165 protein-coding genes and 2 tRNA genes (1 of these 167 cut by a window edge) are annotated in these 170,712 nt (G+C 59.0%); 57 read left to right on the plus strand and 110 right to left on the minus strand.

The annotated features are described in order from the left end of the window. The 6 genes from AF70_RS13520 to AF70_RS13545 all read left to right on the plus strand — a co-directional run. Positions 1–1,646 carry the 3' portion of an ATP-dependent DNA ligase gene (locus AF70_RS13520; RefSeq protein ID WP_028939237.1) on the plus strand. It extends 43 nt beyond the left edge of the window, so 1,646 of the gene's 1,689 nt are visible here — the last part of the coding sequence; the start codon falls outside the window, past its left edge; the stop codon is at positions 1,644–1,646. 396 nt (positions 1,647–2,042) lie between these two features. Then, positions 2,043–2,825, plus strand: coding sequence for a transporter substrate-binding domain-containing protein (locus AF70_RS13525; RefSeq protein ID WP_019580963.1), 783 nt, complete (start codon positions 2,043–2,045; stop codon positions 2,823–2,825). Positions 2,826–2,881: 56 nt separating this feature from the next. Next, on the plus strand, positions 2,882–3,610 hold the full coding sequence (locus AF70_RS13530) for an ABC transporter permease (RefSeq protein ID WP_018926931.1): 729 nt from the start codon (positions 2,882–2,884) through the stop codon (positions 3,608–3,610). Then, positions 3,607–4,317, plus strand: coding sequence for an ABC transporter permease (locus tag AF70_RS13535; protein WP_019580964.1), 711 nt, complete (start codon positions 3,607–3,609; stop codon positions 4,315–4,317). The genes AF70_RS13530 and AF70_RS13535 overlap by 4 nt, the downstream gene beginning before the upstream one ends. Positions 4,318–4,329: 12 nt before the next feature. Beyond that, complete coding sequence (locus AF70_RS13540) at positions 4,330–5,448, plus strand: succinylglutamate desuccinylase/aspartoacylase family protein (RefSeq protein WP_028939236.1); 1,119 nt, start codon at positions 4,330–4,332, stop codon at positions 5,446–5,448. A gap of 13 nt (positions 5,449–5,461) precedes the next feature. Next, complete coding sequence (locus AF70_RS13545; RefSeq protein WP_007940591.1) at positions 5,462–6,226, plus strand: ABC transporter ATP-binding protein; 765 nt, start codon at positions 5,462–5,464, stop codon at positions 6,224–6,226. A gap of 52 nt (positions 6,227–6,278) precedes the next feature. Here the strand turns inward: AF70_RS13545 and AF70_RS13550 are convergent, their stop codons facing one another. Next, the gene (locus tag AF70_RS13550) at positions 6,279–6,488 is read right to left on the minus strand and encodes a hypothetical protein (protein ID WP_019580966.1); all 210 of its coding nucleotides are present in this window, start codon (positions 6,486–6,488) and stop codon (positions 6,279–6,281) included. 107 nt (positions 6,489–6,595) lie between these two features. Continuing rightward, on the minus strand, positions 6,596–7,162 hold the full coding sequence (gene dcd, locus AF70_RS13555; RefSeq protein ID WP_007940589.1) for a dCTP deaminase: 567 nt from the start codon (positions 7,160–7,162) through the stop codon (positions 6,596–6,598). Positions 7,163–7,516: 354 nt separating this feature from the next. Here dcd and AF70_RS13560 point away from each other — a divergent pair, with 354 nt between their 5' ends. Then, on the plus strand, positions 7,517–7,726 hold the full coding sequence (locus tag AF70_RS13560) for a cold-shock protein (protein ID WP_002554837.1): 210 nt from the start codon (positions 7,517–7,519) through the stop codon (positions 7,724–7,726). A gap of 150 nt (positions 7,727–7,876) precedes the next feature. Here the strand turns inward: AF70_RS13560 and AF70_RS13565 are convergent, their stop codons facing one another. Next, entirely contained in the window at positions 7,877–8,884 is a 1,008-nt protein-coding gene (locus tag AF70_RS13565; RefSeq protein ID WP_028939235.1) for a DUF481 domain-containing protein, read from the minus strand. A 138-nt stretch (positions 8,885–9,022) separates the two neighbouring features. On the opposite strand from AF70_RS13565, the gene AF70_RS13570 reads away from it, so the two are divergent. From AF70_RS13570 to AF70_RS13585, 4 genes are all read left to right on the plus strand, one after another. Then, positions 9,023–9,403: an MGMT family protein gene (locus AF70_RS13570; protein ID WP_218584871.1), complete on the plus strand. Its 381-nt coding sequence runs from the start codon at positions 9,023–9,025 to the stop codon at positions 9,401–9,403. 44 nt (positions 9,404–9,447) lie between these two features. After that, a complete protein-coding gene (locus AF70_RS13575; protein WP_019580969.1) occupies positions 9,448–11,016 on the plus strand; it encodes an AmpG family muropeptide MFS transporter in 1,569 nt (522 codons plus the stop codon). A gap of 130 nt (positions 11,017–11,146) precedes the next feature. Further along, entirely contained in the window at positions 11,147–12,862 is a 1,716-nt protein-coding gene (locus AF70_RS13580; protein WP_019580970.1) for a proline--tRNA ligase, read from the plus strand. A 17-nt stretch (positions 12,863–12,879) separates the two neighbouring features. Beyond that, on the plus strand, positions 12,880–13,833 hold the full coding sequence (locus AF70_RS13585) for a hypothetical protein (RefSeq protein ID WP_019580971.1): 954 nt from the start codon (positions 12,880–12,882) through the stop codon (positions 13,831–13,833). A gap of 97 nt (positions 13,834–13,930) precedes the next feature. On the opposite strand, the gene dinB is transcribed toward AF70_RS13585, so the two are convergent. Further along, positions 13,931–14,992, minus strand: coding sequence for a DNA polymerase IV (gene dinB, locus AF70_RS13590; RefSeq protein WP_019580972.1), 1,062 nt, complete (start codon positions 14,990–14,992; stop codon positions 13,931–13,933). Between the two features lie 301 nt (positions 14,993–15,293). Between dinB and AF70_RS13595 the strand changes: the two genes are divergently transcribed. From AF70_RS13595 to AF70_RS13610, 4 genes are all read left to right on the plus strand, one after another. Next, a tRNA-Met gene (locus AF70_RS13595) sits at positions 15,294–15,370 on the plus strand. Between the two features lie 221 nt (positions 15,371–15,591). Continuing rightward, positions 15,592–15,668, plus strand: a tRNA-Met gene (locus AF70_RS13600). Between the two features lie 278 nt (positions 15,669–15,946). Then, positions 15,947–18,589, plus strand: a complete 2,643-nt coding sequence (mprF, locus tag AF70_RS13605) for a bifunctional lysylphosphatidylglycerol flippase/synthetase MprF (protein ID WP_028939234.1) — start codon at positions 15,947–15,949, stop codon at positions 18,587–18,589. Continuing rightward, the gene (locus AF70_RS13610; protein WP_019580974.1) at positions 18,589–19,884 is read left to right on the plus strand and encodes a virulence factor family protein; all 1,296 of its coding nucleotides are present in this window, start codon (positions 18,589–18,591) and stop codon (positions 19,882–19,884) included. Before mprF ends, AF70_RS13610 begins: the two co-directional genes overlap by 1 nt. 789 nt (positions 19,885–20,673) lie before the next feature. On the opposite strand, the gene AF70_RS13615 is transcribed toward AF70_RS13610, so the two are convergent. Both AF70_RS13615 and AF70_RS13620 read right to left on the minus strand, forming a co-directional pair. Next, a complete protein-coding gene (locus AF70_RS13615) occupies positions 20,674–21,372 on the minus strand; it encodes a hypothetical protein (RefSeq protein ID WP_028939232.1) in 699 nt (232 codons plus the stop codon). A gap of 1 nt (position 21,373) precedes the next feature. Continuing rightward, a complete protein-coding gene (locus AF70_RS13620) occupies positions 21,374–22,105 on the minus strand; it encodes a hypothetical protein (RefSeq protein ID WP_032830950.1) in 732 nt (243 codons plus the stop codon). A gap of 494 nt (positions 22,106–22,599) precedes the next feature. Here AF70_RS13620 and AF70_RS13625 point away from each other — a divergent pair, with 494 nt between their 5' ends. After that, positions 22,600–22,926: a DUF3077 domain-containing protein gene (locus AF70_RS13625; RefSeq protein ID WP_028939230.1), complete on the plus strand. Its 327-nt coding sequence runs from the start codon at positions 22,600–22,602 to the stop codon at positions 22,924–22,926. Between the two features lie 61 nt (positions 22,927–22,987). Here the strand turns inward: AF70_RS13625 and AF70_RS13630 are convergent, their stop codons facing one another. Continuing rightward, complete coding sequence (locus AF70_RS13630) at positions 22,988–24,889, minus strand: potassium transporter Kup (protein ID WP_019580976.1); 1,902 nt, start codon at positions 24,887–24,889, stop codon at positions 22,988–22,990. Between the two features lie 290 nt (positions 24,890–25,179). On the opposite strand from AF70_RS13630, the gene rimO reads away from it, so the two are divergent. The 6 genes from rimO (at position 25,180) to tsaA (ending at position 30,348) form a co-directional block, all read left to right on the plus strand. After that, positions 25,180–26,517: a 30S ribosomal protein S12 methylthiotransferase RimO gene (gene rimO / locus AF70_RS13635; RefSeq protein WP_018926946.1), complete on the plus strand. Its 1,338-nt coding sequence runs from the start codon at positions 25,180–25,182 to the stop codon at positions 26,515–26,517. Positions 26,518–26,642: 125 nt separating this feature from the next. Continuing rightward, positions 26,643–27,116, plus strand: a complete 474-nt coding sequence (locus AF70_RS13640) for a GNAT family N-acetyltransferase (RefSeq protein WP_028939229.1) — start codon at positions 26,643–26,645, stop codon at positions 27,114–27,116. 127 nt (positions 27,117–27,243) lie between these two features. Next, positions 27,244–27,954 (plus strand): rRNA pseudouridine synthase, encoded by a 711-nt coding sequence (locus AF70_RS13645; protein ID WP_019647851.1) that lies wholly within the window; start codon positions 27,244–27,246, stop codon positions 27,952–27,954. 75 nt (positions 27,955–28,029) lie between these two features. After that, positions 28,030–28,500: a DUF1456 family protein gene (locus tag AF70_RS13650; protein WP_018926949.1), complete on the plus strand. Its 471-nt coding sequence runs from the start codon at positions 28,030–28,032 to the stop codon at positions 28,498–28,500. A gap of 193 nt (positions 28,501–28,693) precedes the next feature. Next, positions 28,694–29,464 carry an SDR family oxidoreductase gene (locus AF70_RS13655; RefSeq protein ID WP_028939228.1) on the plus strand — a complete coding sequence of 257 codons (771 nt, stop codon included), beginning with the start codon at positions 28,694–28,696 and terminating at the stop codon, positions 29,462–29,464. A 185-nt stretch (positions 29,465–29,649) separates the two neighbouring features. Then, positions 29,650–30,348, plus strand: a complete 699-nt coding sequence (gene tsaA, locus AF70_RS13660; protein WP_018926951.1) for a tRNA (N6-threonylcarbamoyladenosine(37)-N6)-methyltransferase TrmO — start codon at positions 29,650–29,652, stop codon at positions 30,346–30,348. Positions 30,349–30,497: 149 nt separating this feature from the next. Here tsaA and fpr read toward each other — a convergent pair whose 3' ends face one another. Beyond that, positions 30,498–31,277, minus strand: a complete 780-nt coding sequence (gene fpr, locus AF70_RS13665) for a ferredoxin-NADP reductase (RefSeq protein WP_002554680.1) — start codon at positions 31,275–31,277, stop codon at positions 30,498–30,500. A 122-nt stretch (positions 31,278–31,399) separates the two neighbouring features. Between fpr and AF70_RS13670 the strand changes: the two genes are divergently transcribed. Beyond that, a complete protein-coding gene (locus AF70_RS13670; protein WP_018926952.1) occupies positions 31,400–32,326 on the plus strand; it encodes a LysR family transcriptional regulator in 927 nt (308 codons plus the stop codon). Here AF70_RS13670 and AF70_RS13675 read toward each other — a convergent pair. From AF70_RS13675 to AF70_RS13685, 3 genes are all read right to left on the minus strand, one after another. Then, on the minus strand, positions 32,323–32,685 hold the full coding sequence (locus AF70_RS13675; RefSeq protein WP_019580981.1) for a diacylglycerol kinase: 363 nt from the start codon (positions 32,683–32,685) through the stop codon (positions 32,323–32,325). The two genes, AF70_RS13670 and AF70_RS13675, sit on opposite strands and share 4 nt — an antisense overlap. 75 nt (positions 32,686–32,760) lie before the next feature. Continuing rightward, on the minus strand, positions 32,761–33,411 hold the full coding sequence (gene erdR / locus AF70_RS13680) for a response regulator transcription factor ErdR (protein ID WP_018926954.1): 651 nt from the start codon (positions 33,409–33,411) through the stop codon (positions 32,761–32,763). Positions 33,412–33,641: 230 nt separating this feature from the next. Continuing rightward, entirely contained in the window at positions 33,642–34,400 is a 759-nt protein-coding gene (locus AF70_RS13685; RefSeq protein WP_019580982.1) for a tRNA-uridine aminocarboxypropyltransferase, read from the minus strand. Positions 34,401–34,589: 189 nt separating this feature from the next. Between AF70_RS13685 and AF70_RS13690 the strand changes: the two genes are divergently transcribed. Further along, on the plus strand, positions 34,590–35,015 hold the full coding sequence (locus tag AF70_RS13690) for a PA3611 family quorum-sensing-regulated virulence factor (RefSeq protein ID WP_019580983.1): 426 nt from the start codon (positions 34,590–34,592) through the stop codon (positions 35,013–35,015). Here the strand turns inward: AF70_RS13690 and AF70_RS13695 are convergent, their stop codons facing one another. Continuing rightward, positions 35,016–35,210, minus strand: a complete 195-nt coding sequence (locus tag AF70_RS13695; protein WP_018926957.1) for a hypothetical protein — start codon at positions 35,208–35,210, stop codon at positions 35,016–35,018. A 490-nt stretch (positions 35,211–35,700) separates the two neighbouring features. Between AF70_RS13695 and AF70_RS13700 the strand changes: the two genes are divergently transcribed. Next, positions 35,701–36,819: a TIGR00730 family Rossman fold protein gene (locus tag AF70_RS13700; RefSeq protein ID WP_019580984.1), complete on the plus strand. Its 1,119-nt coding sequence runs from the start codon at positions 35,701–35,703 to the stop codon at positions 36,817–36,819. Between the two features lie 41 nt (positions 36,820–36,860). On the opposite strand, the gene recX is transcribed toward AF70_RS13700, so the two are convergent. The 26 genes from recX to AF70_RS13830 form a co-directional block, all read right to left on the minus strand. Beyond that, on the minus strand, positions 36,861–37,328 hold the full coding sequence (gene recX / locus AF70_RS13705) for a recombination regulator RecX (protein WP_028939227.1): 468 nt from the start codon (positions 37,326–37,328) through the stop codon (positions 36,861–36,863). Positions 37,329–37,336: 8 nt separating this feature from the next. Continuing rightward, the gene (gene recA / locus AF70_RS13710) at positions 37,337–38,389 is read right to left on the minus strand and encodes a recombinase RecA (protein ID WP_007940559.1); all 1,053 of its coding nucleotides are present in this window, start codon (positions 38,387–38,389) and stop codon (positions 37,337–37,339) included. An 83-nt stretch (positions 38,390–38,472) separates the two neighbouring features. After that, positions 38,473–38,973 carry a CinA family protein gene (locus tag AF70_RS13715; RefSeq protein WP_019580985.1) on the minus strand — a complete coding sequence of 167 codons (501 nt, stop codon included), beginning with the start codon at positions 38,971–38,973 and terminating at the stop codon, positions 38,473–38,475. An 80-nt stretch (positions 38,974–39,053) separates the two neighbouring features. After that, on the minus strand, positions 39,054–39,572 hold the full coding sequence (locus AF70_RS13720) for a lysis system i-spanin subunit Rz (protein ID WP_019580986.1): 519 nt from the start codon (positions 39,570–39,572) through the stop codon (positions 39,054–39,056). Then, positions 39,554–40,117 carry a glycoside hydrolase family 19 protein gene (locus AF70_RS13725; protein WP_028939226.1) on the minus strand — a complete coding sequence of 188 codons (564 nt, stop codon included), beginning with the start codon at positions 40,115–40,117 and terminating at the stop codon, positions 39,554–39,556. The genes AF70_RS13720 and AF70_RS13725 overlap by 19 nt, the downstream gene beginning before the upstream one ends. A gap of 54 nt (positions 40,118–40,171) precedes the next feature. Then, positions 40,172–40,618, minus strand: a complete 447-nt coding sequence (locus tag AF70_RS13730; protein WP_028939225.1) for a phage tail assembly chaperone — start codon at positions 40,616–40,618, stop codon at positions 40,172–40,174. Continuing rightward, the gene (locus AF70_RS13735; protein WP_028939224.1) at positions 40,619–41,515 is read right to left on the minus strand and encodes a hypothetical protein; all 897 of its coding nucleotides are present in this window, start codon (positions 41,513–41,515) and stop codon (positions 40,619–40,621) included. A gap of 85 nt (positions 41,516–41,600) precedes the next feature. Next, positions 41,601–42,173, minus strand: a complete 573-nt coding sequence (locus tag AF70_RS13740) for a tail fiber assembly protein (protein WP_028939223.1) — start codon at positions 42,171–42,173, stop codon at positions 41,601–41,603. A gap of 7 nt (positions 42,174–42,180) precedes the next feature. Then, positions 42,181–43,221, minus strand: a complete 1,041-nt coding sequence (locus tag AF70_RS13745) for a hypothetical protein (protein ID WP_028939222.1) — start codon at positions 43,219–43,221, stop codon at positions 42,181–42,183. 169 nt (positions 43,222–43,390) lie between these two features. Beyond that, entirely contained in the window at positions 43,391–44,041 is a 651-nt protein-coding gene (locus AF70_RS13750) for a hypothetical protein (RefSeq protein ID WP_028939221.1), read from the minus strand. 4 nt (positions 44,042–44,045) lie between these two features. Further along, positions 44,046–44,900 carry a hypothetical protein gene (locus tag AF70_RS13755; protein WP_028939220.1) on the minus strand — a complete coding sequence of 285 codons (855 nt, stop codon included), beginning with the start codon at positions 44,898–44,900 and terminating at the stop codon, positions 44,046–44,048. Between the two features lie 11 nt (positions 44,901–44,911). After that, positions 44,912–45,511 (minus strand): YmfQ family protein, encoded by a 600-nt coding sequence (locus AF70_RS13760; RefSeq protein ID WP_019580996.1) that lies wholly within the window; start codon positions 45,509–45,511, stop codon positions 44,912–44,914. After that, on the minus strand, positions 45,499–46,542 hold the full coding sequence (locus AF70_RS13765; RefSeq protein ID WP_028939219.1) for a baseplate J/gp47 family protein: 1,044 nt from the start codon (positions 46,540–46,542) through the stop codon (positions 45,499–45,501). The genes AF70_RS13760 and AF70_RS13765 overlap by 13 nt, the downstream gene beginning before the upstream one ends. Then, positions 46,532–46,930, minus strand: coding sequence for a phage GP46 family protein (locus AF70_RS13770; RefSeq protein ID WP_018926967.1), 399 nt, complete (start codon positions 46,928–46,930; stop codon positions 46,532–46,534). The genes AF70_RS13765 and AF70_RS13770 overlap by 11 nt, the downstream gene beginning before the upstream one ends. Then, complete coding sequence (locus AF70_RS13775; protein WP_028939218.1) at positions 46,930–47,439, minus strand: phage baseplate assembly protein V; 510 nt, start codon at positions 47,437–47,439, stop codon at positions 46,930–46,932. Before AF70_RS13775 ends, AF70_RS13770 begins: the two co-directional genes overlap by 1 nt. 52 nt (positions 47,440–47,491) lie before the next feature. Next, a complete protein-coding gene (locus AF70_RS13780) occupies positions 47,492–48,535 on the minus strand; it encodes a phage baseplate assembly protein (protein WP_019580999.1) in 1,044 nt (347 codons plus the stop codon). Between the two features lie 3 nt (positions 48,536–48,538). Next, a complete protein-coding gene (locus AF70_RS13785) occupies positions 48,539–49,774 on the minus strand; it encodes a DNA circularization protein (protein WP_028939217.1) in 1,236 nt (411 codons plus the stop codon). Then, the gene (locus AF70_RS13790; RefSeq protein WP_032830949.1) at positions 49,761–51,785 is read right to left on the minus strand and encodes a hypothetical protein; all 2,025 of its coding nucleotides are present in this window, start codon (positions 51,783–51,785) and stop codon (positions 49,761–49,763) included. The genes AF70_RS13785 and AF70_RS13790 overlap by 14 nt, the downstream gene beginning before the upstream one ends. Positions 51,786–51,915: 130 nt before the next feature. Beyond that, positions 51,916–52,212: a phage tail assembly protein gene (locus tag AF70_RS13795; protein ID WP_018926972.1), complete on the minus strand. Its 297-nt coding sequence runs from the start codon at positions 52,210–52,212 to the stop codon at positions 51,916–51,918. Beyond that, a complete protein-coding gene (locus tag AF70_RS13800; protein ID WP_018926973.1) occupies positions 52,209–52,556 on the minus strand; it encodes a phage tail tube protein in 348 nt (115 codons plus the stop codon). Before AF70_RS13800 ends, AF70_RS13795 begins: the two co-directional genes overlap by 4 nt. 67 nt (positions 52,557–52,623) lie before the next feature. After that, the gene (locus tag AF70_RS13805) at positions 52,624–54,120 is read right to left on the minus strand and encodes a phage tail sheath subtilisin-like domain-containing protein (protein ID WP_028939215.1); all 1,497 of its coding nucleotides are present in this window, start codon (positions 54,118–54,120) and stop codon (positions 52,624–52,626) included. Next, positions 54,120–54,302, minus strand: a complete 183-nt coding sequence (locus tag AF70_RS13810) for a DUF2635 domain-containing protein (protein ID WP_003198311.1) — start codon at positions 54,300–54,302, stop codon at positions 54,120–54,122. Before AF70_RS13810 ends, AF70_RS13805 begins: the two co-directional genes overlap by 1 nt. Continuing rightward, positions 54,299–54,883: a hypothetical protein gene (locus AF70_RS13815; RefSeq protein WP_028939214.1), complete on the minus strand. Its 585-nt coding sequence runs from the start codon at positions 54,881–54,883 to the stop codon at positions 54,299–54,301. Before AF70_RS13815 ends, AF70_RS13810 begins: the two co-directional genes overlap by 4 nt. A 128-nt stretch (positions 54,884–55,011) precedes the next feature. After that, positions 55,012–55,359, minus strand: coding sequence for a phage holin family protein (locus AF70_RS13820; protein ID WP_019581003.1), 348 nt, complete (start codon positions 55,357–55,359; stop codon positions 55,012–55,014). Between the two features lie 70 nt (positions 55,360–55,429). After that, the gene (locus AF70_RS13825; protein ID WP_028939213.1) at positions 55,430–56,011 is read right to left on the minus strand and encodes a DUF642 domain-containing protein; all 582 of its coding nucleotides are present in this window, start codon (positions 56,009–56,011) and stop codon (positions 55,430–55,432) included. A 510-nt stretch (positions 56,012–56,521) separates the two neighbouring features. Next, the gene (locus AF70_RS13830; protein WP_028939212.1) at positions 56,522–57,256 is read right to left on the minus strand and encodes an XRE family transcriptional regulator; all 735 of its coding nucleotides are present in this window, start codon (positions 57,254–57,256) and stop codon (positions 56,522–56,524) included. A gap of 199 nt (positions 57,257–57,455) precedes the next feature. On the opposite strand from AF70_RS13830, the gene mutS reads away from it, so the two are divergent. Next, positions 57,456–60,035 carry a DNA mismatch repair protein MutS gene (mutS, locus tag AF70_RS13835; protein ID WP_028939211.1) on the plus strand — a complete coding sequence of 860 codons (2,580 nt, stop codon included), beginning with the start codon at positions 57,456–57,458 and terminating at the stop codon, positions 60,033–60,035. Between the two features lie 142 nt (positions 60,036–60,177). Further along, positions 60,178–60,501 (plus strand): ferredoxin FdxA, encoded by a 324-nt coding sequence (fdxA, locus tag AF70_RS13840; protein ID WP_007940535.1) that lies wholly within the window; start codon positions 60,178–60,180, stop codon positions 60,499–60,501. 485 nt (positions 60,502–60,986) lie between these two features. Here fdxA and rpoS read toward each other — a convergent pair whose 3' ends face one another. The 8 genes from rpoS to AF70_RS13880 all read right to left on the minus strand — a co-directional run bounded on the left by rpoS (position 60,987) and on the right by AF70_RS13880 (position 68,123). Then, positions 60,987–61,994 (minus strand): RNA polymerase sigma factor RpoS, encoded by a 1,008-nt coding sequence (gene rpoS / locus AF70_RS13845; RefSeq protein WP_007940534.1) that lies wholly within the window; start codon positions 61,992–61,994, stop codon positions 60,987–60,989. 107 nt (positions 61,995–62,101) lie between these two features. Continuing rightward, positions 62,102–62,959, minus strand: a complete 858-nt coding sequence (locus AF70_RS13850) for a peptidoglycan DD-metalloendopeptidase family protein (RefSeq protein ID WP_026331840.1) — start codon at positions 62,957–62,959, stop codon at positions 62,102–62,104. Between the two features lie 211 nt (positions 62,960–63,170). Next, a complete protein-coding gene (locus AF70_RS13855) occupies positions 63,171–63,806 on the minus strand; it encodes a protein-L-isoaspartate(D-aspartate) O-methyltransferase (protein WP_172901226.1) in 636 nt (211 codons plus the stop codon). Positions 63,807–63,847: 41 nt separating this feature from the next. Continuing rightward, complete coding sequence (gene surE, locus AF70_RS13860; protein WP_018926998.1) at positions 63,848–64,597, minus strand: 5'/3'-nucleotidase SurE; 750 nt, start codon at positions 64,595–64,597, stop codon at positions 63,848–63,850. Beyond that, positions 64,585–65,643: a tRNA pseudouridine(13) synthase TruD gene (gene truD / locus AF70_RS13865; RefSeq protein WP_019581008.1), complete on the minus strand. Its 1,059-nt coding sequence runs from the start codon at positions 65,641–65,643 to the stop codon at positions 64,585–64,587. Before truD ends, surE begins: the two co-directional genes overlap by 13 nt. Next, on the minus strand, positions 65,640–66,113 hold the full coding sequence (gene ispF, locus AF70_RS13870; protein WP_019581009.1) for a 2-C-methyl-D-erythritol 2,4-cyclodiphosphate synthase: 474 nt from the start codon (positions 66,111–66,113) through the stop codon (positions 65,640–65,642). The genes truD and ispF overlap by 4 nt, the downstream gene beginning before the upstream one ends. 43 nt (positions 66,114–66,156) lie before the next feature. Then, positions 66,157–67,002 carry an S-formylglutathione hydrolase gene (gene fghA, locus AF70_RS13875; protein WP_019581010.1) on the minus strand — a complete coding sequence of 282 codons (846 nt, stop codon included), beginning with the start codon at positions 67,000–67,002 and terminating at the stop codon, positions 66,157–66,159. 8 nt (positions 67,003–67,010) lie between these two features. Beyond that, complete coding sequence (locus AF70_RS13880; protein ID WP_018927002.1) at positions 67,011–68,123, minus strand: S-(hydroxymethyl)glutathione dehydrogenase/class III alcohol dehydrogenase; 1,113 nt, start codon at positions 68,121–68,123, stop codon at positions 67,011–67,013. Positions 68,124–68,229: 106 nt separating this feature from the next. Between AF70_RS13880 and AF70_RS13885 the strand changes: the two genes are divergently transcribed. Next, on the plus strand, positions 68,230–69,126 hold the full coding sequence (locus AF70_RS13885; RefSeq protein ID WP_019581011.1) for a LysR substrate-binding domain-containing protein: 897 nt from the start codon (positions 68,230–68,232) through the stop codon (positions 69,124–69,126). Positions 69,127–69,162: 36 nt separating this feature from the next. On the opposite strand, the gene ispD is transcribed toward AF70_RS13885, so the two are convergent. The 23 genes from ispD to rpsB form a co-directional block, all read right to left on the minus strand. Then, a complete protein-coding gene (gene ispD, locus AF70_RS13890) occupies positions 69,163–69,870 on the minus strand; it encodes a 2-C-methyl-D-erythritol 4-phosphate cytidylyltransferase (protein WP_019581012.1) in 708 nt (235 codons plus the stop codon). Then, a complete protein-coding gene (gene ftsB, locus AF70_RS13895; protein ID WP_007907178.1) occupies positions 69,867–70,145 on the minus strand; it encodes a cell division protein FtsB in 279 nt (92 codons plus the stop codon). The genes ispD and ftsB overlap by 4 nt, the downstream gene beginning before the upstream one ends. Before the next feature lie 170 nt (positions 70,146–70,315). Next, positions 70,316–71,605 carry a phosphopyruvate hydratase gene (gene eno, locus AF70_RS13900; protein ID WP_007940523.1) on the minus strand — a complete coding sequence of 430 codons (1,290 nt, stop codon included), beginning with the start codon at positions 71,603–71,605 and terminating at the stop codon, positions 70,316–70,318. 157 nt (positions 71,606–71,762) lie between these two features. Further along, a complete protein-coding gene (kdsA, locus tag AF70_RS13905) occupies positions 71,763–72,608 on the minus strand; it encodes a 3-deoxy-8-phosphooctulonate synthase (RefSeq protein ID WP_015093773.1) in 846 nt (281 codons plus the stop codon). A gap of 5 nt (positions 72,609–72,613) precedes the next feature. After that, entirely contained in the window at positions 72,614–74,245 is a 1,632-nt protein-coding gene (locus AF70_RS13910; protein ID WP_019581014.1) for a CTP synthase, read from the minus strand. Between the two features lie 274 nt (positions 74,246–74,519). After that, positions 74,520–75,848, minus strand: coding sequence for a tRNA lysidine(34) synthetase TilS (gene tilS / locus AF70_RS13915; protein ID WP_028939210.1), 1,329 nt, complete (start codon positions 75,846–75,848; stop codon positions 74,520–74,522). Between the two features lie 150 nt (positions 75,849–75,998). Further along, positions 75,999–76,946: an acetyl-CoA carboxylase carboxyltransferase subunit alpha gene (locus AF70_RS13920; RefSeq protein WP_019581016.1), complete on the minus strand. Its 948-nt coding sequence runs from the start codon at positions 76,944–76,946 to the stop codon at positions 75,999–76,001. Between the two features lie 150 nt (positions 76,947–77,096). After that, the gene (dnaE, locus tag AF70_RS13925; RefSeq protein ID WP_028939209.1) at positions 77,097–80,618 is read right to left on the minus strand and encodes a DNA polymerase III subunit alpha; all 3,522 of its coding nucleotides are present in this window, start codon (positions 80,616–80,618) and stop codon (positions 77,097–77,099) included. 82 nt (positions 80,619–80,700) lie between these two features. Beyond that, on the minus strand, positions 80,701–81,342 hold the full coding sequence (gene rnhB / locus AF70_RS13930) for a ribonuclease HII (RefSeq protein WP_019581018.1): 642 nt from the start codon (positions 81,340–81,342) through the stop codon (positions 80,701–80,703). Next, a complete protein-coding gene (gene lpxB, locus AF70_RS13935) occupies positions 81,342–82,469 on the minus strand; it encodes a lipid-A-disaccharide synthase (RefSeq protein ID WP_019581019.1) in 1,128 nt (375 codons plus the stop codon). The genes rnhB and lpxB overlap by 1 nt, the downstream gene beginning before the upstream one ends. A gap of 2 nt (positions 82,470–82,471) precedes the next feature. After that, positions 82,472–83,248: an acyl-ACP--UDP-N-acetylglucosamine O-acyltransferase gene (lpxA, locus tag AF70_RS13940; protein WP_018927011.1), complete on the minus strand. Its 777-nt coding sequence runs from the start codon at positions 83,246–83,248 to the stop codon at positions 82,472–82,474. Beyond that, a complete protein-coding gene (gene fabZ / locus AF70_RS13945; RefSeq protein WP_007940511.1) occupies positions 83,245–83,685 on the minus strand; it encodes a 3-hydroxyacyl-ACP dehydratase FabZ in 441 nt (146 codons plus the stop codon). The genes lpxA and fabZ overlap by 4 nt, the downstream gene beginning before the upstream one ends. Before the next feature lie 109 nt (positions 83,686–83,794). Beyond that, positions 83,795–84,850 (minus strand): UDP-3-O-(3-hydroxymyristoyl)glucosamine N-acyltransferase, encoded by a 1,056-nt coding sequence (gene lpxD / locus AF70_RS13950; protein ID WP_028939208.1) that lies wholly within the window; start codon positions 84,848–84,850, stop codon positions 83,795–83,797. A 3-nt stretch (positions 84,851–84,853) separates the two neighbouring features. Next, positions 84,854–85,357: an OmpH family outer membrane protein gene (locus AF70_RS13955; RefSeq protein WP_007940508.1), complete on the minus strand. Its 504-nt coding sequence runs from the start codon at positions 85,355–85,357 to the stop codon at positions 84,854–84,856. A gap of 45 nt (positions 85,358–85,402) precedes the next feature. Continuing rightward, positions 85,403–87,781 carry an outer membrane protein assembly factor BamA gene (gene bamA / locus AF70_RS13960; protein ID WP_019581021.1) on the minus strand — a complete coding sequence of 793 codons (2,379 nt, stop codon included), beginning with the start codon at positions 87,779–87,781 and terminating at the stop codon, positions 85,403–85,405. A gap of 72 nt (positions 87,782–87,853) precedes the next feature. Next, positions 87,854–89,206 (minus strand): sigma E protease regulator RseP, encoded by a 1,353-nt coding sequence (gene rseP / locus AF70_RS13965; protein WP_028939207.1) that lies wholly within the window; start codon positions 89,204–89,206, stop codon positions 87,854–87,856. A gap of 52 nt (positions 89,207–89,258) precedes the next feature. Continuing rightward, complete coding sequence (ispC, locus tag AF70_RS13970) at positions 89,259–90,449, minus strand: 1-deoxy-D-xylulose-5-phosphate reductoisomerase (RefSeq protein ID WP_019581023.1); 1,191 nt, start codon at positions 90,447–90,449, stop codon at positions 89,259–89,261. Beyond that, positions 90,446–91,252, minus strand: coding sequence for a phosphatidate cytidylyltransferase (locus tag AF70_RS13975; RefSeq protein ID WP_028939206.1), 807 nt, complete (start codon positions 91,250–91,252; stop codon positions 90,446–90,448). The genes ispC and AF70_RS13975 overlap by 4 nt, the downstream gene beginning before the upstream one ends. Next, positions 91,252–92,007 carry a polyprenyl diphosphate synthase gene (gene uppS / locus AF70_RS13980; RefSeq protein ID WP_007940503.1) on the minus strand — a complete coding sequence of 252 codons (756 nt, stop codon included), beginning with the start codon at positions 92,005–92,007 and terminating at the stop codon, positions 91,252–91,254. The genes AF70_RS13975 and uppS overlap by 1 nt, the downstream gene beginning before the upstream one ends. Before the next feature lie 14 nt (positions 92,008–92,021). Beyond that, positions 92,022–92,579: a ribosome recycling factor gene (gene frr, locus AF70_RS13985; protein ID WP_007940501.1), complete on the minus strand. Its 558-nt coding sequence runs from the start codon at positions 92,577–92,579 to the stop codon at positions 92,022–92,024. Then, positions 92,576–93,319: a UMP kinase gene (gene pyrH, locus AF70_RS13990; RefSeq protein WP_003198235.1), complete on the minus strand. Its 744-nt coding sequence runs from the start codon at positions 93,317–93,319 to the stop codon at positions 92,576–92,578. The genes frr and pyrH overlap by 4 nt, the downstream gene beginning before the upstream one ends. Before the next feature lie 210 nt (positions 93,320–93,529). Further along, positions 93,530–94,393, minus strand: coding sequence for a translation elongation factor Ts (gene tsf / locus AF70_RS13995; RefSeq protein WP_018927018.1), 864 nt, complete (start codon positions 94,391–94,393; stop codon positions 93,530–93,532). A gap of 190 nt (positions 94,394–94,583) precedes the next feature. Continuing rightward, a complete protein-coding gene (rpsB, locus tag AF70_RS14000; RefSeq protein WP_018927019.1) occupies positions 94,584–95,321 on the minus strand; it encodes a 30S ribosomal protein S2 in 738 nt (245 codons plus the stop codon). Positions 95,322–95,693: 372 nt separating this feature from the next. On the opposite strand from rpsB, the gene map reads away from it, so the two are divergent. The 7 genes from map to AF70_RS14035 all read left to right on the plus strand — a co-directional run bounded on the left by map (position 95,694) and on the right by AF70_RS14035 (position 104,072). Continuing rightward, positions 95,694–96,476, plus strand: a complete 783-nt coding sequence (gene map, locus AF70_RS14005; protein ID WP_018927020.1) for a type I methionyl aminopeptidase — start codon at positions 95,694–95,696, stop codon at positions 96,474–96,476. Positions 96,477–96,521: 45 nt separating this feature from the next. Further along, positions 96,522–99,224: a [protein-PII] uridylyltransferase gene (locus AF70_RS14010; protein ID WP_019581026.1), complete on the plus strand. Its 2,703-nt coding sequence runs from the start codon at positions 96,522–96,524 to the stop codon at positions 99,222–99,224. 226 nt (positions 99,225–99,450) lie between these two features. Then, positions 99,451–100,650, plus strand: a complete 1,200-nt coding sequence (gene dapC / locus AF70_RS14015; protein ID WP_018927022.1) for a succinyldiaminopimelate transaminase — start codon at positions 99,451–99,453, stop codon at positions 100,648–100,650. A gap of 290 nt (positions 100,651–100,940) precedes the next feature. Beyond that, the gene (locus AF70_RS14020; RefSeq protein ID WP_018927023.1) at positions 100,941–101,303 is read left to right on the plus strand and encodes an ArsC family reductase; all 363 of its coding nucleotides are present in this window, start codon (positions 100,941–100,943) and stop codon (positions 101,301–101,303) included. A gap of 33 nt (positions 101,304–101,336) precedes the next feature. Continuing rightward, positions 101,337–102,371 (plus strand): 2,3,4,5-tetrahydropyridine-2,6-dicarboxylate N-succinyltransferase, encoded by a 1,035-nt coding sequence (gene dapD, locus AF70_RS14025; RefSeq protein ID WP_028939205.1) that lies wholly within the window; start codon positions 101,337–101,339, stop codon positions 102,369–102,371. A 94-nt stretch (positions 102,372–102,465) separates the two neighbouring features. After that, a complete protein-coding gene (locus AF70_RS14030) occupies positions 102,466–103,671 on the plus strand; it encodes an aminotransferase class V-fold PLP-dependent enzyme (RefSeq protein ID WP_026286490.1) in 1,206 nt (401 codons plus the stop codon). Continuing rightward, positions 103,668–104,072: a SufE family protein gene (locus AF70_RS14035; protein ID WP_018927026.1), complete on the plus strand. Its 405-nt coding sequence runs from the start codon at positions 103,668–103,670 to the stop codon at positions 104,070–104,072. Before AF70_RS14030 ends, AF70_RS14035 begins: the two co-directional genes overlap by 4 nt. A gap of 120 nt (positions 104,073–104,192) precedes the next feature. Here the strand turns inward: AF70_RS14035 and tcdA are convergent, their stop codons facing one another. Continuing rightward, positions 104,193–105,005 (minus strand): tRNA cyclic N6-threonylcarbamoyladenosine(37) synthase TcdA, encoded by an 813-nt coding sequence (gene tcdA, locus AF70_RS14040; RefSeq protein ID WP_371929203.1) that lies wholly within the window; start codon positions 105,003–105,005, stop codon positions 104,193–104,195. Positions 105,006–105,293: 288 nt separating this feature from the next. Here tcdA and AF70_RS14045 point away from each other — a divergent pair, with 288 nt between their 5' ends. From AF70_RS14045 to AF70_RS14060, 4 genes are all read left to right on the plus strand, one after another. Next, positions 105,294–107,882 carry a glycosyltransferase gene (locus AF70_RS14045; protein ID WP_026286491.1) on the plus strand — a complete coding sequence of 863 codons (2,589 nt, stop codon included), beginning with the start codon at positions 105,294–105,296 and terminating at the stop codon, positions 107,880–107,882. A gap of 142 nt (positions 107,883–108,024) precedes the next feature. After that, positions 108,025–109,176 carry a succinyl-diaminopimelate desuccinylase gene (dapE, locus tag AF70_RS14050; RefSeq protein WP_028939204.1) on the plus strand — a complete coding sequence of 384 codons (1,152 nt, stop codon included), beginning with the start codon at positions 108,025–108,027 and terminating at the stop codon, positions 109,174–109,176. Further along, a complete protein-coding gene (locus tag AF70_RS14055) occupies positions 109,176–109,985 on the plus strand; it encodes a putative RNA methyltransferase (protein WP_018927030.1) in 810 nt (269 codons plus the stop codon). The genes dapE and AF70_RS14055 overlap by 1 nt, the downstream gene beginning before the upstream one ends. A 95-nt stretch (positions 109,986–110,080) precedes the next feature. Continuing rightward, on the plus strand, positions 110,081–110,458 hold the full coding sequence (locus tag AF70_RS14060; protein ID WP_018927031.1) for a hypothetical protein: 378 nt from the start codon (positions 110,081–110,083) through the stop codon (positions 110,456–110,458). A gap of 94 nt (positions 110,459–110,552) precedes the next feature. On the opposite strand, the gene AF70_RS14065 is transcribed toward AF70_RS14060, so the two are convergent. Then, positions 110,553–110,762, minus strand: a complete 210-nt coding sequence (locus tag AF70_RS14065; protein ID WP_007940478.1) for a cold shock domain-containing protein — start codon at positions 110,760–110,762, stop codon at positions 110,553–110,555. A 235-nt stretch (positions 110,763–110,997) separates the two neighbouring features. Here AF70_RS14065 and plsB point away from each other — a divergent pair, with 235 nt between their 5' ends. The 9 genes from plsB (at position 110,998) to cmoB (ending at position 119,137) form a co-directional block, all read left to right on the plus strand. Further along, complete coding sequence (gene plsB / locus AF70_RS14070) at positions 110,998–113,493, plus strand: glycerol-3-phosphate 1-O-acyltransferase PlsB (RefSeq protein ID WP_019581032.1); 2,496 nt, start codon at positions 110,998–111,000, stop codon at positions 113,491–113,493. A 175-nt stretch (positions 113,494–113,668) separates the two neighbouring features. Continuing rightward, positions 113,669–114,061: a hypothetical protein gene (locus AF70_RS14075; protein WP_018927033.1), complete on the plus strand. Its 393-nt coding sequence runs from the start codon at positions 113,669–113,671 to the stop codon at positions 114,059–114,061. Between the two features lie 102 nt (positions 114,062–114,163). Beyond that, positions 114,164–114,562, plus strand: a complete 399-nt coding sequence (locus tag AF70_RS14080; protein WP_018927034.1) for a YbaY family lipoprotein — start codon at positions 114,164–114,166, stop codon at positions 114,560–114,562. A gap of 41 nt (positions 114,563–114,603) precedes the next feature. Next, positions 114,604–115,293 (plus strand): DUF4197 domain-containing protein, encoded by a 690-nt coding sequence (locus tag AF70_RS14085; RefSeq protein WP_007940472.1) that lies wholly within the window; start codon positions 114,604–114,606, stop codon positions 115,291–115,293. A 273-nt stretch (positions 115,294–115,566) separates the two neighbouring features. Further along, the gene (locus AF70_RS14090; RefSeq protein WP_018927035.1) at positions 115,567–115,977 is read left to right on the plus strand and encodes a hypothetical protein; all 411 of its coding nucleotides are present in this window, start codon (positions 115,567–115,569) and stop codon (positions 115,975–115,977) included. A 165-nt stretch (positions 115,978–116,142) separates the two neighbouring features. Continuing rightward, complete coding sequence (locus AF70_RS14095) at positions 116,143–116,535, plus strand: protease inhibitor I42 family protein (RefSeq protein WP_018927036.1); 393 nt, start codon at positions 116,143–116,145, stop codon at positions 116,533–116,535. 2 nt (positions 116,536–116,537) lie between these two features. Next, complete coding sequence (locus tag AF70_RS14100; RefSeq protein ID WP_028939203.1) at positions 116,538–117,173, plus strand: lysoplasmalogenase; 636 nt, start codon at positions 116,538–116,540, stop codon at positions 117,171–117,173. Between the two features lie 231 nt (positions 117,174–117,404). Then, a complete protein-coding gene (cmoA, locus tag AF70_RS14105; RefSeq protein ID WP_018927038.1) occupies positions 117,405–118,184 on the plus strand; it encodes a carboxy-S-adenosyl-L-methionine synthase CmoA in 780 nt (259 codons plus the stop codon). Then, a complete protein-coding gene (cmoB, locus tag AF70_RS14110; RefSeq protein ID WP_019581037.1) occupies positions 118,181–119,137 on the plus strand; it encodes a tRNA 5-methoxyuridine(34)/uridine 5-oxyacetic acid(34) synthase CmoB in 957 nt (318 codons plus the stop codon). The genes cmoA and cmoB overlap by 4 nt, the downstream gene beginning before the upstream one ends. Before the next feature lie 66 nt (positions 119,138–119,203). Here the strand turns inward: cmoB and tadA are convergent, their stop codons facing one another. The 7 genes from tadA to treP form a co-directional block, all read right to left on the minus strand. After that, positions 119,204–119,701 carry a tRNA adenosine(34) deaminase TadA gene (tadA, locus tag AF70_RS14115; RefSeq protein WP_019581038.1) on the minus strand — a complete coding sequence of 166 codons (498 nt, stop codon included), beginning with the start codon at positions 119,699–119,701 and terminating at the stop codon, positions 119,204–119,206. Then, positions 119,701–121,077 (minus strand): multicopper oxidase family protein, encoded by a 1,377-nt coding sequence (locus AF70_RS14120; protein ID WP_028939202.1) that lies wholly within the window; start codon positions 121,075–121,077, stop codon positions 119,701–119,703. Before AF70_RS14120 ends, tadA begins: the two co-directional genes overlap by 1 nt. A gap of 273 nt (positions 121,078–121,350) precedes the next feature. Continuing rightward, positions 121,351–121,641, minus strand: a complete 291-nt coding sequence (locus AF70_RS14125; RefSeq protein ID WP_028939201.1) for a PTS transporter subunit EIIB — start codon at positions 121,639–121,641, stop codon at positions 121,351–121,353. Positions 121,642–121,643: 2 nt separating this feature from the next. Continuing rightward, on the minus strand, positions 121,644–124,172 hold the full coding sequence (gene ptsP, locus AF70_RS14130) for a phosphoenolpyruvate--protein phosphotransferase (protein WP_028939200.1): 2,529 nt from the start codon (positions 124,170–124,172) through the stop codon (positions 121,644–121,646). Between the two features lie 62 nt (positions 124,173–124,234). Continuing rightward, positions 124,235–125,458, minus strand: a complete 1,224-nt coding sequence (locus AF70_RS14135) for a carbohydrate porin (protein WP_028939199.1) — start codon at positions 125,456–125,458, stop codon at positions 124,235–124,237. A gap of 93 nt (positions 125,459–125,551) precedes the next feature. Next, positions 125,552–127,201 carry an alpha,alpha-phosphotrehalase gene (gene treC, locus AF70_RS14140; RefSeq protein ID WP_028939198.1) on the minus strand — a complete coding sequence of 550 codons (1,650 nt, stop codon included), beginning with the start codon at positions 127,199–127,201 and terminating at the stop codon, positions 125,552–125,554. Between the two features lie 41 nt (positions 127,202–127,242). Beyond that, a complete protein-coding gene (gene treP / locus AF70_RS14145; protein WP_028939197.1) occupies positions 127,243–128,685 on the minus strand; it encodes a PTS system trehalose-specific EIIBC component in 1,443 nt (480 codons plus the stop codon). A 237-nt stretch (positions 128,686–128,922) separates the two neighbouring features. Here treP and treR point away from each other — a divergent pair, with 237 nt between their 5' ends. Further along, positions 128,923–129,627: a trehalose operon repressor gene (gene treR / locus AF70_RS14150; protein WP_019581045.1), complete on the plus strand. Its 705-nt coding sequence runs from the start codon at positions 128,923–128,925 to the stop codon at positions 129,625–129,627. 117 nt (positions 129,628–129,744) lie between these two features. On the opposite strand, the gene AF70_RS14155 is transcribed toward treR, so the two are convergent. The 5 genes from AF70_RS14155 to AF70_RS14175 form a co-directional block, all read right to left on the minus strand. Continuing rightward, on the minus strand, positions 129,745–132,465 hold the full coding sequence (locus AF70_RS14155; RefSeq protein WP_028939196.1) for an AAA domain-containing protein: 2,721 nt from the start codon (positions 132,463–132,465) through the stop codon (positions 129,745–129,747). A 200-nt stretch (positions 132,466–132,665) separates the two neighbouring features. Continuing rightward, positions 132,666–134,243 (minus strand): glutamine-hydrolyzing GMP synthase, encoded by a 1,578-nt coding sequence (gene guaA / locus AF70_RS14160; protein WP_018927049.1) that lies wholly within the window; start codon positions 134,241–134,243, stop codon positions 132,666–132,668. A 99-nt stretch (positions 134,244–134,342) separates the two neighbouring features. Next, positions 134,343–135,812 carry an IMP dehydrogenase gene (gene guaB / locus AF70_RS14165; protein ID WP_018927050.1) on the minus strand — a complete coding sequence of 490 codons (1,470 nt, stop codon included), beginning with the start codon at positions 135,810–135,812 and terminating at the stop codon, positions 134,343–134,345. Between the two features lie 141 nt (positions 135,813–135,953). Further along, positions 135,954–136,502, minus strand: a complete 549-nt coding sequence (locus tag AF70_RS14170) for a hypothetical protein (protein WP_018927051.1) — start codon at positions 136,500–136,502, stop codon at positions 135,954–135,956. 86 nt (positions 136,503–136,588) lie between these two features. Beyond that, positions 136,589–137,356, minus strand: a complete 768-nt coding sequence (locus AF70_RS14175; protein ID WP_028939195.1) for a sulfite exporter TauE/SafE family protein — start codon at positions 137,354–137,356, stop codon at positions 136,589–136,591. Positions 137,357–137,456: 100 nt separating this feature from the next. Here AF70_RS14175 and AF70_RS14180 point away from each other — a divergent pair, with 100 nt between their 5' ends. The 4 genes from AF70_RS14180 (at position 137,457) to leuA (ending at position 142,690) form a co-directional block, all read left to right on the plus strand. After that, positions 137,457–138,353, plus strand: a complete 897-nt coding sequence (locus AF70_RS14180) for a LysR family transcriptional regulator (RefSeq protein WP_028939194.1) — start codon at positions 137,457–137,459, stop codon at positions 138,351–138,353. A 73-nt stretch (positions 138,354–138,426) separates the two neighbouring features. Beyond that, on the plus strand, positions 138,427–139,806 hold the full coding sequence (xseA, locus tag AF70_RS14185; protein ID WP_028939193.1) for an exodeoxyribonuclease VII large subunit: 1,380 nt from the start codon (positions 138,427–138,429) through the stop codon (positions 139,804–139,806). 3 nt (positions 139,807–139,809) lie between these two features. After that, positions 139,810–140,631: a peptidoglycan DD-metalloendopeptidase family protein gene (locus AF70_RS14190; RefSeq protein WP_028939192.1), complete on the plus strand. Its 822-nt coding sequence runs from the start codon at positions 139,810–139,812 to the stop codon at positions 140,629–140,631. 379 nt (positions 140,632–141,010) lie between these two features. Continuing rightward, positions 141,011–142,690 carry a 2-isopropylmalate synthase gene (gene leuA, locus AF70_RS14195; RefSeq protein WP_018927056.1) on the plus strand — a complete coding sequence of 560 codons (1,680 nt, stop codon included), beginning with the start codon at positions 141,011–141,013 and terminating at the stop codon, positions 142,688–142,690. A 68-nt stretch (positions 142,691–142,758) separates the two neighbouring features. Here the strand turns inward: leuA and AF70_RS14200 are convergent, their stop codons facing one another. The 21 genes from AF70_RS14200 to trmJ form a co-directional block, all read right to left on the minus strand. Beyond that, a complete protein-coding gene (locus AF70_RS14200) occupies positions 142,759–143,550 on the minus strand; it encodes an amidohydrolase (RefSeq protein ID WP_028939365.1) in 792 nt (263 codons plus the stop codon). Then, positions 143,538–144,686 carry a pyridoxal phosphate-dependent aminotransferase gene (locus AF70_RS14205; protein WP_019581055.1) on the minus strand — a complete coding sequence of 383 codons (1,149 nt, stop codon included), beginning with the start codon at positions 144,684–144,686 and terminating at the stop codon, positions 143,538–143,540. The genes AF70_RS14200 and AF70_RS14205 overlap by 13 nt, the downstream gene beginning before the upstream one ends. Positions 144,687–144,872: 186 nt before the next feature. Next, positions 144,873–146,345, minus strand: coding sequence for a ribosome biogenesis GTPase Der (der, locus tag AF70_RS14210; RefSeq protein WP_018927059.1), 1,473 nt, complete (start codon positions 146,343–146,345; stop codon positions 144,873–144,875). A 135-nt stretch (positions 146,346–146,480) separates the two neighbouring features. Then, positions 146,481–147,632, minus strand: a complete 1,152-nt coding sequence (gene bamB, locus AF70_RS14215; RefSeq protein WP_028939191.1) for an outer membrane protein assembly factor BamB — start codon at positions 147,630–147,632, stop codon at positions 146,481–146,483. Next, positions 147,625–148,266, minus strand: coding sequence for a tetratricopeptide repeat protein (locus AF70_RS14220; protein WP_028939190.1), 642 nt, complete (start codon positions 148,264–148,266; stop codon positions 147,625–147,627). Before AF70_RS14220 ends, bamB begins: the two co-directional genes overlap by 8 nt. A 40-nt stretch (positions 148,267–148,306) precedes the next feature. Next, the gene (hisS, locus tag AF70_RS14225; RefSeq protein WP_018927062.1) at positions 148,307–149,596 is read right to left on the minus strand and encodes a histidine--tRNA ligase; all 1,290 of its coding nucleotides are present in this window, start codon (positions 149,594–149,596) and stop codon (positions 148,307–148,309) included. 37 nt (positions 149,597–149,633) lie between these two features. Further along, complete coding sequence (ispG, locus tag AF70_RS14230; protein ID WP_003185136.1) at positions 149,634–150,743, minus strand: flavodoxin-dependent (E)-4-hydroxy-3-methylbut-2-enyl-diphosphate synthase; 1,110 nt, start codon at positions 150,741–150,743, stop codon at positions 149,634–149,636. A gap of 3 nt (positions 150,744–150,746) precedes the next feature. Beyond that, entirely contained in the window at positions 150,747–151,739 is a 993-nt protein-coding gene (locus AF70_RS14235) for a RodZ family helix-turn-helix domain-containing protein (protein ID WP_028939189.1), read from the minus strand. After that, entirely contained in the window at positions 151,739–152,497 is a 759-nt protein-coding gene (pilW, locus tag AF70_RS14240) for a type IV pilus biogenesis/stability protein PilW (protein WP_018927064.1), read from the minus strand. The genes AF70_RS14235 and pilW overlap by 1 nt, the downstream gene beginning before the upstream one ends. A 12-nt stretch (positions 152,498–152,509) precedes the next feature. Next, positions 152,510–153,658 carry a 23S rRNA (adenine(2503)-C(2))-methyltransferase RlmN gene (gene rlmN / locus AF70_RS14245; protein ID WP_028939188.1) on the minus strand — a complete coding sequence of 383 codons (1,149 nt, stop codon included), beginning with the start codon at positions 153,656–153,658 and terminating at the stop codon, positions 152,510–152,512. Between the two features lie 28 nt (positions 153,659–153,686). Continuing rightward, the gene (gene ndk / locus AF70_RS14250) at positions 153,687–154,112 is read right to left on the minus strand and encodes a nucleoside-diphosphate kinase (protein ID WP_018927065.1); all 426 of its coding nucleotides are present in this window, start codon (positions 154,110–154,112) and stop codon (positions 153,687–153,689) included. A gap of 92 nt (positions 154,113–154,204) precedes the next feature. Then, a complete protein-coding gene (iscX, locus tag AF70_RS14255; protein ID WP_007941386.1) occupies positions 154,205–154,405 on the minus strand; it encodes a Fe-S cluster assembly protein IscX in 201 nt (66 codons plus the stop codon). A gap of 14 nt (positions 154,406–154,419) precedes the next feature. Beyond that, positions 154,420–154,761, minus strand: a complete 342-nt coding sequence (gene fdx / locus AF70_RS14260) for an ISC system 2Fe-2S type ferredoxin (protein WP_018927066.1) — start codon at positions 154,759–154,761, stop codon at positions 154,420–154,422. A gap of 3 nt (positions 154,762–154,764) precedes the next feature. Continuing rightward, on the minus strand, positions 154,765–156,627 hold the full coding sequence (gene hscA / locus AF70_RS14265; protein ID WP_019647769.1) for a Fe-S protein assembly chaperone HscA: 1,863 nt from the start codon (positions 156,625–156,627) through the stop codon (positions 154,765–154,767). A 51-nt stretch (positions 156,628–156,678) separates the two neighbouring features. Beyond that, positions 156,679–157,200 (minus strand): co-chaperone HscB, encoded by a 522-nt coding sequence (hscB, locus tag AF70_RS14270; protein ID WP_018927068.1) that lies wholly within the window; start codon positions 157,198–157,200, stop codon positions 156,679–156,681. Positions 157,201–157,208: 8 nt separating this feature from the next. After that, entirely contained in the window at positions 157,209–157,532 is a 324-nt protein-coding gene (iscA, locus tag AF70_RS14275) for an iron-sulfur cluster assembly protein IscA (RefSeq protein ID WP_007941391.1), read from the minus strand. A gap of 34 nt (positions 157,533–157,566) precedes the next feature. Further along, complete coding sequence (gene iscU / locus AF70_RS14280) at positions 157,567–157,953, minus strand: Fe-S cluster assembly scaffold IscU (protein ID WP_003443374.1); 387 nt, start codon at positions 157,951–157,953, stop codon at positions 157,567–157,569. Between the two features lie 85 nt (positions 157,954–158,038). After that, positions 158,039–159,253 carry an IscS subfamily cysteine desulfurase gene (locus tag AF70_RS14285; RefSeq protein ID WP_007941393.1) on the minus strand — a complete coding sequence of 405 codons (1,215 nt, stop codon included), beginning with the start codon at positions 159,251–159,253 and terminating at the stop codon, positions 158,039–158,041. Between the two features lie 50 nt (positions 159,254–159,303). Further along, on the minus strand, positions 159,304–159,795 hold the full coding sequence (iscR, locus tag AF70_RS14290) for a Fe-S cluster assembly transcriptional regulator IscR (RefSeq protein ID WP_003227911.1): 492 nt from the start codon (positions 159,793–159,795) through the stop codon (positions 159,304–159,306). Positions 159,796–159,979: 184 nt separating this feature from the next. Next, complete coding sequence (gene cysE, locus AF70_RS14295; RefSeq protein ID WP_028939187.1) at positions 159,980–160,756, minus strand: serine O-acetyltransferase; 777 nt, start codon at positions 160,754–160,756, stop codon at positions 159,980–159,982. A 2-nt stretch (positions 160,757–160,758) separates the two neighbouring features. Then, positions 160,759–161,529: a tRNA (cytosine(32)/uridine(32)-2'-O)-methyltransferase TrmJ gene (trmJ, locus tag AF70_RS14300; protein ID WP_018927071.1), complete on the minus strand. Its 771-nt coding sequence runs from the start codon at positions 161,527–161,529 to the stop codon at positions 160,759–160,761. Between the two features lie 146 nt (positions 161,530–161,675). On the opposite strand from trmJ, the gene suhB reads away from it, so the two are divergent. Beyond that, positions 161,676–162,494, plus strand: a complete 819-nt coding sequence (suhB, locus tag AF70_RS14305; protein ID WP_007941397.1) for an inositol-phosphate phosphatase — start codon at positions 161,676–161,678, stop codon at positions 162,492–162,494. A gap of 408 nt (positions 162,495–162,902) precedes the next feature. Here the strand turns inward: suhB and rplS are convergent, their stop codons facing one another. The 5 genes from rplS to ffh all read right to left on the minus strand — a co-directional run bounded on the left by rplS (position 162,903) and on the right by ffh (position 166,474). Beyond that, complete coding sequence (gene rplS / locus AF70_RS14310; RefSeq protein ID WP_003175895.1) at positions 162,903–163,253, minus strand: 50S ribosomal protein L19; 351 nt, start codon at positions 163,251–163,253, stop codon at positions 162,903–162,905. A gap of 45 nt (positions 163,254–163,298) precedes the next feature. Then, positions 163,299–164,072: a tRNA (guanosine(37)-N1)-methyltransferase TrmD gene (trmD, locus tag AF70_RS14315; RefSeq protein ID WP_172901170.1), complete on the minus strand. Its 774-nt coding sequence runs from the start codon at positions 164,070–164,072 to the stop codon at positions 163,299–163,301. Then, complete coding sequence (gene rimM / locus AF70_RS14320) at positions 164,054–164,590, minus strand: ribosome maturation factor RimM (protein WP_019581061.1); 537 nt, start codon at positions 164,588–164,590, stop codon at positions 164,054–164,056. Before rimM ends, trmD begins: the two co-directional genes overlap by 19 nt. A gap of 5 nt (positions 164,591–164,595) precedes the next feature. Beyond that, the gene (gene rpsP, locus AF70_RS14325) at positions 164,596–164,847 is read right to left on the minus strand and encodes a 30S ribosomal protein S16 (RefSeq protein WP_003198088.1); all 252 of its coding nucleotides are present in this window, start codon (positions 164,845–164,847) and stop codon (positions 164,596–164,598) included. A 250-nt stretch (positions 164,848–165,097) separates the two neighbouring features. Beyond that, the gene (ffh, locus tag AF70_RS14330; RefSeq protein ID WP_007941401.1) at positions 165,098–166,474 is read right to left on the minus strand and encodes a signal recognition particle protein; all 1,377 of its coding nucleotides are present in this window, start codon (positions 166,472–166,474) and stop codon (positions 165,098–165,100) included. A 210-nt stretch (positions 166,475–166,684) separates the two neighbouring features. Between ffh and AF70_RS14335 the strand changes: the two genes are divergently transcribed. The 3 genes from AF70_RS14335 to AF70_RS14345 all read left to right on the plus strand — a co-directional run bounded on the left by AF70_RS14335 (position 166,685) and on the right by AF70_RS14345 (position 170,311). Further along, positions 166,685–167,497 carry an inner membrane protein YpjD gene (locus AF70_RS14335; RefSeq protein WP_018927074.1) on the plus strand — a complete coding sequence of 271 codons (813 nt, stop codon included), beginning with the start codon at positions 166,685–166,687 and terminating at the stop codon, positions 167,495–167,497. A gap of 12 nt (positions 167,498–167,509) precedes the next feature. Next, entirely contained in the window at positions 167,510–168,742 is a 1,233-nt protein-coding gene (locus AF70_RS14340; protein WP_028939186.1) for a transporter associated domain-containing protein, read from the plus strand. A gap of 252 nt (positions 168,743–168,994) precedes the next feature. After that, positions 168,995–170,311, plus strand: coding sequence for an MFS transporter (locus tag AF70_RS14345; RefSeq protein ID WP_019581065.1), 1,317 nt, complete (start codon positions 168,995–168,997; stop codon positions 170,309–170,311). A 94-nt stretch (positions 170,312–170,405) separates the two neighbouring features. On the opposite strand, the gene AF70_RS14350 is transcribed toward AF70_RS14345, so the two are convergent. Then, positions 170,406–170,712, minus strand: a 307-nt coding sequence (locus AF70_RS14350) for a transposase (protein ID WP_169342483.1), incomplete at its 5' end; no start/stop codon positions are given.

Below are 170,712 nucleotides of genomic sequence, written 5' to 3' on the forward strand. Positions count from 1 at the left end.
CCTCAAGCAACGCCAAACTGGCGGCGATGCAGCATTATTTCGCCCAGGCCACGCCCGAAGATGCCGCCTGGGCGGTGTATTTGCTGGCCGGCGGGAGGTCTCGGCAATGGGTGCCGGTACGGGTGCTGCGCGACATGGCAATCGCGTGTTCCGGGCTCTCGCCCTGGTTGTTCGAGGAAAGCTACCAGGCGGTGGGTGATCTGGCGGAAACCATTTCGCTGGTGCTGCCCGAAACGCCTCACACGTCTACCGACAGACTGACGGTGTGGATTGAAGACAAACTGTTGCCGCTGCGTAGCGCGCCCCCGCGGGTCCTCGCCGAACGCCTGCCCGCGCTGTGGGCGCAACTGGATCGCCAGGGCCTGATGCTGTGCATCAAACTGATCACCGGCAGTTTCCGTGTCGGTGTCTCCAAATCGCAGGTCACCCGCGCCGTGGCAGCTATGGCCGGGCTCGACGGTAAACGCGTGGCCCAGCGGCTGGTGGGTTACACCGACCCGTCGCACCGCCCGAATGCCGCCAGTTACCTGAAGCTGATTGCCCCCGAAGCACCCGATGAACATGCCCAACGGGGTGGCCAACCCTACCCGTTCTTCCTTGCCCATGCGTTGTCGCAACCGGTTAAGCAGTTCGAAGCCCTGCTCGGCCCGGCCAGCCAATGGCAAGTGGAGTGGAAATGGGACGGCATCCGCGCCCAAGTGGTCAAGCGCGACGGTCGCTTATGGGTCTGGTCGCGAGGCGAAGAACTGGTGACCGAACGCTTCCCCGAACTGGGCAGCCTGGTTCACGACTTGCCCGACGGCACGGTGATCGACGGTGAAATCGTCGCCTGGAAAACCGCGCCCTCGGGCTCTGGGAGCGCTTGCGAGCGGCAATCGCCTGCGTCGCTGGCGGTGCAACCTTTCGCCCTGCTGCAAAAACGCAGCAGCCGTAACACGCTGGACAAGAAAATCCTCGATGAGGTGCCCGTGGTCATTCAGGCCTTTGACCTGCTCGAATGGCAGGGCCAGGATTTGCGCAACCAGACTCAGGCCATGCGCCGCACTCAGTTGGAACACCTTGTCACCACCTGCGCAAACCCGGTGTTACTTGCCTCGCCCATGTTGATCGGCGAAGACTGGTTCGACCTCGCCCGCCAACGGGAAGCCTCTCGCAAACTGAAGGTCGAAGGCATGATGCTCAAGGCCCGCGATGCGCAGTATGGCGTCGGGCGGAACAAAGACACGGGCGTGTGGTGGAAATGGAAAGTCGACCCGTTCAGTGTCGATGCAGTGCTGATCCATGCCCAGCAGGGTCATGGCCGCCAGGCCAGTCTCTACACTGATTACACTTTCGCCGTGTGGGACGGCCCACCCTCTGCCAGCGAGCGGACACTGGTGCCTTTCGCCAAGGCCTACTCCGGGTTGACCAACGAAGAAATCCGCCAGATCGACAGCATCGTACGCAAGACCACGGTTGAAAAATCCGGACCGGTGATCCGTGTGCAACCGAGCCTCGTGTTTGAGCTGGGATTCGAGAGCATTGCCCCGTCGAAACGGCACCCGAGCGGGATTGCGGTGCGGTTTCCGCGGATATTGCGCTGGCGGCTGGACAAGTCGGTGGAAGAAGCTGACAGCCTGGCGGCGTTGCAGGATTTACTGGCTTGACCCGACTCTTGTGGCCCTGCCTTTGTAGCAGCTGGCGAAGCCTGCGTTCGGCTGCGCAGCAGTCGTGAATCCAGCTGATGCGGTCCGCCTGACTCACCGCAAGTTCTGATTTTTCGACTGCTGCGCAGCCGAACGCAGCCTCGCAGGCTCGACAGCTGCTACATAAATAGCATCAAGATTTAATGGGCATGAGCCTCCCCGCGCACCATCCAGGCGCAAGAATCTGGCGATGCCCGTTTTCGTGCACAAATCGCGCTTTGCCACTTCCTGAATCATCTTTTAAAACGCTTGTTCGGGACTCTGGTTCGGAAATTGCTACTTTTAATAGGTCTTACGCTTTTCAGTAACAGTACTTCTGCGCCACAAGCGCTCATATTGGTTCTTAGGGATTGAATAATGAAAAAAGCATTGCTGACCCTTTCTGCACTGGCGTTGTGCATGGCCGCCGGCTCCGCGCTGGCAAAGGAATACAAAGAATTGCGTTTTGGCGTTGACCCTTCCTACGCGCCGTTCGAGTCCAAGGCAGCCGACGGTAGCCTGGTAGGCTTCGACATCGACCTGGGCAATGCAATCTGCGCCGAGCTGAAGGTCAAGTGCAAATGGGTCGAAAGCGATTTCGACGGCATGATTCCGGGCCTCAAAGCCAATAAATTCGACGGTGTGATCTCTTCGATGACCGTTACTCCGGCCCGCGAAAAAGTCATCGACTTCTCCAGCGAGCTGTTCTCCGGCCCTACCGCCTACGTGTTCAAGAAAGGCTCCGGCCTGAGCGCAGACGTCGCCTCATTGAAGGGCAAAACCGTCGGTTACGAGCAAGGCACCATTCAGGAAGCCTATGCCAAAGCCGTGCTGGACAAGGCCGGCGTGAAAACCCAGGCCTACGCCAACCAGGATCAGGTGTATTCCGACCTGACTTCCGGTCGTCTCGACGCCGCGATCCAGGACATGCTGCAAGCTGAACTTGGCTTCATCAAATCGCCAAAAGGCGCCGATTACGAAGTCAGCAAGCCCGTCGACAGCGAATTGCTGCCGGCCAAAACAGCAGTCGGTATCTCGAAAGGTAACAAAGAGCTGAAAGCACTTCTGGATAAAGGTATCAAAGCGTTACACGACGATGGCACCTACGCCACCATTCAGAAGAAACACTTTGGCGATCTGAATCTGTACAGCGGCAAGTAATGCCCGGCGCCCATCTCGCGATGGGCGCTTTTTTCACCCGATCAGGTTGCTGATTTATGTTTGAAAACCTATTACAAAACCTGGGGCTCTCAGCCTTCAGCCTTCAGGGCTTCGGTCCGTTGCTGTTGGAAGGCACTTGGATGACCATCAAATTATCGGTGTTGTCGCTGTTGGTGGCCGTGTTGCTCGGCCTGCTGGGCGCCAGTGCCAAGCTGTCAAAAGTCAAACTGCTACGCGTGCCGGCGCAGATCTACACCACGCTGATTCGCGGTGTACCAGACCTGGTGCTGATGCTGCTGATCTTCTACAGCCTGCAAACCTGGCTGACCTCGTTAACCGACCTCATGGAATGGGAATACATCGAGATCAACCCGTTCAGCGCCGGGGTCATCACCCTGGGCTTCATTTATGGCGCGTACTTCACCGAAACGTTCCGCGGGGCAATCCTCGCCGTGCCACGGGGCCAGGTCGAAGCCGCCACCGCCTATGGCCTCAAACGTGGCCAGCGTTTCCGTTTCGTGGTGTTCCCGCAAATGATGCGCTTCGCCCTGCCGGGCATCGGCAACAACTGGATGGTGATGCTCAAGGCCACCGCGCTGGTCTCGATCATCGGCTTGGCCGACCTGGTCAAGGCTGCGCAGGACGCCGGTAAAAGCACCTATCAACTGTTCTATTTCCTGGTGCTGGCCGCATTGATCTACTTGCTGATCACCAGTGCCTCCAACGTCGTCCTGCGCTGGCTCGAACGCCGCTACGCCGCCGGTGCCCGGGAGGCCGTACGATGATCGAACTCTTGCAGGAATACTGGAAACCCTTCCTTTATACCGACGGCTACAACATCACCGGCCTGGCCATGACCATGTGGCTGCTCAGTGCGTCGATCTTCATCGGCTTTCTGGTATCGATCCCGCTGTCCATTGCTCGGGTTTCCCCCAAGTTCTACCTGCGCTGGCCGGTGCAGTTCTACACCTATCTGTTTCGGGGTACGCCGCTCTATATTCAGCTGCTGATCTGTTACACCGGCATCTACAGCCTGGCGGCCGTGCGCGCGCAGCCCGTCCTTGATGCGTTCTTTCGCGATGCGATGAACTGCACGATCCTGGCTTTTGCCCTGAACACCTGCGCCTACACCACGGAAATCTTCGCCGGGGCGATTCGCAGCATGGCTCACGGCGAAGTCGAGGCGGCCAAGGCCTACGGTCTGTCAGGCTGGAAGCTCTATGCCTACATCATCATGCCGTCGGCGCTGCGTCGCTCGTTGCCTTACTACAGCAACGAAGTGATCCTGATGCTGCACTCGACCACCGTGGCGTTCACCGCGACCATCCCGGATGTCCTGAAAGTCGCTCGCGACGCCAACTCGGCGACCTTCCTGACCTTCCAGTCGTTCGGCATCGCCGCGCTGATCTACCTGACCGTTACCTTTGCGCTGGTCGGCCTGTTCCGCCTCGCCGAACGCCGATGGCTGGCCTTCCTCGGGCCGACTCACTAGGAAAATTCGTACATGCGCCACCAGATTCATGACCTGCAGGCCCCACTGCCGGGGACCGTGCGACAGATCCACAGCTTTCACTTCGGCCCCCAGGCGGCCAAAGGCAAGATCTACATCCAGTCCTCCCTGCACGCCGATGAATTGCCCGGCATGCTGGTGGCCTGGCACCTCAAACAGCGTCTGGCGGAGCTGGAAGCCGCCGGCCGGCTGCGCAGCGAAATCGTGCTGGTGCCCGTGGCCAACCCGGTTGGCCTGGAACAAGTGTTGATGGACGTTCCATTGGGCCGCTACGAGCTGGAAAGCGGGCAGAACTTCAATCGCTGGTTCGTCGACTTGAGTGAAGAAGTCGCCAATGAGATCGAAGGCCTGCTGGGCGACGATCCACAACGCAACCTCGAACTGATCCGCAGCAGCCTGCGCGACGCATTGGCGCGCCATACCGCCAGCACGCAACTGCAATCCCAACGCCTGACCCTGCAACGACTGGCTTGCGACGCGGACATGGTGCTGGACCTGCATTGCGATTTCGAAGCCGTCGCGCACCTCTACACCACGCCCGAGGCCTGGCCTCAGGTCGAGCCGCTGGCGCGTTACATCGGTGCCGAAGCCAGCCTGTTGGCCACCGACTCTGGCGGCCAGTCATTCGATGAATGCTTCACCCTGCTCTGGTGGCAGTTGAAAGAACGCTTCGGTGAGCATTTCGATATTCCGCTGGGCAGCTTTTCGGTCACCGTCGAATTGCGCGGTCAGGGCGACGTTAATCACCCGTTGGCCAGCCTCGATTGCCAAGCGCTGATCGATTATCTGATTCACTTCGGCGCGATTGCCGGTGAGCCGGCGCCCTTACCGGAACTGCCCTACCCGGCCACGCCACTGGCCGGCGTCGAACCGGTGGCGACACCCGTGGGCGGACTGCTGGTGTTTACGGCCCTGCCCGGGGAATACCTGGAGGCCGGGCAACTGATCGCCGAAGTCATCGACCCGATCAATGATCGCGTCACCCCTGTTCATTGCACCGTCGCCGGGCTGATGTACGCCCGTTCGCTGCGGCGCATGGCCACTGCCGGCATGGTAATCGCCCACGTCGCGGGCACCGAAGCCTATCGCAGCGGCTATCTACTTTCGCCTTGAGGATGCACGCCCCATGTACAAACTGACCATCGAAGGCCTGCATAAAAGCTATGGCGATCATCAGGTGCTCAAAGGTGTTTCGCTCAAGGCCAAAACCGGCGACGTTATCAGCCTGATCGGCGCCAGCGGCTCGGGCAAAAGCACCTTTTTGCGCTGCATCAACTTTCTAGAGCAACCCAACGACGGCACCATGAGCATGGACGGCCAGAACATCCGCATGGCCAAGGACCGTCACGGCATCCATGTGGCCGACCCCGATGAGCTGCAACGGATCCGCACCCGCCTGGCCATGGTGTTCCAGCACTTCAACCTGTGGAGCCACATGACGGTGCTGGAAAACATCACCATGGCTCCGCGGCGGGTGCTCGGTTGTAGCAAGGCAGAAGCCGAGGACCGCGCCCGACGTTACCTCGACAAGGTTGGCCTGGCGCCGCGTGTGGCGGATCAGTACCCGGCGTTCCTGTCGGGCGGTCAGCAACAACGGGTAGCCATTGCCCGTGCGCTGGCCATGGAACCGGAAGTCATGCTATTCGACGAACCAACCTCGGCACTCGACCCGGAACTGGTAGGCGAAGTGCTCAAGGTCATTCAGGGCCTGGCCGAGGAAGGCCGGACCATGATCATGGTCACCCATGAAATGAGCTTCGCCCGCAAAGTGTCGAGCCAGGTGCTGTTCCTGCATCAGGGGCTGGTGGAAGAAGAAGGTGCGCCGGAAGACGTGCTGGGCAATCCGAAGAGTGAGCGGTTGAAGCAGTTTTTGAGCGGCAACCTCAAGTAAAACGCCACCTTCCCGTGGGAGCGAGCGATGCTCGCTCCCACAAAAACGGGTATCAGACCACAGGCGCGGGAGGTGGCTCATCCGGCAGGGTGGGCTCTCCGGGTTCTGTCGGATCTTCATTGGGGGTGTCGGGATCAGGCTGATGGGGGATGCCCCCTGCCATGCTGACTGGCGGATGCGCCAACAAGGACCAGGCCAGCACGCCAACCTGATTGGGCTCGAGCCTTGCCAGTTCGGCACTTATTCGCGGATCGATCTTCATGAAGCACTCCTGAGCGATGGCCCGATCCGCCTTGCGCGAATCGGAGCAGTACACCCCATAGAGTGTACGCCCGCCCAGGAATTCCAACGGTTTGTCAGACGGTTGACTCAGGTACGCGGAAGGGTCACGCCACGCTGGCCCTGATACTTGCCGCCACGGTCTTTGTAGGACACTTCACATTCCTCGTCGGACTCGAGGAACAGCATCTGCGCCACGCCTTCGTTGGCGTAGATCTTCGCCGGCAGGTTGGTGGTGTTCGAGAACTCCAGGGTCACATGGCCTTCCCACTCGGGCTCGAGCGGGGTCACGTTGACGATGATGCCGCAGCGGGCGTAGGTGCTCTTGCCCAGACAGATGGTCAATACGTTGCGCGGAATGCGGAAGTATTCGACGGTACTGGCCAAGGCGAAGGAGTTTGGCGGGATGATGCACACGTCGCTGTGGATGTCGACGAAGCTGCCAGCGTCGAAGTTTTTCGGATCGACGATGGCCGAATTAATGTTGGTGAACACCTTGAAATGATTGGTGCAACGCACATCGTACCCGTAGCTCGACACACCATAGGAGATCACACGACTGTCGTCACTGCCGCGCATCTGACGTTCCACGAAGGGCTCGATCATGCCGTGCTCTTGCGCCATGCGGCGAATCCACTTGTCCGATTTGATGCTCATGGCGGGTGTCCTGAATAGCGAGGTGGAAAAATTCTGTCCGGCATCTTACCGGGCAGGCGCTCCGGGTTCAAAGTCCGGGCGACAATTCTCGCCGTTCCCCCGTGAATTCCGTGACCTCACCGCCATGTTATTAACCGTCAGTCATTAAAAAAGAGAAACCTTCGCAAGAACCATTGGCACGTTCCGGAAAAAGGGTTAAGGTGGCGCCACTGTGCTGCTTGTGTCACTGAGAATCTCTACACGATATGTTGAATTTCGATCCAACCATCTACAAGAATTTTTCCTGCTCTTTGCACTCAGTCTCGGCCAGGGTTCTTCCTGAGTCGCAGTTATCTTTGTTCAAGGAGTTACACCATGTCTAATCGCCAAACCGGTACCGTTAAGTGGTTCAACGATGAAAAAGGCTTCGGCTTCATCACTCCACAATCCGGTGACGACCTGTTCGTTCACTTCAAAGCTATCCAATCCGACGGCTTCAAAAGCCTGAAAGAAGGCCAACAGGTTTCTTTCATCGCTACCCGCGGTCAGAAAGGCATGCAAGCTGAAGAAGTTCAAGTTATCTAACTTGTACTTGCTTTAGTAAAAGGCCCCGCCCTTAAAAGCGGGGCTTTTTTGTGCCTGTATGTTTTGTGTGGCAACAAAAAATCGCAGCCTTCGGCGGCACCCACAGGTGCGGAGCTGCCGAAGGCTGCGATCTTTTGATTTTCCAGCGTGTTACCAAGCCACGCCAAACCCTGCGGTATATCGGGTCTTGTTCAGGTCCGCATTGTCGGTGCCACTGATGATGTCTTTCTCGGCCTTCAGGTTCAGCGACGCCCAGTCGGTGACTTTGTAGCGCAGGCCGGCCTCGGTATCGAGTGCGTAATCGGCGACACCCGACAGTGGCTTGCCCACTTCGCCTTTGGTGAAGAACTCGACCTTCTTGCCAATCAGGTAGCGGTTGTAGTCCCACTTCATGGCCAGGGAATAGAAGTTTTGCTTTCCGCCATCGGAAAATTCGTAGTCCGTACGGTTGAGGAGCGAGCCCAGGGAGAAGGCACCCAGTTCGTCATCCCAGAATTGATAACCAGGGCCGGTACCGACGGTGCGCTGACGGGAGAGTTCTTCGACCTTGTCGCGCTTGTAATTCAAACGTCCCTGCCAGAACCACTTCTCGGTGAGGAAGCGGTCGAGAGAATACTCGGCACGCCAGTTATCAGTGGTGACCACGTCATCCTGAAACTCGCGGTTGTACTCACCTTCCGCCGTATGACGCCACCGACCGTGACGCGCGGTGGTTTTGAAGCCGACGTCGTAATCATCGGTATCTTTTTCTGCGCGCTGATAATCCAGCGCCAGGTCGACGTTACCTTTAAACACCAAATCCTCGACCACCGGTTTGGGCTTGAGCATCTGCTGAATGCTGGCCAACTCCACAGTCTTGGGGCCATCGCCGTTGGCCAGGGTGACCTTGCCGTCCTCTGCCGCATGCAGCGACTTGGCCTTCTCGCCAGTGTAAGCATCCTGCTTGACCAACATTTGCTGATCGCTTTCCAGGGTTTTGACCTCTTTCCAGTCAATCGGAACCGCACCGGCATACGGGGTCTGGATCAACAGCTTGCCGCCATCGAAGAGCGTAATCTTGCCGCTCAGCTTGTCACCGTTCTTCAACCAGACCGTATCGGCGAGCAAAGGAGTGGAGGCACTGACGACAGCGAGGCACAGCAAGGTTCTGGGCAACATAAGCGAATCAAAAGCTCAACTTTGCGAAAAAAAATCGGCATTATTCTTGGAAATAAGGCCCTGGCAAGGACTGACCCGGCTATTTCTATTGAGTTCATTTCTCAACTGACAATCCAGGATTTACTCTACAGACGGTCAATGCGTATTTTTTTCAGGAACCTGGACGTGACCGACTCAACCGCTGAAACCGAAAGCGCAGCGCAAATCCGACGCACGGCGCTCTACCTGACCCTGGCACAAGTGCCCGAGGGCAAAGTCGTGAGTTACGGTCAGCTCGCCGAGCTGGCGGGACTGGGTCGCGCCGCCCGCTGGGTCGGGCGAACATTGAGCCAACTGCCCGGTGACACTAAATTGCCCTGGCATCGTGTGCTGGGTGCCGGTGGTCGGATCAGTCTGCCCGCAGGCAGCCCTTCAGGGGATGAACAGCGGGCCCGATTGCGCATGGAAGGCATCAGCGTTCTGAACAATCGTGTTGATATTCAGCGCCATGGCTGGCGCCCGGTAGAGCACAGCGGTTAGAGTGCGCGCTTTGTTTCCGTAATTCTTGAGGCAGACTCCAGCCCATGCCCCGTAAAACCTGGCGCGCCGCGCTCGCCGCCTATGCCAGCCCCTCGACGCTCGTGCTGTTGCTGCTTGGTTTCGCCGCCGGCCTGCCCTACATGCTGGTGTTTTCGACGCTTTCAGTCTGGCTGCGCGAAGCTGGTGTTGCCCGTGAAACCATCGGCTATGCAAGCCTGATCGGCCTGGCCTACGCCTTTAAATGGGTCTGGTCCCCGCTGCTCGACCAGTGGCGCCTACCCCTGCTCGGCAAGCTTGGCCGACGACGCTCCTGGCTGGTGCTGGCCCAGGCACTGGTGATCCTCGGCCTGATCGGCATGGGTTTCTGCGACCCGCAAAAACACCTCTCCTGGCTGATCGCCATCGCTGTGGTAGTCGCCTTTGCTTCGGCAACGCAAGACATTGCCATCGACGCCTATCGCCTGGAAATCGTCGACGATACCCGCCAGGCTGCACTGGCGGCCAGCTACATGGCCGGTTATCGGGTCGCGGCCCTGCTGGCAACGGCGGGCGCGCTGTTTTTTGCCGAAGGCTTCGGCTCCACCGGTTTCAACTACAAACATGCGGCGTGGACTGGCACCTATCTGCTGTTCGGCATCTTGATGATCCCGGCGCTGCTGACCTCCCTCTTCATGCGCGAACCGCCGGTGCCACTGCGCACTCAGCTTCAGGCCGGACGCTACAGCTTCGTGCACCAGCTGGCGTCGGTGTTCGTGCTGATCGTACTGCTGGTGTCCGTACCGGCCATGTTCACCCAGTTCTACAATACCGACTTCGCCAGCGTGCTATTCAACGGTGTCAGCCTGCTCGACCTGTTGCTCGAAGACCGCGCATTCCTGCGGGCAATCCTCTATACCACGCTCACCGCCCTGTGCTTGTCGGCCATGGGCCGCCGTGGCCTGGCGCCGGTGCTGACGCCGGTCAACGACTTCATTCTGCGTTACCGCTGGCAAGCCCTGCTGCTGCTTGGGCTGATCGCCACCTACCGGATGTCCGATACGGTCATGGGCGTGATGGCCAACGTGTTCTACATCGACCAAGGGTTCACCAAAGATCAGATCGCCAGCGTCAGCAAGATTTTCGGTCTGATCATGACATTGGTCGGCGCCGGCATGGGCGGCTTGCTGATCGTGCGCTTCGGCATTCTGCCCATTCTGTTCATCGGCGGTGCCGCATCGGCGGCCACTAACCTGCTGTTCCTGATGCTCACGGACATGGGCGCCAATCTGCAGATGCTGATCGTCACCATTTCCCTGGACAACTTCAGCTCGGGCCTGGCGACTTCGGCTTTCGTCGCTTACCTGTCGAGCCTGACCAACCTCAAATTCTCCGCGACCCAGTACGCCCTGCTCAGCTCGATCATGCTCTTGTTGCCTCGCCTGATCGGCGGCTATTCAGGGGTCATGGTGGAAAAATTCGGCTACCACAACTTCTTCCTGATCACTGCCCTGCTGGGCGTTCCGACGCTGCTGTTGATCGCCTTGCACTGGTTCCAGGAAAACCGCCGTGCCGGCCCGACCCCGACGCCTGAACCGGCGTCGACCCCGGTCACGGAAGAATCGCAGCCTCTTTGATACAGGTCGCAGAGGGCGAGCAGATTCTCGCCCTCCAGCCACACAGCCGGCCGCACGCCTGTACGCCAGCAGATCTCGCCCGTACAATGCCCCATTACTTCTCGTTATCAGCAACCGACAACGGCCAACCATGCGCACCAGTCAATTTTTGCTCGCCACACAGAAAGAAACGCCTTCCGACGCGGTCGTCATCAGCCATCAGCTGATGCTGCGTGCCGGCATGATCCGCAAACTCGCCTCGGGCCTGTACACCTGGCTGCCGATGGGCTTGCGAGTAATGCGCAAGGTCGAAGCCATCGTGCGTGAAGAAATGAACGCCGCCGGTTCTCTCGAAGTGTTGATGCCGAGCACTCAACCGGCTGAGCTGTGGCAGGAATCGGGTCGCTGGGAAGAGTACGGCCCTGAATTGCTGCGCTTCAAGGATCGCCACGGTCGCGACTTCTGCGCCGGCCCGACTCACGAAGAGGTCATCACCGACCTGATGCGCAACGAGTTGAGCAGCTACAAACAGCTACCGATCAACCTGTATCAGATCCAGACCAAATTCCGTGACGAAATCCGCCCACGCTTCGGTTTGATGCGTGGCCGCGAATTCATCATGAAGGACGCCTACTCGTTCCATGCCGACCAGGCATCGCTGCAGGTCACCTACGACCGCATGCACCAGGCGTACTGCAACGTGTTCACCCGCCTGGGCCTGAAATTCCGTCCGGTTGAAGCCGACAACGGCTCCATCGGTGGCGCCGGTTCCCACGAGTTCCACGTACTGGCCGAGTCCGGCGAAGACGACATCGTCTTCAGCAACGGTTCCGACTACGCAGCGAACATCGAGAAAGCCGAAGCCGTACCGCGGGAAACCTCTCGTCCACTGCCTGCCGAAGAGCTGCGTCTGGTCGACACGCCGAACGCCAAGACCATTGCGCAACTGGTCGAAGGCTTCAACCTGCCGATCGAAAAAACCATCAAGACCCTGGTGGTGCACGCTGAAGAGAAAGGCAAGCTGATTGCCCTGATCATCCGTGGCGACCACGAACTGAACGAAATCAAGGCCGCCAACCAGCCTGGCGTTGCCAGCCCGCTGGTCATGGCTTCCGAAGCCGAACTGCGCGACGCCATTGGCGCCGGCGCCGGTTCCCTCGGCCCGCTGAACCTGCCGCTGCCGATCATCATCGACCGTTCCGTCGAACTGATGAGCGACTTCGGCATCGGTGCCAACATCGACGACAAGCACTACTTTGGCGTGAACTGGGAGCGCGATCTGCCGGTTCCGACCGTTGCCGACCTGCGCAACGTCGTGGCCGGTGACCCAAGCCCTGACGGCAAAGGCACCCTGGAAATCAAGCGCGGGATCGAAGTCGGGCACATCTTCCAGCTGGGCAACAAGTACAGCAAAGCGATGAAGTGCGAAGTGCTGGGCGAGAACGGCAAACCGGTCACCCTGGAAATGGGCTGCTACGGCATTGGTGTATCCCGCGTAGTAGCTGCCGCCATCGAACAGAACAACGACGAGAACGGGATCATCTGGAGCGACGCTCTGGCCCCGTTCCAGATTGCTCTGGTACCGCTGCGCTACGAAACCGAACAGGTTCGCGAAGCCACCGACAAGCTCTACGCAGAACTGACTGCCGCCGGCTTCGACGTGCTGCTGGACGACCGTGACAAGAAAACCAGCCCGGGCATCAAGTTCGCGGACATGGAGCTGATCGGCATTCCACACCGGATCGTGGTCAGTGACCGCGGCCTCGCCGACGGCAATCTGGAATACAAGAGCCGTACCGAAGCCGAGGCGCAAGCGCTGCCGGTCGCTGACGTGCTGTCTTTCCTCCAGGCCCGTATCCGCCGCTGACACCAGATAGAGACGTCATGTTCAAGCGAAACACCTTAGGCCTCGGTGGTGCCGCCCTGTGCGGCACCCTGCTGGTCAGCGGCTGTGCCAATCAGATGTCACAACGCAGCGAACACGAGGAGCGGGTCGAGCGTAAGTTGCTCGATCACAGCCTGCAGATCGATGTCGGCGAACCCAAAGTGCTGGAGCTGCCGCAACGCCGGGTGAAAATTCACGAGCAGAAGACCTTCGAAGTCACCGAATTCGAAGTCACACGCCACTATGACCGTTACACGCCTTACCAACCCTGGAGGGAGATCTATGAGATCCCGCTGGGCGCGGTGGCCGTAGTGGCCGGCGTCGGTGCGAACGTGGTCAACGTGTTCGCCCTCGGTAATCTGCCGGACAGCGTGACGAAGGATTGGCTCAGCTATGGTTTTGCCGGGCTCAACCCGTTCATGAACGTGCAGTCTCACGGTCGCGCACAGCAGAACCTGGCGGGCATCGACGAAGTCCAGCGTGACAAGCGCACGGAATACTCGAGCCTGCCCTGGAGCGAGCGTCCGGTGCAGGTCAAGGCCGGCAAGGACACGTTCGAGCTGAGCACCGACCGCAACGGTGTGTTGCGCCTGAACCTGCTGGACAGCCCGTTCGCCGAACATGACCTCAATCATCTGGGCAAGCTGCAGATCAGTGTCGAGGACAACAAAGACGATGTGCACACCGACTCGTCCCTGGCGATCAGCAACAACTTGCGCGGCAAGCTGCTCGAAGCCCATGAGCTGATTTACGACGACCTCGAAGACGACGAAGTAAGCCAGTGGGTGCACCGGGTCAAACGTCTGTCGGAACTGGGCCTGGAAGAAGAAGCCAGCGAACTGGAACAGAGCCTGATCGAACTGACCCGCAACGATCCCGAGTTGCAGGCTGAGTTCCTCAAGTCACTGACCAAGGATGCCGGGCGACTGGTGGCGGATCCGGGGCCGAATTAAGGCCTATTAAAAGATCGCAGCCTTCGACGGCTCCTACATTGGATGGAGTACACCCTGTAGGGGCTGCCGAAGGCTGCGATCTTTTGATTTTAAAATCTCACCGTTCAAACAACTCCAACTGTTCGAACCCGCCCCGCAAATCCTCCAGCCTCACCCCAATCCCCAACAACCGCACCGGTTTCCCGCCGCGATTGAAGGCCTGGGTCAGCAATAGCTGATAACTCCCCAGATCCCGCCCTGCCCCGGCCTGCTCCAACGTAGTCTGGGTAAAATCGTGGAACTTCACTTTGACGAACGGTTTGCCCGGGCGATAGCTGCTGTCGATCCGCGCCATTCGGCCATTCAGGGACTCCAGCAGCTCGGGCAATTTATCCAGACAACTCACCAGATCCGGCAGGTCCACGTCATAGGTGTTTTCAACGCTGATCGACTGCCGACGACTGTCGTTGTGCACTAACCGCTCATCGATCCCACGGGCCAGGCTCCAGAGTCGCTCGCCGAAGCTGCCGAATTCACGCACCAGCGCCAATTTGCTCCACTCGCGTAATTGCAGGCAATCGACGATGCCGAGCTTGCCCAGCTTGTCGGCGGTCACTTTGCCAACACCATGCAGTTTGCTCACCGGCAACCCGCTGACGAAGTCTTCCACCTGATCGGGCGTGATCACGAACAAGCCATTGGGCTTCTTCCAGTCGCTGGCGATCTTGGCAAGAAACTTGTTCGGCGCCACGCCGGCCGACACGGTGATGTGCAACTGATTAGACACCCGGCGACGAATATCCTGGGCGATTCGCGTGGCGCTGCCGCCAAAATGCGCACTCTCCGACACGTCGAGGTAAGCCTCGTCCAGGGAAAGCGGCTCGATCAGGTCGGTGTAATCGCGAAAGATCGTATGTATTTCCTTCGACGCCTCTCTATAGGCCTCCATGCGCGGCTTGACGATGGTCAGGTCCGGACACAGTTTCAAGGCATGTCCGGAAGACATGGCCGAGCGCACGCCATAAGCCCGCGCTTCATAGTTACAGGTAGCAATCACCCCACGCCGATCCGCCGAGCCACCCACCGCCAAAGGCTTACCGGCCAGGCGCGGGTCGTCACGCATCTCGATGGCGGCGTAGAAGCAGTCACAATCGACGTGGATGATTTTTCGCTGCGTCATATAAAAGCGGTGTTCATGGCGAATAAATGAAGTATCGGCGTGTCGTACCGGCAGTATCTCACTGACACCTGTATATAGCACCAGTAGTCTGAATCTTCTTTTCAAGCGGTAGGAAAAGTACCGGAGGAATTTATTTTCTCAATCGAAAGCCACCTACCGATAGAGCCGAAAGCCTTGCCCTGCCTGCGTTTCAGCCCGATCCACACCCCACTTTTTCACCTAAGCGATTGAACAGGAACAGATTTTACCGAGATTGAAGGTTGACAGCCCGGCGATCCTCTGTAGAATGCCGACACACAGACGCGGGATGGAGCAGTCTGGTAGCTCGTCGGGCTCATAACCCGAAGGTCGTCGGTTCAAATCCGGCTCCCGCAACCAAACATCGAAAAAGGCTACTCGAAAGAGTGGCCTTTTTTGTGCGCGCCTATTTTATAAAAAATCAGCGTTTCATGCTTTACCGAGCAGAAACGAGAAATCCTTCTGATTCCGAAACTTAGCGTTCCTCGGCGACCGTTCAGCGCTGATTCTTGTTTATTTGACCCATACTTGGATTAACGGTTGACACTCCGGCATTCGCCTGTAGAATGCCGCCACACAGACGCGGGATGGAGCAGTCTGGTAGCTCGTCGGGCTCATAACCCGAAGGTCGTCGGTTCAAATCCGGCTCCCGCAACCAAACATCAAAAAAGGCTACTCGAAAGAGTGGCCTTTTTTGTATCTGTTGAAAAAGTCCTTTCGCAACAATGATCTGTCACTGTGCAGTGAGCCGTTCAGGGTCGCCAGACTGTGAGTTCAGACCTAGGCTGAACCGCAAGGAAAACCCTCGACGACTGGTGATGCGCCATCGCCGATACCCGGTGAGACGCGTTAATATTTGTGATTATTTTTTTCTACAGGGATTGGTAACTTGGCTGGATACCCCCATCCTGTCGCGCACAATCCAAGAGGTGATTGATGCGCGCCAACTCGTCTGATCCACAAGACACCGTCACAGCGACACAACCGATCAAAGCCGAGCGTCTGCGCTTGCTGGATCGAATCAGCAAATACCGTCAACCCATCGGTCTGGCGGTCACTTTGCTGTTGTTCGCCATCGCGCTGATTGCCTGTCGTCACCTGCTGAGCGAACTCGATCTGTACGCACTGCACGACTCGATCCTGGAAGTGCCGAGACCGGCCTTGCTGGGTGCGTTAGGCGCGACCGTCGTCGGCTTCGTCATTCTGCTGGGTTACGAATGGTCGGCCAGCCGTTATGCCGGCGTGACACTGGCGCCGCGAGTCGTGGCGCTAGGGGGCTTCACTGCTTTCGCCATCGGCAATGCCATCGGCCTGTCGCTGCTGTCGGGGGGCTCGGTTCGCTACCGTCTATATGCACGGCATGGCGTGGGGGCTTCGGAAGTCGCGCACATGACGCTGTTTGCCAGCCTCTCGCTCGGCTGTGCCCTCCCGCCCCTGGCCGCCTTCGCCACCCTCAGCAACCTGCCAGCCGCCTCGCTGGCCCTGGGTTTCTCCGAGACGTTGCTGGGTGCGATTGCAGTGGCCGTGCTGCTGCTCGCCACAGTACTGGCGATCGGCATCTACCGCCGTCGCTTGCCGGAACAGCCTTACCCGGACAACCTGCTGGTCAAGGTCGGCCGCCGCACCTTGCGCCTGCCGGGCCGCCGCCTGACCTTCCTGCAACTGGTCATCACCGCCCTGGACGTGGCCGCCGCCGCGACAGTGCTCTATCTGTTACTGCCCGAAGCGCCGCCCTTCGGTGCATTCCTGCTGGTCTATCTCCTGGCCCTGGCTGCCGGCGTGCTCAGCCACGTACCCGGCGGCGTCGGGGTGTTCGAAGCGATTTTGCTGGCGGCCTTCGCCGACAAGCTCGGCGCCGCGCCACTGGCTGCCGCCCTGCTACTCTACCGCCTGATCTACGTGATCTTGCCGCTGCTGGTGGCTTGCATACTGCTGCTGATCAACGAAGGCCAGCGCCTGTTTCAGACACGCCAGACACTACGTGCCGCCTCGGGCCTGGCCGCGCCGATTCTGGCGGTGCTGGTGTTCCTGTCCGGCGTGGTGCTGCTGTTCTCCGGTGTAACACCGGAGATCGATACTCGCCTTGAACACATCGGTTTTCTGATCCCGCATCGACTGGTCGACGCCTCGCACTTCGGCGCCAGCCTGGTGGGCGTGCTCTGCCTGCTGCTGGCTCAGGGCTTGCGTCGCCGCCTGTCGGCCGCGTGGATGCTGACCACTATTCTGTTGTTGGTCGGCGCCGTGCTCTCTCTGCTCAAAGGCTTCGATTGGGAAGAAGCCAGCCTGATGACCCTGACAGCAAGTTTGCTGGGGGTTTTCCGGCGGTCGTTCTACCGCCCCAGCCGCCTGACCGAGCTGCCGTTTTCGCCGCTGTATCTGGTGTCGAGTCTTTGCGTACTCGGCGCCTCGATCTGGTTGCTGCTGTTCGCCTATCAGGACGTTCCGTACAGCCATCAACTCTGGTGGCAGTTCACCCTCGACGCCGACGCCCCGCGAGGCTTGCGCTCATTGCTAGGTGCTGCAGTCCTGCTTGTAGTGGTATCGCTGACGTGGCTGCTGCGCACCGCGCGTCCGATAATCCACCTGCCAACCTCCGATGAACTGGAGCGCGCGGCAAAGATCCTCATGGCTTCAAACCAACCGGATGGCGGCCTGGCCCTGACCGGTGACAAGGCGCTGCTGTTCCACCCTAACGACGAGGCGTTCCTGATGTACGCCCGCCGTGGCCGCAGCCTGGTAGCGCTGTATGACCCGATCGGCCCGACCCAGCAACGGGCGGAAATGATCTGGCAGTTCCGTGACCTGTGCGATATCCATCACGCCCGCCCTGTGTTTTATCAAGTACGCGCTGAGAACCTGCCGTACTACATGGACATCGGCCTGACCGCGATCAAGCTCGGCGAAGAAGCCCGGGTCGATCTCAAGCGTTTCGATCTCGAAGCCAAAGGCAAAGAGATGAAGGACCTGCGCTACACCTGGAACCGTGGCACCCGTGACGGCCTGTCGCTGGAGATTCATGAGCCGGGGCAAGCGCCGATGGACGAGCTCAAGGTGATTTCCGATGCCTGGCTGACCGGCAAGAATGTGCGCGAGAAAGGCTTCTCGCTCGGGCGTTTCAGCGATGACTACCTCAAGCACTTCCGCGTTGCGGTGATTCGTTTCGAAGGGCGCCCGGTGGCGTTCGCCAACCTGCTCGAGACCTACGGCCATGAACTGGCCAGCCTCGACCTGATGCGCGCGCACCCCGACGCCCCTAAGCTGACCATGGAATTCATGATGGTCGGCCTGATTCAACATTATAAAAATCATGGATACGCGCGCTTCAGCCTGGGCATGGTGCCATTGTCGGGGTTGCAACCCCGGCGCGGCGCACCACTGACCCAGCGCCTGGGCTCGATGGTGTTCCGCCGTGGTGAGCAGCTGTATAACTTCCAAGGTTTGCGCCGCTTCAAAGACAAGTTCCAGCCTGACTGGGAACCCCGTTATATGGCCGTGCCCGCCGGACTCGATCCGCTGGTGGCCCTGGCCGACACTGCTGCCCTGATTGCGGGCGGCTTGACTGGATTGGTGAAACGCTGATGATTCAACGCTCCCTGCGGTACGTACTGGCCACACTGGTAGTGCTGGCCCTGATTGTCGGTGGCGGTTACTGGTACCTCAAACGCCCGGCGCCAGAACCGACCCTTGAACTGCTGACGCCGGCCGATGGCGCCGTGATGACCCGCGTCATCCCCGGCACCACGCCGCGCGCGCAGGTGCTGGTGGCGGTCAATGAAGAGCAGAAGCTCAGCGATAAACAATTGATGACCCTGAGCCGCAGCGGCTCGGCGCAGATCGTCCAGGTGATCCTGCCCAAGGACTGCATCCAACAAAGTCGTGCCCTGCAAGCAGGCCTCAGAGAACTCAAAGGCCCGGCAACCCTGGTCAGCGGTATCGGCCCTGGCGCGGTGCTGGCGTGGCGCTGGCTGTCCGAGCAGAAGGACGACAAGGCCCAGGCCATTTCGGTTGACCTGGCCCTGGAAAAACCCGGCTGCACCCACCTGTTGCCAAAAAGTGCTGCCCACGGTCACTGGCTGGTGGCCTGGAACGACAACCCGGACGACACCAGCGCCGGCTTCGTGCGTGACCAGCCCAACGCCGAAACCAGCATCAGCGACTACGACATCAACCTGCCGCAAGTGCTGAACAACGAACTGCGCAAAACCCTCGTCGGTGGCGATAAAGCCGCCGGCGGCCTGCAGATTCCGGTGGTCGAAGTGCCGGCCGGCCAGGCCAAGGACACCGTCACCCTGTTCCTCTCCGGCGACGGCGGCTGGCGCGACCTGGACCGCGACGTGGCCGGCGAGATGGCCAAGATCGGCTACCCGGTGGTCGGCATCGACACCCTGCGCTACTACTGGCAGCACAAGAGCCCGGAACAAAGCGCCCTGGACCTGACCGAACTGATGCAGCACTACCGGCAGAAATGGGGCACCAAGCGCTTCATCCTGACCGGCTACTCATTCGGCGCCGACGTTCTGCCAGCCATCTACAACCGCCTGCCGGAAGCCGAACAGCAGCGGGTCGACGCAATCATCCTGCTGGCCTTCGCCCGCACCGGCAGCTTCGAGATCGAAGTCGAAGGCTGGCTCGGCAACGCCGGCAAAGAAGCCGCCACCGGCCCGGAAATGGCCAAGCTGCCGCCGGCGAAAGTGGTGTGCATCTACGGCGAGGAAGAAGTCGACGAAAGCGGCTGCACCGACAAGACCGCCGTGGGCGAAGCGATGAAACTGCCTGGCGGCCATCACTTCGACGAGAACTACCCGGCGTTGGCCCAGCGGTTGGTGGATGCGATCGTGAAGCGTCAAACGAAGGAGACGGCGGCTCAGGAGTGATCTGAGTCCCCGGACACAAAAAGCCCCCGCAGCCTCATGGTTGCGGGGGCTTTTTTACATGTACAAACATGAAGCGCCACCAGCTAGCCGGACTTCATGTTGATACTCTGTGATTCCAAGGCTAAAGCTGAACATCTATCCACGTTACGTCATCTTCAACAGCGATAAAGTCGCTATCCGGCGCTGTCAACAAGCTGCTTTGCTGTGACTCCGTTAACTCCGCCCAGAAACCATCGGTTACGAACACCAGTCGCTCACCGACAACCAACTCATGAAAAACAAAGTCCGGGTCCGGGACACGATTTACCTTCAGGCATCGGGTCACCCAGTTTCGAGCCGGATCTTGCGCCAGCTCACGGTGCGAACGGTCGCGCCTCCAATTGGCCTTGCAGTGAGGCGGTGTAATCCACTCGATCCTGCCTGCCGGTGTCACTACACCGCACGAACAGTCACCCTCATACGCAAGCGTGAGTTTCCCATGAGCAGCGAAACCGATCAGGTAACACGTGGTCCCTGTCTGGTCCGCGAACAAAGTGGGGTGAAGCTCGGCCAGCACTGAACGAAGTACCTGCTCAACTGCTCCATGTTCAGTGAGATCGCCCCCCTGATCTATATGTTTCGGGTAGGCAGCTAAAACACCTCTTACGAAGCATTCAGCCAGTTGGCCACTGCCGGGACTCGACGTACCGTCCGTGATGACGAACAGCCCTCTGTCGCCGTCGCAAAGAACTCCAGCACAGTCATGATTGGCTTTCCTGGTCCGTCCAATTACTGATCTGGTGTCGTATCTCATGCGTTGCTCAGGTCCTTCATGCGCATGTGTATGATTCGCCCTCTACCCGGATTAGCCTGGACCGAGCCCGAGCTTTCAATCACGTAGTCGATACCACTGAGCATTGTGAGTTCTCGAACTCCAGTCGTGATGTATTCCTTGAGTTCAGACTCGGCTTGGCGAACTTCCTCCAAAAGCTCTGGACGACCATCAATCAAGATGATGATGTCTTCAACGTCTTTGTGGTAAGGGTCGCCCTCACCGCGACCGCTAAAGGCCTCTAGTTTCGTAGCAAGAAAGTAAGTCGGTTTAAATATCTGGATTACGGTGCCGCTGGGCAACGTAAATTTATCAGCCCTCGCCAGCCCCTCCACGAACCAACGGTTGGCATATCCGAGAACAGCGGGGTCAGAAGGCATCACGTCAACGACGACGTCGTTGAAGCGGAAACGACAGTTGACGTCATCCTCACCGGTGATCTTGAAGTTCTTGGCCGCCAGCCGTTCCGTGAGGTGTTGCCAGGCGCTAATGCCTGCCAGCTCGATCACCAAGTCGACATCATCGGTGAAACGAATGTCGTCTAGCACAGCAGCATCAGTGACCAGCATGGCTGTGGTGCAACCGCCGACAAAGGCAACCTCGGCGAGAAACGCCTCCCCCAAGCCGTCTGCAACAAATTCTATGAGCTCGTAATTGTGATCAGCATTTGATGACATGTTATTTCAGCCCCATCCCTGCTTTTAGAATGCTAACCGCCACACCACACTCTCGTGGGCCACCAAGACGGATCGCATCAGCAAGCGCAAGATAGTGATAAAGGATTCTGTCCCTCTTCACCGCTTCCGGCACCGTCTTGTAGAGCGGCTCTATCGCCTGACCACGCTCAGTTCCGAGTGCATCAGGCCAAACCGGAATCAACCCGCCAGCGCTCTTGATGCTTTTGGACAGCGCCGGCGCTGCGAAGCCTGTTGGAATACCGCGAACCATCGCGCCCGGCTTCACGGGGAAAAAGTATTTCAATGCATGCTCGGTGATTTTCAGCAGCTCTCGCCGATTAACTTTCGGCAGCCCGGTGTCGTAGTCATTGGTGAGTATTCCGGACTCACGGCACCTGGCTATAGAGTTTGAAACCTCGCTTTTGCTTAGCCCAAGGGACGCAGACAACGCACGCAACGAGTAACCTTCACTCCAACTCTCCAGCGGCGGAGTAGACACAGGCTCCGACCACCCTTCCCACCCATCCTCGTCACCCAAGGGTGAATCGAACTCCTGGCGGTGGAATACAGTTTCCTCATCATCAGCGGGGCAGGTGACTAGCGGCTGCTGGGACCTCAACAACTCCTCAACCATGTTCGAATTCGACTCAGATTCCATCTTCCCAAAAAGATTTTCTTCCTGGGCGTGCAGGCTGGCCATCTTGAACAGAAGCAAAATGTCTTGACTCTTCATGAAGCTAGAAACTCCAAGTGTCCACATTCCATAAAACGTGGACACTTGTCTCATTGGAAATATCGAGTAGTCAAGTTCTTTCGGACTTCACTGGGAAACCCTGCAAAAAATCCAGCGACTTGTATAATCGCCGCCGCATTTAGTTTCGTTTATTACAAGGTGTCGCAATATCGGATGACGCCCGCAGACCTTGTAGGCAAACTCCGAAACTCGCTTTTTGGGCACTTTGCCGCCTTGTTGCGTTTTTCTTCGACGGGATACTCTCCGGACGTCGCTGACCATTCAGCGATCGGGCTTGGAAACCCGTCGGATACTAGCCGCAACAGCCCCCCTTCATGATTGCATGCGCTTTTTATGATCATGAGTTATGGCAGCTGTGCGTGGGACGCCCTCGGGCGTGCCGGTTTCCTAGTTCCCGGTTTCCAACCTGCGTACAGCTGTCACCCATTCGCTTGGAAACGAATGAGTCAGCTCCTCAACTAGGATTTTTGACTATGACTAAAATTGATGTTTCCGCGATTTCAGAACTAAAAACCCTCGGCTTCACCCCTCTCATCTACTGCTCGGATCAGGCGCTATTCAACGTCCGCGCCGGCGTCCCCATTGTTGATGCCTTGTCACAAGCCTCCGACCTGCTGTTCCTCGTCAGATCATTTACCGAGGATGCAGCCTACGCAAAAGACACCGACCGCCACGCCTGGGCCGCGCATTACCTGACGGCGATGAGTAAGGCGGTGATTGATGATGTGGTGAAGGTGCTGACCCCGCGACCCGCCCGAACAAAGACCGAATCCGAAGAAGAGCGGCCTGAAAGCAAGTAAAGGCACAGACACAAAAAAGCCCCCGCTACCTTCATGGCAACGGGGGCTTTTTCATGGGGGCTTACATCTCGACCTGGGTACCTAGTTCAATCACCCGGTTCAGCGGCAGATTGAAGAAACGCAGGTTGCCATTGGCGTTTTTCAGCATGAAGGCGAACAACGCCTCGCGCCAACGGGCCATGCCTTCGAGCTTGGAGGCGATGACCGTCTCGCGGCTGAGGAAGTACGTGGTGCGCATCGGGCTGAAGTCCAGGTCATCGAGATGACACAGCTTCAGCGCTTGCGGCACGTCCGGCTCGTCGGTGAAACCGAAGTGCAGGATGACCCGGAAGAAGCCTTCGCCATAGGAATCAACCTCGAAACGTCGTTGCGGCGGGACGCGCGGGATGTCTTCGTACACCACTGTCAGCAACACCACTTGCTCGTGCAGCACCTGGTTATGCAGCAGGTTGTGCAACAGCGCGTGGGGCACGGCATCCGGGCGAGCGGTAAGGAACACAGCGGTGCCCTGGACCCGATGTGGCGGTTGCACGCGGATACTGCTGATGAAGATCGGCAGCGGCAACCCGCCTTCGTCCAGGCGATCCACCAGCAGTTGCTTGCCGCGTTTCCAGGTGGTCATCAGGACGAACAGTGCGATACCGGCGATCACCGGGAATGCACCACCCTGAACGATTTTTGGCACGTTGGCGGCGAAGTACAGACCGTCCACCAACAGGAAACCGAGCAATACCGGGACCGCAAGAACCGGTGGCCACTTCCACAGCAGCAGCATCACCGCCGACACCAGAATCGTGGTCATCAGCATGGTCCCGGTCACCGCCACGCCGTAGGCCGAGGCCAAGGCGCCGGAGGACTCGAAGCCCAGTACCAGCAGGATCACGCCGACCATTAGCGCCCAGTTCACCGCGCCGATATAAATCTGCCCTTGTTCGGCACTGGAGGTGTGCTGAATGCGCATGCGCGGAATGTAGCCGAGCTGGATCGCCTGGCGGGTCAGGGAGAATGCACCGGAGATGACCGCTTGCGAGGCAATCACCGTGGCCATGGTCGACAACGCGACCAACGGGATCAGCGCCCAGCTTGGCGCCAGCAGATAGAACGGGTTGCGGGCCGCTTCCGGATCACCGAGCAGCAATGCGCCCTGACCGAAGTAGTTCAGCACCAGTGCGGGCAACACCAGGATGAACCAGGCCCGAGCGATCGGCTTGCGCCCGAAGTGGCCCATGTCCGCGTACAGCGCCTCGGCACCGGTCAACGCCAGCACCACGGCACCAAGAATCGTGATCCCCATGCCTGGATGGTCCATGAAGAAGCGTACGCCCCACACCGGGTTTATCGCCTGCAACACTTCCGGATGTTGGTTGATGCCGTACACGCCCAGCGCACCGAGTACCAGAAACCAGGTGACCATGATCGGCCCGAACAGAATGCCGATCCGGGCCGTACCATGACGCTGGATCAGAAACAGCGCCACCAGCACGATCAACGACAACGGCACCACCCAATGGTCGATGCCTTCGAAGGCCAGCCCCAGCCCTTCGATCGCCGAAAGAACGGAAATCGCCGGGGTGATCATGCTGTCGCCGTAGAACAGCGCCGTGCCGATCAGCCCGCAGACCACCAGCAGCGTGCGCAATTTTGCATGCCCCCCCGCCGCTCGTCGTGCCAGCGCGGTCAAGGCCATGATCCCGCCTTCGCCCTGGTTGTCGGCACGCAGCACGAACATCATGTATTTGATCGACACGACCCAGATCAGCGACCAGAAGATCAGCGCCAGAATGCCCAGCACGCCGTCATGGTTGACGGGCACGCCATAGCCACCGGAAAACACTTCTTTGAGGGTGTACAACGGGCTCGTGCCGATGTCGCCATAAACCACTCCGACCGCCGCAACCAGCATGCTGATCGGCTTCGCCGCCGAATGTCCGCCGGCTATCGCCTGACTACTTGCCTGCCCCATCCATCACTCCTACTACTCAGATCCGGGCTTCTTCAAAGAAGCACTATGATTTGTGGTGCAGCATGCACTGTTTTACTTGTTGTTACAGACGATTTATTGACTGTAAAAAATCGGTAAAGCGTAAAGGCGCGAAGCATAGCGCAGCACTCGTCGTATTTCCCTGCATAAAGCTGGTCAAGTGCGCCGCCCATCGTTAGAATTGCGCACTTTTTGACCAGAGGGTGCAACATAGCGCCCGTCTGTCGCCTTGCCGTCATCGGCTGGAGGCGTCACAAATACCGAGGTTAGACATGTCCACCACTCCTGCGCCGGCCAATCCAAAGGTTGGCTTCGTATCCCTGGGTTGCCCGAAAGCACTGGTCGACTCCGAGCGCATCCTTACCCAGCTGCGCATGGAAGGCTATGACGTTGTGTCCACTTATCAGGACGCCGACGTCGTGGTGGTCAACACCTGCGGCTTCATCGACTCGGCCAAGGCTGAGTCCCTGGAAGTGATCGGCGAAGCCATCAAGGAAAACGGCAAGGTCATCGTGACCGGCTGCATGGGCGTCGAAGAAGGCAACATCCGTAACGTGCACCCGAGTGTACTGGCCGTGACCGGTCCGCAGCAGTACGAGCAAGTGGTCAACGCCGTGCACGACGTCGTGCCGCCGCGTCAGGATCACAACCCGCTGATCGACCTGGTGCCGCCGCAAGGGATCAAACTGACCCCGCGCCACTACGCCTACCTGAAGATTTCCGAAGGCTGCAACCACAGCTGCAGCTTCTGCATCATCCCGTCGATGCGCGGCAAACTGGTCAGCCGCCCGGTCGGTGACGTGCTCGACGAGGCCCAGCGCCTGGTCAAGTCCGGCGTCAAAGAGCTGCTGGTGATTTCCCAGGACACCAGTGCCTATGGCGTCGACGTGAAATACCGCACCGGTTTCTGGAACGGCGCGCCGGTGAAAACCCGCATGACCGAACTCTGCGAAGCCCTGAGCACCCTCGGCGTCTGGGTTCGCCTGCACTACGTTTATCCGTACCCGCACGTCGACGAGCTGATCCCGCTGATGGCCGCCGGGAAAATCCTGCCGTACCTGGACATCCCGTTCCAGCACGCCAGCCCGAAAGTCCTCAAAGCCATGAAACGCCCGGCCTTCGAAGACAAGACCCTGGCGCGGATCAAGAACTGGCGCGAGATCTGCCCGGACCTGATCATCCGTTCGACCTTCATCGTCGGCTTCCCCGGCGAAACCGAAGAAGACTTCCAGTACCTGCTGAACTGGCTGACCGAAGCCCAACTGGACCGCGTCGGCTGCTTCCAGTACTCGCCGGTCGAAGGCGCACCGGCCAACGATCTGGACCTGGAAATTGTTCCGGACGACGTCAAGCAAGACCGTTGGGATCGCTTCATGGCGCACCAGCAGGCCATCAGCTCGGCACGCCTGCAAATGCGCATCGGCCGTGAGATCGAAGTGCTGGTGGACGAAGTCGACGAGCAAGGCGCGGTCGGCCGCTGCTTCTTCGATGCCCCGGAAATCGACGGCAACGTGTTCATCGACAACGGCAGCAACCTGAAGCCGGGCGACAAGGTCTGGTGCAAAGTGACTGACGCCGACGAATACGACCTGTGGGCTGAACAGATCTAAACGCAAAAAATACGAAAAGCCCCGCTCTCTTGACGAGATGCGGGGCTTTTTTACGTCTATCTTTTTGTGGGAGAAAAAACTCGCAGCCTTACGGGAACGGCTCTTAACAGAAGGAGCAAGCGGCCATGCGCCAACATTCGGTCATTTACACACCGAAACAGAGCGACTACGAAGAACTCACCCACGTGTGGGAGGCCTCGGTGCGCGCTACCCATGACTTTCTGCCCGACAGCTACATCGAACTGCTGAAGAACCTGGTCCTGACCCGCTACCTCGACGCCGTCATGCTGATCTGCACCAAAGACTCGCGCCAGCGCATCACCGGGTTCGCTGGCGTGGCGGCGGGCAAGATCGAAATGCTGTTCATCGATCCGGATCACCGTGGCCAAGGCCTGGGCAAGCAATTACTGCGCTACGCCCTGGAACACCTGAACGCCGATGAGCTGGACGTCAACGAGCAGAACCCACAGGCCCTGGGTTTTTACTTCAAGCAGGGCTTCGAGGTGATTGGTCGTTCCGAGCATGACGGTATGGGCCAGCCCTATCCGTTGCTGCACATGCGTTTGCGCCAGGGCCAGCAACTGGCGCGCAATGGCTGACCACCATGGCGCCATGTGGGAACGGGCTTGCTCGCTCCCACATTAAAAACACATGAGGCAAATGGACCCGCGATTAACCGGCGCCAGGCAGGTACAATGCCCACCCCTTTTTTGTTACGGCCCTGTCATGACTGACCCGATTCGTCTCTCCAAACGCCTCATCGAACTCGTCGGCTGCTCCCGTCGGGAGGCTGAGCTGTTCATCGAGGGCGGCTGGGTCACCGTCGATGGTGAAGTCATCGACGAGCCGCAGTTCAAGGTCGACACCCAGAAAGTCGAGCTCGACCCAGAGGCCAAGGCCACTGCGCCGGAGCCGGTGACCATCCTGATGAACGTCCCGGCGGGCATGGACGCGGACAGCGCCATGGCGACCCTCAGCGCCGCGACCCTGAGCGAAGAACACCGCTACGGCAAACGTCCGCTCAAGGGCCACTTCCTGCGCCTGACCGCCAGCGCCGACCTGCAGGCCAACGCCAGCGGTCTGCTGGTGTTCACCCAGGACTGGAAGATTCTGCGCAAACTCACCGCCGATGCCAGCAAGATCGAGCAGGAATATGTGGTCGAGGTCGAAGGCGACATGGTGGCTCACGGCCTCAACCGCCTGAACCACGGCCTGACGTACAAGGGCAAGGAACTGCCGCCGGTCAAGGCCAGCTGGCAGAACGAAAACCGCCTGCGCTTTGCCATGAAAAATCCACAACCGGGCGTGATCGCCCTGTTCTGCCAGGCTGTCGGCCTGAAGGTCGTCGCCATCCGCCGCATCCGCATCGGCGGCGTGTCCATCGGCAAAGTGCCCGTGGGGCAATGGCGCTACCTGTCCGGCAAAGAGAAGTTCTAAGGCTTTTCCCGCCGCCATACATTTCGGCGCCGCAGCTTCATGCGGCGCCCACAGCGAAATATCAGGACTGCACACATGATTCATAACGACGTACTGCGCAGCGTGCGCTACATGCTCGACATCAGCGACAAGAAAGTCATCGAGATCATCAAGCTCGGCGGCATGGACGTCACGCTGGAAGACCTGGTGACGTACCTCGACAAGAAAGAAGAAGACGAGGAAGGTTTCGTACGCTGCCCGGACGAAGTCATGGCGCATTTCCTCGATGGCCTGGTGATCTTCAAGCGTGGCAAGGACGAAAGCCGTCCACCGCAGCCGATCGAAGTGCCGGTGACCAACAACATCATCCTGAAGAAATTGCGTGTCGCCTTCGAACTGAAGGAAGACGACATGCACGCGATCCTCAAGGCCGCCGAGTTCCCGGTATCCAAGCCTGAGCTGAGTGCGCTGTTCCGCAAATTCGGCCACACCAACTACCGCCCGTGCGGCGATCAATTGCTGCGCAACTTCCTCAAGGGCCTGACCCTGCGCGTGCGCCCGCAGTAAACCGCGCAGCGCGCCCTGTAGGAGCCGGCTTGCTGGCGATGGCGATCTTGAGAACGCCATCGCCAGCAAGCCGGCTCCTACAAGAGCGGTCGCAAACCAATCTGTATAGATGTTTATTCCTCGCAAAAATAGTGGCTCCGCTTCCGGCGGCTGAAGACTAGGGTGTATTGACCCTCAGCTCTCAGGACTCGCCATGCATCTCTATTTCTCTCTGCAAGGCCGCACCGCTCTGGTGACCGGCGGCACCCGCGGTATCGGCAAAATGATCGCCAAGGCTTATGTCGAGGCCGGCGCCATCGTGTACGTGTGCGCCCGGGATGCCGAAGCCTGTCAGCAAACTGCCGATGAGCTGAGTGCCTTCGGGATTTGCCACGCCGTGGCCGCCAACCTGGCTCATGAAGAAGGCGTTCAGCAACTGGCTGCGCAATTGAGCGAACAGATCGGTCAGCTGGATATTCTGGTGAACAATGCCGGTACCACCTGGGGTGCGCCGCTGGAGAGTTACCCGGTCAAGGGCTGGGAAAAAGTCATGCAGCTCAACGTGACCTCGGTGTTCAACTGCATCCAGCAATTTCTACCGCTGCTGCGCAAGGCCGGTTCGGCGGCGAATCCGGCACGGATCATCAACATCGGTTCGGTGGCCGGGATTTCTTCCTTCGGCGAACAGGCGTATGCCTACGGCCCGAGCAAAGCCGCCCTGCACCAACTGTCGCGGATTCTGGCGCGAGAGCTGGTGAGCCAGCACATCAACGTCAACGTGATTGCGCCGGGACGTTTCCCTAGCAAGATGACTCAGCATATCGGCAACGATGAGCAGGCGTTTGCAGAGGACACGGCGTTGATTCCGATGAAGCGCTGGGGCCGGGAGGAAGAAATGGCGGCGCTGGCGATTAGCCTGGCGAGTACGGCCGGGGCATATATGACCGGGAATGTCATTCCTTTGGATGGCGGGTTTAGTCTCTAGATCGGCGGCGCGGCTATCGCGGGCAAGCCACGCTCCCACAGGTTTTATGCCGTACACAACATTTGCGTTCACTCGAGAACCTTGTGGGAGCGTGGCTTGCCCGCGATGACGGAGTAATAGGCAGCACCGATCTCGAGGCCGCTCGGGTTATCATGCCGCCCTAATCCCGGCCTCGACCCCAGACCATGACCTACAGCGTTTCCCCCATCGGCTTCGTGCGCTCCTGCTTCAAGGAGAAGTTCGCCATCCCGCGTCAACCGCAACTGGCCCCGGCCGCTCGGGGCGTACTGGAGCTGGTGGCGCCGTTCGATCAGGGTGATGCGGTGCAGGGGCTGGAGCAGGTCAGCCATGTGTGGCTGTTGTTCCTGTTCCATCAAGCGCTGGAAGAAAAGCCACGCCTCAAAGTTCGCCCGCCGCGTCTGGGCGGTAACAAATCCATGGGCGTGTTCGCCACCCGCGCGACGCATCGTCCTAACGGCATCGGCCAGTCGGTGGTCAAACTGGACAAGGTCGAAGCCAATCGACTGTGGATCTCCGGCATCGACTTGCTGGACGGCACGCCGGTTCTCGACATCAAACCCTACGTGCCCTACGCCGACATCATCGACACGGCGTCCAACGACATCGCCAGCGCCCCGCCGCTGCTGATTCCTGTGCAGTGGACGGACTCAGCCCTGCAACAGGCCCACGGCCACGCTCAGCGGCTTGGCGAGCCCCTGGTCGAGTTGATCGAGCAATGCCTGGCACAAGACCCACGCCCGGCGTACCAGATTCCTACGCCTGAGCGCGAATACGGCGCGCAGTTCTGGGATCTGGATGTACGCTGGCATTATCCTGAGACGGGCGTGATCCGCGTCCTGGAAGTCATTCCCGCAAAAGCCTGAACCCCGGAAACGAAAAAGCCCGCATGACCTTCTCAGGTCATGCGGGCTTTTCTGTGCACTACGCCATTGAATGTAGGAGCCGGCTTGCTGGCGATAGCGCTTTGAAGTTTGCCATCGCCAGCAAGCCGGCTCCTACAAGTGACCTTCGGTCACTTCTCGACGAACGCACGCTCGATCAGGTAATCACCCGGCTCGCGCATCCGCGGCGAAACGGTCAGGCCGAAGCTGTTCAACACTTCGCTGGTCTCGTCGAGCATGCTCGGGCTGCCGCACAGCATGGCGCGGTCGTCCTGCGGGTTGATCGGCGGCAGGCCGATGTCGCTGAACAGCTTGCCACTGCGCATCAGGTCGGTCAGGCGGCCTTCGTTTTCGAACGGCTCGCGGGTCACGGTCGGGTAGTAGATCAACTTGTCACGCAGAGCCTCGCCGAAGAACTCGTTCTGCGGCAGGTGCTCGGTGATGAATTCGCGGTAAGCGACTTCATTGACGTAACGCACGCCGTGGCACAGGATCACTTTTTCGAAACGCTCGTAGGTTTCCGGGTCCTGGATGACGCTCATGAACGGCGCCAGACCGGTACCGGTGCTGAGCAGGTACAAATGCTTGCCAGGCTTCAAGTCATCCAGCACCAGGGTGCCGGTAGGCTTCTTGCTGATGATGATCTCGTCGCCTTCCTTCAGATGCTGCAACTGGGAAGTCAGCGGGCCATCAGGCACTTTGATGCTGAAGAACTCGAGATGCTCTTCCCAGTTCGGGCTGGCAATCGAGTAAGCGCGCATGAGCGGCCGGCCGTTGGGCTGTTGCAGGCCGATCATCACGAACTGACCGTTCTCGAAGCGCAGGCCCGGATCGCGGGTGCACTTGAAGCTGAACAGAGTGTCGTTCCAGTGATGAACACTGAGGACACGCTCGTGGTTCATGTTGCTCATGTACGTGGGACTCCTGGAGATTTTGCCTGCGCCAATGATGTGCACAATTGCATCGCATTCTAATGGCAGCGACAATATCTGTTAAATGGATTATTAAGATAAGGGTTATCGGTTATATCGATATGCGATTTACTCTCCGTCAACTTCAAGTATTCGTCGCCGTCGCCCAGCAGGAAAGCGTATCCCGTGCTGCGGGCCTGCTCAACCTCTCGCAATCGGCGGCAAGCACCTCGATCACCGAGCTGGAGCGCCAGTGCAGCTGTCAGCTGTTCGATCGCGCCGGCAAACGGCTGAGCCTCAACGCCCTCGGCAAACAGCTATTGCCGCAAGCGGTGGCCCTGCTCGATCAGGCCAAGGAAATCGAAGACTTGCTCAACGGCAAGTCCGGTTTCGGCTCCCTGGCGGTCGGCGCGACCCTGACCATCGGCAATTACCTGGCCACCCTGCTGATCGGCAGCTTCATGCAGCGCCATCCGGAAAGCCAGGTGAAGCTGCATGTGCAGAACACCGCCAACATCGTGCAACAGGTGGCTCACTATGAAATTGATCTGGGTCTAATCGAAGGCGACTGCAGCCATCCGGACATCGAAGTGCAGAGCTGGGTCGAAGATGAACTGGTGGTGTTCTGCGCGCCCCAGCATCCGCTGGCTCAACGCGGTATTGCCACTATGGAGGAGCTGAGTCATGAGGCGTGGATTCTCCGAGAACAAGGCTCGGGCACGCGGCTGACCTTTGACCAGGCCATGCGTCACCACCGCAGCGCGCTGAACATTCGCCTGGAACTGGAACACACCGAAGCGATCAAGCGCGCGGTGGAGTCAGGGTTGGGGATTGGCTGCATTTCGCGCCTGGCGCTGCGCGATGCGTTCCGTCGTGGCAGCCTGGTACCAGTAGAAACACCGGATCTGGACTTGGCGCGGCAGTTCTATTTCATCTGGCACAAACAGAAATACCAGACCTCGGCGATGCGCGAGTTCCTCGAACTGTGCCGCGCCTTCACCGCCGGGGTTCAGCGCAGCGACGAGATCGTTCTGCCTGCCATCGCTTAAAGCAGGATCACCGCCCACACCAACGCGATCATGCTCAACGCCACGAGTTGAGCGGCACTGCCCATGTCCTTGGCGTTCTTGGACAGTGGGTGCAACTCCAGGGAAATGCGGTCGATGGCCGCTTCCACCGCCGAGTTGAGCAATTCGACGATCAACGCCAACAGGCAGACTGCAATCAGCAGCGCCTGCTCGACACGGCTGACATTCAGGAAGAACGACAGCGGAATCAGGATGGCATTGAGCAACACCAGTTGCCGGAAGGCCGCCTCGCCAGTGAAGGCCGCGCGCAGGCCGTCCAGGGAATAGCCGGAGGCGTTGAGGATGCGTTTTAGGCCGGTCTGGCCTTTGAAAGGTGACATAGAGTAAGCAACTGACCAAAAAGGAGTGGGAAAGCTAGATTAAGCAAAGTCAAAAAAGCGTGAATACATAACACCTTAGTGGCTCGAAATTGACTCAAGTTGTTGCAAGAGCAGCGCCGCCTGAGTCCGGGTCCGTACATTCAGCTTACGGAAAATCGCAGTGACGTGGGCCTTGATCGTCGCTTCGGACACGCTCAATTCGTAAGCAATCTGCTTGTTCAGCAAACCCTCACAGACCATGGTCAACACCCGGAACTGCTGGGGCGTCAGGCTGGCAAGGCCTTCGCTGGCCGCCTTGGCTTCGTCGGAAACGCTGACGGCTTCGAAGGCCTGGGGCGGCCAGAAAACGTCACCATCGAGCACCGCGCGCACGGCTTTCTGAATGACACTCAGGTCACTGGACTTGGGAATGAAACCGCTGGCGCCGAACTCACGGGACTTCACCATGATCGACGCTTCTTCCTGCGCCGATACCATCACCACCGGAATCTGCGGGTACTGACCGCGCAACAACACCAGCCCGGAAAAACCGTAGGCCCCTGGCATGTTCAGGTCCAGCAACACCAGGTCCCAATCGGCCTTTTCGGTCAGACGGCTTTCCAGCTCGGCAATGCTCGCCACTTCCACCAGACGGACATCCGGGCCCAGGCCCAGGGTCAATGCTTGATGCAAGGCACTACGAAAAAGAGGGTGGTCATCGGCAATCAGGATTTCGTATGTGGCCATTTTTCAAATGATCCTGTTTTTTGTGGGACGCCCGATGCATTCAGACCTCGCCAAAACAACTCAAGGTGCCGCCACGTAGCGGCACCAACAGGGCACGTTCAACGCCAATCACGTCGGCGTATCAAACCGTGGCCGCGCCCTAATCGGCGCCAAGCATGCCCAGCGAAGCCGGGGTGGTCAAGTTGCATGGCGCGGCCAACGGGCCTCGTTCCTTGCAGTATGGGCGACGTTCAGCCGACAACGGGCGCCGCGTGCTGTACGAAGGGCATCAGCTCGGCGTGGGCCGGTGTTTCAACATTCATATCCAGCTGATGTTTAGCGTCCAGGTAATGCTGGCTGAACACATCAAAATAGGCGTCCAGTGCCGATGCAGCGTCTGTATCGCCAGCAAGATCCAGACACAGCGCGGCCACTTCGGCCGTGCACAGGTGCTCGCTGCGCGTGGACCTGCGCAATCGGTAGCGTGAAAGCTTCTCCGGGAGCAGGCTCAGAATCGGCAACCCATCAAAATAAGGGCTTTTTCGGAAAATCTTCCGGGCTTCGGTCCAGGTGGCGTCCAGCAGAATGAACAGCGGGCGCTTGGTGCTATCGACCGCGACACTGTGGGTAACTCGCTCGGGTTCGACGTATTCGCCCGGAAACACCAGGTACGGTTGCCATTGCGGATCGGCCAACAGCGCCAGCAGTTGCTCATCAATCTCGGTGCGCGACCAGATGAATGCATGATTGTCGCGCACCACATCAGCGATCAGCCAACCGGTGTTGCTCGGCTTGAACACTTCTTTATTGGTCATGATCAGGCACACGCCGCTGCGGGCTTCGACCTGCGGGCGCCAGGCGCACAGACAATGGCTCTCGATCACGCGGCAGACACGGCAACGCGGTGCACGCCAGCCTCGGGCCTGAATCGGCTTGATGCCTGCCTCTTCGCGCTCATCGCGCAAGCGGGCGACGGCGTTCGTCGCAAAGTGTGCAGGGGTTTGACTCATCGCAGGCAACGCCGACGGCTAAGGGAAATCGACACAAAAAACACTCGGCAAGGCAAAAAGTGCCGGCAGTTTACCAGAGGGTTCGGCGCAAGCCTGTACCGTCCGGGACTCCTCCCCTATAATTCGCCGCCACTGAACGCACAGTCATGTGACGGGTCGAACCACCAGTCACTGAACCAGGAGAGTTTCATGCTGCGCCTTATCGTTCCCACCGCTGCCGTTTTGCTGGCGTCGTCCTTTAGCGCTCAGGCTGCATCCTTGAGTGAGCAGAATCTCAACAGAGAGCTGCGAAACGTCGCCGTACAAAGCAGCGTTGGCACTCCACGGGCGATCAACGAAGACATTCTTGATCAGGGCTACACCGCAGAAGGAAAAGTGCTGATCAACCACTTGAGCGTGCAAAGCAGCCACGCCGAAAAAATGCGCGCCGATCCCAAAGCTGTGTACTTCCAGCTTGGCGCCTCCGTATGCAGAAACCCAGGGTTCCGCAAGCTGATGGCCAAGGGCGCGATCATGCGTTACGACTTCACCGAGGTGAAGACCAACCGTCCGGTCGGCTCCGCAAGCTTCCAGGACTCGGACTGCCCGAAAGAGACTCCCGCGAAGAAGAAATAATTACCTGGCATTGGCGCGCCGCTGTTCATCCTCGGCGCGCAGCTCTGCCAACAGCGCCTGCAAGTAACGCGAACGTCGCTCCCCACCCTCCAGACGTCGGCAGCACTCTTCTTCGAGACTCAAATGATGGGTCTCGGCCGATGCTTTCAGCAATCGATACAGTTGCGCATCGATCTCCAGAGTCACTCTGGGCATGGTTTCCCGCCTCCCTGCATGCATTGATCGCCGTTGATCACGCGATAAATCCCTGAATTGCTTGAATGTTGCGTCCTGCCGTTGACGCAAAGTTGTCGTGTCACGCCTGTAACTTAGTAAATCAGAGCGCGAGACATGCGGCTTGCGTTCAGACGAGCGGTGAAAGCACCTTGCAAATCGTCAATAAGCGGTTGCCAGGAAAGACTTTGCGGCGCAATGATCAAGCCAGCGAAAATCGTTGCGAGGGTCTAAATTCAAAGTGTTCATGTTGTTTTTTTAAGGGCAGAAAAGGGGCTGCCCATTACGGTGTCTTATTGTGCGAACGTTTCTTTCATTCAAGGGATAAGCAGAGCCCGTATGGATGGCTCGATTGCAATCGAGTCAGGTAGAGCGCCCAGGCATGGGCTTGGGCAGACAGCGACACAAGGGGTGTCGCGGCGCCGACGATTGTTTTGTCGGGCCGACGGTTCTGTGCAGAAGGAGAAGTTGAATGCCTTACCAACCGAATGACCTACTGAGCCGTCATTTTCAAGAAAGCGGCCACGACCTCACCAGCAAGGTCGAAGAACAACTCAACCTGGTTTCACCCAACAGCCCCAACATCCCGATTTACCGCGACATGATCCTGACCGTGCTGCGCATGGCTCAGGAAGATCACAACCGCTGGAACGCCAAGATCACCCTGCAAACCTTGCGTGAACTCGAGCACGCTTTCCGTGTGCTGGAGCAGTTCAAGGGACGGCGTAAAGTTACCGTTTTTGGCTCGGCACGCACGCCGATAGAACACCCGCTATATGGTCTGGCCCGAGAACTGGGCGCCGCCCTGGCGCGCTCGGACCTGATGGTCATCACCGGTGCCGGTGGCGGCATCATGGCGGCGGCCCATGAAGGTGCCGGCCTGGAACACAGCCTGGGATTCAATATCACCCTGCCCTTCGAGCAACATGCCAATCCCACGGTCAATGGCACTGCCAACCTGCTGCCCTTCCACTTTTTCTTTACCCGCAAGTTGTTCTTCGTCAAGGAAGCCGATGCGCTGGTCCTGTGTCCAGGCGGTTTCGGTACTCTGGATGAAGCACTGGAGGTGCTGACCCTGATCCAGACCGGCAAAAGCCCGCTGGTGCCCGTGGTGCTACTGGATGCACCAGGCGGTACGTTCTGGCAAGGCGCGCTGGACTTCATTCACCATCAACTGGAGGAAAATCGCTACATCCTGCCGACCGACATGAAGCTGTTGAGCCTGGTCTACAGCGTCGAAGAGGCCGTGGAGCAGATCAACCAGTTCTACAGCAACTTCCACTCAAGCCGCTGGCTCAAACATCAGTTCGTGATTCGCATGAACCACAAGCTCAGCGACCGGGCACTTGAACACATGCAGGAGGCATTCGCCGACCTGTGCCTGAGCGATCATTTCCATCAGCATGCCTACAGTGGCGAGGAGCACGACGAAGCGCAGTTCAGCCATCTGGTGCGCTTGTCCTTTACCTTCAACGCTCGTGATCATGGTCGTCTGCGAGAATTGGTGGATTACATCAACCTGCCGGAAAACTGGGCCCAGTCCAGACCCCAGGCGCAGCAACGCACACGGGAACCGTCCAAGGTAACGTGATGCAAAAAACGGCCCGCTATCGAAATAGCGAGCCGTTTCAGTCAATCGTCCATCCCTCGGCCGCTGAACAAGCGGCTGATCATTTCCATGGAATATCCCCGATAACTCAGGAACCTGCCCTGTTTGGCACGTTCTCGGGCGTCTATCGGTAAATGCCCGGAAAATTTGCGCCGCCAGGTGTCTTCCAGTAGTTCCTGCCAATCGATACCACTCTCGCGCAAGGCGAGCTCAATGTCGGTACGTTGCAGGCCACGCTGGCTCAGCTCTTCGCGAATGCGCAAAGGGCCATATCCGGAACGGGCACGGTAGGAAACGAAGCTTTCGAGGTAACGGGATTCGGACAACAAGCCCTCTTCCGTCAAGCGGTCGAGTGCTGTGTCGATCATTTCAGGGAGGGCGCCGCGCTGACGCAGTTTACGCGTCAGCTCGACTCGACCGTGCTCGCGTCGCGCGAGCAGGTCCATTGCGGTTCGCCGCACCGCGACGAGTGTATCGAGTACGGCGGTCATCGGATCGATCAGATATCAGCGTCAGCCAGGTCGTCTTCGGTCTCTCTGACGGCCGAAGCCTTGACGTCCGGTGCTGGGGTCAGCAGCTTGTCGCGCAGCTGCTTCTCGAGAGTCGCGGCGATTTCCGGATTGTCTGCCAGGAACTTGGCCGAGTTGGCCTTGCCCTGACCGATCTTGGTGCCGTTGTAGGCATACCAGGCACCGGACTTCTCGACGAAACCGTGCAGCACACCCAGGTCGATCATCTCACCGTTGAGGTAAATGCCCTTGCCGTAAAGAATCTGGAACTCGGCCTGACGGAACGGCGAAGCCACCTTGTTCTTCACGACTTTGACGCGGGTTTCACTACCGACGACTTCATCACCTTCTTTCACCGCGCCAGTACGACGGATGTCCAGACGAACCGATGCGTAGAACTTCAGCGCGTTACCACCGGTGGTGGTTTCCGGGCTGCCGAACATCACGCCGATTTTCATGCGGATCTGGTTGATGAAGATCACCAGGCAGTTGGCGTTCTTGATGTTACCGGTGATTTTACGCAGCGCCTGGGACATCAGACGGGCTTGCAGGCCCACGTGCATGTCGCCCATTTCGCCTTCGATTTCAGCCTTTGGCACCAGAGCGGCCACGGAGTCGACGATGATCACGTCAACGGCGTTGGAACGCACCAGCATGTCGGTGATTTCCAGGGCCTGCTCGCCGGTGTCCGGCTGGGAAACCAGCAGGTCGTCGACGTTGACGCCCAGCTTGCCGGCGTACTCAGGGTCGAGAGCGTGTTCGGCGTCGACGAATGCGCAGGTCGCGCCGGCTTTTTGAGCCTGGGCGATCACCGACAATGTCAGGGTGGTTTTACCGGAGGATTCAGGACCGTAGATTTCAACGATACGGCCTTTTGGCAGGCCGCCAATGCCGAGCGCGATGTCCAGACCCAGAGAGCCAGTGGAAATGGCCGGGATCGCCTGACGGTCCTGATCGCCCATACGCATTACGGCACCCTTGCCGAATTGACGTTCGATCTGACCCAGGGCCGCAGCCAAGGCTTTCTTCTTGTTGTCGTCCATTAAAGTCCTCACGTAATCAATAAGGCCTGACGGCCAACACCTGTATAAGTAGCCAGTATTATTCCACAGCGTTTCAGGATCGCCTACCCCTGATTTGAGATTTCTCCAACGGTATGCCGCAGCAGCCCCTCTAGCGCGGCCTTCACCGTTTGTCGGCGGACCTCGTCACGGTTACCGACAAAGTGCTGGACCTCGCTGAACACCTGCTCACCGACGCCCCAGGCCAGCCACACCGTGCCCACGGGCTTGTTCGGCGAACCGCCATCCGGCCCCGCCACACCGCTGACCGCCACGGCAAACCGCGCCCGGCTTTTTTCCTGCGCGCCTCGGACCATGGCCTCGACCACCTCGCGACTGACCGCTCCGACGGTTGAAAACAACTCGGTCGGGACGTTCAGCTGCTGGATTTTCTGGCGGTTGGAGTAGGTGACATAACCGGCCTCGAACCACGCCGAACTCCCGGGGATACGGGTGATCGCCTCGGCAATTCCGCCCCCTGTGCAGGATTCGGCAGTGGTGACGTGGGCATTGAGAACCTGCAAGCGCCTGCCAAGTTCAGCGGCCAGCTGAGTAATATCTTTCACGGCTCTCTCCTGATCGAGCGGAATGAGCACTACCGTACACGAGCGGATCACGCTTGCAAGGTTCAGGATCGATCAAAATGTTAGCGAGCCAGGGCTCTGACGTAGGCCTGACAGGCCTGCAAGGCAATCAGTCCGCGATCACCGGCGTCGGTGATCGCGATAATTCGTTGAGCATGCGCCGGGTCAAGTCGGGCTCGCGGGGCGCCATGATCCACGCCGCCGGCGCCGGAGGTGGCTGGCACTGCGCAGGTAGAGGCAGCGTCATGGGCATCGAGGAGGACTGACAGGCGCACATCAGCAGTGGCAAGACGATCGCGCAGGCGACTTTGATCATGTTCGGCATCGCTAAGCGCTCGATAATGGGTTTGTTCACTGGCCGACAGTCGCTGCTCCAGGGCCAGACGCCTGTTTTGTTCGGCCTGTTGCTCGGTGGCGGTCGCCAGAGTCAGTTGATTAAGGGTCTCGGCGTGCAGCCTGGCCTGTTCCGCCAGTTGCCGGTCGTAGCGCCAATCCTGAAACTGCCAGGCCAGCGCCGCCGAACAACCGGCCAGCACCAGCAGACCGATCAATCGCCAACTGATCAGACCGAGGACTGGCATAGCACCGACCTCGCCCGCGCCCAGGTTTCCAGGCGATCCTGCAACCCGTTCAGCCCGCCGTTGATACGGCGAGTGATGCTGTTGAACTGGTCGCGATCGGCCAATTCATTCAGGCCATTCTGCTCCCAGAACCAGGCGGCGGACTCGGCCGCCCATTGCGGTTGCTCCAGCAATTCAGGTAACGCCAACAAACGTTCATCGCCAAACAGGCCGAGACTGCATTGGCGGTAGTTGTTACGCCCAGTGATCTGGATCAGGCCTCGGCCACGGTACTTTTGACCGTCGCCGTCGGGTTCCGGGGTGTTGCCCAACCGGGCGGCCAGGGTGCCGGTGTCGTATTTGCTCAGGTATTGCGTGCTGCCCAGTTCGCGTACGTACTGCAACTGTCCCGACTCATGGCCGACTTGCGCGAGAAAGGCGGCGATGCGCTTCGGGGTGTTGATGTTGCGGTGGGACATGGCGGTGTTGAGGGCGGAAATGAAAACGCCCGCTTGGGAGCGGGCGTTGGGCATGATGCTTTGTAGTTGCTGTTGTGTAACGGTCATATAGCTCCAAAAAAGGGTCGTCTCGTGCTGACACCGACAAGTGCGTGGCTCATGTCAAAGATATCCACTCAGCCAAAGTGGCGCAGTGGGTCGATGTTCAATGAAAGGAAAAAACGAATCTTGCGGCCAATCCCGAAGTGCGCGGCGATAAGCCTGCAACTCGGCGTATTGTTTGGTGGTCAATGTCGTGCCGCCGCCATCCTCCAGTTCGTCCCTGTCGCGAGCGACCATGCTATCGGTGACCGATAACTGGCTATCACGCCAAAGGCGCTCGATTTTGGCCGCTTCGTCAGGCGCGAGCGGCAGCGGATCGACCAAGACTGGAAATCCGTTATCGGTATTTACCGCAATCATTTTCGGGGTGACTGCCAGTTGCTGGAGCAGCGATATCCAGTACGCCTGTGGAATCTCGATGACATCGTCGGGGATGTCCGAAGTGTTGATACCCGGCACATAGACGCCCCGGGTATTGGCGCTAAACAAAACATTGAACGCGTTCATTCAATAGCCCTTCGCAAAATAATTCACACTCCATCCCGCCTGCGACTGACCGGAAAAATTCCGGACTTTCAGGCGACAGCCCTGTTTGGTCCCGGTACCCCCAACCAGGATGACCATCGCACCGTCGCCCCCCACATGGGTGGCCACGAGCGAAGAAAAAGACGTCGGGAACGAGATCGGGAAAGTGACATAGACATCGCCATTGGCATCCGTGGTGCCAACGCCCCATTGTTCAATGTTGCCACTGGGATACTTCTGGTAACCGACGTTACCGTAGACGCCGGAGAAGGACGAAGCGTACTTGTCGCTGACCGAGCCCCCATACAGGCGCCACTCGCTACTCAGCTTGATGAAGTGCGCGGAATCACCGAGGCCAAGCTTGACCGGCCCGAATGTGCCGTTACAGGTCTCGATGAGTTCGGCGCCAGCCGGGTTGATGGTCAGCACACCGTTTCCGGCGTTGATGACATGGATCGTGCTGGCATGGGCAAGCCCATTGATGGATGGCAACGTCGCCGTGATCGGCGTGGCACTGGCAAAACTCGCCACCCCACCCACACTGGCTGCAGTCAACGTTGCGCTCGCGGGAAAGGCGTTGAAACCTGAAAACTGTAGACCGCTGCGGGTCACGAATTCAGTGGTGGCGACCGACTGATCACTGTCGAACTGTGGCGCGGTCACAAACAGCTTGTTACTGCGCAACGCCGTTAACAGTTGATCGTTACTCGCCTCTGATGGATTGATGCCGGCAGCCTCGATGACTTTCAACAACTCCAGAGTGACACCATTGCCCCAGCTGGCAGGGATCAAAGAGCCCGGAGTCCCCGTGATCAGGTTTTCATCGACAAACTTGCCGTCCACCAGTCCGGCGCTGGGGACGCTATTGGGATAGTCCACGGTATATCCTTCCGTTGGTATTTTGCAGGCAGCCGCGTGCTGGCAATACAAGGCAGCACTTCCAGTTATTAGTAAGTTTGGGGGCTTATACGACTACGATGCTGACAGGCGAAGCCGGCCATTCAATGATCCGTGGAAAATCCGGTTGCCGTTCAATGTTCATCAACTTGAGCGTATAGCGTTTCCATTCTTGCAGAGTAGCCAGTTGAACATTAGTAGCCTCACCCAGTTCATAGGCGTATTGCAGCGGTGCAACGCGAATAACCACCTCACGTAGACGATTGTCTCGCTCTACGCCGGCTTGAGCGGTTTTGCCTGCTCGTTCGGCAGCCAAGTCCAGCGCCCAGTCATCATTCAGCCAAACATAGTATTCGCCGGGGCGAGGCTTGACAGTCAGATAGTCAGGCAACGGACCCAATTCGTACCAATATTGAGGACCGCCTGTGTCTTTGCGATACACCAGGCGGTTGCGTAAATCGATAAGTTGCGACGCGGCACCGTTACGCCACCCCCATACATAACCGGTTTCGGCGGGTGGCAGAACTTCCGGCAACTCGATCGCATTGCCCGGCCAAACAACCCCCATACCAGGAATGACCGGCAACTCGACGGGACCGCTCAACTCTTGAGAACTTTCATTTAAATAGTAATAAGCCATATGCACCTCAAATTAGTTTCAGTCGACCTGGATAAGCAATGTTCCTGGGGCGACTCATCCCCCAATATCCACTGCTCAGATTCTCGGTAAACGCGGCGGAAGAGTAGTAAGACAGGCCAGAAAAGGTTGTTGGGTCCACCCCCACTGTCGCAAGGTTGCCAATCCCCTGAACCGCTGGAGATGCTCCGTTATCGCCTGTAATGTTCGTGCCTGTCTGCCAGGCACCGGCTCCGCGAGCGGTATCGACACCGCGTTGTTCATCGAGAACGCGGATAAATTCACCTCGAACTTCCGGGGCGCGGAATGTTCTGATCCCATCGCCGCTGCTCCAACCTCCGGCGCGGTCAACTTCTGCGCGCAACATTCCGGATTGAACGGCGTGATCCCAAAGCCAAGGCCATTCGGAACGAAGAAACTCTCTGCCGTTCAACGCGCCATAACCACCGGGACTGAACGCGGTTGTCGTATCAAGAACAATCCTTCCCAATGGCGTCGCATCGAAGCGCCCGACGGGCCACCAATTTCCCGCTCCATCGCTTCGTAAATGCCACCAGTCACCCGCCCCCATCAAAACCAGAAACGGGTATCCATTTGGCGACAAGTGAGTATGGAACTTGATTCGATCATTACCTGAGGCCTGAACTACCAGGCGGTTAACACTGTTGTCAGTCCGTCGAACAACGACATCCCGAACACCTGACAACGAATTCGCTTCCGGCAGGCTAATAGTAGTCTCCGTCGCACTGGCATTAATCAGTACCAGCCCCAACTCTTCGGGCCTCAACACCTTTGATCCCGATACTTCAGTCACCCGCGAAGGCATGGGACTGGCCAGATTCAGGAGCGTCTTCAAGGCCGCCAGCAATTGATCGTTAACACTCTCGGATGGCGTCATTCCGGCCGCCGTAATAACGGCCAGAAGCTCTTCGGTCACGCCATTTCCCCATACTGCCGGAATCAACGATCCCGGTGTCCCGGCAACGGGGTTCTCATCGACAAACTGGCCATTGACCAATCCGACGCTGGGTACACTCTTTGGATAATCCATATTTTTATCCTCCTATTGGAATAACAAATGACCGAACCCCACGCTGGTGCAGGTGTCCCGGGATGTAGTGAGCAAAAAAAAACCCACTCGGTGAGTGGGTATATGGCTTGCTGGCAGTCGAACTGAATCTGTCTCAATACAAGAGCGGAGAAGATCGAAACACGCTCAATTAGACTTCCTGCACCATGAGTAAATTACCAATAGCCATAACCGCCTCATCACTGGCGTCCCTGGCCAAGTCCATCTTGCCCTTGGCGATATGTGCCTTGATTTTCTCTTTGGCCTTCAATCGGAGGGTGCGAAGCGTCAGTAAACTCTCATTGAATTGAGCGGCTTTTTCGAGAATCTCGTCGGTGGCTTGTTTGGCAGTTCGGCCTTTGACGACCCACGCAGATATAGCCAGTGGCACAGCCTTTTTGGGATAACCCTCATCCTTGAATGCCTGCGCATCCGTCGCAGCTCTTGCATACTCCAGGGTGAGAAGTGGATCACCGGCAATGACTTGGCGAGCGCTGTCTGCCGCCGCGTCCACACGGGCACAAAGTTGCTCAGCATCCAGACTCTCCGATTCCGCCGTATCTGCAAGGCTCAGCACCCACTGAGTACCATCCCAGTAATGGGATGGTGAGGGTTGCGGCGTTTCGACTTTTGTCAGCTCACCATTAAATACAAGGTGCGGTAACTCTTTCTGAACCCATTGCTCAGCAGTGATCGGTAGAGCGCCATTAGCGACCGTGGGGGCAGCGTAAGCAAACAGTTCAGTGTCTTGCCATTCAATGATCAAGCCGGTTGCTCGGCAATAAAGCACTTGTTTTGTCATGTTTTCACCACTCGATGATCATGAGGCCAGGCGCTCCCTGACCTCCGGGCTGCCCGGTGCCGACACCAGGAATGTAATAACCGCCGGCACCACTGCCCCCGGCACCGAAACCATAGGCCGATTTCCCGGGAAAGCCTGAGGTTGTGCCAGAACGAGCAGAGTTGCCTCCCGTACCAAAAGGTCCGCTTGCTCCCTGTCCCCCATAACCCGCCGCCATATTGGACGTTGTATCTGTCGCATCCCCTCCCGCAGGAAAGCCCTGACCGCCCGAAGGCCCCGGAACAAAGCCAGCCATGTTGACGCCGGAAAGACCTGGGCTACCGCCAGATAGCACCAGCAGCGCACCCGAAGTGCCCACCAGAGTATTGCCTCCCGCCGTTGCGGTCACATTGCCGTTTCCCCCGACGCCCGCCGCCCCGATCACAATCGGGATCACCTGCCCTGGTGTCACCGCCACCAACAGTTTGATCACCGGTTGACCTGCCCCGCCACCGCTGCCGCCTGAAGCTGTCGCGCTGGTGCCCCCTGGGCAAGCTCCGCCGCCGCCACCGCCAGCACAACCGCTGAGCCAAATCTTCGTTACACCGGCAGGTACGGTGAAACTGCCGTTTGCGGTGAAACGCTGGATACCAAGGCCGGCAGTCGAACGACTGATGCTGCGAATGGCACTCAAGAGTTGCGTCAGATTTGATTCGCTGGGCGTCAAACCGGCAGCAGTAATCACCTCAAGAATTTCACTCGTTACCCCATTCCCCCATTCCGCCGGAATCAACGACCCCGCCGTCCCGGTCAGCGGGTTCTCATCCACAAACTTCCCATTCACCAATCCGGCGCTGGGCACACTCTTCGGATAATCCATCCCTCTACTCCCTAGTCATAATTGATGTGTACCCTGGTGTGCGCCGGTGCGCTGCGGTGGATCAGGCACTCCAGCGCCGAGCCTGGATTCACGCCGAAACGCTCGCCCCAGTAACTCGCCCCAAAACGCCGGCCCAACAGCAATCGCCCACCGGTATTCAGCGTCCACATGAACTGCGCTTCCCAAGTGCCCCAGTGCGCCGCACCGAAACGCGAGCGGCCCATGCGCGGGGCTTCGAGTTCGGTGATGGTGGCGCTCGGGTAACCCTGGCTTTTCGCGATCTCGAGGTAGTAGCCGACGGCTTGACTGCCGACCGCGAGCAGTCGCCGGCGCACGGCCAGGCGGCGGTCATCGAACAGTGGCGTGGCGCCCAGGCATGGGTCGGGAAGGTTCATTACCCGCTCCCAATCGGGCACCAGTTCGCTGACCCCAGCCGGGTCCATTTCGTTGAGCAGGTCGGCGGCGCGGGCGTCGAGGCGGGCCAGCTCCTGTGCCACGCCTTCGAGCACTTCTTCGAGTTCAGGAACTTGTTCAGGGTCCCAGGCCGGCCCACTGGGCAGCAGGCTGCGCAGTTGGGCGTGGTATTGCGCGGCGGTTCTTATGCCCCCCATACGCAACCTCCAAACGTCAGCAATTCGTTTTTGTTGGCAGGGACATCGGCGACGGGCGAGGTGAGTGAGTGGTCGTATTCACCACTGGCGCTGCTGATGGCTTCACGGATGTGACTGATCAACAATTTCTGGCCGAGGTCGGCTTCACGGTTATGCAGGTCACGTAATTGCGCCTCGACTGCCGCACGGACTGCCGTGGTGTCGGGACTCACGCTGAGGTGATAGACGACCGGTACCTGAACCGGCCGCTGTACATGCACCTCGGCGGTGACCGGGCGCAGAGGCTCGATGTAGGCCTGGACTTCGGCCAGTTGTTCGTCATTCGGCACCGGCTGCGGATCGTCGTCACGCATGATGAACAGGCTGACCGTGCCCGGCCCCAACAAACCGCCACGGCACCAGGCGCGGGTCACACCAGGGCATTCCAGGGCCCAGGTTTCATAGTCCTGGGCCGAACCGCCGTGGGGGATGATGCGGTAGGAGCGAATCACCCGCGAGCGCAGTGACTCCAGGCTTTCCCGCGCCACACCACCGTTGAGCCCCGGCGCCAGTACGGTAAAGCTATTGCCGACGATCCCCGCAATCGGCTGCACCGGTATCAACGTCAAGCCGGCCTCGGCATTGCCCAGGCTGCCGGCTTCGAGCGCGGCGATGGTGGTGCTGTTGAGGCCGTTGCTGGTGGTGCGCGCGGCGGTCACTTTGTAGGTGCGACCGTCGCTCGATTGCAGCAGGGTGTCGACGTCCAGCACGGCACCGGCGCTGGCGGTAAAGCTGACGCTGCCGCTGGCCGCTTGTGCGGACTTGCGCGGCTGGTTCAAACGCAGTGCGGCGATCCGTTCCAGGGTCAATTCATCGGCCTTGTCCGGGAGGATCTGCTCGGCGATCCAGTCCAGGTAGCCATACAGGCCATAGGCGGCGCCACCGAGGGTGCGGGCCAGCACTTGCGCATCGGACTGGCGCAGCGAATCGCTGGCCAGGTCGCTTTGGGCGCGCTTGATCAGCACCGGCAGCGAAGGGGTTTCAAACGGCATAGATCACCTGCCAACTGTTATCGGGGTTGATGTCCAAGCGTTCGCCGTCGGCCAGGGTCAGGACCGTGCGCAGGTTCAGGCGCTGGGCGTCGAGGCGTTCGCTGATGATGTCGATGGCGCTGCAGTGGCCGTCGTCGATCAGCCATTGCAGGGCTTCGCGGGCATAGAACTCGGCGTCCATCTGGGTCTGGCGGGTCAGCTTGACCCGGCGCAACAGCCACAACCGCGAACCGATGCGGTCGTCGGCCACCGTAGGAAAGCTGTCGCCCCACCAGCCAAAACGCTCTTCGTCGTCGAGGGCATCGTCATCGGCGGCGCGGCGCCAGGTGAACAGGCTGATCAGCACTGAGCGAGTCAGTGCGGCGTGGAGGTTCTGGCTGATCAACATCACTGCCCTCCCGCCGGTGCGCCGGTCTGGCCGTTGCCCGCTTGCACGCCGACATGCACGTGTTTGATCTGGCTGATGCCACCGGCAATCTGATCGCCGGTGGAGACGATTTTTCCGGTCTGGTTGATCACGGGTGTGTCGAAGTTGACTGCACTGCTGGCGCGGATATTCAGGGTGGCAGTTTCGATGTCGATGATCCGCCCGCGCTTGAAGTGGATCTTGTCGCCTTCGTCGGTGTAGATCGCTACTTCTCCCGCGGCCAGGGACTGGAGGCGATAGCGACGATCGGCGACTACCAACACGATGGCGTGGGAGCGATCACCGCCCAGAAATGTAGCGACACCTTCGGCGCCGGCCAGCGGGTTGCTGGTGAATCCGTAGGGTTCGAAGTGCTCCATGTCGTCGTTCACTTCGCCGGCGGTGAGGCGCATTTGCAGCGATTGAAGCTTGGTGGCCGAGTTGGCGAGCACGACAGTGCCGCGCGCCAGGAGGCGTGTCAGTAGGCTCATGTTGAATTCCTTGGAGGGGCGAGGCCGAAGGCTGCGACCTTTTAAGGGGCTATCAGGTTTTCTTCGGGGGCTCGGGATTGGCATCGAAGGTATGCGGCGGTGCGACTTGCAGGGTGGTGATCGAACCTTGCGCCGACAGCGAGTAGGTCACTTTGGAAATCAGCATGTCGTCATCGAACCCCAGCACCGGATCCTTGACCCGCACCAACGTGTTATGACGCCACAGATCGCCGTTCGATTGCCGCCAACCCTGCACCTGATAAGTGGTGGTTTTGGCCTTGCCGACGCGGGTAGCGCTTTCCCAGTTGGCCCGTTGCAAGGCGAGATCGGGATTGATCTGCATGCCTTCGTTGATCACCGTAACCCGCCGACGCTTGTAGCTCAGGTCGGCAGATACCGATTCAACCTCGCTGACCGCCGCCCCGCTCTTCTTGTCCGTGCCCTTTTGCTGACCGATGACCCGGTATTCGGAGAACACCTGGCTGTAATCCATCGGTGCGTTGGCCGAGAGAATATTCTTGCCCAACTCCAGCGCATCGCTGGCTCGGCCACCACTGCCAGGCCGGGCCAACACCAACCGGCCCTGGGCATCATCGGTAGAAAACACCCGGAATAACGTCAGCAAGCGGTCGATGGATTGAAACACCGTTTCCCCCGGCACGATGGTGTGACTGCTGAGCCGGGCGGTCTCGGGAATTTCACTGACCACAAAGACCTTGTAGGTGATCGCCAGCGCTTCGACGATGCTCAACAGCGATTGCTCATGCCATTGATTCGGGCGGTTGGTCGCGGCGCAATCCACCAGGTCCTGAGTACAAGAACTGCCTTCGATGTTCAGGCTGATCTGTCGCCCGTCATAGCTGATCGGGGCCTTGAACACATACCCGGTCAGTACCAGATCCTGGCCGATGCGCACTTCACAGGCGTCACCGGGCTGGATCCGCTTGTCCACGGTCTGCCCCGGCCATTGCCAGGTGATGTTGAGTTTAAAGGTGCGGAACTGACGCTCCAGATCCGCCGTGATTTCCACGCTTTTCCAACCACCGTATTCCAGGCCGCCGACCGTCAATGTGACGCGGTTATCCATCTCGTTCATGGTTCACTTCCCGGATACTTTCACATCGTTCGGCGCGTACCCTGGATGGGCAATTCCGTTGCGCTGAATCACTTCGGTGACCCGCGTTGCATCGGCAAATTGCTTGTACGCCACGACCAGCGCCGGAAGGCTTTCCTGAAAAGACTTGCTGACCTGTCGTACACCCGACGACGCCACTGCCTTGAGATGCGCAAGCAACGCCTGCTTCACATCGTCGATAGCCTGGTAGTGCGCGGGACCGGCCTTGTCCAGCATCGGGTTGGTCGCCTCGACAAGCGCCTTTTGCAGCGCTTTCAAATCGTCGGTGACCGGTACTTCCTGCCGGGTGACCGGCAGGTTCGCCTGCTGCTCCAGCGATGGCGTCGACGACAGTTTCACCGGTGTCGACGCGACCGGCATCGAGGCAACCCATTGCGCTACTTTGACCAGCAACGTGTCCTGCACCAGATCGGCCATGGCTTGCGCCGCGGCCGTGGTGTCCTTGCCGGTGGTGAGCTTTGGGGCATCGGCCTTGCGGATGGCTTCGAGCTGTTGGGACACGTCGGCAATCACGCCACGATAACCCTCCTTCGCGAAGTCCTTGAGCGATTTGATATCGCCGAGCAAGCCCTTGAATTCCGCCGCCACTTCCTTGGGCAATTCCTTGACCGCGTTGACCAGCTCGGTGATCTGCCGATATTGCTCGATCAACGGTTTGAGCTGTTCCTTGATTACGTCATACACCCCGGTCAGGCTGTTGCGCAGATTGGCGATGCCGATTCGCGCGGCCTTGATCAGGGTCATGGCCTGTTCGAAACGCGCCACCGCCGAGCCCAGCAAGGTGTCGGCCTTGGCCAGCAGCACCTTCTGCGTGCTGACCGTGGCCGTCGGAAACGGCAGCGGTTCATCGGGGTAAAACTTCAGCGTGAACGTCACCAGCCCGCCGTCCTGGCGGGTATGGGTCATGTCGCATTCGCCGACCTTGACTTGTATCCGCCCCAGCCACGGGTGCACCAGTTCACCACTGCCCTGCTCCAGCGCCTTGAGCAGCTTGTCGCGCTGCTCCAGGCAATCGGGGCCGACGATGAACGCCGTCAGATCGTGGATCTTTGCCTGCTGGCCAAGGCCCTCGAAAAACGGCAGGTCCCGCTGCGGATACTCGTGCAACTGGCCCTTTTTACCGACCGGGGTTTTCGCCTGATCGACCCAGAAACCGACACCGCGAAAGGACGCCGGCAACAAACGGTCACGCCAACTCATTGGAGCCTCCCATGGAAAGTGAGCGGTAGCCGATGCGCGAGTTGAGCGACAGCCCCGGTTGATTGGTTTGCGGTTGATCGGTGCGCAGCCCGGCCGGCGCGTTTTCGAAGCGAACCGTCAGGCCGCCTTCGAGTTGCGTGCGATTGTTGGCGGCGCTTTGCTGCACCAGGGCGTTGGAGCCTTGGGCCAGGTTGTTCGACAGCGGCGCCGCATCATTGCTGGCACCAAAGAACGCTGGTGCGAGCTCCCCCTTGCCTTCGGCATTGGTTTTCTGTTGCGCCGCAGTCAAGCCTTCGACCTTACCGGTAACACTGGTAATGAAACCGCCAAAGCCACCGTTGAACATTTCCCTGATTGGCGCGAGCAGGTCTTGCAGCTTGCCCGACCAAATGGAAAACCACTCGGTGACCGGCTCCCAACCGGCCTTGAACATGTCCAGGGGGGACCAATCAAAGAGTCCCTTGAAGTAATCCACCATCGGTTGCGCCCGCACTTGCAAGTCTTGCCACATGCCCGAGAAGTAATTGCTAACCGGGTCCCAGGCGGCACGAAACACCTCCGCCGGCGACCAGTCGAACAGGCCTTTGAAAAAGGCCACCGCCGGTTGCGCCTGCACTTGCAGGTTCTGCCACAGGCCCGAGAGGTAATTGCTCACCGGGTCCCAGGCGGCACGAAACATCTCCGTCGGCGACCAGTCGAACAGGCCTTTGAAAAAGGCCACCGCCGGTTGCGCCTGCACTTGCAGGTTCTGCCACATCCCCGATAAGTAATTGCTCACCGGATCCCAAGCGGCACGAAACATCTGCGTCGGTGACCAGTCGAACAGGCCTTTGAGAAAATCGACCGCCACCGCGGCCAGCGCACGAAGCACATCCCAGATCGCCGAAAAGCACGTAACCACCGGTTGCCAGGCACGGGCGACCTTGTCCACCACGTTCCAGTCAAAGAGCTTCTTGAGAAAACTCATCGCCGGCACTGCCAAGGCCCTGAGCAAATCCCAGAGCGCGGAAAACAACCCCACCAGCGGCTGCCAATTGCTGGCCACGATGACGAGCGGATGCCAGGAAAACAGCGTCTTGAAAAAGTCGCCGATCGGGGCCGACAGTTTTTTCACGTCCTCCCAGAGCGAACCGAAAAAGCCACTGATCGGTGCCCACGCCGCTTCAATCGACGCTTGGGGCGACCACTCGAAGATCGACCGAAAGCTCTGCCAGGCCTGTGCCGTCGCGCCGTAAATCGATCCCCACAGCTCGGAAACAAAACCGCTGATCGGCGCCCAACCCGCCTTCAGCGCCTCAAGCGGTTTCCAGTTGAACAGGCTCTGGAACGCTGCAAACGTCGACTCCGCCGCCCCTTGCATCGCTTGCCAGATACCTTTGAAGAATCCCGATATCGGCTTCCAGTAAGCCACTATCAAACCCGCTGTCAGGGCAATCACTGCGGCGACAATGCCAATGGGGGAAGTCAGCAGACCCATCACAGCAACGAGCCCCATGGCCCCTGCAGTGACCACCGTGAAGGCCACGGCTGCCGCCGCCAACCCTTCGACCAGTGCAGGGTTATTGGCGACAAATTCGCCAACGGCAGTGATCAACGGCATCAGGCCGGTGACCACACTGTTGACCGCCGGCAGCAGCGCCTGCCCCATTTTCAAGGAAATACCGTCTACCGCATCGTTGAACTGCTTGAGGTTGGTAGCGGTATGACCGAGCGACACCTCAGGCGCTTTCAGCGTCGTGGTTTTACTGGATTTGTCCTCGAGTTCATCTTCTGCCTTGATTGCCTTTTTGATGCCGCTGATGAAGGGTTCCAGCAGCCCGCCCCCATTGATGAAGGCGCCCGCATCGAGCGTGCCGAGGCCGCTGTCCTCGATGCTTTTCTTGAACGCGCCGATCCTGGCCTTGATGCCCTTGAGCTGGGTATCCAGCTTCTGGGCATTGATCACGACCACGGACATGTTCACCGTGGTCTGAATGTTCGTCAGGCTCATGCTTTGTTGTATGTTCGCCATCACTGCACCTGCTGCATCGCATTGATCCGTTGCGCGTGCTCCAGCGATTCGCGGAGCACATCCAGTGGCCTGGCCATCATCTGTTCGGGGTCAACCTTCCAGAACCAGGCCAGGTCATAGGCGACTGCGATCAGGTCGGTGATGGCTCCGATGCCGCACTCATGAAAAAACTCGCGACCGCCCAACTCAGCGTATTGAGGTCAGCCAGATCCAGTTGGTTGACCGACGACGGCGGGATGCCGGCGCACACGGCGATGTATTTGGCCGCGACGTCCATGTCGAGGCTGACCTCTTCGCTCTTGTCGATCTTGTACGGCAGCGCCTTGATCGCTCGCACTTCCTGCACCGTCGGGCGGCGCAGGTTGAGCTCGGTCAAGGGCTCGCCGTGGGCTTCGATCGCAACTTGAAGCTTCACGGCGTTGCTCATTGCCAAGTCCCCTTGATGCCTTCGAATTTCAGTTCGATGGTGGCGTCATCGCCTTTGGATACCGGCTCCTCCACCAGATAAGCGCCGGCTAGTACATAGACTTTGCCGTTACTGAATTCGCAGGTGACGGTCATGTCGGAGCCTGCGATCAGTTGCTTGAGCGGGAAGTCCGCAGTGTGCAGCGCCGTCACTTTGAACGACGGCGCGATGTCGGTTTCCTTGTAGAAGCCCGGCACGACGGTTTCCCGTTTAACGGCCATCAATGGTGCTTCGCAGCCACCGTTGATGGTCAGTTGAGCGCCGTCCACTTTGACGTAGCAGGTGCCCGCAATCAGTTGACCCATGGTGTTTCTCCCTTCAAATAAAAAGCCCACACGCGGTGGGCCGAATTCATACAGTCAAAGGCAGCGATCAGGCTGCGTCGTCGTACTGCAGACGGAACTGGTTGAGCAGCGCGAACACGCGCAGGCCGTTGATGTAGTCCGGCGGGAACAGCACGTTGACCCGGCTCGGGTCCTGAGTGTCGCGCTCGACGATCAGGTGTTCGGCGAACAGCTCGGCGTTTTCCACATGGCCTTCCAGTTCGAGCTTGGCGTACTGGGCGATCAGCTCACCGCGAAGGGTGCTCGGGGTAACGATTGGCTGGCCGGCGCCGAAACGGGTGCCGTCGGAGGCCAGTTTGTGGCGGCCGTATTTGCTGGTGATCACGCTTTGCAGACGACGCACGATGAACGCCGACTGGTGCATGGTTTCGCTGTCCAGGTAGGAGTTGTCTGCCTGGCCGTAGGCGTTCTTCTGATAGGTGGTGATCGAACGCTGAATGCGCACGTAGCCGCCTTCGTAGTACGCGGTGGCGATGCCGTAGTTGAGCAGCGACTGACGCTCGGTCAGGGTGAACCGCTCGCTCGCCGGAGCCGGGTCGAGACCTGGCAGGCTGCCGCTTTGGGTCGGACGGCTGGCGTCGGCCGAGATGAACACCGAGGTGCGCGCAGCCAGGGCCGCGGCCTGTACCCAAAACGGTTGCGGTACGCCCGGTTCCAGCGCCTGAATGGTCATGTGCTGGTCGTTACGCGCCTGACCGGCCGCCACCAGAGTGCCGACGGTGCCGCGTTTGGCACTGTAGACGTGACCGAACAATTGCTTGGCCCAGGACCAACGACCGGTGCTGTCATCCATGACGGCTTGCCAGGTGTTGAGCGTCGACAGATCCGACCACGGCATGCAGATGAACTCGAACGGTTCATCGCCCAGCGCAGCCACGGCAGCCACTTGATCCGGCACACCGGCGCCGCCAGTCATGGCGGTGATCGCCGAGGTCAGGCCGGCCGGGGTTTCTTCGCCGTTGCTCTTGCCCAGGCGATTGAATTGCAGGCTGATGTCGTTGCCGCTGTCGCCAGTCCATTTGGCGCTCAGGGTGACCACACCTTCGACCGCTGCGGCAGTGACCGGCAGATCGGCGCTGGCGTTGATTTTCAGTGCCAGGGCGGTGGCCGCTTGCGCCGCGGTGGCGCCGTTGACGATGGCCGCCTGAACGCGAACGCCGCCGACGTACAGGTTGAGCACGCCGCTTTGGGTCGCCGCACCCGTCAGGGTCAGCACGCCTTTGGCAATGCTGCCTTCGGTGTTGTGCAGCGGCAGGCACCAGATCTCGCCGATCGGGTCGGTCTTGCGCCAGGTTTCGTACATCGAGGCGAGCATCGAGCCTTGGCCGCCAATGCTTTTGGCCAACGCCACGCTGGACACCAGCACCAGCTTGCCGACATCGGCCGGCGCGATGTTGTCGTTGACCTGAGCGACGATCAGGCGGCGCATCGCCGACGACGCGCTATTGGCGGCCGAGTTGTCCATTTCGGCATAGAACAGCGGAACACGAATGTCCGCGGGGATGTTGCTGAATCCGATCGCCATTATTTGGCTCCCTGTGGTTTCGCCGCTTTCACGGCTTTGGTAGTGATATCGCCATCGGCCAGACGTCGACGCCACCAGGCGTTGTCCGGCACTTCACGGCCTTCGAGGGGCAACAGATCGCCCGCTTCCGGGTCCGGCACGGCACGGCCCGGGGCCGGCAGCACGGTGATGCGTTTGCTCATGGGGTTACGTCTCCAGAGAAAGTCAGTTCCAGGCGCCCGTCGGGGCCTGGGCGTTGCAGATTGGGGTCCGCCGGGTCGATCGCATCGACCCGCACGGTGACCCCGGTAAAGGACGACAAGCCGTCCAGTTCACGCTCGTGCCAGCTCTGCGCCGGTTGCCCCGGCAAATTGCGGCCGAGCTGGAATTCGGTGAAAAAGCGCAGGCGATAGAGCACACGGCTGCTGTTGATGGAAACCAGTTCGCCGCCGTCGTAGGCGATGGCGCTGTAGTCGTTACCAGGCTTGAAACCCACCAGTGCGCGCCACAGTTCGGCGCGCAGGTCGTGCAGTTGATCCAGCGCTGCAACGGCGTCCGTGGTGTCGAGCACCAGGGTGACTTCGACGCGGTCGCGGATCGGTTGCAGCATCAGGTTTTGCGCCACGCTTTTGCTGGCCAGATCGGCAATCGGCACCACATAGGCGCAAGGCGTTTGCAACGGGGTGTTGGCTTGCAGCGTAGCGAGGTCGATGCCGGCGGCCACACGATTGGCCAGGGTTGGGCATTGCTCACGCAGTTGCGTGATCAGGGCTGTGATCTTCATGGTTCTTCACCGGGCAATAAAAAACCCGCCGCGGCGGGTTTGAGTGAACGGTACTGGCCGTGGTAAACCCGCGTCCTTGCGGGTCAGTGCGGTATGCACTGTGGATGACGCTCCTTAAGATTGAGGGCTCAATGATCCTGAGACGGATCGCGCGGTGGCACTTCACAAACGCCAATCCGCTTGGCGGCCCAGCGTTCGTAAAGCCCGATGGCCACGTCCGCCCCGGCCATCGCCGTCAGGCAGCCAAAGGCGCCAGCGGCCCAGATCGACAGGCCCGCGGCGTACAACAGCATGATCGCCGAGACGCCGCAGATCATGCAGGCCCCGGACCGCAGGGCCAGGCGCCGCAGCAGTGACCAGCCACGGGCGCCCTCCTTGTCGGCGCGCCACATTTCGCCGGACACCCCGCCCGCTACCGCGAGGAGGATGACGAGCCAGATCGGCATGTCCAGCAACGCTTGTTGCTCGTTTGTCATGTCCCGCCTCCTTGGGATCGATGAGATGGGCCTCTCGAAAATGAGCCGCCTGGTTTTGATCGATGAAGAACTACAGCTTTTCAACGATCACGTTGTCGATGAAAGCGAAGTTGACGTACGGGTTCTGCTCATTGGAGAAGGCCAGAGTGGTTTGGGCCGTGGTCGCTGTGAAGTCATAAGTCACAGTGTTCCACTCGACAACGCTACCCTTGACCGTTGGCGTGTTGAAGGTGACGGTCTGACCGGCGACCTTCACTTGCACGACACCATCACCGGAGCGGCTGGCGTACACCGAGTTGCCCAGGCTGAAGGTCAATCGATACTTGGCCCCTACTACGGTGGCGAAGTTCTGCTGAATGCCGCCGCCGTTGCCATAAACATTGTTAGCCAGATCGACAATCACCGCGCCTTCCGCTGCGGCGGAGCCAGGAATCGAGGCGCGCACGTTGAAGTATTCGGCGCCCGACAGAAAGGTCGTCCAGCCGGTGATGAAGTTGGCTTTCGCCGTCGTGTCCAGAATGCAACTGTCGCTGCAACCCGGCTGTTCAAAGCTGCCGTTGACCAGGAGGTTTGCGGCAGTAGCGCTGCCCGCAGCGCCGGACAGAGCCATGGCCAGCATCAGCGGGCCAACGATTTTGTTGAATACGTCCATGTTTTACCTATTGAGTCGAATGAATGGATTACGCAGCGGTTTGCTGCAATGACGGTCCAGGATGAGGGTTGATATGCCTGATGTAGGCAGGCATTCCAAAAAGCCCGGTCGCCCAGGCTTTTCAGTAATGCGCTTGCGTGATCTTTCGGCGCTACTGGCGCGGTACGGATCGATTCAAATTGTTTTTCCGACCGCGGTCCCTGCCCGCCGGATAACTGCTTCTGGTGCTTTACGCTGCACACCCGGGTCAGTTGCCAACCCTCTGAACCGTTGAGGCCGGTTCATCGCTGCCTTTGTGGTGGAACTAAAGAGCTTCGTTTCGAGCCGCTTTGTTGAGCGGCTTGAGACAAAGAATATGCATGGATGCATATACAGTCAATGCATAAATGCATTTATTTATGCGCAAGAAATGCACAGGTGCATGAAAGCCCCACAGACAAAGGCGTTGGTGGTTTCCGGCAGGCGAAAAAAAACCCGTCGGGCGACGGGTTTTATCTGACAGCGGTGAGGTTAGCGGGCGTACATGCCCCACCAGAAGACGTGACCAAGGATGACGATTTGCTCTTCCTGGATTTCCTGGAAGCTGTAGTCCTCGTCCGGATGCTCATCACGATTGAAGCTGCGCAGGCGAATCCCGGTCGGCAGGCGATAAAGCTGTTTCACCCGCAACTGGCCGTTGTGGTTGATGGCGTACAGGTCGCCGTCGATGATGTCGCCAATCCCGCATTTACCGGCATTCACCCCCACCGTGGCACCATCGCGCAGCACTGGCAACATGCTGTTGCCGCGCACGGTCACGCATTTGGCCTGGTCGAACTGCACACCGTTATGGCGCAAGCTGCGCTTGCCGAAGCGCAGGCTAGAGCGCTCGCTCTCTTCGATGACGAATCTTCCTGATCCAGCAGCCAATTCAACCTCGCGAAGAAAGGGGACCGACACCTCGTCGTCATCGACAGGCGTATCGTCGTCCCACAGGCTTATGTCCTTGAGTTCCGAATGCAATTGATCGCGCCCGGCGCTGGCGGCCGACGCAACATCCGCGCGGCCCCGCAATTGATCGGTGCTCACAGCAAAGTATTCGGCAATCTTCGAGATATGTTTATCCGAAGGATCGACGATCTTCCCGCTGAGGATGCGCGAGAGAGTGGATTGAGGCACGCCGGTGCGACGGTGAAGCTCCGTGGGGGAGATCCCGTGCTGATCGAGCAGCGCTCTTAAGACGGTAGAAACATTGCGTTTTTGCATAACGCGAATAGTGCTTGATCTTTTTTCGGAAGACAAATGCCAAATTGCATAATTTGTGCATAGACCCACGAAAAATAGCCTTGAGGCTTTCATGCCTGCGTCGGGCGGACCGCCCATGGTAACCTTGCGCCCATCGCGGAAAAGCCGGGCCGATGCCCCTCCTTTGCCCCACACCTTTCAACGAATTTGCCTATATCCGATGAATAAAGCCGTCTCCGATCTGTCCTCCCACACGCCAATGATGCAGCAATACTGGCGCCTGAAGAATCAGCACCCCGACCAGCTGATGTTCTATCGCATGGGCGACTTCTACGAGATCTTCTATGAAGATGCGAAGAAGGCCGCCAAGTTGCTGGACATCACCCTGACGGCTCGTGGGCAATCGGCGGGTCAGGCGATTCCGATGTGTGGGATTCCTTACCACGCTGCGGAAGGTTACCTGGCGAAACTGGTGAAGCTTGGCGAATCGGTGGTGATCTGCGAGCAGGTCGGCGACCCGGCCACCAGCAAAGGCCCGGTGGATCGTCAGGTGGTACGGATCATCACGCCCGGCACGGTCAGCGATGAAGCGCTGCTGGATGAGCGTCGGGACAACCTGATCGCTGCGGTGCTGGGTGACGAGCGTCTGTTCGGTCTGGCGGTGCTGGACATCACCAGCGGCAACTTCACGGTGCTGGAGATCAAGGGCTGGGAAAACCTGCTGGCGGAACTGGAGCGGGTCAACCCGGTTGAGCTGATGATCCCGGACGACTGGCCGAAGGACTTGCCAGCGGAGAAACGTCGTGGGGTTCGTCGCCGTGCGCCGTGGGATTTCGAGCGTGACTCGGCGTTGAAAAGTCTTTGCCAGCAGTTTTCCACCCAGGACCTGAAAGGTTTCGGCTGCGAGAACCTGACCCTGGCCATCGGCGCTGCTGGCTGCCTGCTCAGCTACGCCAAGGAAACCCAGCGCACCGCCCTGCCGCACTTGCGCAGCCTGCGTCATGAACGCCTGGACGACACAGTGGTGCTGGACGGCGCCAGCCGGCGCAACCTGGAACTGGATACCAACCTGGCCGGTGGTCGCGACAACACGTTGCAATCGGTGGTCGACCGCTGCCAGACCGCCATGGGCAGCCGTTTGCTGACCCGCTGGCTGAACCGTCCTCTGCGGGATTTGACCGTACTTCTGGCACGCCAGACGTCGATCACCTGCCTGCTGGACCGTTATCGCTTTGAGAAACTGCAACCGCAGCTCAAGGAAATCGGTGACATCGAGCGGATTCTGGCGCGGATCGGCCTGCGCAATGCCCGTCCTCGTGACCTGGCGCGCCTGCGCGATGCCCTCGGCGCACTGCCAGAGTTGCAGATGGCGATGGCCGAGCTTGAAGCTCCGCACATCATGCAATTGGCGACGACCACCAGCACCTATCCAGAACTCGCGGCGCTGCTGGAGAAAGCCATCATCGACAACCCGCCGGCGGTGATCCGTGACGGCGGCGTGTTGAAAACCGGTTACGACAGCGAACTCGACGAGCTGCAATCGCTCAGCGAAAACGCCGGGCAGTTCCTGATCGATCTGGAAGCCCGGGAGAAGGCCCGCACCGGCCTGGCCAACCTGAAAGTGGGTTACAACCGCATTCACGGTTACTTCATTGAGTTGCCGAGCAAGCAGGCCGAATCGGCACCGGCAGACTATATCCGTCGCCAGACCCTCAAGGGTGCCGAGCGCTTCATCACCCCGGAACTGAAAGCGTTCGAAGACAAGGCGCTGTCGGCCAAGAGCCGTGCCCTGGCGCGCGAGAAGATGCTCTACGAAGCACTGCTCGAAGACCTGATCGCTCAATTGCCGCCCTTGCAGGACACCGCTGCCGCACTGGCCGAGCTGGACGTGCTGAGCAACCTCGCCGAGCGTGCACTGAATCTGGACCTGAACTGCCCGCGCTTCGTCAGCGAGCCATGCATGCGCATCAGCCAGGGTCGTCACCCGGTGGTCGAGCAAGTACTCACCACACCGTTCGTGGCCAACGACCTGAGCCTCGATGACAGCACCCGCATGCTGGTAATCACCGGTCCGAACATGGGCGGTAAATCCACCTACATGCGCCAGACCGCGTTGATCGTGCTGCTGGCGCACATCGGTAGCTTCGTGCCGGCGGCCAGTTGCGAATTGTCCCTGGTCGACCGGATCTTCACCCGGATCGGTTCCAGCGACGACCTGGCGGGTGGGCGTTCGACGTTCATGGTCGAAATGAGCGAAACCGCAAACATCCTGCACAACGCCACCGAGCGCAGCCTGGTGCTGATGGACGAAGTCGGTCGCGGCACCAGCACCTTCGACGGCCTGTCCCTGGCGTGGGCCGCGGCCGAGCGTCTGGCACAACTGCGGGCCTATACACTGTTCGCCACTCACTATTTCGAGCTGACGGTGCTGCCGGAAGCCCAGCCGCTAGTAGCCAACGTGCACCTCAATGCCACCGAGCACAACGAACGCATCGTGTTCCTGCACCACGTGCTGCCTGGGCCTGCCAGCCAGAGCTATGGCCTGGCGGTTGCACAGTTGGCCGGGGTGCCGAGCGAAGTGATCGTGCGTGCCCGTGAACACTTGAGCCGGCTGGAATCCACGGCGCTGCCCCATGAAGTGCCGACGCCGGCCAAAGGCAAATCCGTTGCGCCGCAGCAGAGCGACATGTTCGCCAGCCTGCCGCATCCGGTGCTGGATGAACTGGCCAAACTTGATCTGGATGACCTGACACCACGCAGGGCTTTGGAAATGCTCTATACATTAAAGACACGGATCTAACGCACTTGCCTGCAAGCTGTTAGAATCTCGCGCGGTTTGGGATGCTGCAGGCTCATAGCCTGGCCTGCAGACTATCGCTCCCGAACCTGGCGACCCCGTCCTGAAGGGGCTCCGCTGCCGCCGCCTGAGGAGAAAATTAGAAATGACCTTCGTCGTCACCGACAACTGCATCAAGTGCAAGTACACCGACTGCGTAGAAGTCTGTCCGGTGGACTGCTTTTACGAAGGCCCGAACTTCCTGGTGATTCACCCGGATGAGTGCATCGACTGCGCACTGTGCGAACCAGAATGCCCTGCCGTGGCCATCTTCTCTGAAGATGAAGTTCCCGCCGGTATGGAAAACTTCATTCAGCTGAACATGGAATTGGCCGAGGTATGGCCGAACATCACTGAACGGAAAGATCCATTGCCCGATTCCGCTGAATGGGATGGCAAGCCAGGCAAGATCGAACACCTCGAACGCTGATTTCCCTCGCGTTCCCGAAAAGGCCCCTTGCGGGCCTTTTTGCTTTTCTGCAGGCAAAAAAAGGGGCGGTTTGACCCGCCCACATTTTTTCCCTATTCCATGTATTCCTTTTCATCGTCCTGATGAATCGCATCCTGCGATGTCCATTCCCCTCTTCCTTGAAGGGCGTGTCTATCCGTCGACACAGTTCAAATACTAGAGGATTCCCCACCAAGAGCAATCGGCCTCCATGGCTGAAATCATCTGTAATATGCTGTTAACTTAATAAAATAAGCATACAAATCAATAGCTTATAAATACAGCATCCTTCGAATAGACAACTACCAGGGTGTAAAAATAATGAACACTTACGAAAGAGTAAGCAAAGACTTACACCACGAGACTACAAACCTGAGGTGGCGCCAATACCAACACACCTTTCATCTTCCCGACAGCAAAAAGCCCCGAACCAGTCGGGGCTTTTTGTTGCCGGTTGAGCGAATGGCTTATTGGAACAGCGACTCACTCGACAGGCCGTTTTTCTCGAGAATCTCCCGAAGACGCTTGAGGCCTTCAACCTGGATTTGCCTGACCCGCTCCCGGGTAAGGCCGATTTCCAGGCCGACATCTTCAAGCGTACTGCTCTCGTGACCTCGCAAGCCGAAGCGGCGTACGACCACCTCGCGTTGCTTGTCGGTCAGCTCCGAGAGCCATTGATCGATGCTCTGCGACAGGTCGTCATCCTGCAACAGTTCACATGGATCGGTCGGGCGGTCGTCGGTCAAGGTGTCCAGCAGGGTTTTATCCGAATCAGGACCCAGCGAGACGTCGACCGAAGAAACCCGCTCGTTCAGGCCAAGCATGCGCTTGACCTCGCCTACCGGTTTCTCCAGCAGGTTGGCAATTTCTTCGGGTGAGGGTTCATGGTCGAGCTTTTGAGTCAGCTCCCGTGCAGCCCGCAAGTACACGTTGAGCTCTTTGACCACATGAATAGGTAGCCGGATGGTCCGGGTCTGATTCATGATCGCGCGTTCGATGGTCTGACGAATCCACCAAGTGGCATAGGTCGAAAAGCGGAAGCCGCGTTCTGGATCGAACTTTTCCACTGCCCGGATCAGGCCGAGGTTACCCTCTTCGATCAGGTCCAGCAGCGACAGCCCACGATTGACGTAACGCCGGGCGATTTTCACCACCAGCCGCAGGTTGCTTTCAATCATGCGCTTGCGTCCGGCCGGATCACCACTTTGCGACAGGCGCGCAAAATGAACTTCTTCTTCCGGGGAGAGCAATGGGGAAAAGCCGATTTCATTGAGGTACAGCTGCGTGGCATCGAGTGCCCGGGTGTAGTCGATGTACTTGTGTTGCTTTAACGAAGCGGAGTGTCTGGATTTGGCACGAACGGAAGGTGGTGCATCCCCTTCATCATTCGACATCGAATCCATAGCGATGCCGGTCTCCATAAGGAGAACCTCATCGTCGATGTCAAACTCCGGCACTTCTTTACTGAGAGCCATTGTTATAGTCCTTTGGTGAGTTCGACCTCAAGCTCAAGCGGCGCCTTGATCCCTGGCAACGCTGGAGCCTGTTCCCTCTACGTGACGGAACAGGCTTGGCTAACAAATCAACGACGTGGCAGGAACTGCAGCGGATCTACAGGTTTACCTTGTCGGCGAATCTCAAAATGCAGTTTCACCCGGTCTGTACCCGTTGACCCCATTTCGGCAATTGTCTGTCCGACTTTGACCTGCTGCCCCTCCCGAACCAACAGCCTGCGGTTGTGACCGTAGGCACTGACGTAGGTATCGCTGTGTTTGATGATGACTAATTCGCCGTAGCCCCTTAAGCCACTCCCGGCGTATACCACCGTCCCATCAGACGCAGCTAAAACAGGCTGTCCCAAATCTCCGGCGATATCAATTCCTTTATTCAAACTACCGTTTGAAGAGAATTTTCCAATGAGAATGCCACTAGAAGGCCACCCCCAGCCCGTCGGGGCCGGACCGGCAGGAGGCAGTGGAGCGGGTGCCGGTTTGCTGGCGACGGACGGTGCGAGCACCGTTGTACTGGTTGTTGTGCCATTTGCCTGGCGCCGAATTACCGTGGTTTTGCTCGACGACGAAGGCGAGGAACTGGACGAACTCACCACCGCTGTAGGCGTTGAATCGTTGCGACCGTCGAAGCGAATCGTCTGACCCGGATGGATCGTGTAAGGCGTAGGAATGTTGTTCCTTGCCGCGAGGGCTTTGTAGTCCCAGCCGTAGCGAAAGGCGATGGAAAACAACGTGTCCTTGGGTCGAACAACGTACTGGCCGGTGGTTACGGCCGGACGCTGGGCGACCGCATTGTTGCGTTCGACAACTCCCACGCTACTCGATTTGGTGCTGGAGCAACCGACCAGCAAGGTACTCAAGACAAGACCAGTCACCAGACGCTGAAAGCTCGTTATACCCATTCGCTGCGCAACGACTGTGAGACTCACCCGCCGCTCCCTTTGTGGTGGCTGAAAATATGAATTGCCGTGTTTCGGCACGAAATGTCGCAAGTATAACGGGCCGAACAGGCTTTACCTTTAATGAAGCGGATTCGCTTCACGCACACGTTTGCTGCCTGACGATGAATTCCGTTTAACCCATCGATGCCGCTGTAAGACCCGGGCAATCGAAGAGAATTCAGCGCGCTGAAACAAATGCTCAGGCCAGCGGCCCGTTGAGCAGTGGCACAAAGCGCACCGCCCCCAGAACACGCCTGGAAAAGCCCTGTTCTTCACGGATGATCAGCATCAATTGTTGAACTTCACCAGAGCCGACCGGAATCACCAGTCGCCCGCCCGGTGCCAATTGATCGAGCAGCGCCTGAGGCACGTCGGTGGCTACGGCGGTAACAATGATGCCGTTGTAAGGCGCCAGCGCCGGCCAGCCTTCCCAGCCATCGCCCCAGCGAAATACCACATTGCGCAGATTCAGCTCCACCAGGCGCTCCTTGGCTCGATCTTGCAGAACCTTGATGCGCTCGACGGAAAAAACCCGCTCGACCAGTTGCGATAGCACTGCTGTCTGGTAACCCGAACCGGTGCCGATCTCCATCACCTTGTCCAACGGACCGGCTTCCAGCAGCAGCTCGCTCATGCGCGCCACCATATAAGGCTGGGAGATGGTCTGGTTATGGCCAATCGGTAGCGCCGTATCTTCATAAGCGCGGTGGGCCAGCGCCTCATCGACGAACAGGTGACGCGGTGTGCGGCGGATGACTTCCAGCACCTTGGCGTTGGACACCCCTTCTTCATAGAGGCGCTGAATCAGACGCTCACGGGTCCGCTGGGAGGTCATCCCGATGCCGCGGTGCAGAATATCGTCTTGTTCACGAGCCATTAGCGCAGCCCCTCCAGCCAGCCATCGAGACTTCTGAAGGCATCATTAAAGGTGCGATCCAGTTGCAGTGGCGTGATTGAAACATAGCCTTGCATCACCGCATGGAAATCGGTGCCCGGGCCGCCATCCTCGGCGTCCCCCGCCGCAGCGATCCAGTAACCGGATTTACCACGCGGATCGACCACTTTTATCGGCGCAGCGGCGCGGGCGCGATGGCCCAGGCGGGTCAGCTGGATACCGCGGATATGCTCCAGCGGCAAGTTGGGAATGTTCACGTTCAGTACCGTGCGCGGTGGTAGATCGAGGTCCGCGTGGGCCTCTACCAGTTTGCGCGCAAAATAGGCCGCCGTGGGAAGGTTCTCCACTTGCCGTGAGACAAACGAAAAGGCAAACGAAGGACGCTCCAGGAAACGTCCCTCAAGGGCCGCCGCCACAGTACCGGAATACAGCACGTCGTCCCCCAGGTTAGCACCCAGGTTAATACCGGAAACCACCATGTCCGGTTCAAACTCCAGCAAGCCGTTAAGGCCCAGGTGCACGCAATCGGTAGGCGTTCCGTTGAGGCTGATAAAGCCATTGGCCAAGGTATGCGGGTGCAACGGACGGTCGAGCGTCAGCGAGCTGCTGGCGCCGCTTTTGTCCTGGTCCGGGGCGATAACCACGCATTCGGTGTAATCCGCCAGCGCAGCATAAAGCGCGGCGAGACCGGGTGCGGTTACCCCATCGTCGTTAGAAATCAGAATACGCATGGGCTGTCCGTCTGCCCCACCGGCACCAGATCGACGAGTTCACGCACCAATACGGTGGCGAAGCATCCGGCCGGGAGGACGAATTCCAGTTGCAGAATGTCAGGCTCGGGATAATGCCACGTCAACCCGCCAATGGGCAGCCGCAGGATGCGACGTTCGTGGCTCATTCCAGCGTTAATCAACCAATCGCGCAGGTCCGCTTCGCGCGCAGCGATCGCCTGCTCCAGTTCATGGACAGCGCCTGACGCCGGCGAGTCACCTTCGCCCCACTGCGGGCCGGTCGGGTGCAAGTCGAGAATCGCCAGACGCGGGTCACTGCACTCGGCTTCACCTGCCGGGAAGAAACTGCGGCTGTCAGTGAACGCCAGCAGATCGCCAACCTGAGCATGCTGCCAGGTACCATCGGCGACGCGTGCCGCCAGCACCTGATTAAACAGAAAACTACGCGCGGTTGAGAGCAGGCGCGAACGCACATTGCGTTGTTCCGGCAGGGCCTTGCGCGCTGCCCAGGCACGGGCGTCGACGACGTTGCCGCCGTCATGCCCGAAACGCTGGGCGCCGAAATAATTGGGAATACCTTGCCTGGCGATCAGTTGCAGACGCTCTTCGATCGCTGCCTTGTCGCCAGCGAACTGGGTCAGGCGCAACGTGAAGCCGTTGGCCGAATGGGCACCGCGTTGCAGCTTGCGTCTGTGCCGACCGGTCTTGAGAATCTTCAGCGTGTCGTTTTCCGCTGCCGACAGGTCTGGATCAGCCTTGCCGGGCAGTTGCACGCTGAACCACTGGCGAGTCAACGCCTGACGGTCCTTGAGGCCCGCGTAGCTGACAGTACGCAATGGCACGCCCGCAGCCTTGGCAATCCGCCGTGCCGCTTCTTCGGTATTCAGACCGCGCTTTTCCACCCAGATCCATAGGTGTTCGCCGTCGCCGCTCAGGGGAATATCGAGGACTTCATCGACCTGGAAATCTTCCGCCGTGGCTTTCAGCACCGCGCTGCCGAGAGCGTCACCATAGGCCCGCGGGCCGAGCAATTGCGCCTCGTTCATGCGCGCAGCAACAAGGCAACGGAGTGCACGGCAATACCTTCTTCGCGACCGACAAAGCCAAGCTTTTCGGTGGTGGTAGCTTTCACGTTCACTTGATCCAACTCAATTTGAAGATCCGCGGCAATCAGCGCGCGCATCGATTCGATATGCGGGGCCATTTTCGGGGCCTGGGCGACGATGGTGTTATCGACGTTGCCGACTTTCCAGCCCTTGGCGTGGATCAGTGCGACGACATGACGCAACAGCGCACGGCTGTCGGCGCCCTTGAATTGCGGGTCGGTATCCGGAAAATGCTTGCCGATATCACCCAGCGCGGCAGCGCCGAGCAACGCATCGCTCAAGGCGTGCAGCAGGACATCACCGTCGGAATGGGCAAGCAGCCCGAAGCTGTGTGCAATCCGCACACCGCCCAGCGTGATGAAATCGCCTTCACCGAAACGGTGCACATCATAGCCGTGGCCAATACGCATAAAAAAACGCCCCGATTTTTGTCAGGGCGTGATTCTACCTGCATTAGGCGCTTAGAGCGCGCGCGTGATGCTGTAAGTGGTCGTCGATGAAACTGGCGATGAAGAAATAGCTGTGGTCGTAGCCCGGTTGCAAGCGCAACGTCAGCGGATGACCAGCCTGTTTGGTCGCCTGTTGCAGGGCTTCAGGCTTAAGCTGGGTGGCGAGAAAATCGTCGCGATCACCCTGATCCACCAGCAGCGGCAGTTTCTCGTCGGCTTCGGCGATCAATGCACAGGCGTCCCACTCGCGCCATTTCGACCGGTCTTCACCCAAGTAACGGGAAAAGGCTTTCTGTCCCCATGGGCAATCGATCGGATTGTTGATCGGCGAGAACGCCGACACCGACTGATAACGCCCCGGATTGCGCAAGGCGCAGACCAGCGCACCGTGGCCACCCATGGAGTGGCCGCTGATGCCACGCTTTTCCGATGCCGGGAAATGCGCCTCGACCAATGCCGGTAATTCCTGCACGACGTAGTCATGCATCCGATAGTGCCGCGACCACGGTTCCTGCGTGGCATTCAGATAAAACCCGGCACCGAGACCGAAGTCCCAGGCACCATCCGGATCGCCCGGCACTTCGGGACCGCGTGGGCTGGTGTCCGGTGCGACGATAATCAGCCCCAGCTCGGCGGCCATGCGCATGGCACCGGCCTTCTGCATGAAGTTCTCATCGGTACAGGTCAGGCCAGACAACCAGTACAACACTGGCAGCTTGCCGCCCTGCTCCGCTTGCGGCGGCAGGTACACGGCAAACACCATGTCGCAGCCGAGCACGTCGGAGCGGTGCCGGTAGCGCTTGTGCCAGCCGCCGAAGCTTTTCTGGCAGGAGATATTTTCCAGGCTCATAAGCGACCTCAGAAATGAATGACGCTACGGATGCTTTTGCCTTCATGCATCAAGTCAAACGCCTTGTTGATATCTTCCAGGCCCATAGTGTGGGTGATGAAGGTATCCAGCGGGATCTCGCCGGTCTGGGCCATTTCGACATAGCTTGGCAACTCGGTACGGCCACGCACGCCACCGAACGCCGAACCGCGCCAGACGCGACCGGTGACCAACTGGAACGGACGGGTGGAGATTTCCTGGCCGGCGCCAGCCACACCGATGATGACCGACTCACCCCAACCTTTGTGGCAGCACTCAAGTGCGGCACGCATCAACTGAACATTGCCGATGCATTCGAACGAGAAGTCGACGCCGCCATCGGTCATGTCGACGATCACTTCCTGAATCGGACGATCGAAGTCTTTCGGGTTCACGCAGTCCGTGGCGCCCAATTGCCTGGCGATTTCGAACTTGGCCGGGTTGATGTCGATGGCGATGATCCGGCCAGCCTTGGCTTTGACCGCGCCGATCACGGCAGACAGTCCGATGCCGCCCAGACCGAAGATGGCGACGGTGTCACCCGGTTTGACCTTGGCAGTGTTGATCACTGCACCGATGCCGGTGGTGACGCCACAGCCCAGCAGGCAGACTTTTTCCAGCGGTGCTTCTTTAGGAATTTTGGCGACAGAAATTTCCGGCAGTACGGTGTACTCGGAAAACGTCGAGGTGCCCATGTAGTGGAAAATAGTTTCGCCCTTGTAGGAAAAGCGCGAAGTGCCGTCCGGCATCAGGCCTTTACCCTGGGTTGCACGAATCGCCTGGCAGAGGTTGGTTTTGCCCGACAGACAGAATTTGCACTTGCCACATTCCGGGGTGTACAGCGGGATCACATGATCGCCCACCGCAACCGAAGTCACGCCCTCGCCGATCGCTTCGACCACCGCGCCACCTTCGTGGCCCAGGATCGACGGGAAGATACCTTCCGGGTCCGCGCCCGATAGGGTGTAGGCATCGGTATGGCAGACACCGGAAGCGACGACGCGCAGCAGGACTTCGCCCGCCTTGGGCATGGCGACATCGACTTCAACGATCTCGAGGGGCTTCTTGGCCTCGAAGGCAACGGCGGCGCGCGACTTGATCATGCTGACTCTCCAGTGAATAAAAACGAGACAAGGAGTGTAATACAGCTGCATACGATGAATAATCGGGACAAAAGCAAAACATTATTGCCATGCAGGGATAATCCTGATGTCCGAAAACCGCTGGGAAGGCATCGACGAGTTCGTCGCCGTGGCCGAGTGCAGCCAATTCACCGCCGCGGCTGAACGCCTTGGAGTGTCTTCCTCCCACATCAGTCGCCAAATCGTACGACTGGAAGAGCGACTGCAAACCCGCTTGCTCTATCGCAGCACCCGCCGGGTCACGCTGACCGAAGCCGGGCAAACCTTTCTGCAACATTGCCAACGTTTGCAGGACGGCCGCGAAGAAGCGTTGCGCGCTGTCGGCGACCTGACCAGCGAACCCAAGGGCATGCTGCGCATGACCTGTGCCGTGGCCTACGGCGAACGATTCATTGTGCCGCTGGTGACTCGCTTCATGGGGCTGTATCCGCAACTGCGTGTCGACATCGAACTGAGCAACCGCCCGCTCGATCTGGTGCACGAAGGGCTGGACCTGGCCATCCGCCTCGGCCGCCTGCAGGATTCAAGATTGGTCGCGACTCGTTTGGCACCACGGCGCATGTATCTGTGCGCCTCGCCGTCCTACCTGGAACGGTATGGTCGTCCACACAGTTTGTCGGAACTGAGTCGCCACAACTGCCTCATCGGCAGCTCGGATATCTGGCAACTGGAACAGAACGGGCGGGAATTTTCCCAGCGAGTACAGGGAAACTGGCGCTGCAACAGTGGGCAGGCGGTGCTGGATGCCGCGCTACAAGGGGTTGGGTTGTGTCAGTTGCCGGACTACTACGTGCTGGAGCACCTGAAAAACGGCGAGTTGATTTCACTGCTGGAAGCCCATCAACCGCCGAACACAGCGGTTTGGGCGCTTTATCCGCAGCAGCGGCATCTGTCGCCGAAGGTGCGCAAGTTGGTGGATTATTTGAAGAAAGGGTTGGCCGAACGGCCGGAGTATCGGGTTTAAGAGCAAAAGATCACAGCCTGCATAGGCTGCGATCTTTTAACGGCGGTTAGCCCAACGCTGGCGCAACCACTCAAGGTCTTCGGGGCGAGTGACTTTGATGTTATCGGATCGACCTTCGATCAAACGGGGTGCCATACCTGCCCACTCCATCGCCGAGGCTTCATCGGTGATGACAGCATCCGCCACCAGGCTATCCGCCAACGCCCGATGCAATGCTCCAAGGCGAAACATCTGCGGTGTATAAGCCTGCCAGATCACACTGCGATCCACTGTTTCCAGCACACGCCCGTGCTTGTCGACCCGTTTGAGGGTGTCGCGCGCAGGCACCGCCAATAGGCCGCCCACCGGGTCGTCAGCCAGTTCACTGAGCAATTTATCAAGATCATCGCGCGCCAGATTCGGTCGCGCGGCATCGTGAACCAACACCCAATCCTCATCGTCAGCGCCCTGGGCATGCAGATGCAGCAAGGCGTTGAGCACTGATCCGGAACGCTCCGCGCCGCCTTCAACCCGCTGAATACGCGGATCGGCAGCACAGGCCAGATTCGGCCAGTAAGGATCGTCGATGGCAAGACTGACCACCAACCCCTTCAGGGCAGGATGATCGAGGAAACAGCCAAGGCTGTGTTCGAGAATAGTGCGCCCACCCAATTGCAAGTATTGCTTGGGACGGTCCGCGGCCATACGGGCACCGACGCCCGCGGCAGGAATCACGGCCCAGAAGGCCGGTAGCGACTCAATCATTGGGCCAACTGGTAAAGGGTTTCACCATCCTTGACCATGCCCAACTCATGGCGAGCCCGCTCTTCAACGGTCTCCATGCCCTTTTTCAACTCACTAACTTCGGCGTCCATCACTCGGTTGCGCTCCAGCAACGCCTCGTTCTCGGCGTGTTGATCCGCAATCTGCTGCTTCAGCTCGGCCACTTGCGCCAGACTGCCATTACCCACCCACAGGCGGTACTGCAGGCCGGCCAGCAGCAAGAGCAAGACGAGGAACAACCAATTGGGACTGCGCATCGAATATCAGGTATCCAGTGAAAAAAGACAGCCATGCCAAACTTTGAAGCTTCTGATAGCACGAAGCCTGGAAGAACCAGGCTTGTGCTCTTAAGGCATCAGATTAGTGGCAAATCCGTCGCTGTCGCGATTTTTCCGACACAATCCGGTGTCTTTTTATCGTTTACCACTCAGCCGCGGAATTCGCTACGGCCGTTGTACTTGGCTTTGCCATTCAACTGCTCTTCAATACGCAGCAGTTGGTTGTACTTGGAAACGCGGTCGGAACGGCACAGCGAACCGGTCTTGATCTGGCCAGCCGAGGTGCCCACGGCCAGGTCGGCAATGGTCGAATCTTCGGTTTCGCCGGAGCGGTGCGAGATCACGGCGGTGTAACCAGCGGCCTTGGCCATCTGGATGGCTTCCAGGGTTTCGGTCAGGGTGCCGATCTGGTTGAACTTGATCAGGATCGAGTTGGCGATCTTTTTGTCGATGCCTTCTTTCAGGATCTTGGTGTTGGTCACGAACAGGTCGTCGCCTACCAGCTGAGTCTTCTCGCCGATCTTGTCGGTGAGGATTTTCCAGCCAGCCCAGTCGGACTCGTCCAGACCGTCTTCGATGGAGATGATCGGGTAACGCTCGGTCAGACCTTTCAGGTAGTCGGCGAAACCTTCAGCAGTGAACACCTGGCCTTCGCCGGACAGGTTGTACTTGCCATCTTCGTAAAATTCGCTGGCCGCGCAGTCCAGGGCCAGGGTCACGTCGGTGCCCAGCTTGTAACCGGCGTTGGCCACGGCTTCGGAGATCACTTTCAAAGCGTCTTCGTTGGAAGCCAGGTTCGGCGCGAAACCACCTTCGTCACCGACGGCAGTGCTCAGGCCACGAGCCTTCAGAACGGCTTTGAGATGATGGAAAATCTCGGTGCCCATGCGCAGACCTTCCGAGAAAGACTTGGCGCCAACCGGCTGAACCATGAATTCCTGGATGTCGACGTTGTTATCGGCGTGCTCGCCACCGTTGATGATGTTCATCATCGGAACCGGCATCGAGTAGACACCCGGAGTGCCGTTCAGGTTGGCAATGTGAGCGTACAGCGGCAGGTCCTGGTCCTGTGCTGCTGCCTTGGCCGCGGCCAGGGAAACGGCGAGGATTGCGTTGGCGCCCAGAGTTGCTTTGTTCTCAGTGCCATCGAGCTTGATCATCGCGTGATCCAGCGCTTTCTGGTCGCTTGGGTCTTTGCCCAGCAACAGGTCGCGGATCGGACCGTTGATGTTGGCTACGGCCTTGAGCACGCCTTTACCCAGATAACGGCTCTTGTCGCCATCACGCAGCTCGAGCGCTTCACGCGAGCCAGTGGAAGCACCGGATGGCGCGCATGCGCTGCCGATGATGCCGTTATCGAGAAGCACGTCTGCTTCCACAGTGGGATTGCCACGGGAGTCGAGAACTTCACGACCTTTGATGTCGACGATTTTTGCCATTGTTGTAAACACTCCAAAGTTGACGAAAACGACGCAGCTGAAGGAAATCTTTTATCGTCGGCAAGTGACAGAAAGCGGGCAGGCTTGCGGACGATAAGGCTCAAGCCCGAGGGCCTGAGCATTTAAACCGTGCGGTACTTTACCGGAGAATTGAGGTTTACGCGGTTTCTACCGTCGGAAAACTCTTCACCAGTTCGTCCAGTGCTTTGAGCTGGGCCAGGAATGGCTCCAGTTTGTCCAGACGCAGGGCGCAAGGGCCGTCGCATTTGGCGTTGTCCGGGTCCGGGTGGGCTTCAAGGAACAGCCCGGCCAGCGACTGGCTCATGCCGGCCTTGGCCAGGTCAGTGACCTGGGCACGACGACCGCCGGCGGAATCGGAGCGACCGCCGGGCATTTGCAGCGCGTGGGTCACGTCGAAGAATACCGGATATTCGAACTGCTTCATGATGCCGAAGCCGAGCATGTCGACCACGAGATTGTTGTAGCCGAAGCTCGAACCACGCTCGCAGAGAATCAACTGATCGTTACCGGCTTCCACGCATTTGTTCAGGATGTGTTTCATTTCCTGGGGCGCGAGGAACTGGGCTTTCTTGATGTTGATCACCGCGCCGGTCTTGGCCATCGCGACCACAAGGTCGGTCTGGCGCGACAGGAAGGCCGGCAACTGGATGATGTCGCAGACCTCAGCGACGACCGCGGCCTGGTCAGGCTCGTGGACGTCGGTGATGATCGGTACGCCAAAGGCTTGCTTGATGTCCTGGAAAATCCGCATGCCCTCTTCCAGGCCAGGGCCACGGTAAGAGGTCACAGAAGAACGGTTCGCCTTGTCGAAACTGGCCTTGAACACGTAAGGGATACCGAGTTTTTCGGTGACCTTTACGTACTCTTCGCAGACCTGCATCGCCATGTCACGGCTTTCCAGCACGTTCATGCCACCGAACAGCACCATTGGCTTGTCGTTGGCAATCTCGATATCGCCTACGCGGATGATCTTCTGCGCCATAAGGTTTACGCCTTCTTCTGGTGTTGAGCCAAAGCGGCTTTAACGAAACCGCTGAACAACGGGTGACCGTCGCGTGGCGTCGAGGTGAACTCTGGGTGGAACTGGCAAGCGACGAACCATGGGTGATCCGGTGCTTCAACCACTTCAACCAGCGCGCCATCACCGGAGCGACCGGAGATTTTCAGGCCGGCATCGATGATTTGCGGCAGCAGGTTGTTGTTCACTTCGTAGCGATGACGGTGACGCTCGACGATCACATCCTTGGCGTAGCAATCGTGCACCAGGGAACCTGGCTCAAGCAGACAGTCCTGAGCGCCAAGGCGCATGGTGCCGCCCAGATCGGACGATTCGGTACGGGTTTCGACGGCGCCGGTGGCATCTTCCCACTCGGTGATCAGACCGACCACCGGGTGACCGCTGGTGCGATCGAACTCAGTGGAGTTGGCATCTTTCCAGCCCATGACGTTACGAGCGAACTCGATAACGGCCACTTGCATGCCCAGGCAGATACCCAGGTATGGAACCTTGTTTTCGCGAGCGTATTGAACGGCAGTGATCTTGCCTTCAACACCACGCAGACCGAAGCCGCCCGGTACCAGAATCGCGTCGACGCCTTCCAGCAGAGCAGTGCCCTGGTTTTCGATGTCTTCGGAATCGATGTAGCGCAGGTTGACCTTGGTGCGGTTGCTGATGCCGGCGTGACTCATCGCTTCGATCAGCGACTTGTAGGCGTCCAGCAGTTCCATGTACTTGCCGACCATGGCGATGGTGACTTCGTGCTCCGGGTTCAGCTTGGCATCAACCACCGCTTCCCACTCGGACAGATCGGCGCTATCGCATTGCAGGCCGAAACGCTCAACGACGAAATCATCCAGGCCCTGGGAGTGCAGAATGCCCGGGATCTTGTAGATGGTGTCGGCGTCTTCCAGTGCAATCACCGCACGTTCTTCAACGTTGGTGAACTGCGCGATCTTGCGACGCGAAGAAATGTCGATCGGGTGATCGGAGCGGCACACCAGCACGTCAGGCTGCAGGCCGATGGAACGCAGTTCCTTGACCGAGTGCTGGGTTGGCTTGGTTTTGGTTTCGCCGGCAGTGGCGATGTACGGCACCAGTGTCAGGTGCATCAGCATCGCGCGCTTGGCGCCGACTTCGAAACGCAATTGACGGATCGCTTCGAGGAACGGTTGCGACTCGATGTCACCCACGGTGCCACCGATCTCGACCATGGCCACGTCGGCATCGCCGGCGCCCTTGATGATCCGGCGCTTGATTTCGTCGGTGATGTGCGGGATCACCTGAATGGTTGCGCCCAGGTAATCACCACGGCGCTCTTTGCGCAGGACGTGTTCGTAGACACGGCCAGTGGTGAAGTTGTTGTTCTGGGTCATGGTCGTGCGGATGAACCGCTCGTAGTGGCCCAGGTCCAGGTCGGTCTCGGCGCCGTCGTGGGTGACGAACACTTCACCGTGCTGGAACGGGCTCATGGTGCCCGGGTCAACGTTGATGTACGGGTCCAGCTTCAGCATGGTGACCTTAAGTCCCCGCGCCTCCAGGATGGCCGCCAATGAAGCCGAGGCAATGCCTTTCCCCAATGAAGAAACAACACCGCCCGTGACGAATATGTAGCGCGTCATGAAAAACCCTAGAAGTCTGCGTTAAAGCGGTCCGAGCCGCCGGGGAAAGCGAAGGAAGGCCGAAGCCCCCGATCACCTGCATTAATCACAGTGCACCTTTCAAAAAAACCGCCGCGTTGGGACAGACCGGAAGATGAAACACCGGTAGGTTGCTCGCTACACATTTTTTGGAATCGCCCAGCAAAGACTGCTTGGTAATCGGCAACTCCTGCGATTCAGGCGAATCCACAGAAGTTGTATCAAGAAGGGAGCGTAGTCTACCGGAAAGCCCCTTTCAGCTCAAACCTTGATCTTCGATCGGCGGCTGCCAATGCAAATACCAGCCACTGCGCTCACTGCCATTCAGCCCCCGCAGGTTCGCCACCGCCAGCAATTGCTGGCCCCTGTAGACCAGCGGCAATCTGCCACGGGCGAAGCCCGGCACGCCGCTTTCGTTGAGCAAACGCTTCAAGTCACGGTGACCGCGATCGGGCAAATTCATGACTTCGCCGCCCTCACGATAGCGGATCTGCAACGGGCCATCGGGGATCTGTCCGGTGAGTGTGAGCACGCCATTATCCGGTAACGCCAGCAATACCGCGGGGTCAGCCCAGGACACAGGGGATGGCGGAGTGCGCAACCATCCACCTGACAACCACCAGAGACGCCCACCAGCGCGATGCAGTTCGCCCGCCGCCAATCGCCAGACCGGACGTGCATCGCCAGTCGCATCGCGCAAATCCTGCCAACCCGACCAATGGTCACTATCCGGCAAAGACGTCAGTGGTTTGAGCCAATGACTCAGGGCATTGCGCTGGCGTGCATCAGAGAGCTTTTCCAGGGGCGCCAGCTCCAGCGACGGCAACCCCAGCCAATCGAAATCACTGACGGTGCCGGCCTGGGCCAGATCAATTTGCGCCAGGTCGTCGAGCAACCCCTGCGCCTCACTCAGATGCGCAGCGCTGCGAGCCATGGTCGCCACTGCTTGCGGCCAGCGCGCGGTCAACACCGGGAACACCTGATGACGCAGGTAATTGCGCGAGAACTGCCGGTCCTGATTCGACGGATCTTCGATCCAGTTCAGCTGATATTCAGTGGCATAGGCCTCAAGCTCGGCGCGAGTGACATCAAGCAGTGGTCGCAGCAGATGCCCATGCCCCAAAGGACGCTCACTCGGCATCCCCGACAAACCTCTCACCCCTGCCCCGCGCATCAGCCGAAACAACAGGGTTTCCGCTTGATCGTCACGGTGCTGACCTGTGAGCAGTACTTCACCGGCGTGAGTTGCCGCAATGAAGGCGCCGTAACGCGCGTCCCGCGCCGCACGCTCAAGGCTCGCGCCACGCTCAACCTGAACACGCACAACCTCCAGCGGCACACCCAACGCATCACAGACCGACTGACAATGTTCCGGCCACGCATCAGCCGCAGCCTGCAGGCCGTGGTGGACGTGAATGGCGGTCAACGCCGGCAAGGATTCGGTTTTTGCGAGGTGTGCGAGAAGGTGCAGCAGGACGGTGGAATCGAGACCACCGGAGAAGGCGATGCGCCAGGTCGTGGCGTTGCGCCACGGAGCCAGCCCCTGGAGAAGCCTGGCTGGCAGATCAATCGTCTTAGGGCTCATAGACGTCAGTCGCTTCACATAGACCCATTGTGGGAGCGAGCCTACTCGCGAAGGCTGCTTAACATTCAACATATTTGTTGATTGTTATACCGCAATCGCGAGCAGACGAACGTCGCCCGGCTCTTCCCACATGGCTATAGCGCGATCAGATCAGAGACCGTAGCTCATCAGACGCTCGTAACGACGGGCCAGCAGCGCGTCGTTGTCGAACTTCTTCAGCATCGCCAGTTGCGAGCTCAGCTCGGCGCGGATCGAGGCAGCGGCAGCGGCCGGATCACGATGAGCACCGCCCAACGGCTCGCCGATCACTTTATCGACAATGCCCAGGCCCTTCAGACGCTCGGCAGTGATGCCCATCGCTTCAGCGGCATCCGGGGCTTTCTCGGAAGTTTTCCACAGAATCGAGGCGCAACCTTCCGGCGAAATCACCGCGTAGGTCGAATATTGCAGCATGTTCAGCTGATCGCAGACGCCAATGGCCAGCGCACCACCGGAACCACCCTCACCGATCACGGTGGCGATGATTGGGGTTTTCAGGCGAGCCATGACGCGCAGGTTCCAGGCAATCGCTTCGCTCTGGTTGCGCTCTTCGGCGTCGATGCCAGGGTAAGCGCCCGGGGTGTCGATGAAGGTCAGGATCGGCATTTTGAAACGCTCGGCCATTTCCATCAGGCGGCACGCCTTGCGGTAGCCCTCAGGGCGCGGCATACCGAAGTTGCGGCGAACCTTCTCGCGCACTTCACGGCCTTTCTGGTGACCGATAACCATCACCGGCTTATCGTCCAGACGGGCAACACCGCCAACGATGGCAGCGTCGTCAGAGAAGTGACGGTCGCCGTGCAACTCATCGAACTCGGTGAAGATGTGTTCGATGTAGTCCAGGGTGTACGGACGTTTCGGGTGACGCGCCAGACGCGCGATCTGCCAGCTGGTCAGCTTGCCGAAGATGTCTTCGGTCAGCGTGCTGCTCTTGTCCTGTAGGCGGGAGATCTCATCGCCGATATTCAGCGAATTGTCATTACCGACCAAGCGCAACTCTTCGATCTTGGCTTGCAGGTCGGCGATCGGCTGTTCGAAATCTAGAAAATTCGGGTTCATAGGCGTCCGTCTAGGGTCGCGTCCAAGGGAGCTTGGGCCGGCCGGTTGTCTATTCGCGCCCTACCTTAAGGGACAGGCGCGTTCAGGTCGAGATTAAAAATTCGGGTCGGGATCAGGCGCGTTCCCATGGTAAGGAATGACGCCTGACCGTCAACGGTATTGGAGGAAGACGTTGTCTCGCCCGAACTGGTCACGCAGGGCTTGAATCAAGGCATCCGCCGGGTCGATCCGCCAGGTCTCGCCAAACTGCAACAAGGCCTTCGCATCGGGGCTGGTGTAGTCCATGGTGATCGGGCACGCACCGCGATGACGCTTCAACAACTCGCCCAACCAGCGTAGCTGATCGCCCTTGAGGTCCTTGGCATGCAACTTCAGGCGCAGGCTTTCGGCCAGGTTGGTGCGCGCATCTTCCATGCTCATCACCCGCTTGACCCGCAACCGCAAGCCACCGGAGAAGTCGTCGTTGCTGACTTCGCCTTCGACCACCACCATCGCATCGGTCTGCAACAGCGACTGCGCGGAATGGAACGCATCGGCGAACAACGAGGCTTCGATCCGACCGGAGCGGTCGTCGAGGGTGATGAAGCCCATCTTGTCGCCCTTTTTGTTCTTCATTACTCGCAGGGCGATGATCATGCCCGCGACCGTTTGCGTGTCGCGAGCCGGTTTCAGGTCGATGATGCGCTGACGGGCGAAGCGACGGATCTCGCCTTCGTATTCGTCGATCGGGTGGCCGGTGAGGTACAGGCCCAAGGTGTCTTTCTCGCCTTTCAGGCGTTCCTTGAGGGTCAGTTCCTTGGCCTTGCGGTGATTGGCGTAGACGTCGGCGTCTTCTTCAACGAACAGACCGCCAAACAGATCGGCATGCCCACTGTCGTGGGTACGAGCGGTTTGTTCGGCAGCCTTGATCGCCTCTTCCATGGCCGTCAACAACACCGCGCGGTTGCGGTCGATGTTGGCCTGATAGGCTTTCTGCTCATCGTGGAAATACGGGCCAAGGCGGTCCAGGGCACCACTGCGGATCAAGCCGTCGAGGGTGCGTTTGTTGATGCGCTTGAGGTCGACCCGCGCGCAAAAATCGAACAGGTCCTTGAACGGCCCGTCTTGCCGCGCCTCGGTAATCGCTTCGACCGGGCCTTCGCCCACGCCCTTGATCGCGCCCAGACCGTAAATGATGCGGCCTTCGTCGTTCACCGTGAACTTGAACTCCGAGGTGTTCACGTCCGGCGCGTCGAGGCGCAGCTTCATGGTCCGCACTTCTTCGATCAAGGTCACGACCTTGTCGGTGTTGTGCATATCCGCCGACAGTACCGCGGCCATGAACGGCGCTGGATAGTGGGCTTTCAGCCACGCGGTCTGGTACGACACCAGGCCGTAGGCCGCGGAGTGGGATTTGTTGAAGCCGTAACCGGCGAATTTTTCTACCAGGTCGAAAATGTTACCGGCAAGGTCAGCATCGATATTGTTGGTGGCGCAACCTTCAATGAAACCGCCGCGCTGCTTGGCCATTTCTTCGGGTTTTTTCTTACCCATGGCTCGACGCAACATGTCCGCGCCGCCAAGGGTGTAACCAGCCATGACCTGGGCAATCTGCATCACCTGTTCCTGATACAGGATGATGCCGTAAGTCGGCGCCAATACCGGCTTGAGGCCGTCGTACTGGTAGTCCGAGTGCGGGTACGCGAGTTCGGCACGACCGTGCTTACGGTTGATGAAGTCATCCACCATGCCCGATTGCAGCGGGCCCGGACGGAACAGGGCCACCAGTGCGATCAAGTCTTCCAGGCAGTCGGGCTTGAGCTTTTTGATCAGCTCTTTCATGCCCCGCGACTCGAGCTGGAACACCGCAGTGGTTTCGGCTTTTTGCAGCAGCGTGTAAGTCGGCTTGTCGTCCAGCGGGATGAACGCGATGTCCAGCGGCGGTTCGTTGACCTTGGCGCGGTCGCGGTTGATGGTTTTCAGCGCCCAGTCGATGATCGTCAGGGTCCGAAGCCCCAGGAAGTCGAACTTCACCAGACCGGCAGCCTCGACATCATCCTTGTCGAACTGGGTTACCAGACCGTCGCCCGCTTCGTCGCAATAGATCGGCGAGAAGTCGGTCAGCTTGGTCGGCGCGATCACCACACCACCGGCGTGTTTACCGACGTTACGCACAACGCCTTCGAGCTTGCGCGCCATTTCCCAGATTTCCGCGGCTTCTTCATCGACCTTGATGAAGTCGCGCAGGATTTCTTCCTGTTCGTAGGCTTTTTCCAGGGTCATGCCGACTTCGAACGGAATCATCTTCGACAGACGATCCGCCAGGCCGTAGGACTTGCCCTGCACCCGCGCCACGTCACGGACCACAGCCTTGGCCGCCATGGAACCGAAGGTGATGATCTGACTTACCGCATTACGGCCGTATTTCTCGGCCACGTATTCGATCACGCGGTCGCGACCGTCCATGCAGAAGTCGACGTCGAAGTCGGGCATGGAAACCCGTTCCGGGTTAAGGAACCGTTCGAACAGCAGGTCATATTCCAGCGGGTCAAGGTCAGTGATCTTCTGCACATAGGCCACCAGCGACCCGGCACCCGACCCACGGCCAGGCCCCACCGGTACGCCGTTGTTCTTGGCCCACTGGATAAAGTCCATCACGATCAGGAAGTAACCGGGGAACCCCATCTGGATGATGATATCCAGCTCGAAATTCAGCCGGTCGACATAAACCTGACGCTTGGCTTCGTAGTCTTCGGTGGTGTCCTTGGGCAGCAGAACGCTGAGGCGTTCTTCCAGACCGTCGAAGGAAACCTTGCGGAAATACTCGTCGATGGTCATGCCATCGGGAATCGGGAAGTTGGGCAGGAAGTGCTTGCCCAGCTTCACTTCGATGTTGCAGCGCTTGGCGATCTCGACTGTGTTCTCCAGCGCCTCAGGCAGGTCGCTGAACAGCTCGGCCATTTCCTCGGCGCTTTTGAGGTATTGCTGATCGCTGTAATTCTTCGAACGCCGCGGATCGTCGAGGGCGCGGCCTTCACCGATGCAAACGCGGGTTTCGTGGGCTTCGAAGTCTTCCTGCTTGATGAAGCGCACGTCGTTGGTCGCCACCAGCGGCGCGCCGATTTTCTCGGCCAGGGCCACTGCACCGTGCAGCTGCTCTTCGTCGTTGGGGCGGTTGGTGCGCTGGATTTCCAGGTAGAAACGATCCGGGAACACCGCCATCCACTCGCGAGCCAGGGTTTCGGCTTCGTCCGGGTTGCCGCCGAGCATCGCCAGACCGATTTCGCCCTCTTTCGCCGCCGACAGCATGATCAAGCCTTCGCTGGCTTCGGCCACCCACTCGCGCTCGATGATGATCGAACCATTGCGCTGGCCGTCGATGAAACCACGGGAGATCAGTTCGGTGAGGTTGCGATACCCCGTGGCGTTCATCGCCAGCAGGCTGATCCGGCTCAAGGGGTTGTCCGGATCCTTGTTCGACAGCCACAGGTCGGCGCCACAGATCGGCTTGATCCCGGCGCCCATGGCGGCTTTATAGAATTTGACGAGGGAACACATGTTGTTCTGGTCAGTGACCGCCACGGCAGGCATGTTCATGCCGACCAGGGTCTTGACCAGCGGTTTGATCCGCACCAGACCGTCGACCAGGGAATATTCAGTGTGCAGGCGTAGATGAACGAATGAAGCCGGCATAGTGATCCTGTCTAGAAACTAGAAACGTGAAGACAACAAGGCCCGGATTGTACCGGGCCTTGAGTAAAACATCAGCCTGCGACTAACCCTCGATCAGGTTTTCCCGCGCTTCATACGCCAGGCGTACCGGGGCGAACGAGCGGCGGTGAATCGGTGTCGGCCCCAGACGCGTCAGCGCTTCCAGATGAACGGGCGTCGGGTAGCCTTTGTGGCCACCGATGCCGTAACCCGGGTAAATCAGCTCGAACGCCGCCATTTCACGATCACGGCTGACCTTGGCCAGAATTGACGCCGCCGCAATGGCCGGGACCTTGCCATCACCCTGGATCACCGCTTCGGCGCGCATCGAAAGCTTCGGGCACCGGTTGCCATCAATCATCGCCAGTTTCGGCTGAATGTGTAGCCCTTCGACCGCACGCTGCATAGCCAGCATGGTGGCATGGAGAATATTCAACTCGTCGATTTCTTCGACTTCGGCACGAGCGATGCACCAGCTCAGGGCTTTTTCGCAGATTTCATCGTAAAGCGCTTCGCGACGGGCTTCGGTGAGTTTCTTCGAATCATTGAGACCAAGGATCGGCCGGCTTGGGTCGAGGATCACCGCCGCCGTCACCACGGCACCGCACAGCGGGCCGCGACCGACTTCATCAACACCTGCCACCAGATCTTCAACTTCATCGACCAGCATAAAATCCAGGCCCAGTTGCTTGCTTGCTTTGCTCATTATGCTCTGCCAATCAGGTTCAGTACCGCGTCCGCTGCCTGATTGGAGGCGTCCAGTCGCAGGGTTCGGTGGATTTCGTCAAAGCCTCGGGTCTGCTCCTCGCCACCTTCGATCAGCGGCGACAGAGTCTGGGCCAGGGCTTCGACTGTCGCATCGTCCTGCAACAACTCTGGCACCAGCAGGCGCTGGGCCAGCAAATTCGGCAACGAGACGTAGGGACTCTTCACCATCCGTTTGAGAATCCAGAACGTCAGCGGTGCCAGGCGATAAGCGACCACCATCGGCCGCTTGTACAGCAATGCTTCCAGGGTGGCGGTGCCCGAAGCGATCAACACCGCGTCGCACGCCGCCAGCGCAAGATGGGATTTGCCGTCGAGCAAAGTCAGCGGCAGATCGCGACCAGCCAGCAGCTCTTCCAACTGGGCCCGACGCTCCGGACTGGCGCACGGCATGACGAATCGCACGCCCGGACGCATGGCCCGCAGGCGCTGAGCAGTGTCGAGGAACAACGCACCGAGGCGCCCGACTTCACCGCCACGACTGCCCGGCATCAGGGCAACCAACGGCCCGTCCGGCAAACCGAGTTCGGCCCGCGCGGCGGCGCGATCGGCCTCCAGCGGGATCGCATCGGCCAGGGAATGCCCTACAAACCGTACCGGCACGCCCTTCTCTTCATAAAATTTAGCTTCGAACGGGAACAGCGTCAGCATCAGGTCGCAACCTTCGCGAATCTTCAGCACCCGCTTCTGTCGCCAGGCCCAGACCGACGGGCTGACGTAATGCACGGTCTTGATCCCGGCCTGACGCAGCTTGAGTTCGATATTGAGGTTGAAGTCCGGGGCATCGATACCGATGAACACGTCCGGCTTCTCGGCGATCAGGTCCGCAACCAGTTTCTTGCGACGGGCCAACAGCTCGCGCAAACGGCCCAGCACTTCCACCAGCCCCATGACAGAAAGGCGTTCCATCGGGAAATACGAGGTCAGGCCTTCGGCCTGCATCAGCGGACCGCCGACACCAATGAACTCGACCGCCGGATGCTGTGCCTTGAGCGCACGCATGAGTCCCGCACCCAGAATGTCACCGGAAGCCTCACCCGCCACCAGCGCAATACGCAGATTGGCCATGATTAGCGGGTGATGCCGCGGGTCGAAGACTGGATGGAATCACGGAACACCGCGACTTCCGGGAACTGCAGCGAGGGTTCGGCCAGCTCGGCGAGCGCTTGCTCGACTGTCAGGCCCTGGCGGTAAACCACCTTGTAGGCACGACGCAGCGCGTGGATCGCCTCTTCGCTGAAGCCGCGACGGCGCATGCCTTCGAAGTTCATGCTGCGAGCTTCAGCGGGGTTGCCGAATACCGTGACGTACGCTGGAACGTCTTTGCCAATGGCAGTGCCCATGCCGGAAAAGCTGTGGGCGCCAATGTGGCAATACTGGTGAACCAGGGTGAAGCCGGACAGGATCGCCCAGTCTTCAACGTGCACATGCCCCGCCAACGCGGTGTTGTTGACCAGGATGCAATGATTGCCGATAACGCTGTCGTGACCGATGTGGGCATAGGCCATGATCAGGTTGTGATCACCCAGGGTCGTTTCCGAACGGTCCTGAATGGTCCCGCGGTGAATCGTCACGCCTTCACGGATGACGTTGTGGTCACCGATGACCAGACGGGTTTCCTCGCCCTTGTATTTCAGATCGGGCGTGTCCTCACCTACCGAAGAAAACTGGTAGATGCGGTTGTGCTTACCGATTCGGGTCGGGCCCTTGAGAATCACATGCGGCCCGATCACTGTTCCCTCGCCGATTTCCACACCTGCGCCGACGATCGACCAAGGGCCGACTTCGACGTCGTCGGCCAGGATGGCCGTCGGATCGATGATTGCGCGAGGGTCAATCAAACTCATAGTTTGCGTTCCGCACAGATGATTTCAGCGGAGCAGACTGGCTTGCCATCGACCGAAGCCTGGCACTCGAACTTCCAGATCTGACGCTTGCAGCTGATGAACTTGGCTTCAAGGATCAATTGATCGCCCGGCAGCACCGGCTGACGGAAGCGCAGTTTGTCGGAGCCGACGAAGTAGTAAAGCGTGCCATCGGCCGGTTTCACGTCGAGCATTTTGAAACCAAGGATCCCGGCAGCCTGAGCCATTGCTTCGATGATCAGTACGCCCGGCATGATTGGATGCGCAGGGAAGTGACCATTGAAGAACGGTTCGTTGATGCTGACATTCTTGTAGGCGCGAATGCGCTTGCCTTCCACATCCAGATCCACGACCCGGTCCACCAGCAGGAACGGGTAACGGTGAGGCAGGTATTCGCGAATCTCGTTGATGTCCATCATTTCGGGGGGAAGCCTATGTAAAGATTGGGAGCGCGCGACTGACGCGCACTCCTCTAGCAAATCAAGGGAGGCAGTCTAGCGGCTGTGCACACTTGATATGGAAATGGTATCAGCCATCTGATGAAGCATTACCGTCAGGGGTCACGTCCCCTACACGCTTTTCCAGCTGTCGCAGACGTCGCGCGATGTCATCGAGCTGACGGATACGTGCCGCGCTTTTGCGCCATTCGGCTGCCGGTTGCATCGCCGTACCGGAAGAATAGGAACCCGGCTCGGTAATCGAGTGGGTCACCATGGTCATCCCGGTCAGGAAAACGTTGTCGCAAATGTCGATATGCCCCACCAGCCCTACGCCACCGGCGAGCATGCAATGCTTGCCGATTTTGGTGCTGCCGGAAATTCCCACGCACGCGGCCATGGCAGTGTGGTCACCAACCTGGACGTTGTGGGCAATCTGAATCTGGTTGTCGAGCTTCACACCATTACCAATGACGGTATCGGCCAGCGCGCCACGATCGATAGCGGTATTTACGCCTATTTCCACGTCGTCTCCGATCGAGACGCCGCCGATCTGGGCAATTTTCTGCCAGATACCTTTCTCGTTGGCAAAACCGAAGCCTTCACCACCGAGCACGGCACCGGATTGAATCACCACCCGTTTGCCGATGCGCACGTCGTGATACAGCGTGACGCGCGGGGCCAACCAGCCACCCTCGCCAATTTCGCAGCGTGCACCGATGAAGCAATGCGCACCAACGGTCACACCGGCGCCAATACGCGCTGCACTTTCGATGACCGCAAAGGCACCGATGCTCGCCGCCGGATCGACCACCGCATCCGCCGCCACTACCGCTGTCGGATGAATACCGGCCGGCGCCTTGGGCTTGGGATCGAACAGATGGGAAATGCGCGCATAGGCCACATATGGATCTGCCACCACCAGCGCATCACCGGCAAAACCTTCAGCATCAGCGGCCTTCAGCAGCACGGCTGCGGCCTGACTGTCAGCCAGGTATTTACGGTATTGAGGATTTGCCAGAAAGCTCAACTGAGCTGGGCCAGCCTCTTGCAAAGTGGCCAGCCCAGTAATTTCTTTCTCCGGGTCGCCACGTAAGGTGGCGCCGAGGAACTCGGCCAGCTGGCCGAGCTTTATAGTCGCTGTCATGGGTTACTTCAGCTGATTCATGCGCTCGATAACCTGGCGAGTGATGTCGTACTGAGGCTTGACATCAATCACTGCGCCACGCTCGAAGACCAGGTCATAAGCACCTTTCTTGATGACTTCTTCCACAGCGCTGTCCAGTTTCGGCTTGAGCTGCTTCAGCATTTCACGGTCGGCAACGGCTTTGGCTTCGTTCAGCTCCTTGGACTGGAACTGGAAATCACGGGCCTTTTGCTTGAACTCGAGCTCCAGACGTTCACGCTCGCCTTGCTGCATCTTGTCGCCACCGGCCATCAGACGGTCCTGGATACCCTTGGCGCTGCTTTCCAGGCTCTTGAGCTTGGTCAGTTGCGGGCCGAATTTTTTCTCGGCATCCACGGCGTATTTCTTCGCCGCATCGGATTCCAGCAGTGCCATCTGATAGTTCAGAACGGCGATTTTCATGTCGGCAAAAGCCGGACCTGCAACCAGCACGGTCGCCAGGAGAACCAATTGAGTCAACTTACGCACGATGCACTCCTACAAAATCCATTGTCATTATCTTGGGTCAGACGCTTAGAACGTCTGGCCGAGGGAGAATTGGAACACTTGAGTCTCGGCATTGCTGTCCGGTTTCTTGACTGGCATCGCCAAGGCGAAGCTCAACGGACCAAGGGCGGTAACCCATGTCACACCGACACCCACCGAACTGGCCATATTGCTCAGGCTGACGTCGTTACACTGAGTGTTGGACTTGGAACCATCGGCGTTGGTGCTCTGCTTGCAAGTCGAATCGAACACATTACCCACGTCCCAGAATACCGAAGTGCGCAAGGAACGCTGATCTTTCACGAACGGCAGAGGAAATAGAACTTCTACACCACCCTGAATCAGGACGTTACCACCAAACGGTAGTGGATCCTGGTCCGGATCGGTTGCGGTGCCCGGGTTCACGCCCCGGCTCGGCGTACTACGAGGCCCGAGGGTGCTGTCCTTGAAGCCACGAACCGAGTTGAAACCACCTGCATAATAGTTTTCATAGAACGGCAAGCCGTCGGTCGAACCATAGCCATCGCCATAGCCCAGCTCGGTGTGGAGGCGCATGGTGTAGTTTTCAGACAACGGCTGGAACAATTGACCGCGATAATCGAGCTTGAAGAACGACAAGTCGCTGCCCGGTGTCGTGGCTTCCGCGGTCAAGCTCTGGGAGTGACCACGGGTCGCCAGTACCCCTTTGTTCAAGGTGGATTCAGACCAACCGGCCGACGCCTTGAAGTTGAGGTACTGATCACCTTCCTTGTTAACGAAGTCGAAGATTTCGTCGACGGTGTAAAGACCCGTCTTGATCTTGTCTTGTTGTGCAGACAAACCAAACGTCAGACGCGAAGTCTCGCTGATCGGGTAACCAACGCTGACACCTGCACCCAGGCTGTCTACGGCGTAGCTGGCTACGTTGACATCGAGGTCTTTGTAGTCGGTCGTACGATAGAAAGCGTTGTAACCCAGGCTCACACCGTCAGCTGTCCAGTAGGGGTCGACATAACCGAAGTTATAACGGCTTTGGTACTGACTGCGAGTCAAGCCGATGCTGACCTTGTTACCGGTACCCAGGAAGTTGTTCTGAGTGATCGAACCACCAAGGATCAGACCGGCGCTCTGGGCGAAACCGACGCTGGCGGTAATCGAACCGGAAGCCTGCTCTTCAACGCTGTAGTTCACGTCAACCTGATCATCGACACCCGGCACGGCCGGCGTTTCGACGTTGACTTCCTTGAAGAAGCCCAGGCGTTCCAGGCGGGTCTTGGATTGGTCGATCAGGTAGGTCGAAGCCCAGCCGCCTTCCATCTGACGCATTTCACGGCGCAGCACTTCGTCTTCGGACTTGGTGTTGCCACGGAAGTTGATGCGGTTCACGTAAGCACGCTTGCCCGGATCGACAGCGAACGTGATATCGACCGTGTGGTCTTCGTCGTGAGGCTGAGGCACGCCGTTGACGTTAGCGAAGGTGTAACCCTCGTTACCCAGGCGGCGGGTGATCAGTTCGGAGGTGGTGGTCATCAACTTGCGCGAGAACACCTGGCCTTTCTGAACCAGCAGCAGGGACTTGACCTGGTCTTCAGGCACTTTCAGGTCGCCGCTGAGTTTCACGTCACGAACGGTGTATTTCTCGCCTTCGTTGACGTTGACGGTGATATAGACGTGTTTCTTGTCCGGGGTGATGGACACCTGGGTCGAAGCGATATCCATATTGATATAGCCACGGTCCAGGTAATAGGAGCGCAGACGCTCCAGGTCACCGGAGAGTTTTTCACGGGCGTACTTGTCATCGTTCTTGAAGAACGACAGCCAGTTGCTGGTCTTGAGTTCGAACAGGTCGATCAGGTCTTCTTCAGGGAAGACAGTGTTGCCCACCACGTTGATGTGCTGGATCGCCGCTACGGTGCCTTCGTTGATGTTGACCTTCAGGGCAACGCGGTTACGCGGCTGCGGCACCACTTCGGTGTCGACGGTAGCCGAGTAGCGGCCCTGAGCGACGTATTGACGCTGCAGTTCGTTACGCACACCTTCGAGGGTCGCGCGCTGGAAGATCTCGCCTTCGGCCAGACCGGACTGTTTGAGGCCTTTCATCAGGTCTTCAGTGGAGATCGCCTTGTTACCTTCGATCTCGATACTGGCGACCGACGGACGCTCGACTACAGTGATGACCAGGACGTTGCCTTCACGGCCCAGCTGGATATCTTGAAAGAACCCGGTTTTGAACAGCGCACGAGTGGATTCCACCAGGCGACGATCATCCGCCTGCTCGCCGACGTTCAACGGCAAGGCACCAAAGACACTACCCGCGGAGACCCGCTGGAGGCCATTGACGCGAATATCAGAGATAGTGAAGGACTCGGCGTGAACTTCGGCGATCATCAATACGGTGAGAACCGCAGTTAGCAGCAGACGTTTCATGAAGTCCTTTCTTATTCCAACTGGCAATAAAAACTGCCGCAAAATGCGGCAGATTCGCAATTCAGCGAAGCGTTACAGTCGACCCAGATCATTGACCAGAGCAAGCAACATCACCCCGACCACCAAACTGATACCGATCTGTATCCCCCAACCTTGCACCCGATCCGACAAGGGACGACCACGCGCCCACTCGATCAGATAAAACAACAAATGCCCCCCATCCAGTACAGGAATGGGCAGCAAATTCAGAACACCCAGGCTAATACTCAGATAAGCAAGGAAATTCAGGAAATCAGCGATGCCCGACTGGGCAGAAGCGCCCGCCACTTTAGCAATGGTTATCGGTCCACTCAAGTTTTTTACCGAGAGCTCGCCGAACAACATTTTCTTGAGCGAGTCGAGGGTCAGCACGCTCATGGTCCAGGTGCGTCGGGCACCCTCCCCAATCGCGGCCACCGGACCGTAACTGACTTCGCGAATCATCTCTGGTGGCCAATCGACCGCTTTCACCCCAGCACCCAGATAACCACTGGGTGCCTTGCTCTCGCCGCGCGCGGCCAGCGTCACCGGGACATCGATTTGAGCACCGTCGCGCTCAACGCGCAGCATGATTTTGGTATCCGGATGCAAACGGACGATGTCGACTACTTGCTGCCAGTCATCCAGTGCCTTGCCATCAAGGGCCAACAGACGGTCACCAGCCTTCAGACCCGCCGCCTTCGCTGGCCCTTTCGGATCAATTTCGGCCAGCACCGGCGGCAATGCCGGACGCCAGGGGCGAATACCCAGCGAGTGAATAGGATCCGGCTCGTTAGCACCCTTGAGCCACTTGTCCAGCACCAGCTCACGAGGCGAATCCACGGTGGAGCCCTGTTCGCGGACCAGCACTTGAAGGGAACCGCTCTCGCCCAGGCGGCGGACCAGTTGCAGGTTCACCGCAGCCCAGCCGGAAGTTGGCTCGCCATCGATGGCAATAATTTCCTGCCCCGGGCTCAAACCTGCCCTGGAGGCGATACTGCCGGATTCGACCGCGCCGATAACCGGGCGCACCTGCTCGCTGCCCAGCATTGCCAGAGCCCAGAAAAACACCATCGCCAATAGAAAGTTGGCAACCGGACCGGCTGCCACGATAGCAATGCGCTGACGGACGGACTTGCGATTGAAGGCGTGATCGAGCTGATCGGCCGGCACCTCACCTTCGCGCTCGTCGAGCATTTTCACGTAGCCACCCAGCGGGATGGCGGCAACCACGAATTCAGTGCCTTTGCTGTCGTGCCAGCGCAGCAGCGGCATGCCGAAGCCCACGGAGAAACGCAGCACTTTGACCCCACAGCGACGTGCGACCCAGAAATGGCCGAATTCGTGGAAGGTGACCAGCACGCCCAGCGCTACCAGGGTGCCGACAATCATATAGAGCGCGCTCATCTACTTTCTCCGCAATCCTATCGGTGCTGCATGGGCCAACGTATTGCAGCACTTATCGGCCGTGACGACTCAACCATTGCCCGGCCAGTACCCGTGCTTTCGCATCGGCCGTAAACACTGCCTCGAGATCATCAACCGCAACCACAGGCTCGAGGTTCAATACTTCCTCGATAATACTCGCGATTTCCAGATAGCGAACCCGTCCGTCGAGAAAGGCCGCAACAGCCACTTCATTCGCGGCGTTGAGCATGGCCGGCGCGCTATTACCAGCCTCGGCGGCTTGACGCGCAAGGCGCAGGCAAGGGAAACGCTCTTCATCGGGTGCCTGGAAATCCAGGCGAGCGATGGCGAACAGATCCAACGGCGCAACACCCGAGTCGATCCGCTCTGGCCAGGCCAGGGCATTGGCAATTGGCGTGCGCATATCAGGATTACCCAACTGCGCCAGCACCGAACCATCGATATAGTCGACCAGCGAATGAATCACGCTTTGCGGGTGAATCACCACTTCGACCTGAGAGGGCGTAGCGTCGAACAGCCAGCAGGCCTCGATCAGCTCGAGCCCTTTGTTCATCATGCTGGCCGAATCCACCGAAATCTTGCGCCCCATGGACCAATTCGGGTGAGCACACGCTTGCTCAGGGGTAACATGTGCCAGTTCGGCAAGGGGCGTCTGCCGAAACGGACCACCAGAGGCTGTCAGTAAAATCCGCCGTACACCGACCGCGCCCAAACCACGGGAGAAATCCTGCGGCATGCACTGGAAAATCGCGTTGTGCTCGCTGTCGATCGGCAGCAGTACCGAACCGCTTTTACGCACGGCCTGCATGAACAGCGCACCGGACATTACCAGCGCTTCTTTATTGGCCAAAAGAATCTTTTTGCCGGCCTCGACCGCCGCCAGGGTCGGACGCAAACCCGCCGCCCCGACGATCGCCGCCATTACCGCATCGACTTCTGGATCCGAGGCGATCTGACACAAGCCCTCCTCTCCCACCAGAACACGGGTCGACAGGCCTGCCGCATGCAATTCGTCCTGCAAGCCCCGGGCAGCGCCTGATTCCGGCACGACCGCGAAACGTGGCGCATGACGCACGCAAAGCGCCAGCAGCTCACTCAAACGAGTGAAACCGCTCAAGGCGAATACCTGATAGCGTTCGGGGTGACGGGCGATGACGTCCAGAGTGCTCAGACCAATCGAGCCGGTCGCCCCCAGCACGGTAATCTGTTGTGGGCGACTCACGATGCCGCCATCCACAGCAACACAGCGAACACCGGAATCGCCGCTGTCAGACTGTCGATGCGGTCCAGCACACCGCCGTGCCCCGGCAGCAGATTACTACTGTCCTTGATCCCCGACTGGCGCTTGAACATACTTTCGGTGAGGTCGCCCACCACCGAAATGAACACGATGATCGCGGCACCGAACAGGCCCATCAGCATCTGAGCGAAACTCCAGCCCCGCGCAAAACCGACGATTGCCGTGATCACCAGGCTCAGCAGCAAGCCGCCGTACACGCCCTCCCAGCTCTTGCCAGGGCTGACCTGTGGTGCCAGCTTGCGCTTGCCGAAGGCTCGGCCGGAAAAGTACGCACCGATATCGGCGCCCCAGACCAGCACCATCACGGCCATGATCAGCCAGTTGCCCAAGGGCTCCTGCTTGATCAGGATCAGACCTTGCCAGGCCGGCAACAGAATCAACAAACCGATCGCCAGTTTGCAGGCAGCACTGGCCCAGTGTTCGCTGGACCGTGGATAAGTCAGCACCAGATAGGTGGCCACGCCCCACCAGAGCACCGAGGCGCCCAGCACCCAAGGCGCGAGCCCCGGCAGGATATGCATGACAAACAGCATCAGCGCGACCACAGCTGCAAAAGCAACACGGATCGCCTGGCCAGCAAAACCTGCCAGGCGTGCCCATTCCCATGCCCCCAGCGTCACCACCAGCCCGATAAACAGCGCAAAACCGGACCCTTCAAGCAGGAAAAACCCGCACAGGGCAATCGGCAGCAGAATCAGTGCCGTGATGATTCGTTGTTTAAGCATTAAACCCGGGCTCCAGACTCGACCTGCTCGCTCGTTTTACCGAAGCGACGCTGACGAGAAGCGAAATCGGCCAGCGCATTGCGCATGGCGTCGTGTTTGAAGTCCGGCCAGAACAGGTCGGAGAAGTACAACTCGGCGTAAGCCAGCTGCCACAGCAGGAAGTTGCTGATGCGATGCTCGCCACCGGTACGGATGCACAAGTCTGGCAACGGCAGATCGCCGGTCGCCAGACAGGTTTGCAACAGCTCGGGAGTGATGTCTTCCGGGCGCAGATGCCCGGCCTGAACTTCGCGCGCCAGACGTTGCGCGGCTTGCGCGATGTCCCACTGACCACCGTAGTTGGCGGCGATCTGCAGGATAAAACGATTGGCGCCGGCAGTCATCGCCTCGGCTTCACGCATGGCAGCTTGAAGCTCCGGATGAAAACGCGAACGGTCGCCGATGATGCGCAAACTGATGTTGTTGTCGTTCAGGCGCTTGGCCTCGCGACGCAGCGCCCTGAAGAACAGATCCATCAAGGCACTGACCTCATCGGCCGGGCGCTGCCAGTTCTCACTGGAGAATGCAAACAGGGTCAATACCTCAACCCCGGACTCCGCACACACCTCGATGACCGCACGAACAGCATCCACACCCGCTTTATGCCCGGCGACACCCGGCATAAAGCGTTTTTTCGCCCAACGATTATTACCATCCATGATGATCGCGACATGGCGCGGCACCGCGGACGGCGCAGTCTGCTTGGTCTTGTCCATTTGAAACTCGACCCTTATACGGCCATCAGGTCTTTTTCTTTTTCCGCCAACTTAGCGTCGATTTCAGCCACGAATTTCTTGGTCAGATCGTCGATCTCGCCAGTGGCACGACGCTCTTCGTCTTCGCTGATTTCCTTTTCCTTGACCAGGTCCTTCAGCGAGCTGTTTGCATCGCGACGGATGTTGCGCACGGCAACACGGGCATCCTCAGCGACATCACGAGCCTGCTTGGTGAAGCCCCGGCGGGTTTCTTCAGTCAGGGCTGGCATGGAGATCAGCAGCAACTCACCCAGGTTGGTCGGGTTGAGATTCAGGCCAGCGCTACCGATAGCCTTGTCGACCGCGCCCAGCATGTTGCGCTCGAAGGCAACGACTTGCAGGGTACGGGCGTCTTTAACGGTGATGTTCGCCACTTGCTTGATCGGAGTGTCAGCGCCGTAGTACGGAACCATCACGCCTTCCAGAATGCTTGGGTGCGCCTGGCCGGTACGGATACGCCCGAAGTTGTGCGCCAGCGATTCTACGGATTTCTGCATGCGCTCTTTAGCGTCTTTCTTGATTTCGTTGATCATTGTTGAACTTCCTCGATCAGGGTTCCTTCAGCGCCGCCATGTACGATATTCAACAGGGCACCGGGTTTGTTCATATTAAACACGCGCAGCGGCATCTTGTGGTCGCGGCACAAGCAAATGGCCGTCAGATCCATCACACCCAGCTTGCGATCCAGCACTTCATCGTAGGTCAGATGATCGAACTTCTCGGCATGCGGGTCTTTGAACGGGTCAGCGGTGTAGACGCCATCAACCTTCGTTGCCTTGAGCACCACATCGGCATCGATTTCGATTGCGCGCAGGCAGGCAGCCGAATCCGTAGTGAAGAACGGGTTGCCAGTACCGGCCGCGAAAATCACGACTTCCTTGGAGTTCAGGTGGCGCATGGCTTTGCGGCGATCATAGTGATCGGTCACGCCAACCATGGAAATGGCCGACATCACGATGGCCGAGATATTGGCACGTTCCAGCGCATCGCGCATCGCCAGGGCGTTCATCACAGTGGCCAGCATGCCCATGTGGTCGCCAGTGACCCGATCCATACCGGCTGCACTGAGCGCTGCGCCGCGGAATAGGTTACCCCCGCCGATCACCAGACCGACCTGAACACCGATGCCAACCAGCTGGCCAACTTCCAGTGCCATGCGATCCAGAACTTTCGGATCGATCCCGAACTCTTCCGAGCCCATCAGGGCCTCGCCGCTAAGCTTGAGTAGAATGCGTTTATAGCGAGCCTGATAACCACTGCCCTGCTGAGCCATTGCGAATCTCTCCTGCGGCGTATTTTAAAAATTCTTTGCGAGCTGTTTACAGCTGGCGTTCACTCTAGCTTGGCGCTGCTTCAGCGCCATCGGAACATGGCTTTGTAAGCCAGTTCCAAAAGGAAACCAAATAAAATTGGCAACCCCATCTGAAAAGAGGCTGCGCGCGTAAGCGGGCAGCCTCTTCAGGGCGACAGTTAAAAAACCGTCTTATTGCTTGCTGGCAGCCAGCTGGGCAGCAACTTCTTCTGCGAAGTTGTCTACTGGCTTCTCGATGCCTTCGCCCACTTTGAAGTAGGTGAAAGAAACGATTTCAGCACCGGCTTTCTTGGCCAGGTCGCCGACCTTGATTTCAGGGTTCTTGACGAACGCCTGCTCAACCAGGCTCGCTTCAGCCAGGAACTTGCTGATACGGCCTTTGACCATGTTTTCAACGATGTTTTCTGGCTTGCCGGCAATCTTGTCAGCGTTGAGGGTCAGGAACACGCCTTTCTCGCGTTCGATCGCTTCAGCGGAAACTTCCGACGGCAGCAGGAATTCAGGGTTGGTAGCCGCTACGTGCATAGCGATGTCTTTGGCCAGCTCAACGTCGCCGCCCTTGAGAACAACCGCAACACCAATCTTGTTGCCGTGCAGGTAGCCACCAACAACATCGCCTTCAACGCGAGCCAGGCGACGAATGTTGACGTTTTCGCCAACCTTGCCAACCAGAACCAGACGATCAGCTTCACGCGCTTCGATCAGCGGAGCAGCATCGGTCAGTTTGTCAGCGAACGCTTTTTCAATGCTGGCAGCAACAAATGCCTTGAAGTCGTCCTGCAGAGCCAGGAAGTCGGTCTGCGAGTTCACTTCCAGCAGGACGGCGGATTTACCGTCTTCCTTGAGAGCGATTGCGCCTTCAGCGGCAACGTTGCCGGCTTTCTTGGCAGCCTTGATGGCGCCCGAAGCGCGCATGTCATCAATGGCTTTTTCGATGTCGCCGCCAGCCTTGGTCAAGGCCTTTTTGCAGTCCATCATGCCTTCGCCGGTACGCTCGCGCAGTTCTTTGACCAACGCTGCAGTAATCTCTGCCATTTTCAAATTCCTCTTGGATAGGTTTTCAACCATTCCACCCGATCGAACGGGCGATCAATTCTTCCCGAACCACCCTTGTTAGCTGCCGCACGTTACAGATAAAGCAGTGGGCGCCGACAAATGGTTTTCGAGGTGGCAAAAAGGGGGCCAAGCCCCCTTTTTGCTTACTGAGTCAACGCCAGGGCGTCAATTACTCAGCTGCAGCCTGAGTTTCTTCAGCTACGAATTCTACAGTGCCGCCAGCAACATTGTTGCGACCACGGATAACAGCGTCAGCCATCGAACCCATGTACAGCTGGATAGCGCGGATTGCGTCATCGTTGCCTGGGATGATGTAGTCAACGCCTTCCGGGCTGCTGTTGGTATCGACTACGCCGATAACCGGGATGCCCAGCTTGTTGGCTTCGGTGATCGCGATGCGCTCGTGATCAACGTCGATAACGAACAGAGCGTCTGGCAGACCGCCCATGTCCTTGATACCACCCAAGGAACGATCCAGCTTCTCAAGATCGCGAGTGCGCATCAGCGCTTCTTTCTTGGTCAGCTTGGCGAAAGTACCGTCTTCGGCTTGCACTTCAAGGTCACGCAGACGTTTGATGGAAGCACGGATGGTTTTGAAGTTGGTCAGCATGCCGCCCAACCAGCGGTGATCGACGTACGGCGAACCGCAACGTGCTGCTTCTTCAGCAACGATCTTGCCAGCGGAACGCTTGGTGCCGACGAACAGAATCTTGTTTTTGCCCTGGGCCAGACGCTCTACGAAAGTCAGAGCTTCGTTGAACATTGGCAGGGTTTTTTCAAGGTTGATGATGTGAATCTTGTTACGCGCGCCGAAAATGTACTTACCCATTTTCGGATTCCAGTAACGGGTTTGGTGACCGAAGTGCACACCGGCCTTCAGCATATCGCGCATGTTGACTTGGGACATGATAGTTCCTTAATAAGTCGGGTTTGGCCTCCACGTATCCCAATGACCAACCAGCAGCATCAGCTGAAGGCACCCAGGTCATCGTGTCGACACGTGTGTGGATTTAAGCTTTTCAGGGTACCCCGGAAAGCGGCGCATTTTATATCACAAGGCCGGAAAAAACGGAACCCGCATTCTGAAAACCTGGCGAATGCTTTTGATCCCGCCCTTGGAATCCCCCAAGAATGCGCCATCCTATAGAGAGAAGCGATGCACAGAAGCTCAGATTTGCCCTGATCGTCTGGTAGAATTGCGTTTTTCAGGGCCGCGACGATCGTTCGCGCAATGCCCATTTCGTTTTAGAAGGCGCCATTGAGCGCAGAGAGAGCCTGTATGACCGTCACCCTCAAAACCCCAGAGGACATCGCAAAAATGCGGATCGCCGGCAAATTGGCCGCCGATGTGCTGGAAATGATTGCCGATTATGTCAAGCCGGGCGTTACCACCGAAGAGCTGGACCGCATCTGCCACGACTACATCGTCAACGAGCAGAAAGCCATTCCTGCCCCGCTCAACTACAAGGGCTTTCCGAAGTCGATCTGCACCTCGATCAACCACGTGGTCTGCCACGGCATCCCGAACGAGAAGCCGTTGAAGGATGGCGACACGCTGAACATCGACGTCACAGTGATCAAGGACGGCTACCACGGCGATACCAGCCGCATGTTCCACGTCGGCACCGTGCCAGTCTGGGCCGAGCGTCTGTCCCAGGTGACACAGGAATGCATGTACAAGGCCATCGAACTGGTCAAACCCGGCTGCCGCCTGGGCGATATCGGTGAAGTGATCCAAAAGCACGCGGAAAAGAACGGTTTCTCGGTGGTTCGCGAGTTCTGCGGCCACGGCATCGGTAAGGTGTTCCACGAAGAACCGCAGATCCTGCACTACGGCCGCGCCGGCACCGGCATGGAACTGAAAGCCGGCATGACCTTCACCATCGAGCCGATGATCAACCAGGGCAAGGCCGACACCAAGGTGCTGGGCGATGGCTGGACCGCGATCACCAAGGACCGCAAGCTGTCGGCGCAATGGGAACACACTCTGCTGGTGACCGATACCGGCTACGAGATCTTCACCCTGCGCAGCGACGATACCATCCCGCGCGTTTCGGCCTGATCCCGCCCGCGCCGTTCCCAGCCTTATAGAAAGGAAAGCCAATCGATGCCGCAGGTGGATCCCGAACTCTTCGACCGCGGCCAGTTCCAGGCTGAACTGGCCCTGAAGGCAAGCCCTATCGCTGCTTTCAAGAAGGCGATCCGTCAGGCCCGCGAAGTGCTCGACGAGCGGTTTCGCAGCGGCCGGGAGATTCGCCGGTTGATCGAGGATCGTGCCTGGTTCGTCGATAACATCCTGCAAAAGGCCTGGGAGCAATTTAACTGGAACTTCGAAGCCGACATCGCGCTGGTCGCGGTCGGCGGCTACGGTCGTGGCGAGTTGCACCCCTACTCCGACATCGACCTGCTGATCCTGCTGGACGGCGCCGACCACGAAATTTTCCGTGATTCAATCGAGCGTTTTCTGACGTTGCTGTGGGACATCGGCCTGGAAGTCGGCCAGAGCGTTCGCTCGGTTGACGAATGCGCCGAGGAAGCCCGCGCCGACCTGACGGTGATCACCAACCTGATGGAAAGCCGCACCATTGCCGGTCCCGAGCGCCTGCGCCAGCGCATGCTGGACGTGACCAGCACCGCGCACATGTGGCCCAGCAAGGAGTTCTTCCTGGCCAAGCGCGCCGAGCAGAAAGCCCGTCACCACAAATACAACGACACCGAGTACAACCTGGAACCCAACGTCAAGGGCTCGCCCGGTGGCCTGCGGGATATCCAGACGATTCTGTGGGTCGCCCGTCGTGAGTACGGCACCCTGAACCTGCGGGCCCTGGCCGGCGAAGGTTTCCTGGTGGAGAGCGAGAACGCCTTGCTGGCTTCGTCCCAGGAATTCCTGTGGAAAGTGCGTTACGCGCTGCACATGCTCGCCGGCCGCGCCGAAGACCGCCTGCTGTTCGACCACCAGCGCACGATTGCCGGGCTGCTGGGTTTCGTCGGCAATGACGCCAAGCACGCCATCGAAAACTTCATGCAGCAGTACTACCGGGTGGTCATGAGCATTGCCCAGCTCAGCGACTTGATCATCCAGCACTTCGAAGAAGTGATCCTGGCCCCCGAAGACGAAGCACCGCCGCAGCCAATCAACTCGCGATTCCAACTGCACGACGGCTACATCGAGGCGCGCAACAACAATGTGTTCCGCCGCACGCCGTTCGCCATGCTCGAAATCTTCGTGCTGATGGCCCAGCAGCCGGAGATCAAAGGCGTACGCGCCGACACCATCCGCCTGCTGCGCGAGAACCGTCATTTGATCGACGACGACTTCCGCAACGATATTCGCAATACCAGCCTGTTCATCGAATTGTTCAAGTGCAAGATCGGTATCCACCGCAACCTGCGGCGGATGAACCGTTACGGGATCCTTGGGCGTTATCTGCCAGAGTTCGGCTTTATTGTCGGGCAGATGCAGCACGACCTGTTCCACATCTATACGGTCGACGCGCACACCCTGAACCTGATCAAGCACCTGCGTAAGTTGCAGTACACCCAGGTGTCGGAAAAATTCCCGCTGGCCAGCAAGCTCATGGCCAAACTGCCCAAGCCGGAGTTGATTTACCTGGCCGGCCTGTACCACGACATCGGCAAGGGCCGGCATGGCGACCACTCGGAAATCGGCGCAGTGGACGCCGAAGCCTTTTGTCAGCGCCATCAGTTGCCGATCTGGGACAGCCGCCTGATCGTCTGGCTGGTGCAAAACCATCTCGTAATGTCGACCACTGCCCAGCGCAAGGACTTGTCCGACCCGCATGTGATCCACGATTTCGCGCAGATTGTCGGCGATGAAACCCGCCTCGATTATCTGTATGTGCTGACCGTTGCCGACATCAACGCGACCAACCCGACGCTATGGAACTCCTGGCGCGCGAGCCTGTTGCGCCAGCTCTACACCGAGACCAAGCGCGCCTTGCGTCGCGGCCTGGAAAACCCGGTGGATCGCGAAGAACAGATCCGCCAGACCCAAAGCGCAGCGCTGGACATTCTGGTACGCGGCGGCACCGACCCGGACGACGTCGAGCAGTTGTGGGCACAACTGGGCGATGACTACTTCCTGCGTCACACCGCCGGTGACGTAGCCTGGCACACCGATGCAATCTTGCAGCAGCCGGCCGACGGCGGCCCGCTGGTGCTGATCAAGGAAACCACCCAGCGCGAGTTCGAGGGCGGTACGCAGATCTTCATTTATGCGCCGGACCAGCACGACTTCTTCGCCGTGACCGTGGCGGCGATGGACCAGCTCAACCTGAACATTCACGACGCCCGGGTCATCACCTCCAGCAGCCAGTTCACCCTCGACACCTATATCGTGCTCGACACCGATGGCGACTCGATCGGCGACAACCCGGCGCGGGTCAAGCAGATTCGCGAAGGCTTGACCGAAGCCCTGCGCAATCCGGACAACTACCCAACGATTATCCAGCGTCGGGTGCCGCGTCAGCTCAAACATTTTGCCTTTGCGCCACAAGTGACGATCCACAACGATGCCCAGCGTCCGGTGACCGTGCTGGAACTCAGTGCACCCGACCGTCCTGGGTTGCTGGCACGAATCGGCACGATCTTCCTTGAGTTCGACTTGTCGTTGCAGAACGCCAAGATCGCCACCTTGGGCGAGCGCGTGGAAGACGTGTTCTTCATCACCGACGCCAACAATCAGCCGCTATCCGACCCGTTGCTGTGCAGTCGTTTGCAGGATGCAATCGTCAAACAGCTGAGCGTCAACCAGGAACCCGATATCAAACATTCGCGCATCAGCATCTGAATTAACCCAATCCCCCTGTGGGAGCGCCTGTGGCGAGGGGGCTTGTTGTGGCGAGGGAGCTTGCCCCCGCTGGGCTGCGAAGCGGCCCCAAAACCTACACCGCGATGTATCAGATACACCGCATGCAAAGGTTTTACGACTGCTCCGCAGCCGAACGGGGGCAAGCTCCCTCGCCACAACAAGCCCCCTACACCACATTAGTCCTCCCACATTGAACGAGGCCCCCATGAACAACGCTCTGAACCAGTTGCAGCCCTACCCGTTCGAAAAGCTCCGCGCCCTGCTCGGCAGCGTCACGCCAAACCCGGACAAACGCGCCATCGCGCTGTCCATCGGCGAACCGAAGCATCGCTCGCCAAGCTTTGTCGCCGAAGCCCTGGCAAGCAATCTGGATCAGATGGCCGTGTACCCGACCACCCTCGGCATCCCGGCCCTGCGTGAAGCGATCGCCGCATGGTGCGAACGCCGTTTCAGTGTTCCAAATGGCTGGCTCGACCCCGCGCGCAACGTGCTGCCGGTCAACGGCACCCGCGAAGCGTTGTTCGCCTTCACCCAGACCGTGGTCAACCGTGGTGAAGACGCGCTGGTGGTCAGCCCGAACCCGTTCTATCAGATCTACGAAGGCGCGGCGTTCCTGGCCGGAGCCAAGCCGCATTACCTGCCATGCCTTGACGAAAACGGCTTCAACCCGGATTTCGACGCTGTTTCGCCAGACATCTGGAAGCGTTGCCAGATCCTGTTCCTGTGCTCGCCGGGCAACCCGACCGGCGCGTTGATCCCGGTTGAAACCCTGAAAAAACTGATCGCCCTGGCCGACGAATACGATTTCGTGATCGCCGCTGACGAGTGCTACAGCGAACTGTACTTCGATGAACAGACCCCGCCACCCGGCCTGCTCAGCGCCTGTGTGGAACTAGGCCGCAAAGACTTCAAGCGTTGCGTGGTGTTTCATAGCCTGTCCAAGCGCTCCAACCTGCCAGGCCTGCGTTCGGGCTTTGTGGCCGGCGATGCAGACATCCTCAAGGGTTTCCTGCTGTATCGCACTTACCACGGCTGTGCGATGCCGGTTCAAACGCAACTGGCCAGCGTTGCAGCGTGGAACGACGAAGTGCATGTGCGGGCCAACCGTGCGCTGTACCGTGAGAAGTACGATGCGGTATTGGAAATCCTCAGCCCGGTGATGGATGTGCAGCGCCCGGATGGCGGTTTCTATCTGTGGCCAAACGTTGAAGGCGACGACGCGGCGTTCTGCCGGGATCTGTTTGCCGAGGAACACGTGACCGTAGTACCAGGCTCCTACCTGTCCCGTGAAGTAGATGGCGTCAACCCGGGAGCCGGGCGTGTGCGGATGGCGCTGGTCGCGCCACTGGCGGAGTGCGTTGAGGCGGCTGAACGGATTCGCGCCTTCATTACCCGCCACAAGTAACCCCTGAATGCCCGTGCCAGGCAATCTGGCGCGGGCACTTCGCATATCAAGTTGCCTGCAATCTTTTCAGCCCCCCTCACCAAAAACCATCGCCAAAAACCATCACCGAGCAGATGCCAACTCAGGCTGTAGAGCTCCAACAACCCCATCCGAAACGCCACCGCCTGCGCTTCTCGCCGAATCGTTGAACACTTCAAACAGACAAACCCGACCACAGCCGACGCGAAACCGTCCGGTCATGGCATAATCCGTCACCTTTTATTTTCAGCACCTGTAAAGGGGGCAATTCCTTGACCGTTTCAAGCAAAACGTTGCACCTTTTCGGCATCAAAGCCTGCGACACCATGAAAAAGGCGCGCACCTGGCTCGATGAACACGCTGTGAGCTATGACTTTCATGATTACAAAGCGGTCGGAATCGACCGTGAACACCTGACCCAATGGTGCGAGGAGCACGGCTGGCAAGTGGTGTTGAACCGTGCAGGCACGACCTTTCGCAAGCTCGACGACGAACGCAAAGCCGATCTCGACCAGCCGAAAGCCATCGAATTGATGCTCGCACAACCCTCGATGATCAAGCGCCCGGTGCTCGATCTCGGTGACAGAACCCTGATTGGCTTCAAGCCAGATATCTACGCGGCCGCACTCAAGTAAGGCAGCCCGTTCCATTTTGTTAGAGGTATCAACATGTCCACTACCCTGTTCAGCCTGGCCTTTGGTGTCGGCACTCAAAACCGTCAAGGCGCATGGCTGGAAGTGTTTTACGCGCAGCCACTGCTCAATCCTTCTGCCGAACTGGTCGCGGCCATTGCCCCGATCCTGGGCTACACCGACGGCAATCAGGCCATCGCCTTCAGCACGACTCAGGCGTCGCAACTGGCTGAAGCGCTGAAAAGTGTCGATGCTGCACAAGCTGCACTGCTGACCCGTCTGGCCGAGAGCCACAAGCCGCTGGTTGCCACACTGCTGGCCGAAGACGCGCAACTGACCTCCACGCCTGAGGCTTACCTCAAGCTGCACCTGCTGTCCCACCGTCTGGTCAAGCCGCATGGCCTGAATCTGGCCGGGATCTTCCCGCTGCTGCCGAACGTGGCCTGGACCAGCCAGGGTGCGATCGACCTGTCCGAACTGGCCGAGCATCAACTGGAAGCCCGCCTGCGCGGCGAGCTGCTGGAAGTGTTCTCGGTGGACAAGTTCCCGAAAATGACCGACTACGTGGTACCAGCCGGCGTGCGTATCGCTGACGCGGCACGTATTCGTCTGGGCGCCTACGTGGGCGAAGGCACCACCGTGATGCACGAAGGTTTCGTTAACTTCAACGCTGGCACCGAAGGCCCGGGCATGATCGAAGGCCGCGTGTCGGCTGGCGTGTTCGTCGGCAAGGGTTCGGACCTGGGCGGCGGCTGCTCGACCATGGGCACCCTGTCGGGTGGCGGCAACATCGTGATCAAGGTGGGCGAAGGCTGCCTGATCGGCGCCAACGCCGGTATCGGTATCCCGTTGGGCGATCGCAACACCGTTGAGTCGGGCCTGTACGTGACGGCCGGCACCAAGGTGGCGCTGCTCGACGAAAAGAATCAGCTGGTCAAAGTGGTTAAAGCCCGTGAACTGGCCGGTCAACCTGACCTGTTGTTCCGCCGCAATTCGGAAACCGGTGCCGTGGAGTGCAAAACCCACAAGTCGGCCATCGAACTGAACGAAGCGCTGCACGCTCACAACTAAGCAGAGCGTCAAACGATCACCTTGTAGGAGCGCCGCATCGCTCGCTCCTACAAGGTCAGGCGTACACCCGCCCATGTCACCAGGGCCGAACAACATGATGATTCCTTCTCCCTGGCGCGCCGATTTCCCGGCCATCGCCGCACTGCAACGGCAAGACCAGACCTATCTGGACAACGCCGCCACCACGCAAAAACCTCAAGCCCTGCTGGATGCCCTGGCGCATTACTACGCCAACGGCGCGGCCAACGTGCATCGGGCGCAACACTTGCCTGGCGCCCATGCCACCCAGGCGTTCGAGGACAGCCGCCGCAAAGTTGCGCAATGGCTCAATGCCGGCGATTGCGGGCAGATTATCTTTACCCACGGTGCGACTTCCGCGCTGAACCTCCTGGCCTATGGCCTGGAACACCTTTTCAATCCGGGCGATGAAATTGTCATCAGCGCTCTGGAGCACCACGCCAACCTGTTGCCGTGGCAGCAACTGGCCCACCGTCGCGACCTGAAGCTGGTGATCCTGCCGCTGAATGTCGATGGTTTGATCGACCTGGATGTCGCCGCGCAGTTGATCGGTCCGCGCACCCGTTTGCTGGCGGTCAGCCAGCTGTCCAACGTGCTGGGCGCCTGGCAACCGTTGCCCGCGCTGTTGGCGATGGCCAAGGCACACAACGCGCTGACCGTGATCGACGGCGCCCAAGGCGTGGTTCATGGCCGACACGATGTGCAGACACTGGGCTGCGACTTCTACGTGTTTTCCAGCCACAAACTCTACGGCCCCGATGGCCTGGGCGTGCTGTTCGGGCGCAACGAAGCGCTGCAACAGCTGCGCCCCTGGCAGTTCGGCGGCGAAATGGTGCTGGATGCCAACTACCACGATGCTCGCTTTCGGTCCGCACCGCTGGGGTTCGAGGCCGGTACACCGCCGATCGCCAGTGTGATCGGTCTGGGCGCAACGCTGGACTACCTCGCGGGGCTGGATCAGGACGCCGTGTCCGCCCACGAAGCGGCGCTGCATGACTATCTGCTCAAAGGCCTGGAAGCGCGCAACGGCATTCGCCTGCTGGGCAAACCGCAACTGGCGCTGGCCAGTTTTGTCGTCGAAGGTGTGCATAACTCTGATCTGGCGCATTTGCTGACTGAACAGGGCATCGCCGTGCGCGCCGGTCATCATTGCGCCATGCCGTTGCTCAAAAGCTTTGAACTGGCGGGGGCGATTCGGGTGTCGTTGGCGCTGTACAACAATTCCGAAGACCTTGAGCGTTTTTTCGAAGCACTGGATCAGGCCCTGGAGTTGTTGCGATGACACTGCCCGCGGATGCCGTCACGGCACTGGACACGTTTCAGCAGGCGGCGAGCTGGGAACAGCGGGCGCGGTTGCTGATGCAATGGGGCGACCGTCTGCCCGCGTTGAGCGATGTGGATAAAGTCGACGCCAACCGCGTGCACGGTTGTGAAAGCCAGGTCTGGCTGGTCGGCACGTTGCAGGATGGGCACTGGCAATTCAGCGCCAGCAGCGATGCGCGATTGATTCGCGGGTTGGTGGCGTTGCTGCTGGCGCGGGTCAACGGGTTGTCTGCAGTTGAGTTGCAACAGGTGGATTTGGCAGATTGGTTCAGTCAGCTGGGGCTGGGTCGCCAGTTATCCCAATCCCGTAGCAATGGCTTGAATGCGGTGTTGCAGCGGATGCGTGAGCTAGCGCACTGATCGTTCCCACGCTCTGCGTGGGAATGCCTCCACGGACGCTCCGTGTTCGGCTCTGGAAGGGACGCGGAGCGTCCCGGGCTGGATTCCCACGCAGAGCGTGGAACGATCGAACCACAACCATCAAACCTGAGGTTTGACCCGATCCGCCGGACGCCGCACGCCCGCCACAATCTTATCCACAGCCTTGGTCGCCGCGACCATGCCAAACGTCGCCGTCACCATCATCACCGCGCCAAAGCCCCCGGCGCAGTCGAGCTTCACGCCGTCCCCGACAAAACTCTTCTGCAGGCAAATGCTGCCATCGGGTTTCGGGTAGCGCAGTTGCTCGGTGGAAAACACGCACGGCACGCTGTAGTGACGGGTCACGGTACGGGAGAAGCCGTAGTCGCGGCGCAATGTAGAGCGCACTTTCGACGCCAGCGGATCGTTGAACGTGCGATTCAGGTCGCAGACCTGGATCAGCGTCGGGTCGATCTGCCCGCCCGCGCCGCCGGTGGTGATGATCTGGATCTTGCGCCGCTTGCACCAGGCGATCAGCGCCGCCTTGGCGTTGACACTGTCGATGCAGTCGATCACGCAATCGATGTTCGGCGTGATGTACTCGGCCATGGTTTCGCGGGTGACGAAGTCCGCCACCGCATGCACCGTGCAGTCCGGGTTGATCCCGCGCAGGCGCTCGGCCATCACCTCGACCTTGGGCTTGCCGACGGTGCTGTCCAGCGCATGCAGCTGACGGTTGACGTTGCTGACGCAGACGTCGTCCAGGTCGAACAGCGATATCTCGCCCACGCCACACCGGGCAACCGCTTCCGCCGCCCAGGAGCCGACACCACCGACGCCGACGATCGCCACATGGGCCGCGCGCAAGCGCTCCATGCCTTCAATGCCATACAAGCGGGCGATACCAGCAAACCGCGGATCTTCTGTACTCATGACCATTACCCCAAAAACCGGCGCGCATTATAGGGCTCTCGGCGGTCAAGAGCACCTTTGGTGCTATGGACGACAGACTTGACGGCTTCAATTGACTACAAATTTATTGGAATTGGGCTACATCATCCCGGTCGAAGAACTTAAGTCGACCTGGATTGCCCAATGTCGGGCGTTTCCCTGTTCGCTGTACGGTCAGAGAACCTCCAGTGTAGGATGCGCGCCCCTGCCACCTGGCAGCCGGCCGCCAACCGTTCCTTCGTTCCACAGCCTTTGGAACCCGAAAAAGCTATGTCATCGCGTAAATTTGGACTCAACCTGGTAGTGGTTCTAGCAATCGCCGCCTTGTTCACCGGTTTCTGGGCGTTGGTCAATCGCCCGGTCACCGCCCCCAACTGGCCTGAACAGATCTCCGGCTTCTCGTACTCGCCGTTTCAACAAGGCCAGTACCCGCAGAAAGACCAGTATCCGACCGACGATGAAATGCGTCGCGACCTGGAGATCATGAGCAAGCTGACGGACAACATCCGGACCTACTCGGTCGACGGCACGCTGGAGGACATTCCCAAACTGGCGGAAGAGTTCGGCCTGCGGGTGACCCTGGGGATCTGGATCAGCCCGGACCAGGAACGCAACGAGCGCGAGATTCAGCGCGCCATCCAACTGGCCAACACCTCCCGCAGCGTGGTTCGCGTTGTGGTCGGTAACGAGGCGATCTTCCGCAAGGAAATCACCGCTGCCGAGTTGAGCGTGATCCTGGATCGTGTGCGCGCAGCCGTTAAGGTTCCGGTCACCACCTCCGAACAGTGGCACGTCTGGGAAGAACACCCGGAACTGGCCAAGCACGTCGACCTGATCGCAGCTCACGTCCTGCCCTACTGGGAGTTCATCCCTGTGGACAAGGCCGGCCAGTTCGTTCTCGACCGCGCCCGTGACCTGAAAAAGATGTTCCCGAAAAAACCGTTGCTGCTCTCCGAAGTCGGCTGGCCGAGCAACGGCCGCATGCGCGGTGGCGCCGATGCGTCGCCGGCAGACCAGGCGATTTACCTGCGCACGCTGGTTAACAAGCTCAACCGCCAGGGTTTCAACTACTTCGTGATCGAAGCGTTTGACCAACCGTGGAAGGCCAGTGACGAAGGCTCGGTGGGCGCATACTGGGGCGTGTTCAACGCCGCGCGTCAGCAGAAATTCAACTTCGAAGGCCCGGTTGTCGCGATCCCGCAATGGCGCGTACTGGCTATCGGCTCGGTAGTGCTGGCGCTGCTGTCCCTGACCCTGCTGATGATCGACGGTTCGGCCCTGCGTCAACGCGGCCGTACCTTCCTGACCTTTATCGCGTTCCTCTGCGGTTCGGTGCTGGTGTGGATCGGTTACGACTACAGCCAGCAATACAGCACCTGGTTCAGTCTGACGGTGGGTTTCCTGCTTGCCCTCGGTGCGCTCGGAGTGTTCATCGTTCTGCTGACTGAAGCCCATGAGCTGGCCGAAGCAGTCTGGACCCACAAACGCCGGCGTGAATTCCTGCCAGTGGTGGGCGATTCGGACTACCGACCGAAAGTGTCGATTCACGTACCGTGCTACAACGAGCCGCCGGAGATGGTCAAACAGACCCTCAACGCCCTGGCCAACCTCGACTATCCGGACTTCGAAGTCCTGATCATCGACAACAACACCAAGGACCCGGCCGTCTGGGAACCGGTGCGTGATTATTGCGAAACCCTCGGCCCGCGCTTCAAGTTCTTCCACGTCGCGCCATTGGCCGGTTTCAAGGGCGGCGCACTGAATTACCTGATTCCGCACACCGCCAAGGACGCCGAAGTGATTGCGGTGATCGACTCGGACTACTGCGTGCACCCGAATTGGCTCAAGCACATGGTGCCGCACTTCGCCGACCCGAAAATCGCCGTGGTGCAATCGCCACAGGATTACCGCGACCAGAACGAAAGCACCTTCAAGAAGCTCTGCTACGCCGAATACAAAGGCTTCTTCCATATCGGCATGGTCACCCGCAACGACCGCGACGCGATCATCCAGCACGGCACCATGACCATGACCCGTCGCTCGGTGCTCGAGGAACTGGGCTGGGCCGACTGGTGTATCTGTGAAGACGCCGAGCTGGGTCTGCGTGTATTCGAAAAAGGTCTGTCGGCAGCGTATTACCACGACAGCTACGGCAAAGGCCTGATGCCCGATACCTTTATCGACTTCAAGAAACAGCGTTTCCGCTGGGCCTATGGCGCGATCCAGATCATCAAGCGTCACACCGCCAGCCTGCTGCGCGGCAAGGACACCGAGCTGACCCGTGGCCAGCGTTACCACTTCCTCGCGGGCTGGTTGCCGTGGGTGGCGGACGGCATGAACATCTTCTTCACCATCGGCGCACTGTTGTGGTCGGCGGCGATGATCATCGTGCCGCAACGGGTCGATCCACCGCTGCTGATTTTCGCGATCCCGCCATTGGCGCTGTTCGTGTTCAAGGTGGGCAAGATCATCTTCCTGTACCGCCGCGCGGTCGGGGTCAACCTGAAAGACGCCTTCTGCGCCGCGTTGGCCGGGCTGGCGTTGTCGCACACCATCGCCAAAGCGGTGCTGTACGGTTTCTTCACCAGCAGCATTCCGTTCTTCCGCACACCGAAAAATGCCGATAACCACGGCTTCTGGGTGGCGATTTCGGAGGCTCGCGAAGAGCTGTTCATCATGCTGCTGCTGTGGGGCGCGGCGCTGGGGATCTTCCTGGTGCAGGGTATACCAAGCAACGACATGCGCTTCTGGGTGACCATGTTGCTGGTGCAGTCGCTGCCGTACCTGGCGGCGCTGATCATGGCGTTCCTGTCGTCGCTGCCCAAACCTTCGGTAGAAGCTGCGCCGGTACCGGCGTAATCCGTTATTAGATAACGTCAAACGGCGGCCTTCGGGCCGCCGTTTTGCTTTAGAATGATCGCCTTTTTCAATGCCAACAAACTCGGTAGGAGCTGCTTCGGCAGCCCCTACATGTTTACCGTGCGCACCTCGGAGTTCTTACATGACGGCCCACGCCGACCTTTCGCCGACCCTTCAACTCGCCATCGACCTGATCCGTCGTCCATCCGTGACGCCGGTCGACGCCGATTGCCAGAAGCAGATGATGCAGCGCCTGGGCGATGCTGGTTTTATGCTGGAGCCGATGCGCATCGAAGATGTGGATAACTTCTGGGCGACCCACGGCAAACATGACGGTCCGGTGCTGTGCTTCGCCGGTCACACCGACGTGGTGCCGACCGGTCCGGTGGCGGCCTGGCAGATCGATCCGTTCAACGCGGTGATCGACGAGCACGGCATGCTCTGCGGTCGTGGTGCGGCAGACATGAAAGGCAGCCTTGCGTCCATGACCGTGGCAGCCGAGCGTTTCGTCGCCGACTATCCGGATCACAAGGGCAAGGTCGCGTTCCTGATCACCAGTGACGAAGAAGGCCCGGCGCACCATGGCACCAAGGCTGTGGTCGAGCGCCTTGCCGCCCGCAAGGAGCGTCTGGACTGGTGCATCGTCGGCGAGCCGTCGAGCACGACCCTGGTGGGTGACGTGGTCAAGAATGGCCGTCGTGGTTCCCTCGGCGCCAAATTGACCGTGCGCGGTGTGCAGGGCCACGTGGCGTATCCGCACCTGGCAAAGAACCCGATCCACCTCGCCGCCCCGGCGCTGGCCGAACTTGCCGCCGAGCACTGGGACCATGGCAACGATTTCTTCCCGCCGACCAGTTTCCAGATCTCCAACGTCAATTCCGGCACCGGTGCGACCAACGTGATTCCGGGTGATCTGGTGGCGGTGTTCAACTTCCGCTTCTCCACCGAGTCCACTGTCGAAGGCCTGCAAAAGCGCGTCGCCGACATTCTCGACAAGCATGGCCTGGACTGGCACATCGACTGGGCGCTGTCCGGCCTGCCGTTCCTCACCGAGCCGGGCGCGCTGCTCGACGCGGTGTCGGCGAGCATCAAGGACATCACCGGTCGTGACACCAAAGCCTCCACCAGCGGCGGCACTTCAGATGGGCGCTTCATCGCGACCATGGGCACCCAAGTGGTTGAACTGGGCCCGGTCAACGCGACGATCCACCAGGTCAACGAGCGTGTACTGGCGGCCGACCTCGACGTGCTGACCGAAATCTACTACCAGACCCTGATCAAGTTGCTCGCCTGATGCTCGCCTGTCCGATCTGCAGCGAACCGCTGAACGCGGTGGACAACGGCGTGGCCTGTCCCGCCGGGCATCGTTTCGACCGCGCACGGCAGGGTTACCTGAACCTGCTGCCGGTGCAGCACAAGAACAGCCGTGACCCTGGGGATAACCAGGCGATGGTCGAAGCCCGTCGCGACTTTCTGAACGCCGGCCATTACGCGCCGGTGGCCAAGCGTCTGGCGGAACTGGCGGCCGGTTATGCGCCGCAGCGCTGGCTGGACATCGGTTGTGGCGAGGGTTATTACACCGCGCAAATCGCCGAAGCCTTGCCCAACGCCGATGGCTACGCCCTGGACATTTCCCGGGAAGCGGTCAAACGCGCCTGCAAACGCAACCCTGCGCTAACCTGGTTGATCGCCAGCATGGCGCGGGTGCCGTTGGCCTCGGGCAGTTGCCAGTTTCTGGCCAGCGTGTTCAGCCCGCTGGACTGGGAAGAAGCCAAACGTCTGCTCAGCCCCGGTGGCGGCTTGATGAAAGTCGGGCCCACCAGCGGCCATCTGATGGAATTGCGTGAGCGGCTGTACGACGAAGTGCGCGAGTACACCGACGACAAGCACCTGGCGCTGGTGCCGGAAGGCATGGCGTTGCAACACAGCGAAACCCTGGAATTCAAACTGACGCTGGTCAATGGTCAGGATCGCGCGAACCTCTTGGCGATGACACCTCACGGCTGGCGCGCCAGTGCCGAACGCCGGACAGCAGTCATTGAACAAGTGGAACCGTTCGAGGTCACCGTTTCGATGCGCTACGATTATTTCGTTCTGCAGTAGTAGTTAGAGAACAACTTTAATTTTTGGTCTTGAGTAAAGGCTCAAGGCCGGCTAAATCCGCGAATGGATTTTTCAGACCCGCAGTGAGGACATCCATGCGCCAACCGGACATCGAGATTTACCTGAAAGACGCCGACGTCGATCACAAAGCCATCGCGGCCTGGCTCGGCGCGGCTCTAGGCCCGTGCACCGACTGGGTTCAGAAAGGCCAGACCTACAAGTGCAAGGCTGGTAGCGTGCCAGTGACCTGGCTGCCCAAAGCCGTAGGAAAATGGAACAGCCTGTACCTGGAAAGCGACCAGACCCCATGGGAAGACGACATCGCTTGCGCCCGCGCCGCATTTGCCGCACTGAACGTCGAAGTGCGTTGCGCGCCGGGTAGCTGGGTCGAGGAAGAAGGTGAGGAAACGGCAGATCGCTGGATTCGCATCAGCGTCGATGGCGAAGAAGAGATCACCTGGAAAACCGCGTAAAACGAAAAAGATCGCAGCCTTCGGCAGCTCTCCTACAGAGTTTTGTGTACCCCTGTAGGAGCTGCCGAAGGCTGCGATCTTTTGATCTTAAGGTTTACAGACCTACAACATCCTCAGCCTGCAACCCCTTCTGCCCTTCCACCACCGCATACTCAACCTGCTGACCTTCAGTCAGCGAGCGATGCCCTTCGCCGCGAATCGCGCGGTAGTGCACGAACACGTCCACCCCGTCCTGGCGCTGAATGAAGCCATAACCCTTGGCGTCGTTGAACCACTTCACGTTGCCGGTTTCGCGTGTTGCCATCTGTTCATACTCCTCTTTTATTATTGATCGGGCTTTTCGCAGGAAAGCCTCGGGAACATCGCTTGCACTGAAAGGTGCCACTGTCTGGCCAGTGCGGGCTCGCCGAGTATATGACAGGCGCAAAAACTCTCAACAGGAGTTTACTTCGCTGCTTTTTTGCCGATTTTCAGCGAATACGGCACACTATCGCCCGCCCGAGCAACTGCTCGGTTTTATTCACTCACGCAGAAGCCGTATGACCCGTTCCCCGTTCCGCCGTCTTGTGTTTGGCACCCTGCGCCGACTGCTGTACCTCTGGGTTCGCTCAGAGACGATCAACCAGTCGTCGTTCACCCTTAACCTCGACCGCAGCCGGCCGGTGTTCTACGTCCTGCAAAATCCTTCGCTGACCGACCTTGCCGTGGTCGATACCGAATGCAGCAAGGCCGGCCTTCCCCGTCCGGTATTGCCGGTATCAGTGGGTGCGCTGGTGGAGCCCGCCGCGTTCTTTTACCTGACACCGGATCCCGACTGGCTTGGCCGTCAGGACAAACGCGGTGCGCCGCCAACCCTGACCCGTCTGGTCAGCGCCCTGAGCCAGAACGCCGCCGAAGACGCGCAGATCATTCCGGTCAGCGTGTTCTGGGGCCAGTCGCCAGACAGCGAGTCGAGCCCATGGAAGCTGCTGTTCGCCGACAGCTGGGCGGTCACCGGACGGTTGCGCCGGTTGCTGAGCATCATCGTGCTGGGGCGCAAGACCCGGGTGCAGTTCTCGGCACCGATCCATCTGCGCGAACTGATCGAACACAACAAGGGCCACGAGCGCACGGTGCGCATGGCCCAGCGGATTCTTCGGGTGCACTTCCGCAATCTGAAAGCCGCGGTGATCGGCCCGGACATTTCCCACCGGCGCAACCTGGTCAAAGGCCTGCTCAACCAGCCGCTGGTCAAGCAAGCGATCCTCGACGAAGCCGAGCGCGAAAACATCTCCCCGGAAAAAGCCAAGGCCCAGGCCTTGCGCTACGGAAACGAAATCGCCTCCGACTACACCTACACCGCGATCCGCTTCATGGAAGTGGTGCTGAGCTGGTTCTGGAACAAGATCTACGACGGGATCAAGGTCAACAACATCGAAGGCGTGCAAAAGGTCGCCCCGGGTTACGAAGTGATCTACGTCCCCTGCCACCGTAGCCACATCGACTACCTGCTGCTGTCCTATCTGCTGTTCCGCAACGGCCTGACCCCGCCGCACATCGCCGCCGGGATCAACCTCAACATGCCGGGGATCGGCGGTCTGTTGCGTCGCGGCGGTGCGTTCTTCATGCGCCGCACGTTCAAGGGCAATCCGCTCTATACCTCGGTGTTCAACGAATACCTGCACACTCTGTTCACTAAAGGCTTCCCAGTCGAATACTTCGTCGAAGGCGGCCGTTCGCGCACCGGGCGCATGCTGCAACCGAAAACCGGGATGCTCGCGATCACGCTGCGCAGCTTCCTGCGTTCGTCGCGCATGCCGATCGTGTTCGTGCCGGTGTACATCGGTTACGAGCGCGTGCTGGAAGGCCGTACCTACCTCGGCGAATTGCGTGGCGCGAGCAAGAAGAAAGAATCGATCTTCGACATCTTCAAAGTCATCGGCGCGCTCAAACAGCGTTTCGGTCAGGTCGCGGTGAACTTCGGTGAGCCGATCAAACTGGCGGAGTTCCTCGACAGCGAACAGCCAGACTGGCGCCAACAGGCACACGGCCCGCAATTCAAACCGGCCTGGCTCAACGAAACCACCAACCGCCTCGGCGAGAAAGTCGCACAGCATCTGAACGAAGCGGCGGCGATCAACCCGGTGAATCTGGTAGCCCTGGCGTTGCTGTCCACCAGCCGCCTGGCCCTGGACGATCGCGCCATGGCGCGGGTGCTCGATTTGTATCTGGCGCTGTTGCGCAAGGTTCCCTACTCGCCGCACACCACCCTGCCGGACGGTGACGGCCGCGCACTGATCGAGCATGTGAAAGACATGGACCTGCTGTCTGAGCAGAACGATGCACTGGGCAAAATTCTGTACCTGGACGAACAGAACGCCGTCCTGATGACCTACTATCGCAACAACGTGCTGCATATCTTCGCGTTGCCGTCGCTGCTGGCGAGTTTCTTCCAGAGCGCGTCGCGCATGAGCCGCGAGCAGATCCTGCGCTACACCCGTGCGCTGTACCCGTACTTGCAATCGGAGCTGTTCATTCGCTGGACACTGGACGAACTCGATGGCGTGATCGATCAGTGGCTCGAAGCCTTCGTCGAGCAAGGCCTGCTGCGTTTCGAGAAGGACGTGTACCTGCGTCCGGCGCCAAGTTCGCGACATTTCGTGTTGTTGACGCTGCTGTCAAAAAGCATTGCCCAGACCTTGCAACGCTTCTACATGACCGTTTCCCTGCTGCTCAACAGCGGCCAGAACAGCATCAGCGCCGAAGAACTGGAAGACCTGTGCACCGTTATGGCCCAGCGCCTGTCGATCCTCCACGGCCTGAATGCCCCGGAGTTTTTCGACAAGAGCCTGTTCCGGCACTTCATCCAGACGATGCTGGATCTCGACGTGCTGCGCCGCGACGAAGCCGGCAAACTGAGCTACCACGAACTGCTGGGTGAACTGGCCGAAGGCGCGGCCAAACGGGTATTGCCGGCGGAGATTCGTTTGTCGATCCGTCAGGTGGCATTGCATCGCAGTGAAGATGCGGCAGAAACCGATGTGATCACCCCTTAAAGGTAATAAACGGAAAGAACAAGGATGTTCTTTCCGTTTTACACACATCAAGACCGCCATACGCCCCAGAAAACTTTCGCCAAACAAATACCCATATACAACTCTGTACCGTCAAGCACTAAACAACGGTGTTAGCCTTAATGACACGCAGCAACACCTCAACAAGGAAGTTAAAATGACCAAGAAAATAGAAATCCAATACGATCTAAAATATGTACCCTATAAAATCGAAAAGCATTTCGCTCTGGAGGAATATCTCTACGAAGTTGCCAGCGACTCGGAAGAAAACCTTATCAGCACATCCTTTGAAGAGAGCCTCGAAGAGGGTGTATCCGTCAGCGGCCTTGAACTAAATCAAGACCCCGAAGATGCGCAAAAAACTTATCGCGTTGTTATGAACATTTGGCAACCTGGCCACAACCAACCAGACGATGGAAGGTATCTGAATCGCACAGATGATCCTGACGCAACCCTAATGGTAAAAGCCGATCATTACTTTACCGTCGACCTGCAAAATAGTGACACGCATCGTGAAGTTGTCTTTCCAGTAGCGTTCTTCATCGTGTAATCACTGGACAGCGAGCAAACACAACCGAGAATCCAGCGTAAAATTCCGTTAAATTGGTTTTGGCACCAGCATCTTCTGGTGCCTTCGCTACGGAGTTCGACAATGAAGAGACTGTCCATTCTCGCCGTCGCAGCGCTGCTGGGCGCCTGTCAGTCACCGCAGCCGACCGCCAACGCCAGCCTCGACGGAGAAGTGTTCTATCTGCAACGCCTCGCTCTGCCACCGAGCGCGACCTTGGGCGTCAGCTTGCAAGATGTGTCTCTGGCCGACGCACCAGCGGTAGTGCTCGACGAACAGAAAGGCCCGGTCAAAAGCCAGGTGCCGCTGCCGTTTCATCTGAGTTTCGATCCGGCCCAGATTAAACCCGGCCATCGCTATTCCGTCAGCGCGCGCATAGAAATAAATGGCAAACTGATGTTCATCACCACTGAACATCACGCCGTGCAACTTGATGGCAGCGATCCGCAGCCCCTGAAAATCCGTGTGGACGCGGTCCGTTAATTCACTTTTCTGAACCTTTTTTTCTGAACAAGGAAGCCACCATGCTCCGCCCTACCCTTCGCTTCGCCGGCCTGTGCGCAGGCTTGATGATTTGCGCCAACGCCCTGGCACTGTCACTCAGTGACCTGTCGCAACAAGACGCCACCGGCGGGCTCAAGGACGCCCTGACCCAAGGCGCGCAGCTGGCCGTTAAACAACTGGGCACACCCGGCGGCTTCAGCAACAACCCGGACGTGAAAATCGAACTGCCGGGGAAACTGGGCAAGGTCGCCAAGAAAATGAAACAGTTCGGCATGGGCGATCAGGTCGATCAACTGGAAACCAGCATGAACAAGGCAGCTGAAGCGGCGGTAACGCAGGCTCAGCCGATTCTGGTGGATGCGGTGAAGAAGATGACCGTGGAAGATGCCAAGGGGATTCTCAGCGGCGGCCAGGATTCGGCCACTCAGTACCTTAGCAAAACCAGCCGCGAACAGATCCGCACCAAGTTCTTGCCGATCGTCAAGCAAGCCACCGACCAAGTGGGCTTGGCTCAGCAATACAACGCGTTCGCCGGGCAAGCCGCGACGCTGGGTGTACTGGATGCGAAAAACGCCAACATCGAAAGCTACGTCACCGAGCAGGCGTTGAACGGGTTGTTCGAGATGATTGGCAAACAGGAAGAAACCATTCGCAAGAACCCTGCGGCAGCGGCGACCAGTTTGGCGAAGAAAGTCTTCGGTACGCTGTAATTTTTCAAACGCAACTCATTACACAAAGCCCGCTGATCTGCGCAGATTCAGCGGGCTTTTTAGTTTGCTATGCTGCGGCCCCAGATGATCCAGCCCCCTCAAAACTCTCGACTTGCGGCGACTATTTTATATCCAAAAAAACAGTAACCACAGAAAAAACAGTCTAAAAAACTGTCAACTCTGACAGTTCATTTCTCTCCGCCTACTGGGCATGCTGATTGCGAGTGACATTCATCCCGACACTATCCCTCTCTACAACTAAAAGGTTTGGAAATGACTCCGTCCACCATTACCAGCGCAACAACTGGCACTTTTACCGCAACTATCGATGGCAGCGACTTCATTGCGGCCCGCGTCAATATCTATTCAGATGCAGATGACATTCATCATTTCAGTGGCTCGATGGGTAGCGAGTTACCTAATGATGATTTCCAGTCCATTTACATAACCACTAAAAAGGATGTGGAAAACGGATCACATACTTATCCCAAGGGGATTGATACCCTGGTCTGTATCACCAAAAAAGGCCAAATTACCGACAAGGCGAAAATCTCTGAGGGCACCTGCACCGTGGATTTCGATAAGGCCACTCAGCACTTCAAAATGTCTTTTGATGTAAAGGCCGACTACCCTCCTAACCTTCGATTGCACATTGAAGGGAGTTTTGACCTCACTTCGAGTTAGCGATCAGACGTGTGCAACAGGTAAATCGTTGGCATAGCATCCGGGTTTCATAGAAGAATCCTTTGCCGAGCCAACGATTTCACCTGAGACTCAGCCCCTCGTCACAATTTGTCTCATCTTCAGTTATGCTCGCCGTTCGTCGTGAACGCCGGAGCCGCTGATCTTATGTCCCCCACTCGCCTGTTTGTCCCCCTCGCCCTTGCTCTGCTGAGTGCTTGCGCCTCGCAACCGAAACAGAACCTGACCGTGGAAAAACAAAGCGAATGCCCGGCGAAACTGCACAACGGGCAAACCCTGATCCTGACGCTGCCAAGCAACCCGACCACGGGTTACCGCTGGGCGATCCAGGATTCGGCCGGTGGTGTGTTGCGCGCGCTCAGCCCCGAGGTTTACAGCAACCCGGAAGACGCCGGGATCGTCGGCAGTGCCGGCGTCTCGACCTGGCGTTTCCAGGCCTTCGCCACCGGCACTGGCCGCCTGCGGCTGACTTACTCACAACCGTGGGCACCGGAAGTACCGGCGGTGCAAACCTTCGACTGCGCCATCGCGGTTAACTGATCGTGGGCTGGCTGATTCTGGCGCTGATGGGCGCGGTGACCTTTGTGTATGGCCTGAGCGTGCATGCCGCGCTGCTCTGCCTGCTGGTCAAACCGATGCCTGTGCTGGCCCTGCTCGGCTGGTTGCACGATGCACCGCCCAGCGAGTATCGGCGCTGGATCAGCCTGGGTTTGATTTTCTCCTTGGTCGGCGATGTGTTGCTGGCATGGCCGCAAGACTTGTTCGTGTTTGGACTTGGAGCATTTTTGCTCGCGCATCTGGCGTATCTGAAGGCTTACTTGAGCGATTGCCGGCGTCTGGCTGTGTTGCCGCTGATCCTCGCCTTCGGCGTGGGTGCCGTGCTGCTGGGGATTCTGATTTCCAATGGTTTGGGGCCGCTGCTGGTCCCGGTGATCGTCTACGGTCTGGCCATCAGCGCCATGCTCTGGCGCGCCCTGGCCCGAGTCGGCACCGACGTGCCCAAACGCTCGGCGCTGTTGGCGGCGGCGGGCGCGGTGGCGTTTGTGTTTTCTGACAGTGTGATTGGCATTAACCGGTTTGTGATGCCATTTCATGCCGCGCCTTACGTGATCATTCTGAGTTACTGGTTGGGACAATGGGGGATTGCGGCGTCGGCGTTCACCCAGCGGCAACGCTAACCCTGTGGCGAGGGGGCTTGCCCCCGTTGGGCTGCGCAGCAGCCCCAAACCCAGCCGCCGCATCCTTTCAAATTAATTGCATCTACCCGCTTTACGACGGCTACGCCGCCGAACGGGGCGATGCGGCGTTCCGACAAGCCCCCTCGCCACAAAAGCCCCTTCGCCCTTCAAATTGCATCAACCAGCCGGTTTATCAGCAAACCCGCGCATCCCCGCGCCAAGTTGGCTAAAATGCCGGCCTTTTCCACCTACACCGCTGGAACCGCCGTGAGCAAAGAATCCGATCGCCTTTTCGCCCAGCCTTTGGCCCAGGTGCCTGACTTCGCCTTTAACGAGGACGTGGTGCGGGTGTTCCCGGACATGATCAAGCGCTCGGTGCCGGGTTATCCGACCATCGTGGAAAACCTCGGCGTGCTCGCCGCGCAATTCGCTCAGCCAAACAGCGTGCTCTATGATTTGGGTTCGTCGCTGGGCGCCGTGACCCAGGCCTTGCGCCGCCACGTGCGTACCGACGGCTGCCGCGTCATTGCTGTGGATAACTCCGCGGCCATGGTCGAGCGTTGCCGCGAATACCTCAACGGCCAGGACTCGATGTTCCAGGAGTTGCTGCCGGTGGAAGTGATCGAAGGCGACATCCTTGCCCTGGAATTTCAGCCAGCCTCGGTGGTGGCGCTGAACTTCACCCTGCAATTCATCGCCCCGGACCAGCGCACCGCGCTGCTCGCGCGTATCCGCCAATCGTTGCTGCCCGGTGGCGCGCTGATTCTTTCGGAGAAGCTGCGCTTCAATGACCCCGAAGAACACGCGCTGCTCACCGATCTGCACGTGGCCTTCAAACGCGCCAACGGCTACAGCGAACTGGAAATCGCCCAGAAGCGCAGCGCCATCGAAAATGTCATGAAGCCCGACAGCCTTGAAGAACATCGCGAACGCCTGTTGGCCGCCGGGTTCTCGAAAGTCGTGCCGTGGTTCCAGTGTCTTAACTTTGCCTCGTTGATTGCCTTGCCATGATTGATTTGTCTCCCCTCGCCCGCCGTCTGGCCGGTACTCCGCTGGCCGAATGGGCCAACACCCTGCAAGTGCAACTCGACAAGAAAATGGAGAAAGGTCACGGCGACCTGGAACGCTGGCAGAGCGCACTGGATGCGTTGCCGAAGATCCAGCCGAGCGAAGTCGACTTGTTGAACGGCCTTAAGCTGGACACCGATTGCAACGACGAAACCCGTGCACAAATGCGCAGCGCGCTGATGGGCTTGTCACCTTGGCGTAAAGGGCCGTTTGACCTGTTCGGCGTGCATGTCGACACCGAATGGCGCTCGGACTGGAAATGGTCCCGAGTGGCTCCGCATCTGGACCTGAAGGGCAAACGCATCCTCGATGTCGGCTGCGGCAACGGCTATTACATGTGGCGCATGCTCGGTGCCGGGGCCGACAGCGTGATCGGTGTCGACCCCAACTGGCTGTTCTTCTGCCAGTTCCAGGCAGTGCAGCGTTACCTGTCCGAACCCAATGCCTGGCACCTGCCCTTCCCTTTCGAAGACCTGCCGCCGAATCTGGAAGGGTTCGACACGGTGTTTTCCATGGGTGTGTTTTACCACCGCCGTTCGCCGATCGAGCATTTGCTGGCGCTGAAGGATTGTCTGGTCAAGGGTGGTGAACTGGTGCTGGAAACGCTGGTGATCGAAGGCGATCAACAGCAGGTATTGGTGCCGGAAGACCGTTACGCACAGATGCGCAATGTCTGGTTCCTGCCGTCGGTGCCGGCGCTGGAGCTGTGGCTGCGTCGCGCCGGGTTCAGCGATGTGCGTTGCGTGGATGTGAGCATGACCACGGTCGAGGAACAACGCGGGACGGAGTGGATGAAGTATCAGTCGTTGAGCGACTTCCTTGACCCGGATGATCACAGCAAAACGATCGAAGGGCTGCCGGCGCCGATGCGTGCGGTGATTGTTGCCCGCAAATAAAAGCCTATTGCCCAGGCATCGAAAAACCTGTGGGAGCGGGCAAGCCCGCCCCCACAGGATCAGTGTTTAGTCTGAAGGTTTTGCTCTTCGGGCCTTGAAGAACTCGCTCAACACTGCCCCGCACTCCTCGGCCAACACCCCGCCTTCGTACAGCACCCGGTGATTCAAAAAGCCCTGGGTAAAAAACTGCCCCTGGCTCTGCACAATTCCGGCCTTGGGCTCCAGCGCGCCATACACCACCCGTGCAATCCGCGAATGCACGATCAGCCCGGCGCACATGCTGCACGGCTCCAGCGTCACGTATAGCGTACTGCCCGGCAGGCGATAGTTGCTGGCGGCCTGGGCGGCGGCGCGGATCGCGACCATTTCCGCGTGGGCGCTGGGGTCGTTGCCACTGATCGGGCAATTGAAACCGCGCCCGATGATTTCACCGTCCTGCACCAGCACCGCGCCCACCGGCACTTCACCCAGCGCCGCACCTTGGGCGGCAAGGGCCAGGGCTTCGCGCATGAAGTCACGATCACGGCTACGGTCGATAATCGCTGCGGGGCGTATCTGCCGCATCACGCCACCTCGATGGCGGCCATCAGGCCGGTTTCCATGTGGTCGATCACATGGCAGTGGAACATCCAGACGCCCGGGTTATCCGCCACCAGCGCCACTTGCGCGCGCTCGTTCTTGCCCAACAGGTAAGTATCGGTGAAGTACGGGATAACCCTGTGCCGGTTCGAGGCAATGACTTTGAAGCTCATGCCATGCAAATGGATCGGGTGCTGATACTGAGTCATGTTCTTCAATTCGAAAATATAGCTTTTGCCCTTTTCGAGCTTGGCAATCGGTCGGTCGGCACAGGTCTTGTCGGTGATGTCCCAAGCCTTGCCGTTGATCTGCCACAGGCTGGGCGGCTTGCCATTGTCGACGTTAACCGACACCGAGCCCACCCATTCAAAATTGAAGTTGAGTTTCTCGGCATTGGCCAGGTCTGGCTCGGCCACCGGGTTGGCGGGCAGTGCCGGCGGCCACTCGGTCGGCGCGTCGGTATTGGCCACTGAGCGGAAGGTGCCCAGGCGTACCGGACCGTTGCGCAGGGACAGTTCTTCGCCGGCCGGCGGAGCCTTGATTGCCAGGCAAATGCGCATGCCCGGGCCGAGCCAGTATTCCTTGCCCAGTGGGCGCGGTTCGATGGGATTACCATCCAGCGCATAGATCTGCGCTTCGACGCCGGGGATGTTGAGGCGATAAGTCAGGGTGTTGTCGAGGTTGAGCAGGCGTACGCGGGTGATCTGCCCGGCAGGCAAGTCGATCACCGCTTGCGAGATGCCATTGATGGTCGACAGGCGCCCGGCCGTACCGCCACGGGCCGCTTCACGAGGAATGCTGAACGGCACGAAAGCGCCTTCTTCATCGACATGCCAGCTCTTGAGGCTCAAGGTCTTTTCGTACTTGAAACCGGTGGGCTCGCGCTCTTCGATGATCAGCGGACCGACCAGCCCGCGACCGAGTTCTTCGCTGCTGTTCACGTGCGGGTGATACCAGTAGCTACCGGCGTCGGGCACGCGGAATTTGTAGTCGAAGTATTCGCCCGGCAGCACCGGCAATTGCGACACGTAGGGCACGCCGTCCATTTCCAGCGGCAGACGGATGCCGTGCCAGTGAATGGTGGTCGCCACTGGCAAGTGGTTGATGAAGCGCACCCGCAGCCATTCGCCCTGACGCACACGCAACTCAGTGCCCGGCGCCGAGGGGCCGAACGCCCAGGCCTCGGTCTTGTGCCCGGCTACCAGTTCGACGTCCAGCGGTGCGGCGATCAGCTCATAGTCATGGCCGGCCTCAGCGTCGGCCATCTTGCCCAGCCAGTAACGCGACGCGCCACCGGCCCCCACGCCAACCACCACAAGACCGGCCAGACCACCGAGTATTTGTCGACGGGTAAAGGACATGAACTCAACTACCTCACGTATCAGCCACAGGCACGGTGCCTGCAAAAGGCGAATACGATACACCTGCGGATGAGAAACAGTAAGGGCAACGCGGCGGATGGGCGCAGTCAACGTAAGGCTGACAACGCATCTGTGGCGAGGGGGCTTGCCCCCGTTCGGCTGCGAAGCAGTCGTAAAACCATCCGACGTGGTGTGTCTGATGCAGTGCGATTGAAGGGTTTGGGGCCGCTTCGCGACCCAACGGGGGCAAGCCCCCTCACCACAAAGGTCCGGTTATGGCTGCAGACCGGTGATCAGATGCACTACCCCACCATCCAGCATCATGACTCCCGGCACCCCCGCCGCCGTCAACGCCTGCCGATCCATCCGCGCCACATCCCGTAACTCCACCCGCATCCGGGTCAGCGCCACGGGCTGATGCGACTTGAGGTTATCCACACCGCCCAGTGCGGCCACGACATTCGGTGCCAGACCGGAAACGGCTTGAGCTACCGCTTTCGACTCATCCACTACCAGATCCGGGGTCAACGCTTTCCAGAACGCCCGCTGTATTTTCTCGAACATGCTCAGTTCTCCAGAACCAGTGAAGTATCGACCGTGGCCTCGTGGTGCAGCCGCAATGCCTCGCGCACCTGCCCGGCACTTTCCAGCCCCAGCACTTGCTGGGCAATGGCCTGACAGTCCAGCAGGTCGACTTCGCGAACCGCCGCCTTGATCGCCGGAATCAGCGGCACGCTCACCGACAACTCATCCACGCCAAGCCCCAGTAACAGCGGCACCGCCAGATGTTCCGAAGCCAGGGCACCACACACACCGACCCATTTGCCATGGGCATGAGCGGCTTTCACAGTACCGGCGATCAAGCGCAGCACCGATGGATGAAAGCTATCAGCCTGGCTGGCCAGCCGCGGGTGATCGCGGTCCATGGCCAAGGTGTATTGGGTCAGGTCGTTGGTACCAATGGAGAAGAAATCCACCTCGGGCGCAAACAGATCCGCCATCAGCGCCGCGGCCGGTACTTCGATCATGATCCCCAGTTTCGGCAGTTCCGTGAGCCCTGCTGCCAGCGCTTCCTCTTCAAGCAGCTGACGGGCCAGCCGCAACTCCGACAACTGCGTGACCATCGGCAACATGATGTGCAAGCGAGCCAGCCCGGCGCTGCTCAGGATCGCCTTGAACTGATCGCGCAACAGCTGCGGACGCTCCAGGCACAAACGAATGCCGCGCATGCCCAGGAACGGGTTGGTTTCGCGGTCCATCGGCACGTAGGCCAATGGTTTATCGCCGCCGACATCCAGGGTCCGCACCACCAGACTGCGCGCTGGCCCCAATGCTCGGGCGATAGCGCTGTAGGTGGACGCTTGCTCGTCATGGCTCGGTGCATGGTTGCGATCCAGATAAAGAAACTCCGAACGCAACAGACCGACGCCCTCGCCGCCCAGTGTCATGGCCTGCTCAGCTTCGGCCAGCGAAGCGATGTTGGCGGTGATTTCAACGTGATGACCATCGCGGGTACAGGCAGCCAGCGCGGCATTTTCCAATTCATATTGCCGGCGTTTCTTTTGTCGCTGACGATTGGCTTGCAACTGCTCGATAGCGGCCAGTTCGGGATCCAGCTGCAACTCGCCCTGGTCGGCATCGAGCAAAACCCGCGTGCCGTTGGCCAGTGCCAGCACCTGAACCGGCAAACCGCAGATCGCTGGCAAGCCGAAGGCCCGGGCGAGAATCGCCACGTGGCTGGTGGCGCCACCGCCGACCGTTGCAAAACCGAGCACCTTGCGCGTGTCCAGCCCTGCCGTCTGGGAAGGTGTCAGTTGCTCGGCAATCAGAATCGCCCCTTCCGGCAACTCCATCGCCTGATCCTCCACACCGAGAATCAACTTGAGTACCCGTTGACCCACGTCGGCCAAATCCGCAGCCCGTTCGGCCAGCAAGGCATTGCCCAGTTTTTTGAACAAGGTAGCCGTCGACTCGGTGGCCGCCCGCCAGGCGAAACCGGCGCTTTTGCCGGCGTCGATCAGCGCCAGGGCCTGATCCAGCAGGCTTGGGTCTTCGAGCAGTTCCTGATGCGCCTTGAAGATATCTGCCTGGGTGTCACCCGTGGCCTGGTCACGCAACTGCTGCAGGTCCAGGACTGCCGTCGCCAACGCCTGGGACAGGTGCTCGCGCTCAACTTGCGCGCCCCGACCGGATTCAATGATTTCAAGGGTCTGCTGCGCGATCTGCACCACCTGACCAAACGCCGACCCCGCCGATGCACAGACGCCGTGCAACACCTTCAGCGATGAAGCATCAGTCGCAACCGTCTCAACCTCTGCCATCACCGTCACGGCTTCTCCGCACCCGGCGGCCAACAACTCGACCAGGGTCTTGATCGCCACTTCGGCATCCGCGCCCGCCGCGCTGACTTGCACGATGTCGCCGTGAGCGGTCTGCAACGCCATGATCGCCACCAGGGATTTGGCGTTCGCGCTGTCCTGCTGTTTATGCAGACAAATACTCGCCGAAAAACCTTTCGCCGCCTGGGCAAACACCGCCGCAGGGCGAGCGTGCAAGCCATTGAGATTGGGCAGCGTCAGCGGTTTTGAGAACAGTGCCTCGCCCTCCTCCGGCTCATCGGCCGCTACTTCAGACGGATTCAAGCTCAGCAACGGCTGACCGTTTTGCACCACCCCCGTTTCAGGGGCCAGCCAGGTAAACGGCTCGCCGCTGACCACCAGCATCAAGGTCAACAAACTGCGGGCGTTCAAGGCAATGTAATCGGCATCGAACTCGATCAGCGCCTCCCCCTCCTCAACCCGCTGACCTTCCTCCACCAACCGGGTGAAGCCCTTGCCGGCCAGGTTCACAGTGTCGAGGCCAATGTGCATCAACACCTGCACGCCGTTGTCGTCGGTGATGCTGACGGCATGCCCGCTGGCCTGCACATTGCTGATCACTCCAGCCAGCGGTGCGCACAAGGTGGACGAGGTCGGGTCGATACACAGACCGTCACCGATCACGCGACTGGAAAACACCTGATCGGGCACTTGGTCCAGCGGCATCAGCACGCCGGACAAGGGTGCCAGCAATTGCAATTGTTGGGGTGTGGCCATGACGTCACCTGCTGTTTTGTTCTTTGAAGTGCCGATGGAGCGCGAGGCCCCGACAGCATCGCTTATTTCCACCAATACTCGACCTGCAATCCGACGTTCGAACCATGCCGCGCCGTGCCGAAGGCGCCGGTGTCGGATAACGCCGAACCTGCAGCCAGTTCATTGGCCACCCGTTTGGCCGCCTCGTTCCAGCTGGCATAGGTGTAATACAGACGCACCTCGGGGCGCGCCCAGAATTCCGGGCCCTTGGGTGACCAGGTCGGGGCGATGGTGAACTTGCTCAGTTTGCGCGTGCCGCCTGTGGCCTCGACCTGATCGTGGCCCAGTTCGGTCACCAGTTTGATTTGCTCGGTGATCGCATAGGCCGGGCGAATCCCGAGGGAAATCCAGTTCTGGTCAGCGCCGTCGGGGCGAATGTCCTTCTGATAAACAGCCTCGACCTGCCCGCCAAAGCGCGGCGTCACTTGCCAGTCGAAGAACTCCACCACGCGGTAGCTTTTACTGCTGTCGTCCAGCTTCACGTTACCGGTATAGCCCAACCCGGTGCCGGGGCCTTCGCCGTACTGAAAGGCCAGTTTGTTCTTGCCGCCCAGGAAACCCTTCTGCACATGCTGGGTGGTGATCGCCCAGCCACGGTGAGCGTCGCGGCTGTCGGGTTCGTCGATGTAGCTCAAGCCGAACTCCAGCTCACCGCCGGGGTTGGTGTTGAAGCCGGAGACGTTGAAATCGTGACGGTTGATGTAGTCCTTCTGGTACAGGTTGTCCTTGCGCGAGAAGGCGTAGCTGTACTTCAGATCACCGATCAGCACGTCTTCGATACCGCCGCCGGTGGCGCTCTGATTCCAGTAGTAGAAATCGGAAATATGGATGTCGTTACGTTTGTAGTAACGCCGACCGGCCCACAGCGAACCACCATTGAGGCTGGGCATGTTCGACCATTGCGCATACAGCTGCGGCATGCGCACCGAGCCGTTGTCACCATTGAACGTCAGGTTGCGGTCGTACTGGTTATACAGCGAAGCCATGCCGTCGACACTGAGCACCGAACCGTCGTCCAGCGTGAACAGGTCCTGACGCAATTCCAGCTCAGCATACTGTTCACATTCGTTGCCCAACCGGTATTTGGACTGCGCGCCCGGCAATTGAAAACACGACTGTGAACTGCTGTTGACCGAGGTGCCGACACCGCTACGCAAATAGCCGGCGAACTCCAGCGCCTGGGCCGAGAACGGTAATCCAAGGCACACACCCGCAACTGCAAGACTGCGATTTATTGTTGTTTTCAAGAACCACCTCATTATTTTTATTGTGTGATGCAGCAAAACCGGCGCGCAAAACTCCCCCGCGCAGTGTTCTGCGTGTTGTTCGAAACAGTGTTTTTAAATGTTGGTCAGGTGCAGAACGAACGACTCATAGGGCCTTAAAAAGACCTGCCGATGCCGTGACGGACAGTCCGGGTAATTGCTGATCACCAGACGCTGTGCCATCGCTTCGCTGATCACCTCCGGCGGCAGTTCAACTTCGCACGGTGTGCCATAAAAGTTATTCAGCACCAGCAAACGCTCACCATTGCCTTCACGCACGTACGCCCAGATTTGCGTGTGTTCAGGCAACAACTGTCGGTACACACCATCGGACATCAGCGCTTCACTGCGGCGCAGGGCAATCAGCTGACGGTAGTGATGCAGCACCGAATCCGGGTCGTCGAGTTGGTGGGCGACGTTGATTTGCGCGGCATTGGCCGGCACTCCGATCCACGGCTCGACAGCGCTGAAACCGGCGTTCGGCTCGGCGCTCCAGTGCATCGGCGTGCGACTGTTGTCCCGGGACTTCTGCATGATCGCCGCCATGTTGTCGGCGTCGCTGGCACCGGCCTCGCGCTTGAGCCGGAAGATGTTCAGAGTCTCGACATCGCGGTACTGATCGATGTGATCGAACCCCGGATTGGTCATGCCCAGCTCTTCACCTTGATACACAAACGGCGTTCCCTGGAGGAAATGCAACGCGGTGCCGAGCATCTTCGCCGACACCACCCGATGCTCGCCGTCATCACCAAACCGCGAAACCACCCGCGGCTGGTCGTGGTTACACCAGAACAGCGCGTTCCAGCCACCGCCGGCCTGCATGCCGGTCTGCCAGTCGGAGAGGATGCGCTTGAGTTCGAGGAAGTCGAAATCGGCGCGAATCCACTTTTGCAGGTTCGGGTAATCAACCTTCAGGTGATGAAAGTTGAAGGTCATCGACAGCTCTTTCGACTCCGGCCGCGAGTAGCGAATGCAGTGTTCCAGACTGGTGGACGACATCTCGCCGACGTTGATCAGGTCATGACCTTCGAACACTTCGCGGTGCATCTGCTGCAAGTACTCGTGGACGTTCGGGCCATCGGTGTAAAAGCGTCGACCGTCAGTGTTGTCCTCAGGGAAATCCGCCGGTTTGGAAATCAGGTTGATCACATCCAGACGGAAACCGCCCACGCCTTTGTCGCGCCAGAATCGCATCATCTTGAAGACTTCAGCGCGCACCCTGGGGTTGTCCCAGTTCAGGTCGGCCTGCGTGTGGTCGAACAAGTGCAGGTAATACTGGCCGGTCTGGGCTTCGTACTCCCAGGCCGAACCGCCGAACTTGGATTCCCAGTTGTTCGGCTGGTCGCGCCAGATATAGAAGTCGCGGTAAGGGCTATCGAGGCTGCTGCGGGCCTGCTGGAACCAGGTGTGTTCGATCGAGGTGTGGTTGACCACGATGTCGAGCATCAGCTTGATCCCGCGCTTGGCGGCTTCGGCAATCAGCAACTCGCAGTCAGCCATGGTCCCGTAACTCGGGTCGATGGCGTAGTAATCGCTGATGTCATAACCGTTGTCACGCTGGGGCGAACGCAGGAACGGCGTAATCCACAGGCAATCGACACCCAGCCAGTGCAGGTAATCGAGCTTGGCCACGACGCCGAGCAAATCCCCCGTGGGGTTGCCGGCGTGGCTGTGAAAACTCTTCGGGTAGATCTGGTAGATCACCGAACGTTGCCAGTCTTGCATGGCGGATTCCTTTTTGAATAGGTACTGGCGAATGCGATCTATCAGGCGACCCGATACCCGGGCCGGACAATCTTCATGCTCAACCCGCAGGTCAAAACAAACGGCACGACCATGGCAATCACCATCCCGACCACGAACATCGGGATGAACTGCGGGATGATCGAGATGAAACCGGGCAAACCGCCAACGCCGATCGCCGAGGCCTGGACCTTGTTCAGCGACAGGAAGACGCAGCCCAGGGCCGAGCCGATCAGGGCCGCATAGAACGGAAACTTGTAGCGCAGGTTGACCCCGAACATGGCCGGTTCGGTGATGCCGAAGTAGGCAGAAATCGCCGAGGTCGAGGCCATGCTTTTGTCCCGCACACTGCGGGTCATGTAGAACACCCCCAGTGCCGCGCTGCCTTGTGCGAGGTTGGACATGACGATCATCGGCCAGATGAACGTGCCGCCCTGGGTGGAGATCAGTTGCAGGTCGACTGCGAGAAACATGTGGTGCATGCCGGTGATCACCAGTGGTGCGTAGAGCAGGCCGAAAATCGCCCCGCCAACCATCGGCGCCAGGTCGAACAGGGTGACCACGCCTTCAGTGATGAGAATCCCCAGATGGCGGGTCACCGGACCAATTACCGCCAGCGCCAGCACACCGGTGACGACGATGGTGGTGATCGGCACCACCAGCAATTGCACCGCGTTAGGCACCCGCGCCCGCAGCCACTTTTCGATGACGCTCATCACATAGGCCGCCAGCAGGATCGGCAAGATTTGCCCCTGGTAACCGACTTTCTCGATCTGGAACACACCGAGGATGTCGAAGTACGGCAGGCTCTGCCCCTCAAGCCCGGCCACCGCTTTGCCGTAGTTCCAGGCGTTGAGCAGATCCGGGTGCACCAGCATCAGGCCGAGCACAATGCCGAGGATTTCGCTGCCGCCAAAGCGCTTGGCCGCCGACCAGCCCACCAGCGCCGGAAGGAACACGAAGGACGTGTTGGCCATCAGGTTGATCAGGCTCCAGAGCCCGTCCAGCGTCGGATAGGCGTCCAGCAGGGTCTTGCCCTCGATGAACATGCCCTTGGCGCCGATCAGGTTGTTGATGCCCATCAACAGGCCGGCAATGATCAGCGCCGGGAGAATCGGCATGAACACATCGGAAAACACCCGCACCAGTCGCTGCATGGCGTTGATCTTGTCGGCGCTTTTCTGTTTGACGTCGGCGATGGTCGAGACGGCGAGACCGGTCTGTCGGCGCAGCTCGGCGTAGACCTTTTCCACTTCGCCGGGGCCGATCACCACCTGGAACAAGCCGCCGGTATAGAACGAACCCTTGACCAGATCGATCTGGTTCAGCGTGGCGCTGTTGACCAGGCTCGGGTCCTTGAGGGCCAGGCGCAGCCGTGTGACACAGTGCGCGGCCTGCTCGAGGTTGTCGCTGCCACCGAGGCTATGCAGCAGCTCGGTGACGATGTTCGGATAGTCATGGCTCATGCTTGTTCTTCCGCTGTAGTTTTTTGTTATTGGCAGCACGCCGAAGCGAAAAATACTCGTCTGTACGAGTTAAAGCAACAACTCGTACAGACGAGTTTGATTTTGTTTATCCTGAACCCGACAGGCGGCGATATTTCCTACCTCCGAAGTCAAAGAAACCCAAAGCCGCATGGACAAACCCCTACCCTGCCCTTAAGGTTCAAAACCTTGAGCACAACGCGGCACAGAGCCATCCCCATGAGTAAATACAACCAGATCTACAGCGATCTGCTTGCCAGCATTACCACCGAACGTCTGGAACGCGGCGCCCGATTGCCTTCCGAAACCGAACTGATGGACAGCTATCAAGCCAGTCGCGGCACCGTGCGCAAGGCCATCGAGCAATTGCAGGAGCGCGGTTTCGCCCAGAAAGTCCACGGCAAAGGCACCTTCGTGCTGTCCACCAACCCGATCGAGTTTCAGCTCGGCGGCATCGTCAGCTTCCAGGAAACCTACCCGCGACTGGGCAACGACGTCAGCACCGAAGTGGTCGAATTCACCCAGATTCCCCTCGAAGGCCCGCTGCTCGAACACATCAAGGCGGCTGAAGGTAGCCTGATCACGCGGATCAAGCGCGTGCGGCGGATCGACGGCAAACGCGTGATCCTGGACATCAACCATTTCGTCAGCGACGTGATTCCCGGCTTGTCCCGCGAAATCGCCGAGCACTCGATCTATGCCTTCATCGAGCAAACCCTGCAACTGCAGATCGCCTACGCCCAGCGCACCATCGAAGCGGTGCCGCGCAGCAAGGACGACCAGCAACACCTGGACCTCGACGGCCAGAGCCATGTGATTGTGGTCAGTAACCAGACATTCCTGCAGGATGGGCGGCAATTCGAGTACACCGAGTCGCGGCATACGCTGGATAAGTTCTACTTCTCCGACATAGCCCGGCGCTGAAACGCAAAAGGCCGTATGAACTCACGTTCACACGGCCTTCCGGGTGTCACGGACGATCAGTGACAGCCGGGATTCCTCAGTCTCGAATTGATTATTCAATCAAAACCATAAAAGTATTTAAACCGGCGAGAGTTCGCGATTTTCATCATGAACACTGCTGGTCCATTGAGCCAAAGCTGCCGCCAGCTTTTCTTCAATATGGCTCTCGATGGTTCGCAAGCGCAGCAACGGGATATTGCATTTTTGCAGAATGCTGTTTTTCAGGGCATCTCGTTCGGCCTGTTCAGGCTCATCATGAGAGCCCCCATCAACCTCGATGACGCCCAGAGGTTTTTTCCCTACCTTGAAATAAAGCACGAAATCACAGCTGGCCTTGTTTTTCATGAGCGCCAGTTCCTGTGCCGTCAAAACTTCATTGGCGACCGAGACCAGTTGTATCAACTCAATCTGAGTGTGAAACATCACCGATCGGTAGGCATCCTGAGCAAGCGTTTCACGAAGTAGCTGCGCCACTATCTGTTCTGATTTGAACGATGAATCATTCGGCCGAAGTCTTGCGTTAAGACGCTCGAGCGATTGGTCGTATTCTTTGTAGAGCAGGTCGAAGGCTGATATCACGGGTGCGCGGTGGAGCTGCCCTTGTTCCGCGTAGTATTCGATGTATCGCACCAGCGCGGCGATATGCCCGTTGTTCGCCGTGAAGACATCATCCCCTGTGACCAGGGTGAATCGATTCCTGGCCCGTGATACAGCCACATTGACCATGCGTGGGTCATCCACGAAATCCAGACGTTCCTGGGGTACGCGCTTCTTGTCCAGTACGGTGGAAAAAACAATTTCGTCGCACTCTCTGCCCTGGAACTTGTGCACGGTGTCCTTGACGAAATCCGCTGGCAAAAGCGTACCCGAGAGCGTGGCCTGTGCCCTGAAAGGTGCGATGAAGCCCCTGCCGTCTTCGCCCGTCCATGCACACTCGCCCTCCCCCTCAAGCATTGCCAGCAGCGAATCCAGCTCCCTGAGATTGGTGTTCTTTCGAGTGTGATTACCCTTGGCGGTAACGAGCAGCGACAACGGTTTTTCCCCGAGGTCTTGCGTCATCGGAACCAGCTGGTTGTCGTAAAACTGCTGATTGCAGAACTGAATGATTCGCGGGTGACAGCGATAATGCTCTTTCAGGAGCGTCACCGGGATCGAACCATCGAATACTCCGATGCACGAATCGAGCAGGCTGTACTTGTCGCAATCGTAGAAGTCCTTGGGCGCAGGTAAACCCAGTTGCGCCGGGATGTGTGCCAGCTGTTTTCTATCACCAACGATGATCAGATTCTTCGCGCAACCCAGCGCCAATATTCCCGGGATGATGTCCTGTTGCGAAGCCTCGTCGATGATGACGTAATCAAGCAAGGCACCACTGGCGAGAGAGTTGACGATCGAGTGCGTGCTGCTGGAAATGATTGGATAGCGCTTCACGAATCCATCGAACTGGCGCTTGTAAGACTTGGCATCAAAGGGTTCAGAGTCTGGCACATGCTGATGCAAGTGCTGCTTCAGGTAGTTCATCGAAACGCTCGTCAGCTCATCCAGCAGCGCCTGGTAATTGCCGAGTCGCAACGTTTCCTGGTGGGCGGCCAGTAGGGTTTTTCTTTCCAGCAGCGCTTTGTCGTAATAGTGAAGCTGCAGGCCATAGAACACCGATTTGCGCTTTTCCCAGTTATCGAATGGTTTCGTGCGCACAATCCTGAAATTGAACAGCAGCTCGATCCGGTCCTTGAGCCTGACGTGCCTGCCCGCAAGATGTGTCAGGTAGGCCATCAGGTCGGCCGACTTTTGCGGGGAGAGCTTGTACTTGTCCAGAGCGAGCACCTGCACGGCGTTTTCCTGCTGCCATTGCAAGAGATAGCGACGCTCGACCTCCAGCTCGGCGATTTCAATCTGCAGCTGGGCTACCGCGTTGCGGGTATGCAGATAGCGCTTGAGCTGTTGCAACACGCCCTGGATGCGCTCCATCGAGGGCGCGGCGTCGGGCTCTGCCGATGGTTTTGGGGCAGGGTTGGCGAAGAATGCCTCTCGGTTGCTTTTGCTACCCAACGTGGCAACCAGATAATCCAGCCCGGACTTGCCCAGTTTTTCGCAGACGTTCCCAACGGCCGCATTGTTGTTGGAGACCACCGCCACGTTTTTTCCACGCAACAGCAGATTGGCGATGATATTCAGAATGGTCTGCGTCTTGCCGGTGCCGGGAGGCCCTTCGATCAGACTGATCTGCGATGCGAACGCGCGTTCGACTGCTGCAAGCTGGCTTTCATTGATGCCGAAAGGGAAGATGAAATTTCCCGCCTGCTCCTGCCTGCCATTGTGCCCCTTGCAGTAGGCGTGCAATGCCGTATCCGCGCAGGGAGGTAGTGCGTCGAGCTGGCGCAACACATTTTGGGCGATCTCCTTGTCCGTCGACGCTGCATGATCGACGCGGGCAGTAGCCACAGAATGGAAATAGCGGAAGGTCGACTCGTCCTTCATGTCCGTCGGCGTCACAAGCTCGATAGAGTCCATCTTGAACACGTAACTAGCCGCGCTTGAGGAATACTGAACGACGGCATATTTCTCGCCGTAGATCACAGCTTTCTCAACGGCGCTTACCACTGAGCTGCCTTTTTTTCGCAGAAGCTGGCCTTTCACCTCTCGAGTGGGAACGACCTCGCAGTCACCCAGCGGGCTAGGAAAACTCTTGCCGGAGGGAAAGTGGCAAGTCAGCGAGAATCCACCGCTCCCGTCACTCTTTATTGTCCAGTCGTTGATCTGACGGGTCTTGTCTATACCGCGCACGCTGATGGAAACCATATATCCCTTACGCAGGCCCGTTCAAAGCCTGTACACATCCATGTTGTCGGAGTCCGAATCTTTTGATTCGACGAGTTTGACACTATTTTGATATCACTCTTTGTCCGGGCACCAGCTTCCAGTTGGTGCGTCGAACAGACTGATGTAAACGTTTCCTTCAGATGCGACAAGGGCGCTTCTCAGCGCCCTTGTCGTTCAACTTATTCCCACTCAATCGTCGCCGGCGGCTTGCTCGACACGTCATAGGTGACGCGGGAGATGCCTTCGATTTCATTGATGATGCGGCCGCTGACGGTTTCCAGCAGCTCGTAAGGCAGGTGTGCCCAACGCGCGGTCATGAAGTCGATGGTTTCCACGGCACGCAGGGCAACGACCCAGGCGTAACGACGGCCATCGCCGACAACACCAACCGATTTCACCGGCTGGAACACCACGAACGCCTGGCTGACCTTGTGGTACCAGTCGGCCTTGCGCAGTTCTTCGATGAAGATGTGGTCGGCACGACGCAGCAGGTCGGCGTATTCCTTCTTCACTTCACCGAGGATCCGCACGCCCAAGCCCGGACCCGGGAACGGGTGACGGTAGACCATGTCGTACGGCAGGCCGAGTTCCAGGCCCAGACGACGGACTTCGTCCTTGAACAGCTCGCGCAGCGGTTCAACCAGCTTGAGGTTCATTTCTTCCGGCAGGCCACCCACGTTGTGGTGCGACTTGATCACGTGCGCCTTGCCGCTTTTCGCGCCAGCCGACTCGATCACGTCCGGGTAGATGGTGCCTTGGGCCAGGTACTTGATGTTGTCCAGCTTGCAGGATTCGGCATCGAACACGTCGATGAAGGTACGGCCGATGATCTTGCGCTTCTTCTCTGGATCGGACTCGCCAGCCAAGTTGTTGAGGAACTGGTCCTCGGCGTTGGCGCGGATCACTTTGACGCCCATGTTCTCGGCGAACATGGCCATCACTTGTTCGCCTTCGTGCAGACGCAGCAGGCCGTTGTCGACGAACACGCAGGTCAGCTGATCGCCAATGGCCTTGTGCAGCAGCGCGGCAACCACCGAGGAGTCCACGCCGCCGGACAGGCCGAGCAGTACGTTGTCGGTGCCGACCTGGGCACGGACCTGGGCGATGGCATCTTCGGCAATCTTCGACGGCGTCCACAGGGCTTCACAGCCACAGATGTCGAGGATGAAGCGCGACAGGATGCGACCGCCCTGCTTGGTGTGGGTCACTTCCGGGTGGAACTGCACGCCGTAGTAGGCACGGTCATCGTTGAACATGCCGGCAATCGGGCAGCTCGGGGTGCTGGCCAGGATGTGGAAGTCTTCCGGCATCTTGGTGACCTTGTCACCGTGGCTCATCCAAACGTCGAGGCCGAACAGGCCATCGGCGTCGATATGGTCTTCGATGCCGTCGAGCAGGCGGCTCTTGCCGACCACATCGACACGGGCGTAACCGAACTCACGTAGGTCGGAACCTTCAACCTTGCCGCCCAGTTGCTCGGCCATGGTCTGCATGCCATAGCAGATACCGAAGACTGGCACGCCCAGGTCAAACACCGCTTGCGGGCAGCGAGGGCTGTCAGCTTCGTGCACGGACTCGGGGCCGCCGGCGAGGATCACACCTTTTGGTGCGAATTCGCGAATGGCTTCCTCGTCCATGTCGAACGGATGCAGTTCGCAGTAAACGCCGATTTCACGCACGCGGCGGGCGATCAGTTGGGTGTACTGGGAACCGAAGTCGAGGATCAGGATGCGGTGAGCGTGAATGTCGAGGGCCATGATTCAGTCTCGTCTAAGTAATTCAGAAACAGTCGTGATTCAGAAACAACTCGGGGCTGAATAGAACAGCCCCGGTTGCTTAACGATTTGCTTGAAGCCTCAACCTACGCGGTAGTTTGGCGCTTCTTTGGTGATCTGTACGTCGTGTACGTGGGACTCAGCCATGCCAGCGCCGGTGATCCGCACGAACTCAGGTTTGGTGCGCATTTCTTCGATGTCGGCGCTGCCGGTGTAACCCATCGAGGAACGCAGGCCGCCCATCAGTTGATGGATGATGGCGCTCAGGGTGCCCTTGTAAGGAACACGCCCTTCGATGCCTTCCGGAACCAGCTTCTCGGCACCCGCGGAGGAGTCCTGGAAGTAACGGTCGGAGGAACCTTGAGCCTGGGACATTGCGCCCAGCGAACCCATGCCGCGATAAGCCTTGTACGAACGGCCCTGGAACAGTTCGATCTCGCCTGGCGCTTCTTCAGTACCGGCGAACATCGAGCCCATCATCACGCAGGAGGCACCGGCTACGATGGCCTTGGACAGGTCACCGGAGAAACGGATGCCGCCGTCGGCGATCAACGGAACACCGGTGCCTTCAAGGGCAGCGGCAACGTTGGCGATGGCACTGATTTGCGGAACGCCGACACCAGCGACGATACGGGTGGTGCAGATCGAGCCTGGGCCGATACCGACCTTGACTGCGTCAGCGCCGGCTTCGGCCAGGGCCTTGGCGGCAGCGCCGGTGGCGATGTTGCCGCCGATGACCTGCACTTCAGGGAAGTTCTGTTTGACCCAGCGAACGCGGTCGATCACGCCTTTGGAGTGACCGTGGGCGGTGTCGACCACCACCACGTCAACACCGGCATGGACCAGGGCAGCTACACGGTCACCGGTGTCTTTACCGGTACCGACTGCAGCGCCAACGCGCAGACGACCTTGATCGTCCTTGCTGGCCAGCGGATAAGCCTTGGCTTTTTCGATGTCGTTGACGGTCATCATGCCTTTGAGGGCGAATTTGTCGTCGACGATCAGCACGCGCTCGATGCGGTGCTTGTGCAGCAATTCACGCACATCATTCTTGTTGGCGCCTTCCTTGACCGTGACCAGACGCTCTTTAGGCGTCATCACTTCACGGACGCTGACGTCCATGCGGTTTTCGAAACGCACGTCACGGGAAGTGACGATGCCGACCAGGTCGCCATCGTGCAGTACCGGAACGCCGGAGATGTTGTGCAGGCGAGTCAGTTCGAACAGTTCACGCACCGTGGCATCGGCCTCGATGGTGATCGGGTCCTTGACCACACCGGCTTCGTAACGCTTGACCTTGCGCACTTCGGCAGCTTGCTGCTCGATGGTCATGTTCTTGTGGATGATGCCGATGCCACCTTCCTGAGCCATGGCGATTGCCAGACGGGCTTCAGTAACGGTGTCCATAGCGGCGGAAACCAGTGGAATATTCAGCTCGATGCCACGGGTAAGGCGGGTCTTGAGACTGACTTCGTTAGGAAGCACCTCGGAATAACCGGGCACTAGGAGAATGTCGTCGAATGTCAGAGCTTCTTGGCTGATACGCAGCATCGCGGGGGCTCCCGAGCGGGAAAATGGAAGCGCGCCATTATAGTCAGACACCCCCTCGGGTTCAATGTAAAACTCTGTCTATTATTGGCATTACTGACATACGGAGAAACATTGTCCCCCATAGGGGACCGACGCCGGCATTTAGAGTTCGACTTTGACCCAACTCACGGGCTGATCCAGCCAATCGGCAAACTCATCGATAAAGTCCTGCTTGAACCCGGCCTCGAGCCAATTGTTGAAGATGAACCCCAGGTTGGAAAAGCCGCATTCCTGCAAAAACAGAAAGCCGTTGATGTCGTCTTCATGCCCGCACTCAGGGCAGGTGAAGTTATCGGTGCGCCCCGGCATCCAGTCTTCCAGGCTTTCGAACAGCGCTTCGCCGATCTCCTTGCGGCACTCGGCGCAGCCGGCTTCTTCGAGAAAACCCTTGGCCGGTGTATAGATGCAACGCTTGGTGATGATCTCCAGCCCATTGATCGGCTCGCCGAACGGCAGCGCTTCAGGGTGCAGGACCACGGCGCGGGCGCCGTCGGCGATGGCGTGGGCCATGTGATTGCCGGTGCGGCCACAGGTGGTCAGCTCTTCTTTAATGATGTTCTTGCGCACCAGCCACCGCACGACCGCCCGGGCCCGGGGTTCGTGTACCGGCAGTGTGGAGATTTTCGGGACAATGATGCTTTGCGAATTCATGGTGCAAGCCTACTGCGTCAAATGGATGTTGCTGCGGTGCGCCGATTGTCAGGGCGGCCGGCAGCTTAATCCCTGACGAAATCCGGTCAAGTACTCAAATAACGCCCAACCAAGGCAATCCCGCTGGCCAGCACCAGCCAGGTCACCAGCCGCACGAAAGCCTCGCGGGACAATTTCATGATCAATCGCCGACCGATCCACAGCCCCAGCGCCATCGCCGGCAACAAACACAGCGCCAATACCAACAAGGGTAGCTCGGCATATACACCGGCGACGGCAAACAGGCTCAAACGCACCACGGTGCTGCAACTGATCAACGCACTCTGGGTGGCCCGGGCCTCGTCCTTGGGCAACCGACTGTTCAAATAGATCGCATACAAAAAACCACCACTGCCAAATAGCGCCCCGAACATCCCGCCCACCGTGCCCATCGGCACCGCCCAACCCGCGGACAATTGCCTCGGACGGGTTTTAATCCACAAGCTGTAAATCGCATAGGCGCTGATAAACAACCCCATCAACAGCAGCAATACATCGGATTTCAGGTTCAGCAGAAAGATCACCCCCAACGTGCAACCCACCGCCATGCACGGCAGCAGTCGCAGCAATTCGGACCGCTCTACATTTCGGCGCGAGGGCAGCAGATTGCCGAACGCGGCGACGAAATCCAGCAGCACCAACAGCGGCACGATTTTCGACAGTGGCATGAACAGAATCAGAATCGGCCCGGCCACCAGCGCGGTGCCAAAACCGGCAATGCCGAACACGATGTAGGCCAGGGCAACACCCAATCCGATCACCAACCAATCCACCACACCCCACGGCCATTGGCTCAACAACTCCAGCACATTCATCGACACGGCTTCCTTTTATTCCTGTGATGACTTTAGCCAGCGCCGGGCGTTGCGACTAATATCTTCAAAATCGATCACCCATCTCAAAAAGGCATACCTGGTGCTTTCAACCCGCCAATTGCGTTACTTCGTGGAAATCGCCGAGAGCGGCAGCTTCAGCGCGGCGGCCGAACGATTGTTTATTGCTCAGTCAGCCTTGAGCCGGCAGATCAAGGACATGGAAACCCGCCTGCAAACGCCGCTGTTCGAACGCACCGCCCGCCAGCCCCGCCTGACGGCGGCGGGTGAAGCCTTTTTGCCTCGGGCCAGAAACCTGCTGAACGAACTGACCAAGGCCAGCGAAATGGCCACTCAAGTGGGCACTGGTCAACTGGGCGTCTTGCGCCTGAGCCATTCCAGCACCGTACCCATGAGTGGTCGACTGCTGCGCGGGATCAGCGTTTATCTGGATCTGCATGCCGGGGTGTCGATGGACATCGTCAAGCTGTCCTCCGAGGCACAACTGGAAGAGTTGGCCGAAGGTCGCCTGGATGTGGGTCTGTTGCGCCTGCCGGTGCTGCGTCAACGTGAAGGGGTGCAGATTGTTCCGCTGTACAGCGAGCGTCTGTTGCTGGCAGTGCCGCCGAATCATCGGCTGGCTGTGGAAAAGCCCGCACACGGCATCGATCTGGCACGGTTGAAGGATGAAGCGTTTATTTCCATCCCTCATCCACAGCGTGGCGGCCTGAGCTATCTATCTGCCGAGTTGTGCATGCGCCAAGGGTTCTTTCCCCAAGCGGCTCGGGTGGTGTCACGCAAAACCACGCAACTGCAATTGATCCAGGCCGGGTTCGGCATCGCGCTGTTACCGGAGTCGATGCAAGACATCGCGCCGCCGGATATCCATTTTCTCCCCTTGGCCGATCCGGATTGCCACAGCACCGTCGCCCTCGCCTGCCGGCAAGATCCCACCGCGCTGGTTCAGCAATTCGTTGAACACTTCACTCGATTGCCGTAGCAATGCCCGCTCCCACAAGGGATTTACACTGGCTCATGGAGATTGATCGCCGAATGCCTTTAAACTGCGCCCCATGATTAAAGATCCCTTTGCAAGACTCGGCCTGGACCGGGAAGTCCTGACTGTCAGCCAGCTCAACGGCCGCGCGCGGGTGTTGCTCGAAGACGTGTTCAGCAACATCTGGGTCGAAGGCGAAATCTCCAACCTCGCCCGCCCGGCGTCCGGCCATGTGTACTTCACCCTCAAAGACAGCGGCGCCCAGGTGCGTTGCGCACTGTTCCGGCAGAACGCCGCGCGGGTTCGCCAGGCGCTGAAGGATGGCCTGGCGGTCAAGGTTCGTGGCAAGGTTTCGCTGTTTGAAGGCCGTGGTGACTACCAACTGATTCTCGACACCGTGGAGCTGGCCGGTGATGGCGCCCTGCGTCTGGCCTTCGATGCTTTGAAGGAAAAACTCAGCGCCGAAGGCCTGTTCAGTGCCGAACGCAAAGTGCCGCTGCCGGCGCACCCGCAACGCATCGGCATCATCAGTTCACCCACCGGCGCGGTGATCCGCGACATCATCAGTGTGTTCCGCCGCCGTGCGCCGCAGGTGCAACTGACGCTGATCCCTACCGCCGTACAAGGTCGCGAAGCCACTGCGCAAATTGTCCGCGCGCTGAAACTGGCGGACGCCCGTGGTTTCGATGCGTTGATCCTGGCCCGTGGCGGCGGCTCGCTGGAAGACCTCTGGTGTTTCAACGAAGAGGCCGTGGCCCGCGCCGTGGACGCCTGCGTGACGCCGATCGTCAGTGCCGTCGGCCATGAAACCGACGTATCGATCAGTGACTTCGTGGCCGACGTTCGCGCGCCGACGCCGTCCGCCGCCGCCGAACTGCTGGCGCCGGACTCCAGCGATCTGGTGCGTCGGGTCGAAAGCCTGCACCGACGACTGGTGATGCGCATGCGTGACCGCTTGATGCGCGATCGGCTGCGTCTGGAAGGCATCTCTCGCCGCTTGCGCCATCCCGGCGAACGCCTGCGTCAGCAAGCGCAACGCCTGGATGATCTGGACATGCGCCTGCGCCGCGCCTTCGAACGTAGCCTCAATACCCGTCGCGAACGCTTGATCCGTCTGGAAACCCGTCTCGCCGGGCAGCATCCCGGGCGACAACTGGCGATGCTTCGCCAGCGCCTCGACAGCCTCGCCGAGCGCCTGCCTCGGGCCATGCGCGAAGGGCTTAAATCCCGTCGCCTGCAATTGCAAAGTCAGATGCAGACGCTGCATGTGGTCAGCCCGTTGGCGACCCTCGCTCGTGGCTACAGCATTCTGCTGGACGAGCGCGGCAACGCGATCCGCAGCGCCGCGCAAACCCACACCGGCCAGCGCCTGAAAGCCAAACTGGGCGAAGGCGAGCTGCAAGTGCGGGTCGAAGACAATCACCTGACACCTGTCACCCTTTCTTTACTGGATTGATCCATGCCGCGTTTTTTCGCTCCGCTGCTATTGCTGTGCCTGACCTTCAACGCCCATGCCGACAGTTACATCACCCGTCTGTTGAACAAACCGGTACCGGGTGGCGTAGCCGTGGTGGATCTGGGCAGCTCTGCCCAGGCGCCAAAAGCCAGCTATCAAGGCAGACCGGTACTGGTGGTCAAGGAACAGAACAACTGGCTGGCCATCGTCGGCGTGCCGCTGACGGTCAAACCGGGCAGCCAGTCGCTGAGCAGCGGTGGCCGCAACCTGAGCTTCACCGTCGGCAACAAGAAATACCCGGAACAGCACATCACCCTGAAGAATACGCAGCAGGTCAATCCGAACCCGGAAAATCTCAAGCGCATCGAGGGCGAGTTGGCCGAGCAGATCCAGGCTTACCGCAGCTTCAGCCCGAATACTCCGAGCAACCTGTTGCTGGACAAACCGGTCAATGGGCCGTTGTCGAGCAAGTTCGGGGTGCGCCGCTTCTTCAATGGCGAAGAACGCAATCCCCACGCGGGCCTCGACTTTGCAGTGCCCGCCGGCACGCCGATCAAAACCCCGGCCGCCGGCAAGGTAATCCTGATCGGTAACTACTTCTTCAACGGCAACACAGTGTTCGTCGACCACGGCCAGGGCTTTATCAGCATGTTCTGCCACATGTCGAAGATCGACGTGAAAGTCGGCCAGCAACTGGCGCGTGGTGAGGTGGTCGGGAAAGTCGGCTCAACTGGCCGCGCGACCGGGCCGCATATGCACTGGAACGTCAGCTTGAACGATGCGCGGGTGGACCCGGCGATTTTCATTGGTGCGTTTCAGCCATAAGCAGTGGTTGAGGTTGATGGCCTCTTCGCGGGCGCCGCTGACCTGAACTTCACCGCCAACCTCCAATTGCGCATCGCTCAATCCTCTCGCAAAAATAAAAACAATCGCTGCCATTCCAAGCAATAAAATCGCGACAAACTATATTTTTCGACTATTCCTCTCAAAGTTTTTCGACTGCTTGCCATCCTTTCCCCCCGCGGTTAGGGTTGAAGACATGAAAACCTCTCACACCCTCATTCAGCTCCGCCAGCACCGCAGCCTGTGCCTCGTCAGTGCACGACTGCCAGGCTGAATCGCGGTGCCTCGTCTGATGCTTTACCAGAACATTTGATCCACCGGCAGGCCGCCTTTTTTCGGCCCACACAATAAGGATTTTCCAATGAGCATGCTCAAAGACCCGTCTTCGAAATACCGCGCGTTCCCGACCATCAACCTGCCGGACCGCACCTGGCCATCGAAGACCATCACTGCAGCGCCGATCTGGTGCAGCTCGGACCTTCGTGACGGCAACCAGTCGTTGATCGAGCCAATGGATGCGGTCAAGAAGCTGCGTTTCTGGAAGACCCTGGTGCAGGTCGGCGTGAAAGAAATCGAAGCCTCGTTCCCGGCCGCTTCGCAAACCGACTTCGACTTCGTGCGTACCCTGATCGAAGGCGGCCACATCCCTGACGACACCACCATTCAGGTGCTGACCCAGGGCCGTGAAGACTTGATCGCGCGTACCTTTGAATCCCTGCGCGGTGCCAAGAAGGCCATCGTTCACCTGTACAACGCGACCTCCCCTTCCTTCCGCCGCATTGTCTTCAACCAGGACAAGGACGGGATCAAGGCCATCGCCGTGAACGCCGCCAAGCTGTTCGTCAAATATGCCGCCCAGCAGCCGGACACCGAGTGGACCTTCGAATACTCGCCAGAAACCTTCAGCGCCACCGAACTGGAATTCGCCAAGGAAGTCTGCGACGCGGTGATCGAGGTGTGGAACCCGACGCCTGAGCACAAGGTGATCCTCAACCTGCCCGCCACTGTCGAATGCGCGACCCCGAACATCTATGCCGACCAGATCGAATGGTTCGGTCGTCACATCAACCGTCGTGACAGCGTGATCATCAGCCTGCACACCCACAACGACCGTGGCACCGGCGTGGCCGCCACCGAACTGGGCCTGATGGCCGGCGCCGACCGTGTCGAAGGCTGCCTGTTCGGCAACGGCGAGCGTACCGGTAACGTCGATCTCGTCACCGTGGCATTGAACCTCTACACCCAGGGCGTCAACCCTGAGCTGGATTTCTCCGACATCGATGGCGTGCGCAAAGTCGTCGAAGAGTGCAACCAGATTGCGGTGCACCCACGTCACCCGTACGTCGGCGACCTGGTTCACACCGCGTTCTCCGGCTCGCACCAGGATGCAATCCGCAAGGGCTTCGCCCAGCAACAACCGGACGCCCTGTGGGAAGTGCCGTACCTGCCGATCGACCCGGCCGACATTGGCCGCAGCTACGAGGCGGTGATTCGCGTCAACAGCCAGTCGGGCAAGGGCGGTATCGCTTACCTGCTGGAACAGGAATACGGCATCAGCTTGCCGCGCCGTATGCAAATCGAGTTCAGCCAGGTCGTGCAGCGTGAAACCGATCGCCTGGGCCTGGAGATGACCGCCCAGCAGATCCACGCGCTGCTGCACAGCGAGTACTTGCAGGCCAACACCCCGTACGCGCTGGTCAGCCATCGCTTGCAGGAAGAAAACGGTCACAGCGCCGTGGAAGTCGAAGTTTCCAGCAAAGGTCAGGGCGAAACCAACCTGCACTGGCGCGGCAAGGGCAACGGTGCCCTGGAAGCACTGGTGGCCGGCCTGCCGATCCCGGTGGAAATCATGGACTACAACGAACACGCCATCGGCGCGGGCACCAATGCCAAGGCCGCGGCCTACATTGAATTGCGGGTGAATGGTGAGCGTGCGGTGCATGGCGTCGGCATCGACGAAAACATCACCACTGCCAGCTTCAAGGCCCTGTTCAGCGCACTGAACCGCTCCCTGAGCCAGCCGGAAGCGAAAGCGGCGTAAGCTTCGCTGCAAATGCAAAAGGCCCTGGGGTGTGAACCTCGGGGCCTTTTTTGTTGATCAACGATCGATCAGGTGAACTCGAAGGTATCCGCATCCAGATTCGCCGGGAACCGTGTGCGATACGCCGCCAGTTCCGCCGCGTCCAGTACGACCTTGAACACACCATCGGCATCACCTGCACCGAGCAGCGTCTCGCCCTGAAAATCCAGGACCTGACTGTCACCGGTATACGCAAAGCCTTTGCCATCGGTACCGATACGGTTCACCGCCGCCACATAGCAGAGGTTTTCGATCGCCCGTGCCGGCAGCAATCGGTTCCAGTGCTGACGCCGTGCGCCCGGCCAGTTGGCGGTGTACAGCAGCAAGTCAGTGTCTTGCGGATCACGACTCCAGACCGGGAAGCGCAGGTCGTAGCAAATCAGCGGCCGCACTCGCCACCCCTTCAATTCGAACTGCACCTGACGCTCGCCCGGGGTGTAGTGGTTGTTCTCCCCCGCCATGCGGAACAAGTGACGCTTGTCGTAGTGCCACAACTCCCCGTCCGGCCGTGCCCACAACAGACGATTGCGATGGCTGCCGTCAGCCGCCTGGACGATGATGCTGCCGGTCACCACCGCGCCCAGCTTCGCTGCCTGAGCCCGCATCCATTTACTGGTGGGGCCATTTTCCGGCTCGGCGAGGGCTTCCGACTCCATGGAGAAACCGGTGGTGAACATCTCCGGCAGGATGATCAGGTCCGCGCCACGAGCCTGTTCCAGCAGCGGCTCGAAATGCTCCAGATTGGCCTGACGATCGTGCCAGGCCAGGGTGGTCTGGATCAGCGCAAGATTCAGATTGGGCAGAGTACTCAGATCACGCATAGTTTTGCCGCTGCTTCACGCAGGGTCTCCTCACGCTTGGCAAAGCACAGACGCACCAGGCGCTGGCCTTCAGGTGGAGTCTGGTAGAACACCGAGATCGGAATGCTCGCGACGCCATGCTCGCGGGTCATCCACAGCGCCATCTCGACGTCATTGAGGTCCGGGCGAATCTGCGAGTAATCGACCAACTGGAAATAAGTACCGGCCACGCGGGTAAAACTGAAGCGCGACGGCGTCAGCAGATCGCAGAACAGATCACGCTTGGCCTGATAGAAGCCCGGCAGCTCTTCGACGTGTTCCGGGTGCTCGGCCATGTAATCGGCCAACGCGTACTGCAACGGCGTCACGCCGCAGAAACTGACGTACTGGTGCACCTTGCGCAGCTCCGCGCTAAGGGCCGGCGGCGCCACGACATAACCGGTTTTCCAACCGGTGACGTGGTACGTCTTGCCGAACGAACTGACCACGAAAGCGCGCTGATACAACTCTTCATGGGCCAATACACTGGCGTGAGACACACCGTCGAACACCAGGTGTTCGTAGACTTCGTCGCTGATCACATAGATGTCGCGGTCGCGGATCAATGCCGCCAACTGATCCAGCTCGGCACGGCTGATCAGCGCACCGCTTGGGTTGTGCGGGGTATTGAGGATGATCATCCGCGTGCGCGGGCTCAGGGCTTCGGCGAGCTTCTGGAAGTCGATGGCGAAGTCCTTCAGGCCGAGTTGCACATGCACACAGCGACCACCGGCCAGCTCGACCGAGGGCTCGTAGCTGTCGTAGCACGGATCGAACACGATCACTTCATCGCCGCTGTGGATCACCGCCTGAATCGCGCAGAAGATCGCCTGGGTCGCGCCGGGGGTGACCGTCACTTCGCTGTCGGCATCAACATGCGCGCCGTAGCTGCGAGCGATCTTCGCCGCGATCTGCTGACGCAACGCCGGCAAGCCGGTCATCGGCGAATATTGATTGTGGCCACTGGCGATATGCCGACCGACCGCATCGCGCAGGGCCTGCGGACCGTCGAAATCGGGAAAACCCTGGGACAGATTGATCGCCCCGGTTTGCGCCGCGAGCTGAGACATCTGCGTGAAGATAGTGATGCCGACATTCGGCAGCTTACTGGTGATCATCGGTGATTCCCTGGGCTACACCCGGCTCTAACGGCGGCACGGGAGAGCCCGAGGATAGCCCAAACGACGCCCACAAAAAAAGGGCGCCAACCGGCACCCTTCTTCTAATGTACACCGCATAACTTGTGGCGAGGGAGCAAGCTCCCTCGCCACAACAAGCCCTCACAAAAAGAGTGAGGCCTTGAATCAGCGCTTGTCGCGGCGCTTCTTGTCGGCCTTTTTGTGGTGCGACATCAAACGACGCTTCTTGTTGACCTGACGGTCGGTGAGCGAGTTCTTGTTGCCTTCGTACGGGTTCTCGCCGCCCTTGAACTCGATGCGGATCGGCGTACCGACCAGCTTGAGCACACGACGGTAAGTGTTTTCCAGGTAACGGACGTAAGACTTCGGCACCTTCTCGATCTGGTTACCGTGGATCACGATGATCGGCGGGTTCGCACCACCCAAGTGGGCATAACGCAGCTTGATCCGGCGGTTGTTGACCATCGGTGGCGCGTGCTCGCCGACCGCATCTTCCAGAATCTGGGTCAGGCGGTTGGTCGGCCAGCGGGTGACCGCGGACTTGAACGAGTTCTGTACCGACGCGTAGAGATTACCTACGCCAGTGCCGTGCAGGGCCGAGATGAAGTGGATGTCGGCGAAGTCGACAAAGAACAGTCGACGTTGCAGCTCGACCTTCACGAAATCGCGCTCGCTCGGCGTCATGCCGTCCCACTTGTTGATCGCGATCACCAGCGCACGACCGGCTTCAAGGGCAAAGCCCAGCAGGTTGAGGTCGTGGTCCACCACGCCTTCGCGGGCGTCCATCACGAAGATCACCACGTTGGCGTCTTTGATCGCCTGCAGGGTTTTGACCACGGAGAACTTTTCGACTTCTTCGTGGATCTTGCCGCGCTTGCGCACACCGGCGGTGTCGATCAGCGTGTACTTCTCGTCGTTACGCTCGAACGGGATGTAGATACTGTCGCGGGTAGTACCGGGCTGGTCATACACGATCACCCGGTCTTCACCGAGCATGCGATTGACCAGAGTCGACTTGCCGACGTTCGGACGGCCAATGATGGCGATCTTGATACCGTCTTTTTCGCTTGGGCCAGGAATGCGCTTGGCTTCCTCACCTTCGGCAACGATCTCTTCCTCTTCGCCTTCTTGCGGTTCTTCTTCGTCTTTCGGGAAGTCGCTCAGGGCGATTTCCAGCATCTGGGTGATGCCACGACCATGGGCACCGGCGATCGGGATCGCGTGGCCCATGCCCAACGGGGCGAATTCGGCGCGGGCCATTTCAGGGTCGATGTTGTCGACCTTGTTGGCGACCACATAGGAACGCTTATTACGCTTGCGCAAGTGCTCGGCGATCATCTGGTCGGCGGCGGTAAAACCGGCCTTGGCATCTACCAGGAACAGAACGACATCCGCTTCTTCAATGGCCAGCAGCGACTGCTCGGCCATTTTTTCGTCCATACCGTGCTCGTCACCGGAGATACCACCAGTGTCGACCAGAATGTAGGAACGCCCTTGCCACTTGGCCTCACCGTATTGGCGATCACGGGTCAGACCGGACAAGTCGCCGACAATGGCGTCGCGAGTCCTGGTCAGGCGGTTGAACAAGGTGGACTTGCCGACGTTCGGTCGGCCCACCAGGGCGATTACGGGAACCATGCGGCTCTCCACTTCGTTATTTCAGAAAATACAAAAGCCGCTGCGAGGCAGCGGCTGGTGCTCGGGGCAGCGCTTGAAAGCGCTGCGAGCCTTGCAGAACAAGGCCGCTTGGGGGTTAAACCCCAAGCATAGTCTTTACTTGATGGTCAGGGCTTCCAGTTTGCCGCTGTTGCCATACACATAAATCGTGTCACCCACCACCAGCGGACGGGCACGCAGGCCGTCGCTGTCGATGCGCTCGCGGCCGACGAAACGACCGTCCACCTGACTCAGCAGGTGCAGGTAACCTTCCAGGTCACCGACTGCAACGTAGCTGGAGAACACTTCCGGAGCCGACAGTTGACGGCGGGCCAACGAATCGTTGCTCCACAATGCAGTGGTGGAACGCTCGTCGACGCCTTCAACAGTGCCCGAAGACAGGCTCACGTAGACGCTGCCAAAACCCTGGGCGACGCCGGCATAACTGGAAGCATCACGCTGCCAGAGCTGACGACCGCTTTCCAGGTCCAGTGCCGCGACGCGCCCCTGGTAGCTGGCGACATACAGTGTACCGCCGGACAGCAGCAAGCCACCGTCGATATCGACCACACGCTCAAGCTCCGAACGACCTTGTGGAATCGCTACACGCTGTTCCCAAACCGGCACGCCGTTGGACACATCAAGAGCAACCACTTTACCGGTCGACAGGCCAGCCACCGCGAGGCGGTTGGTGACGATCGGTGCGCTGGTGCCGCGCAGGGTCAGGACCGCTGGCGTGCTGTCGTACAACCAGCGCTGGTTGCCGGTGGAGGCATCCAGACCGATCAGACGGTCATCCTGGGTCTGAACCACAACAACGTTACCGTTGGTGGCCGGTGGTGCGAGAACTTCGCTGGTCACGCGAGCGCGCCATTTCTCTTCACCGCTGCTGGCATCCAGGGCAACGATTTCGCCCTTGAGCGTGCCGATCATGACCAGACCGTAACCCACGCCAACGGCACCGGAGACAGGCAGTTCGAGATCTTTCTTCCACTTGACGTCGCCATTGCTGCGATCCATCGCCATCACCACACCGGTGACGTCGGCGGCATAGATGGTATCGCCATCGATCGCCGGAACCAGCATGTTGTAGGTTTCGCCCTGACCGTTACCGATCGAACGACTCCACTGCTTGTGCAGAACCACTTCTTCTTTGAAGTCGGTCAGCTCGGCCGGTGGCAACTCTTTTTTGCTGTTGCTGCTGCAACCCGCGGCCAGAATGGCCAGAGCCAGCAATGCTGCATGTTTCCAACGGATCACGTCACGCATCCCCTTTGGCCAGGTCGTCCAGCTTGATTTGTAGGCCACCGACCGCCGCTTCATCCGACAGTGCCGCCTTGGCTTTTTGATACGCAGCGTTCGCTTCGTCGGTACGACCCAGTTGTACCAGCAGGTCACCCTTGAGTTCTTCGCGAGTGGCCAGGAAGGCCTTATCGGCATCGCCTTCGAGCAGTTTCAGGGCTTCATCGACCTTGCTCTGCGCAGCCAGCACCTGCGCCAGGCGCTGACGGGCGATTTCACCGAGTGCCGGGTTGGCCGGTTTGTCGACAATGGCTTTCAGTTCGCTGGCAGCGTCGTCCAGCTTGCCGCTGTCGACCGCGACTTTCGCCACGAACAGGCTGCCGTATTGCGCGTAGGCAGTGCCGCCGAACTCGCTGTTGAGCTTGCCGGCCAGATCCGAAACACGTGCAGCATCAGGCTTGCCGTCAGGCGTCAGCGTGGTTTCCAGCAATTGCTGGTAGAGAATCGAGGCGCCTTGCGACTGATTGCTCTGATACTTCTGAAAGGCCTGCCAGCCGAACACGATGACCAACGCCAACAGACCGCCAGTAACCAGGGGCTTGCCGTTGCGTGTCCACCACTCCTTCAACTCCGCCACATGTTCGTCTTCGGTACTCGACACCCCAATACTCCTTAATCGCTAAATCGGCTGTTTGACAGCTTCAACCCTGCACGACGCAGGTGGCCAGGTGTGCAGCAAGCGCATCCCAGGCAATGCTTTGTTGTTCGCCCTGGCCACGCAGGGGTTTGAAACCTACCACTTGCTGGGCCATTTCGTCGTCACCGAGGATCAATGCGTACAGCGCACCGCTCTTGTCGGCCTTCTTGAACTGGCTTTTGAAGCTGCCGCCCCCGGCATTGATTTGCAGGCGCAGGTTGGGCAGTTGATCACGAACACGCTCGCTCAGGGTCAGGCCGGCCAGCTCGGCGGCTTCACCGAAGGCGCAGAGGTAGACGTCAACCTGACGGGAGATCTCTTCGGGGATCTGCTCCAGGGTTTCAAGCAGCAGCACCAGACGCTCGATGCCCATGGCGAAACCGACGCCTGGGGTCGGCTTGCCGCCCATCTGCTCCACCAGACCGTCGTAACGACCACCGGCACATACCGTGCCTTGGGCGCCCAATTGGTCGGTGACCCATTCGAATACGGTCTTGCTGTAGTAATCCAGCCCGCGAACCAGCTTCGGGTTGATCACATAAGGAATGCCGGCGGCGTCCAGGCGAGCCTTGAGGCCCTCGAAGTGCACGCGGGATTCTTCGTCGAGGTAGTCGGCCATTTTCGGCGCGTCGGCCAGCACCGCTTGAGTGTCGGCGTTCTTGGTATCCAGGACCCGCAGCGGGTTGGTCTTCAGACGGCGCTGGCTGTCTTCGTCCAGTTGATCCAGGCGAGCGGTCAGGTACTCGACCAGTGCTTCGCGATAACGACCACGGGATTCGGCAGTGCCCAAGCTGTTGAGTTCGAGCTTGACCGCATCGCGGATACCCAGCTCGCCCCACAGGCGCCAGGTCAGCACGATCAGCTCGGCGTCGATGTCCGGACCGTCGAGGTTGAAGACTTCACAACCAATCTGGTGGAACTGGCGATAACGGCCTTTCTGCGGACGTTCGTGGCGGAACATCGGGCCGATGTACCAGAGCTTCTGCACCTGGCCGCCGCCGGTAATGCCGTGTTCGAGCACCGCACGCACGCAGGCCGCGGTGCCTTCAGGACGCAGGGTCAGGGAATCGCCGTTGCGGTCTTCGAAGGTGTACATCTCTTTTTCGACGATGTCGGTCACTTCACCGATGGAGCGCTTGAACAGCTCGGTGAACTCGACGATCGGCATGCGGATCTGCTTGTAACCGTAGTTATCCAGCAAACGCGAAACGGTGCCCTCGAAATGACGCCACAGGGGAGTCTGTTCGGGCAGGATGTCGTTCATGCCACGGATGGCTTGCAGAGACTTGCTCACTTTAAATCCTTAAATTCGTTCGGCTCTTTAGTCAGGCTCAGCCGCGAGCGATTACAGCAGCGTCGGCTTCGACCTTTTCGGCCGCTTTCTGGCGGATCAAGCGTTCAAGCTCATCCACCAGATTGTCATTCGTCAGTTTCTGCGACGGCTTGCCGTCGATGTAAATCAGGTTTGGCGTGCCGCCGGTCAAGCCGATATGGGCTTCCTTGGCTTCGCCCGGCCCGTTGACCACGCAACCGATTACCGCGACATCCAGCGGCACCAGCAAGTCTTCGAGACGCCCTTCCAGCTCGTTCATGGTTTTGACCACATCGAAGTTCTGCCGCGAGCAGCTCGGGCAGGCGATGAAGTTGATGCCACGGGAACGCAGGTGCAGGGATTTGAGAATGTCGTAGCCGACTTTCACTTCCTCGACCGGGTCGGCCGCCAACGAGATGCGAATAGTATCGCCAATCCCTTCGGCGAGCAGCATACCGAGGCCCACGGCGGATTTCACTGTGCCTGAACGCAAACCACCGGCTTCGGTGATGCCCAAGTGCAATGGCTGGACGATTTCCTTGGCCAGCAAGCGGTAGGCTTCAACGGCCATGAACACGTCGGAAGCTTTTACGCTGACCTTGAAGTCCTGGAAGTTCAGGCGTTCGAGGTGTTCGACGTGACGCAGGGCAGACTCGACCAGCGCGGCCGGAGTCGGCTCGCCATATTTCTTTTGCAGGTCTTTTTCCAGGGAACCGGCGTTCACGCCGATACGGATTGGAATCCCGCGATCACGGGCGGCATCGACCACCGCACGTACGCGGTCTTCACGACCGATGTTGCCTGGGTTGATGCGCAGGCAATCGACCCCCAGTTCGGCTACGCGCAGAGCGATCCTGTAGTCGAAGTGGATGTCGGCCACCAACGGCACCTTGACCAGTTGCTTGATCTTGCCGAAGGCTTCGGCGGCGTCCATGTCCGGCACCGAAACCCGAACGATATCGACGCCAGCGGCTTCCAGACGATTGATCTGGGCCACGGTGGCGGCCACGTCATTGGTGTCGCTGTTGGTCATGCTCTGCACAGCGATGGGCGCATCGCCGCCAACAGGCACGTTACCGACCCAGATTTTCCGGGATTCGCGACGCTTGATTGGAGATTCGCCGTGCATGACTTATTGACCTAACTTCAGGCGAGCAGTCTCGCCACTGGTGAACGGAGCGACATCAACTACCTGCCCGTTGTAGCTGACCTGCGCGCCACGGGCGAAGCCCAGACGCACGGCAAAGGGCGGCTTGCCGCTGACGGAAACACTATCGCCTTTACGCTTGAGACCACTCAACAACACTTTACCCGTGCCGTCGGTCACTTGAGTCCAGCAATCGGCGCTGAATTGCAGTTGAACCTGGCCCTGGCCCGCAACCGGAGCTGCTGGAGCAGCAGCTGCAACGGCCGGCGCAATCGGAGCCGTCGCAACCGCTGCCGGTGTCGCGACAACCGGAGCAGTATTGTGGGCCGGAGCCGCAGGTGTTGCTACCGGGGCTGCTGGAGCGGGTGTTGGCGCCGGCGCGCTTGCTTCAGCGTTGACAGGCTCCTCAGCCTGCGGCAACGCCAGAGGCGTTTCACCTTCAGACTCACCTTGCGCAACCGCCTGGTCTTCCGGCTCGTCCAGCGGATGGATCTGGGTGGTGCCATCGGCGCCTTCGACTTCAACGTGTTCCGGAGCCAGGCTGACCAGGTCCTTGGTGCGCAATGAAGTTTGATCCTGCCACCAGACAAAACCACCACCAATCACCGCGATCAGCAACAGCAGACTGACAATTCGCAAAATAGTGTGGGAAACCCGAACCGGCTCTTCGATACGCCCCAGGCTGTGGACGTTGCTGCCCTGGGAGTCGGTGCCGGTGGATTGGTCGAACTGCTGAACCAGAACAGCCTGGTCCATGCCCAGCAATTTGGCGTACGCGCGAATATAGCCACGAGCAAAGGTGTGGCCAGGCAGCTTGTCAAAAGCGCCGGCTTCCAGATTACTCAGGGAATTGACGGTGAGGTTGAGCTTGAGGGCCACTTCGGCCAGCGACCAGCCATTGCTTTCGCGGGCCTGGCGCAAAGTCTCACCGGGGTTAACGCGATTCGCTGCTACAACTTCGGGATGCGCCGCTTTCATCATTGCTCCGACAGGTATTGCTGATATTCCGGCGTACCGGGATAGAGTCGTTTTAATTGCAGGCCATAACTGGCGGCCTTGTCGCGATCTTCAAACACTTTTGCCAGTCGAACGCCGAGCAATAGACTACGTGCATTTTGCTCGGTGAGCAGGCTAAAACGATCGTAATAGTCACGCGCGGGCACATAATGCCTGTCTTCGAATGACAACTCAGCCATTTCCAGCAAGGCACGTGGCTGTTGGCGGTTCAAACGCAGGGCTTTTTCCAGTTGCTGGCGAGCCAGGTCACGCTGGCCCAGCTTTGAAGCGGTCATGCCGAGGTTCTCGAAAACCCGCGAACGCTCAGGATACAGAGTATCGGCGGCGGCCTGTTCAAAGCGCTCGTACGCCTCTTTGTAACGTTTTTCTTCGAACAGAAAACTGCCGTAGTTGTTCAGGATTCGCGCATCGGCGGGACGGGAAGACAGTGCCTTGCGAAAATGCTGATCGGCCAGTTCCGGCTCCATCTCGGCCTGGAACACCAGCCCCAACGCCGCGTTGGCGTCAGCATCCGAGTCATCCAGTTCCAACGCCTTCTTCAGCGGGACCTTGGCGCGCTCGGTCATGCCCTGCTGCAAGTACCCCAGGCCCAGCTGCACGTAGGCGGCACGCGCTTCATCACGGCCCTTGCTGGTCTTCATCGGGTTGAAATCGCCCGACAGGACACAACCAGCACACAGGCTGGCCAACAGCACAAGCAGCGCGAAGCGCAGGGACATAGAGATCCTCTCTTAATTATTGTTCGCAGCGTTTTGCGGCATATCGTTGTCGGCGCTCAACTCACGCACGGCGATATAGCGTTCGCTGCGACGGGTGCGATCCAGCACCTGCCCTACCAACTGGCCACACGCGGCATCGATGTCTTCACCGCGGGTGGTACGCACGGTGACGTTGAAGCCTGCATGGTGAAGCTGATCCTGGAAACGGCGAATCGCATTGTTGCTCGGACGCTCGTAACCGGAGTGCGGGAACGGGTTGAACGGAATCAGGTTGATCTTGCACGGAACATTCTTGAGCAACTCGATCATTTCGACCGCGTGTTCGACCTTGTCGTTGACGTCCTTGAGCAAGGTGTACTCGATGGTCAGTACGCGCTTTTCGCCCAGGGACGACATGTAGCGCTGACACGATTCCAGCAGCATCTTAAGCGGATACTTCTTGTTGATCGGCACCAATTGGTTACGCAATGCGTCATTCGGTGCGTGCAGGGACAACGCCAGGGAAACATCGATGTGCTTGGACAGCTCATCGATCATTGGCACCACACCCGAAGTCGACAGGGTTACGCGGCGCTTGGAGATGCCATAGCCCAGGTCATCCATCATCAGATGCATGGCGGCCACGACGTTGTCGAAGTTCAGCAGCGGCTCACCCATGCCCATCATCACCACGTTGGTGATGGCACGGTCGACGGTTGCCGGGACGCTGCCAAAGGATTTGTTGGCAATCCACACCTGGCCGATGACTTCGGCGGCGGTGAGGTTGCTATTGAAACCTTGCTTGCCGGTGGAGCAGAAACTGCAGTCCAGGGCACAGCCTGCCTGGGACGAAACGCACAAGGTGCCGCGTTTGCCCTGGGGAATGTAAACGGTCTCGACGCAGCTGCCGGACGCCACGCGCACCACCCACTTACGGGTGCCGTCGCTGGAGATGTCCTCGCTGACCACTTCCGGACCACGAATTTCAGCAACAGCCTTGAGCTTTTCGCGCAAGGCCTTGCTGACGTTCGTCATGGCGTCGAAATCATCGACACCAAAGTGGTGAATCCATTTCATTACCTGACCGGCACGGAAACGCTTCTCCCCGATTGAGTCGAAGAATTTTTCCATTTCCTGTTGAGTCAGACCCAGCAGGTTGGTTTTTACAGTCGATGTAGTCATGGATTCACCTTCACTCTTAAGCCAATGCTTAGCGAGTGGTTACTTCAGTAGCTGCGAAGAAGTACGAGATTTCGCGAGCAGCAGCGGCTTCGGAGTCCGAACCGTGTACGGCGTTGGCGTCGATGGAATCAGCGAAGTCAGCGCGGATGGTGCCAGGAGCAGCTTCTTTAGGGTTGGTAGCGCCCATCAGCTCACGGTTCAGAGCGATAGCGTTTTCGCCTTCCAGAACCTGAACGACAACCGGACCGGAAATCATGAAAGCAACCAGGTCGTTGAAGAAACCACGAGCGCTGTGCTCAGCGTAGAAGCCTTCAGCTTCGGCTTTGGACAGTTGCTTCAGTTTCGAAGCTACAACGCGCAGGCCTGCTTTTTCGAAACGAGTGGTGATCTCGCCGATGACATTTTTAGCAACAGCGTCAGGCTTGATGATGGAGAAAGTACGTTGAACAGCCATGGTGTAACTCCAGAAACGGTAATTTGCGAAAAATTAAACCCGCGAATTATACGCGGGTTCTTTGGTATTGCCTAACTGCGTACGGTGCAGACTCAGTCTGCTTCTTCGATCCAGGCGGCCTGAATGGCTTCAAGCACCTTCTCGCCACCGCGTGTCGGATCATCACTGAACTCCGGCAATGCCAGCACCCACTGGTGCAGATCGACGAAGTTCACGTAACGCGGGTCCACATCCGGCTTTGACTCAGCCAGCTGGATCGCGATTTCCAGCACATCAACCCATTTCAGGCTCATGAAAGTTCCTTGAATCAGTGCGGCGCTTCGGCGGCATGGTTGAGCGAGTACTTCGGAATTTCGACGGTCAGGTCTTCAGTCCCGACTTTTGCCTGACAGGCCAGACGCGACTGGGCTTCCAGCCCCCAAGCCTTATCAAGATAGTCTTCCTCCAGCTCATCAGCCTCTTCCAGCGAGTCGAAACCCTCACGAATGATGCAGTGACAAGTGGTGCACGCGCAGACGCCGCCGCAAGCGCTTTCCATCTCGATATGGTGTTCATGGGCCAGCTCGAGAATGGATATGCCGGGCTCAGCCTCCACAACCATGCCTTCCGGGCAGAACTTCTCGTGTGGCAGAAAAATGACCTGCGGCATCAATTATTCCTCGATTTCATTCAGATTGCGCCCCGCCAGAGCGGCTTTCACCGTCGAGTCCAGGCGGCGGGCAGCAAAGGCATCGGTCACTTGCGACAGACGTTTGGTCTGCTGCTCAATGGCGTAACCATCGGTGCCTTTCATCAATTCGGTCAGTTCCTGCATCTGCAATTCGATGACCATGCGCTCTTCGGCGTCGAGCAAGCGTTCGCCGTCGACATCCAGAGCACCCTGCACTGCTTCGATCAGGCGCTGGGCATCGACCTGCTGTTCACGCAATACACGGGCGACCTTGTCGTCATTGGCGTGCTGGAACGAATCCTTGAGCATTTTGGCGATTTCGCCGTCGGTCAGGCCGTAGGACGGTTTGACCTGAATGCTGGCTTCGACACCCGAACCCAATTCGCGGGCCGAGACACTGAGCAGACCGTCGGCATCGACCTGGAAGGTCACGCGAATCTTCGCCGCACCAGCAACCATCGCTGGAATACCGCGCAATTCGAAGCGTGCCAGGGAGCGGCAGTCGCTGATCAACTCACGCTCGCCCTGCAATACGTGGATCGCCATGGCCGACTGGCCGTCTTTATAAGTGGTGAAGTCCTGGGCCCGGGCAACAGGGATGGTGGTGTTGCGCGGAATCACCTTCTCCATCAGGCCGCCCATGGTTTCCAGCCCCAGGGACAACGGAATCACGTCGAGCAACAGCAGTTCGCCGCCGTCACGCTTATTGCCAGCCAGGGTATCGGCCTGGATCGCAGCACCGATGGCCACGACTTGGTCCGGGTCGATTTCGGTCAGCGGTTCACGACCGAAGGCTTGCGCAACGGCTTCGCGAACGCGCGGTACGCGAGTCGAGCCGCCGACCATGACCACCGCATGAACGTCTTCCAGCTCAATGCCGGAATCACGCACCGCACGACGACAGGCTTTCAGGCTGCGAGCAACCATTGGCTCGATCAGCGCATTGAACGCTTCACGGGTCAGCCCGGCCTTCCAGTCGCCATACGCGACTTCGACGGACGAGGAATTGGTCAGGGCTTCTTTGGCCGCACACGCGGTTTGCAGCAGATTGCGCTGCTCGCCCGGATCGAGGTCGGCCGACAGACCGGCACTCTCGATGATCCAACCAGCAATGGCGTGATCGAAGTCATCGCCACCCAAAGCGCTGTCGCCGCCGGTAGCCAGCACTTCGAACACACCGCCGGTCAGACGCAGAATCGAAATATCAAAGGTGCCGCCGCCCAGGTCATAAATGGCAACCAGGCCTTCAGCCTGTTGATCCAGACCGTAAGCCACCGCAGCAGCGGTCGGTTCATTGAGCAAGCGCAGCACGTTCAGGCCGGCCAACTTGGCCGCATCCTTGGTGGCTTGACGCTGAGCATCATCGAAATAGGCCGGAACGGTGATCACTGCGCCGACCAGTTCGCCACCCAAGGTCGCTTCAGCGCGCTGACGCAGCACCTTGAGGATATCGGCGGAGACTTCGACCGGGCTTTTCGGGCCTTGCACCGTGTCGATGAACGGCATGTGCGACTCGCCGTCGACAAAACGGTATGGCAGCTGATCGCCCAATTGCTTGACGTCGGACAAACCACGTCCCATCAAGCGCTTGACCGACAGCACAGTGTTCAGAGGATCGGTAGCGGCAGCCAGTTTGGCCGATTCGCCGACCTCGACGCGATCGGCGTGATAGCGCACGGCAGACGGCAGGATAACCCGCCCTTGCGCATCGGCCAGAGGCTCGGAAAGACCACTGCGCAATGCAGCGACCAGCGAATTGGTAGTGCCCAAGTCGATCCCCACAGCCAGACGACGCTGGTGCGGTTGAGGACTTTGGCCGGGTTCGGCGATCTGCAGTAGGGCCATCGTGATCAGGACTTATCTGTATATCAGGCGTGCGACCGGAGCGGCACTGGGTTAATCGTCGAGGCGCTCTTCTAACTGGCGCACTTCGTAGGTGAGCTTGTCGAGGAACTGCATGCGCCGCATCAGGCGTTCGGCCCGTTCGCGTTGCGCCGCATCATTCCAGCAAGCTGCGAAGCTTTGGTTCAGTTCATCCTGAGCTGCCTTGAGGCGGCGCTTGAACGTGGCAATACCCGCCATGTCGGCGCTGTCCTGCAGATCTTCGAGCTCTTCACGCAACTCCATCTGCTGCAGAAGAAACTCCGGATCATGCACCGTGACCTCCAGCGGCAACTCGCCACCACTCAATGCGAGCAAGTATCGCGCGCGCTTGGGGGGGCTTTTGAGCGTCTGGTAGGCCTCGTTGAGGCTCGCGGATTGCTCGAGCGCCAGCCGCTGCTCACGCTCGGAAGCGTCGGCAAAGCGGTCCGGATGAACGCCGCGCGCCAACTCACGGTAGCGCGTAGCCAGCTGATCGAGGTCCAGATTGAAACTCGGTTGCAGCTCAAATAAAGCGAAATGACAAGGAGTACCCACGAGCAGCCTCAGATGTTGAAGCTTTCGCCGCAGCCACACTCACCGCGTACGTTGGGGTTGTTGAACTTGAAGCCTTCGTTCAACCCTTCCTTGACGAAATCAAGCTCGGTGCCGTCCAGGTACGCCAGGCTTTTCGGGTCGATGATCACTTTCTCGCCGTGACTTTCGAACACTTGATCGTCCGCGCCTACCTCGTCGACAAACTCCAGCACATAGGCAAGGCCGGAACAGCCCGTGGTGCGAACACCCAGACGAATCCCATCACCCTTGCCGCGCCCGTTGAGGGAGCGTCGCACGTGTTGAGCAGCCGCTTCTGTCATGCTGATAGCCATCGGTGACTCCTTACTCGTCGCCAAATCTTGAAAGTCAGATCAAGCCTTTCTTCTGCTTGTAGTCGCGAACGGCCGCCTTGATGGCGTCTTCAGCGAGTACGGAGCAGTGAATTTTCACTGGCGGCAGGGCCAGCTCTTCGGCCAGTTGAGTGTTCTTGATGGTCTCTGCTTCATCCAGAGTCTTGCCTTTCATCCACTCGGTCGCCAGGGAGCTGGAGGCGATCGCGGAACCGCAACCGTAGGTCTTGAACTTGGCGTCTTCGATGATGCCTTGCTCGTTGACCTTGATCTGCAGACGCATCACGTCACCGCACGCCGGAGCGCCGACCATGCCGGTGCCGACATCAGGATCTTCTGCATCCATCTTGCCGACGTTGCGCGGGTTCTCGTAGTGGTCGATGACCTTTTCGCTGTAAGCCATGATTCTTAATCCTCACTCATCAGGAGTCGCTCTTGAAACCCTGCAAATCGTGGATTCGCAGGGCCCGGTTGCGGCGACTTGAATATCAGTGTGCCGCCCACTCGATTTTCGAAATGTCGACGCCGTCTTTGTACATGTCCCACAGCGGCGACAGAGTGCGCAGCTTGGTGACGGCCTCGCAGACTTTCTGCGCGGCGTAGTCGATTTCTTCTTCGGTGGTGAAGCGACCGAAGGTGAAGCGAATCGAGCTGTGTGCCAGTTCGTCGTTGCGGCCCAGGGCGCGCAGAACGTACGAAGGCTCAAGCGATGCCGAGGTGCAGGCCGAACCCGACGAAACCGCCAGATCCTTGAGCGCCATGATCAGCGACTCGCCTTCGACATAGTTGAAGCTCAGGTTCAGGTTGTGCGGTACGCGGGCGGTCATGCTGCCGTTGACGTACAACTCTTCCAGGCCTTCAACCTGTTTGAAGAAACGGTCGCTCAGCGCTTTGATGCGTGCATTCTCGGCAGCCATGTCTTCCTTGGCCACACGGAACGCTTCGCCCATGCCGACGATCTGGTGAGTCGCCAGGGTGCCGGAACGCATGCCACGCTCGTGACCGCCGCCGTGCATGGTCGCTTCGATGCGCACACGCGGCTTGCGGCTGACGTACAGCGCGCCGATGCCTTTAGGGCCATAGGTCTTGTGGGCAGAGAACGACATCAGGTCAACTTTCAGTTTCGACAGGTCGATCTCGACCTTGCCGGTGGACTGAGCAGCGTCGACGTGGAACAGAATGCCCCGGGAGCGAGTCAGCTCACCGATGGCAGCGATGTCGTTGATGGTGCCGATTTCGTTGTTCACGTGCATGACCGATACCAGAATGGTGTCGTCACGCAGGGCAGCTTCGACCATTTCCGGAGTGACCAGGCCATCTTCACGAGGATCGAGGTAGGTCACTTCGAAACCTTCACGCTCCAGTTGGCGCATGGTGTCGAGGACAGCCTTGTGCTCAATCTTGGTGGTGATCAGGTGTTTGCCTTTGGTGGAGTAGAAATGCGCCGCACCCTTGATTGCCAGGTTGTCGGACTCGGTGGCACCGGAGGTCCAGACGATTTCACGCGGGTCGGCGTTAACCAGGTCAGCGACCTGGCGACGAGCGTTCTCGACGGACTCTTCGGCTTTCCAGCCGAACACGTGGGAACGGGACGCCGGGTTACCGAAGTTTCCGTCGACCAGCAGGCATTCACTCATCTTTTGCGCGACACGCGGATCAACCGGGGTGGTCGCAGAGTAATCAAGGTAAATCGGCAATTTCATGGACTATCTCCTAAATCAGGCTGGCTGGCGTGCCGCTAGCTCTTTGGCTGTCATTCGACGGCGGACGCTTCAATCTTGTCCAGGCGTGGCGCCTTGCTGTTGCAACGACGCTGGTCCTGACGCTGGGCTACTTCTTGCACCTCACGGCGAGTTACAAGGTCAGCCAAGCTGATACCGCTCAGAAATTCGTGAATCTGCAGGCTAAGATCGCACCACAAATGGTGAGTCAGACAGGTGTCGCCGGAATGGCAATCGCCCTGGCCCTGGCACTTGGTTGCATCGACCGATTCGTTGACCGCATCGATTACCTGGGCGACCTGGATGCCCTGCATGTCGCGGGACAATTGGTAGCCACCGCCCGGACCGCGAACACTGGACACCAGATTGCTACGACGCAATTTGGCGAAAAGCTGCTCGAGGTAGGACAGGGAGATGCCTTGGCGCTCGGAGATATCGGCCAGGGACACCGGCCCGTGCTGCGCGTGTAACGCCAGGTCAAGCATGGCGGTCACGGCGTATCGGCCTTTTGTAGTCAGTCGCATGGACAATTACCACGGAGTTCGGAATGGGGCGAGTATGCAATTCCCGAGTATTTAAGTCAACTATAAGACCTAGCGCATTACTCAGGTTTACCCGCAAAAGAGCGCGCGCATCATAGCAGGGTCTGCGGCGCAATGGCACATCAACCAGCGCGGTGCAAATGCCTGAATGCGACCCTGCTGTGAATCAGCTGGCCTTGCTTTCGTCCTTGCCCTTCACACAGGCAAAGTCTTCTTCACGCAGTTCAGGCAGATCCTTGGCACAGTAATTACTGCCCAGATCCTTCAGCGCTCCACACATACCCTCCAGACGCCCATCGACCGCCTGCAAGTGATCGAGCAACTGACCGATCGCCCGGGCCACCGGGTCCGGCATGTCTTCGCCGACACCGTAGGCATCGAAGCCGATCTTCTCGGCCATGGCCTTGCGCTTGGCATCCTGCTCATCGTCGGACTTGACGATAATCCGCCCCGGAATCCCCACCACCGTCGCACCCGGCGGAACTGCCTTGGTGACCACGGCATTGGAACCCACCTTGGCCCCGGCACCGACAGTGAATGGGCCGAGCACCTTGGCGCCGGCACCAACCACCACACCGTCCTCCAGGGTCGGGTGACGCTTGCCCTTGTTCCAGCTAGTGCCACCAAGGGTCACGCCCTGATAAAGGGTGACATCGTTGCCGATCTCGGCAGTCTCACCAATAACGATGCCCATGCCATGGTCGATAAAGAAGCGACGACCGACCTTGGCCCCCGGATGAATCTCGATCCCGGTCAACCAGCGACCGAAGTTCGACACCAGCCGCGCCAGCCATTTCAGCTCTGCGCGCCACAGGAGCGACGACAGGCGATGGATCCAGATGGCATGCATGCCTGGATAGCAGGTCAGGACCTCAAAAGCATTACGCGCTGCCGGGTCACGATGAAAAACACTTTGGATATCTTCACGCAAACGCTCGAACATCATTAATCCTTCCGCTTTAGAAGCTCGCCACGGGCCGCCTTCTGGGTTTCCGTGAGGATGCCACGCAATATATTCATTTCCGCCCGGCTGACCGAGCTGCGTCCGTACAACCGGCGCAGGCGCGCCATCAAGTGCCGTGGCTTTTCCGGATCGAGGAATTCGATGGCCACCAGGGTTTGCTCCAGGTGCTCATAGAATCGCTCCAGCTCATCCATGGTCGCCAGCTCACCACTTTTGGTGGACGCCACTTCTTCCTTCTCGACCTTGCTCGGCTGACCTTGGGCCGCCAGCCAGGACATGCGCACTTCATAGCTCAACACCTGCACCGCCGCCCCGAGGTTCAGCGAACTGAACTCGGGGTCTGATGGAATGTGCACGTGATAATGACATCGCTGCAGCTCTTCGTTGGTCAGGCCGGAATCTTCACGACCGAACACCAATGCGATCTCGGCGCCCTGCCCCGCTTCCTCGACCACCCTTGCACCGCACTCACGGGGATCGAGCAACGGCCAGGGAATGCGACGATCACGAGCACTGGTACCCAGCACCAGATTGCAGCCGACCAAGGCATCTTCCAAGGTGGCGACGACTTGCGCGTTTTCAAGGATGTCCCCGGCGCCGGACGCACGCGCATCGGCCTCGTGGTGCGGGAACAACCGCGGCTCGACCAGCACCAGTCGCGACAGGCCCATGTTCTTCATGGCACGCGCAGCACCGCCGATATTTCCGGGATGACTGGTATTGACCAGGACGACACGAATGTTTTGCAGCAAGGGAGGCGCTCTCGAACATTGAATGAGGGAGCCGAATCTTACAGCTCCTCCTACCGTTAAGCCATGAAAGCGAACGTCGACCTTCTCCTGTAGAAACTTTCTGATAGAATGCCCGGCTTTCTTTAACAACCTTAGGTGACACATCCATGCAGCCCATGCTGAATATCGCGCTGCGCGCCGCCCGCAGCGCCAGTGAATTGATCTTCCGCTCCATCGAGCGCCTGGATACCATCAAGGTCGACGAAAAAGACGCCAAGGATTATGTATCCGAGGTGGATCGCGCCGCCGAACAGAAAATCATCGACGCACTGCGCAAGGCCTACCCGAATCACTCGATCATGGGTGAAGAAACCGGCCTGCACGCCGGCACTGGCATCGAAGGCGAAGAATACCTGTGGATCATCGACCCACTGGACGGCACCACCAACTTCCTGCGCGGCATTCCTCACTTCGCTGTCAGCATCGCCTGCAAATACCGCGGTCGCCTGGAACATGCTGTTGTTCTGGACCCGGTTCGCCAGGAAGAATTCACCGCCAGCCGTGGTCGCGGCGCTCAACTGAACGGTCGTCGCCTGCGCGTCAGCGGCCGTACCAGCCTGGACGGAGCCCTGCTGGGTACCGGCTTCCCGTTCCGTGACGACCAGATGGACAACCTCGACAACTACCTGGGCATGTTCCGCGCCCTTGTTGGCCAGACCGCCGGCATCCGCCGTGCCGGCTCGGCAAGCCTCGATCTGGCCTACGTGGCTGCCGGCCGTTTCGACGCCTTCTGGGAGTCGGGCCTGTCCGAGTGGGACATGGCTGCAGGCGCCCTGCTGATCCAGGAAGCCGGCGGCTTGGTGAGCGACTTCACCGGCGGTCACGACTTCCTCGAGAAAGGCCACGTTGTTGCCGGCAACACCAAGTGCTTCAAGGCAGTACTGACAGCGATCCAGCCGCACCTGCCAGCTTCGCTGAAGCGCTAAGCGCCCAAGCCCAAGCCCAAAAAGCCGCAGCACTTAAAGCAAACGCCCCGACTGGTTCGGGGCGTTTGCTTTTGTGCGGAGTAATGCCACCAACTTAAGCCGTAACGCGACCTGTAGCAGCTGCCGAAGGCTGCGTTCGGCTGCGAAGCAGTCGTAAAGTCAGAGATTGCGGCATGCCAGACAGACCGCATTAGCCGGATTCACGACTGCTTCGCAGCCGGACACAGCCTCGCTGGAGCTCGACAGCTGCTACAGCCAGACGCAGCCTTCGGCAGCAGCTACAGAAAGAGCGCCGCAGCTTTTTATATATGCAGCCATAACGAAAAATGCCCCGCATCTTTCGATACGAGGCATTTTCTTGAAAATGCCAACCTGAGCAGGCCAGCTTTTCGGCATCGGAAGCTGGACTTAAGCCAGTTTTTCCTTGATGCGAGCTGCTTTACCGGACAGGTCACGCAGGTAGTACAGCTTGGCTTTACGTACGTCACCGCGACGCTTGACAGCCATGCTGTCGATTTGCGGGCTGTAGGTCTGGAAAGTACGCTCTACGCCAACACCGTTGGAGATTTTACGAACGGTGAAAGCACTGTTTACGCCGCGGTTACGCTTGGCGATAACTACGCCTTCGAACGCTTGCAGACGCGAACGATCGCCTTCCTTCACTTTCACCTGAACGACAATGGTGTCGCCCGGGGCAAAGGTAGGGATCTCTTTAGTCATCTGCTCTGCTTCGAGTGCAAGGATGATTTTGTTAGTCATGCTGTGCTCCTAAGGTAAATCGTCGGATCTACCATCGATACGTTGTTAACTATCGTCCCGCTCGCGGATGTATTCCTCGAGCAGCTTCTTCTCTTCTCCAGAAAGCGAGCGGCTTTCCAGAAGATCGGCGCGTCGTTCATAGGTCCGACCAAGGGACTGCTGTAAACGCCAACGCCGGATGTGCGCGTGATTGCCACTTAGCAATACGTCGGGAACACGCTGATCCGCATACACCTCCGGTCGGGTGTAGTGCGGGCAATCCAGCAAACCATCCGTAAAGGAATCTTCCTCAGCGGAGTCCGCATGCCCTAAAGCTCCAGGCAGCAGTCGTGTAACCGCATCGATCAGGACCATCGCCGGCAGCTCGCCGCCAGACAGTACATAGTCGCCAATCGACCACTCTTCATCGACATGAGCATCAATAAAACGCTCGTCAATGCCTTCATAGCGGCCAGCAATCAGGATCAATGCATCCAGATTCGCCAACTCGCGTACCGCCGACTGTGTCAGTTGACGGCCTTGGGGGGACAGGTAAATTACCTTCGCCGCCTCCCCGGCTGCTGCCTTGGCCTGAACCAGAGCATCTTCCAGGGGCTTGATCTTCATCACCATGCCCGGACCACCGCCAAATGGGCGATCATCCACAGTGTGATGTCGATCCGTCGTGTAGTCTCGCGGATTCCAACAGGTAAGCTGCAACAACCCCTGTTTCACCGCCCGACTGGTGATGCCGTACTCGCTGATGGCGGAGAACATCTCGGGAAACAAACTGATCACTTCTACGCGCAGGTTAGCCACGTTTAGAAGTCCGCATCCCATTCCACCTTCATCTCGCCCGCTGCCAGATCGACGGCCAACACGCATTGCTCGGTATACGGCAACAGGCGTTCACGATCATCCAGGCTGCCAGCGCAAGGCTTGACCACCATTACATCATTGGCGCCGGTTTCCAGAAGATGATCGATTTTCCCGAACAATTGCCCGTGAGTATCGATGACCTTCAGACCTTCCAGCTGGTACCAGTAGTACTCGCCATCGGTCAATTCAGGGAACAGGTTGCGCGGCACGCAGATCTCATAACCAGCCAGAAGACGAGCTTCTTCACGATCATCAAGACCCTTGAGCTTTGCGACCAGGAACTTGTCGTTCCCGCGTCCGCTGACCAGCTCGACCTGTTTTACGTTGCCTTCGCGCCTGAGCGTCCAGGTTTTGTAGTCCAACAGGTTTTTAATCGGATCAGTAAAGGAATACACCTTCACTTCGCCGCGAACGCCGTGAACAGAATAAATCTTGCCGATAACGATCAAATCATCAGCAACAGCTGGCGTCGCGTTCATATTGCTCAGGCCGCAGCCTTAGCAGATTCCTTCAACAACTGAGCAACGCGCTCAGAAGGCTGTGCACCAACGCTCAGCCAGTAGGCTACGCGCTCTTGGTTCACGGACAGACGAACTTCTTGACCACGAGCAACAGGGTTGAAGAAACCAACCTGTTCCTTGTGCGAACCGTCACGCGGGTTGCGGCTGTCGGTTACGGTCAAGTGGTAAAACGGGCGCTTTTTGGAGCCGCCAAGGGCAAGACGGATTGTTAGCATGTGAACATCGTTCCTGTAGTCGGTGCTGCAAATCTAAATGCACAGCGGGCATAGGTGCCCGAAAGGCCGCATATTCTAAGGAATATCCGGACTTTTGCAAATGTCTTTTTCCGGCGCCTATCGGCGTGCCATCCAGATTTGCTATAGAGCCATCGTTGAAGATGGCCAGTCAGCTCCCGCCAAGCGCGGGTTTGCTGGAGATCCCACGTCCATGTGGGGCTGCGCCGACATGACTGCCGGCGCGGATTCTTTACATTTTTGGCATGCCGCCGCCGGGCAACATACCGCCCATGCCGCGCATCATTTTGGCCATTCCGCCTTTCGCGGAGAATTTCTTCATCATCTTCTGCATCTGCTTGTGCTGCTTGATCAAGCGACCGATGTCCTGCACCTGGGTGCCGGAACCCATGGCGATCCGGCGCTTGCGCGAACCACTGATCAGCTCAGGGTCGCGGCGCTCGGCCGGGGTCATGGAATTGATGATGGCTTCCATCTGCTTGAATTGCTTCTCTGCCGCGCCTTGGGCATTGCCCATCTGCGCCAGGTTCACACCACCGATATTCGGCAGTTTGTCCATGAGGCCGCCGAGGCCGCCCATGTTCTTCATCTGTTGCAGCTGATCGCGGAAGTCTTCGAGGTCGAAGCCCTTACCCTTCTTCAGCTTCTTGGCCAGTTTGTCGGCCTTGTCCTTGTCGAGGGTCGCTTCAGCCTGTTCGATCAGGCTGAGCACGTCGCCCATGCCGAGGATGCGCGATGCGATACGCTCAGGATGGAACGGTTCGAGCGCTTCGCTCTTCTCGCCCATGCCGATGAACTTGATCGGCTTGCCGGTAATGGCACGTACCGACAGTGCGGCACCGCCACGAGCATCACCGTCGACCTTGGTCAGGATCACACCGGTCAGCGGCAATGCATCACCGAAGGCCTTGGCCGTGTTGGCGGCGTCCTGGCCGGTCATGGCATCGACCACGAACAGAGTTTCGACTGGATTGATCGCGGCGTGCAGCGCCTTGATCTCGCCCATCATCTCTTCGTCGATGTGCAAACGACCGGCGGTGTCGACGATGACCACGTCGATGAATTTCAGCTTGGCTTCTTTAATAGCCGCTTGCGCGATGTCGACCGGCTTCTGGCTCAGGTCAGACGGGAAGAACGTCACGCCGATGTCGTTGGCCAGGGTTTCCAGCTGCTTGATCGCCGCCGGACGGTAAACGTCCGCGGACACGACCATGACCGACTTCTTTTTGCGCTCTTTAAGGAAGCGCGCCAGTTTGCCGGCGGTGGTGGTTTTACCCGCACCCTGCAAACCGGCCATCAGAACCACGGCCGGTGGAACGGCGCTCAGGTTCAGGTCTTCGTTGGCTGCGCCCATCAGGCTTTCGAGTTCGGCCTGGACGATCTTCACGAAGGCCTGGCCCGGCGTCAGGCTGCGGGACACCTCGGTGCCGACAGCGCGCTCCTTGACCGAATTGACGAAGTCTTTGACCACCGGCAAGGCGACGTCGGCTTCGAGCAACGCCATGCGCACTTCACGCAGGGTGTCTTTGATGTTGTCTTCGGTCAGCTTGGCCTTGCCGGTGACATGGCGCAGCGTCTGCGAGAGACGGTCGGTTAAGTTTTCAAACATTGCGCGATCCTTTCAGGCCCTGTGTAGACCGGGATAATGGCGGCCCAGACCGGAATCAACATGTGCTCGGCGAGCCTGCGGCGTGGGCAGGTCGCGGATTATAGCGAAGACTGCGTCTGGCGGACACCTCGCCGTCAGCTTGTATAGTCTTTCGTGCCGTATGGGTTCTATGCCAAACTCAACGCCTTTCGGGCCTGCCTAACAGGATTTATGCTCCCCTTGTCACCCAGCTTGCTTACCACTCTCGCCGCCGCCTGCTTATATGCCGCTGCGACCTTCTATCAAGGCACTCGCCTGGCCACCGGTGCCAAGGCGAACAAACGCCTGCTGGTCACGCTCGGCGTACTGGCCGTGCTGGCCCACAGCGCCAGCCTGATCAGCTATCTGCTGACTCCGGTCGGCCTGGCCCTGGACTTTTTCAGCGCCGCCAGCCTGATTGCCGCAGCGGTCATCGCCCTGACCCTGCTGGCCTGCTCACGGATTCCAGTGGAAAACCTGCTTGTATTGCTGTTCCCGCTGGGCGCCGCAACAGTGTTGCTGGCACAGTTCGCCCCCGCCGGCACGGTGCAGGTCATCGACGAAGAGCCAGGCATTCTCGCCCACATTCTCTTGTCGATCCTCGCTTACGGCATGTTCACCATCGCGGTGTTCCAGGCCTTGCTGCTGCTGGTTCAGGACCATCAGCTCAAGCACAAGCATCCGTCCGGGCTGATCAAGAACTTCCCGCCGCTGCAAACCATGGAAAGCCTGCTGTTCGGTTTCCTCTGGGCCGGCTGGAGCCTGCTGTCGTTGTCGCTGATTTCCGGCTGGCTGTTCGTCGAGAACCTGTTCGCCCAGCACCTGGTGCATAAAACCCTGCTGGCGTGCCTGGCCTGGATCGTGTTCAGCGTGCTGCTCTGGGGGCGCAACCGTCTCGGCTGGCGCGGACACAAAGCCATCCGCTGGACCCTTGCCGGTTTCTGCCTGCTGATGCTGGCGTATTTCGGCAGCAAGCTGGTCCGCGAATACATTCTGCACATCTGACGGGCGGCATTAATGGACGACTTGCCCATAGGACCGATGCTCGCGGTGCTGGCCCTGCTGATTTTATGGTCGGGGCTGTTTACCGCCATCGAAGTTGCGCAACAGCAATTACTGGCCCAGCGCACGGCCTCGCGCTCCAGCGACAAACCCGTGGCCAAGCTGAGCTTCCCGCTCAACAGCCTGATCCTCTGCAACACCCTGTGCCGCGCGCTGGTGGTGGTCATCAGCACCTTGCTGGCGATTTTCACTTGGGCGCAAAACGGCCCCTGGATTGCCTGCCTCGGTGCCGGCGCAATGTTGCTGGTGTTCGCCGACTACCTGCCACGCGCCCTCGCCGCCCGCTACCCGGATGCCGTCCTGGCCTTGGGCAACACACTGCTCGGCATACCGCTGAAAATCGTCTATCCCGCCGCATGGCTACTCAATGGCATCAGCCAACTGCTGATGCGGCCATTCGCCCGCAAAATCAACGTGGTGCAGCAAAGCGAAGACGAGGCACCGGCAGATCGGCACGACGATCACGAACACGCGGCCTATCGCCCACTGTCAGGTATCCACGCACTGGATAACATCACGGTCAACGATATTCTGGTGCCACGCAGCGACGTCGACGGGATCAACCTGGACGACCCCCTCGAAGAAATCATCGAGCAACTGCGCCACAACAAGCGCACCCGCCTGCCGGTATTCCACAGCGACATCAACCAGGTTGAAGCGGTACTCAACACCCGACAGATCCGTCATTTACTGCCGGATTCAAGCCTGACCGTGGAAGCGCTGCTGGCGGCCAGTCACGAACCGTACTTCGTGCCGGAAAGCACACCGTTGCAACTGCAATTGCTGAATTTCCACAAGCAGCAGCGGCGCTTGGGCATGGTGGTCGACGAGTACGGGGAAGTACTGGGTATCGTGACCCTGGAAGATATTCTCGAAGAAATCGTCGGAGAGTTCGAAAGCCAGCACAGCCTGGATAACCCGCACATTCACCCGCAGGCCGATGGCCGACTGGTGATTGATGGCGCAGCGTCCATCCGCGAGCTGAACAAGAGCCTCGGCTGGCATTTGCCCAGCGATGGTCCGAAAACCCTCAACGGCCTGGTGACCGAGGCGTTGGAGACGATTCCGGACAGTGCGGTGTGCCTGAAGATCGGACGATACCGGCTGGAGATTCTGGAGACTGAAGAGAATCGCGTCACGCGCGTGCTGATCTGGCATACCAGCTCAGCGCCTGCGCTTATCCGTTAATGGGTTAAAACAACCGCCCCTCTTGTTCGATAGTTAGCCACCTTCCTATAATCGAGCCGGCTTACCCAAGCCTCCCACCGAACCACATGCTTACCCCGCATGCAGCAGGTTCCGGCCAGATCTTCGACAACATCCGTACCACTGCGGCGATTGTTCCTACCTTGAACAGCGACCGTGTCTCAACCCACATCCCTGGGTATTCGACCATAATAATTCGCTCCACTGGGGCACATGACTGTCAGGGATAACGACATGACGACCAGCACAACGTTCAGCGACACCGCGCCTGCCCAACCGACGAACTCCGCCACCCGCGTGGCTACCGCGAGTTTCATCGGCACGGCCATCGAGTTCTACGACTTCTACGTCTATGCCACCGCCGCAGCATTGGTGATCGGCCCGGTGTTCTTTCCGCAAACCTCCGGCACCGCGCAGATGCTGTCGGCATTCCTCACCTTCGGCATCGCTTTCCTTGCGCGGCCGCTGGGTTCGGCGCTATTCGGCCATTTCGGTGACCGCATCGGGCGCAAATCGACACTGGTTGCGTCCTTGCTGCTGATGGGTGTGTGCACCACGCTGATCGGCGTACTACCGGGGTACGACAGCATTGGCGCCTGGGCGCCGATCCTGCTTTGCGTACTGCGCTTCGGCCAGGGCCTGGGGCTGGGCGGCGAATGGGGCGGCGCCGCATTGCTGGCCACGGAGAACGCGCCCAAAGGCAAGCGCGCCTGGTTCGGCATGTTTCCGCAACTCGGCCCATCGATCGGGTTTCTGGCGGCCAACGGCCTGTTCCTGACCCTGGCCATGAGCCTGAACGACGAGCAATTCCGTTCGTGGGGCTGGCGGATTCCGTTCCTGCTCAGTGCCGCGCTGGTGATGGTGGGCCTGTACGTACGCCTCAAGCTCCACGAAACCCCGGTGTTCGCCAACGCCGTGGCTCGCCAGGAGCGGGTGAAGATTCCGTTGGTCGAGCTGTTCAGCCAATACTGGGCACCGATGCTGCTGGGCGCCGGGTCGATGGTGGTGTGCTATGCACTGTTTTACATCTCGACAGTCTTTTCGCTGAGTTACGGTGTGTCGACGCTTGGCTACACCCGGGAAACCTTCCTCGCGCTGCTGTGTTTCGCGGTGCTGTTCATGGCCGCAGCGACACCGCTGTCGGCTTGGGCCAGTGATCGTTTCGGGCGTAAACCGGTACTGATCATCGGTGGCGTGCTGGCGATTCTGTCCGGATTCTTGATGGAACCGCTGCTGACCCATGGCTCGACCTGGGGTGTGGCGTTGTTCCTGTGCATAGAACTGTTTCTGATGGGCGTGACGTTCGCACCGATGGGCGCGCTGCTGCCGGAGCTGTTTCCGACCCACGTGCGCTATACCGGCGCATCGGCGGCTTACAACCTGGGCGGTATTGTCGGCGCCTCGGCGGCACCGTTCTTTGCGCAGAAACTGGTGGCGATGGGTGGTTTGAGTTATGTCGGCGGGTATGTGTCGGGGGCGGCGGTGCTGAGCCTGATAGCGGTGCTGTGCCTGAAGGAGACACGCAATAACGATTTGAATCGGGTTGCCTGAAGCCAAAAGCTTCGCGGGCAAGCCTCGCTCCTACGGGTCATTTGTCGAACGCACTTGCGTCTTGACGTGATCCCTGTAGATACTCTGTTCACGGTCAAGCTTTTAGCAGACGTTTTTCGCTGAAAAGCTTGGCCGTATCGAAATCCTCTCCAGCGCGTATGCAGGCCCACAAGCCTGTCAGGTATTTGCGCATAACCGCACAGATGGCCTGCATTTTTCGTTTTCCACGACCGACTAGCACGTCGTAAAAAGCCTTCACATAAGGATCGCAGCGGATCGCTGACATGGCAGGCATGAACATCGCCGAGCGCAGGTAGGCGTTGCCACCCTTGCTCAGGCGTCCGGGCTTGTCGATGCTCGTTCCAGACTGGGTCAGTCGCACGTCCAGCCCTGCATAACGA

It is taken from the genome of Pseudomonas sp. KD5, from assembly GCF_012932895.1.
Classification (GTDB): domain Bacteria; phylum Pseudomonadota; class Gammaproteobacteria; order Pseudomonadales; family Pseudomonadaceae; genus Aquipseudomonas.

Excerpts from the sequence above, each read along its gene's own strand:
- AF70_RS13525 (WP_019580963.1), top strand. The coding sequence starts at position 2,043 with ATGAAAAAAGCATTGCTGACCCTTTCTGCACTGGCGTTGTGCATGGCC.
- AF70_RS13530 (WP_018926931.1), top strand. The coding sequence starts at position 2,882 with ATGTTTGAAAACCTATTACAAAACCTGGGGCTCTCAGCCTTCAGCCTT.
- AF70_RS13535 (WP_019580964.1), top strand. The coding sequence starts at position 3,607 with ATGATCGAACTCTTGCAGGAATACTGGAAACCCTTCCTTTATACCGAC.
- AF70_RS13540 (WP_028939236.1), top strand. The coding sequence starts at position 4,330 with ATGCGCCACCAGATTCATGACCTGCAGGCCCCACTGCCGGGGACCGTG.
- AF70_RS13545 (WP_007940591.1), top strand. The coding sequence starts at position 5,462 with ATGTACAAACTGACCATCGAAGGCCTGCATAAAAGCTATGGCGATCAT.
- AF70_RS13550 (WP_019580966.1), bottom strand. The coding sequence starts at position 6,488 with ATGAAGATCGATCCGCGAATAAGTGCCGAACTGGCAAGGCTCGAGCCC.
- dcd (WP_007940589.1), bottom strand. The coding sequence starts at position 7,162 with ATGAGCATCAAATCGGACAAGTGGATTCGCCGCATGGCGCAAGAGCAC.
- AF70_RS13560 (WP_002554837.1), top strand. The coding sequence starts at position 7,517 with ATGTCTAATCGCCAAACCGGTACCGTTAAGTGGTTCAACGATGAAAAA.
- AF70_RS13565 (WP_028939235.1), bottom strand. The coding sequence starts at position 8,884 with ATGTTGCCCAGAACCTTGCTGTGCCTCGCTGTCGTCAGTGCCTCCACT.
- AF70_RS13570 (WP_218584871.1), top strand. The coding sequence starts at position 9,023 with ATGCGTATTTTTTTCAGGAACCTGGACGTGACCGACTCAACCGCTGAA.
- AF70_RS13575 (WP_019580969.1), top strand. The coding sequence starts at position 9,448 with ATGCCCCGTAAAACCTGGCGCGCCGCGCTCGCCGCCTATGCCAGCCCC.
- AF70_RS13580 (WP_019580970.1), top strand. The coding sequence starts at position 11,147 with ATGCGCACCAGTCAATTTTTGCTCGCCACACAGAAAGAAACGCCTTCC.
- AF70_RS13585 (WP_019580971.1), top strand. The coding sequence starts at position 12,880 with ATGTTCAAGCGAAACACCTTAGGCCTCGGTGGTGCCGCCCTGTGCGGC.
- dinB (WP_019580972.1), bottom strand. The coding sequence starts at position 14,992 with ATGACGCAGCGAAAAATCATCCACGTCGATTGTGACTGCTTCTACGCC.
- mprF (WP_028939234.1), top strand. The coding sequence starts at position 15,947 with ATGCGCGCCAACTCGTCTGATCCACAAGACACCGTCACAGCGACACAA.
- AF70_RS13610 (WP_019580974.1), top strand. The coding sequence starts at position 18,589 with ATGATTCAACGCTCCCTGCGGTACGTACTGGCCACACTGGTAGTGCTG.
- AF70_RS13615 (WP_028939232.1), bottom strand. The coding sequence starts at position 21,372 with ATGTCATCAAATGCTGATCACAATTACGAGCTCATAGAATTTGTTGCA.
- AF70_RS13620 (WP_032830950.1), bottom strand. The coding sequence starts at position 22,105 with ATGAAGAGTCAAGACATTTTGCTTCTGTTCAAGATGGCCAGCCTGCAC.
- AF70_RS13625 (WP_028939230.1), top strand. The coding sequence starts at position 22,600 with ATGACTAAAATTGATGTTTCCGCGATTTCAGAACTAAAAACCCTCGGC.
- AF70_RS13630 (WP_019580976.1), bottom strand. The coding sequence starts at position 24,889 with ATGGGGCAGGCAAGTAGTCAGGCGATAGCCGGCGGACATTCGGCGGCG.
- rimO (WP_018926946.1), top strand. The coding sequence starts at position 25,180 with ATGTCCACCACTCCTGCGCCGGCCAATCCAAAGGTTGGCTTCGTATCC.
- AF70_RS13640 (WP_028939229.1), top strand. The coding sequence starts at position 26,643 with ATGCGCCAACATTCGGTCATTTACACACCGAAACAGAGCGACTACGAA.
- AF70_RS13645 (WP_019647851.1), top strand. The coding sequence starts at position 27,244 with ATGACTGACCCGATTCGTCTCTCCAAACGCCTCATCGAACTCGTCGGC.
- AF70_RS13650 (WP_018926949.1), top strand. The coding sequence starts at position 28,030 with ATGATTCATAACGACGTACTGCGCAGCGTGCGCTACATGCTCGACATC.
- AF70_RS13655 (WP_028939228.1), top strand. The coding sequence starts at position 28,694 with ATGCATCTCTATTTCTCTCTGCAAGGCCGCACCGCTCTGGTGACCGGC.
- tsaA (WP_018926951.1), top strand. The coding sequence starts at position 29,650 with ATGACCTACAGCGTTTCCCCCATCGGCTTCGTGCGCTCCTGCTTCAAG.
- fpr (WP_002554680.1), bottom strand. The coding sequence starts at position 31,277 with ATGAGCAACATGAACCACGAGCGTGTCCTCAGTGTTCATCACTGGAAC.
- AF70_RS13670 (WP_018926952.1), top strand. The coding sequence starts at position 31,400 with ATGCGATTTACTCTCCGTCAACTTCAAGTATTCGTCGCCGTCGCCCAG.
- AF70_RS13675 (WP_019580981.1), bottom strand. The coding sequence starts at position 32,685 with ATGTCACCTTTCAAAGGCCAGACCGGCCTAAAACGCATCCTCAACGCC.
- erdR (WP_018926954.1), bottom strand. The coding sequence starts at position 33,411 with ATGGCCACATACGAAATCCTGATTGCCGATGACCACCCTCTTTTTCGT.
- AF70_RS13685 (WP_019580982.1), bottom strand. The coding sequence starts at position 34,400 with ATGAGTCAAACCCCTGCACACTTTGCGACGAACGCCGTCGCCCGCTTG.
- AF70_RS13690 (WP_019580983.1), top strand. The coding sequence starts at position 34,590 with ATGCTGCGCCTTATCGTTCCCACCGCTGCCGTTTTGCTGGCGTCGTCC.
- AF70_RS13695 (WP_018926957.1), bottom strand. The coding sequence starts at position 35,210 with ATGCCCAGAGTGACTCTGGAGATCGATGCGCAACTGTATCGATTGCTG.
- AF70_RS13700 (WP_019580984.1), top strand. The coding sequence starts at position 35,701 with ATGCCTTACCAACCGAATGACCTACTGAGCCGTCATTTTCAAGAAAGC.
- recX (WP_028939227.1), bottom strand. The coding sequence starts at position 37,328 with ATGACCGCCGTACTCGATACACTCGTCGCGGTGCGGCGAACCGCAATG.
- recA (WP_007940559.1), bottom strand. The coding sequence starts at position 38,389 with ATGGACGACAACAAGAAGAAAGCCTTGGCTGCGGCCCTGGGTCAGATC.
- AF70_RS13720 (WP_019580986.1), bottom strand. The coding sequence starts at position 39,572 with ATGCCAGTCCTCGGTCTGATCAGTTGGCGATTGATCGGTCTGCTGGTG.
- AF70_RS13725 (WP_028939226.1), bottom strand. The coding sequence starts at position 40,117 with ATGACCGTTACACAACAGCAACTACAAAGCATCATGCCCAACGCCCGC.
- AF70_RS13730 (WP_028939225.1), bottom strand. The coding sequence starts at position 40,618 with ATGAACGCGTTCAATGTTTTGTTTAGCGCCAATACCCGGGGCGTCTAT.
- AF70_RS13740 (WP_028939223.1), bottom strand. The coding sequence starts at position 42,173 with ATGGCTTATTACTATTTAAATGAAAGTTCTCAAGAGTTGAGCGGTCCC.
- AF70_RS13745 (WP_028939222.1), bottom strand. The coding sequence starts at position 43,221 with ATGGATTATCCAAAGAGTGTACCCAGCGTCGGATTGGTCAATGGCCAG.
- AF70_RS13750 (WP_028939221.1), bottom strand. The coding sequence starts at position 44,041 with ATGACAAAACAAGTGCTTTATTGCCGAGCAACCGGCTTGATCATTGAA.
- AF70_RS13755 (WP_028939220.1), bottom strand. The coding sequence starts at position 44,900 with ATGGATTATCCGAAGAGTGTGCCCAGCGCCGGATTGGTGAATGGGAAG.
- AF70_RS13760 (WP_019580996.1), bottom strand. The coding sequence starts at position 45,511 with ATGGGGGGCATAAGAACCGCCGCGCAATACCACGCCCAACTGCGCAGC.
- AF70_RS13765 (WP_028939219.1), bottom strand. The coding sequence starts at position 46,542 with ATGCCGTTTGAAACCCCTTCGCTGCCGGTGCTGATCAAGCGCGCCCAA.
- AF70_RS13770 (WP_018926967.1), bottom strand. The coding sequence starts at position 46,930 with ATGTTGATCAGCCAGAACCTCCACGCCGCACTGACTCGCTCAGTGCTG.
- AF70_RS13775 (WP_028939218.1), bottom strand. The coding sequence starts at position 47,439 with ATGAGCCTACTGACACGCCTCCTGGCGCGCGGCACTGTCGTGCTCGCC.
- AF70_RS13780 (WP_019580999.1), bottom strand. The coding sequence starts at position 48,535 with ATGAACGAGATGGATAACCGCGTCACATTGACGGTCGGCGGCCTGGAA.
- AF70_RS13785 (WP_028939217.1), bottom strand. The coding sequence starts at position 49,774 with ATGAGTTGGCGTGACCGTTTGTTGCCGGCGTCCTTTCGCGGTGTCGGT.
- AF70_RS13790 (WP_032830949.1), bottom strand. The coding sequence starts at position 51,785 with ATGGCGAACATACAACAAAGCATGAGCCTGACGAACATTCAGACCACG.
- AF70_RS13795 (WP_018926972.1), bottom strand. The coding sequence starts at position 52,212 with ATGAGCAACGCCGTGAAGCTTCAAGTTGCGATCGAAGCCCACGGCGAG.
- AF70_RS13800 (WP_018926973.1), bottom strand. The coding sequence starts at position 52,556 with ATGGGTCAACTGATTGCGGGCACCTGCTACGTCAAAGTGGACGGCGCT.
- AF70_RS13805 (WP_028939215.1), bottom strand. The coding sequence starts at position 54,120 with ATGGCGATCGGATTCAGCAACATCCCCGCGGACATTCGTGTTCCGCTG.
- AF70_RS13810 (WP_003198311.1), bottom strand. The coding sequence starts at position 54,302 with ATGAGCAAACGCATCACCGTGCTGCCGGCCCCGGGCCGTGCCGTGCCG.
- AF70_RS13815 (WP_028939214.1), bottom strand. The coding sequence starts at position 54,883 with ATGAAGATCACAGCCCTGATCACGCAACTGCGTGAGCAATGCCCAACC.
- AF70_RS13820 (WP_019581003.1), bottom strand. The coding sequence starts at position 55,359 with ATGACAAACGAGCAACAAGCGTTGCTGGACATGCCGATCTGGCTCGTC.
- AF70_RS13825 (WP_028939213.1), bottom strand. The coding sequence starts at position 56,011 with ATGGACGTATTCAACAAAATCGTTGGCCCGCTGATGCTGGCCATGGCT.
- AF70_RS13830 (WP_028939212.1), bottom strand. The coding sequence starts at position 57,256 with ATGCAAAAACGCAATGTTTCTACCGTCTTAAGAGCGCTGCTCGATCAG.
- mutS (WP_028939211.1), top strand. The coding sequence starts at position 57,456 with ATGAATAAAGCCGTCTCCGATCTGTCCTCCCACACGCCAATGATGCAG.
- fdxA (WP_007940535.1), top strand. The coding sequence starts at position 60,178 with ATGACCTTCGTCGTCACCGACAACTGCATCAAGTGCAAGTACACCGAC.
- rpoS (WP_007940534.1), bottom strand. The coding sequence starts at position 61,994 with ATGGCTCTCAGTAAAGAAGTGCCGGAGTTTGACATCGACGATGAGGTT.
- AF70_RS13855 (WP_172901226.1), bottom strand. The coding sequence starts at position 63,806 with ATGACCTCCCAGCGGACCCGTGAGCGTCTGATTCAGCGCCTCTATGAA.
- surE (WP_018926998.1), bottom strand. The coding sequence starts at position 64,597 with ATGCGTATTCTGATTTCTAACGACGATGGGGTAACCGCACCCGGTCTC.
- truD (WP_019581008.1), bottom strand. The coding sequence starts at position 65,643 with ATGAACGAGGCGCAATTGCTCGGCCCGCGGGCCTATGGTGACGCTCTC.
- ispF (WP_019581009.1), bottom strand. The coding sequence starts at position 66,113 with ATGCGTATTGGCCACGGCTATGATGTGCACCGTTTCGGTGAAGGCGAT.
- fghA (WP_019581010.1), bottom strand. The coding sequence starts at position 67,002 with ATGAGCCTGGAAAATATCTCCTGCCAGAAAAGCTTCGGCGGCTGGCAC.
- AF70_RS13880 (WP_018927002.1), bottom strand. The coding sequence starts at position 68,123 with ATGATCAAGTCGCGCGCCGCCGTTGCCTTCGAGGCCAAGAAGCCCCTC.
- AF70_RS13885 (WP_019581011.1), top strand. The coding sequence starts at position 68,230 with ATGTCCGAAAACCGCTGGGAAGGCATCGACGAGTTCGTCGCCGTGGCC.
- ispD (WP_019581012.1), bottom strand. The coding sequence starts at position 69,870 with ATGATTGAGTCGCTACCGGCCTTCTGGGCCGTGATTCCTGCCGCGGGC.
- ftsB (WP_007907178.1), bottom strand. The coding sequence starts at position 70,145 with ATGCGCAGTCCCAATTGGTTGTTCCTCGTCTTGCTCTTGCTGCTGGCC.
- eno (WP_007940523.1), bottom strand. The coding sequence starts at position 71,605 with ATGGCAAAAATCGTCGACATCAAAGGTCGTGAAGTTCTCGACTCCCGT.
- kdsA (WP_015093773.1), bottom strand. The coding sequence starts at position 72,608 with ATGGCGCAGAAGATCATCCGCGTAGGCGATATCGAGATTGCCAACGAC.
- AF70_RS13910 (WP_019581014.1), bottom strand. The coding sequence starts at position 74,245 with ATGACGCGCTACATATTCGTCACGGGCGGTGTTGTTTCTTCATTGGGG.
- tilS (WP_028939210.1), bottom strand. The coding sequence starts at position 75,848 with ATGAGCCCTAAGACGATTGATCTGCCAGCCAGGCTTCTCCAGGGGCTG.
- AF70_RS13920 (WP_019581016.1), bottom strand. The coding sequence starts at position 76,946 with ATGAACCCGAATTTTCTAGATTTCGAACAGCCGATCGCCGACCTGCAA.
- dnaE (WP_028939209.1), bottom strand. The coding sequence starts at position 80,618 with ATGCCGGCTTCATTCGTTCATCTACGCCTGCACACTGAATATTCCCTG.
- rnhB (WP_019581018.1), bottom strand. The coding sequence starts at position 81,342 with ATGAGCAAAGCAAGCAAGCAACTGGGCCTGGATTTTATGCTGGTCGAT.
- lpxB (WP_019581019.1), bottom strand. The coding sequence starts at position 82,469 with ATGGCCAATCTGCGTATTGCGCTGGTGGCGGGTGAGGCTTCCGGTGAC.
- lpxA (WP_018927011.1), bottom strand. The coding sequence starts at position 83,248 with ATGAGTTTGATTGACCCTCGCGCAATCATCGATCCGACGGCCATCCTG.
- fabZ (WP_007940511.1), bottom strand. The coding sequence starts at position 83,685 with ATGATGGACATCAACGAGATTCGCGAATACCTGCCTCACCGTTACCCG.
- lpxD (WP_028939208.1), bottom strand. The coding sequence starts at position 84,850 with ATGACAGCGACTATAAAGCTCGGCCAGCTGGCCGAGTTCCTCGGCGCC.
- bamA (WP_019581021.1), bottom strand. The coding sequence starts at position 87,781 with ATGAAACGTCTGCTGCTAACTGCGGTTCTCACCGTATTGATGATCGCC.
- rseP (WP_028939207.1), bottom strand. The coding sequence starts at position 89,206 with ATGAGCGCGCTCTATATGATTGTCGGCACCCTGGTAGCGCTGGGCGTG.
- AF70_RS13975 (WP_028939206.1), bottom strand. The coding sequence starts at position 91,252 with ATGCTTAAACAACGAATCATCACGGCACTGATTCTGCTGCCGATTGCC.
- uppS (WP_007940503.1), bottom strand. The coding sequence starts at position 92,007 with ATGGACAAGACCAAGCAGACTGCGCCGTCCGCGGTGCCGCGCCATGTC.
- frr (WP_007940501.1), bottom strand. The coding sequence starts at position 92,579 with ATGATCAACGAAATCAAGAAAGACGCTAAAGAGCGCATGCAGAAATCC.
- pyrH (WP_003198235.1), bottom strand. The coding sequence starts at position 93,319 with ATGGCTCAGCAGGGCAGTGGTTATCAGGCTCGCTATAAACGCATTCTA.
- tsf (WP_018927018.1), bottom strand. The coding sequence starts at position 94,393 with ATGGCAGAGATTACTGCAGCGTTGGTCAAAGAACTGCGCGAGCGTACC.
- rpsB (WP_018927019.1), bottom strand. The coding sequence starts at position 95,321 with ATGTCCCAAGTCAACATGCGCGATATGCTGAAGGCCGGTGTGCACTTC.
- map (WP_018927020.1), top strand. The coding sequence starts at position 95,694 with ATGACCGTCACCCTCAAAACCCCAGAGGACATCGCAAAAATGCGGATC.
- AF70_RS14010 (WP_019581026.1), top strand. The coding sequence starts at position 96,522 with ATGCCGCAGGTGGATCCCGAACTCTTCGACCGCGGCCAGTTCCAGGCT.
- dapC (WP_018927022.1), top strand. The coding sequence starts at position 99,451 with ATGAACAACGCTCTGAACCAGTTGCAGCCCTACCCGTTCGAAAAGCTC.
- dapD (WP_028939205.1), top strand. The coding sequence starts at position 101,337 with ATGTCCACTACCCTGTTCAGCCTGGCCTTTGGTGTCGGCACTCAAAAC.
- AF70_RS14030 (WP_026286490.1), top strand. The coding sequence starts at position 102,466 with ATGATGATTCCTTCTCCCTGGCGCGCCGATTTCCCGGCCATCGCCGCA.
- AF70_RS14035 (WP_018927026.1), top strand. The coding sequence starts at position 103,668 with ATGACACTGCCCGCGGATGCCGTCACGGCACTGGACACGTTTCAGCAG.
- tcdA (WP_371929203.1), bottom strand. The coding sequence starts at position 105,005 with ATGAGTACAGAAGATCCGCGGTTTGCTGGTATCGCCCGCTTGTATGGC.
- AF70_RS14045 (WP_026286491.1), top strand. The coding sequence starts at position 105,294 with ATGTCATCGCGTAAATTTGGACTCAACCTGGTAGTGGTTCTAGCAATC.
- dapE (WP_028939204.1), top strand. The coding sequence starts at position 108,025 with ATGACGGCCCACGCCGACCTTTCGCCGACCCTTCAACTCGCCATCGAC.
- AF70_RS14055 (WP_018927030.1), top strand. The coding sequence starts at position 109,176 with ATGCTCGCCTGTCCGATCTGCAGCGAACCGCTGAACGCGGTGGACAAC.
- AF70_RS14060 (WP_018927031.1), top strand. The coding sequence starts at position 110,081 with ATGCGCCAACCGGACATCGAGATTTACCTGAAAGACGCCGACGTCGAT.
- AF70_RS14065 (WP_007940478.1), bottom strand. The coding sequence starts at position 110,762 with ATGGCAACACGCGAAACCGGCAACGTGAAGTGGTTCAACGACGCCAAG.
- plsB (WP_019581032.1), top strand. The coding sequence starts at position 110,998 with ATGACCCGTTCCCCGTTCCGCCGTCTTGTGTTTGGCACCCTGCGCCGA.
- AF70_RS14075 (WP_018927033.1), top strand. The coding sequence starts at position 113,669 with ATGACCAAGAAAATAGAAATCCAATACGATCTAAAATATGTACCCTAT.
- AF70_RS14080 (WP_018927034.1), top strand. The coding sequence starts at position 114,164 with ATGAAGAGACTGTCCATTCTCGCCGTCGCAGCGCTGCTGGGCGCCTGT.
- AF70_RS14085 (WP_007940472.1), top strand. The coding sequence starts at position 114,604 with ATGCTCCGCCCTACCCTTCGCTTCGCCGGCCTGTGCGCAGGCTTGATG.
- AF70_RS14090 (WP_018927035.1), top strand. The coding sequence starts at position 115,567 with ATGACTCCGTCCACCATTACCAGCGCAACAACTGGCACTTTTACCGCA.
- AF70_RS14095 (WP_018927036.1), top strand. The coding sequence starts at position 116,143 with ATGTCCCCCACTCGCCTGTTTGTCCCCCTCGCCCTTGCTCTGCTGAGT.
- cmoA (WP_018927038.1), top strand. The coding sequence starts at position 117,405 with ATGCCGGCCTTTTCCACCTACACCGCTGGAACCGCCGTGAGCAAAGAA.
- cmoB (WP_019581037.1), top strand. The coding sequence starts at position 118,181 with ATGATTGATTTGTCTCCCCTCGCCCGCCGTCTGGCCGGTACTCCGCTG.
- tadA (WP_019581038.1), bottom strand. The coding sequence starts at position 119,701 with ATGCGGCAGATACGCCCCGCAGCGATTATCGACCGTAGCCGTGATCGT.
- AF70_RS14120 (WP_028939202.1), bottom strand. The coding sequence starts at position 121,077 with ATGTCCTTTACCCGTCGACAAATACTCGGTGGTCTGGCCGGTCTTGTG.
- AF70_RS14125 (WP_028939201.1), bottom strand. The coding sequence starts at position 121,641 with ATGTTCGAGAAAATACAGCGGGCGTTCTGGAAAGCGTTGACCCCGGAT.
- ptsP (WP_028939200.1), bottom strand. The coding sequence starts at position 124,172 with ATGGCCACACCCCAACAATTGCAATTGCTGGCACCCTTGTCCGGCGTG.
- treC (WP_028939198.1), bottom strand. The coding sequence starts at position 127,201 with ATGCAAGACTGGCAACGTTCGGTGATCTACCAGATCTACCCGAAGAGT.
- treP (WP_028939197.1), bottom strand. The coding sequence starts at position 128,685 with ATGAGCCATGACTATCCGAACATCGTCACCGAGCTGCTGCATAGCCTC.
- treR (WP_019581045.1), top strand. The coding sequence starts at position 128,923 with ATGAGTAAATACAACCAGATCTACAGCGATCTGCTTGCCAGCATTACC.
- AF70_RS14155 (WP_028939196.1), bottom strand. The coding sequence starts at position 132,465 with ATGGTTTCCATCAGCGTGCGCGGTATAGACAAGACCCGTCAGATCAAC.
- guaA (WP_018927049.1), bottom strand. The coding sequence starts at position 134,243 with ATGGCCCTCGACATTCACGCTCACCGCATCCTGATCCTCGACTTCGGT.
- guaB (WP_018927050.1), bottom strand. The coding sequence starts at position 135,812 with ATGCTGCGTATCAGCCAAGAAGCTCTGACATTCGACGACATTCTCCTA.
- AF70_RS14170 (WP_018927051.1), bottom strand. The coding sequence starts at position 136,502 with ATGAATTCGCAAAGCATCATTGTCCCGAAAATCTCCACACTGCCGGTA.
- AF70_RS14175 (WP_028939195.1), bottom strand. The coding sequence starts at position 137,356 with ATGAATGTGCTGGAGTTGTTGAGCCAATGGCCGTGGGGTGTGGTGGAT.
- xseA (WP_028939193.1), top strand. The coding sequence starts at position 138,427 with ATGATTAAAGATCCCTTTGCAAGACTCGGCCTGGACCGGGAAGTCCTG.
- AF70_RS14190 (WP_028939192.1), top strand. The coding sequence starts at position 139,810 with ATGCCGCGTTTTTTCGCTCCGCTGCTATTGCTGTGCCTGACCTTCAAC.
- leuA (WP_018927056.1), top strand. The coding sequence starts at position 141,011 with ATGAGCATGCTCAAAGACCCGTCTTCGAAATACCGCGCGTTCCCGACC.
- AF70_RS14200 (WP_028939365.1), bottom strand. The coding sequence starts at position 143,550 with ATGCGTGATCTGAGTACTCTGCCCAATCTGAATCTTGCGCTGATCCAG.
- AF70_RS14205 (WP_019581055.1), bottom strand. The coding sequence starts at position 144,686 with ATGATCACCAGTAAGCTGCCGAATGTCGGCATCACTATCTTCACGCAG.
- der (WP_018927059.1), bottom strand. The coding sequence starts at position 146,345 with ATGGTTCCCGTAATCGCCCTGGTGGGCCGACCGAACGTCGGCAAGTCC.
- bamB (WP_028939191.1), bottom strand. The coding sequence starts at position 147,632 with ATGCGTGACGTGATCCGTTGGAAACATGCAGCATTGCTGGCTCTGGCC.
- ispG (WP_003185136.1), bottom strand. The coding sequence starts at position 150,743 with ATGCACGGCGAATCTCCAATCAAGCGTCGCGAATCCCGGAAAATCTGG.
- AF70_RS14235 (WP_028939189.1), bottom strand. The coding sequence starts at position 151,739 with ATGAAAGCGGCGCATCCCGAAGTTGTAGCAGCGAATCGCGTTAACCCC.
- pilW (WP_018927064.1), bottom strand. The coding sequence starts at position 152,497 with ATGTCCCTGCGCTTCGCGCTGCTTGTGCTGTTGGCCAGCCTGTGTGCT.
- rlmN (WP_028939188.1), bottom strand. The coding sequence starts at position 153,658 with ATGACTACATCGACTGTAAAAACCAACCTGCTGGGTCTGACTCAACAG.
- ndk (WP_018927065.1), bottom strand. The coding sequence starts at position 154,112 with ATGGCTGTTCAACGTACTTTCTCCATCATCAAGCCTGACGCTGTTGCT.
- iscX (WP_007941386.1), bottom strand. The coding sequence starts at position 154,405 with ATGAGCCTGAAATGGGTTGATGTGCTGGAAATCGCGATCCAGCTGGCT.
- fdx (WP_018927066.1), bottom strand. The coding sequence starts at position 154,761 with ATGCCGCAGGTCATTTTTCTGCCACACGAGAAGTTCTGCCCGGAAGGC.
- hscA (WP_019647769.1), bottom strand. The coding sequence starts at position 156,627 with ATGGCCCTACTGCAGATCGCCGAACCCGGCCAAAGTCCTCAACCGCAC.
- iscA (WP_007941391.1), bottom strand. The coding sequence starts at position 157,532 with ATGGCTATCAGCATGACAGAAGCGGCTGCTCAACACGTGCGACGCTCC.
- iscU (WP_003443374.1), bottom strand. The coding sequence starts at position 157,953 with ATGGCTTACAGCGAAAAGGTCATCGACCACTACGAGAACCCGCGCAAC.
- AF70_RS14285 (WP_007941393.1), bottom strand. The coding sequence starts at position 159,253 with ATGAAATTGCCGATTTACCTTGATTACTCTGCGACCACCCCGGTTGAT.
- iscR (WP_003227911.1), bottom strand. The coding sequence starts at position 159,795 with ATGCGACTGACTACAAAAGGCCGATACGCCGTGACCGCCATGCTTGAC.
- cysE (WP_028939187.1), bottom strand. The coding sequence starts at position 160,756 with ATGTTCGAGCGTTTGCGTGAAGATATCCAAAGTGTTTTTCATCGTGAC.
- suhB (WP_007941397.1), top strand. The coding sequence starts at position 161,676 with ATGCAGCCCATGCTGAATATCGCGCTGCGCGCCGCCCGCAGCGCCAGT.
- rplS (WP_003175895.1), bottom strand. The coding sequence starts at position 163,253 with ATGACTAACAAAATCATCCTTGCACTCGAAGCAGAGCAGATGACTAAA.
- trmD (WP_172901170.1), bottom strand. The coding sequence starts at position 164,072 with ATGGGATGCGGACTTCTAAACGTGGCTAACCTGCGCGTAGAAGTGATC.
- rimM (WP_019581061.1), bottom strand. The coding sequence starts at position 164,590 with ATGAACGCGACGCCAGCTGTTGCTGATGATTTGATCGTTATCGGCAAG.
- rpsP (WP_003198088.1), bottom strand. The coding sequence starts at position 164,847 with ATGCTAACAATCCGTCTTGCCCTTGGCGGCTCCAAAAAGCGCCCGTTT.
- ffh (WP_007941401.1), bottom strand. The coding sequence starts at position 166,474 with ATGTTTGAAAACTTAACCGACCGTCTCTCGCAGACGCTGCGCCATGTC.
- AF70_RS14335 (WP_018927074.1), top strand. The coding sequence starts at position 166,685 with ATGCTCCCCTTGTCACCCAGCTTGCTTACCACTCTCGCCGCCGCCTGC.
- AF70_RS14340 (WP_028939186.1), top strand. The coding sequence starts at position 167,510 with ATGGACGACTTGCCCATAGGACCGATGCTCGCGGTGCTGGCCCTGCTG.
- AF70_RS14345 (WP_019581065.1), top strand. The coding sequence starts at position 168,995 with ATGACGACCAGCACAACGTTCAGCGACACCGCGCCTGCCCAACCGACG.